199 protein-coding genes and 1 riboswitch (2 of these 200 only partly in view) are annotated in these 230,686 nt (G+C 71.0%); of the genes, 135 read left to right on the top strand and 64 right to left on the bottom strand.

The window, feature by feature from the left end; genetic code table 11:
* The 13 genes from ACFQS2_RS16345 to ACFQS2_RS16285 form a co-directional block, all read left to right on the top strand.
* Positions 1–26 carry the 3' end of an amidohydrolase family protein gene (locus tag ACFQS2_RS16345; protein WP_377794464.1) on the top strand. It extends 1,117 nt beyond the left edge of the window, so the window shows 26 of its 1,143 coding nt (coding positions 1,118–1,143); the start codon falls outside the window, past its left edge; it ends in the stop codon at positions 24–26.
* A 118-nt stretch (positions 27–144) separates the two neighbouring features.
* Positions 145–1,521 (top strand): Nramp family divalent metal transporter, encoded by a 1,377-nt coding sequence (locus ACFQS2_RS16340; protein WP_377794462.1) that lies wholly within the window; start codon positions 145–147, stop codon positions 1,519–1,521.
* Positions 1,522–1,815: 294 nt separating this feature from the next.
* Positions 1,816–2,298: a 30S ribosomal protein S16 gene (gene rpsP / locus ACFQS2_RS16335; protein WP_377794460.1), complete on the top strand. Its 483-nt coding sequence runs from the start codon at positions 1,816–1,818 to the stop codon at positions 2,296–2,298.
* Between the two features lies 1 nt (position 2,299).
* On the top strand, positions 2,300–2,542 hold the full coding sequence (locus tag ACFQS2_RS16330) for an RNA-binding protein (protein WP_377020346.1): 243 nt from the start codon (positions 2,300–2,302) through the stop codon (positions 2,540–2,542).
* A 55-nt stretch (positions 2,543–2,597) separates the two neighbouring features.
* A complete protein-coding gene (locus ACFQS2_RS16325; RefSeq protein WP_377794459.1) occupies positions 2,598–3,557 on the top strand; it encodes a hypothetical protein in 960 nt (319 codons plus the stop codon).
* Positions 3,554–4,141: a ribosome maturation factor RimM gene (rimM, locus tag ACFQS2_RS16320; protein WP_377794458.1), complete on the top strand. Its 588-nt coding sequence runs from the start codon at positions 3,554–3,556 to the stop codon at positions 4,139–4,141. Before ACFQS2_RS16325 ends, rimM begins: the two co-directional genes overlap by 4 nt.
* Before the next feature lie 8 nt (positions 4,142–4,149).
* Entirely contained in the window at positions 4,150–4,902 is a 753-nt protein-coding gene (gene trmD / locus ACFQS2_RS16315; RefSeq protein WP_377794456.1) for a tRNA (guanosine(37)-N1)-methyltransferase TrmD, read from the top strand.
* Between the two features lie 294 nt (positions 4,903–5,196).
* A complete protein-coding gene (gene rplS, locus ACFQS2_RS16310) occupies positions 5,197–5,547 on the top strand; it encodes a 50S ribosomal protein L19 (RefSeq protein WP_377020350.1) in 351 nt (116 codons plus the stop codon).
* Between the two features lie 7 nt (positions 5,548–5,554).
* The gene (gene lepB / locus ACFQS2_RS16305) at positions 5,555–6,130 is read left to right on the top strand and encodes a signal peptidase I (RefSeq protein WP_377794454.1); all 576 of its coding nucleotides are present in this window, start codon (positions 5,555–5,557) and stop codon (positions 6,128–6,130) included.
* A gap of 30 nt (positions 6,131–6,160) precedes the next feature.
* Positions 6,161–6,958: a signal peptidase I gene (gene lepB / locus ACFQS2_RS16300; RefSeq protein ID WP_377794452.1), complete on the top strand. Its 798-nt coding sequence runs from the start codon at positions 6,161–6,163 to the stop codon at positions 6,956–6,958.
* Positions 6,955–7,704 carry a ribonuclease HII gene (locus ACFQS2_RS16295; RefSeq protein ID WP_377794451.1) on the top strand — a complete coding sequence of 250 codons (750 nt, stop codon included), beginning with the start codon at positions 6,955–6,957 and terminating at the stop codon, positions 7,702–7,704. The genes lepB (ACFQS2_RS16300) and ACFQS2_RS16295 overlap by 4 nt, the downstream gene beginning before the upstream one ends.
* Entirely contained in the window at positions 7,701–8,003 is a 303-nt protein-coding gene (locus ACFQS2_RS16290) for a DUF2469 domain-containing protein (protein WP_377020354.1), read from the top strand. Before ACFQS2_RS16295 ends, ACFQS2_RS16290 begins: the two co-directional genes overlap by 4 nt.
* A 138-nt stretch (positions 8,004–8,141) precedes the next feature.
* The gene (locus ACFQS2_RS16285; RefSeq protein WP_377794449.1) at positions 8,142–8,978 is read left to right on the top strand and encodes a deaminase; all 837 of its coding nucleotides are present in this window, start codon (positions 8,142–8,144) and stop codon (positions 8,976–8,978) included.
* Between the two features lie 141 nt (positions 8,979–9,119).
* On the opposite strand, the gene ACFQS2_RS16280 is transcribed toward ACFQS2_RS16285, so the two are convergent.
* Both ACFQS2_RS16280 and ACFQS2_RS16275 read right to left on the bottom strand, forming a co-directional pair.
* Positions 9,120–10,766, bottom strand: coding sequence for a UvrD-helicase domain-containing protein (locus ACFQS2_RS16280; protein WP_377794447.1), 1,647 nt, complete (start codon positions 10,764–10,766; stop codon positions 9,120–9,122).
* Positions 10,763–12,382: an ATP-dependent endonuclease gene (locus ACFQS2_RS16275; RefSeq protein ID WP_377794446.1), complete on the bottom strand. Its 1,620-nt coding sequence runs from the start codon at positions 12,380–12,382 to the stop codon at positions 10,763–10,765. The genes ACFQS2_RS16280 and ACFQS2_RS16275 overlap by 4 nt, the downstream gene beginning before the upstream one ends.
* A gap of 228 nt (positions 12,383–12,610) precedes the next feature.
* Between ACFQS2_RS16275 and ACFQS2_RS16270 the strand changes: the two genes are divergently transcribed.
* The 9 genes from ACFQS2_RS16270 to ACFQS2_RS16230 all read left to right on the top strand — a co-directional run bounded on the left by ACFQS2_RS16270 (position 12,611) and on the right by ACFQS2_RS16230 (position 25,152).
* Positions 12,611–14,614, top strand: a complete 2,004-nt coding sequence (locus ACFQS2_RS16270) for an N-6 DNA methylase (RefSeq protein ID WP_377794445.1) — start codon at positions 12,611–12,613, stop codon at positions 14,612–14,614.
* Positions 14,611–15,888 (top strand): hypothetical protein, encoded by a 1,278-nt coding sequence (locus tag ACFQS2_RS16265; protein WP_377794443.1) that lies wholly within the window; start codon positions 14,611–14,613, stop codon positions 15,886–15,888. Before ACFQS2_RS16270 ends, ACFQS2_RS16265 begins: the two co-directional genes overlap by 4 nt.
* A 5-nt stretch (positions 15,889–15,893) precedes the next feature.
* Entirely contained in the window at positions 15,894–19,097 is a 3,204-nt protein-coding gene (locus ACFQS2_RS16260; RefSeq protein WP_377794442.1) for a type I restriction endonuclease subunit R, read from the top strand.
* A gap of 3 nt (positions 19,098–19,100) precedes the next feature.
* Positions 19,101–20,306: a hypothetical protein gene (locus tag ACFQS2_RS16255; RefSeq protein WP_377794440.1), complete on the top strand. Its 1,206-nt coding sequence runs from the start codon at positions 19,101–19,103 to the stop codon at positions 20,304–20,306.
* Entirely contained in the window at positions 20,303–21,115 is an 813-nt protein-coding gene (locus tag ACFQS2_RS16250) for a GIY-YIG nuclease family protein (protein ID WP_377794439.1), read from the top strand. The genes ACFQS2_RS16255 and ACFQS2_RS16250 overlap by 4 nt, the downstream gene beginning before the upstream one ends.
* 98 nt (positions 21,116–21,213) lie before the next feature.
* On the top strand, positions 21,214–21,561 hold the full coding sequence (locus tag ACFQS2_RS16245; protein WP_377794437.1) for a hypothetical protein: 348 nt from the start codon (positions 21,214–21,216) through the stop codon (positions 21,559–21,561).
* Positions 21,562–21,865: 304 nt separating this feature from the next.
* Positions 21,866–22,228 carry a hypothetical protein gene (locus tag ACFQS2_RS16240; protein ID WP_377794435.1) on the top strand — a complete coding sequence of 121 codons (363 nt, stop codon included), beginning with the start codon at positions 21,866–21,868 and terminating at the stop codon, positions 22,226–22,228.
* 1,624 nt (positions 22,229–23,852) lie between these two features.
* Positions 23,853–24,014 carry a hypothetical protein gene (locus tag ACFQS2_RS16235; RefSeq protein ID WP_377794433.1) on the top strand — a complete coding sequence of 54 codons (162 nt, stop codon included), beginning with the start codon at positions 23,853–23,855 and terminating at the stop codon, positions 24,012–24,014.
* Between the two features lie 43 nt (positions 24,015–24,057).
* A complete protein-coding gene (locus tag ACFQS2_RS16230) occupies positions 24,058–25,152 on the top strand; it encodes a tyrosine recombinase XerC (RefSeq protein ID WP_377794431.1) in 1,095 nt (364 codons plus the stop codon).
* A 5-nt stretch (positions 25,153–25,157) separates the two neighbouring features.
* Here the strand turns inward: ACFQS2_RS16230 and ACFQS2_RS16225 are convergent, their stop codons facing one another.
* Positions 25,158–25,757, bottom strand: coding sequence for a murein hydrolase activator EnvC family protein (locus ACFQS2_RS16225; RefSeq protein ID WP_377794429.1), 600 nt, complete (start codon positions 25,755–25,757; stop codon positions 25,158–25,160).
* Positions 25,758–26,147: 390 nt separating this feature from the next.
* Between ACFQS2_RS16225 and rpsB the strand changes: the two genes are divergently transcribed.
* The 11 genes from rpsB to ACFQS2_RS16170 all read left to right on the top strand — a co-directional run bounded on the left by rpsB (position 26,148) and on the right by ACFQS2_RS16170 (position 37,220).
* Complete coding sequence (gene rpsB / locus ACFQS2_RS16220) at positions 26,148–27,149, top strand: 30S ribosomal protein S2 (protein ID WP_377794427.1); 1,002 nt, start codon at positions 26,148–26,150, stop codon at positions 27,147–27,149.
* 113 nt (positions 27,150–27,262) lie between these two features.
* Positions 27,263–28,087 carry a translation elongation factor Ts gene (gene tsf, locus ACFQS2_RS16215; protein WP_377794425.1) on the top strand — a complete coding sequence of 275 codons (825 nt, stop codon included), beginning with the start codon at positions 27,263–27,265 and terminating at the stop codon, positions 28,085–28,087.
* 134 nt (positions 28,088–28,221) lie between these two features.
* The gene (gene pyrH / locus ACFQS2_RS16210) at positions 28,222–28,977 is read left to right on the top strand and encodes a UMP kinase (protein WP_377794423.1); all 756 of its coding nucleotides are present in this window, start codon (positions 28,222–28,224) and stop codon (positions 28,975–28,977) included.
* A gap of 197 nt (positions 28,978–29,174) precedes the next feature.
* Positions 29,175–29,741 carry a ribosome recycling factor gene (gene frr / locus ACFQS2_RS16205; RefSeq protein ID WP_377020362.1) on the top strand — a complete coding sequence of 189 codons (567 nt, stop codon included), beginning with the start codon at positions 29,175–29,177 and terminating at the stop codon, positions 29,739–29,741.
* 27 nt (positions 29,742–29,768) lie between these two features.
* Positions 29,769–30,671 carry a phosphatidate cytidylyltransferase gene (locus ACFQS2_RS16200; protein ID WP_377794422.1) on the top strand — a complete coding sequence of 301 codons (903 nt, stop codon included), beginning with the start codon at positions 29,769–29,771 and terminating at the stop codon, positions 30,669–30,671.
* Positions 30,668–31,924 carry a 23S rRNA (adenine(2503)-C(2))-methyltransferase RlmN gene (rlmN, locus tag ACFQS2_RS16195; RefSeq protein ID WP_377020364.1) on the top strand — a complete coding sequence of 419 codons (1,257 nt, stop codon included), beginning with the start codon at positions 30,668–30,670 and terminating at the stop codon, positions 31,922–31,924. The genes ACFQS2_RS16200 and rlmN overlap by 4 nt, the downstream gene beginning before the upstream one ends.
* A gap of 79 nt (positions 31,925–32,003) precedes the next feature.
* Positions 32,004–32,552: a DivIVA domain-containing protein gene (locus ACFQS2_RS16190; protein WP_377794420.1), complete on the top strand. Its 549-nt coding sequence runs from the start codon at positions 32,004–32,006 to the stop codon at positions 32,550–32,552.
* Positions 32,549–33,754, top strand: a complete 1,206-nt coding sequence (gene dxr / locus ACFQS2_RS16185) for a 1-deoxy-D-xylulose-5-phosphate reductoisomerase (protein ID WP_377794419.1) — start codon at positions 32,549–32,551, stop codon at positions 33,752–33,754. The genes ACFQS2_RS16190 and dxr overlap by 4 nt, the downstream gene beginning before the upstream one ends.
* Entirely contained in the window at positions 33,751–35,103 is a 1,353-nt protein-coding gene (locus tag ACFQS2_RS16180) for a M50 family metallopeptidase (RefSeq protein WP_377794418.1), read from the top strand. The genes dxr and ACFQS2_RS16180 overlap by 4 nt, the downstream gene beginning before the upstream one ends.
* 100 nt (positions 35,104–35,203) lie before the next feature.
* Positions 35,204–36,367 carry a flavodoxin-dependent (E)-4-hydroxy-3-methylbut-2-enyl-diphosphate synthase gene (gene ispG, locus ACFQS2_RS16175; RefSeq protein ID WP_377020368.1) on the top strand — a complete coding sequence of 388 codons (1,164 nt, stop codon included), beginning with the start codon at positions 35,204–35,206 and terminating at the stop codon, positions 36,365–36,367.
* Positions 36,368–36,374: 7 nt separating this feature from the next.
* Positions 36,375–37,220 (top strand): GNAT family N-acetyltransferase, encoded by an 846-nt coding sequence (locus ACFQS2_RS16170; RefSeq protein WP_377794417.1) that lies wholly within the window; start codon positions 36,375–36,377, stop codon positions 37,218–37,220.
* Positions 37,221–37,261: 41 nt separating this feature from the next.
* On the opposite strand, the gene ACFQS2_RS16165 is transcribed toward ACFQS2_RS16170, so the two are convergent.
* The 4 genes from ACFQS2_RS16165 to ACFQS2_RS16150 form a co-directional block, all read right to left on the bottom strand.
* Positions 37,262–38,218, bottom strand: coding sequence for an ABC transporter substrate-binding protein (locus ACFQS2_RS16165; RefSeq protein WP_377020371.1), 957 nt, complete (start codon positions 38,216–38,218; stop codon positions 37,262–37,264).
* Entirely contained in the window at positions 38,215–39,222 is a 1,008-nt protein-coding gene (locus ACFQS2_RS16160) for an ABC transporter permease (protein WP_377794416.1), read from the bottom strand. The genes ACFQS2_RS16165 and ACFQS2_RS16160 overlap by 4 nt, the downstream gene beginning before the upstream one ends.
* Positions 39,219–40,727, bottom strand: a complete 1,509-nt coding sequence (locus ACFQS2_RS16155) for a sugar ABC transporter ATP-binding protein (protein ID WP_377794415.1) — start codon at positions 40,725–40,727, stop codon at positions 39,219–39,221. The genes ACFQS2_RS16160 and ACFQS2_RS16155 overlap by 4 nt, the downstream gene beginning before the upstream one ends.
* A gap of 272 nt (positions 40,728–40,999) precedes the next feature.
* Positions 41,000–42,385: a hypothetical protein gene (locus ACFQS2_RS16150; protein ID WP_377794414.1), complete on the bottom strand. Its 1,386-nt coding sequence runs from the start codon at positions 42,383–42,385 to the stop codon at positions 41,000–41,002.
* A gap of 158 nt (positions 42,386–42,543) precedes the next feature.
* Here ACFQS2_RS16150 and ACFQS2_RS16145 point away from each other — a divergent pair, with 158 nt between their 5' ends.
* The gene (locus ACFQS2_RS16145) at positions 42,544–44,328 is read left to right on the top strand and encodes a proline--tRNA ligase (RefSeq protein ID WP_377794413.1); all 1,785 of its coding nucleotides are present in this window, start codon (positions 42,544–42,546) and stop codon (positions 44,326–44,328) included.
* 13 nt (positions 44,329–44,341) lie between these two features.
* On the opposite strand, the gene ACFQS2_RS16140 is transcribed toward ACFQS2_RS16145, so the two are convergent.
* Positions 44,342–45,436, bottom strand: a complete 1,095-nt coding sequence (locus ACFQS2_RS16140; protein ID WP_377794412.1) for a DUF4439 domain-containing protein — start codon at positions 45,434–45,436, stop codon at positions 44,342–44,344.
* A 133-nt stretch (positions 45,437–45,569) separates the two neighbouring features.
* Here ACFQS2_RS16140 and rimP point away from each other — a divergent pair, with 133 nt between their 5' ends.
* From rimP to truB, 7 genes are all read left to right on the top strand, one after another.
* Positions 45,570–46,160: a ribosome maturation factor RimP gene (gene rimP, locus ACFQS2_RS16135; RefSeq protein WP_377794411.1), complete on the top strand. Its 591-nt coding sequence runs from the start codon at positions 45,570–45,572 to the stop codon at positions 46,158–46,160.
* Position 46,161: 1 nt separating this feature from the next.
* Positions 46,162–47,157 carry a transcription termination factor NusA gene (gene nusA, locus ACFQS2_RS16130; RefSeq protein WP_377020378.1) on the top strand — a complete coding sequence of 332 codons (996 nt, stop codon included), beginning with the start codon at positions 46,162–46,164 and terminating at the stop codon, positions 47,155–47,157.
* A 177-nt stretch (positions 47,158–47,334) separates the two neighbouring features.
* Complete coding sequence (locus tag ACFQS2_RS16125) at positions 47,335–47,640, top strand: YlxR family protein (protein WP_377020379.1); 306 nt, start codon at positions 47,335–47,337, stop codon at positions 47,638–47,640.
* A 96-nt stretch (positions 47,641–47,736) separates the two neighbouring features.
* Positions 47,737–50,643: a translation initiation factor IF-2 gene (gene infB / locus ACFQS2_RS16120; RefSeq protein ID WP_377794410.1), complete on the top strand. Its 2,907-nt coding sequence runs from the start codon at positions 47,737–47,739 to the stop codon at positions 50,641–50,643.
* Positions 50,644–50,703: 60 nt separating this feature from the next.
* Complete coding sequence (locus tag ACFQS2_RS16115; RefSeq protein WP_377794409.1) at positions 50,704–51,864, top strand: TRM11 family SAM-dependent methyltransferase; 1,161 nt, start codon at positions 50,704–50,706, stop codon at positions 51,862–51,864.
* Complete coding sequence (gene rbfA, locus ACFQS2_RS16110) at positions 51,861–52,415, top strand: 30S ribosome-binding factor RbfA (RefSeq protein WP_377794408.1); 555 nt, start codon at positions 51,861–51,863, stop codon at positions 52,413–52,415. The genes ACFQS2_RS16115 and rbfA overlap by 4 nt, the downstream gene beginning before the upstream one ends.
* Positions 52,412–53,428, top strand: a complete 1,017-nt coding sequence (gene truB, locus ACFQS2_RS16105) for a tRNA pseudouridine(55) synthase TruB (protein WP_377020383.1) — start codon at positions 52,412–52,414, stop codon at positions 53,426–53,428. The genes rbfA and truB overlap by 4 nt, the downstream gene beginning before the upstream one ends.
* Before the next feature lie 102 nt (positions 53,429–53,530).
* Here the strand turns inward: truB and ACFQS2_RS16100 are convergent, their stop codons facing one another.
* Positions 53,531–55,090: a L,D-transpeptidase family protein gene (locus ACFQS2_RS16100; RefSeq protein ID WP_377020384.1), complete on the bottom strand. Its 1,560-nt coding sequence runs from the start codon at positions 55,088–55,090 to the stop codon at positions 53,531–53,533.
* Positions 55,091–55,470: 380 nt separating this feature from the next.
* On the opposite strand from ACFQS2_RS16100, the gene ACFQS2_RS16095 reads away from it, so the two are divergent.
* The 7 genes from ACFQS2_RS16095 to ACFQS2_RS16065 all read left to right on the top strand — a co-directional run bounded on the left by ACFQS2_RS16095 (position 55,471) and on the right by ACFQS2_RS16065 (position 62,818).
* Entirely contained in the window at positions 55,471–56,496 is a 1,026-nt protein-coding gene (locus ACFQS2_RS16095; protein WP_377020385.1) for a bifunctional riboflavin kinase/FAD synthetase, read from the top strand.
* Positions 56,497–56,646: 150 nt separating this feature from the next.
* Positions 56,647–56,916, top strand: a complete 270-nt coding sequence (gene rpsO / locus ACFQS2_RS16090; RefSeq protein WP_377020386.1) for a 30S ribosomal protein S15 — start codon at positions 56,647–56,649, stop codon at positions 56,914–56,916.
* 227 nt (positions 56,917–57,143) lie between these two features.
* Positions 57,144–59,411: a polyribonucleotide nucleotidyltransferase gene (locus ACFQS2_RS16085; RefSeq protein WP_377794407.1), complete on the top strand. Its 2,268-nt coding sequence runs from the start codon at positions 57,144–57,146 to the stop codon at positions 59,409–59,411.
* A 137-nt stretch (positions 59,412–59,548) separates the two neighbouring features.
* On the top strand, positions 59,549–60,028 hold the full coding sequence (locus ACFQS2_RS16080; protein WP_377020388.1) for a DUF664 domain-containing protein: 480 nt from the start codon (positions 59,549–59,551) through the stop codon (positions 60,026–60,028).
* Between the two features lie 136 nt (positions 60,029–60,164).
* Positions 60,165–61,502 carry a M16 family metallopeptidase gene (locus ACFQS2_RS16075; RefSeq protein WP_377020389.1) on the top strand — a complete coding sequence of 446 codons (1,338 nt, stop codon included), beginning with the start codon at positions 60,165–60,167 and terminating at the stop codon, positions 61,500–61,502.
* Positions 61,503–61,631: 129 nt separating this feature from the next.
* On the top strand, positions 61,632–62,399 hold the full coding sequence (dapB, locus tag ACFQS2_RS16070) for a 4-hydroxy-tetrahydrodipicolinate reductase (protein ID WP_377794406.1): 768 nt from the start codon (positions 61,632–61,634) through the stop codon (positions 62,397–62,399).
* Positions 62,400–62,413: 14 nt separating this feature from the next.
* Positions 62,414–62,818 carry a hypothetical protein gene (locus ACFQS2_RS16065; protein ID WP_377020391.1) on the top strand — a complete coding sequence of 135 codons (405 nt, stop codon included), beginning with the start codon at positions 62,414–62,416 and terminating at the stop codon, positions 62,816–62,818.
* 13 nt (positions 62,819–62,831) lie between these two features.
* Here the strand turns inward: ACFQS2_RS16065 and ACFQS2_RS16060 are convergent, their stop codons facing one another.
* Positions 62,832–63,146: an AzlD domain-containing protein gene (locus ACFQS2_RS16060; protein ID WP_377020392.1), complete on the bottom strand. Its 315-nt coding sequence runs from the start codon at positions 63,144–63,146 to the stop codon at positions 62,832–62,834.
* Entirely contained in the window at positions 63,143–63,892 is a 750-nt protein-coding gene (locus ACFQS2_RS16055) for an AzlC family ABC transporter permease (protein WP_377794405.1), read from the bottom strand. The genes ACFQS2_RS16060 and ACFQS2_RS16055 overlap by 4 nt, the downstream gene beginning before the upstream one ends.
* A gap of 101 nt (positions 63,893–63,993) precedes the next feature.
* Between ACFQS2_RS16055 and ACFQS2_RS16050 the strand changes: the two genes are divergently transcribed.
* The 11 genes from ACFQS2_RS16050 (at position 63,994) to ACFQS2_RS16000 (ending at position 77,411) form a co-directional block, all read left to right on the top strand.
* Positions 63,994–64,695 carry an HAD-IA family hydrolase gene (locus ACFQS2_RS16050; protein WP_377794404.1) on the top strand — a complete coding sequence of 234 codons (702 nt, stop codon included), beginning with the start codon at positions 63,994–63,996 and terminating at the stop codon, positions 64,693–64,695.
* A gap of 157 nt (positions 64,696–64,852) precedes the next feature.
* Positions 64,853–67,660, top strand: coding sequence for an asparagine synthase-related protein (locus tag ACFQS2_RS16045; RefSeq protein WP_377794403.1), 2,808 nt, complete (start codon positions 64,853–64,855; stop codon positions 67,658–67,660).
* 64 nt (positions 67,661–67,724) lie between these two features.
* On the top strand, positions 67,725–68,645 hold the full coding sequence (gene dapA, locus ACFQS2_RS16040) for a 4-hydroxy-tetrahydrodipicolinate synthase (RefSeq protein ID WP_377020396.1): 921 nt from the start codon (positions 67,725–67,727) through the stop codon (positions 68,643–68,645).
* Positions 68,646–68,660: 15 nt separating this feature from the next.
* Positions 68,661–70,355: a ribonuclease J gene (locus tag ACFQS2_RS16035; RefSeq protein WP_377794402.1), complete on the top strand. Its 1,695-nt coding sequence runs from the start codon at positions 68,661–68,663 to the stop codon at positions 70,353–70,355.
* Positions 70,356–70,624: 269 nt separating this feature from the next.
* The gene (locus tag ACFQS2_RS16030) at positions 70,625–73,453 is read left to right on the top strand and encodes a DNA translocase FtsK 4TM domain-containing protein (RefSeq protein ID WP_377794401.1); all 2,829 of its coding nucleotides are present in this window, start codon (positions 70,625–70,627) and stop codon (positions 73,451–73,453) included.
* Between the two features lie 86 nt (positions 73,454–73,539).
* On the top strand, positions 73,540–74,148 hold the full coding sequence (gene pgsA, locus ACFQS2_RS16025; RefSeq protein WP_377794400.1) for a CDP-diacylglycerol--glycerol-3-phosphate 3-phosphatidyltransferase: 609 nt from the start codon (positions 73,540–73,542) through the stop codon (positions 74,146–74,148).
* Complete coding sequence (locus tag ACFQS2_RS16020) at positions 74,132–74,614, top strand: CinA family protein (protein ID WP_377794399.1); 483 nt, start codon at positions 74,132–74,134, stop codon at positions 74,612–74,614. Before pgsA ends, ACFQS2_RS16020 begins: the two co-directional genes overlap by 17 nt.
* A 220-nt stretch (positions 74,615–74,834) precedes the next feature.
* The gene (locus ACFQS2_RS16015; protein ID WP_377020422.1) at positions 74,835–75,140 is read left to right on the top strand and encodes a helix-turn-helix domain-containing protein; all 306 of its coding nucleotides are present in this window, start codon (positions 74,835–74,837) and stop codon (positions 75,138–75,140) included.
* A 1-nt stretch (position 75,141) separates the two neighbouring features.
* The gene (locus ACFQS2_RS16010; RefSeq protein WP_377020401.1) at positions 75,142–75,366 is read left to right on the top strand and encodes a DUF3046 domain-containing protein; all 225 of its coding nucleotides are present in this window, start codon (positions 75,142–75,144) and stop codon (positions 75,364–75,366) included.
* Between the two features lie 260 nt (positions 75,367–75,626).
* Positions 75,627–76,739, top strand: coding sequence for a recombinase RecA (gene recA, locus ACFQS2_RS16005; protein ID WP_377020402.1), 1,113 nt, complete (start codon positions 75,627–75,629; stop codon positions 76,737–76,739).
* A 3-nt stretch (positions 76,740–76,742) separates the two neighbouring features.
* Positions 76,743–77,411: a regulatory protein RecX gene (locus ACFQS2_RS16000; RefSeq protein WP_377794398.1), complete on the top strand. Its 669-nt coding sequence runs from the start codon at positions 76,743–76,745 to the stop codon at positions 77,409–77,411.
* 58 nt (positions 77,412–77,469) lie between these two features.
* Here the strand turns inward: ACFQS2_RS16000 and ACFQS2_RS15995 are convergent, their stop codons facing one another.
* The 4 genes from ACFQS2_RS15995 to ACFQS2_RS15980 form a co-directional block, all read right to left on the bottom strand.
* Positions 77,470–78,339, bottom strand: coding sequence for an amino acid ABC transporter permease (locus tag ACFQS2_RS15995; RefSeq protein ID WP_377794397.1), 870 nt, complete (start codon positions 78,337–78,339; stop codon positions 77,470–77,472).
* Complete coding sequence (locus ACFQS2_RS15990; protein ID WP_377020405.1) at positions 78,336–78,983, bottom strand: amino acid ABC transporter permease; 648 nt, start codon at positions 78,981–78,983, stop codon at positions 78,336–78,338. The genes ACFQS2_RS15995 and ACFQS2_RS15990 overlap by 4 nt, the downstream gene beginning before the upstream one ends.
* Positions 78,984–79,067: 84 nt before the next feature.
* The gene (locus ACFQS2_RS15985) at positions 79,068–79,961 is read right to left on the bottom strand and encodes a transporter substrate-binding domain-containing protein (protein WP_377020406.1); all 894 of its coding nucleotides are present in this window, start codon (positions 79,959–79,961) and stop codon (positions 79,068–79,070) included.
* A 34-nt stretch (positions 79,962–79,995) separates the two neighbouring features.
* Positions 79,996–80,775, bottom strand: a complete 780-nt coding sequence (locus tag ACFQS2_RS15980; RefSeq protein ID WP_377020407.1) for an amino acid ABC transporter ATP-binding protein — start codon at positions 80,773–80,775, stop codon at positions 79,996–79,998.
* A 241-nt stretch (positions 80,776–81,016) separates the two neighbouring features.
* On the opposite strand from ACFQS2_RS15980, the gene miaB reads away from it, so the two are divergent.
* Positions 81,017–82,648, top strand: coding sequence for a tRNA (N6-isopentenyl adenosine(37)-C2)-methylthiotransferase MiaB (gene miaB / locus ACFQS2_RS15975; protein WP_377794396.1), 1,632 nt, complete (start codon positions 81,017–81,019; stop codon positions 82,646–82,648).
* Positions 82,649–82,659: 11 nt separating this feature from the next.
* Here miaB and ACFQS2_RS15970 read toward each other — a convergent pair whose 3' ends face one another.
* Positions 82,660–83,145, bottom strand: a complete 486-nt coding sequence (locus ACFQS2_RS15970) for a YbjN domain-containing protein (protein WP_377020409.1) — start codon at positions 83,143–83,145, stop codon at positions 82,660–82,662.
* A gap of 147 nt (positions 83,146–83,292) precedes the next feature.
* Here ACFQS2_RS15970 and miaA point away from each other — a divergent pair, with 147 nt between their 5' ends.
* Both miaA and dapF read left to right on the top strand, forming a co-directional pair.
* Positions 83,293–84,369: a tRNA (adenosine(37)-N6)-dimethylallyltransferase MiaA gene (gene miaA, locus ACFQS2_RS15965; protein ID WP_377794395.1), complete on the top strand. Its 1,077-nt coding sequence runs from the start codon at positions 83,293–83,295 to the stop codon at positions 84,367–84,369.
* A gap of 9 nt (positions 84,370–84,378) precedes the next feature.
* Positions 84,379–85,227, top strand: coding sequence for a diaminopimelate epimerase (gene dapF, locus ACFQS2_RS15960; RefSeq protein WP_377020411.1), 849 nt, complete (start codon positions 84,379–84,381; stop codon positions 85,225–85,227).
* 37 nt (positions 85,228–85,264) lie between these two features.
* Here dapF and ACFQS2_RS15955 read toward each other — a convergent pair whose 3' ends face one another.
* Entirely contained in the window at positions 85,265–85,879 is a 615-nt protein-coding gene (locus ACFQS2_RS15955; RefSeq protein WP_377794394.1) for a class I SAM-dependent methyltransferase, read from the bottom strand.
* A 234-nt stretch (positions 85,880–86,113) separates the two neighbouring features.
* Here ACFQS2_RS15955 and hflX point away from each other — a divergent pair, with 234 nt between their 5' ends.
* Positions 86,114–87,682, top strand: a complete 1,569-nt coding sequence (gene hflX / locus ACFQS2_RS15950) for a GTPase HflX (protein WP_377794393.1) — start codon at positions 86,114–86,116, stop codon at positions 87,680–87,682.
* A gap of 35 nt (positions 87,683–87,717) precedes the next feature.
* The gene (locus ACFQS2_RS15945) at positions 87,718–89,748 is read left to right on the top strand and encodes an ATP-dependent DNA helicase (protein ID WP_377794392.1); all 2,031 of its coding nucleotides are present in this window, start codon (positions 87,718–87,720) and stop codon (positions 89,746–89,748) included.
* 93 nt (positions 89,749–89,841) lie between these two features.
* Here the strand turns inward: ACFQS2_RS15945 and lexA are convergent, their stop codons facing one another.
* The gene (gene lexA / locus ACFQS2_RS15940) at positions 89,842–90,543 is read right to left on the bottom strand and encodes a transcriptional repressor LexA (protein WP_377019005.1); all 702 of its coding nucleotides are present in this window, start codon (positions 90,541–90,543) and stop codon (positions 89,842–89,844) included.
* 173 nt (positions 90,544–90,716) lie between these two features.
* On the opposite strand from lexA, the gene ACFQS2_RS15935 reads away from it, so the two are divergent.
* A complete protein-coding gene (locus ACFQS2_RS15935; protein WP_377019006.1) occupies positions 90,717–91,112 on the top strand; it encodes a LysM peptidoglycan-binding domain-containing protein in 396 nt (131 codons plus the stop codon).
* A gap of 49 nt (positions 91,113–91,161) precedes the next feature.
* Positions 91,162–91,650, top strand: coding sequence for a transcriptional regulator NrdR (gene nrdR / locus ACFQS2_RS15930; RefSeq protein ID WP_377794391.1), 489 nt, complete (start codon positions 91,162–91,164; stop codon positions 91,648–91,650).
* A gap of 201 nt (positions 91,651–91,851) precedes the next feature.
* Here nrdR and ACFQS2_RS15925 read toward each other — a convergent pair whose 3' ends face one another.
* Complete coding sequence (locus tag ACFQS2_RS15925; protein ID WP_377794390.1) at positions 91,852–94,098, bottom strand: HelD family protein; 2,247 nt, start codon at positions 94,096–94,098, stop codon at positions 91,852–91,854.
* A gap of 153 nt (positions 94,099–94,251) precedes the next feature.
* On the opposite strand from ACFQS2_RS15925, the gene ACFQS2_RS15920 reads away from it, so the two are divergent.
* Together ACFQS2_RS15920 and ACFQS2_RS15915 are read left to right on the top strand one after the other, a co-directional pair.
* Complete coding sequence (locus tag ACFQS2_RS15920) at positions 94,252–95,226, top strand: proteasome assembly chaperone family protein (RefSeq protein ID WP_377019009.1); 975 nt, start codon at positions 94,252–94,254, stop codon at positions 95,224–95,226.
* A gap of 369 nt (positions 95,227–95,595) precedes the next feature.
* Positions 95,596–95,799 (top strand): cold-shock protein, encoded by a 204-nt coding sequence (locus tag ACFQS2_RS15915; RefSeq protein ID WP_010551414.1) that lies wholly within the window; start codon positions 95,596–95,598, stop codon positions 95,797–95,799.
* 76 nt (positions 95,800–95,875) lie between these two features.
* Here the strand turns inward: ACFQS2_RS15915 and ACFQS2_RS15910 are convergent, their stop codons facing one another.
* Complete coding sequence (locus tag ACFQS2_RS15910) at positions 95,876–96,760, bottom strand: spermidine synthase (RefSeq protein WP_377794389.1); 885 nt, start codon at positions 96,758–96,760, stop codon at positions 95,876–95,878.
* Between the two features lie 188 nt (positions 96,761–96,948).
* Between ACFQS2_RS15910 and ACFQS2_RS15905 the strand changes: the two genes are divergently transcribed.
* The 25 genes from ACFQS2_RS15905 (at position 96,949) to ACFQS2_RS15785 (ending at position 126,843) form a co-directional block, all read left to right on the top strand.
* On the top strand, positions 96,949–97,431 hold the full coding sequence (locus ACFQS2_RS15905; RefSeq protein WP_377019011.1) for an SAV_6107 family HEPN domain-containing protein: 483 nt from the start codon (positions 96,949–96,951) through the stop codon (positions 97,429–97,431).
* Between the two features lie 72 nt (positions 97,432–97,503).
* Positions 97,504–98,772, top strand: coding sequence for a DNA polymerase IV (gene dinB / locus ACFQS2_RS15900; protein ID WP_377794388.1), 1,269 nt, complete (start codon positions 97,504–97,506; stop codon positions 98,770–98,772).
* Positions 98,773–98,946: 174 nt separating this feature from the next.
* Positions 98,947–99,354: a DUF3040 domain-containing protein gene (locus ACFQS2_RS15895; protein WP_377794387.1), complete on the top strand. Its 408-nt coding sequence runs from the start codon at positions 98,947–98,949 to the stop codon at positions 99,352–99,354.
* 800 nt (positions 99,355–100,154) lie between these two features.
* Positions 100,155–100,586, top strand: a complete 432-nt coding sequence (mraZ, locus tag ACFQS2_RS15890; RefSeq protein WP_377019014.1) for a division/cell wall cluster transcriptional repressor MraZ — start codon at positions 100,155–100,157, stop codon at positions 100,584–100,586.
* Positions 100,587–100,801: 215 nt separating this feature from the next.
* Positions 100,802–101,797, top strand: a complete 996-nt coding sequence (gene rsmH / locus ACFQS2_RS15885) for a 16S rRNA (cytosine(1402)-N(4))-methyltransferase RsmH (RefSeq protein WP_377019015.1) — start codon at positions 100,802–100,804, stop codon at positions 101,795–101,797.
* 1 nt (position 101,798) lies between these two features.
* Positions 101,799–102,326, top strand: coding sequence for a hypothetical protein (locus tag ACFQS2_RS15880; protein ID WP_377794386.1), 528 nt, complete (start codon positions 101,799–101,801; stop codon positions 102,324–102,326).
* Positions 102,327–102,328: 2 nt separating this feature from the next.
* Positions 102,329–104,119 (top strand): peptidoglycan D,D-transpeptidase FtsI family protein, encoded by a 1,791-nt coding sequence (locus tag ACFQS2_RS15875; protein ID WP_377794385.1) that lies wholly within the window; start codon positions 102,329–102,331, stop codon positions 104,117–104,119.
* The gene (locus ACFQS2_RS15870) at positions 104,116–105,741 is read left to right on the top strand and encodes a UDP-N-acetylmuramoyl-L-alanyl-D-glutamate--2,6-diaminopimelate ligase (RefSeq protein ID WP_377794384.1); all 1,626 of its coding nucleotides are present in this window, start codon (positions 104,116–104,118) and stop codon (positions 105,739–105,741) included. Before ACFQS2_RS15875 ends, ACFQS2_RS15870 begins: the two co-directional genes overlap by 4 nt.
* A 2-nt stretch (positions 105,742–105,743) precedes the next feature.
* Positions 105,744–107,216 carry a UDP-N-acetylmuramoyl-tripeptide--D-alanyl-D-alanine ligase gene (gene murF / locus ACFQS2_RS15865; RefSeq protein ID WP_377019019.1) on the top strand — a complete coding sequence of 491 codons (1,473 nt, stop codon included), beginning with the start codon at positions 105,744–105,746 and terminating at the stop codon, positions 107,214–107,216.
* Positions 107,213–108,313: a phospho-N-acetylmuramoyl-pentapeptide-transferase gene (gene mraY / locus ACFQS2_RS15860; protein WP_377019021.1), complete on the top strand. Its 1,101-nt coding sequence runs from the start codon at positions 107,213–107,215 to the stop codon at positions 108,311–108,313. Before murF ends, mraY begins: the two co-directional genes overlap by 4 nt.
* The gene (murD, locus tag ACFQS2_RS15855) at positions 108,310–109,833 is read left to right on the top strand and encodes a UDP-N-acetylmuramoyl-L-alanine--D-glutamate ligase (RefSeq protein WP_377794383.1); all 1,524 of its coding nucleotides are present in this window, start codon (positions 108,310–108,312) and stop codon (positions 109,831–109,833) included. The genes mraY and murD overlap by 4 nt, the downstream gene beginning before the upstream one ends.
* Positions 109,830–111,422: a putative lipid II flippase FtsW gene (gene ftsW / locus ACFQS2_RS15850; protein WP_377794382.1), complete on the top strand. Its 1,593-nt coding sequence runs from the start codon at positions 109,830–109,832 to the stop codon at positions 111,420–111,422. The genes murD and ftsW overlap by 4 nt, the downstream gene beginning before the upstream one ends.
* A complete protein-coding gene (gene murG / locus ACFQS2_RS15845) occupies positions 111,419–112,510 on the top strand; it encodes an undecaprenyldiphospho-muramoylpentapeptide beta-N-acetylglucosaminyltransferase (protein ID WP_377794381.1) in 1,092 nt (363 codons plus the stop codon). Before ftsW ends, murG begins: the two co-directional genes overlap by 4 nt.
* A 35-nt stretch (positions 112,511–112,545) precedes the next feature.
* Entirely contained in the window at positions 112,546–114,144 is a 1,599-nt protein-coding gene (gene murC, locus ACFQS2_RS15840; RefSeq protein ID WP_377794380.1) for a UDP-N-acetylmuramate--L-alanine ligase, read from the top strand.
* Between the two features lie 545 nt (positions 114,145–114,689).
* Positions 114,690–115,322, top strand: coding sequence for a cell division protein FtsQ/DivIB (locus ACFQS2_RS15835; protein ID WP_377794379.1), 633 nt, complete (start codon positions 114,690–114,692; stop codon positions 115,320–115,322).
* A 243-nt stretch (positions 115,323–115,565) separates the two neighbouring features.
* Complete coding sequence (gene ftsZ, locus ACFQS2_RS15830; RefSeq protein ID WP_377794378.1) at positions 115,566–117,032, top strand: cell division protein FtsZ; 1,467 nt, start codon at positions 115,566–115,568, stop codon at positions 117,030–117,032.
* Positions 117,029–117,763, top strand: a complete 735-nt coding sequence (gene pgeF / locus ACFQS2_RS15825) for a peptidoglycan editing factor PgeF (RefSeq protein ID WP_377794377.1) — start codon at positions 117,029–117,031, stop codon at positions 117,761–117,763. The genes ftsZ and pgeF overlap by 4 nt, the downstream gene beginning before the upstream one ends.
* Positions 117,764–117,911: 148 nt before the next feature.
* Positions 117,912–118,400, top strand: coding sequence for a cell division protein SepF (locus ACFQS2_RS15820; RefSeq protein ID WP_377019032.1), 489 nt, complete (start codon positions 117,912–117,914; stop codon positions 118,398–118,400).
* Between the two features lie 8 nt (positions 118,401–118,408).
* Positions 118,409–118,699 carry a YggT family protein gene (locus ACFQS2_RS15815; protein ID WP_377019034.1) on the top strand — a complete coding sequence of 97 codons (291 nt, stop codon included), beginning with the start codon at positions 118,409–118,411 and terminating at the stop codon, positions 118,697–118,699.
* A 95-nt stretch (positions 118,700–118,794) separates the two neighbouring features.
* Positions 118,795–119,493, top strand: a complete 699-nt coding sequence (locus ACFQS2_RS15810; protein ID WP_377019035.1) for a DivIVA domain-containing protein — start codon at positions 118,795–118,797, stop codon at positions 119,491–119,493.
* A 59-nt stretch (positions 119,494–119,552) separates the two neighbouring features.
* Complete coding sequence (gene lspA, locus ACFQS2_RS15805) at positions 119,553–120,176, top strand: signal peptidase II (protein WP_377794376.1); 624 nt, start codon at positions 119,553–119,555, stop codon at positions 120,174–120,176.
* The gene (locus tag ACFQS2_RS15800; RefSeq protein ID WP_377794375.1) at positions 120,173–121,099 is read left to right on the top strand and encodes an RluA family pseudouridine synthase; all 927 of its coding nucleotides are present in this window, start codon (positions 120,173–120,175) and stop codon (positions 121,097–121,099) included. Before lspA ends, ACFQS2_RS15800 begins: the two co-directional genes overlap by 4 nt.
* Positions 121,100–121,183: 84 nt before the next feature.
* Positions 121,184–121,921 (top strand): hypothetical protein, encoded by a 738-nt coding sequence (locus ACFQS2_RS15795; RefSeq protein ID WP_377794374.1) that lies wholly within the window; start codon positions 121,184–121,186, stop codon positions 121,919–121,921.
* Positions 121,922–122,026: 105 nt separating this feature from the next.
* Positions 122,027–125,587 (top strand): DNA polymerase III subunit alpha, encoded by a 3,561-nt coding sequence (gene dnaE / locus ACFQS2_RS15790; RefSeq protein WP_377019039.1) that lies wholly within the window; start codon positions 122,027–122,029, stop codon positions 125,585–125,587.
* A gap of 50 nt (positions 125,588–125,637) precedes the next feature.
* Positions 125,638–126,843 carry an acyl-CoA dehydrogenase family protein gene (locus ACFQS2_RS15785; RefSeq protein WP_377794373.1) on the top strand — a complete coding sequence of 402 codons (1,206 nt, stop codon included), beginning with the start codon at positions 125,638–125,640 and terminating at the stop codon, positions 126,841–126,843.
* 85 nt (positions 126,844–126,928) lie between these two features.
* Here ACFQS2_RS15785 and ACFQS2_RS15780 read toward each other — a convergent pair whose 3' ends face one another.
* Positions 126,929–128,494, bottom strand: a complete 1,566-nt coding sequence (locus ACFQS2_RS15780) for a flotillin family protein (RefSeq protein WP_377794372.1) — start codon at positions 128,492–128,494, stop codon at positions 126,929–126,931.
* A 194-nt stretch (positions 128,495–128,688) separates the two neighbouring features.
* Here ACFQS2_RS15780 and ACFQS2_RS15775 point away from each other — a divergent pair, with 194 nt between their 5' ends.
* Positions 128,689–130,116, top strand: coding sequence for an MFS transporter (locus ACFQS2_RS15775; RefSeq protein ID WP_377794371.1), 1,428 nt, complete (start codon positions 128,689–128,691; stop codon positions 130,114–130,116).
* A 193-nt stretch (positions 130,117–130,309) separates the two neighbouring features.
* Here the strand turns inward: ACFQS2_RS15775 and pgi are convergent, their stop codons facing one another.
* Complete coding sequence (gene pgi / locus ACFQS2_RS15770; RefSeq protein WP_377794370.1) at positions 130,310–132,007, bottom strand: glucose-6-phosphate isomerase; 1,698 nt, start codon at positions 132,005–132,007, stop codon at positions 130,310–130,312.
* A 290-nt stretch (positions 132,008–132,297) separates the two neighbouring features.
* On the opposite strand from pgi, the gene ACFQS2_RS15765 reads away from it, so the two are divergent.
* From ACFQS2_RS15765 to ACFQS2_RS15735, 7 genes are all read left to right on the top strand, one after another.
* On the top strand, positions 132,298–133,938 hold the full coding sequence (locus ACFQS2_RS15765; RefSeq protein WP_377794522.1) for an ABC transporter substrate-binding protein: 1,641 nt from the start codon (positions 132,298–132,300) through the stop codon (positions 133,936–133,938).
* Positions 133,939–134,106: 168 nt separating this feature from the next.
* Positions 134,107–135,036 (top strand): ABC transporter permease, encoded by a 930-nt coding sequence (locus ACFQS2_RS15760; protein ID WP_377019043.1) that lies wholly within the window; start codon positions 134,107–134,109, stop codon positions 135,034–135,036.
* Positions 135,026–135,979, top strand: a complete 954-nt coding sequence (locus ACFQS2_RS15755; protein ID WP_377019044.1) for an ABC transporter permease — start codon at positions 135,026–135,028, stop codon at positions 135,977–135,979. Before ACFQS2_RS15760 ends, ACFQS2_RS15755 begins: the two co-directional genes overlap by 11 nt.
* Positions 135,976–137,850: an ABC transporter ATP-binding protein gene (locus tag ACFQS2_RS15750; RefSeq protein ID WP_377794369.1), complete on the top strand. Its 1,875-nt coding sequence runs from the start codon at positions 135,976–135,978 to the stop codon at positions 137,848–137,850. Before ACFQS2_RS15755 ends, ACFQS2_RS15750 begins: the two co-directional genes overlap by 4 nt.
* 192 nt (positions 137,851–138,042) lie before the next feature.
* Positions 138,043–139,965 (top strand): translational GTPase TypA, encoded by a 1,923-nt coding sequence (gene typA / locus ACFQS2_RS15745; protein WP_377794368.1) that lies wholly within the window; start codon positions 138,043–138,045, stop codon positions 139,963–139,965.
* Positions 139,966–139,969: 4 nt separating this feature from the next.
* Positions 139,970–140,407: a hypothetical protein gene (locus ACFQS2_RS15740; protein ID WP_377794367.1), complete on the top strand. Its 438-nt coding sequence runs from the start codon at positions 139,970–139,972 to the stop codon at positions 140,405–140,407.
* An 18-nt stretch (positions 140,408–140,425) separates the two neighbouring features.
* A complete protein-coding gene (locus ACFQS2_RS15735; RefSeq protein ID WP_377794366.1) occupies positions 140,426–141,007 on the top strand; it encodes a CDP-alcohol phosphatidyltransferase family protein in 582 nt (193 codons plus the stop codon).
* Here ACFQS2_RS15735 and ACFQS2_RS15730 read toward each other — a convergent pair.
* Positions 140,946–141,221 carry an acetyltransferase gene (locus ACFQS2_RS15730; protein WP_377794365.1) on the bottom strand — a complete coding sequence of 92 codons (276 nt, stop codon included), beginning with the start codon at positions 141,219–141,221 and terminating at the stop codon, positions 140,946–140,948. The two genes, ACFQS2_RS15735 and ACFQS2_RS15730, sit on opposite strands and share 62 nt — an antisense overlap.
* A gap of 253 nt (positions 141,222–141,474) precedes the next feature.
* Between ACFQS2_RS15730 and fdxA the strand changes: the two genes are divergently transcribed.
* The 3 genes from fdxA to ACFQS2_RS15715 are packed head-to-tail and all read left to right on the top strand — an operon-like array spanning position 141,475 to position 144,428.
* A complete protein-coding gene (gene fdxA, locus ACFQS2_RS15725; RefSeq protein ID WP_377019050.1) occupies positions 141,475–141,804 on the top strand; it encodes a ferredoxin in 330 nt (109 codons plus the stop codon).
* 3 nt (positions 141,805–141,807) lie between these two features.
* Positions 141,808–142,977 carry a succinyldiaminopimelate transaminase gene (gene dapC / locus ACFQS2_RS15720; RefSeq protein ID WP_377794364.1) on the top strand — a complete coding sequence of 390 codons (1,170 nt, stop codon included), beginning with the start codon at positions 141,808–141,810 and terminating at the stop codon, positions 142,975–142,977.
* A 53-nt stretch (positions 142,978–143,030) separates the two neighbouring features.
* Positions 143,031–144,428, top strand: a complete 1,398-nt coding sequence (locus ACFQS2_RS15715) for a citrate synthase (RefSeq protein ID WP_377019052.1) — start codon at positions 143,031–143,033, stop codon at positions 144,426–144,428.
* 109 nt (positions 144,429–144,537) lie between these two features.
* On the opposite strand, the gene ACFQS2_RS15710 is transcribed toward ACFQS2_RS15715, so the two are convergent.
* The 3 genes from ACFQS2_RS15710 to ACFQS2_RS15700 form a co-directional block, all read right to left on the bottom strand.
* Positions 144,538–145,413 (bottom strand): hypothetical protein, encoded by an 876-nt coding sequence (locus tag ACFQS2_RS15710; RefSeq protein WP_377794520.1) that lies wholly within the window; start codon positions 145,411–145,413, stop codon positions 144,538–144,540.
* Positions 145,414–145,492: 79 nt separating this feature from the next.
* Positions 145,493–146,491 carry a 2,3,4,5-tetrahydropyridine-2,6-dicarboxylate N-succinyltransferase gene (dapD, locus tag ACFQS2_RS15705; protein WP_377794363.1) on the bottom strand — a complete coding sequence of 333 codons (999 nt, stop codon included), beginning with the start codon at positions 146,489–146,491 and terminating at the stop codon, positions 145,493–145,495.
* 43 nt (positions 146,492–146,534) lie between these two features.
* Positions 146,535–147,428, bottom strand: a complete 894-nt coding sequence (locus tag ACFQS2_RS15700; protein ID WP_377794362.1) for a hypothetical protein — start codon at positions 147,426–147,428, stop codon at positions 146,535–146,537.
* A gap of 64 nt (positions 147,429–147,492) precedes the next feature.
* Here ACFQS2_RS15700 and ACFQS2_RS15695 point away from each other — a divergent pair, with 64 nt between their 5' ends.
* The 5 genes from ACFQS2_RS15695 (at position 147,493) to ACFQS2_RS15675 (ending at position 151,599) form a co-directional block, all read left to right on the top strand.
* Positions 147,493–149,271 (top strand): FAD/NAD(P)-binding protein, encoded by a 1,779-nt coding sequence (locus ACFQS2_RS15695; RefSeq protein ID WP_377794361.1) that lies wholly within the window; start codon positions 147,493–147,495, stop codon positions 149,269–149,271.
* 43 nt (positions 149,272–149,314) lie between these two features.
* Positions 149,315–150,448, top strand: coding sequence for a succinyl-diaminopimelate desuccinylase (gene dapE, locus ACFQS2_RS15690; protein WP_377794360.1), 1,134 nt, complete (start codon positions 149,315–149,317; stop codon positions 150,446–150,448).
* Entirely contained in the window at positions 150,445–151,191 is a 747-nt protein-coding gene (locus ACFQS2_RS15685; protein ID WP_377794359.1) for a TIGR00730 family Rossman fold protein, read from the top strand. The genes dapE and ACFQS2_RS15685 overlap by 4 nt, the downstream gene beginning before the upstream one ends.
* Positions 151,188–151,349, top strand: a complete 162-nt coding sequence (locus tag ACFQS2_RS15680; RefSeq protein ID WP_377794358.1) for a hypothetical protein — start codon at positions 151,188–151,190, stop codon at positions 151,347–151,349. The genes ACFQS2_RS15685 and ACFQS2_RS15680 overlap by 4 nt, the downstream gene beginning before the upstream one ends.
* Before the next feature lie 79 nt (positions 151,350–151,428).
* A complete protein-coding gene (locus ACFQS2_RS15675) occupies positions 151,429–151,599 on the top strand; it encodes a DUF3117 domain-containing protein (protein WP_377019059.1) in 171 nt (56 codons plus the stop codon).
* 289 nt (positions 151,600–151,888) lie between these two features.
* Here the strand turns inward: ACFQS2_RS15675 and ACFQS2_RS15670 are convergent, their stop codons facing one another.
* On the bottom strand, positions 151,889–152,551 hold the full coding sequence (locus tag ACFQS2_RS15670) for an O-methyltransferase (RefSeq protein WP_377019061.1): 663 nt from the start codon (positions 152,549–152,551) through the stop codon (positions 151,889–151,891).
* A gap of 124 nt (positions 152,552–152,675) precedes the next feature.
* Here ACFQS2_RS15670 and ACFQS2_RS15665 point away from each other — a divergent pair, with 124 nt between their 5' ends.
* Positions 152,676–153,092, top strand: a complete 417-nt coding sequence (locus ACFQS2_RS15665) for a twin-arginine translocase TatA/TatE family subunit (protein WP_377019062.1) — start codon at positions 152,676–152,678, stop codon at positions 153,090–153,092.
* 179 nt (positions 153,093–153,271) lie between these two features.
* On the opposite strand, the gene ACFQS2_RS15660 is transcribed toward ACFQS2_RS15665, so the two are convergent.
* From ACFQS2_RS15660 to ACFQS2_RS15645, 4 genes are read right to left on the bottom strand one after another with little or no spacing between them, the layout of a single operon-like run.
* On the bottom strand, positions 153,272–154,423 hold the full coding sequence (locus tag ACFQS2_RS15660; protein ID WP_377019063.1) for a P-loop NTPase: 1,152 nt from the start codon (positions 154,421–154,423) through the stop codon (positions 153,272–153,274).
* Positions 154,420–155,133, bottom strand: a complete 714-nt coding sequence (locus tag ACFQS2_RS15655; protein WP_377019064.1) for a DUF1003 domain-containing protein — start codon at positions 155,131–155,133, stop codon at positions 154,420–154,422. Before ACFQS2_RS15655 ends, ACFQS2_RS15660 begins: the two co-directional genes overlap by 4 nt.
* 2 nt (positions 155,134–155,135) lie before the next feature.
* Positions 155,136–156,464, bottom strand: a complete 1,329-nt coding sequence (locus ACFQS2_RS15650; protein ID WP_377019065.1) for a magnesium transporter MgtE N-terminal domain-containing protein — start codon at positions 156,462–156,464, stop codon at positions 155,136–155,138.
* 14 nt (positions 156,465–156,478) lie between these two features.
* Positions 156,479–158,017, bottom strand: a complete 1,539-nt coding sequence (locus ACFQS2_RS15645; RefSeq protein ID WP_377019066.1) for an aminopeptidase P family protein — start codon at positions 158,015–158,017, stop codon at positions 156,479–156,481.
* Positions 158,018–158,054: 37 nt separating this feature from the next.
* On the opposite strand from ACFQS2_RS15645, the gene ACFQS2_RS15640 reads away from it, so the two are divergent.
* Together ACFQS2_RS15640 and ACFQS2_RS15635 are read left to right on the top strand one after the other, a co-directional pair.
* On the top strand, positions 158,055–158,939 hold the full coding sequence (locus tag ACFQS2_RS15640; protein WP_377019067.1) for a PHP domain-containing protein: 885 nt from the start codon (positions 158,055–158,057) through the stop codon (positions 158,937–158,939).
* Positions 158,936–159,565 (top strand): MarC family protein, encoded by a 630-nt coding sequence (locus tag ACFQS2_RS15635; protein WP_377019069.1) that lies wholly within the window; start codon positions 158,936–158,938, stop codon positions 159,563–159,565. The genes ACFQS2_RS15640 and ACFQS2_RS15635 overlap by 4 nt, the downstream gene beginning before the upstream one ends.
* 146 nt (positions 159,566–159,711) lie before the next feature.
* Here the strand turns inward: ACFQS2_RS15635 and ACFQS2_RS15630 are convergent, their stop codons facing one another.
* The 4 genes from ACFQS2_RS15630 to ACFQS2_RS15615 form a co-directional block, all read right to left on the bottom strand.
* A complete protein-coding gene (locus ACFQS2_RS15630) occupies positions 159,712–161,481 on the bottom strand; it encodes a DEAD/DEAH box helicase (RefSeq protein ID WP_377794357.1) in 1,770 nt (589 codons plus the stop codon).
* 78 nt (positions 161,482–161,559) lie between these two features.
* Positions 161,560–163,290: a metallophosphoesterase gene (locus tag ACFQS2_RS15625; protein WP_377019072.1), complete on the bottom strand. Its 1,731-nt coding sequence runs from the start codon at positions 163,288–163,290 to the stop codon at positions 161,560–161,562.
* Positions 163,291–163,296: 6 nt separating this feature from the next.
* The gene (locus ACFQS2_RS15620; protein ID WP_377019073.1) at positions 163,297–163,518 is read right to left on the bottom strand and encodes a DUF3107 domain-containing protein; all 222 of its coding nucleotides are present in this window, start codon (positions 163,516–163,518) and stop codon (positions 163,297–163,299) included.
* A gap of 56 nt (positions 163,519–163,574) precedes the next feature.
* The gene (locus tag ACFQS2_RS15615) at positions 163,575–164,246 is read right to left on the bottom strand and encodes a TetR/AcrR family transcriptional regulator (protein ID WP_377019074.1); all 672 of its coding nucleotides are present in this window, start codon (positions 164,244–164,246) and stop codon (positions 163,575–163,577) included.
* Between the two features lie 113 nt (positions 164,247–164,359).
* Between ACFQS2_RS15615 and ACFQS2_RS15610 the strand changes: the two genes are divergently transcribed.
* Both ACFQS2_RS15610 and ACFQS2_RS15605 read left to right on the top strand, forming a co-directional pair.
* Entirely contained in the window at positions 164,360–167,647 is a 3,288-nt protein-coding gene (locus ACFQS2_RS15610) for a PD-(D/E)XK nuclease family protein (protein WP_377019076.1), read from the top strand.
* Positions 167,644–171,162 carry an ATP-dependent helicase gene (locus ACFQS2_RS15605; RefSeq protein WP_377794356.1) on the top strand — a complete coding sequence of 1,173 codons (3,519 nt, stop codon included), beginning with the start codon at positions 167,644–167,646 and terminating at the stop codon, positions 171,160–171,162. The genes ACFQS2_RS15610 and ACFQS2_RS15605 overlap by 4 nt, the downstream gene beginning before the upstream one ends.
* A 70-nt stretch (positions 171,163–171,232) precedes the next feature.
* On the opposite strand, the gene ACFQS2_RS15600 is transcribed toward ACFQS2_RS15605, so the two are convergent.
* Complete coding sequence (locus ACFQS2_RS15600; protein WP_377019078.1) at positions 171,233–172,195, bottom strand: phosphotransferase; 963 nt, start codon at positions 172,193–172,195, stop codon at positions 171,233–171,235.
* Positions 172,196–172,244: 49 nt separating this feature from the next.
* Here ACFQS2_RS15600 and nudC point away from each other — a divergent pair, with 49 nt between their 5' ends.
* The 3 genes from nudC (at position 172,245) to ACFQS2_RS15585 (ending at position 176,113) form a co-directional block, all read left to right on the top strand.
* Entirely contained in the window at positions 172,245–173,162 is a 918-nt protein-coding gene (gene nudC, locus ACFQS2_RS15595) for an NAD(+) diphosphatase (protein WP_377019080.1), read from the top strand.
* Positions 173,163–173,221: 59 nt separating this feature from the next.
* Positions 173,222–175,381, top strand: a complete 2,160-nt coding sequence (locus ACFQS2_RS15590) for an ATP-dependent DNA helicase UvrD2 (RefSeq protein ID WP_377794355.1) — start codon at positions 173,222–173,224, stop codon at positions 175,379–175,381.
* 426 nt (positions 175,382–175,807) lie between these two features.
* Positions 175,808–176,113: a WhiB family transcriptional regulator gene (locus tag ACFQS2_RS15585; RefSeq protein WP_377019082.1), complete on the top strand. Its 306-nt coding sequence runs from the start codon at positions 175,808–175,810 to the stop codon at positions 176,111–176,113.
* Positions 176,114–176,211: 98 nt separating this feature from the next.
* Here ACFQS2_RS15585 and ACFQS2_RS15580 read toward each other — a convergent pair whose 3' ends face one another.
* Positions 176,212–176,370, bottom strand: a complete 159-nt coding sequence (locus ACFQS2_RS15580) for a DUF5679 domain-containing protein (RefSeq protein ID WP_209901997.1) — start codon at positions 176,368–176,370, stop codon at positions 176,212–176,214.
* A gap of 591 nt (positions 176,371–176,961) precedes the next feature.
* Here ACFQS2_RS15580 and ACFQS2_RS15575 point away from each other — a divergent pair.
* Positions 176,962–177,558: a SprT-like domain-containing protein gene (locus ACFQS2_RS15575; protein WP_377794354.1), complete on the top strand. Its 597-nt coding sequence runs from the start codon at positions 176,962–176,964 to the stop codon at positions 177,556–177,558.
* Here ACFQS2_RS15575 and ACFQS2_RS15570 read toward each other — a convergent pair.
* Positions 177,546–178,139: an NUDIX hydrolase gene (locus ACFQS2_RS15570; RefSeq protein WP_377794353.1), complete on the bottom strand. Its 594-nt coding sequence runs from the start codon at positions 178,137–178,139 to the stop codon at positions 177,546–177,548. The genes ACFQS2_RS15575 and ACFQS2_RS15570 overlap by 13 nt on opposite strands.
* A complete protein-coding gene (locus tag ACFQS2_RS15565; protein ID WP_377794352.1) occupies positions 178,129–179,709 on the bottom strand; it encodes a zinc-dependent metalloprotease in 1,581 nt (526 codons plus the stop codon). The genes ACFQS2_RS15570 and ACFQS2_RS15565 overlap by 11 nt, the downstream gene beginning before the upstream one ends.
* 114 nt (positions 179,710–179,823) lie before the next feature.
* Between ACFQS2_RS15565 and ACFQS2_RS15560 the strand changes: the two genes are divergently transcribed.
* The 3 genes from ACFQS2_RS15560 to ettA all read left to right on the top strand — a co-directional run bounded on the left by ACFQS2_RS15560 (position 179,824) and on the right by ettA (position 183,499).
* Positions 179,824–180,957, top strand: coding sequence for a PDZ domain-containing protein (locus ACFQS2_RS15560; RefSeq protein ID WP_377794351.1), 1,134 nt, complete (start codon positions 179,824–179,826; stop codon positions 180,955–180,957).
* Positions 180,954–181,655, top strand: coding sequence for an HAD family hydrolase (locus tag ACFQS2_RS15555; RefSeq protein ID WP_377019088.1), 702 nt, complete (start codon positions 180,954–180,956; stop codon positions 181,653–181,655). Before ACFQS2_RS15560 ends, ACFQS2_RS15555 begins: the two co-directional genes overlap by 4 nt.
* A 161-nt stretch (positions 181,656–181,816) precedes the next feature.
* A complete protein-coding gene (gene ettA, locus ACFQS2_RS15550; RefSeq protein ID WP_377019089.1) occupies positions 181,817–183,499 on the top strand; it encodes an energy-dependent translational throttle protein EttA in 1,683 nt (560 codons plus the stop codon).
* A 171-nt stretch (positions 183,500–183,670) separates the two neighbouring features.
* On the opposite strand, the gene ACFQS2_RS15545 is transcribed toward ettA, so the two are convergent.
* Complete coding sequence (locus ACFQS2_RS15545; protein WP_377794350.1) at positions 183,671–185,212, bottom strand: hypothetical protein; 1,542 nt, start codon at positions 185,210–185,212, stop codon at positions 183,671–183,673.
* Between the two features lie 283 nt (positions 185,213–185,495).
* On the opposite strand from ACFQS2_RS15545, the gene glgP reads away from it, so the two are divergent.
* The gene (glgP, locus tag ACFQS2_RS15540; protein WP_377794349.1) at positions 185,496–188,087 is read left to right on the top strand and encodes an alpha-glucan family phosphorylase; all 2,592 of its coding nucleotides are present in this window, start codon (positions 185,496–185,498) and stop codon (positions 188,085–188,087) included.
* Positions 188,088–188,121: 34 nt separating this feature from the next.
* On the opposite strand, the gene ACFQS2_RS15535 is transcribed toward glgP, so the two are convergent.
* The gene (locus ACFQS2_RS15535; protein WP_377794348.1) at positions 188,122–189,075 is read right to left on the bottom strand and encodes an acyl-CoA thioesterase; all 954 of its coding nucleotides are present in this window, start codon (positions 189,073–189,075) and stop codon (positions 188,122–188,124) included.
* 68 nt (positions 189,076–189,143) lie between these two features.
* On the opposite strand from ACFQS2_RS15535, the gene ACFQS2_RS15530 reads away from it, so the two are divergent.
* On the top strand, positions 189,144–189,674 hold the full coding sequence (locus ACFQS2_RS15530; protein WP_377794347.1) for an acyl-CoA thioesterase: 531 nt from the start codon (positions 189,144–189,146) through the stop codon (positions 189,672–189,674).
* A 51-nt stretch (positions 189,675–189,725) separates the two neighbouring features.
* Here ACFQS2_RS15530 and ACFQS2_RS15525 read toward each other — a convergent pair whose 3' ends face one another.
* From ACFQS2_RS15525 to ACFQS2_RS15510, 4 genes are read right to left on the bottom strand one after another with little or no spacing between them, the layout of a single operon-like run.
* Entirely contained in the window at positions 189,726–190,202 is a 477-nt protein-coding gene (locus ACFQS2_RS15525; RefSeq protein ID WP_377794346.1) for a globin, read from the bottom strand.
* Between the two features lie 16 nt (positions 190,203–190,218).
* On the bottom strand, positions 190,219–191,169 hold the full coding sequence (locus tag ACFQS2_RS15520; RefSeq protein WP_377794345.1) for a mechanosensitive ion channel family protein: 951 nt from the start codon (positions 191,167–191,169) through the stop codon (positions 190,219–190,221).
* Positions 191,162–192,232 (bottom strand): FecCD family ABC transporter permease, encoded by a 1,071-nt coding sequence (locus ACFQS2_RS15515; RefSeq protein WP_377794344.1) that lies wholly within the window; start codon positions 192,230–192,232, stop codon positions 191,162–191,164. Before ACFQS2_RS15515 ends, ACFQS2_RS15520 begins: the two co-directional genes overlap by 8 nt.
* Positions 192,229–193,335, bottom strand: coding sequence for a FecCD family ABC transporter permease (locus ACFQS2_RS15510; RefSeq protein ID WP_377794343.1), 1,107 nt, complete (start codon positions 193,333–193,335; stop codon positions 192,229–192,231). Before ACFQS2_RS15510 ends, ACFQS2_RS15515 begins: the two co-directional genes overlap by 4 nt.
* Before the next feature lie 105 nt (positions 193,336–193,440).
* On the opposite strand from ACFQS2_RS15510, the gene ACFQS2_RS15505 reads away from it, so the two are divergent.
* Positions 193,441–194,493, top strand: a complete 1,053-nt coding sequence (locus tag ACFQS2_RS15505) for an iron-siderophore ABC transporter substrate-binding protein (protein WP_377794342.1) — start codon at positions 193,441–193,443, stop codon at positions 194,491–194,493.
* A gap of 23 nt (positions 194,494–194,516) precedes the next feature.
* Here ACFQS2_RS15505 and pepN read toward each other — a convergent pair whose 3' ends face one another.
* Positions 194,517–197,114, bottom strand: coding sequence for an aminopeptidase N (pepN, locus tag ACFQS2_RS15500; protein WP_377794341.1), 2,598 nt, complete (start codon positions 197,112–197,114; stop codon positions 194,517–194,519).
* A 166-nt stretch (positions 197,115–197,280) separates the two neighbouring features.
* Here pepN and ACFQS2_RS15495 point away from each other — a divergent pair, with 166 nt between their 5' ends.
* Positions 197,281–199,053 (top strand): ATP-binding cassette domain-containing protein, encoded by a 1,773-nt coding sequence (locus ACFQS2_RS15495; RefSeq protein ID WP_377794340.1) that lies wholly within the window; start codon positions 197,281–197,283, stop codon positions 199,051–199,053.
* A 25-nt stretch (positions 199,054–199,078) separates the two neighbouring features.
* On the opposite strand, the gene ACFQS2_RS15490 is transcribed toward ACFQS2_RS15495, so the two are convergent.
* From ACFQS2_RS15490 to ACFQS2_RS15480, 3 genes are all read right to left on the bottom strand, one after another.
* The gene (locus tag ACFQS2_RS15490) at positions 199,079–199,762 is read right to left on the bottom strand and encodes a DUF402 domain-containing protein (protein ID WP_377794339.1); all 684 of its coding nucleotides are present in this window, start codon (positions 199,760–199,762) and stop codon (positions 199,079–199,081) included.
* A gap of 121 nt (positions 199,763–199,883) precedes the next feature.
* Positions 199,884–200,981 (bottom strand): fatty acid desaturase family protein, encoded by a 1,098-nt coding sequence (locus ACFQS2_RS15485; protein ID WP_377794338.1) that lies wholly within the window; start codon positions 200,979–200,981, stop codon positions 199,884–199,886.
* Positions 200,982–201,044: 63 nt separating this feature from the next.
* The gene (locus ACFQS2_RS15480) at positions 201,045–202,883 is read right to left on the bottom strand and encodes a sensor histidine kinase (RefSeq protein WP_377794337.1); all 1,839 of its coding nucleotides are present in this window, start codon (positions 202,881–202,883) and stop codon (positions 201,045–201,047) included.
* Positions 202,884–202,921: 38 nt separating this feature from the next.
* Between ACFQS2_RS15480 and ACFQS2_RS15475 the strand changes: the two genes are divergently transcribed.
* Positions 202,922–203,608: a response regulator gene (locus ACFQS2_RS15475; protein ID WP_377019106.1), complete on the top strand. Its 687-nt coding sequence runs from the start codon at positions 202,922–202,924 to the stop codon at positions 203,606–203,608.
* Positions 203,609–203,665: 57 nt separating this feature from the next.
* On the opposite strand, the gene ACFQS2_RS15470 is transcribed toward ACFQS2_RS15475, so the two are convergent.
* Complete coding sequence (locus tag ACFQS2_RS15470) at positions 203,666–204,916, bottom strand: protein kinase (protein ID WP_377794336.1); 1,251 nt, start codon at positions 204,914–204,916, stop codon at positions 203,666–203,668.
* On the opposite strand from ACFQS2_RS15470, the gene ACFQS2_RS15465 reads away from it, so the two are divergent.
* Complete coding sequence (locus ACFQS2_RS15465; protein WP_377794335.1) at positions 204,915–206,228, top strand: hypothetical protein; 1,314 nt, start codon at positions 204,915–204,917, stop codon at positions 206,226–206,228. The genes ACFQS2_RS15470 and ACFQS2_RS15465 overlap by 2 nt on opposite strands.
* Positions 206,229–206,266: 38 nt before the next feature.
* Here the strand turns inward: ACFQS2_RS15465 and ACFQS2_RS15460 are convergent, their stop codons facing one another.
* Both ACFQS2_RS15460 and ACFQS2_RS15455 read right to left on the bottom strand, forming a co-directional pair.
* Positions 206,267–208,129, bottom strand: coding sequence for an ABC transporter ATP-binding protein (locus ACFQS2_RS15460; protein ID WP_377794334.1), 1,863 nt, complete (start codon positions 208,127–208,129; stop codon positions 206,267–206,269).
* Positions 208,126–209,949 carry an ABC transporter transmembrane domain-containing protein gene (locus tag ACFQS2_RS15455; RefSeq protein WP_377794333.1) on the bottom strand — a complete coding sequence of 608 codons (1,824 nt, stop codon included), beginning with the start codon at positions 209,947–209,949 and terminating at the stop codon, positions 208,126–208,128. The genes ACFQS2_RS15460 and ACFQS2_RS15455 overlap by 4 nt, the downstream gene beginning before the upstream one ends.
* Before the next feature lie 124 nt (positions 209,950–210,073).
* Between ACFQS2_RS15455 and ACFQS2_RS15450 the strand changes: the two genes are divergently transcribed.
* The 5 genes from ACFQS2_RS15450 to ACFQS2_RS15430 all read left to right on the top strand — a co-directional run bounded on the left by ACFQS2_RS15450 (position 210,074) and on the right by ACFQS2_RS15430 (position 213,894).
* The gene (locus tag ACFQS2_RS15450) at positions 210,074–210,691 is read left to right on the top strand and encodes a disulfide bond formation protein DsbA (protein WP_377794332.1); all 618 of its coding nucleotides are present in this window, start codon (positions 210,074–210,076) and stop codon (positions 210,689–210,691) included.
* 63 nt (positions 210,692–210,754) lie between these two features.
* The gene (locus tag ACFQS2_RS15445) at positions 210,755–211,246 is read left to right on the top strand and encodes a ribose-5-phosphate isomerase (RefSeq protein WP_377794331.1); all 492 of its coding nucleotides are present in this window, start codon (positions 210,755–210,757) and stop codon (positions 211,244–211,246) included.
* Positions 211,246–212,286, top strand: a complete 1,041-nt coding sequence (locus ACFQS2_RS15440; protein ID WP_377794330.1) for an Fpg/Nei family DNA glycosylase — start codon at positions 211,246–211,248, stop codon at positions 212,284–212,286. Before ACFQS2_RS15445 ends, ACFQS2_RS15440 begins: the two co-directional genes overlap by 1 nt.
* Positions 212,283–213,347, top strand: a complete 1,065-nt coding sequence (locus ACFQS2_RS15435; protein ID WP_377794329.1) for an alpha/beta fold hydrolase — start codon at positions 212,283–212,285, stop codon at positions 213,345–213,347. The genes ACFQS2_RS15440 and ACFQS2_RS15435 overlap by 4 nt, the downstream gene beginning before the upstream one ends.
* A 10-nt stretch (positions 213,348–213,357) precedes the next feature.
* On the top strand, positions 213,358–213,894 hold the full coding sequence (locus ACFQS2_RS15430; protein ID WP_377019116.1) for a GNAT family N-acetyltransferase: 537 nt from the start codon (positions 213,358–213,360) through the stop codon (positions 213,892–213,894).
* Here ACFQS2_RS15430 and ACFQS2_RS15425 read toward each other — a convergent pair whose 3' ends face one another.
* The 6 genes from ACFQS2_RS15425 to ACFQS2_RS15400 form a co-directional block, all read right to left on the bottom strand.
* The gene (locus ACFQS2_RS15425; protein ID WP_377794328.1) at positions 213,895–214,347 is read right to left on the bottom strand and encodes an ankyrin repeat domain-containing protein; all 453 of its coding nucleotides are present in this window, start codon (positions 214,345–214,347) and stop codon (positions 213,895–213,897) included. It abuts the gene before it with no gap.
* 9 nt (positions 214,348–214,356) lie between these two features.
* Positions 214,357–216,453 (bottom strand): ATP-binding cassette domain-containing protein, encoded by a 2,097-nt coding sequence (locus ACFQS2_RS15420; RefSeq protein ID WP_377794327.1) that lies wholly within the window; start codon positions 216,451–216,453, stop codon positions 214,357–214,359.
* Between the two features lie 10 nt (positions 216,454–216,463).
* A complete protein-coding gene (locus tag ACFQS2_RS15415; protein WP_377019119.1) occupies positions 216,464–217,045 on the bottom strand; it encodes an ECF transporter S component in 582 nt (193 codons plus the stop codon).
* A 46-nt stretch (positions 217,046–217,091) separates the two neighbouring features.
* Positions 217,092–217,199, bottom strand: a riboswitch (TPP riboswitch).
* Positions 217,200–217,233: 34 nt separating this feature from the next.
* Positions 217,234–217,800, bottom strand: coding sequence for a glycosyltransferase (locus tag ACFQS2_RS15410; protein ID WP_377794325.1), 567 nt, complete (start codon positions 217,798–217,800; stop codon positions 217,234–217,236).
* Positions 217,801–217,819: 19 nt separating this feature from the next.
* Positions 217,820–219,865: a M13 family metallopeptidase gene (locus ACFQS2_RS15405; RefSeq protein ID WP_377794324.1), complete on the bottom strand. Its 2,046-nt coding sequence runs from the start codon at positions 219,863–219,865 to the stop codon at positions 217,820–217,822.
* A gap of 51 nt (positions 219,866–219,916) precedes the next feature.
* A complete protein-coding gene (locus ACFQS2_RS15400) occupies positions 219,917–220,732 on the bottom strand; it encodes a hypothetical protein (RefSeq protein WP_377019122.1) in 816 nt (271 codons plus the stop codon).
* A 73-nt stretch (positions 220,733–220,805) separates the two neighbouring features.
* Between ACFQS2_RS15400 and ACFQS2_RS15395 the strand changes: the two genes are divergently transcribed.
* Together ACFQS2_RS15395 and ACFQS2_RS15390 are read left to right on the top strand one after the other, a co-directional pair.
* Positions 220,806–221,864, top strand: coding sequence for an ADP-ribosylglycohydrolase family protein (locus tag ACFQS2_RS15395; RefSeq protein ID WP_377794323.1), 1,059 nt, complete (start codon positions 220,806–220,808; stop codon positions 221,862–221,864).
* A gap of 2 nt (positions 221,865–221,866) precedes the next feature.
* Entirely contained in the window at positions 221,867–222,589 is a 723-nt protein-coding gene (locus tag ACFQS2_RS15390; RefSeq protein ID WP_377019124.1) for an endonuclease/exonuclease/phosphatase family protein, read from the top strand.
* Positions 222,590–222,618: 29 nt separating this feature from the next.
* Here the strand turns inward: ACFQS2_RS15390 and ACFQS2_RS15385 are convergent, their stop codons facing one another.
* Both ACFQS2_RS15385 and ACFQS2_RS15380 read right to left on the bottom strand, forming a co-directional pair.
* Positions 222,619–223,425, bottom strand: a complete 807-nt coding sequence (locus ACFQS2_RS15385) for a PIG-L family deacetylase (protein ID WP_377794322.1) — start codon at positions 223,423–223,425, stop codon at positions 222,619–222,621.
* Positions 223,422–224,663 (bottom strand): glycosyltransferase, encoded by a 1,242-nt coding sequence (locus tag ACFQS2_RS15380; RefSeq protein WP_377794321.1) that lies wholly within the window; start codon positions 224,661–224,663, stop codon positions 223,422–223,424. The genes ACFQS2_RS15385 and ACFQS2_RS15380 overlap by 4 nt, the downstream gene beginning before the upstream one ends.
* A gap of 107 nt (positions 224,664–224,770) precedes the next feature.
* Here ACFQS2_RS15380 and ACFQS2_RS15375 point away from each other — a divergent pair, with 107 nt between their 5' ends.
* A complete protein-coding gene (locus ACFQS2_RS15375; protein ID WP_377794320.1) occupies positions 224,771–225,379 on the top strand; it encodes a class I SAM-dependent methyltransferase in 609 nt (202 codons plus the stop codon).
* Between the two features lie 18 nt (positions 225,380–225,397).
* Here ACFQS2_RS15375 and ACFQS2_RS15370 read toward each other — a convergent pair whose 3' ends face one another.
* The 4 genes from ACFQS2_RS15370 to ACFQS2_RS15355 all read right to left on the bottom strand — a co-directional run.
* Positions 225,398–226,492 carry an FAD-dependent monooxygenase gene (locus tag ACFQS2_RS15370; RefSeq protein WP_377794319.1) on the bottom strand — a complete coding sequence of 365 codons (1,095 nt, stop codon included), beginning with the start codon at positions 226,490–226,492 and terminating at the stop codon, positions 225,398–225,400.
* Positions 226,493–226,525: 33 nt separating this feature from the next.
* Positions 226,526–228,298, bottom strand: a complete 1,773-nt coding sequence (locus tag ACFQS2_RS15365; protein WP_377794318.1) for a DUF222 domain-containing protein — start codon at positions 228,296–228,298, stop codon at positions 226,526–226,528.
* 442 nt (positions 228,299–228,740) lie between these two features.
* Positions 228,741–229,382, bottom strand: coding sequence for a response regulator (locus ACFQS2_RS15360; protein WP_377019131.1), 642 nt, complete (start codon positions 229,380–229,382; stop codon positions 228,741–228,743).
* Positions 229,370–230,686, bottom strand: partial view of a sensor histidine kinase gene (locus ACFQS2_RS15355; protein ID WP_377794317.1) — the 3' portion only. Its footprint extends 51 nt past the window's final position; 1,317 of the gene's 1,368 nt are visible here — the last part of the coding sequence; the start codon falls outside the window, past its right edge; its stop codon occupies positions 229,370–229,372. The genes ACFQS2_RS15360 and ACFQS2_RS15355 overlap by 13 nt, the downstream gene beginning before the upstream one ends.

The raw sequence follows: 230,686 nt of genomic DNA, 5'->3' as shown, positions 1-230,686 counted from the left end.
GCAGGGTGCTCCCACGCGGCCGCTGAGCGCTCCCCCTCGCGGCGATCGCCGAGCGCTGGCACATTGTCGCTGCCGCGCCAGCACGGAGCACCCGCGGGGGCGAACCTCCCGGAGCAGAGGCATCGGTGCCCGTAGCATCGGACCATGGATCCACAGCAGCATCCTGGCGACGACGCCACGCCCGCGCCGGACGCACCGGGCGGGCCCGGCACAGCCGGCGCAGCGGCGGGGGCGCGGGCCGAGCCGGAGCCCCCACCGCGCTGGCGACTGATCGGCCCCGGCATCGTGGTGGCTGCGACCGGCATCGGTGCGGGCGATCTCGTCGCAACGCTCGTCGCCGGGTCCCGGTTCGGCTACGCCCTGCTGTGGGCCGCGGTCGCCGGGGTGATCATCAAGATCTTCCTGGTCGAGGGCGCCGGGAGGTGGACCCTGGCCTCGGGTCACTCCATCTTCGAGGGCTGGCGGAGGCTGGGCTGGTGGACCTCGCTCTACTTCGGCCCGTACATCATGGTGTGGGGCTTCGTGTACGGCGCGACGGCGATGTCGGCCTCCGCGCTGCCCCTGGTGGCACTGGTCCCGAAACTGCCCGTGGTCGGGGCCATCGGGGGCGTCGCCGAGGTGCCGCTGATGGTCTACGCCGTCGGCTGCGGACTGATCGGTGCGGCGCTGGTCTGGCTCGGCCACTACCACCGGCTCGAGAAGATCATCGCGGTCCTCGTCGGAGTCATGTTCGTGACCGTCGTCGGCGCCGCGATCGTCACCCTTCCGAACATCGGCGAGATCCTCCTCGGACTCGTTCCGCGAGTCCCGGACGGCGGGCTCCTCTATGCCCTGAGCATCGCGGGCGGCGTCGGCGGCACGATCACCTTGGCGGCCTACGGATACTGGCTGGCGGCGAAGGGATGGTCCACCCCGCGCTGGATGCGCGTGATGCGCATCGACAACGCCATGGCCTACGTGATCTCGGGGATCTTCGTGGTCGCCATGCTCGTCGTGGGTGCTGAGCTCCTCTACTCCGGCGGCATCGCCATCGAGGAGGGTGATCAGGGACTGGTCGATCTGGCCGAGGTCCTGGCCTCCCGGTACGGGGAGCCGATGAGCTGGGTCTTCCTGATCGGATTCTGGGCCTCGTCGTTCTCGTCGATGCTGGGGGTGTGGAACGGCGTCTCGATCATGTTCGCGGATTTCTTCGGACATGTGCGCAGGCGTCCTGAGGGCCATCGGGACCGGGGCATCGGCGGTCGCTACTACCGCTTCTACATCCTGTGGCTGACGTTCCCGCCGATGCTGCTGCTCCTGCTCGGCAAGCCGGTGCAGGTGATCGTGGCCTACGGGGTCCTGGGCTCGCTGTTCATGCCGTTCCTGGCCCTGACGCTGCTGTTCCTGCTGAACTCGCGGCACATGCCGCAGGCGTGGCGCAACGGATGGGTGCTCAACGTGGTCCTCGGGATCATCGCCCTGGTCTTCGTCGTCCTCGGCGCCAACCAGCTGCTCGAGGCGATCGGTGCGCTGGGCGGGTGAGGCCTCGGCGCCCCAAGCCCGTGGTCGGCCCGTCGTGCCGTCCGCCACCGCACGGCCGGTACGATCAGCACACCGCCACCGGGGCGGCAGCAGCCGACGGCCCCGCCGTGTGCCCCGGTGCACACGGGCGCGGCTGGTCAGTCGGGCCGCATCCCTGGCATACTCTCCTGTGTATGTGCCCTGGCCGGCCCTCTATCCGCCGGTGCACGACACCCCGAGGACCGTCAGCGCCCGCATCACCCCACAGGCTGCGGCGGGACTCACCCGAACATCCCTGAAGGAGAGTCCACCCACGTGGCTGTCAAGATCCGTCTGAAGCGCATGGGCAAGATCCGTGCACCGTTCTACCGCATCGTCGTGGCCGATTCGCGCAAGAAGCGCGACGGCGCCGTGATCGAGGAGATCGGCAAGTACCACCCGACCGAGGAGCCCTCGCTGATCGAGGTGCAGTCCGAGCGCGCCCAGTACTGGCTCGGCGTCGGCGCGCAGCCGTCCGAGCAGGTCGCTGCGCTGCTGAAGGTCACCGGCGACTGGCAGAAGTTCACGGGCGAGGGCGACCCCGCCGGCTCCCTGAAGACCGCGGGGTCCAAGAAGTCCGCCGACGAGCTCATCGCCGACGCCGACAAGTCCGCCGCAGAGTCGCGCCAGAGCGCGAAGAAGTCGGAGAGCACCGAGGGCGAGAGCGCCCAGGAGGGTGTCGAGCCCGGCTCCGAGGAGGCCCCCGCCGAGGGCGAGTCCGTCGAGGACGCCGAGGCCGCATCGACCGACGAGGCGTGAGATGAGCACCCGCGCCGAAGCTCTCGACCACCTCGTCCGCGGCATCGTCGATGATCCCGACGCCGTCCGCGTGAGCGAGAAGTCCACGCGCCGCGGCCCGCTGCTCGAGGTCCGGGTCGGCCCTGCCGATCTCGGCCGCGTCATCGGCCGCTCCGGCCGCACCGCCCGTGCCCTGCGCACGGTCACCGCGGCCCTGTCGGAGGACGACGTGCGCGTCGACATCGTCGACGTCGACCGGCGCTGAGGTGCCTCGCACTGCTTTCAGGAGCGGCCCTGCCGGCTCTCCGGCCATGCTCGACATGGTCGCTGGGACTCGGCAGGGCCGCTCCTGGCATGCGCACGACCGGGCCGGCCGGAGGGCCGACGGCGCAGGTCGGCGCGGCGCCGGTGCGGTGATCGTCGCCCTGGGCGCTGCACTCCTGCTGGCGGCGTGTTCCTCGGGCACGGCAGACCCGGAGGACACGGCCGGGCCCGGCACCGCAGACCCGGGCACGGCGACGACCGCAGAGCCCACGACCCCGGATCCGGCCCTCACCGCGTCGTGCGGGGAGTTCTGGGGCGACCCCGACTACACCGACCCCCTCTCCCGAACGGTCCTCGACCGCGCCGGGACCGCGCCCGAGGCCGGCCCGTCGGACCCCTTCTTCTATGCCATGACCGGTGACGACGTCGAGGCCGCGTTCGAGAGCGCCCCCGAGGACGCCCGCGCCGCGGCCACGACGCTCGCCGAGTGGTTCCGCACCGAGCCCGAGGAGGGTGCCGACCTCGATCGGGACGGTTTCCGGACCGCCTGGGGCGAGGTGGCCGGCCAGTGCGCGAGCGTCTCCGAGGCGGCGAGCTGGGCCGCCGAGCCCGGAGAGGACGGCACCAAGCCCGCCACGCTGGTGTGCGCGGACGTGTTCGACACCCCCGGCACCCTGACCCATTTCGCCAATGCCAACGTGCTGACCTCGAACATGTTCAAGCTGGTCGGCCTCAGCCCCCGGGCGGTGCCCGCGGATCGCATGGACGACGTGCAGGCCACAGCGGACCTGCTCGCCGCCGAGATCGAGGCCGTGGACGACGACGGGGTCCGGGCGGCACTCGAGCAGGTGCGCGCACCGTTCCAGGACGCCCTGGACGGCGACACCTCCTCCGAGGGGCTGCGCGAGCCCCTGGCGGAACTGGGCACCAGCTGCGACACGGCCGGATACTCCTCACCGGAGCCCACGGAGGGCGACGACGGAACCGGCGACGAAGGAGACGAAGGACTGGTATGAGCACATTCGAGGTCATCGTCGCGACCATCGGCCGGGCGCACGGCCTGCGGGGCGAGGTCGCCCTGAACCTGCGCACGGATCAGCCCGAGGAGCGCCTGGCCCCGGGCACGGTCTTCGAGGTCGCCGGCGGTCAGGGGCAGCGGACCCTCACCGTGCGCGGCACCAGGCTCCAGCAGGACCGCTGGTACGCGACCTTCGAGGAGGTGACCGACCGTACCGGCGCCGAATCGCTGCGCGGCGCCGAGCTGGCCCTGTCCGTGGACGCCGAGGAGGAGGCCGAGGAGGACCCCGACGCCTGGTACCCCTCGCAGCTGAAGGGTCTCGACGTGCGCCACGTCGACGGCCGGGAGCTCGGCACCGTCACCGGCGTCGACCACTACCCGGCGCAGGACCTGCTGCTGGTCCGCACCCCGAGCGGCAAGCGCGTCCAGCTGCCGCTGGTGGAGCAGCTCGTGCCCGAGGTCGATCTTGAGGGCGGCACCGTCGTGGCCGACCCGCCCGGAGGCCTGTTCGACGAGCTGCCGGAGGAGGACCCTGACGACGGGCCCGACACCTCCGCTCCGGCGCCGGCCGACGAACGCTGAGCCCTCCGATGCGCATCGACGTCGTCACGATCTTCCCCGAGTACCTCGCCCCGCTCGATCTGTCCCTGATCGGCAAGGCGCGGCGCGACGGGATCCTCGATCTGCACGTGCACGACCTGCGCACGTGGACCCATGACCGCCACCGCACGGTCGACGACACCCCGCTCGGCGGGGGAGCGGGCATGGTCATGAAACCCGAGCCGTGGGCGGAGGCCTTCGCCGCCGTGCTCTCCGCCGGCCGGGAGGCGCAGGGCGCCGACGCCCACCCCCTGATCATCTTCCCCAACCCGGCCGGCGCACCCTTCGCGCAGGCCACCGCCCAGGACTGGTCGCAGCGGGAGTGGCTCGTCCTGGCCTGCGGGCGGTACGAGGGCATCGACGAGCGCGTCTACGAGCACCTGGCCGACCAGGGGCACGAGGTCGCCCTCGTCTCGCTCGGCGACTACGTCCTCAACGGCGGCGAGGTCGCCGTCCTGGCCATCACCGAGGCCGTCGTCCGGCTGATCCCGGGAGTGGTCGGCAACGCGGCCAGCCTGGTCGAGGAGTCCCATTCCGACGGGCTGCTGGAGTACCCGCTGTACACCCGTCCGGCGTCCTGGACGGACCCCGCCGGGACCGTGCGCGAGGCGCCGCCGATCCTGCTCTCCGGTGACCACGGGCGCATCGCCGCCTGGCGCCGGGAGCAGTCCCGCCGCCGCACCCGCGAACGCCGGCCCGACCTGCTTCCGGCCGACGACGAGGGCCCGGCCCCTCTCGGGTGACGGATCCGACACCGTTCGCCGACGCTGACCAGCGCTCTCACCACGGGTCGGGGCTTGCCGGGGCCTCCGTGCGCTGACAGAATGAGCCCTTGTGCACGCCGCGCGCCCCTCTGCCTCAGGGGAGGGACGCACCGAGCGGCCGGGCAGATCCGTGGCGATGGGAGTCGCTGCCAGAGGCCCAGCACACCGGCACGAGGAGCCTGCTCCTCGCCGGATCGACGGTTCAGGACGGGCGCCGACGAGCGCCCCGCGAACGATGCCGTCCGACCTGAGGCGGAGGGCTGGAGACACACTATGCAGAAGCTCGATGAGCTCGACAAGGCGTCCCTGCGCGAGGACGTCCCCGATTTCCGCGCCGGCGACAACGTCAAGGTGCACGTGAAGGTCGTCGAGGGCAACCGCTCTCGTATCCAGGTCTTCCAGGGCTACGTCATCGCCCGCCAGGGCCACGGCGTCGGCGAGACCTTCCGCGTCCGCAAGGTCTCCTTCGGTGTCGGCGTGGAGCGTGTGTTCCCGATCCACGCCCCGACCGTCGACAAGATCGAGGTCGTCACCCGCGGCGACGTGCGCCGCGCGAAGCTGTACTACCTGCGCGGCCTGACGGGCAAGAAGGCCCGCATCAAGGAGAAGCGCCAGCACTCCTGATCCGGGTATGACCCCGGACAGCAGCGGACGGCGGCGGCCCCACCTGGTGGTGGCCGCCGCCGTCTGTGTCGTGCTGCTCCTGCTGACCGCGGCCGCGGTGCGCCAGTTCGTCGTCCAGCCCTTCCGTGTCCCGTCGGCCTCGATGGAGCCCACCCTGGCCCGAGGCGATGTGATCCTCGCCGACCGCACGCAGCGCGGCGAGGCCGAGCGCGGGCAGGTCGTCGTCTTCGACGGCACCGGCTACTTCGCCCCCTCACAGGCGGACGGGGGCCGGTACTGGGTCAAGCGCGTGATCGCCGTCGGCGGCGACAGAGTGGCCTGCTGCAACCCCGCGGGGGCCCTCACGGTCGACGGCGTGCCCCTCGAGGAGCCCTACCTGCCCGAGGGCACCGCGCCCAGCGAGATCGACTTCGATCTCCGGGTCCCCGCCGGGCGCATGTTCGTCCTCGGCGACAACCGCTCCGACTCCACCGATTCTCGGCACCTGCTGGGCGCACCGGGCGGCGGGATGATCCCCGCAGAGCGCGTCGTCGGTGACGTCGACCGCATCGTGTGGCCTCTCACTCGCAGCGGCTCCCTCTGATCCGCAGGATCTGCGGATAGGATCACCGCGATGAACCCGCCCGATGAGACCCGCCGCGCTGTGTCCGACTCCCAGGACGCCGCATCCGGCGAGGACGCCGCGTCCGCCGACGGCGCCGCCCCGGCATCGGCCGCCTCGGCCGATGCCCGCCCGTCGCGCCGCCGGCGGATGCCGCTGTGGCTGGACACGGTCCTGACCATGGCGGTCGCCCTGCTGATCGCGGTGCTGGTCAAGACGTTCCTCATCCAGCCGTTCTACATCCCCTCGGCCTCGATGAACCCCACGCTGCTGCAGGACGACAAGATCCTGGTCTCCAAGCTCACCCCCGGCGTGTTCGACCTCCACCGCGGTGACGTCGTCGTCTTCGAGGACCCCGACAACTGGATCCCGGGCGATGTCACCGACGACCCGACGCCGCGGGTCCGGATGATGATGGTGCTCAGCCTCGTCGGGCTCGCCCCCGATCCGTCCCAGGATCATCTGGTCAAGCGACTGATCGGCCTGCCCGGCGACCATGTCGAGTGCGAGGAGGAGGGCGGCGCCGTCAGTGTCAACGGCACGGAGCTGGACGAGCCGTACATCAACCCCGACACGCCCGCCTGCAAGGCGGCGTTCGACGTCACGGTGCCCGACGGCAAGATCTGGGTGATGGGGGACAACCGCTACGCCTCGGCCGACTCCGCCTACCACGAGGTCCAGGGCGAGGACGGCTTCGTCCCGGAGGACAACGTCACCGGGAAGGCCGAGGTCATCTTCTGGCCCGCCGGCCGCTGGAGCGGACTGGGCGAGGCCGGGGACACCTTCGACGAGGTTCCCGACCAGCCGTGAGCACACCGGCTCCCACCCTGGACGTTGAGCTCGCCCTGGCCTCCCGCTGCGGGCCCGGGCGACGCATCGTCGTCGGCATCGACGAGGTCGGCCGCGGCGCACTCGCCGGACCGGTCGCCATGGGCGCCTGCGCGATCGAGGTGATCGACGGGCGCGCCGCGGCCCTGCCCGAGGAGGTCCGCGACTCCAAGCTGCTCACCGCCCGCCGCCGGGAAGCCCTCGTGGCGCCCATCCGCGAGAGCATCCTCGCCGGGAGCGTCGGTTGGGCCAGCGCCGCGGAGATCGACGAGATCGGCATCATCCGCGCTCTGACCCGTGCCGCGGTGCGTGCCATCGACGCGCTGGCGATCGACATCGACGCGATCGTGCTGGACGGTAACGTCGACGTGCTCTCTGCCGAGCTCGCACGAGCAGCCGACGGTGCGCGGCCGACCCCCGTGGTCGAGCTGCGGGTCGCCGCGGACCGGGACTGCGCCAGCGTCGCGGCCGCCAGCATCCTCGCCAAGGTCGCGCGCGATGCCGAGATGGTGGCCCTGGACGCTCTCGCCCCCGACTACTGCTGGGCCTCGAACAAGGGCTACGGCTCGGCCGCCCATCGCCGGGCGATCGAGACCCTCGGCGTCGATGAGCATCACCGCCGCAGCTGGCGCTTGGGGACGACTCCCCTCGACGCGCCGGAACCCTCGCGCGCTGGCGTACTGTGGGACGACCAGTGGCACCCGCAGCATGAGGAGGAGCGTCGGTGAGCGCCCAGGAACTCGAGAACTACGAGTCCGACCTCGAACTCCAGCTGTTCCGCGAGTATCGCGACGTGGTCAGCCTGTTCACCTACGTGGTCGAGACCGAGCGCCGGTTCTACCTCGCCAACCAGGTCGACCTGCAGGTCCGCTCCGGTGGCGGGGAGGTCTTCTACGAGCTGCGCCTGGCCGACGTCTGGGTCTGGGACATCTACCGCTCCAACCGCTTCGTCCGCTCCGTGCGGGTGGTGACGTTCAAGGACGTCAACATCGAGGAGCTCAACAAGCCGGACATCTCCCTGCCGTAGCGGCGACGCCGCGCCGGCCGCGGCCGCGTCGGCCGCGGCACTGTTCCTCCCCAAGGGGCGTCCGTCCCCAAAACCGGCCGCGGCGATGCGTCGGGAGGCCTGCCCGGCGAGGCTCCAGGGAAAGAGAGGCAGCTGTCAATGGACTTCGAACGTGCGCATGCGACCCTAGCGGTCGAGGAAGCGTTGAAGTCACAGGGCAACGCTCGCGTAGGAGTAGTCATAGCCCGACGTGACACAGTCTTATCCACTGGGCACAAGGGCGAGCGCTCTGCCCTTCACGCTGAGCAGGTTGCTCTGGCCAAAGCCGAGGAGCAGTGCATCGATCTAAAAGGCGCGGAGCTCTATACGACGTTGGAGCCGTGCGCGAACTCGCGTACCAGCCGTGTCCCATGCGCCGAGCTCGTCAGTCAGGCGGGCATCGCGGTAGTCCACATCGGCACGTACGATCCGAATCCGCAGGTATATCGGCTCGGCTGGAAGCATCTGCGCGATTGCGGTGTTCGGCTGCGCGACTTCCCGGCCGACCTGCGGACACGAGCGCACGATGCGACCGTCGACTTCACTCAGGTGTTCACTAAAGGGTTTGGCATGAACGCTGGCGCGAAGTTCGACTTCACGCAGAACGGTGGCCGGTTCACAATCAGCATCGACGAGGAGCCGGGTTCCCCGTCGTGGGAGACCCGGTGGAGCAACTGTGGTGCTCGCGCGATCTACATGAACGGCGGGCGGCCCGGCGTCGTCGCGCTGGCCCGGTACGCCAATGAGTTCATAGAGATCGACGACCCCGATGCGCTCGACTACGAGGGAACATCGGCAAGGGTCGAGATCGGCTCGATCGGTGTGATGCGCAACGATGACGGCCATGTGCTGTGCAAGGTCGTTGCGATCGAGCCAACTGTCGACTACGGCGGCACCGGACATGTGTCGGTGACAATCAAGTGGGAAGTACGGACAAGAGGCGGACAACCAGCTTGAGGCGAACTCCACGAGAGCTCCGCGCAGGACTCCCACGACACCGCGCGTTCGACTCGTCCGGCATAGAAGCTCTACTGGTCTTCTTAGGCCCCAATCAAGGAACATCCGCATTCGCACCATGCAGGAAGGACCTTACGTTCATCAGACCTTGGAGAGATGGCTCTCGATCTCCTCTTCCGACGAGTATTCGGCCTGAAGGTCTGACCACCAGCGACTCTTGGAAAGCCGACGAGGCCCATACCAGCCTTCCTGCTGGCGGGCTCGTGTGAGGATCAAGCCGTGACGGGCCCTGGAGAGCATGACCAGCAGTGTCCGCTGTTCCTCGGCAAGGGCGTCGCCTTCGTTGTTGCGCTTGCTGGGAAGGTGCCCTTCCTCAATACCGATGACGAACACCCAGTCGAACTGCTGGCCCTTACCCGTGTGGGCGTTGAGCAGATGGACACCTGGCCCAACGGCCTGCTTGGGGTCGGAAGTTCTGATCGACTTCACGGCCGCCCTCGCCGTCCCCGCATCGCTTCGCTCCAGAACGTCGAATGCATCGTTGATGAGCTCGCGGACATCGATATCTGCTGGATCCACTGTGCCGAGCACCGCTAGCCGCGCCTCGTCGAGGCCCGCTCCGCGTGGCAAGGCCGCGACCGTCGACTGGATGACGGCGACCGTCTCAGGGTCGTCCACCGCGAGATCCCAACGGCGTACGGGGAGGCCCTCCTCCTCCGAGAATGCTGTGTCGATGTCTTCTCTGCGCCATGCAGCCCTGGCAATGACACCGATGGATGCTTGAGCGTCACGGGCCAGGATCGACCCGGCCAAGCGCACCAGCAGCTTTGCCTCGGCTGTGCGGTCCTGCATCACAAGGGTTGCTGAGCAGCCGCTCTCAGGCCACTTCTCGGGCTGGGCGGAGACCAGGGCGGAACCAGGGTCAACCCGCTCGCTGACCGAGTTCACAGTCTCGAGCACCTTCGGTGAAGAACGGTAGGACTCGTGCAGCCTGATCGGCTCGCTGCACGTCCTCCGTATCTCGGCCTCGACCTCGGCGGGAGCGGCTCCAGCCCACGAGTAGATGCCTTGGAGGGGGTCGCCCGCAAAAGTCCTCCTTGATGCGCAGCTGTAAAGGGCGAGGTCGAGTTGTTGCATCGATAGGTCCTGAAACTCGTCGACGAGTACCGCGCCAAAGTGTGCCTGATAGAGACGCGCAACCGCCGGGATATGTAGCAATCTTTGCGCATGCCGGAGGAGGTCGTCGTAGTGCAGCTGGTTCGCCTCCTGGCGCGTCCGCTCCACCTTCTCGGCGAGCAGCACAGCCTGGCTTCGCTCCCGCCGTTGGAGGGCCCCCAGCACCTCGGCGTCTGAGAGCGGGCCGCGCTTGACGTCGGCGAGGATCTTCTCGGCGTCGTACATGGTCTGGCCGCCTTCCGCGGCCTCCATTGCACGCCTCATCGTGCTCGTCTTTGGCAGCTCGAGCTCCTCCATGTCCAGGCCAATCGTCCTTCCGTGGGCGAGCACGACCTGCGTCGCGAAGCCGTGGAGGTTGCGTACGACGACCTGCCGCCGCGCCCGAACTTGCCCGAGCACCGAGCGCAGGCGTTCCTCGAGGTTCGTACGGGCCCGCTTCGTAAACGTCAGCGCGAGGACACGTTGGTCCGGCTCCAGCAAACCGATCTGTTGCGCAGCGCGGTGCGCCAGCACCTCGGTCTTGCCGCACCCCGGCGGGGCGACGATGAGGAGATGATCCTTGGGAGAAGTTGCCGCCTCAAGTTGTTCCGCACTGAGATCGAATTCGCTCACTGCCGACTCAGCTCCTCCAACGCGCGCACGAGCCGCGATACGCTCCCAATCTGCTCAGCAGTCTCTGCAGTCAGGACTTCGGCAATGCACGTCGCGGCCTCGACCTTGCCCTTGTCCCGGCAGTACTTCGCCACCGCTTCCGGGCTGATGTCCTCAACTACATCGACATCTGCCGACTGCAAAAGGCTCCGTTCTTGACAGAACATTCCGTCGATGAGGGCTTTCGCCACGGCTGGGCCGCCTAGGGCGTTGGTGTACTCGTCCTCGAGGTCCTCCGCAGAGACGAAGACCTTCTTGTCAATCACGTCACGAGGTTTGCCGCCGACTACGCCTACCCAGGAGGCGCTCTCCTTCCTGTCGACCAAGCCCAGCAGCGTCGGTCCGAAGCCATTGGGGCCAAGAAGGGGGAAGACGTTCTTGAACTTGTCGGCCCCATCCAGCTCCAGGACGACGGCTCCGAGACGGTCCAGGGCAATTCGGAGCTGTCGGGCCACAGCTTCCACGATCACGCGGTCCGCGTCGCCCTCGACAACGATGACGAAGCGCGCCGTCAGCGCCTCCAGCAGTCGAGGGGACCACCAGTGCGCCCGCACCTTCTCGATCTTCGAGAGCTTCGGCTCGCCAAGCTGATGGCAGTCCCCGTGGCGGTCCACTGCGATGACCTCAGAAGGATCGAATCGGTGAAGGATGTACGGAGAGTGGGTGACGATGATCTTCTGGTTCCCGTCCTCGCTCAAGAGGTCGGCCGCGGTCCTCTGGCTGGTCGGGTGAAGGTGGATTTCCGGCTCGTCAATCGCGAGGACGTTCGCTGCGCCCTCGGCTAGATCGAAGAGTGTCATGGACATGAGCTGGCGGACACCATCCGACTGCTCCGCTAAGGAGACCTGGTCGCCGCCCCTATTGAGAAAGAGCGTCACGTCTTGGAGCACATCGCTAGACGGATCGGTCGTGCTCCGCACGGAAAAATCGCCCCTCGCCACCGCTCGCGGCATCGCCCGACTGAGGTGCCCGGCAACGCGGTCGAGTAGCTGTCCGACGGACTCGTTGCCGTCGAGCTCTTCATTGAATTGCTCGAGGAGGGTCTTCAGTCGATCCTCGTCGGTGCCGATGTCCGCGGCGGCGAGAAGTGTCCTGACTGGGCTGTGCGCCCCTTCGATCATCGATGCACTACGCGTGGCTCTTAGGAATCGCCAGCCGAAGGCCTCGAGCTGCTCACGGGTTGGTGCTCGCTCGTGGCCGCTCTCGGGAAACCATCGACGGATCGAGACTGCCTCGTCGTCTTCAGGGTCTACCATGACGGCCATTTGGACCCAGAGGTACTCGGTCGATTGGTCTTCGCCGATGCTGATTTCGGCAGGGAAAGGGCGGCGGTCCTCGTCAGAACATTCTGTCCACATGGCGTTGACGATCAGAGGCTGCTCTGCGTCGCGAAGGTCGGCGGGCCCGAGCGACTGGTAGAGACCGGTGGTGCTGGTCCCCAGTAGCAAGTTGAGCAAACGCAGGATTGATGACTTGCCTACGTCGTTCGCCCCGACGATCACGGCGTGCCTGCGTAGCCCGAGGTTCAGGTCCTGGATCCTGCTGTGATTGGTGATAGCCACTTTCGACAGGCGCATGCCCGCTTCGCTCCCTTGTGTTGTGGAGCGGCGGTACTGCTCCGTGTTGTATTTCGTGCGTTCTATCCAAGCATCCGAAGAGACGTTATAGGTTCCAATTGCGCACCAACTTCATCCGGGTCGTCGACGCCGCTACACGTCTCCAGGACTCCGAAGTGTCGGTCCGCGTCGATAGGATGAGGCGACCTCCCTACTCAGTCACCTCCAAGACTAGGAGAACTATCCCTCGTGTCCGTCTTGTCTAGCTTCGTGTGGAGTGTCGCCGACACTCTGCGCGGTCCGTACTCCGAGGCCGAATACGGCTCCGTCATCCTCCCGTTCACGGTGCTGCGCCGCCTCGAGTGCGTCATGGACCCGCACCGTGAGGTGATGGCGGAGGTCGTCGGGGCCCATGACGGCGAGCAGCAGCGTCGGACGCATCTCAAGCTCAAGACGCGCACTCCCGAGAGCCCAGGACTGTCCATCTGGACGACCAGTAGCTACACGCTGAAGAAGGCGCTGCAGGATCCTGACAACCTTGCTGAGAACCTCATCGACTACGTCGGCGGGTTCTCAGCGAACCTCGACGTGTTCAAGTCCTTCGACTTCGAGAACATCATCCGCACGCTCGACAGCCGCGACCGGCTGTCGCAGGTGGCCCGGCACTTCGAGAGCATCGATCTTTCGCCGGATGCGGTGTCGAATGCCGACATGGGCGACCTGTTCGAGAACCTCATCTACCGCTTCGCCGAGTCGGCCAACGAGGGGGCAGGTCAGTTCTACACTCCTCGCGACGTCGTCAGGCTCCTGGTCGACCTCGTCTATGCCGACGACGCCGATGCTCTTCGCGGCCGCGGCACCGTCAGATCGATCTACGACCCGACAGTCGGTACCGGCGGCATGCTCAGCGTCGCCGACGAGCACCTTCGCAGCTTCAGCCCGGACGCGTCGACGGCGCTGTTCGGACAGGAGATCAATAAGCGCACCTATGCGATCTGCAAGGCCGACCTGCTCATCACCGGTCAGGACCCGACCAATGTCCGTCAGGGCGACACGCTCACCGTCGACCGGTTCGGGGACCGAAAGTTCGACTACGTCCTGTCGAACCCGCCCTTTGGGACCGACTGGAAGGCCGTCGAGCCGGACGTGAAGAAGGAGCACGCCCGCGGAGGCCAGGGGCGTTTTGCACCGGGGCTTCCTGCCGTGGGCGACGCGGCGATGCTGTTCCTCCTGCACGTGGCCTCGAAGATGCGTGATGTCGACGAGACGGGGCGCGGCGGAAAGGCCGGCATCGTCCTGAACGGCTCGCCGCTGTTCAACGGCGGGGCAGGCTCCGGTCCATCGGAGATCCGCGGTCACATACTCGAGAATGACCTCGTCGAGGCGATCGTGGCGTTGCCGAACGACATGTTCTACAACACCGGCATCGCGACCTACCTGTGGATTCTGTCGAACGCGAAGCCCGCCGACCGCAAGGACACTGTTCAGCTGATCGATGCGACCAAGCTCGGCACGAAGCTGCGGAAGTCGATCGGGTCGAAGAGGATGGAGATCCCCGACTCACACCGCGACGCCGTCGTGCGGGCCTTCACCGGCACGCTCAGCGAGGACGACGTCGAGGTCCCGACGAAGACCTTCCACAAGCGCGACTTCGCGTACTGGACGATTACGATCGAACGCCCGTTGCAGCTGCGGTTCCAGTGCATGCCCGAAGCTATCAGTGCCGTCGCGGAGCAGAAGACCCTCATGAAGGTCGATGGGCTGACCGAGGCGCTCGAGGCGTTCGGCGACGAGGTGTATTTGAACCGAGAGAAGTTCGACAAGGCGCTCGGCCGCCACCTCGGCGACCGCGGCGTGCGACTCACGCCGGCGCAGCGCAAGAAGCTGTGGCAGACGATCGGCGTCCACGACGAGACCGCCGACTACTGCCGCGTGCCGTCCGGCAGGAACAAGGGCGACCTCGAGCCGGACCCCGCTCTGCGCGACACCGAGAACGTCCCGTTCGGCTGGGGTGGCCACCCCAAGACGCACGAGGCGCGCGATGAGACCGTGCAGGCGTACTTCGACGCTGAGGTGAAGCCGCACGTCGCCGATGCGTGGATCGACTGGGACAAGACGAAGACCGGCTACGAGATCCCGTTCACGCGCCACTTTTACACATACGAACCGCCCCGTCCTCTCGAAGAGATAGATGCGGATCTCGAGCGCGTAGTCGGCGAGATCATGGAGCTGTTGCGGGAAGTGGAGGCGTGATGCGCTTCGGTTTTGCCGTTGACAGGATTGATGAGCGCATCCCTGGCGTCGATCTTCCGCTAATGTCGGTGTCGCAAACTCATGGGGTTATCCGACGAAGCGAGCTGACCGACAAGCCTCACCGTGCAGATTCTCTCGACATCTACAAGGTGTGCAGGCAAGATGACATCGTGTTCAACAAGATGAGCATTCGCTCGGGTGCAATGGGTGTCGCAAGGGAGGATGGCCTCGTAACTTATCACTACGAGGTGATGCGACCTCGCGAATGGGTCGACTCTCGATTTATCGCTTATCTTATGAAGTCGAACTGGTTTACTGGGGAATTGATCAAGCGGGAGCGAGGCATTGGCGCGGGCGGACAGGGAAATGTGCGGACGACTGAAGTTCCATTCTCAGTCCTGAAGACGATAGATTCTTACATCCCTGAAGCCGCCGAGCAGCGCGCCATCTCCGACTACCTGGACCAGGAGACGGCTCAGATCGACGCGCTCGTGGCGAAGCAGGAGGAGTTCATCGGGCTGCTGCGGGAACGACGTTCTGCAGTTCGAGACAGTGCGCTGACCGGCGGGCTCAACGGTATTGGGGCAAGCAAACGAACTGGAAACGTTTGGTTGCCGATTCTGCCGAGCGGCTGGCAAGCCGTTGCTACTCGCCGACTACTCTCTTTTGGTCCAAGCAACGGAGTCTCGCCAGAAGCCGGTCGGGTTGGCGACATGCGCTCTCTATCAATCGGCGCTGTTCGCGACGGTCGAGTTAATGCCAGTGAGGACGTCACGAAGTATGTTGACCGGGATTCCCTAAGAGACGTCTCCCAGCTTCTCCTCCATTACGGCGATGTGCTCATCGTTCGCGGTAATGGCAACATTAACTTGGTCGGGCGAGCGGGGCTGGTCGGTCACGAATTTGCTCAGGAGGAGTACATCTACCCTGACCTCTTGATCAGAATCCGAACGACTGCCGACATGCTCCCCGAGTTCTTCGTCGCTGCATTCGACACGCCTACGAGTCGAGCACAGATCGAGCTGTTGGCGCGGACGACAGTGGGAACCTTCAAGATCTCAGCTGCCGATGTCAGATCGATCGTTTTGCCTTGCCCGCCGATCGACGAGCAGCACGCGATTATCGCGCACATCAGTCAGCAGACCTCCCGCATCGACACCCTCATCGCCAAGGCTGAGGAACACATCGCCCTGGCGAAGGAGCGCCGTTCGGCGCTGATCACGGCGGCAGTCACAGGACAGCTCGATATCCGCACGGCACGAAAGGCTGGTTGAAGACGATGGCGTCACCAGATGGCACCCGCGAGGAAGCGCTCGAAGTCGAGATCGCCGAGTACCTCGGCAAGCATGGCTGGCTCTACAGCTCTAACGGCGACGGTTACGACGCCGAGCGGGCGATCTGGCCCGAGGACGTGCTCTGGTGGCTGAGCGAGACCCAGCCAGACGAGTACGCGAAGGTCGTGCGCGTCGGCACGGGTGCCGAGCCGGCCGATCGTGAGGCTCTGCTGTCTATGCTCGTGACGCGTCTGGACACCCCGATGAGTTCGGGCGGCGGGACGCTCAACGTGCTGCGTCGGAAGTTCTCGCACACGCGTGGCGCGACGGCGCATTTCCGGATGTGCCAGTTCAAACCGGCGACGACGCTGAACAAGACCGTGACTGAGCAGTACGAGAAGGTGCGGCTGCGAGTGGCCCGGCAGGTGTACTTCTCGCCGAAGCGCGCGGACACCCGGTCGATCGATCTCGTCTTCTTTGTAAACGGCCTGCCCGTGGCGACCTGCGAGTTGAAGTCGTTCTTCAAGCAGCAGTGGCGCACGGCGGTCACGCAGTATCGGAAGGACAGGGACCCAGCCGGTCAGCCGCTGCTCGGGTTTGGCACGCGCGCGCTGGTGCACTTCGCTGTCGACGACGACCAGGTGCACATGACGACGAAGCTGGCGGGGGAGAAAACGTACTTCCTGCCGTTCAACCGCGGCCATGACGACACCGGTGCCGCGGGGAACCCGGCCAACCCTTCGGGGCCTGCCACCTCGTATCTCTGGGAGGAGGTGCTACAGCGCGACAACTTCCTGTCGGTACTCGGTTCGCAGATGTTCCTGAAGACTGACGTCGACGAAGACCCAGCGACGGGGAAGATCACGCGCTCGACGGGGCTGATGTTCCCGCGGTATCACCAGTGGCGTGCCGTGAGGAAGCTCGTCGACACGATCGGTGACGAGGGCCCGGGGAACAGGTACCTGATCGAGCATTCAGCAGGGTCGGGGAAGACGAACACGATCGCCTGGTCGGCGCATCGCCTCGCGCGCTTGCACGACCAGGCGAACGCGAAGGTGTTCGACAAGGTCATCATCGTCTCGGATCGCCGCGTGCTTGATGCTCAGCTACAACAGGCAGTGGAACAGGTCGACGACACGGGCAGCAGTGTTGCGGTGATCGACTCTGCGGCCGTGCGCCGCTCCGGGGGTTCGAAGTCTCGGGCGCTGCTGGGCGCGTTGACCGGGTCGTCGCTGATCATCGTCGTCACCTTGCAGACGTTCCCGTTCGTGAAGGACCTGTTGGAGAGGAAGCTCGGCACGAAGAACTTCGCGGTGATCATCGACGAGGCTCACACCTCTCAGTCGGGCAAGACGGCGGCGGAACTGAAGAAGGTGCTCACCGAGGGCGGCGAGGCCGCCGATGATGACGAGTTCGATGGTCAGGACGTGATCAACGAACTCGTCGAAGCGGACACTGCCCGAGAGCGCCAGATCGCTTCGGAGACAGCGGCACGCGCCGGAGCTAGGAACGTGTCCTTGTTGGCGTTCACGGCAACGCCGAAGGCGAAGACCAAACAGCTCTTCGGTCGTCCAGGTGACGACAGCATGCCGGTCTCATTCGACGTGTACTCGATGCGGCAGGCGATCGAGGAGGGGTTCATCCTCGACGTGCTGCGCGGGTACCAGACGTACCGGACGGCGTTCGAGATCGAGCAGCAGGGGAGTGCCGGCATCGCGGCGGGCATCGGCCCGGACGAAGACGACAGTCTCGTGGATCCGAAGACGGCGACGCGGAAGATCATGCGGTTCGCGAACTTGCATCCGACGAACATTGGCCAGAAGGTCGAGATTATCGTCGAGCACTTCCGCGCCAACGTCGCGCACCTGTTGGAGGGGCACGCAAAGGCGATGGTCGTCACCGACTCCCGCCAGGCTGCGCTCCGGTACAAGATCGAGACCGACAAGTACCTCACGCAGCGCGGGTACGCTTACCAGTCGATCGTCGCGTTCAGCGGCAGTTTGAGCGATGAGGACTACGGCATCGAGGACGTGACCGAGGCGTCGATGAACCCCGGCGTCGGGTCCGACCTCGCGCGGGAGTTCCGTCGCCCTGAGTACCGGCTCATGATCGTCGCCGACAAGTTCCAGACTGGCTTCGACCAGCCGCTGCTGTGCGCGATGTACGTGGACAAGAAACTGCCGGACGTGCACGCGGTGCAGACGCTCTCGCGTCTAAACCGCACGTACCGTGCGCCATCGGGGGAAATGAAAGACCGCACGTTCGTCCTCGACTTCGTCAACGATCCCGATGACATCCACGAAGCGTTCTTGACCTACTACCTCGAGGCGCACGTGGAGAAAGAGACCGACCCGAACCTCGTGCATCAGCTGGCCACGAAGCTTGCTCAGGCGCGGATCTACATGCCGAACGACGTCGAGCGATACGCGGAGGCATGGTGGGCACGGAAGCAGTCGCATGCCGCACTGGCTGCGGCCGTGACTCCAGCGCGCGACGAGTTCGTCGCCCGCTGGAACGACGCGCAGACCGACGAAGACAGCGAAGCGCTCGATGAACTGCGCACATTCCGGAAAGATTGTGGCTCGTACGTCAGGCTGTACGACTTCATGTCGCAGGTCGTCGACTACGGTACGAGCGACTTGGAGAAGCTCGCCGAGTTCCTACGCCAGCTGGTTCGGCTACTGCCGACCGACGGTGCTGCCCCCGACGTGGACGTGTCGGGACTGGAGATGCGCCGCGTCCGCCAGATCGACCAGGGCAGGGCCGACATCGGTTTGTCGGGCGACCAGAAGACCCCGGGCCTGCAGGGGATAACCGGTCTCGGATCGCATGTGTCGCGCCAGGATCCGCAGCAGGCGCTGCTGTCGGAGGTGGTGTCGAGGATCAACGAGCTGTTCGGTTCCGAGTTCGCCGACCCGCAGATCGAAGGCTTCGTACGCGCCGCGGCCGGCATGGCCGAGGAAGACTCGCGCATCGCTGAACAGATCGACCACAACGCTCTCGACCAGTTCATGGCCTCGCCCGACCTGCGCGAGACCCTCACGGACGCCGCCGTGCTCAACGAGGGCGCGTTCGGCAAACTCACCGGGGCTCTCACGGGTGAGAGCGACCGCGCTGATGAGTTCATCCGACTGATCGGGCAGTACCTCTACCAGTCTCGCCGGCTGAGGACCGAAGACGAAGGCAGCCCAGACGGCCAGGAAAGGTAGGACATGGCGACAGGTAGCCAGCGTTATCGCTCACACAAGGTCTGGGAGACTCTGGACCTCAAGCTGGACGCTCTCAAGGCGGCTCGATACGACGATGCCAAAACGGAGCAGATGCGCAAGGACGTCGTCGAGTGGCTGTCCGAAGCAAAGAAGACGAAGCTCGCCCAGCAGCCTGCTCTGTACCTCAGCACCCTCGACGAATTGAGCGCCGCGCTCAATGAGCTGCAGACCGGCGACGGAGAGTTCCGCCAGTACGTAGGTGTCCAGTACCAGCCGCAGAACCCGCAAAGGATCTGGCGATTGCAGGGAGCGCTGCGTACGCTCCCACTGCCTCCACCGAAGGAGCTCACGAGCAATTACGTTGAGCTTCTCGACAAGGAGATCGAGGCTCGCACGGCGCGTCTCGACCAGCTAGAGGACAAAGTCAAGAAGACCGAGGCGTCGCTGCATGCGCGCCTCGATGAGCTCGACGGCGTCAGCAAGCGACTGGATGAGTTGGCCACCGACATCGAGACCGAACGCAAGAACATTGCAGATATCGGCTCTTCGGCCGAGACGAAGATCGATGACGAGTGGAGCGAATCGCTGGGTGCATGGAAGAAGCAACGCGACGAAACTGATCATGAGCACGACTCCAAGGCCCTGGAGCATGTGGCGACCCTCGCGGCTACGGCAAGAGCCGGCAATGCTCTCGCCGAGCACGCTGCGGGAGACCTCAGCGCTGGCGACTGGTATGGGCGGGCGAAACGCGAGCGACGTGCTGCTCAGTGGATCCGAGCGAGTGCGTTGGCCGCATTCTTCTTCGCCGGGGCCGTCGGCTACTTCATCGTCAGCGAGGCTATCGCCAACAACTTCGACATCTCCGTCGGCGGCGGCATCTTGCGCGCTTCGGTAGCCATCGTGATCGGCGCGTTCGGCGCGCTCTTGCTCCGCGAGTCCGGCAGGCACTTCCGCGAGGCCGACACCGCTGAAGACGTCGCGCTCTCGCTCAAGGCGCTGGCTCCGTTCTACGCCAACTCGGATGACAAAGTTCGGCTCAGCGCGCGCGTGCAGGTCGGCGACGCGGTGCTCGTCCAGAATGTTCTGTCCCGGTTCTCTCACCGCGACGCTGCCAAGTACGCCGGTGACGTGGACTCCGCCCAATTGTCGGACCTCGTGAAGGACGCCACAGAGGCGCTCGGCAAGTCCGAGGCGGCCAAAGCCCCATGACCCTGACCCTCGACGCAATCCTCCGCAGCGCCGGGATCGACCCCGCCGAGACCCAAGCGATCCGCCACGCCTTCGTGCGCGAGCACGAGGACACTGGTCTGCCTGGCATCAACGCCGACTCGACCGATGACGAGGTCCTCGCGTACACGAGCGAGCAGTCGGCGAAACCGCGCATCTTCCCGGCAGTCCCGCCGAAGTTTTGGGTGGTTTTCATCCGCGAAGGAGGAGATCGCGCTCGTTTGTGGTCGGTTCTAGAGAACTGCGGCGAGGTCTCCAACGACGGTGCTCTGCGCACCTTCAACCTGGTCGCCTCAGAGCACCTCGCCGACCTCAGGAACCGCCTCGTGATCGGCTGGAGGTCACCGCGCACCTGGCGGCTCAATGGACCGACGGCGGCCGGCTACCCGGTTGTGGAGATCGCCGATGCGCGGCCAGTGCCGTTCCTCGGCTTCGATCGGCTGGTCCTCGACGTCTCTCAGCTGCAGGCGGTCATGCGCGAGCACCGGTACGCCGCCTGGCGGACGGCGCTGTCATCCGTGGTCGGCATCTACCTCATCACCGACACCCGCGACGGCCGCCAGTACATCGGCAAGGCCGACGGCGCGGAGAGCATCCGCCAGCGCTGGAGCGCCTACGCGGCCAACGGCCACGGCGGCAATGTCGAGCTGCGCAACGTCGACCCGAGCAGCTTCCGCTATTCGATCCTGAGGGTCTTCGACCCGGCGACACCGACGCGGGTGATCGATGAGGCCGAGAGCCATTTCAAGCTCGCCCTCGACACGCGGAAGCATGGGCTCAACCGCAACTGATCTCGAGCCGAGGACCATTGGGTCCGGCGAGATGGCTCCGTGTTGAGCGGTGTCTGCAGGCGAAGAGCGTGTCCGTGCTGCGCCCTATCGTGGGTGCCATGGTGATCGAGCCCAAGGAACAGACCCCGTGTCAGTGCGACCAGGATTGCGCGTGTGGGAACAGTGCGGATCTCATCCACGGCGGGGTCGCGGTCTGCGGGTGCTGCGTCGGCGACTGCCCGGATGTGCATGGTCCGGAGGGCAAGACCTGGCAGAGCGGCTTCACGGTTCGGCTCGTGCCGTGGCGCGGCGGCTACGAGCTCCACGTCGATGGCGTGGGCGTGACGCAGTGCACCGAAAGGTCGGAAGCCGAGGACTCGGTCCGGGACCTCCTCGAGTCTCTCGAGCACGATGACGCCCGCACGGCGAGCGTGACAGTGTGGGGTCCGCCGAAACAGCGGCAGTAGGTCGGCAGCGAAGCCCGCCCTGCCTTCGGTGTCAGAGGCCCGGTGCACGGTCTTCTAAGGGGACGAATCAGAACAGGGGCGGAGGACCGGTTTCTTTGATGTCGGCTATGCCCGGGGCACACCGGCGAGGTGCCGATCGAATGCTGGGCACCCAATCGCCTCGGCGAGCTCAACGCCGTCACAGATCAAACATTCACCCGGTGCGAAGCGCTCGACGCATGGGAGGGCGAGATCTGCCCGCGGGGAGGACCCAGTGGGCCTGGACGTCCTGATGGAGACATAGGCGCTCAACTACGACGTCGTCGTGTCGTGGAACGGGCTGTTCGGGGAGTATCTCCCGCTTGCTCGGCTCAGCGATGAGGTGGCGGACATCGTGCCGAAGAGCGTGGACCTCCTCGAGCAGCTCGCGCTCGACGTCGCCGAGAAGTACTGCGGAGACTTCGCCCTCGATGACTGCATGCGGATCTTCAGCATCCACCGCAGGCTCCTGTCGGGTGCGCCGCTGCGATACGACTACGTCGCGTACGGCGGGGCAAAGAAGAACGTCGAGCACCAATGCAGTCATCGCGCCGTCGGAGCGCACGCTGGCAGCGATGCGAGGTGGTCAGGTGGCGCGCAACGATGTGCGCTGCGATTTGGGCTCGGCGGACATCGCGCTTCCGGATAGCGTCGTCGAGGTGCTCGACGGGGTGGTTGAGATCGCGCGCAAGCCCGTGCCTCGCTTCGCGCTGCAACTGCTGGAGCCGTCCGTGCACGAGCGCGCCCGCGTCCGCGACGGCGAGCCGCTCGGGACTAAGATCCTGGAACGGCTTGAAATTGACGCGCCCCGGGTTGAGTTCCGTCGTGAGAGGGGTGTTCGCCTCTACCACCACTGCCGAGAAGTCCGCCGGGATAGTGAGGACCGGTCCTGGGCCTGCCGAAGCAGGCGGAACCGGTCGTGGTAAGGCAATACTACCGCGGTCCCGAGGGGGCGCGGTTCACGCGGCATACTGTTTTGATGATCGCGAAGCATCCCGACTTCACCGCTGTATGCCTGGGCGTCTGACGCAGGGGGAGCGCGAGCGGATCGCCGCTGTGGCCTGTGAGCGATACGCCGCGGGGGAGTCCTAGGTACAGATTGCCGAGGACTTCGACCTTCATCCTGGGCATGTGCGTCGTCTGACCACGGAGAGGTACGCGGTGGATTTTCGTCGCTGGGACCAGCGTCCTGTCGCCGACCCGGATCAAGTGGCGCTCCGACGTGGCCGGGGCGAGTCGATCCAAGTAATCGCGTCGGCGCTGGGTTGCTCGAGGACGGCGGTGCGCACTGCGATCGAACGCGCTGGCGGTGTGCCCAGGAGTCGATACCCACGGCTGTCTGCGCGTCGTGAGCCGACGGAGGCAGAGGTCGAACGCATCAGCGGGCTCTACGCAACTTGTCCGTACGCTCCACGAGCTCGACCGGGTCACCGGGACACCGCTGGCGAGCACGGTCTGCTGCTGGCACTTGCGTGCCGGGAACTTGTCGATGATGGCGTCCCGATGCAGACACTGTCGCGAGCACTGGGGCGAGGGCCCACATGGGTGCATTGGCTTCTCGGTCGCCACGATCAGCAACCAGCTTCGCGCGAGGGACGCAGTACGAGTCGGCGCACCCGGGGCATCTCATGAACGTGCTCTTGTCCGAGGTTGCCGTCAGTGCATCCCCTAACCCGCCATCACACCGGGCCCCCGCGAACTTAGGAGACACGCCCTCGTTCCTTGAGGCGGCGCGCTGGATTCTTGCGCGCGGTTCGATCTGGCGACTCGCGTCGAATCAGTGCGGCGTGCCGGCGGGAGTCAATGCTCGCCGTGGAACGGGTCGACGATCGAATGGAGGCCGTGCTCCGGGCAGACAAACATGACGCGTACGCCGAGGCCGTCCATGGCGGTCGGCTCAGGCTCGCAGTCTCCTCCGCATACGGAGCAGGTTCGGTAACTCTCGTCTCTGGGTGCAGATGGTTCGAGGCCTCCGTGGGCGCTCACATCGTCCATGACTTGAGCCTACGCGGAGGGTGTGAGGTTCCGGCGAGCACTGTGGAAACTCTGCCGACTGTTCGGAGCACCCGGTCCCACGGGCGAAGGTCGAGTTCGTCGTCAAGGTGCTTCGGCCGCCGCACAGGAAACAAAGTCGGTGTCTCGATACTGCTGCCACTGGGTTACAAACTGCGCCCGGAAGCCTGATCGGGGCCCGGTGGTACGGGTTCACGGGTTCCGGAGAGCTGGGTCTCGTCCAGGACGAGCTGGACCTGCTCACGCCCGCCGATCGTCGGGTGCTCGATGCTGTGCCGCCGCGCTCCAGCCTGCCGGTTGCGCGCATCGTCCGGGAGATCGGCTTCGAGGCCGTCGAGGTCGAATCCGCCCTGGCGCGGCTGCGTCTGCTGGGGCTCGTCGAGGACGTGGGGGAGAGGGTGCGACGCGTGCGCACCGGCTGACGTCCTCCCGGCCGGGGACGCCTGGATGCGGGAGACTGGGGACATGGGCACAGACCGCAGCAGCGCCGAGGACGCCGTGCTCGACGCCTTCAGCGACCATCTCCGCCTCGAACGGGGGCGCTCGGAGCACACCATGCGCGCCTACCGCCGGGAGGCCGCCCACCTGCTCGAGCATCTGCGCGAGGTCGAACGCATCGAGCTCCCCGAGCTCGACGTCGCCGCCCTGCGCTCATGGCTCGCAGCGCGGGCGGAGAGCGGCGTGGGGGCGAGCACGCTGGCGCGGTCGGCCGCCGCGGCCCGCACCTTCACCACATGGCTCGCCGCCACCGGCCGCATCCCGCACGACGTGGGCGGCCGATTGAAAGCACCCCGGCGGGGCCGCCACCTGCCCACTGTGCTCTCCAGTGAGCAGGCCGGGCACCTGCTGGACCGGATCGTGCCGGCACAGACGGGCCCCTCCGGGACCGGAGGACGCGGCGAGGCGTCCGGAACAGGCAGCGACGCCGATGCACGTGCCGGCCTCGATGGTGCTGATGGCGCAGGCGGCGCCGTCCCGTCCGACGGCGCCGAGGTCCCCGGCTCCCCGGGCGTGCCTGACGATCCTGCCCGGCGCGCGATGGTGCTGCGCGACGCCGCGGTCCTTGAACTGCTCTACTCCTCCGGACTGCGGGTCTCGGAGCTGGTCGCCCTGGACCGCAGCGGCATCGACCGTTCCCGAGGCACCGTCCGAGTCCGGGGAAAGGGCGACAAAGAACGCATCGTCCCCGTCGGCGCCCCGGCGCTCGCCGCTGTGGAGCACTGGGAGCGCGAGGGTCGGCCCGTCCTCGCGCGAGCCGGCGGCGCGGGCGCGACTCGCGCCGGCGACGCACTGTTCCTCGGCGCCCGTGGCGGCAGACTCGGTGATCGCGCCGTGCGCACGCTGCTGGATCGGTACGCCGCCGAGGCCGGCATCTCGAGGCACATATCCCCGCACACGCTGCGTCACAGCGCCGCCACGCACCTCGTCGAGGGCGGCGCCGACCTGCGCAGCGTCCAGGACTTCCTCGGACACTCCTCACTCGCGACCACCCAGATCTACACCCACGTCAGCGCCGAGCGGCTCCGCCGCACCGTCGACCAGGCACACCCGCGCGCCTGATCTGCTCACGGGCCGGCGTCGACAGCATCGCGCGCCCCGGGAGCCCCGTGATGGGCCAGCGGCAGCAGCACACTCGGTCCCCGCGCTCCCAGCAGCACCATCGGATCCACGTAGCCCTGAGCGCGCCGCGCACCCAGATGCAGACACATCTGAGCGCAATGCGACCGCGTGCCGCCCGGCGTGATCCGTCCGAGCACGTCCCCGGCGCGGACCGTCTGCCCCTCCACCACCTCGCCGGCGACCGGTTCGTAGGTGGAGATCAGGCCATCGGCGTGCCGCACCGAGACCACGGGACGCCCAGCCACCGATCCGGTGAAGCGCACCGTGCCCGAGTCGACCGCATGCACCGCGGCGCCCTCTCCGGTCACCGCGATGTCGATCCCGCGGTGGCCGGGTCCGTAGGGGGTGTCCGGAGCGTCGAAGGGTGCGACGACGTCATGGGGAGCCGGTGTCGGCCACGTCCAGCGCACCTCCTCGGCGCGCGCCGAGCCGGGCATGGCGACGACGAAGGCGGCCACCAGGCACAGTACGACCAGCACGGCCCGGACCAGGACCAGGATCCGCTGTCGGGCCGGCCGGCGATCGAGGGCGTCTCGAGAAGTCATAGCGGCATCCTCGCCACGTCGGCCGACCGCGTCATCCGGGACGAGGACCCGGTGGACGAAGAGGTCCTGGGGAGGAACGATCGCCGCGCCGACACACCCCGCGGCGTGATGCACGACGCGCTGTGCCGACTGTGAGCGTCAGATAGACTCGAGACAGCATCCGGTCCGTCCGGATGACTTCGCGTGCCCATCAGGGCTCGCCGGCCAACGGTCCTCGGTCGCCTCCGCGCCTCGCGCGCGGGCCGCCGCCGGGGCGGCCGGCTTCCCGGGCACCAGGCCCCGCATCGACCGGTGACGGGGAAGAACCGAGAACGAAGGTCCTGCGCGATGACCGCGGACGCCCCACCGGGCGAGTCGTGCGAGCCCAGGCCTAGATAAGAGGACACCATCATGGCAGTCGTCACCATGCGCCAGCTCCTGGAGAGCGGCGTCCACTTCGGTCACCAGACCCGTCGGTGGAACCCGAAGGTCCGTCGCTTCATCTTCACCGAGCGCAACGGCATCTACATCGTCGACCTCATGCAGACCCTGTCGTACATCGACAAGGCCTACGACTTCGTCAAGCAGACCGTCGCCCACGGCGGCACGATCCTGTTCGTCGGCACCAAGAAGCAGGCCCAGGGCTCCATCCAGGAGCAGGCCACCCGCGTGGGCATGCCCTACGTCAACCAGCGCTGGCTGGGCGGCATGCTCACCAACCTGCAGACCGTCTCCGCGCGCGTGAACCGCCTCAAGGAGCTCGAGCAGATCGACTTCGACGATGTGGCCTCCTCCGGCCGCACCAAGAAGGAGCTGCTGATGATGCGCCGCGAGAAGGACAAGCTGGAGAAGACCCTCGGCGGTATCCGCGACATGGGCAAGGCGCCCTCCGCCGTGTGGATCGTCGACACCAACAAGGAGCACCTCGCTGTCGACGAGGCGCAGAAGCTGAGCATCCCGGTCGTCGCGATCCTGGACACCAACTGCGATCCCGACGAGGTCACCTACCCGATCCCCGGCAACGACGACGCGATCCGCTCCGTCACGCTGCTGACCCGGGTCGTGGCCGACGCCGTGGCCGCCGGCCTGCAGGAGCGTCACGCCAAGTCCGGCGGCGGCGAGAAGAACGTCTCCGCCGTCGAGGCCGAGCCGCTGGCCGAGTGGGAGCGCGAGCTGCTCAAGCAGTCCGAGGTCCAGCAGCAGGACGCCCCCGCCGAGGAATCCGTCGTCGCGGAGAACGCCCCGGCAGCGACCGAGGCCCCCGCGGCCGAGTCCGCCGAGGCCCCTGCGGCCGAGGCCACCGAATCCGCAGTGGAGCAGCCCGCCCCGGGCGCGTCGGACGCCGAGGCCGAGACGGCCGAGTCCGCCTCCGAGGCGACCGACGGCCGGACCGAGCCGACCGCGGCCGAGTGACCAACGGGCCCGGGGGCGATAACGTCGCTCCCGGGCCCCTCCACGGGGCGGGCCCGCCATCGCCGAAGCCCGCCCCGCACCCTCCGCTAGCAGCTCCCACAAGGAAGAGGAACATGGCCAATTACACGGCAGCAGACATCAAGGAGATCCGCGAGTCCACCGGCGCGGGCATGCTCGACGTCAAGAAGGCTCTCGACGAGGCCGAGGGCGACAAGTCCAAGGCTGTCGAGCTGATCCGCGTCAAGGGCCTCAAGGGGATCGCCAAGCGTGAGGCCCGCACCGCCTCCGAGGGCCTGATCGCCGTCGACGTGCGCGACACCGACCAGGGTCAGACCGGCACGCTGGTCGAGATCAACTCCGAGACCGACTTCGTGGCCAAGAACGACAAGTTCGTCGCCCTGGGCGACGAGGCCGTGGCCGCGGCCGTCGAGTCCGGCGCCTCCGAGCCCGCCGATCTGGCCGAGACCTCCTTCGGTGAGGCCCTGACCAACGCCGGCGCCACCATGGGCGAGAAGATCCAGGTGCGCCGCATCGGTCGCGTCTCGGGCGAGGTCGTCACCGCCTACATGCACCGCACCAACAAGGACCTGCCCCCGCAGGTCGGCGTCCTGGTGGCCACCGACAAGGCGGGTGCCGAGGTGGCGCGCGACATCGCGATGCACATCGCCGCGTTCTCCCCGGCCTACCTCGATCGTGACGAGGTCCCCGAGGAGCTCGTCACCGACGAGCGCCGCATCGCCGAGGAGACCGCCAAGAACGAGAACAAGCCCGAGAAGGCGATCCCGAAGATCGTCGAGGGCCGGCTGAACGGCTACTACAAGGAGAACGTGCTGCTCGACCAGGCGTTCGCCAAGGATCCCAAGAAGACGGTCGGCAAGATCGTCGAGGAAGCCGGCGGCACGCTGACCGGTTTCGTCCGCTTCCGCGTCGGAGGCTGACTCCCCGGGGATCGGGCCTGATCGCCCGGAACCCACCGGCCGCCGACGGGCGGCCGCCGACCTGCGGCCCCGCACCCTCGGTGCGGGGCCGCGGCTCGGTATCATCACCGAGGACCCCGCGCGGAAGGACCGACATGACCCAGACGTTCACGTCCCCCATACCCGTTCTCCCGAAGAAGCAGGACGGCCGCCGGGTCCTCCTCAAGCTCTCCGGAGAAGCCTTCGGCGGCGGCGCCGTCGGCGTCGATCCCGACGTCGTCTCGCGCGTGGCCGCGGAGATCGCCGAGGGTGTCGCCCAGGGCGTGGAATGCGCCATCGTCGTCGGGGGAGGGAACTTCTTCCGCGGCGCCGAGCTGTCCCAGCGCGGCATGGACCGCCGCCGCGCCGACTACATGGGCATGCTCGGCACCGTCATGAACTGTCTCGCCCTCCAGGACTTCCTCGAACAGCGCGGCGTGACCACGCGGGTGCAGACCGCCATCGAGATGGGTCAGGTCGCCGAGCCCTACATCCCGCTGCGCGCCGTGCGGCACCTGGAGAAGGGTCGCGTGGTGATCTTCGGTGCCGGTGCGGGCATGCCGTACTTCTCCACCGACACCGTCGCCGTCCAGCGCGCATTGGAGATCGGCTGCGAAGAGGTGCTGATGGCCAAGAACGGCGTCGACGGGGTCTACGATTCCGATCCCCGCACGAATCCCGACGCCGTCAAGCTCGAGGCCGTCACCTACAACGACGCCCTGCAGCGCGGTCTGAAGGTCGTCGACTCCACCGCCTTCAGCCTGTGCATGGACAACGCCCAGCAGATGATGGTCTTCGGCCTGGACACGCCCGGCAACATCACCCGCGCGCTGCGCGGGGACCGGATCGGGACCGTGGTCACCAGCGACTGATCCGGACGCGCGAGGGCTCGAGCCCCCCGCGGGCGACGTCCCCGCGGTCTCTGCTCGTCCGAGGGGCCCGGAGCCGCCGACCGTCCCGGAGGCCGGGAGCGGGGGCGTGCCCGCCGCGCGAGAGTCCACTCAGCAGTCCCGCCTTGACGGTGCGGGACAATGGATCCCACCACCCACCGAGAACCGAGGAGCATCCCGTGAGCGACGACACCGCGAGCATCCTGAAGGACGCCGAGGCCAAGATGTCCAAGTCCGTCCAGGTCACCAAGGAGGAGTTCGGCTCCATCCGCACCGGCCGGGCCAACGCCGCGATGTTCCAGGGCATCATGGTCGAGTACTACGGAGCGCCGACGCCGCTGAACCAGCTCGCCTCGCTGCAGTTCCCCGAGGCCCGCACCGTCATCGTCACGCCCTACGACATGAGCGCGATCGGGCAGGTCGAGACTGCGCTGCGGGACTCGGACCTGGGCGTGAACCCCACCAACAACGGTGACAACCTGCGCGTGGTCCTGCCCTCGTTGACCGAGGAGCGACGCAAGGAGTACATCAAGCTCGCCCGCACCAAGGCCGAGGACGGCCGCGTCGCCGTGCGCGGCTCCCGCGGCAACGCGAAGAAGAGCATTGAGAAGCTGGTCAAGGACAAGGAGATCGGCGAGGACGAGGGCAACCGCGCCGAGAAGGAGCTCGAGTCCGTGACCAAGAAGTTCATCGATCAGATCGACGAGGCGCTCGGCGCCAAGGAGTCCGAGCTCGCGACGATCTGACGTCGCCCTCGATCTCCTGCCGCCCTCGTGACCTCGGACCCGGACCGCTCCGCACGCCCGGCCGCCTCGATGCCGCTCGAGGCGGCCGAGGGCGTGACCGGCGCGCCCCCGCGCGCGAAGCGCCGTGGTGCCGGCCGGGACCTGCCGGCCGCGATCCTGGTCGGTCTCGGCCTCGGTGCGGCGCTGCTCGCGTCGCTGTTCGTCGTGCCCCAGGCCTTCCCGGTCCTGGTGGCGGTCACGATGGTGCTCGCCGTGCTCGAGCTGACCCGTGCCCTGGCTCAGGGCGGTCTGCGGGTCGCGGCAGTGCCGCTGCTGGTCGGCGTGATCGGCATGGTGGTCTCCACCGTCGTGTTCGAGGTCGAGGGGCTGCTGGTGTCCACGGCCGTCGCGGTGTGCGTGCTGATCGTGTGGCGGGCCTCGGAGTCGATGGGCCTGACCGCGCTGCGGGACGTCGCCGGGGGAGTGTTCGCCCTGGCCTGGGTCTCCTTCCTGGGCTGCTTCACCCTGCTGCTGTTCGGTCTGGACCAGGGGCCGCTGCTGGTGCTGCTGGCCGTGCTGGGACCGGTGGGCAACGACGTCGGCGGCTACGTCAGCGGCGTCCTGTTCGGGTCGCATCCCATGGCCCCGGGCATCAGCCCCAAGAAGAGCTGGGAGGGGTTCGCCGGTTCGCTCATCCTGGGCACCGCGGCGGTCACGGCCGTCGGATCGTTCGGCCTGGGTCTGCCATGGTGGACGGGCGTGATCCTCGGCGTGGTCCTGGTGATCGTCTCCACCTGCGGTGATCTCGCCGAGTCCCTCCTCAAGCGTGACCTGGGGATCAAAGACATGGGCCATCTGCTTCCCGGCCACGGGGGCGTGCTGGATCGGGTCGATTCCGTCCTGCTCGCCGCCCCCACCACCTACGTCATGCTGGAGGTCCTGCTGCCATGAACACGAACACCGACCCGGCCGAACTCCCTGATCTCTCCCGCGAGGCCGTGCCCGGCGAGAAGGTCGCCCTGGCGCCCGGGCAGCTCCAGCTGCGTCCCACGCGCCGGGGCAAGCCGCCATCGCACCTGGCCGATCTCACCCTGGCCGAGCGCATCGCCGCCGTCGAGGAGATGGGGCTGCCCGGCTTCCGCGCCAAGCAGCTCTCGGTCCACTACTTCGAGCACTTCACCACCGATCCCGCGGACCTCACCGACCTGCCCAAGGACCGCCGCGAGGAACTCGTCGAACGCTTCTTCCCGCAGCTGCTGACGGTGGTCTCGAGGCAGTCCGCCGACCACGGCGCCACCCAGAAGTTCCTGTGGAAGCTGTTCGACGGCTCCATGGTCGAGTCGGTGCTGATGCGCTACAGCGACCGCGTGACCCTGTGCATCTCCTCCGAGGCCGGCTGCGGGATGAACTGCCCCTTCTGCGCCACCGGGCAGATGGGCCTGACCCGCAACCTCTCGACCGCCGAGATCCTCGAGCAGGTGCGCATCGCCAATCAGCTGCTCGCTGGCGGCGAACTGCCCGGCGGCCCCGGCCGCGTCTCGAACGTCGTGTTCATGGGGATGGGAGAGCCGCTGGCGAACTACCGGCCCGTGGCGACCGTGTGCCGGCGCCTGAACGCCCCCGCCCCGGAGGGCTTCGGCATGGGGGCGCGCCACATCACCGTCTCCACCGTCGGCCTCGCCCCCGCCGTGCGCAAGCTGACCGCCGAGAAGATCCCGCTGACTCTCGCCGTCTCCCTGCACGCCCCGGACGACGCGCTGCGCAACGAGCTGGTCCCGATCAACACCCGCTTCGACGTCGACGAGATCCTCGAGGCGGCCCACGACTACTTCGAGACCACGGGCCGGCGCGTCAGCATCGAATACGCCCTGATCCGCGACATCAACGATCAGGCGCACCGCGCCCAGCTGCTGGCGGATCGGCTGATCGCGCACGGCGGCGCCCACTGGGTCCACGTCAACCCGATCCCTCTGAACCCGGTCAAGGGCTCGAAGTGGACCGCGTCGGATCCGTTCGTGGAGAAGCAGTTCGTCCAGACCCTGCGGGACAACGGGATCTCGGCGACCATCCGGGACACCCGTGGCTCGGACATCGACGGAGCCTGCGGCCAGCTCGCCGCAGAGGTCATCGAGACCGACGTGCACCGGGAGGACCGTGAGGCCCGGGTCGCCCGCGTCGAGGCCGTCGCCGGCGGCGCCCAGTGATCGCGGCGCCGACGTCCACGAACCCCACCGCCCACGCCGCTACAGTGGGACACCGACAGCACCGAGGAAGGATCCACTGGTGAGCACATCGTTCGAGCGTGTCTCTCGCTTCAGCGTCGGATACGACATGCGCGAGGTCGACGAGTTCCTCGCCCGCGCCCGCACCGCCTACGAGGGGTGCGATCCCGGCTTCAGCGGAGCGGACATCACCTCGGCCAGCTTCGGCACCGAGCGCGGCGGCTATGACATGCGCGTGGTCGACGAGGCCCTGGACCGTCTCTCGGACGCCTTCGCCCTGCAGGCCAGGGACGACGCCATCGCCGAGAAGGGCGAGGACGTCTGGGTCGCCCAGCTCACCGAACGCGCCGAGATGCTCAAGGAGCGCCTGGAGCGTCCCGCCGGGGAGCGGTTCGCACCGGCGCCCCAGGGGGAGCCGGCCTACGATCGGGCCGACGTCGACGCGCTGTGCGATCAGCTGGTCGCCTACTTCACCGACGGGCTGCCGATGAGCGTGGACGACGTGCGTCGTGCCGCCTTCCGCCGTCGCCGTGGCCCGGACGGATACCGGGAGGCCGTGGTCGACGTCTACCTGGACCACGTCGCGGACGTGATGGCCTCCGTGCCGTGACCGGGGGCCCCGCCCGTCGGCTCGTGCTGCTCGGGGCCACCGGCTCCATCGGCACCCAGACCCTGGCGGTCATCTCCCGCTACCCGGACCTCGCCCAGGTCCACGGCCTCGCCGTCGGCGGCTCGCGGCCCGAGCTGGTCGCCGAACAGGTCCTCGCCCACCGCCCCGAGCGGCTCGTGGTCTCCGATCCGGACCGCGCCGAGGGCGTCGAGCGCGCCGTGACCTCCGCCTGCCGGACGGCGGGAATCTCCGCTCCCCGCCTCGAGAGCGGCCAGGGCGCCGTGGCCCACCTGGCGGGGAGCCTCGGCGAGGGCGACGTGGTCCTCAACGCCGTGACCGGGTCCGTCGGCCTGCTGCCCACCCTCGCCGCCCTCGCCTCCGGAGCCCGGCTGGCCCTGGCCAACAAGGAATCCCTCGTCGTCGGCGGTGAGCTCGTCACTCGGGCCGCGGCCCCCGGCCAGATCCTCCCCGTCGACTCCGAGCACACCGCGATCGCCCAGGCCCTGGCGGGGGTCCGCCCCGAGCAGGTCGACCGCCTCGTGGTCACCGCCTCCGGCGGCCCCTTCCGCGGCCGTACCCGGTCGCAGCTCGAAGGGGTCACTCCCGAGCAGGCCCTCACCCACCCCACCTGGGCGATGGGCCCCGTGATCACCACCAACTCCGCGACGCTGGTCAACAAGGCGCTCGAGGTCATCGAGGCGTGCCTGCAGTTCGACCTGCCGGAGGACCGCGTGGACGTCGTCGTCCATCCGCAGTCGATCGTGCACTCCATGGCGACGCTGGTCGACGGGTCCACCATCGCCCAGGCGAGCCCCCCGGACATGAGCCACGCGATCGGCTGGGCGCTCGCACACCCGGAGAAGCTGCCGGGGCTGGCTGCTCCGCTCGACTTCTCCACCGCCCAGTCCTGGACCTTCGAACCGGTCGACGAGGACACCTTCCCGGCGATCACCGTCGCCCGCGCCGCCCACCGCGAGGGCGGAGGAGCGATGGCCGCGTACAACGCCGCCAACGAGGAGGCCGTCAGCGCGTTCCTGGAGGGACGGCTGACCTTCCTGGGGATCACCGAGCTGATCACCTCCGTGCTCGCGCACCCGCTGCGTCCGCAGGCGACGCCGAGCGGAGGCGTCGAGGGCGTCCTGGCCGTGGAGGCCTGGGCTCGCGCCGCCGCACGGGAGCTGATCGAGGGCAGCGGAGGATGAGCGGCGCCCTGCTGTTCATCGTCGGCGTCCTGGTCGTCGCCGCCGGCCTCGCGATCTCCATCGCCCTGCACGAAGTGGGCCACCTGCTTCCGGCCAAGCTGTTCGGCGTCCGGGTGACCCAGTACATGATCGGCTTCGGGCCGACGGTCTTCTCCCGCACCCGCGGCGAGACCGAATACGGGCTCAAGGCGATCCCGCTGGGCGGGTACATCCGCATGATCGGGATGTTCCCGCCGCACAAGGGGGAGCCGGAGGGCACGATCCGGGAGGACTCCACCGGGCTCGTCCAGCAGATGGCGCAGATGTCGCAGGAGGCCAAGGAGTACGAGGCCTCCCAGTACGGACCCGAGGACGCCCACCGCACCTTCGTGGCCCTCTCGGTGCCCAAGAAGCTGGTGGTGATGCTCGGCGGGCCCGCCATGAACCTGCTGATCTCCGTGGTGCTGATGGCGGTGATGGTCACCGGGATCGGCCTGCCCGCCATCACCCCGACCGTCGACACCGTCTCCGAGTGCGTGGTCCCTGCCGATGCTCCGGCCGACGCGAGCTGCGAGGGCAGGCCCGAGGCCCCGGCCCTCGCGGCCGGTATCCGGCCCGGCGACACCCTGCGTGAGATCGACGGCCACGAGATCGAGACCTGGTCCGACGTGACCTCAGCGGTCCGCGCCAGCGGCGACCGCACCGTGCCCGTCGTCATCGAGCGCGACGGCGAGATCCTCACCCTCGAGGCCACCCCGATCGTGGACGCGCGGCCGGTGCTGGACGAGGACGGCTCCGCGGTCTACGACGAGGACGGGGATCTGGTCACCGAGCAGGTCGGCTTCCTCGGCGTCTCCGGCACCCGGGAACTGGTCCCCCAGTCCCCGGCCGTCGTGCCCGAGATGGCGTGGTCCGCCTTCACCCGCACCGGGGCGCTGATCCTCACCCTGCCCGTGCGGCTCTACGAGGTGGCCCAGGCGGCCTTCGGCAGCGCCGAGCGGGACCCCGACGGCCCTCTCGGCGTGGTCGGGGTCTCTCGACTTGCCGGCGAGGTCGCCTCCGCCGACCAGCCCGGGTTCGAGCTGCGCGAGAAGACCGGGACCATGATCTCGATGCTCGCCTCCCTGAACATGGCGCTGTTCGTGTTCAACCTGGTGCCGCTGCTTCCGCTGGACGGCGGCCATGTGGCCGGAGCCCTGGTCGAAGGCATCCGGCGCCTGCTGGCACGGCTGCGCGGGAGAGCGGACCCGGGGCCGGTGGACATGTCACGGCTGCTGCCGCTGACCAACGCGGTCGCGATCGCCTTCATCCTCATGACGGTGCTGCTGCTCTACGCGGACATCGTCGAGCCCATCACGCTGTTCCCCTGAGGGGCGGCGGGGCTCCGCGGTGCGCGGCGGGCTCGTGCAGGTGCGGTGGAGGTGTCATAGCTCGCCTTCCACCTCTGCCGCAGGAGTCCATAATGGAGGAGTGACTTCAGTGAGCCTCGGGATCCCGTCCGTCAAGCAGCCGCCGACGGTGCTCGCACCGCGCCGGAAGACGCGCAAGGTCAAACTCGGCAGCACGTACGTCGGCGGTGACGCGCCGATCACCGTGCAGTCGATGACCACCACGCCGACGCACGACATCAACGCCACCCTCCAGCAGATCGCGGAGCTGACCGCCGCCGGCTGCGACATCGTGCGCGTGGCCTGCCCGCGCCAGGAGGATGCCGATGCGCTGCCCGCGATCGCGGCGAAGTCCCAGATCCCGGTGATCGCCGACATCCACTTCCAGCCCAAGTACGTCTTCGCCGCCATCGAGGCGGGCTGCGCGGGAGTCCGCGTGAACCCCGGCAACATCCGTCGCTTCGACGACCAGGTGGGCGACATCGCCGCCGCCGCGAAGGAGCACGGCACGGCTCTGCGCATCGGCGTCAACGCCGGCAGCATCGACAAGCGCATGATGACCGGTGACCGCGTCACCCCCGAGGCGCTCGTGGAATCCGCGGTGTGGGAGGCCTCCCTGTTCGAGGAACACGACTTCCACGACTTCGGCATCTCCGTGAAGCACAACGATCCGATCATCATGGTCGAGGCCTACCGCCAGCTCTCCGAGCGCGGCGACTGGCCGCTGCACCTCGGGGTCACCGAGGCCGGCCCCGCCTTCCAGGGAACCGTCAAGTCCTCCGTGGCCTTCGGCATCCTGCTCGGCGAGGGCATCGGCGACACCATCCGCGTCTCCCTCTCGGCTCCGCCCGTGGAGGAGGTCAAGGTCGGCAACCAGATCCTGCAGTCGCTGAACCTCAAGCCCCGCAAGCTGGACATCGTCTCCTGCCCGTCCTGCGGCCGTGCCCAGGTCGACGTCTACTCGCTGGCCGACAAGGTCACCGAGGGCCTGAAGGATCTCGAGGTCCCCCTGCGCGTGGCCGTCATGGGCTGCGTCGTCAACGGGCCCGGCGAGGCCCGCGAGGCCGATCTCGGCGTGGCCTCCGGCAACGGCAAGGGTCAGATCTTCGTCAAGGGTGAGGTCATCAAGACCGTCCCTGAGGACGAGATCGTCGAGACCCTGCTGGCCGAGGCCAACCGGATCGCGGCCGAGGCCGACGGCGGGGAGGCCGTCGCCGCCGGGGCACCGACCGTCTCCGTCAGCTGAGCCCGCCGTGTTCCGGCGCGGAGGGCGGATCCGAGCGGTCCGCCCCAGCGGCATCGAGGTCGCTCTCGCGCATGCGCTCACCGATCCGGTGACCAACGCGCTCGCAGGGGCGAGGCTGCATGAGGTCGGCCGGACGCAGACGGTCTCCCAGGAGTTCTCCCTGGCCGGCGACGAGGACGCGCCCGTCGGCCTGCTGTGGCACGGGGTGAACCTGTCTCCGATGTCCGCGACGGACCTGGCGCTGGACGACTTCGGCCGGCACATGGCCGCCCGGTCGCGGCGAGCCAGCTCCGTGGTGGGTGACCGCGCCGCCGTCGAGAAGCTGTGGGCGCCGCTGTCCGCGGCCTGGGGGAGCGACGTCCGCGAGTACCGCTGGAGCCAGCCGCTGCTGGTGGCGGATGAGGCGACCGCGGCTACCTCCCCATCGGGTCTGCGCCCCGCACTGCCGGGGGAGGAGGACGCCGTCTTCCCTGCCGCCGTGGCGATGTTCCGCGAGGAGGTCGGGGTCGACCCGTTGCACGGCGATTCCGGACGCTCCTACCGGGCCCGCGTGGCCGCCCTGATCCGCCAGGGGCGCACCTATGTGGTCTTCGACGACTCCCGCGTGGTGTTCAAGGCCGACGTCGGCGCCCTGTTCGGTCCGGTCGCCCAGATCCACGGGGTGTGGGTGCGCCCCGGTCAGCGGGGCCGTGGCCTGGGCCGCGCGGCCATGGCGGATCTGGTCGATCAGGTGCGCCGCGACCATGCGGCGGAGGTCTCGCTGTACGTCAACGACTTCAACGAGCCCGCCCGGCGGGCCTATGCCGCCGCGGGGTTCCGGCAGGTCGGCGAGCTCACCACGATCCTGTTCTGAGCCGCCCCACTCGCCGTCCGAGCTCTCCGAGCGGTCAGAGCTCAGAGATAGATCGCCTGCTGCACCTCAGGGTCCTGGAGATTGGCGGCGTCGTACCAGAGGAACCCGGTGTCGATCATCGGCTCGATGCTCTCACCACGCACGGCGCTCAGCGCGGTACGCACGGTCAGGGCCCCCATGGTCTTCGGGTCCTGGGTGACGGCGCCCGCCATCTCCCCGGCCTCGATCGCCTCGACCTGGGCCCGGCCGGAGTCGAAACCGATCACCGCGAGATCGGTGGCACCGGATTCCTGGACGCCCTTGAGAATGCCGATCGCGGAGCCTTCATTGGTGCCGAACAGTCCGCGCAGCTCCGAGTTCGCGGTGACCAGGGAGCGGGCGATGTTCGCCGAGAGGGCTTGGTCGCCCTCCCCGTACTGGACCTCGAGCATCTCCACGTCCGGCCCGAACTCCTTCATGCCCTCGAGGAATCCGTCGCGCCGGTCGGTGCCGGACAGCGAGACCTGGTCGTGGGCGACGATGCCGACCTGGCCCTGCCCGCCGATCAGTTCGCTCATGTGCTTGGCGGCCTCCCGCGCCGCGGCCCGGTTGTCGGTGGCGACCGTGGAGACCGGGATGTCGGACTCCACCCCGGAGTCGAAGGCGACGACGGGGATGCCCTTGGCCCGGGCCTCCTCCAGCGCGGGGGCGGCCGCCCGGGAGTCCAGCGCCGCGATCCCGAGGGCGTCGGGGTTCCGCGTCACCGCGTTCTGCAGCATCGTGATCTGGGCCTCGATATCGGATTCGGACGGCGGGCCCTCGAAGGTCATCTCGACCCCCTGCTCCTCGGCCTCCGCCCGGGCACCGCGCCGCACGGCCTGCCAGAACTGGTGCTGGAAGCCCTTGGAGACCAGGGCGATGTGCCGGATGTCGTCGCGGCCGCCGCTGGTGCAGGCGGCCGCGGGCAGCAGCAGGCCGGTGGCCGCACCGGCGAGGACGGTTCTGCGGGTCGGCCTCATGACGCCCGCTCCGAACGCCTGCGCAGCCGGTCGATGAACACGGCCACGAGGATGACCGCTCCCAGCAGCACGTCCTGCCATTCCTGCGGGATCGAGAGGATCTGCAGTCCGTTGGTGAGCACGGAGATGATCAGGGCACCGATGACGGTGCCGACGATGGTGCCGCGGCCGCCGGAGAGCGACGTCCCGCCGATCACCACGGCGGCGATCGCATCGAGCTCATAGCCCATGCCCGTGGCCGGCTGCGCCGAGCCCAGCCGGGCCGAGATCATGACGCCCGCCAGTCCGGTGAACAGCCCGCCCACGACGTACACGATGATCAGCCACTTCTTGATCGGCACGCCGGCGAGGGCGGCGGCCTCCCGGTTGGAGCCGATGGCCATGGTGTACCGGCCCAGCAGCGTGCGCGACATGAGCACGGCGGCCACCACTGCCGCCACCAGCAGCACCAGCACGGCGTTGGGGATCGAGGGCAGGAGCGTGCCGGTGGAGAAGCCCATGTAGGCGGAGCTCTCGAAGTAGATCGGAGCGGCGCCGGAGACCACGAGGGCGAGTCCGGAGGCCACCATCATCATCGCCAGCGTCGCGATGAACGGTGGCAGATCCAGGACGGCGACATTGATGCCGTTGACCAGTCCGATGAGCCCACCGAACAGGATCGCCAGCACGATCCCGAGAGGCACGGGGATCCCCCAGTTCACGATGAACATGCCGCTCATCACGGCGCACAGGGCCATGCCCGTGCCGACGGAGAGGTCGATGCCGGCGGTGGAGATCACGAACGTGACGCCGAGGGCGAGCAGCCCGATCACGACCGTCGAGTACAGGATCGTGACCAGATTTCCCCAGGTGGGGAAGATGGCCGGGCTGGCGATGGAGAAGGCCACGAAGATCAGGGCCAGGGTTCCGGCCGCGAGCAGCTGTTGGAGCCGGTTCTTCAGGGCGGATCCGCGCTCGGCCGTGGTGGGCTCCGAACTCGTCCCGGCGGTGGTGGCGGTGCTCATCGTTCTCCTCGCTCTTCGCCGCCGCGCGGCGTCGTGACGGTCGGTTCAGGGGTGGTGGCCAGGGCCATGACGGATTCGGAATCGGCCTCATCGGCCTCCAGCACGCCGGTGACGCGGCCCTCGGCCATGACCACGACGCGGTGTGCCAGGCGCAGCACCTCCGGCAGCTCCGAGGAGATCACCACGATCGACTTGCCGGCGGCGGCCAGGTCCTGGAGCAGCTCGTAGATCTCCTCCTTGGCGCCGACGTCGATGCCGCGGGTGGGCTCGTCGACGATCAGCACGTCGCAGTCCTTGATCAACCACCGGCCCAGCACGACCTTCTGCTGGTTGCCGCCGGAGAGGTTCTTGACCTGCCGCTGCAGGTCAGGCGTCTTGATCCGCAGTCTCCGGCGCTGGTCCTCCGCGGCGTGGCGGGCAGCGCCGTCCCGGATGAAGCCGGCGCTGTGGAAGCGGTCGCCGAGGGCGGAGAGCTCCATGTTCTTCTGCACCGAGTGCTCCAGCAGCAGGCCGAGCTGCTTGCGGTCCTCGGGGAGGTAGCCGATCCCGTGCCGCGCGGCCTGGGCGGGGGAGCCGAAGTGCATCCGCCGGCCCCGATAGGTGATCGTCCCGGCCTGCCGGGGGAGCGATCCGATCAGCGCCCGGGCCATCTCCGTGCGGCCGGCACCCATGAGGCCCGCGACACCGAGGATCTCGCCCTCGCGCAGATCGAAGGAGACGTCCCTCACCAGGGGCAGGCTCCGGAGTCCGTCGGCCCGGAGGATGACGGGGCGATCGTGCCGCACGTCCTGTGGGCCGGTCTCGGCGGGAAGGGTGCGTCCGACCATCTTGGTGATGACGTCCTGGACGGAGGCCTCGGCCATGGGGAAGGTGTCGACGAACTCGCCGTCCCTGATGACCTGGACGCGATCGGCGATGCGCCCCAGCTCCTCCATCCGGTGGGAGATGTAGATGACGCCGGTCTCCGGCGTGATGAACCGCCGGACCAGCTCGTGCAGCGCGTCGGCCTCCCGCTCGGTGAGGGCGGCCGTCGGTTCGTCCATGATCAGCACCCGGGCGTCGTAGGAGAGCGCCTTGGCGATCTCGACCATCTGCTGCTCGGCCACGGAGAGCGAGGCGACGGGGGCGGAGGGATCCAGGGCCATCCCGAGGCGATCGAGCAGGTCCCGAGCTCGTGCGTGCAATCGCGACGGGCGGGTGAGGAACCTGCCGAGTACCGGTTCACGTCCGATGAAGATGTTCTGGGCGACGGTGAGGGCCGGCATCAGGTTCAGCTCCTGGTGGATGATCGCCAGTCCCTGCTCCGCGGCATCGCGCGGGCCTCGCACGGCCAGCGGGCGGCCGAGATACCGGAACTCACCGGCATCCGGCGCGTGGACGCCGGCCAGCAGCTTCATCAGCGTGGACTTGCCGGCTCCGTTCTCGCCGACGAGAGCGAGCACCTCGCCGGGGTGCAGCTCGAGATGCATCTCGGACAGGGCCCGTACACCGGGAAACGTCTTCACCGCCCCTCGGACCTCCAGGAGCGGCGGTCGGCTGCCGACAGTGTCGTCCCGCGCTCCGTGCGCAGTTGTCGAATCGTGGTCCACCAGCGTCATTGCCTCCGACCGGGGCGAGTGTCCTCGCTCTTACCCTCGTTGGTAATCGATTACACGCCCATGCTACGGACCGCGTCGTGTGTGTCAAGCAACGCCGGCCACGGGCCGTTCGGCGGTCCCCGATGGCACGCTGTGCAGGCGGTCAGCGGCACTCACCGGGCACGGCCCGATCGGGCGGATCAGGCACGGGCGAGCGCGTCGATGGTCAGCAGGACGTTGGCCGCGGTCCAGGCGAGCGGGGCCACAGCGGCGGGACGGCCGTCGAAGAGGACCTTCTCCGGCACGGAGCCGTCCAGGGTGCGGTGGGCGGCGACCCAGTGGAGGATCTCGCGGGCGCCATCGCGCTCGCCGGCGCGGGCCAGAGCGAGACCGAGCAGGCTCGTCGACGGTGTCCAGCTGATCCCGTCCTCGCGCCATGAGGCACCGGGGGCGATGCCTCCGGCGGGTCGGGCCAGGTCCGCCCGCAGCGAGCGCAGCTGCCGCGGCGCGACGAGCCCGTGGCACCCGGTCGCGTCGAGGAACGCCCGACCCGAGTCCGGCCCGCCGCCGCGCCGGTAGCGCTGGAAGCCACCGGCACCGAACGTGCTGGCCAGCAGGCTCGAGAAGGCGTCTGCGGCACGCAGTGCACGGTCCTCGCCGGTGAGCGTGCCGGCGGCCCGGAGGCCGGCGAGAGCGCTGGCCATGATCCCGATCGTCACGCGGCGCTCGGGCACCTCCCAGTAGTCGGGGGAGGCGGGAGGCATCCCCTCGCCGTCTCGGGTGGCGGTCAGCAGGATTCGCTGCGAGGTGCTGATGAGCCGGGAGAGCCGCTGGGCGATCTCGCCCCGGCGGGCCTCGCCGCCGGCGTCGGCGACCTCGGCCGCGGCCCAGAGCCCGAGCCCGGTGCCGTCGAACTGGCGCTCGCGGTCATCCGGTGCCCGGTCCGTGCCGGGGACGTAGCGAGCCTCGAACCAGGCCTCGGCGGGCTGGATCGACTGCAGGTGCTCGAGGATCCGCACGGCGTGGTCGACATGGCCGACCCTGGCCAGGGCGACGGCGCAGAAAGCCGCATCGCGCGGCCACACGTACCGCCAGTACGGGGTCCAGGCGGCCACCGGGGCCGGCAGGTCGTCGCAGAGCACCCACAGGTCAGCCAGAGCGGAACCGGCCAGATCGGCGATCTCCGCGGGGATCGATCCGTCGGCCTCCACGCGCGAGCGCCAGGGCGCGGTGACGCTCCAGAACTGCTCGGAGCGCTCCGCCGCCGCGGACCCTCCCGGCACGTCCGCGGTCAGACGCGTCCCGGGGCGCAGCGCGGCCTCGACGCCCGCTGCGCCCACGAGCACCCGCTGCCCGGTCGCGTCGTAGGCGACCGTCCCGGAGTACAGAGGGATGACGGTGCGCGGGTCGGCCGGGGGTCGGAGGACACGGTAGGCCTGATAACCGCCCGCGCCGAGGGTGCCGGCGGCGGCCAGGGCGCCGACGCCCCGCAGCAGGCGGCGACGGGACGGGACAGGAGGCAGGGCGAACGGCGAGCCGGGCTCTCGCGGTCCCGTTCCCGAGGGGCCGGTCGATGACGTCTCCATGGCTCACCTCCCTCTGCGAGCGCCGGCCCTCAGGGTACTGCGCGAGGTTCCGACCAGGCCGCTCGGGGCGGGGCGCCGCGCCCTGCCCAGTACCATGGGGCCCGCGTGCGCGGCCGGTGACGGCGGCGCCGACCCGCCCGTGTCGAAAGGCCTGCTCCATGATCCGTCTGTCGTCGTCGTTCGTCCGCACCCTGCGGGAGGATCCGGCCGACGCCGAGGTCGCCAGCCACAAGCTCCTCGTGCGCGCCGGCTACATCCGTCGCAGCGCCCCGGGCGTGTACACGTGGCTGCCGCTCGGGCTGAAGGTGCTGCGCAAGGTCGAGGCGATCGTGCGCGAGGAGCAGGAGGCGATCGGCGGGCAGGAGCTGATCTTCTCCGCACTGCAGCCGCGCGAGCCCTACGAGGCCACCGGTCGCTGGGAGGAGTACGGACCCACGCTGTTCCGTCTCCAGGATCGCAAGCAGGCCGACTACCTCCTCGCCCCCACGCACGAGGAGGCGTTCACGCTCACCGTGAAGGACCTGTACAACTCGTACAAGGATCTGCCGGCCATGCTGTTCCAGATCCAGACCAAGTACCGCGACGAGGCGCGTCCCCGCGCCGGCCTGCTGCGCACCCGCGAATTCATCATGAAGGACGCCTACTCCTTCGATATCGACGACGCCGGTCTGGATGCCTCCTACGAGAAGCAGCGCGGCGCCTACCAGCGCACCTTCGAGCGCCTCGGCCTGCCCACCGTGATCTGCCAGGCCGACGCCGGCGCGATGGGCGGCTCCCGCTCCGAGGAGTTCCTCCATCCCACTCCCGTCGGCGAGGACACCTTCGTGGTCTCCGACGGCGGCTACGCCGCGAACGTCGAGGCCGTCACCACCCCGGCGCCGCCCGCTCTGGACGAGGCCGAGATCGCCGCCCTGCCCGCCATGCATGTCGAGGACACCCCGGGGGCGAACACCATCGCCGCGCTCACCGACTTCTCGAACCAGGCGTTCCCCGGCAAGGGGCCGACCACACAGTCGGGGGAGTGGACGCGCTACGAGATGCTCAAGCACCTCGTCTACCGTCTCACCTTCCCCGACGGCTCCACCGAGCCGCTGGTGATCGCGCTGCCGGGAGACCGGGAGGTCGACGAGAAGCGGCTCGAGGCCGCGGTGGCCCCCGCCATCGCCGTCCCCTTCACGGACGAGGACTTCGCCGCGCACCCGGTGCTGGCCAAGGGCTACATCGGTCCCGAGGGGCTGGGGCTCGGATCCGCCTCGAAGATCCGCTACCTCGTCGATCCTCGCGTGGTGCCGGGCACCTCCTGGGTCGCGGGCGCCGGCGAGCAGGGCAAGCACGTCTACGACCTCGTCTTCGGCCGGGACTTCCACGCCGACGGCACCATCGAGGCCGCCGAGATCCGCGACGGCGATCCGGCTCCCGACGGGTCCGGCCCGATGCGCCTGACGCGCGGCATGGAGATGGGGCACATCTTCCAGCTCGGCCGCAAGTACGCCGAGGCGCTGGATCTCCGGGTGCTCGACGAGAACGGCAAGACGGCGGTGGTCACCATGGGCTCCTACGGCATCGGCGTCACCCGCGCCGTGGCCGCCATCGCCGAGCTCTGCCACGATGAGAAGGGCCTGGTGTGGCCGCGGACGGTGGCGCCGGCCGACGTGCACGTCATGGCCACCGGCAAGGACCCGGCGATCGCCGAGGAGGCCGAGCGGATCGCGAGCGAGCTCGAGGCCCGCGGACTCGAGGTGCTCTACGACGACCGTCCCAAGGTGTCCCCGGGCGTGAAGTTCAAGGACGCCGAGATGCTGGGCCTGCCCACCTCCGTGGTGGTCGGCAAGGGCCTGGCCAGCGGCGTCGTCGAGGTCCGCGACCGCGCGAGCGGGGCCGTCGACGAGATCGCTCCGCACAGCGTCGTCGAGACGGTGGTCGGGATCGTCCGGGAGGGCTGAGCCCCGCCGGGCCTCAGCCGCCGTCGCTGACGGGCGCCTCCTCGACGCGCACCCCGGGCAGGGGCTCGAGGCTCTCGGTCCTGCCGACCAGGACGTCGGCCTCCTCCATCGCGGCGAGGATGGACAGGGGGCGGCGGGCGAACGGGGCGGCCCCGACCAGGGAGACGTGGTCCACGAGCAGTCCGCGCGCCAGCAGCGCGGGCAGCTGACCGGCCGTGCGGTCGTCCAGGGTCCCGCCGGGCAGGGCGTAGACCGCCTGGCGCCCCACCACGGGACAGCCGTCCTCCTCGGCGATGGCCCCGAGGTCCCCGGCACGCGTCCGATGGCGCTCTGCCAGCGTCAGGTGCCACTGGCGATCCTCACCCTCGCTGCGGGCGGCGAGCACCTCGTGGACGTAGCCCGCGTACCACTCCTCCTGCTGGGCGCGCTCGATGCTCGAGTGGTAGTCCGTCTCCGCGCCGATCGACGGCGGATCGGTCTCCGGGACCTCACGGCCGGGCACGATCTCCTCGGCCGCAGGCAGTGCCGGGACCTCGCCCGCATCGGCGGCCAGGTGGAGCCGTCGCACGCTCCACTCGGTGTGGGCGGCGATCGCGGCGACCGGCCGGGCGAGGGACCCGGAGATCTGCCGGGAGGCGCTGGTCGCCAGGGACCGCAGCTCCACCAGGGTGTCGACCAGGCCGGCGGCGTCGGTCGGGGCATCAGCGGGCGGAGGGGCCGACGTCTGCCCCGGGGCGGGATCACTCGCCGCCTCCTGCTCCCGCTCGTACTGGGCGCCCGTGAGCAGTCCGGTGCGCTGGGCCGGCAGGGCGGCGGTCAGCTCTCCCAGGGCGTCCGAGAGCGCGGGGTCGGAGGGCGCTGCGCCGCCGACCAGGGCGTCGGTCCCCGCGATCGCCCGGTCCAGCACGGCGATCAGGTCGGTGCGGTAGAGATCGTCGATCCCCGGCGGCGGGGGCGTGTAGGTCGCGGGCCCGCCGATCCGTATCGGCCCGCAGCCTGCCAGTCCGGCCGGCACCGCCAGCGCGAGGGCGGCCGCGCCGCCCGCCATCAGCACCCCGCGCCGGGTGAGGGCGCTCGGTGCCGGACGCGGGTCGCGGGGAAGGATCACAGGAGGATTCTCGCATCGGAGCCCTCCCTGGAGGCACCGGCGGCGTGCGGACACTATCCTGGGTCCATCCCTGCCGCGCGGTACATCGTGCGGCAGGCACAGGTACCCATAGGCAGGAGGAGGTGAGCGAGCGATGAGCGCCCTCGATGGTCCCCCGGACCACACCATCCTGCGGGAGACCGCCGGTCGGGTTCTGGCAGCCCACGATCTCGTGCTCGAGGACATCGTGATCACGGGCGGCAGCGGCACGGCGGAGGTCCGCCTCGTCGTGGACCTGCCCGAGGATCAGCTGGGCAGCGCCGACCTCGACACCGTCGCCCGGGCCTCGAGCGAGCTCTCGGAGCTGATCGACGCCGATGACTCCCTGCTCGGTCCTGATCCCGCCGTCCTGGAGGTCACGACGCCCGGTGTGGACCGGGAGCTCACCGCCCCGCGGCACTTCCGTCGTTCGCGCGGCCGGCTACTGAGCCTGACGAAGTCCGACGGGACGCAGCTGCGCGCGCGCCTGCTCGCGGTCACCGCCGAGAACACCCTGCGGCTGCGCCAGGAACCGGGCCGCGACGACCGCGGCCGCCCGAAGCGGCGCGCCCCCGGAACCACGGAACGACTGGACATCCCGGTCCAGGACGTCGCCTCCGCGCGTGTGGAAGTCGAGTTCGATCCACCCGCCGACCTCGCGCAGCTGCTCGCTGACGCGGACCCGACCTCCCCGAAGGAGAGCTGAGATGGACATCGACATGGGTGCCCTGCGCGCGCTCGAGCGCGAGCGCGACATCCGCCTGCCCGTCCTGCTCGAAGCGATCCGCTCGGCGCTGCACGCCGCCTACCTCCACACCGATCACCCGGTGCGCGAGTCAGAGGTGATCATCGACGAGAGCACCGGCGAGGTCGCCGTCATCGCCCGCGAGCTCGACAGCGAGGGCAACATCGTCGAGGAGTGGGACGACACCCCCGAGAACTTCGGGCGCGTGGCCGCCTCCACCGCCCGCCAGGTCATCTTCCAGCGCATCCGCGACCTGGAGGACGAAGCCGTGCTCGGCGAGTACGCCGACCGGGCCGACGACATCGTCTCCGGCATCATCCAGCAGGGGCGCGACCCCCGCATGGTGCTGGTCGACCTCGGCGAGGTCGAGGCCGTGCTGCCTCCGCACGAGCGCGTCCCGGGCGAGGACTACTCGCACGGGCGCCGGCTGCGGGCCTACGTCACCGAGGCGCGACGGGGCCCCAAGGGGCCGCAGATCACGCTGTCGCGCTCGCATCCCAACCTCGTGCGCCGGCTGTTCTCGCTCGAGGTCCCCGAGGTCGCCGACGGCACGGTGGAGATCACCGGCCTCGCCCGCGAGGCCGGCCACCGCACCAAGATGGCGGTCCATGCGAAGGCTCCCGGGATCAACGCCAAGGGCGCCTGCATCGGCCCCATGGGCGCCCGGGTCCGCGCGGTGATGAGCGAGCTGGGCGGGGAGAAGATCGACATCGTCGACTTCGACGAGGACCCCGCGACCTTCGTCGCCAACGCCCTCTCACCCTCGAAGGTCTCCAGCGTGACCGTCATCGACGAGGTGGGCCGGGCCGTGCGAGCCGTCGTCCCGGCCGGCCAGTTCTCGCTCGCCATCGGCAAGGACGGGCAGAACGCGCGTCTCGCGGCGAAGCTCACCGGATGGAAGATCGATATCCACACCGACGAGGAGCAGGAGCCCCGGATCGCCACGGCGGAAGGCTGAGACCACGCCCGACGACGGGTGAGGTGTGTGCCACGCCTCGCGGGTACGGCTGATCCCGGGCGTGTCCGCTAGACTGGCCAGGCTGTTCGCCCAGTGGTGAGCGATCGATGAGCGGGTGCTGAGCCTCCCACCGGTCGCCGGCCCCCAGGCGGACTCGCTCGGAACGGAGGTGAAGGCGTGGTCGCCCACTCCGCACCTCATCGCCCCGAGCGCACGTGCGTCGGCTGCCGCCAGGTGGCCCCGCGCGAGCAGCTGGTGCGCCTGGTCCGGGAGCCTGCTCCCGACGGTGCCGCTCCACGCGTCCGCGTCGACCCCACCGGGTCGGCACCCGGTCGCGGGTCGTGGCTCCACCCCGACGCAGCATGCCTCGACCTCGCCCTGCGGCGAGGCGGCTTCGCCCGGTCCTTCCGCGGCGCGGTCGACACCGGGCTGATACCCCGGGATCTCGAGAACTTCGATACCCCCCGAACGTGGAACAGGTAGAAGAACCCATGGACATCCGATGAGTACTCGCTCATGAGCACCCTCAGGAATTAATGGTCCGCGCCCTCTTGTCGGCCGGACCGAGACAGGAGAAATGTGGCTAAGGTCCGCGTCCACGAGCTCGCCAAGGAGCTCGGACACCCGAGCAAGATCGTTCTGCAGAAGCTGCAGGACATGGGCGAATTCGTTCGTTCCGCCTCCTCGACCGTCGAGGCCCCCGTCGCCCGCCGCCTGCGCCAGGAGCTGCCCGCCAAGAACGGCGACGGCGACTCCGCCAAGAGCGGCTCCGGCGCCCCCGCCGGCGGCCGCACCTCAGGCGGCTCCCCCAAGCCCGGCAGCACGCCCAAGCCCGGCGGTGCGCCGAAGCCCGGTGCGAAGCCCGCCGCTGCGGCGAAGAATGCCCCGGCAGAGCCGGTGAGCTCGCAGCAGCCGGCCCCCGCGGCCGAGAAGCCCGCGGCACCTGCCCCGGAGCCCGCCTCCCAGGACGACGCCGGCGCGACGCCCGCGGCCGCCCGCGACGAGGCACCGACCCCGCAGAGCAAGGCCCCCAAGCCCGGTGGCGAGCGGCCCGCGCCCGCCCCGAAGCCCGGCGGCGAGCGCCCCGCGGCCCGTCCCGGCGGCGCGCGTCCGGGCAACAACCCGTTCGCCAGCTCGCAGGGCATGCCGCGCCCCGGTTCCCGCAAGCCGGGCCAGGGCGGCGGCCGTCCCCCGCGTGAGGGCACCCCGCGCCCGGGCAACAACCCCTTCGCCAGCGCGCAGGGCATGCCGCGACCGGGCGGACCCCGCCCCCAGGGACAGGGCCGCGGCGGCGATCAGGCCGATTCCGGCGCGCGTACGCCTCGCGAAGGCGCCCCCCGTCCCGGCGGCGGCGCGCCCCGTCCCGGGATGCCCACCCCCGGCATCATGCGTCAGCATTCCCACGGTGGTCTCGCCGACGCCAAGCCCGGCGGTGACGCCGGTTCCCGCGGCCGCGGCGGACGTCCCGGTCCCGGCGGTCGCCCCGGCGGCCCCAGCGGCGGTGGTCCCGGCGGCGGCGGTGGCGGCGGTCCTCGTGGCCGCGGCGGTCGCGGCAGCACCCAGGGTGCCTTCGGCCGTGGCGGCAAGCCCGCCCGTTCGCGCAAGTCGAAGCGCGCGAAGCGTCAGGAATTCGAACAGATGCAGGCGCCCGCGCCGGGCGGTGTCTCGATCCCGCGCGGCAACGGCCAGACGATCCGTCTGCGCCGCGGCGCCTCGCTGACCGATTTCGCCGATCGCATCGACGTCAATCCCGCCTCGCTGATCACCGTGCTGTTCGCGATGGGTGAGATGGCCACGGCCACGCAGTCGCTGGACGAGGAGACCTTCGATCTGCTCGGCGAGGAGCTGGGCTACAAGATCGAGATCGTCTCCCCGGAGGATGAGGAGCGCGAGCTGCTCGAGCAGTTCGACATCGATCTCGATGCCGAGCTCGCCGAGGAGGACGAGGAGGACCGCGAGCCCCGCCCGCCGGTCGTCACGGTCATGGGTCACGTCGACCACGGCAAGACCCGGCTGCTGGACACCGTGCGCCAGTCGAAGGTGGGCGCCGGCGAGGCCGGTGGTATCACCCAGCACATCGGCGCCTACCAGGTGCAGATCGAGCACGAGGGAGACCAGCGCGCCCTGACGTTCATCGACACCCCGGGTCACGAGGCGTTCACCGCCATGCGTGCCCGTGGTGCCGACGTCACCGACATCGCGATCCTCGTGGTCGCCGCCGATGACGGCGTGATGCCGCAGACCATCGAGGCGCTCAACCACGCCCAGGCGGCGAACGTGCCGATCGTGGTCGCGGTCAACAAGATCGACAAGCCCGGTGCGAACCCGGAGAAGATCCGGCAGCAGCTGACGGAGTACAACCTGATCGCCGAGGAGTACGGCGGCGACACCATGTTCGTCGACGTCTCCGCCCGCGAGAACCAGAACATCGATGCGCTGCTGGAGGCGGTCCTGCTGACCGCGGACGCCGCTCTCGAGCTCACGGCGGTCGCCGACAAGCCGGCCCGCGGCGTGGCCATCGAGGCGAACCTCGACCGCGGTCGCGGCCCGGTCGCCACCGTGCTCGTCCAGCAGGGCACCCTGCGCGTCGGCGACGCGATCGTCTGCGGCATCGGCCATGGCCGAGTCCGCGCGATGCTCGACGAGAACGGGGAGGCCATCCGCGAGGCCGGTCCGTCCCGTCCCGTGCAGGTGCTCGGTCTGACCGACGTGCCCGGCGCCGGTGACAACTTCCTGGTCGCCCAGGACGAGCGCACCGCCCGCCAGATCGCCGAGAAGCGGGAGTCCGCCAAGCGGGCCGCCGCCCTGTCCAAGGCCCGCAAGCGCGTCAGCCTCGAGGACATCAACAAGGCGATGACCGAGGGCAAGGTCGAGACGCTCAACCTCGTCATCAAGGGCGACGCGGCCGGTTCGGTCGAGGCCCTGGAGGAGGCGCTGCTCGGCATCGATGTCGGCGAGGGCGTGGACCTGCGCATCATCGACCGTGGCGTCGGCGCGATCACGATGAACAACGTCAACCTCGCCGTGGCCTCGAACGCCATCATCATCGGCTTCAACGTCCGGGCCGAGGGCCCGAACGCCGAGTACGCCGACCGCGAGGGCGTGGAGATCAAGTACTACAACGTGATCTACAACGCCATCGACGAGATCGAGCAGGCCCTCAAGGGCATGCTCAAGCCGGAGTACGAGGAGGTCGAGCTGGGCACGGCGGAGATCCGCGAGATCTTCCGCTCCTCCAAGTTCGGCAACATCGCCGGTTCCATCGTGCGCGGCGGTCTCATCCGGCGCGGCGGCAAGGCGCGCATCACCCGAAACGGTGTCGTGGTCACCGAGAGCCTCGAGATCGCGGGCCTGCGGCGCTACAAGGACGATGTCACCGAGGTCCGCGAGGGCTTCGAATGCGGCATCAACCTGGGATCCTTCAACGACCTGCAGATCGGTGACGTCATCACGACGTACGAGATGCAGGAGAAGCCCCGCGACTGAGCCGACAGCGGCCGGGCGCCCCCGCGGCGCCCGGCCGCTCCCGTCGGGGAGGAGAGCCGCATGCAGGAGGTGACTCTCGTCCTCCGCGCCCCGTCGGCCAACCGCGTGTACACGGAGGCCGCCGGGCCGCTCGCCGTCGCCGAGGCCCGCTGGGTGCTCGGCGCCCACCTCGGGACCGTGCCGACCGTGCGGGAGCGTCGCCTGGGCGGGATGGACGCCCTCGAGATCCGCCTCCCTTCGGGCTCCGGCACCGATCCGCTGCGCACGCAGCAGCTGATCTCGGCGCTGTCCGTCACGCTCGGCGCCTTCGACGTGGTCGAGGACGAGGGAGGGGACGACGACGAGGACCGCGACGCGCAGGCGCCGGACGGCGCTCCGCCGGCGCCGCTGCTGCGCCCTCGGGAGCTGCCCGCCACGGTGACCCACCCGGGGGACCTGGAGACCATTCTCAAGTATCCGGGAAAGACCAACGAGCAGTTCACCGCGCTCCTGATCAATCTGGCCGCCGCGCTGAGCACACGCCGCGCCGGGCTCTTCGACGGCACCCTCAGCCTGCTCGACCCGCTCTGCGGTCGCGGCACCACGCTCAACCGGGCGCTGCGCCTGGGCCTGAGCCCGCTCGGAGCGGAGATCGACCGCAAGGACGTCGACGCCTACCGCTCATTCCTGACCACCTGGCTGCGCAGCCACCGCTACAAGCACACCCTGACCGCCTCGAAGCTGACCCTGCGCGGTCAGCATCTGGGGACGCGCCTGGACGCGGAGCTGGCCGCCGGCAAACAGGCCCAGCGCGAGGGCCGCAGCCAGCGTGTGAGCGTGCTGGGCTGCGACACGACCCTGCTCGGCGAGCTGCTGCCCGACCGCAGCGTCGACGCGCTGGTGGCCGACCTGCCCTACGGCGTCCAGCACGGCGCGAAGGCCGCCGGTGCCTGGCAGCGTTCACCGCTCGAGGTGCTGCGCAGCGCCGCTGGCCCCTGGCGCTCCCTGCTGCGCGACGGCGGTGGCCTCGCCCTGGCGATCAACCGCCATACCCTCGCCCACGAGGACGCCAGCGACGTGCTGGCCGGTGCGGGGCTGCGGGTGATCAGCCGTGACGGCGCCTTCCGGCACCGCGTCGACCGCTCCATCGACCGCGACGTCCTGCTCGCGATCCCCACCGACCATCCCCGCGCCGAGCAGCTCGCAGCTCTCGGCGCCGATCAGGAGAAGATCCGACCATGAACGACAACCCCCGCGCTCTCAAGCTCGCCGACCGCATCAAGGTCATCGTCGCGACCATGCTCGACACCCGCGTCAAGGACCCCCGGCTCGGGTTCGTGACGATCACCGACGTGCGTGTCAGCGGCGACCTCCAGCACGCCACCGTCTTCTACACCGTCTTCGGCACCGACGAGGAGCGAGAGGGCACCGCCGCGGCGCTGACCAGCGCCACCGGCATGCTGCGCCGTGAGGTCGGCCGGCAGACCGGCGTCCGCCTGACCCCGACGCTCGAGTTCATCGCCGATGCCGTCCCGGAGAACGCCCGTGTCATCGAGGATCTGCTGAGCGAGGCCCGCGGCCGCGACGCCGAGCTCGCCCGCTCCAAGGAGGGCGCCGACTACGCCGGAGACGCGGACCCCTACCGCGTGGCGCGCGAGGACGAGGACGGCGACGCGGACGGTGACGCGGCCCCCGGGGTCGACGGCGCCTTCGCGACCGACGAGGACGACAGGGCCGACGGTGCTGAGCCCGCCGGCGGCGCCACCGGCAAGCGCGGCCGCGAGGACGCGTGAGCGCTCCGCACGGCGTCCTGCTGGTCGACAAGGCCCCCGACCGCACGAGCCACGACGTCGTCGCCCGGGTGCGATGGCTGCTGGGTACCAAGAAGGTCGGACACGCCGGCACTCTCGACCCGATGGCCACCGGACTGCTGATCCTCGGCATTGGGCAGGGGACCCGCCTGCTGACCCACCTGGTGGGCCTGGACAAGACCTACCTCGCCACGATCCGGCTCGGACTGTCCACCACCACGGACGACCGGGAGGGGGAGGGTCTCGGCGAGCCCCGTGACGCCACCGGACTCTCCGATGCGGCGATCGAGGAGCAGCTCGCCCACCTGCGAGGGGACATCCAGCAGGTGCCCTCGACCGTGAGCGCGATCAAGGTCGACGGCAAGCGCGCCTACGCCCGCGCCCGCGCCGGAGAGGACGTCGAGCTCGCGGCGCGACCCGTGCGGATCTCCCGGTTCGAGCTCACGGCCCGCCGAGAGGTCGACGGCTTCCTCGATCTGGACGCCGTGGTGACCTGCTCCTCGGGAACGTACGTCCGGGCGCTCGCCCGCGACCTCGGAGCCGCACTCGGGGTCGGGGGACACCTGACCGCGCTGCGCCGCACCGATGTCGGTCCCTTCCCGGTCTCCGAGGCGGTCCACGTCCCGGCGCGTGGTGAGGGGGACGATGTCGACCTCCCGCTGCTCGGGCTCGGAGACGCCGCCTCCCGCGTCCTGCCCGTCCTCCCCGTCGACGAGCAGGCCGCGCGCGACCTCGCCGACGGCCGCCGCATCCCCCGGTCCGACGAGCCGGCCCGGCCGGGCATCGCAGCGCTCGGGAGCGGGGCCGATGGGCGCGGCGCCGGCGGCTCTGTGAGTTCCGCCGGCGAGGCCGCGCACGACGAGGCCGAGCACGACGAGGCCGAGCACGAGGTGGTCGCCGCTCTCGATACCGAGGGAGCCCTGCGGGCCGTGCTGCGGCCCGAGGGGGAGCGGTGGCGACCGATGATGGTCATCCCGCCGGAAGCGCGCGGCTGATCAGGCTCCGGCCCCGTCGGGGCTCGGTCGGCGCACAGCACGACGACGAAGGCCGCCCCCGGAGATCTCCGGGGGCGGCCTTCTCGTGTCATGGGGTGGGCGTCAGTGGTGCACTTCCACCCGCGTGCCCTCGGAAGCCCAGTCGTAGAGCCACTTGGCGTCGGAGACGGGCAGGTTGATGCATCCGTGCGACCCGGAGTATCCGAAGGATGAGCGCCACGGGGCTCCGTGGAAGCCATAGCCGGCGTGGAAGTACTGCACCCACGGGACGTCCGGGTTGTAGTAGTACTTCTCGTGCCCCTCGGGGTACCGGCTCGCGTTGGTCATGTCCTGCTTCTCGTAGCGCAGGTAGATCTCGTAGGTGCCGGTGACCGTCTCATTGCCCTCCTTGCCGTCGACCATCGAACGGGGGCCCCACACGGGCGTGTCGCCGACGTACGCGGTCACGGTCTTGTTGGACAGGTTCACATCGATCCACTTCTCGCCGGTCGGAGTGGCCTCCTCGGCCTCGTCGGCGTCCTCGGACTCCTCGTCCTTGGCCTTCTCCTTCTCCTCCTCGGCCTTCTCCTCCTCGGACTTCGGAGCGTCGACCTCCTCGACCTCCGCCTCGACCTTCTTCGTCTCGAAGGCCGCCTCGAGGGGCGTGGTGCCGTTCAGCGCGGCGATCAGCTCGTCGGCCACGGCGTCGGCGTTGGTGATATCCAGGCCGTCCTGCTTCTCGGCGACGACCTTGACGACCTCACCGTTCTCGTCGACCTGCTCGATGCCGTCCTTCTTCTCGACGGAGTCCTTGTCGGCGCGCGCAGAGACCCACTCGCGCACGCTCTCCTCGTCGACCGAGATCTCGAGCGACTGGCCCGCCTCGTCCGGAGCGACCGACAGCCAGTCGCTGCGGCGCTCGGCGGAGACCTCGTGGGTCTTCCCGTCGGCTCCGGCGATCGTCATCGGCTGCTCGAGGATGCCGCTGATGGTGCCGACGACCTCCTCGGCCTCCTCGGTGGTGATCGCCGGCGGGATGTCCTTGATCGGCTGCTCCACGCTGAAGTCCTCCAGCGAGGACGCCTTCTGCGTGACGGCGTCCACGAGGGGCTGCGGGTCGATGCCCTGGCCGTCGGTCCCCGGGACCGCGGTCCACGCCTGCTTCTCCTCGTCGAAGGTCACCTGCGCGTCGACCGGTTCCGTCTTGTCCTCGGGCACGAGGCCCTTGGCGAAGTCCTGGACCGCTCCCTCGTCGACGGAGACGACCGGGTCGACCGTGTGCTCGCCCGACCAGGTCGAGGAGATCACGCCGGTGAAGGAGTCGTCGCGCTCGACGGCGGCGGCCGCCGTGGCGGCCGCATCGACGTTCACGCCGAGGTCCGCGAGGGAAACCTCGTGCTCCTGGTCGCCGGCGGTGACCGTCACCGTGACGGATTCGCCGCGCTCGGCGACGAGTGCGGCGATCTCCTCGGGGCTCTGCCCGGAGACGTCCTTTCCGAGGACCTCGGTGCCCGGCAGGGCGCGTCCCTCGAACTGCTTGGCATAGGCGAGCGCGCCGCCGGTGAGTACGACAGCGATGACGGCGACGACGGCCGCCACGATGAGGGAGACGCGTCGACGCCCGTGGCGCCCGGTGGGTCGCGATGGGCCGCCCAGCGCGGCCGGTTCGGTCACGTTCGTCATGGAAATCGATCCGTTTCTCAGCGGCCGTCATGTCAGCCCCCGCTTACTTCGCGGGAAGGCACAGGGGTCCCTCCCCGGCGCCGCCTTGTCGTTCAGGGTAGCGGAGTGCGCATCGTGAGGGATATGAGTGAAACGCCGACCTTCATCACAGCTGGGTATCATCCCGATGCGCTTTCCGGGCCGTGCGCGGGGGATACAGTGTCCCCGCACGTCGATGTCGTATGCCGCTGAGCGATGTTCTGCGTTCTGCGCCGGTCGTCGTTCCCGCGGTGCGTTCGTCCGTGCGGTGCGACGTTCCGCGACGTGCTGCGACCCCGCTGCCTGTCCCGACGTCCGAGGGTTCGGACGTGCTCCCGGCTCTGGAAGGACCCGACCCCGCCGTGACCCGCGCCCCCATCTGGCACTCCGTCGAGGAGGTTCCCGCCGGCCTCGGTGCGACGGCGGTCTCGATCGGCAACTACGACGGGGTCCATCGCGGCCACCGCTACGTGCTCGACCAGCTGCTGCGCCACGCGCAGGCACGTTCGCTGTCCCCGGTCGCCCTGACCTTTTGGCCGCACCCCCGGCACGTGATGGGCACTCCCGGTGACCCCCCGCTGCTGACGGGGCGGGACGATCGTGATCGGCTGCTGCTGCTCGCCGGGATGAGCGGCGTCCTCGACCTCGAGTTCACCCGCGACTTCGCCCAGTACTCGGCGGAGGACTTCGTGCGGGTGTTCCTGGTCGAGGGGCTCGGCGCCGAGTGCGTCGTGCTGGGGGAGGACGCCCTGTTCGGCCGGGGCAATGCCGGGAACATCGAGACCATGCGCGACCTGGGCCGCACGTACGGCTTCGAGGTCGTGACCGTCGCGGACCTCGGGCCCGACGGGGAAGGGACCGGCCGCATCTCGTCCTCCGGGATCCGCGCCGCACTGCTGGGGGGTGACGTCGACGGGGCGGCCGATGCGCTCGGCCGCCTCCACACCGTCACCGATGTCATCCACCACGGCCATCGGCGAGGGCGCGAGCTCGGCTTCCCGACCGCGAACCTCGGCCCGGCACCGGCCGGTCTGATCCCCGCCGACGGCGTCTACGCCGGCTACCTCACCGTGCTGGAGCAGGATCCTGGCCATGCGGGCACCGAGCCGCTGGCCGGCGCACCTGCGACGATCTCCATCGGCACCAACCCCACCTTCGAGGACGAGGACGGCGCGGGAGGCCCGCGACGCACGGTGGAGGCCTATGTGCACGGTGACCACGACCTCGACCTCTACGGCGACACGGTGCGCCTGGAGTTCGTCCGGTTCCAGCGGCCCACGCTGACGTTCGACTCGGTCGAGAGCCTGGTCGAGCAGATGCGCGAGGACGTGGAGGTGAGCCGCCGCACTCTGGACGTGCACGGCTCCCGTCCCGCAGCCACCGGCTGATATCCTGCTGAGGCCGTGAATTCGGCCGCGGAGAGCATTCCCGTCCCTATCCGCAGCACCCGCCCCGGCGCGTGCGCCGACAGGAGACAGCTCGCACAGAGAGCCCAGGACACAAGGTCCCGGAGCGCCGCGCAACGACCCAGGAGAGCCATGGCCTTCGATACCGCCACCAAGCAGGAGATCATCAAGGAGTTCGGGACCACCGAGGGCGACACCGGCTCGCCCGAGGTCCAGGTCGCGCTCCTGACTCACCGCATCAAGTACCTGACCGAGCACCTGAAGACCCACAAGCACGATCACCACACTCGTCGGGGTCTCATGCTGCTGGTCGGCCAGCGCAAGCGCCTCCTGCAGTACCTGCAGGACGTCGACATCGAGCGGTACCGTTCGCTGATCCAGCGCGTCGGCATCCGCCGGTGACACCACCCGCCGCTCGCCCCTGAGGGCGGGCGGCGGTTTCATGTGCCCACCCCGGTGGGCCACCGAAGAACCAGATAACAGATACCCGCCCCGACCAGGTTCGGTCCTCGGCAGTGACGTGCGGTACGCAGGCCCCGGCAGATCACCGGGTCCCGCCGGGACCGCGAGTGACTGGCGATGACCGCGCCGGCAGGGCGAACCCCCTACCCAAGGAGATTCACATGGCCATGGAAGGCCCTGAAATCACCGCGACCACCGCGGTCATCGACAACGGCTCGTTCGGCCGCCGCGAGGTCCGCTTCGAGACCGGTCGTCTCGCCCAGCAGGCCGCCGGCGCCGTCGCCGTCTACCTCGACGACGACACGATGATCATGTCGGCCACCGCCGTCTCGAACCGTCCCAGGGACCAGTTCGACTTCTTCCCCCTCACCATCGACGTCGAGGAGCGGATGTACGCCGCGGGCCGCATCCCCGGCTCCTTCTTCCGCCGTGAGGGCCGTCCCAGCACCGACGCGATCCTCGCCGCGCGCCTGACCGACCGTCCGCTGCGCCCCGCCTTCGTCAAGGGTCTGCGCAACGAGGTCCAGGTCGTCCTGACCGTCATGGCCAACGGACCTGACGACGCGTACGACGTCGTCGGCATCAACGGTGCCTCCGCCTCCACCCAGATCTCCGGTCTGCCCTTCTCGGGCCCGATCGGTGCGGTGCGCATCGCCCTGATCCCGACCGCCCAGGGCGGCGGCCAGTGGGTCGCCTTCCCCACGTTCTCCCAGCTCGAGGAGGCCGTGTTCTCCATGGTCGTCGCCGGCCGCATCACCGGCGAGGGCGATGAGTCCGACGTGGCGATCATGATGGTCGAGGCCGAGGCCACCGACAACTCCTGGACGCTGATCAAGGAGCAGGGCGCGATCACCCCCACCGAGGAGGTCGTCGCCGAAGGCCTCGAGGCCGCCAAGGTCTTCATCCGCAGCCTGTGCGTGGCCCAGCAGGAGCTGGCCGCCACCGCCGCCAAGCCGGTGCGCGAGTTCCCGCTGTTCCTGGACTACCAGGACGATGCCTACGAGATCGTCGCCGGAGCCGCCACCGATCGTCTCGCCGAGGTCATGTCGATCTCCGGCAAGAGCGAGCGCGAGGAGCGCACCGAGCAGCTGCTGGCCGAGGTCACCGACGAGCTCGCCGGTGAGGGCAAGCAGCTCGAGGGCCGCGAGAAGGAGGTCAGCGGAGCCTTCCGCGCCCTGACCAAGCAGGTCGTGCGCAAGAAGGTCCTCACCGACGGCGTCCGCATCGACGGTCGCGGTCTGCGTGACATCCGCGCGCTGTCGGCCGAGGTCGAGGTCATCCCGCGTGTGCACGGCTCGGCTCTGTTCCAGCGCGGCGAGACCCAGATCCTCGGCGTGACCACGCTGAACATGCTCAAGATGGAGCAGCAGATCGACTCGCTGTCGCCGGTGACCCGCAAGCGCTACGTCCACCACTACAATTTCCCGCCGTACTCCACCGGCGAGACCGGTCGCGTGGGCTCCCCGAAGCGTCGCGAGATCGGCCACGGCATGCTCGCCGAGCGCGCCCTGGTCCCGGTCCTGCCCGGCCGCGAGGAGTTCCCCTACGCGATCCGTCAGGTCTCCGAGGCCCTCGGCTCCAACGGCTCCACGTCGATGGGTTCCGTCTGCGCCTCCACCCTGTCGCTGATGAACGCCGGAGTGCCGCTGCGGGCACCGGTCGCGGGCATCGCGATGGGCCTGATCTCGGACACCGTCGACGGTGAGACCCGCTACGCGGCGCTGACCGACATCCTCGGCGCCGAGGACGCCTTCGGCGACATGGACTTCAAGGTCGCCGGCACCTCCGAGTTCGTCACGGCGATCCAGCTGGACACCAAGCTCGACGGCATCCCCGCCTCGGTGCTGGGCGGCGCGCTGTCGCAGGCCCGTGAGGCCCGCCTGGCCATCCTGGGCGTGCTGAACGAGGCGATCGATACGCCCGACGAGATGAGCCCGCACGCTCCGCGCGTGCTCGCGGTCACCGTGCCCGTCGACAAGATCGGTGCGGTCATCGGCCCCAAGGGCCAGATGATCAACCAGATCCAGGACGACACCGGCGCGGACATCACGATCGAGGACGACGGCACCGTGTACATCGGTGCGACCGACGGCCCCTCGGCCGAGGCCGCCCGCTCCGCGATCAACGCCATCGCCAACCCGATGGTCCCGGAGGTCGGCGAGCGCTACCTCGGCACCGTGGTGCGTGTGGTCGACTTCGGCGCGTTCGTCTCCCTCACCCCGGGCAAGGACGGCCTGCTCCACGTCACCCAGCTGCGCAAGCTGAACGACGGCAAGCGGGTCGAGAACGTCGAGGACGTCGCCAAGGTCGGTCAGAAGATCGAGGTGGAGATCCGCGAGATCGACGCCCGCGGCAAGATCTCCCTCGGCGTGATCGAGGACGAGAAGGACGAGCAGGGCGACGAGAAGCCGGCCGAGGACGCCGGCCAGGAGTGATCCTCGCCGGGTGATCCGGCAACGACGGACGGGCGGCATCCCTGCGGGGGTGCCGCCCGTCCGTCGTTCCAGGGCTTCCACGTTCGGGTGGGACCTGATGTGATGGACGCGCGACGGCACGACGCTGAGGAGCATCCATGCACGATCCTGATCTGATCGCGCTGCTGACCGAGCAGCGAGGCCATGTGCTGGCGGCCGTCGACGGTCTCGACGATGCGCGGATGGCCGAGGTCCATGTGCCCTCGGGATGGTCGATCACGCAGCTGCTCGGCCACCTGACCTTCGACGACGAGAGGTTCTGGATCTCCGCGGTGCTCGATGCCCAGCCCCGAGCGATCGAGGGACTGTGCGACGGATGGAGAGACGGCCCGGCCTCCGGGCGGGACGCCATCTCCCGGTACCGCGAGGAGATCGAGCGCTCCGACGAGGTCCTCGCGCGCGTCGACCTCGCCGAGCCGCCGCGCTGGCGACCGCCCGCGAGTGTGTTCGACGGGCCGATCATGGCCGACGGCCGCGGCATCCTCCTGCGCATGCTCGAGGAGACCGCCGTGCACGCGGGCCATCTGGACATCGTCCGTGAGCTCATCGATGGCCGACAGCACATCGTCGTGCCCTGAACTCCTCATCTCTGCTCCCGCCCTCGCCGACGGAGTCGAGGAAGCGCCGTCTCTCCGGTGCCGCCGTGCACCCCCCGATTCCCGGCGCCTCGGAGCGGTTCCCCCGGGGTGTTCCGGCCCGTGGGAGAATCAATCGATGCCTTCCGACCTCGCCTTCGACGACCCCGCGTCCGATGTGATGCTCGATGCCGCCACCGGCGTGCGCCGCAGCATCCTGCCCGGCGGCGTGCGGCTGCTGACCCAGACCGATCCCAGCGTACGCAGCGCGACCATCGGGCTCTGGCTGCCGGTCGGCTCCCGCGACGAGCTGCCGCAGCATGCCGGCTCCACCCACGTGCTCGAGCACCTGATGTTCAAGGGCACCCACCGCCGCAGCGCGATGGACATCGCCACGGCGTTCGATGAGGTCGGCGGCGACTCCAACGCCATCACGGCGAAGGAGCACACCCTGTACTTCGGGCGTGTGCGCTCAGCGGACGTTCCCAGGGCGGTCGACGTCCTGACCGACATGATCACCGCCAGCCGCCTCGAGGAGGAGGCCCTGGCCACCGAGCGCGAGGTGATCCTCGAAGAGCTCGCCATGGCAGAGGACGACCCGACCGACATCGGCTACGAGACCTTCCTCGCCGACGTCCTCGGGCCCGACACGGCGATCGGCCGTCCCGTCGGCGGCACCGCCGAGAGCGTGAACGCGCTGAGCATCGAGGACGTCCGCGCCCACTGGGCCGAGCACTACCGGCCCGGCAACCTGGTGGTCACGGCCGTCGGCGACATCGACCACGACGAGCTCGCCGAGCTGGTGCAGGCGGGCCTGCGCCGCGGTGGATGGAGACTCGAGCCCGGCGCCCTGCCCGCGCGACGGCTGCGAACCGACGCCGCCGGAGGCGAGTCCGGCGGCGGCGTGGTCGCGAACGTCGCCGGCATCGATCCGCACCGATTGCTGCGGCCCGCCGAGCAGAACCACATCTACCTCGGCGGGCAGGGGATCACGGCGGTCAGCGAGGAGCGCCACGCCATGTCGGTGCTGATGTCGATCCTCGGCGGTGGCATGTCCTCCCGTCTGTTCCAGAACATCCGAGAGCAGCGCGGATTGGCCTACTCGGTGTACTCCTTCAGCTCCGGATACCGCGATGCCGGGCTGTTCGGCCTCTACGCGGCCTGCCGTCCGGGCCGGACCACCGAGGTGGTCGAGCTCCTCGGCGCCGAGCTGGCACGGATGGGAGAGCAGGGCGTCGACGAGGACGAGCTCGCCCGCGCTCGCGGTCAGATCACCGGCTCCTTCGCGCTGGGGCTGGAGGACACCAGCAGTCGCATGGGCCGCCTGGGCACCATCGAGCTCGTCCACGGCACCTACTCGAGCGTGGACGAGACGCTGGAGAAGATCGGCCGCGTCGATGCCGCCGCGGTGCGCGATCTCGCCGCCCGCCTGTCCACGTCCTTCAGCACCCGGGTCGAGGTCGGCCCCGAGAGCTGACCCCGACGAGCCGGGAGCCGAGCATTCCGGGCCGTCCTCCGGTGCCGTCCAGCTCGGCCACCGCACTCCGATCGCCCGACCAGCTCACTATCATCTATCCGCCATCCGCCGACGATCGAGGAGCACGCCATGACCCAGACAGACCAGACCACCGTGCCCGTGGCCGTGCTCGGCGCCGGAGGGCGCATGGGCACCGAGGCATGCCGTGCGATCGACGAGGCACCGGACCTCGAACTCGTCGCCCGCATCGGTCGCGACGACGACCTCTCCGCGATCACCGAGGCCGGGGCGCAGGTCGCGGTGGATCTCACCGTGCCGGCCGCGACCGGCGACAACGTCCGCTGGCTGATCGAGCACGGGGTCCACGCCGTCGTCGGCGCCACCGGCTGGACCGAGGACTCCCTGGCCGCAGTGCGCACGCAGCTCGAGGAGGCCGACGGGGTGGGCGTCCTGATCGCGCCGAACTTCGCGATCGGCGCCGTGCTGGCCATGCGCTTCGCGGAGGTCGCTGCCCGCTACTACGACAGCGCCGAGATCATCGAGATGCACCATCCGAACAAGCTCGACGCCCCCTCCGGGACCGCCACGCACACCGCCGCGGCGATCGCCCGCGGCCGGGCGGCCGCCGGCCTCGGCCCGGTCCCGGACGCGACCGAGAAGGATCCGCAGGGCGCCCGCGGGGCCGTCATCGACGGCATCCACGTCCACGCGGTCCGTCAGCGCGGACTGGTCGCCCACGAGGTCGTCCAGTTCGGGGGGCCGGGGGAGCAGTTCCAGCTCCGCCACGACTCCTTCGACCGCGCCAGCTTCATGCCCGGCGTGCTGCTGGGCATCCGCGAGGTCGCCGCGCACCCCGGACTCACCGTGGGGCTCGACGGCTACCTCGAGCTCGGCTGAGCACGCGAACCTCCATGCGTCAGCAACTCTTCGTCGCCGTCCTGGTCCTCATCACCGCGGCGTACTGCTACGGACTGGGGTGGATAGCCGTCGGCTTCGCCCGCGCCGGCAGCGCCCTCGGCTACGGCCTGGCCCTCGGCATCGCGATCCTGCTCGGCCTCAGCGTGTGGGTGACGTGGCGCGAGGTGCTGTTCGGCCTCGCCTCCGGGCGCCTCGCCGAACGCTACGCACCGCCGCCCGGAGCGATCCCCGACGACCCTCGAGCGGAGTTCGAGTCCGCCCGGGCCGCGATCCAGGACGGCGCCGAGCACGACTGGAGCGCCTGGTTCCGCCTCGCCCTCGCCTATGACGCGCTGCGTGACCGCAAGGGCGCCCGCATGGCGACCCGGCGCGCGATCGAGGAGCAGCGCGGCCGCTAGAGGGCCGGGCGGGTCAGGCCCATCCGAGGGCGCGCAGCCCCGCCGCGGCCACAGCCGCACCGATCACGACCACGAGGAACGGTGCGCGCAGCACCAGCAGCACCACCGCGACGCCCAGACCGGCCAGACGCGCATCCAGGACGATCTCCGTTCCACTGGTCGCCGTCTGCGTCGCCACCAGCGCACCCAGCAGTGCGATCGGCAGCAGGGACGTGATGCGCGCGACCCGGGGACGCTCCAGCACGTCCGGTGGCGCCTGGTAGCCCAGCCACTTCTGGGCGAACGAGATGACCGAGGCGGCGATCACCGCGATCCACAGCGTGCTCATCGGCGTTCCTCCTCGGGACGGTGGGGGCGCTCTGCACTGCCCCGTCGCGACGGCAGGAGCCCTGCGACGACGGCTACCAGGGCCGCGGCGAGCACGGGCAGCCCCGAGGGCAGCACAGGGGTGGCCAGCAGGGCGACGAAGGCACCGGCCACCGCGATCGCCACGGCATCTCCGCCGCACAGCCGCGGCCACAGCAGGGCCAGGAACGCTCCGGCGGCCGCTGCGTCGAGCCCCCACGCCCCGGGATCCGCGACATACTGCCCCGCGACCGCGCCGACCAGGGAGAACAGGTTCCAGAAGGCATAGACGCAGAGACCGGCGGCCCAGAAGCCGGCGCGCCTCTCCTCGTCGGTGGTGCCGGAGGCGGCCAGGGCAGCGGACTCGTCGATCGTCAGTTGCGTCCGCGCGAGACCCCGCCATCCGCCGCGGGCGAAGGACGGCGCGAGGATCAGCCCGTACAGCGTGTTGCGCACCCCCAGCAGCACCGAGGCGATGGCCGCCCCGGCGGCGGAGCCGCCCCCGCCGATCACGCCGACGAAGGCGAACTGGCTGCCCCCGGTGAACATCACCGCCGAGAGCACCATCGCCTGCCACACGTCCAGCCCCGAGGCCGTCGCGAGTGCTCCGAAGGAGATGCCGTACAGGCCCGTCGCGAGGCCGATCGAGAATCCGGTGCGGCGTATCGCACGGAGCCGCAGGGGGAGCTCCGGTCCGCTGTGGCCGGCCGAGGAGGAAGCGGTCGTCATGATGGTCGACACTGTACGGTCACCAGGGAGGACACTGCCTTCGCGTCCGCCTCGCGATGTGAGAACGTAGGGCCATGACGGCCACCCCGGACACTCCTGACGTGCCCACTCCTGTCGATGAGCTCCCGCTGCGCGCGCGAGCGCTGCTGCTGGACATGGACGGCACCCTGATCGACTCCGGACCGGCGGTCGAACGCGCCTGGAACACGCTGCTGCGCGAGTACGACGCCGGCGTGGAGTTCGGCCACGACATGCACGGCAAGCCGGCCCGCCAGGTCCTCGCGGAGCTGCTGCCCGAGCTCACCGAGGAACAGCGTGACCAGGCCCACGCCCGCGTCGAGGCGCTCGAGATCGCCGACGTCGGCTCGATCCTCACCCTGCCGGGCGCCGAGCGGCTGCTGCGCGAGCTCGATGCCGCTGCGGAGGAGCTGGGCCGGGCCACCTGGACCATCGTGACCTCCTGCACCGCGCCCCTGTTCGAGGCCCGCTGGGCCACGACCGGTCTGCCCGTCCCACCGGACATGGTCACCGCGGACCAGGTCACCCGTGGCAAGCCGGACCCGGAGCCCTACCGCCTCGGTGCCCAGCGTCTCGGGGCGGAACCCGGCGCGTGCATCGTCGTCGAGGACTCCGTGGGCGGCCTGCGATCCGGCGCCGACGCCGGTGCCCGTACCGTCGCGGTGACCAGCACCACCCCGGCCGCGGATCTGGCGCCGATCGCGGACGCCCTGGTCACGTCGCTGGACGACCTCGAGATCCGCGTCAGCGACGGGGACCTCGTGCTCTCGCGCCGCGGCAGCTGAGACGCCTCGCCGCGTCGGGCCTGTGCGCCGGGACCGCGTTGATAAGCTCAGGCGGCTTGCCGATCTCGGCCCGACACTCACCTGTGGCGCGGCGCCGGGCGGCTGCTGCAGCGCCGGGCCGATGACCGGTGCCGTCCCCCTCGAAAGGACTCGTCCCATGTGCGGAATCTCCGGCAGCTACGGATTCGGCGCCGACACCGAGGGCATCGCCCGGCGGATGGCCGGCGCCCTGGCCCACGACGGGGCCCGCACCGTCCCGGAGGACGAGGCCCTCGTCGTCACCGACCAGGCCTCTCTGGTGCATCGTGAGCCGAACGACCGCAGCCCGGACCGCACTCAGCCGATGGCCTCACCGGACGGCCGGTACACGATCGTCCACGACGGCGAGGTCCACAATCACCGGGAGCTGCGCACGCAGCTTGAGCAGCTCGGCCACAGCTTCCGCACCGACACGGCCACCGAGGTGGTGCTGGCGGCGCACGCGCAATGGGGCACCGCCGCCTACGACCGCTTCAACGGCATGTTCGCGCTCGCCATCCACGACACGCAGACCGGCGAGCTCGTCCTGGCTCGCGACCAGGTCGGGATCAAACCCCTCTACTACTGGCTGGGCGACGGCGGGCGAGGTCCCCAGCTCCTCTTCGCGTCCGAGATCTCCGCCCTGCTGGCCGCGGAGCAGTTCGAGGCCGCACCGGATGACCGCACCGTCTACCGCTACCTGCAGTTCGGCGTTCACGACGAGGACTCCCGGACCTTCTTCGACGGTGTGCGCCGGCTCCTGCCCGGCCAGGTCCTGCGAATCAGCACGGGCAGCACAGCGTCCGCCGAGGTGACCGAGTTCTCGAGCCTGCAGGAGGAGCTGCGCCGGATCGCCGCGCGCCCCGGCCGGCCCGTCGACGAGGGCACCGTCGCCGAGTACCGGGAGCGGTTCGAGCACGCGATCCGTCTGCGCCTGACATCCGACGGGACCGTGGGCACCTCCGTCTCCGGCGACCTGGGCTCCTCGGCGATCGCCGCCGTGATCGCGCGTCACCTGCGCGAGGAGCCCGACGACGAGGCATACAGCGCCGTCGGTGCCCGCCAGCACGTTCTCCGCGCGACCCCCATCGGCGCCGTCGACCAGGACACCTCCGACGTGGACTCCCTGCTCGCCGACTACCAGGACCAGATCGCCGCACACGAGGTGCGCCCGGGCGCCGGGGGCGACCTCGAGGACCTCCGCGAGGCGGTCCGCGCTCAGGAGGAGCCGGCCGCCTCCAGCGCTCCATATGCGCGGTACGCGGTCCTGCGCGAGGCCGGCCAGCACGTCACGGCGCTGCTGGACGGCCTCGGAGCGAGCCAGACGATGGCCGGGGACGAGCGACATCACCGGGTGTACCTGCGACAGTTGCGCCGCCAGAGGAGACTCGCCCCGCTGGCCCGTGAGCTCGCCGCCTCCCGTGACCTCCTGCGCGCGGCCGCGCGGCGGCGCTCCGGACGCGCCGCGGTGCCGGTCGACGCGCTGCTGAACTCCGGTTTCGTGGAGGAGCACAGCGCCGAGACGCTCAGCCTCGTCCAGGACGACCTCAAGCAGCGGCTGCTGGAGGACGTGTTCCGCACCTCGCTGCCGGCGCTGCTGCGCGAGCACGACAGGTTCTCGAGGCGCTCCGGGGTCCAGGGGCGCCTGCCCTTCCTCGACAAGGAGCTGCTGGCCTTCCTGTTCTCCCTCGAGGAGTCGGCCTTCCTCGCCGGCGGGCGCGGCTACGGGATCCTGCGTGAGGCGATGGACGGGATCGTGCCCGGTGCGAGCACCGACCATCGGGGCCGACACGATGCCGATGCCGGCGCCGGTGCCGCAGGAGCCGGCGTTCTCGCCTCCGCCGAGGACGAGTGGCTCCGCGACCTCGGCCCGGCCGTGCGGGAGGTCTTCGCCTCGGAGAGCTTCGCCGATCGGCCCTATGTCGACGCCCCCAGCGTGCTGGCCCTGTTCGACGACTTCCTGGCGAACCCGGGAACCCACGACACGGGCGTCTTCTGGCGCCTGCTGAACCTCGAGCTGTGGCTGCGCACCTACATCGACGCCCCCGAGAGCTCCACCCTGGCCGAGTCGGGTGGCCCGGCCGGCTCTGGTGGGCCTGCTGAGCCTGCTGCGGCCCGCGCCGCACGGACGACGACCGCGCCGACCGCGGATCCGGACGAGGCGGCCGAGGCCAAGAGCGACTACACGGCCAACCCGGGCAAGCAGCTCGACCTGGTCACGGAGGCCGACGGCCATATCTGGCGCCGCTTCCCGCTGCAGACCGAGCTGGTCGCCCGCGGCGATGACATCGAGGCGCGGGTCCGCGAGCACGTCGAGCGGTTCGCCGCCTCCCTCCCCGCCGATGCCCTCCCTGCCGGCGCGCCGTGGTACTTCGTGATCAGCGAGAAGATCATCGCCATCGCCCAGGGCCGCTCGTGGTTCACCTGGGAGATCACGCCGCGCCCCGCCGCGAGGGTCCTCAGCCGGTTCGTCACCCGCACGCCGGCCGGCATCGGACTGGGCGATCCCACCACCATGGAGCTGGCCGTGCGCGAGGTCGGACTGCCCCGGGTGGTCGCCGCCTCGGCGGCCGGAGCCGCGGGCAAACTGATCGGCAAGCGCGGGCTCTTCTACCACGTGGTGGGGGCCGACGTCCGTGCGATCGACGGGCCGACCCCGTACTCCGCCTTCCCCTCGAACGTCTCGGCGAAGCTGCCGCCGAAGGATCCCGACGCCGTCTCTGCGCGGATCTCGGCGGCCATCCGCGGCGCCGAGATCCCGGCGGCCGTGCGCGACAGCTTCACCGGCACGGTCGTGATGGACGCCAACGACATCGGCCGCAACGTGCTGGGGTCGGACGTGACGACCGCGAACGAGCGCCTGGAGGCGACGTTCGCCGACAACCCCCTCGGCCAGGGCCGCCAGCGCACTCCGCTGGCGATCCTGGTCGATCTCGGCCCCGCGTGAGGGCACAGACCGCGGCCCGGCCTGGACTAGGCTCCGGGGACCACGACTTTTCCGGGAGGAGACCATGACCAGCCCCGATTCGCGCCCCCTGCGGCCCTTCGGCACCGTGGGGACCGCTGTGGTCACTCCGTTCACCGAGGACGCCCACGAGATCGACCTCGATGCCGCCCAGGCACTGGCCGCGCACGTCAGCGAACACGGCAACGATCTCATCGTGGTCTCCGGCACCACCGGAGAGGCCCCGACCCTCACCGACGTCGAGAAGATCGAGCTCGCCCGCGCCGTGCGTGCGGCCGTCGGCCCCGAGATCAAGGTCGTCGCCGGGGTGGGCACCTATGACACGGCCCATTCGATCGACCTGGCCCGCGCGCACGCCGAGCTCGGCCTGGACGGGCTGCTGGTGGTGACCCCGTACTACTCCAAGCCCAGCCAGGCCGGCATCATCGCGCACACCACCGCGGTCGCCGACGCCACCGACCTGCCCGTCATGCTCTACGACATCCCCGGCCGCACGGGGGCCGCGCTCGCCTACGAGACGCTGCTGCGCCTGGGCGAGCACGATCGGATCCTGGCGGTCAAGGATGCCAAGGCGGACCTGCTCCAGGCCACTCGGGTGATGGCGGAGACGGGGCTCGCCTACTACTCCGGTGAGGACGGCCTGAACCTGCCGTGGCTGACGATCGGCGCCGCGGGCATGGTCTCCGTCGTCGGTCAGGTCGCCGGTGACCTCGAGAAGCAGATGGTCGAGGCCGTGGACCGGTCCGACCTCGTCGCCGCGCGCGACGCCCACAACCGCCTCGCCCCCGTGGTCGAGGCCATCATGAATCACATCCCCGGGGCCGTCGCCGCCAAGGCCGCTCTCGCCCTGCAGGGCGTGCTGCCCCACGCGGCCATGCGCGGCCCCCATGTTCCTGCCGATGCCGACCAGCTGCGCGCGCTCGCCGCCGCGCTGGACGCGGCCGACGGCGTACCCCCCACGCGATAAGGCTCGGAGGCCTCTATGACCACTTCGTATTCCCACCGACTGAACCAGCCGCCGAAGCTGAAGCGCGGCACCCTGCGGGTCACCCCGCTGGGCGGGCTGGGGGACGTCGGCCGCAACATGTCCGTGCTCGAGTTCGAGGGCAGGCTGCTCATCGTCGACTGCGGGGTCCTCTTCCCCGAGGACGCCCAGCCCGGGGTCGACCTGATCCTGCCGGACTTCGACATGATCAGCGATCGCCTGGACGACGTCGCCGCGATCGTGCTGACCCACGGCCACGAGGACCACATCGGCGCGGTGCCCTACCTGCTGCGGATGAAGCCCGACATCCCGCTGATCGGCAGCCAGCTGACCCTGGCCTTCATCGAGGCGAAGCTCAAGGAGCACCGCATCAAGCCCTTCACCTACGCGGTGAAGGAGGGCCAGCAGGAGAGCTTCGGCCCGTTCGACTGCGAGTTCGTCGCCGTGAACCACTCGATCCCGGACGCGCTCGCCGTCCATGTCTCGACCCCGGCCGGCACCGTGCTGCACACCGGTGACTTCAAGATGGATCAGCTCCCGCTGGACGGGCGCATCACGGACCTGCGCGCCTTCGCGCGACTGGGTGAGGCCGGCGTCGACCTGTTCATGACCGACTCCACCAACGCCGAGGTCCCCGGCTTCACGGTCGGCGAGAAGGAGATCGGGCCCACCCTGGACGCGGTGTTCGGCCGCGCACGCCAGAAGATCGTGGTCGCCTCCTTCTCGAGTCACGTCCACCGCGTCCAGCAGGTGCTCGATGCGGCCGCCGCCCATGGGCGGAAGGTCGCCTTCGTCGGCCGTTCGATGGTGCGCAACATGGGCATCGCCGCGGACATGGGGTACCTCGATGTGCCCGAGGGCATCCTGGTGGACGTCAAGCGCATCGACAACCTGCCCGATGAGCAGGTCGTGCTGATGTGCACCGGCAGCCAGGGCGAGCCGATGGCGGCGCTCGGCCGCATCGCCAACCGCGACCACCGCGTCAGCGTGGGCCCCGGGGACGTCGTGGTCCTCGCCTCCTCGCTGATCCCGGGCAACGAGAACGCGGTCTTCCGTGTGGTCAACGGCCTGATGGCGCTCGGTGCCGAGGTGGTCCACAAGGGCAACGCGAAGGTGCACACCTCCGGTCACGCCAGTGCCGGCGAGCTGCTGTACTGCTACAACATCGTGCGCCCGAAGAACGTGATGCCGATCCACGGCGAGGTCCGCCACCTCATCGCCAACGGCAAGATCGCGGAAGCCACCGGTGTGCCGCCGGAGCGGGTGGTCCTGGCCAAGGACGGTCACGTCGTCGATCTCAAGGACGGCGTCGCAAAGGTCGTCGGTGAGGTGCCCAACGGCTACGTGTACGTCGACGGCTCCAGCGTCGGCGAGATCTCCGAAGCGGATCTCAAGGACCGCCGCATCCTCGGGGACGAGGGCTTCATCTCCCTGTTCGCCGTGGTCAACTCGGAGACCGGTTCGCTCATCGCCGGCCCCGAGATCCACGCGCGCGGCGTGGCCGAGGACGACGTGGTCTTCCAGAAGATCCGTCCCGAGATCGTCAAGGCGCTCGAGCAGGCCGTGGCCGATCAGTCCAACCGCCGTGACACCCACCAGCTGCAGCAGGTCATGCGCCGCGTCGTCGGCCGCTACGTCTCCCAGCGCCTGCGCCGCCGCCCCATGATCATCCCCATCGTGATCGAAGCCTGATCGACGTGCTGCGAGCTTGCGAGCGGTAGGAGATCAGGAGGTTCAGTGGGGCCTGATCGACGTGCTGCGAGCTTGCGAGCGGTGAGATAGCGCCTGATCGCAGGCCCAGCCTCCCGGGCTGGGGCCGAGCTGGGCGGTACCCTGGTGCCATGGCGACACGTACGTCTTCCCCCGCACGTGCGTCGAAAGGCTCGTCACGGACCTCGGCTGCCGGTAGCTCGCGCACCGCCGGCTCCGCGGCCCACGACCCGTCGACGCTTCCTCTGCCGGTGCGCGCAGTGCGCTCCGGCTATCTGGCGATCGCCCGGATGGTCGGCGGTTTCATCCGCTCCATCGGTGTGGCGCGCTGGGAGGTCGCCCCCGAGCAGCGGCGCGACGGCTACGCCCTGTTCCTGATGCTCATCGCGACCCTGGTGGCCGTCGTCGAGTGGTGGCAGCTGGGCGGTCCTGTGTTCGGCGCGGTGCACACCGTGGTGGCCGGCACCTTCGGCATCTCCTCCATGGTGATCCCGCTGCTGGCGGCCGGCTGGGCGATCCGGATGTTCCGTCGCCCGGATCAGGTCCGGGCCAACTCGCGCATCGCGATCGGCATCGCGCTCCTGCTGGCCGCGATCTCGGCGATCGCCTCCGTCTCCGCGCGCATGCCGGCTCCGGCGGACGGGATCGACAACCTCGCTCGCGGAGGAGGAGTCCTCGGGTATCTGGCAGCAGCTCCGCTGGAGGCGCTGCTGCCCCCGGTCGCCGTCATCGTCATCCACTCCGTGGTGATCGCCTTCGGGATCCTGGTCCTGACCGCCACCCCCGTCGAGTCGATCCCCTCGCGCGTGCGCGATGTCTACGAGGTGATGGTCGGCCGCAGCGAGGAGGAGGACGCCGAACGCGTCGCCTTCGGCCTGCGCCCGCGCCGAGTCGATCCGGAGGTCCACGAGCAGGCGACCGAGGCTCAGCCCGCCGGGCGTCCGCGTCGCCGCAGCCGCAAGGAGAAGGCAGAGGCGGAGGCAGCGGGTCGTGACCACGAGAGCTTCGGTTACGCCGGGGACGAGGCGTTCGAGCAGGGAGTGACCGCCGAGGACGCCGCGGCGGCCACGGCGAAGAAGAAGCGCCGCGGAGCCGGCCGTGGCCGGGCCCCGGTCGACTCGACAGAGGTCTTCGACGTGGTGGAGGACGAGAACCACCGTGCCAAGACCTTCCCGGGGAAGGACGCGAAGGGCGCCCCTGACGCGACCACCCCGATGCCCGCCGGCGCCCCGGGTGCCGCCGCGGCGGCCGGCGCCACCAAGCCTGCCCGCAGCGCGGCCGCCTCCCGGCCCGCCGCGACGCAGCAGAAGCCGGAGAAGTCGGAGCCCGACCTGATCGAGCCGCCGATGGGCGACCTGCCCCGGGCGGGCGAGCAGCTCGAGCTCGCCGGCGACGTCGTCTACACCCTGCCCGAGTCCTCCTTCCTGACCGAAGGCCCGCCCCACAAGACGCGGTCCGAGGTCAACGACCAGGTCGTGGCCGCGCTCATGGAGGTCTTCGAGCAGTTCAACGTGAACGCCGAGGTCTCCGGCTTCTCCCGGGGACCGACGGTGACCCGGTACGAGATCGAGCTCGCTCCCGGCACCAAGGTCGAGAAGGTCACGGCACTCGACAAGAACATCTCCTATGCCGTGGCCAGTGCGGACGTGCGCATCCTCTCGCCGATCCCGGGCAAGAAGGCCATCGGCATCGAGATCCCCAACACGGACCGCGAGACGGTCGTCCTCGGCGACGTGCTGCGCAGCTCCGTCGCCCATCGCAACGAGCATCCGCTGGTGATGGGTGTGGGCAAGGACGTCGAGGGCGGCTACGTGGTCGCGAACCTCGCCAAGATGCCGCACCTGCTGGTCGCTGGTGCCACCGGTGCCGGTAAGTCCAGCTTCGTCAACTCGATGATCACCTCGATCCTCATGCGTGCCACTCCCGAAGAGGTACGCATGGTCCTGGTCGATCCCAAGCGTGTCGAGCTGACGATCTACGAGGGCATCCCGCACCTGATCACTCCGATCATCACCAACCCCAAGAAGGCCGCCGAAGCCCTGGAATGGGTGGTCAAGGAGATGGACGCCCGCTACGACGACCTCGCGACCTTCGGGTACAAGCACATCGATGACTTCAACAAGGCCGTCCGCGCCGGCGAGCTGACCCCGCCGCCGGGCAGCGAGCGCCGACTCGCGCCGTACCCGTACCTGCTGGTCGTCGTCGATGAGCTCGCCGACCTCATGATGGTCGCCCCGCGCGACGTCGAAGCGTCGATCCAGCGCATCACCCAGCTCGCCCGTGCGGCCGGCATCCACCTGATCCTGGCCACCCAGCGACCCTCGGTCGACGTCGTCACCGGCATCATCAAGGCCAACGTCCCCAGCCGCCTGGCCTTCGCCACCTCCTCTCTGCAGGACTCCCGGGTCATCCTCGACTCGGTGGGCGCGGAGAAGCTGATCGGTCAGGGCGACGCGCTGTTCCACCCGATGGGCAAGGCCAAGCCGATGCGTGTCCAGGGTGCGTGGGTCAACGAGTCGGAGATCCACAAGGTCGTCGACCACGTCAAGTCCCAGATGAAGCCCAACTACCGTGAGGACGTCACGGTGGTCGCGGCCAAGAAGCAGATCGACGACGACATCGGCGACGATCTCGATGTGCTGCTGCAGGCGGCGGAGCTCGTGGTCACCACGCAGTTCGGCTCCACCTCGATGCTGCAGCGGAAGCTGCGCGTGGGCTTCGCGAAGGCAGGCCGCCTGATGGATCTGCTGGAGTCCCGGGAGATCGTCGGCCCCTCCGAGGGATCCAAGGCCCGCGATGTGCTGGTCCATCCCGACGAGCTGGGGACGGCTCTGGCCCGTATCCGCGGGGAGGAGACCGCAGAGCCCGCCGCGGACGAGCCGTACGCTGCCGACCAGGCAGTCGAGCTCGAACCCGGTGCGGAGGGAGACCCAGCTGCCCCCGCAGCGGCCGGGATCGGCGACGGCGGGGACCGATACGCGGCAGATCCGCTGGCCGACGACGGCTCCGAGCCCGCCACCGAGTACTACGACGAGGATGGTGGGGACGGAGAGGACGCCTGGAGCCTCACGGGCCGCTGACCCGGCGGCCCCGGCCCGCCACCCCGCCGCGTCACCCGGCTCCGCCGGATGCCACCCGCCGCCCACCTCGCACAGCAGGAGCACCGATGACCACACCCCGCACGGATCCGGTCCCGCTCTGGAACATCGCGAACATCCTCACCATGGTGCGGTGCGCGATGGTGCCCCTGCTGGTGGTGCTCGCCGTGCTCTACCCCGAGTCGATCGGTGGGCGGCTGCTCGTGGCCGCGGTGTTCGTCCTGGCGATGATCACCGACTACCTCGACGGTCACCTCGCGCGCAGCCGGAACCTGATCACCGACTTCGGCAAGATCGTGGACCCGATCGCGGACAAGGCGATGACCGGGGCCGCGCTGATCATGCTCTCGGTGTGGGAGTACGTGCCGTGGTGGATGACGATCCTGATCCTGGTGCGCGAGATCGGGATCACCGTCATGCGGTTCACGATCCTCAAGTACGGCGCGCTGCCGGCCAATGCGGCCGGCAAGGCGAAGACCATGGTCCAGACCGTCGCCATCACCTTCTGCCTGATCCCGTTCGAGCTGTGGTGGCAGCCGGCTCGCTGGCTCGGCCTGGCCCTGGTGCTGCTGGCCGTCGTGCTGACCGTATGGTCCGGACTGGTGAATCTGAAGGACGGGCTGCGACTGCGCCGTGAGGCCCTCGCCGGCGGCCCGGGCCATGACGATGGCCTCTGACCCGGCCGTCGTCATCGCGCGGGCCGCTGAGCGGGGATGGACGATCGCCACGGCCGAGTCGTTGACCGCGGGAGCGGTCGTTGCGCGCCTGGTGGACGTCCCCGGCGCGAGCGCTGTGGTCGCCGGGGGAGCAGCCTGCTACTCCTACGACGCGAAGACGGCGGTGCTCGGCGTGGACGCCGGGCTGCTGCGCGAGACGGGAGCGGTGACCGCGCAGGTCGCGTCGGCGATGGCGGAGGGAGCGCTCGGGCTCTATGGCACGGACCTCGCGGTCGCGACCACGGGGGTCGCCGGGCCCGGCCCGGACGAGCGCGGCGTCGCGGAGGGCACCGTGGTCCTGGGCCTGGCTCGCCGCGGGGGCCGCACGCGAACGCGTGAACTGCATCTCAGCGGCGGAAGAGCGCGCATCCGGGCCGCGGCGGTCGAGGCGGCGCTCGATGAGCTGGCGGCCGAACTCGAGGACTGAGCGAATCCGCCGGTCAGCGCTATCGATCCGGCGCGGTGGCGCGGACGTCGCGCTCCCAGGTCCGCCATACACAATTCCCAGCGGGCGCTGGGAGCGAGGCCACTACACTCTGGGGAACACTCACGGGGGTGGCCGCGTTGTTCTGATCGTGATGACTTCGACGCACCGCACCCACGGGGTGCACCATCATCAGATCAACCAGAGGAACGGAGGCAAGGCCATGGTCCTTTTCCGTCAGGAGCTCGGGGACGTCCTGCGCGATGCGCGCCGTTCCCAGGGCCGAACGCTGCGGCAGGTGTCCTCCGATGCCCGTGTATCCCTGGGATATCTCAGCGAGATCGAGCGCGGCCAGAAGGAGGCCTCCAGCGAACTGCTGGTCTCCGTGACCGAGGCTCTCGGCCTCCCGCTGTCCTTCGTCCTGCGCGAGGTGTCCGACCGCTTCGCCGTCGCCGAGCGCGTCAGCATCCCCGACACCGTGCCCGAGGGTCTCGCCGACGACGCGGCCCCGCTGGTCGGCGCCCGCTGAGGTGCGGCGCAGCGAGTTCACGGAACTGGCCGATCACGTCTTCGGCCCGGTCCTGGCCCGCACCTACACACGCGACCTCGTGCTCGAGGAGACCGGCGGTCTGACCGCCGAGCAGGCCCTCGAGCGCGGGGTCGCGGTGCGTCTGGTGTGGACCGCTCTGTGCGACGCCATGGACGTTCCCGAGTCCCAGCGCTGGGAGGTCCCCGCCGAGCAGCGACGGCGCTGAGGCGGGCCTGATCCGGCGCTGATCCGTGACGGAGCGCGACACGCCGCGACACGACCGATCCTCTCGCGTGTTCGAACGCGTGTTCGGTATGGTGGTGATCGACGGTCTCCCCGGCACCATCCGCACGGTCGCGTCTTTCCTCCCCACTCCTCATCCGTCCACACGGACATCGGGGCGGCGGCGGATGTCGGGGCCGCCGCCTAGTGTGGCCGCAAGGTCAATACGTCGGCACTCCCGGCCCCTTGGAAGGAACGAAGCTCATGCCTGCACCGAAGACAGCCTCGAAGGATCGCGGCTCCTCGCTCGACAACGCCCTCGCCCAGATCGACCGCCAGTTCGGCAAGGGCTCGATCATGCGTCTGGGCGATGACACCAGGCCGCCGGTCGAGGTCATCCCCACCGGCTCCGTGGCCCTGGACGCCGCGCTCGGGGTCGGCGGCCTGCCCCGCGGCCGCATCGTCGAGATCTACGGCCCGGAGTCCTCCGGCAAGACCACGCTCGCCCTGCACGCGGTGGCCAACGCACAGCGCAACGGCGGCATCGCCGCGTTCATCGACGCCGAGCACGCGATGGATCCGGAGTACGCCAAGAAGCTGGGCGTGGACATCGACGCACTGCTGGTCTCCCAGCCGGACACCGGCGAGCAGGCCCTCGAGATCACCGACATGCTGATCCGCTCCGGCGCACTCGACATCGTGGTGATCGACTCCGTCGCGGCCCTCGTGCCCAAGGCCGAGATCGAGGGCGAGATGGGCGACTCGCATGTGGGTCTCCAGGCCCGCCTCATGTCCCAGGCGCTGCGCAAGCTCGCCGGCGCCCTGTCCTCCTCGGGCACCACCGCCATCTTCATCAACCAGCTGCGCGAGAAGATCGGCGTGTTCTTCGGCAGCCCCGAGACCACCACCGGCGGCAAGGCACTGAAGTTCTACGCCTCCGTGCGCATGGACATCCGGCGCATCGAGACGCTGAAGGCGGGCACCGATTCCGTGGGTAACCGCACCCGGGTCAAGATCGCCAAGAACAAGATGGCCCCGCCCTTCAAGCAGGCCGAGTTCGACATCCTCTACGGGGAGGGCATCTCCCGCGAAGGAGGGCTGATCGATCTCGGGGTCGAGCACGGCGTGGTCCGCAAGTCCGGGGCGTGGTTCACCTACGAAGGGGACCAGCTGGGGCAGGGCAAGGAGAACGCCCGCCAGTTCCTCAAGGACAACCCGGATCTCGCGGTGGAGATCGAGGAGAAGATCCTGCGCACCCTCGGTGTCGGGAAGTACGCCGCGGAACAGGCCGCACCCGAGGGCGAGGCGAGCGAGGCGCCTGCAGCCGCGCTCGGCGAGGATGAGTTCCTCGACGAGGACGTCCCCGCCACCATCTGATCGATGGCGCACCGTCACGGCATCAGGAGCGGCGCCGGCGACCCTCAGGGCGCCGGCGCCGCTCTCGTTGCGCAGAAAGATCCGGCCGAGGCGGCGGTGCGCGAGCGCCTTGAGCGCCGCACGCGCCAGATCCTCGACGCGCCCAGAAACGGCCCGGACCCGGAGGCCATCGAGCGTGAGAAGGCAGTCGTGCACGAGTGCCGCTATCTGATGCGGCTGCTGTCCATGCGCCGGCGATCGGCCGGGGAGCTGCGTGACCGCCTCGACCAGCGAGAGGTTCCCGCCGCGATCGCCCATGAGGTGATGGCCCGTATCGAGCGGGCCGGACTGCTCGATGACACCGCCTTCGCCCACGAATGGGTCCAGCAGCGCCGCACCCTGCGCGCACTGGGTGACGAGGCGCTGCGACGCGAGCTCGAGGACCGGCGCGTCGCCGCGGCGGACATCGACGCGGCGCTGGCCGCAGGAGAGAGCGACGAGGAGGCGCGGTGCCGAGACCTCGTGCGCTCGCGCCTGGGCGATCGCGACCGGGAACGGCTGCGCACCGAGAGGGACGGAAGCCACCGCCGTCGGTTGTCGAGGCGGCTGGACGCCCTGCTCACCCGCAAGGGCTACCCCGGTGACCTCGCGGTGCGAGTGATCGCCGGCGAGCTGCGTGCCGCCGCCGAGTAGCTGCGTGCCGCCGCCGAGTAGTACCGCGGGCCCGGTGGTACCGCGAGGAGACGTCGGCTCAGTCCGGGACCTCTGCCGCCCCGGTGACCCGCGCGGGAGCCTTCCGCGCCAGGCTGCTGCGGTGCTGAACCCACACTGCCACCCGTGACAGCGTGATGTTCAGCGCGATGTAGATGGCCGCGCCCACCGCGAGCAGCGGCAGGAGGTACGCCGCGTTGGTCAGGGCGTCCGAGACCCGGCTGACCCCTCGCAGCAGTTCGGCGTAGCCCACGATGTAGCCCAGCGAGGAATCCTTGACCAGCACCACGCCCTGAGCGATGAGCGAGGGCAGCATCATCCGCACGGCCTGAGGCAGTTGGATGTCGCGGTAGATGAGCATCGGGCCCATCCCCACCGACTGGGCCGCCTCCGTCTGTCCCTTGGGCAGGGCGGTGATGCCGGCCCGCAGGATCTCCGCGAAGACGGCGCTGTTGTACAGCACGAGCCCGAACACGACGGCCATCAGCGGCGTGGCCCCGGGCAGCACCAGGATGCCGAAGAACATCACCAGCACGACCGGCAGGCCGCGGAAGATCTCGATGATCCCGGTCGCCAGCCACCGCAGCGGAGCGATGGGGGAGGCTCGCACCGAGACCAGCACCACCGCCAGCAGGGCGGCCAGCGGCAGCGCTATCACCGCTGCCAGCAACGTATTGCCCAGCCCGCGGAAGATCGCCTGCCAGACATGGCGGGTCTCGAAGCCTGCGAAGTTCGTCGGGACGTCGACCAGTACGGCCCAGCGGTCGTCGAACACCCCATTGAGGTACAGGCGGTAGGCGAACAGGCCGGCGCCCACGAGCAGCACCACCGTGAGGATCCCGGAGATGAGGCGGGACCGCCGCCTCTCCGCAGGGCCGGCGACGTCGTACAGGACGGGTCCGGTCGTCATCGGGCGAACGCCACCTTCCGCTCGAGGTGTCCTGCCAGTTGGCCCAGCGGGATGCAGATGATCAGATAGCACGCGGCCACGCCGACCAGGATCGCGATGACATCGGCCGAGTAGACGTTGGTCAACCGGCGGGACATCGCGAACAGCTCCAGCACGCTGAAGGCCCCGGCGACCGACGTGTTCTTCACCAGAGCGATGAACACGCTGATCAGCGGCGGGATGGCGGTGCGGAAAGCCTGGGGGAGCACGACGATGCTCAGGTTCTGCGTGAACGACATGCCCAGCGATCGGGCCGCCTCGGCCTGGCCCACCGCGACCGAGTTGACGCCCGAGCGCACCGCCTCGGCGACGAAGGCCGAGGTGTAGCACGACAGCGCGATGACGGCTGCCGTCTTGTACCCGAACGTGAAGCCCATCGACGGGGTCACGAACACATAGAAGAAGAACACGATCGTCAGCGGCGTGTTCCGGAGAAACTCCGTGTACCCGGTGGCCAGGGCGCGCAGCGGAGCGTACGGGGAGACTCGCATTCCGGCGATGACGGTCCCGGCCACCAGCGAGATCAGGCCGGCGAGCACGGCCAGCGTCAGCGTCGTGCTGAAGGCGGTCCACAGCATGTCGCGTTCGATGACGAACGTATCCACGGGCAGCTCCTGGCAGGGGCGTCGGGCCGGCTCAGGACGAGCCGGCCCGACGGGGGACGAGGGGGGATCTGGGCGGTCGGGCGCTCAGTAGCGGTCGACCTCGGGCGGTTCGGGAGTCGGCAGCACGCTGCCTGCGGTCTCCTCCCAGGCGGTCTGCCAGGAGCCGTCCTCGTAGGCGGCCTCCAGCGTGTCGTTGAGGAAGCTGCGGAAGTCGTCATCGCCCAGCGCCAGGCCGATGCCGTAGGGCTCGTCGGTGAAGGTCTCTCCGTCGTTCACCAGTTTCAGGTTGTCCGGATCCTGCTCGACGAAGCCCGCCAGGATCACGTTGTCCGTGGTCACCGCCTCGACCTGACCGTTGGTGAGGGCCGTGACGCAGTTGGAGTACGTGTCGAAGGTCTGCAGCTCGGCGTCGGGGTGGTTGTCGCGGATGTACTGCGCCGGCGTGGATCCCTCCACGGAGGCGACCGTCTTGCCGGCCAGCGAGTCCTCCCCGGTGATGTCCTCGTTGTCGGCGAGGACCATCAGCGCCTGGCCGGCGACGTAGTACGGCCCGGCGAAGTCCACGACTTCCTTGCGCTCGTCGGTGATGGAGTAGGTCGCCACGACGATGTCGACCTGCCCGCCCTCGAGGAAGGGTTCACGGTTCGCGGAGACCGTCTCCCTCCATTCGATGTTCTCGGGATCGATGCCGAGGGCGCCGGCGACGATCTTGCCGATCTCGACGTCGAAGCCGACCGGATCGCCGTCGGGCCCGGCCTGGCCGAACAGGGGCTGGTCGAACTTGGTGCCGATGGTGATGCTGCCGGCCTCCGCGAGGGCGGCCATGGTCGAGCCCTCGGGGAAGTCACCGGCGGCGACGTCCTGGACCTCGGGCTCGCCGCCGCTCTCGCCGCTGCCGCCGCAGGCCGCCAGGGTGGCGGCGGCGACGGTGCCGGCCGTGCCGGTCAGGAAGAGGCGTCGGTTCAGGGACCTGCTCATGATGTTCTCCTTCGAAGGGGCGTGGGCGATGCGGTCAGTGGTCGAGGATCTTGCCCAGGAAGTCCCGGGCACGGTCGGTCTGGGGAGCGGAGAAGAACTCCTCGGGCGTACGGACCTCGAGGATGCGTCCGGCATCCATGAACACGACCCGGTCCGCGGTGCGGCGCGCGAAGCCCATCTCGTGGGTGACGACGATCATCGTCATGCCGTCCTGGGCCAGTCCCGTCATCACCTCGATGACCTCACTGATCATCTCGGGGTCGAGCGCCGACGTGGGCTCGTCGAAGAGCATCACCTTCGGGTTCATGGCCAGGGAGCGGGCGATGGCCACGCGCTGCTGCTGGCCACCGGAGAGCTGCGCGGGCAGCTTGTCGGCCTGATCGGCCACGCCCACCCGTTCCAGCAGCTCCATGCCGCTGCGCTCGGCCTCGCGTCGCGGGATGCCCTTGACCTTGATCGGCGCGACGGTGACGTTCTGGAGCACGGTCTTGTGCGCGAAGAGGTTGAACGCCTGGAAGACCATGCCGACCTCGGAACGCAGAGCCGCCAGCCCCGGCCCCGACGTGGGCAGGGCCTGGCCATCGATGCGGATCTCGCCGGCGTCGATGGTCTCGAGGCGATTGATGGTGCGGCACAGCGTCGACTTGCCGGAGCCCGACGGGCCGAGCACCACCACCACCTCGCCGGCGGAGACCTCGAGATCGATGTCCTGGAGGACATGCAGGTCACCGAAATGCTTCTGGACACCCGAGAGGGAGACGAGGCTTTGCGTCGACGGCCGTCCCGCCGCAACTCCGGGGCTGATCTGAGTCATACGCGCACGCTATGGCACAGCTGCGCCTGCTCCCTGCCGCCCGGCCGCACCGTCACGACTTTGTGACCTTCTCAGAGCGTGTGAGAGCGGGTGAAGGTGCTGGTGAGGGCTGTCGGATGAGGCCGGGCGGGCCCATGGCCGGCGTGCGGGGTGCAGCCCGTGGCGCCCGGGCGGGCGGAGCCCGTGGCGCGCGGGCGGGCAGAGCACAGCGCGGCCGTGTCCGCCGTACCCTGGTGCCACTATGTCGCTCAGTGTCTCCAGCTCTCTCGCTTCGCAGCCCGACGCATCCGCCGCGCCGTCCCCGCACGGGGCCGGCGGCGCGACCCCCGGTGAGCCGCGCGGCACCTACCAGGTGCGCACCTTCGGCTGCCAGATGAACGTCCACGACTCGGAGCGCCTGACCGGCATGCTCGAGGACGCCGGCTATGTCGCCGCGCGCCCCGGAGCCGAGCCCCGTCGCGGCGAGGTCGACGTGGTCGTGTTCAACACCTGTGCGGTGCGCGAGAACGCGGATAACAAGCTCTACGGGACCCTCGGGGCCCTGCGTCCCGGCAAGGACGCCAATCCCGGCATGCAGATCGCCGTCGGCGGGTGCCTCGCGCAGAAGGACCGCGCCGCCATCGTCGAGCGCGCCCCCTGGGTCGACGTCGTCTTCGGCACCCACAACATCGGCTCCCTGCCGGTGCTGCTGGACCGCGCCCAGCACAACCGCGAGGCGCAGGTCGAGATCCTCGACTCGCTCGAGACCTTCCCCTCGACGCTGCCCACCAAGCGCGAATCCTCCTACGCGGCATGGGTCTCCATCAGCGTCGGCTGCAACAACACCTGCACGTTCTGCATCGTGCCCTCGCTGCGCGGCACGGAGAAGGACCGCCGGCCCGGAGAGATCCTCGCCGAGGTCCGTGACGTGGTCGCCGCCGGCGCCAACGAGGTGACGCTGCTGGGTCAGAACGTGAACTCCTACGGGGTCGAGTTCGGAGACCGTGGCGCCTTCGCGAAGCTCCTGCGAGCCTGCGGCGACATCGATGGTCTGGAACGGGTCCGGTTCACCTCGCCGCACCCCGCGATGTTCACCGACGACGTCATCGAGGCGATGGCCGAGACGCCGAACGTCATGCCGCAGCTGCACATGCCGCTCCAGTCCGGGTCCGACGCCGTGCTGCGGCGGATGAAGCGCTCCTACCGCTCCAAGAAGTTCCTCGGCATCCTGGACCGGGTGCGCGAGCAGATCCCCGAGGCCGCCATCACCACCGACATCATCGTCGGCTTCCCCGGCGAGACCGAGGAGGACTTCCAGGCCACCCTCGATGTGGTCGAGTCCTCGCGCTTCTCCAGCGCCTTCACCTTCCAGTACTCGATCCGCCCGGGCACGCCGGCGGCGACCATGGAGGACCAGGTGCCCAAGGAGGTCGTCCAGGAGCGCTACGAACGGCTGACGGCGCTCCAGGACCGCATCACCTACGAGGAGAACCAGAAGCTCGAAGGCAGTGTCGTGGAGGTGCTCGTGGCCGAGGGCGAAGGCGACCGCGACGAGCACACCCAGCGCATCTCCGGACGCGCCCGCGACCATCGCCTGGTCCACCTCTCCCTGCCGCAGGGGCTGCCGGCGGATTCTCGTCCCCGACCGGGAGACCTGGTCACCGCGACCGTCACCCGTGCCGCCCCGCACTACCTGATCGCGGACAGCGCGCTGGCCGCCGCCCCGGGGACGGAGCCCTCGCCCGAACAGTTCTCGGTGCGACGCACCCGTTCCGGCGACGCCTGGGAGGCCGGGGTGCAGGGTCTGGATACGGGCTCAGCCTGCGGCACCGGCCACGGCGGCGGGTCCGAGGGGCCCGTCACCCTCGGGATGCCGAGCCTGCGCACGCCCTGAGCGGGGAAGCCTCAGCTGTCGAGCTCGTCCAGCTCCGCCCCGAGGCGCTCCTCGAGGCTGCGGAAGAAGGCGATCACGGTGCTGAGGCCGCACTTGATGGCGCTGTCGAGCTGGGAGTCCAGCGCGCCGGCCCGGAAATCCGCGGCCAGCTCGCCGTACACGCCGAGCAGTCCCTCGGACTCCCGGCGCACGTAGACCTTGGGCCAGATCCGGTTCATGTTCCACTCGTTGCAGAGCTTGATCATCTCGACCTTGCGGGAGATGTCCACGGAGTGGCTCCAGCGGCCGCGGGTCTGCAGGACGCCATGGTCCTCGCCGGAGAGCATGAACTGGAACCGGTAGTCATCGAAGCGGGCGCGGAGGATCTCCGGGTGCTCCTCGTCCTCGACGAACGCATACCCGTGCCGCGTCAGGCACTCCTCGACCCTCTTGAGGGACATCGGGGCCAGAGAATCGGTCGAGTCCGTCAGTTCGGGGGACTCGTGCGGTGCAGTCACTTCCAACCTCGGACAGTGCTCTAGGAGATGCGGATCGGCCCGGGGCCCGGACCGCCGCACACATTACTCCCTCCAACCGGATCCTGAACTGGGCGCCGGCCGTGATTCCGCTGACTGCGAGCAACGCCGCAGGCTAAGGTGCCGAGCATGGATTCCGAGCCTCATGCGCGCCGCGCCCCGGAGCAGGCGCGGACCGGGCCTCCTCCCGGACGTGAGGAGGACGGGGAGGCGGGCGTGGCCGATGCGATCGAGGCGCCGCTGATCGCGATCGTGGGCGCCACCGCCACGGGGAAGTCAGATCTCGCCATCGCCCTGGCCCGCCGCCTCGGCGGCGAGGTGGTCAACGCCGACGCCCTCCAGTTCTACCGCGGCATGGACATCGGCACCGCGAAGGTGCCGCCAGGGGAGCGGGACGGCGTCCCCCATCATCTGCTGGACGTGCTCGAGGTGACCGAAGAGGCGAGCGTCTCCGCGTATCAGCAGCAGGCCCGTGCCGCCATCGCGCACATCCGCGCCCGGGGGCGGGTCCCGATCCTGGTCGGCGGCTCCGGTCTCTACGTGCGGGCCGTGCTGGACGACATCGAGTTCCCCCCGACGGACGCCGCCCTCCGCGCGCGACTGGAGGCGCGCGCTGTGGAGATCGGCCCGCGCGCCCTGCATGATGAGCTGGCACGGACCGACCCCGAGGCGGCCGACGTGATCGGACCCCAGGACACCCGTCGGATCGTGCGGGCGCTGGAGGTCGGCGAACTCACCGGCCGACCCTTCACGGCGTTCCTGCCCCGGCCGCACTACGCGGACCCCCGCACCCTGCAGATCGGGCTGCGCCTGGACCGGACCGAGCTGCACGAGCGCATCGCACGACGGGTCGAGGTGATGGTGGAGCGCGGGCTGCTCGAGGAGATCCGGGGGCTGCGGGAGCGCGGGCTCGACCGGGGCCTGACAGCGCGCCGCGCGATCGGCTACGAACAGGGCCTGGCCGTGCTCGACGGCGCGATGACCTGCCAGGAGGCCATCGAGGCCACCGTCGTCGGAACCCGCCGGCTGGTGCGCAAACAGGACACCTGGTTCCGCCGGGACGCGCGGGTGCAGTGGATCGATGCCCCCGCAGGCGGCGGAACCGGCGACCTCGAGCGCGCGCTCGCTCGCGCCATGACCGTGATCGAGACCGCGCGGGCCGGGAGCGAGGCGCCGATCACGGCACCGCAGGACGAAGAGACATAGGCTCGGACCATGACCGAGAGCATGCGATTCACCAAGGGGCACGGGACCGAGAACGATTTCGTGCTCCTGGACGACCCCGAGGGCGAGCTGGACCTGGACCCGGCGACCGTCGCCGCGCTGTGCGATCGCCGCTCCGGCGTCGGCGCCGACGGGGTGATCCGCGCCGTCCGCACGCAGCGGGCCGGCATCGACGCTCCCGGCGACGCCCCGGAGTGGTTCATGGACTACCGCAACGCCGACGGATCGACCGCCGAGATGTGCGGCAACGGCGTGCGCGTGCTCGCCGCGCATCTGCAGCGCGCCGCCCACGTCCAGGAGGACCGCTTCGAGATCTGGACCCGGTCCGGACTCCGCACCATCGAGATCCTGGCGCACCCGGACGCCGGTTCCCCGAGCTGGTCCGTGCGCGTGGGGATGGGGCCGAGCAGGATCGGCGAGGACTCGCGCACCGTCGAGATCGCGGGGCGCGCACTGGCCGCGACCGACGTGGACATGGGCAATCCCCACGCCGTCGCCTTCCTCCCCGCCGAGCTGGCCCTCGACGAGCTCGACCTCTCCCGTCGGCCGGTCCTCGACCCCGAGCCCGCCGACGGCGCCAACATCGAGCTGGTCTCCGAGCGCGGGGAGCGCCACGTGGCGATGCGGGTGTTCGAACGCGGCGTGGGCGAGACCCGCTCGTGCGGGACCGGCGTCGCCGCCGTCGCGGTCGCCGCGGCGCTGCGCGCCGGGGACGGCTCGCGGCAGCCGTGGCGAGTGGACGTACCCGGCGGCACCCTGCAGGTGGGCTGGACCGGGGTCGGCGAGGTCACGCTGACAGGACCGGCCGTGCTGGTGGCCGACGGCGTCACGCTGATCTGAGAAGGCCGACGCTGCCCGGGACCGGTGACCGGGGGGCTCAGCGGGCCGGGCCGACCTCCAGGACCCGGAACCCCTTCGCACTGGCCACCTTCGCGACCTCCCGCGCGCTCAGCTGCTGGTCGAGCCAGCGGGCGAGCGGGTCAGCGCCCAGATTCTTGCCGACGACGAGAGCGGCCGTCCCGTGCGGTGACAGCCTCGCCGTCCACGTCAGCAGCAGCTCGTGCAGAGCCTGTTTGCCGATCCTGATCGGCGGGTTCGACCAGATCGCATCCAGTGCGATGTCCTCCGGGAACTCCTCCGGTGCGACCACTCGCACGTTCTCCAGTCCCAGCCCGTCGGCGTTCTCGGCGGTCAGCTGCCGTGCACGCTCACTGACGTCCACGGCCCACACCTCCGCATCGGGCCGCAGCAGGGCCGCGGTCAGCGCGATCGGACCCCACCCGCATCCCAGATCGAGGATCCTCGCCCCCGGTGGCGGCTCCGTGATCTCGTCGAGGCGGTCCAGCAGGACGGCGGTCGCCTTGTCCAGGCCATGGCCGCTGAACACCGAGGCGCTCGAGACGAGCTCGAGATCACGACCGGCCAGACGCACACGCAGCGGGAAGCGTCGGTCCTCGGACGCGGGGGAGGGGGTGAAGTAGTGCTCGTCCACCCCAGCAGGATACGGATCTCGCCGTCGGCGCAGCGCCCGGGGCAGGTGCGGCGGAGGAGGCGCCGGCTCCCTGCGGACCCTGGGCCTGAGCTGCCCGCAGGGCGGGGGCATGGGCTCCCTGCGGACCGGATGGTCGTGATCCCCGATGCGCCCTGGGCAAAATCTCTCGACCGCGATGGCCGGGCGTGGGATTCTGGAGAAACCACGTTGTCCCACCCGAGGAGTGCCCCGATCGTGCCCATTGCTTTCCATCCAGAACCCGAATCCGACACGGACGTCGACGGGACCACCATGGGAAGGCCCGGGGCCGAGGACCGCACCGCCAACTCCACCGGCCCGGCGACGCCCTCCCCGGCGTCCCCTCACCGGGACCCGCTGACCGAGCGGATCCTCTCCCGCGGCGAGGCCGCGGCCCCGTCGGCCGGCTTCACCTCCGACGCCGACGGCGAACAGCTCGATCTCGCCGACCGTCAGGCCCTGCGGCGCGTGGCGGGACTGTCGACCGAGCTCGAGGACGTCACCGAGGTCGAGTACCGCCAGCTGCGCCTGGAGCGCGTGGTGCTGGCCGGCCTCTACACCTCGGGCAACGCCGAGGAGGCGGAGACCAGCCTGCACGAGCTGGCGGCGCTCGCCGAGACCGCCGGCTCCGAGGTGCTCGACGGGATCCTGCAGCGCCGAGCCCATCCTGACCCGGCCACCTTCCTCGGCCGCGGCAAGGCCGCCGAGCTCGCCGACATCGTGACGGCCACCGGGGCGGACACCGTGATCGCCGACGGCGAGCTCGCTCCCGGCCAGCGCCGCGCGCTCGAGGACATCATCAAGGTCAAGGTCATCGACCGCACCGCGCTGATCCTGGACATCTTCGCCCAGCACGCCCGCTCCCGCGAGGGCAAGGCACAGGTCGAGCTGGCCCAGCTCGAGTACCTGCTCCCGCGGCTCCGCGGCTGGGGCGAATCGATGTCCCGGCAGGCCGGCGGCCGTGTCGCCGCGGGCGGCGCGGGGATGGGGTCGCGCGGTCCCGGTGAGACGAAGATCGAACTCGACCGGCGGCGCATCCGCGACCGCATGTCCAAACTGCGCCGCGAGATCCGCGCGATGAAGCCGGGCCGAGACGCCCAGCGCGCCGACCGCAAGCGCAACCAGGTCCCCGCCGTGGCGATCGCCGGATACACCAATGCCGGCAAGTCCTCGCTGCTGAACCGGCTCACCGGCGCCGGGGCGCTGGTCGAGAACGCCCTGTTCGCGACCCTGGACCCGACGGTGCGGCGCTCGGCCACGCCGGACGGTCGCGAATTCACCTACGCCGACACCGTCGGCTTCGTGCGGCACCTGCCCACGCAGCTGATCGAAGCGTTCCGCTCCACGCTCGAGGAGGTCGGCGACGCCGATCTGCTGCTGCATGTGGTCGATGCCTCCCACCCCGATCCCGAGGGTCAGATCCGGGCCGTGCGCACGGTCCTCGGGGAGCTGGAGGGCTTCGACGTCCCCGAGATCGTGGTGCTGAACAAGGCCGACATCGCCGAGCCGGAGACCATCGCCCGCCTGCGCAGCGTGGTGGGGGATTCCGTCGTGGTCTCCGCGCGCACCGGGATGGGGATCGAGGAGCTGCGCGAGCGGATCGCCGAGCGACTGCCCCGCCCCGCGGTCGAGGTCGACGTGCTCGTGCCCTACTTCCGGGGAGACCTCGTCTCCAGGGTCCACACCACGGGAGAGGTGCTCTCCGAGGAGCACCTCATGGAGGGCACGAAGCTGCATGCCCGCGTGGATGAGGCGCTCGCTGCAGAGCTCAACGGCGCGGCCTGAGCCGTCCTCGGATCCGGCGTGGATACGCTGGAGAGATGACCGCTCTCACTGATCCCGGCACCGCCCCGGGATCCGCCGACATCGAGCTGACCGCCCTGATGGACGCGGCGGTCTCGGCCATCGGCGGGTCGCCGCGGCCGGGTCAGCAGGCCATGGCCGAGGCAGTGGGGACGGCGATGAGCGGCGGTCGCCACCTGCTGGTGCAGGCGGGCACGGGCACCGGCAAGTCCTTGGCCTATCTGGTCCCTGCGCTGCGGCACGCGCTGGTCAGCCGCCGGCCCGTGGTCATCTCCACGGCGACCATCGCGCTGCAGACGCAGATCGTCCGCAAGGACCTGCCGCGGCTCGTCGAGGCCCTCGCCCCGCACCTGCCCCGGACCCCGACCTTCTCGCTGCTGAAGGGACGCGGCAACTACCTGTGCCGCCACAAGATCGACGGCGGCTATCCGGTCGACATCGACCCGGGGGCCCTGTTCGCGGAGGCCTCGACGGACCCCGCCCGCACCGGCAGCGAACGCCTGGGGGACCAGGTGCGGCGACTGCGCGAGTGGGCGGAGGAGACCGACAGCGGAGACCGCGACTCCCTCGCCGATCCCGTCTCCGACCGCGCCTGGCGCCAGGTCTCCGTCACCGGCTCCCAGTGTCTGGGCGGGACGTGCCCGATGGTGGATTCGTGCTTCGCCGAGCGCAGCCGGGAGCTGGCCCGCGAGGTCGACATCATCGTGACCAACCACGCGCTCCTGGCGATCGATGCCTTCGACAACCACGGCATCATCCCCGAGCACGACGTCGTCGTCTTCGACGAGGCGCATGACCTCTCCGGGCGCGTGACGGGTGCCGTCACCGAGGTGCTCAGCCCCGGGATGCTGCGCGGCACGGTGCGGGACCTGCGCGGGCTGGGTGTGGCCGCCACGGCGCTCGACGACGCCTCCGAGGAGCTGCGTGAAGCGCTCGAACTCGCGCCGGACGGCCGAGTGATCGGGGACCTGCCGGACCGGCTCGCCGACGCGATCCAGCAGCTGCGTATCGAGGCCCGTACCGCGCACTCCGACGCCAAGGACGCCGGCGAGGACGGCACCGTCGGCGCGGCGGGGTCCCGCAAGGCCGTGAGGGCGAACCTCCAGGAGATCATCGACGTCTGTGAACGACTGGCGTCCCCGGGGGAGGACGACGTGGTCTCGGTCTCGCACTCCCCGGCGACCGGGCGCTCCAGCATCCAGGTCGCGCCGCTCAGCGTGGCCGCGGCCATGCGAGGCGCGATCCTGGAGAGCCGCACTGCCGTTCTCACCTCGGCCACGCTCGCCCTCGGCGGCCGGTTCGAACCCGCTGCCGGAGAGGTGGGCCTTGCGCGAGCGGACCGGATGGAGCCGGACGCCCTCCCGCCGCTGGAGAACTCGAGCGCGTGGGCCGGGCTGGACGTCGGGAGCCCGTTCGCGTACCGCCGCCAGGGCATCCTCTACACCGCGCGCCACCTTCCCCAGCCCGGGCGCGAGGGGCCGTCGCCCGCGATGCTCGACCATCTCACCGATCTGGTCGAGGCCTCGCGCGGGGGAGCGCTGTGCCTGTTCTCCTCCCGGCGTGGGGCCGAGCTCGCCGCGGAGCACGTGCGGGCCCGCCTCGATCTCACGATCGGGGTCCAGGGCGAGGACTCGATGGCCAACCTGGTGCGGATCTTCCGCGACGACGAGGACGCGAGCCTGTTCGGAACGCTCACCCTCTGGCAGGGCGTGGACGTCTCGGGTCGCTCGCTGCGTCTGGTCACCATCGACCGGATCCCCTTCCCGCGCCCCGATGAGCCGCTGACCTCGGCCCGTCAGGAGCGGATCGGTCAGCGCGGGGGCAACGGGTTCATGTCGGTCTCCGCCCAGCACGCCGCGCTGCTGATGGCTCAGGGCGCCGGGCGCCTGATCCGGTCGCACGAGGACCGCGGGATGGTCGCCGTGCTGGATCCGCGACTGGCGACGGCCCGGTACGGAGGATTCCTGCGGGAGTCCATGCCACCGCTGTGGCCGACCTCAGACCCGGAGGTCGCGCTCGGCGCGCTGCGCCGTCTCGCCGAGAGCTGAGCGGCGGAGAGCTGACCGGCGTGGAGAACTGAGCGGGAGAGCAGGGGACGGGCCTCGACGCGGCGCCACGGGCGGAGCACGTCCTGGGCGGCATCAGACGGCGCGCAGCACCGCCACGACCTTGCCCAGGATCTCGGCGTGGTCCCCGAGGATCGGGGCGAAGGACGGATTGTGCGGCATCAACCAGACGTGGTCGTCACGGCGGGCGAACGTCTTGACGGTGGCCTCGCCGTCGATCATCGCCGCGACGATCTCGCCCTTCTGCGCCTCCTGCTGGCTGCGCACGACCACCCAGTCCCCGTCGCAGATGGCGGCATCGATCATCGAGTCGCCCACGACCTGCAGCAGGAAGAGGTCCCCATCGCCCACCAGGCGCGAGGGCAGGGTGAAGACGTCTTCGATCTGCTCCTCGGCGGTGATGGGGACGCCTGCGGCGATCCGGCCGACCAGGGGGACCGAGACGGAGTTCGCGGAGACCTCCGGAACCGGCGGCGGCTCGGGGGCCCCGTCGTCCTCGGGCAGGAACACTTCCATCGCGCGCGGACGCTTGGGGTCGCGGCGCAGGAACCCCTTGCGCTCGAGGGCCTGCAGCTGATGGGAGACCGACGACGATGAGGTCAGGCCGACCGCGTCACCGATCTCCCGCATGCTCGGCGGGTACCCGCGCGCGGCGATCGCGGCATTGATGGTCTCCAGCACCAGGCGCTGGCGCCGGGTGAGCCCGGCGGTCGCGGCGTCGGCCGGCGCGTCGCCCCGTGCCCTGGTCGGCTGACTGGGGGTGGGGATGCTCGACATCATCGGGCAGGCCTCCTGGCTTCGTCTGTCGGACCCTCGCGGTTCCGTTGTCCTGTCACCCAGCGTAGGGCGGCACGCACCGGATGCCAAACACCTGTTCGAGGTTTCCCTTGCGTGTCGCGCGGCGATGGGGCTACAGTCGCACACACATTCGATCGAACAGGAGTTCGGACATGCGTACGGAAACAGCCGCTGTTCTCCCCTTCCCGCAGCGCCGCACCGAGCCGGGCGAGGGCGCCGGTCGAGCGAACGTTCGACTCGAGGTCAGTCGCCGCGGGCGCCTCGTGCTGATGATGATCGCCTTCGTGCTCGGCCTGCTGGTGGCCGCCGCTGCGCTGCTCGCCTTCGACGTCCCGTTCGCGCTCGCCGACTCCGAGGACGAGCAGCAGGTCACGGTGACCGTCGAGGCCGGGGACACCCTGTGGGGGTACGCCGAGCAGTACGCTCCGGAGGGGATGAGCCCGCACGAGTTCGTGACCGAGGCGCGCAACCTCAACCATCTGCCCACCGGGCGCATCACCGCCGGCCAGCAGATCGAGCTGCCGGCCGCCGAGGGCGCGGCCCACTGACACTCCGGGTGCCGGCCTGACGTCCGGGACGCGGCGGTATCCTGAGTGGATGCACTGCCCGTTCTGCCGCCATCCTGATTCCCGGGTCGTGGACTCCCGCACGTCGGACGATGGCGCGACCATCCGGCGCCGACGACAGTGCCCGAACTGCTCCCGGCGCTTCTCCACCTCGGAGACCGCATCGCTGTCGGTGCAGAAGCGCTCCGGTGTGAGCGAGCCGTTCAGCCGCGCGAAGGTGATCTCAGGCGTCCGCAAAGCCTGCCAGGGCCGGCCGGTCTCCGATGACGAGCTGGCGATGCTCGCCCAGCGGGTCGAGGAGGACATCCGTGCCAGCGGCCAGGCAGAGGTCGAGGCTCACCAGGTGGGTCTGTCGATCCTGCAGCCTCTCCAGGAACTCGACCTGGTGGCCTACCTCCGGTTCGCGAGCGTCTACCAGGACTTCGATTCGCTCGACGATTTCGATGCGGCGATCGCCCGGCTGCGGGCCGAGGGCGCCGGCACGGCCCGGGGCGCAGCGAGCCCGGCAAGCTCGGACTGACCCGCGGCAGGTGCGGACCGACCGGCGCGAGTGTCGGCTCGAGTCCGATCCGGCGCGTCTCCAGGAGCCCTCGGATCGACGGATTATGTGGACGTGGTTCAGGACCACGGCCGGCTGTGCATAGGATATCCCTCGTGCACTCACGCAGTGCACACCTGATCGGCGGTCGTGGAGGGGAAGCCACGGCCGCCGATCCCCTTCTCAGGCCGGCTCGATGCCGGGCGGCAGATCCCGGGCGTGGACGATGCCGAGATGCTGCGTGGTCCGCGTCATCGCGACGTAGAGACCCCCGGCGCCGTGGTCCTCGACCAGCTCGGCCGGCTCGACGATGATCACGCCGTCGAACTCCAGGCCCTTGGCCTCCTGAGCGGTCATCACGGCGACCTCGTCGTCGACACCCGCAGACCCGCCGCCCACGCTGGGCAGGTCCGGGCGCGAACTCAGATCCTTCAGCATGGCAGCCGTCCGCCCCTCGGCCGTGATGACGGCCAGCCGTCCGATCCCGTCGGCGTGCGCGGCGGCGACCGCATCCCCGGCCCGCTGTGCCAGCTCCGGCTCGGCCGCGCGCTCGATGAGGGGGCCCCGATCGCCCTCGCGCACCGAGCTGACCGTTGTCACCGGCAGGTCGTGAGCCGTCGCCATCGCGACCGCTCGATCCATGATCCGGCTCGGAGTGCGGTAGTTCACAGTCAGGCGCTCCACCTGGAGCCGATCCTGCACGTAGGGGCCGAGCGCATCGGACCACGACGCCGTGCCGCCGGCCGAGGAGGTCTGGGCGACGTCGCCGACCACGGTGAACGACTTGGTGGGGGCCCGTCGCATCAGCGCGCGCCAGCTCATCGGGGAGTGCTCCTGCGCTTCATCCACCACCACGTGTCCGTAGGTCCAGCTGCGCTCGGAGGACGCCCGCTCGGCGAGCGTGCGGCCGTCCCGCAGCTGACTGACCTGGTCGGCGAGGTCCTCGGCGCGCACGATGCCGGAGGTGTCGATGTTCTCGATCACCTTGCGGGCGTAGTCGACGTCGGCCTCGCGCCGGCCGGCGGCCTCGCGGGCACGTGCCTCCGCCGGCGCGGCATCCTCCCCGAGGAGTTCGGCGACCTCGTCGAGCAGCGGGATGTCCTCGACGGTCCACGGGGAGTCCTTGGGGCGCACCAGCACGTCGACCCGGTCGGCCAGCGACCGCGGAGCTGCGGCCCGCAGCCGGTCGGGCCGGGAGAACAGGATCCGCAGGAAACCCTGCGGGGTGTAGGGGAGCCAGGCGAGATTCAGCTGTCGCTTGATCTCGGGGTCATGCCGCAGGTCCGAGAGCAGATCCGGTCGGTCCTCCGGGACGACGGTGTGTCCGCGGGCCTTGAGAGCCTTCTCGTAGTTCTCGACGAGGCGGTCCATGGCGGCTCGCACGAACACGGCGCGGGCGGCGTTGTGGGGCTTGTGGGTGGCACGTGCCTCGCGGCGGGCGGACCGGATCGCATCCCGGGTGAGCGTGAGCGGCGTGCCGTCGATGCGCAGCGTGATGTCGGACGCCGGGACCACCTGGCGCTGCTTGACGGCACGGGCGATCAGCTCGGCCATGGCGACGTCGCCCTTGAGGCGAGCGACGTCATCGGTGTCATGGACGAACGTCTCGATGCCGGGGAAGAGCTCGCCGGGGGTCAGCATGACCACGCCGGATTCTCCGAGGCTCGGCAGCACGCGCTCGATGTAGCGCAGGAACCCCGGGGTGGGGGCCATGATCAGCACGCCGGAATGCTCGAGGCGGCGACGGTGGGTGTACAGCAGGTAGGCGGCGCGGTGCAGGGCTACCGCGGTCTTGCCCGTGCCCGGCCCGCCCTGGACGACGAGGACACCACGGTTCTCGGAGCGGATGATGCGGTCCTGCTCGGACTGGATGGTGGCGACGATGTCCCCCATGCGCCCCGTGCGCTGGCCCGAGACGGCTGCGAGCAGAGCTCCCTCGCCCTGGAGCACCACGTCGTGATCCTCGTTGTCCAGGACCGACTGGTCCAGCACGTCGTCCTCGAGACCGACGACGGTCCGGCCGCGGCTGATCAGGTGCCGGCGCAGGCGCACTCCCTGACGGTCGGTGCTGGTGGCCTGGTAGAAGGCGGCCGCCGCAGGTGCGCGCCAGTCCACCAGGAGCTGCTCGCGGTCCGGGGTGAACAGGCCGATCCGGCCGATGTAGCGGCGGGCCTCGTCCTCGGTGTCGAGGCGGCCGAACACGACGCTGCGGGCGACCGAGCGCAGCAGGGCGAGCCGATCCTCGTACAGCGCCATGAACGAGTCGCGCTCGGACCGATTCTGGTGCGTCGATGCGTGCTGCGAGGCTTGGATCTGGTCGAGATTGCCCTCGACCTGGCCGATCAGTTCATCCAGTCGCTCGTAGAGCCGATCGGCGTAGGCCTGTTCACGCGCGATCTCCCGAGCGATCTGTCCTTCAGCGTCGTCCACGGACCTGTTCCCCCTGACGGTTGATCCTCACGCCCCGCCGCGCCGGGCGGACCCGGGGTCGGCGAAGCACGGTGGTCCATTATGGTGGACGGGTCTGGGTGTGCGTGCCATCCGGTACGTGACATCCAGCCGGCCGCGAGGGAGGAGACGCCGATGCGTGACCCGCGTGACCTGTACCGGTTCGAGTCCGCCGATGTGCTGGCGGCAGTGCCCCGTACCGGTCTGACTCTGGTCCATGCCCTGCCGGGTCTGGTCGATGCGGGCAATGCCTGCAAGATCGCCTCCACGTACCTGCGTGATGAGCTGCGGCATCTGCGGCTCGTCTCGTTCGACATGGACGAGCTGCTGGACTATCGCGGCTCCCGTCCGCAGGCGGTCTTCGACGGGACGTCGTACACGAGCGTCGACGTCCCGGATCTGACTCTGTCGCTGATGTACGACGAGGCGGACCGTCCCTTCCTCTTCCTCGACGGGCCGGAGCCGGACCTCCAGTGGCGCCGGCTCGCCGAGGCGCTGATCGATCTGGTCGAGTTCTTCGAGGTCGAACGCGTGGTCGGGATGCAGGCGGTTCCCATGGCCGTCCCGCACACCCGTCCGATCGGTCTGTTCGCGCACGCCAACGATCCCTCCCTGCTGGGGCGGCCCCAGGCCCAGGGCACGCCCGCCCCCGGCACGAGCATGGGCGACGAGGACGGGGAGTCCTCGGAGATCGTCGTGCCGGCGGCGTTCGGCGCTCTGCTGGAGAACCGGCTCGGCAGTGCGGACCACCCGGCGATGGGATACGCGGCGCAGATCCCGCATTACCTCACCAGGACCGATTTCCCGGCCGGAGCCCTCGCGCTGCTGAGGCGGGTCAGCGGCGCGGCCGGACTCGACCTGCCCCTGGTCCACCTGGGAGATCTCACGGACGCGGCGACCGTCGCCCTGCAGGAGACCCTCGCGCAGAACAGCGAGGTGCGCCAGATCGTCACCGCCCTGGAGGAGCAGTACGACTCCACCGGTGAGGACGGCGATTCCACGCCGATCGGGACCACGATGGACCTGCCGACGGCCGAGGAGATCGGGGAGCACTTCGAGCGCTTCCTGGCCGATCACGACGACGGCCCCGAGGATCCGCCCCGGCTGTGAGGACCGGGTCTTCGGGTCCGTGCGGCCCGGGTGCCGCCTGCCCGCACCGTGAGGCCGAAGTCGCCCCTCAGGCGCTCTCTCCCGCGTCGGCTCCGGTGCCAGGGTCCCGCTCGGTGCGTCCGGTCGGCACTGCGGAGTTCGTTACGCCTTCGTGACCGTGCGTCGCGGAACTCCGTGTGAACGGGGCCACGGCCGTGACAGAATGGTGGTGTTGCGGTGATGCAGGTCCAGCAGGAAAGTCCGTCGACGGTGCCTCGGCACAGCAGTACGGCATGCACCTGACGCCACCCGCCTCGGCGGGGGACGGCTTCACGCGGCACCGCGATCGCGCATTGCGATCGTTGATGGACGACACAGAAGGTGACAGGTATGGCACAGGGCTCGGTCAAGTGGTTCAACGCCGAAAAGGGCTACGGATTCATCGAGATCGACGGAGGCGGCGCAGACGTCTTCGTGCACCACAGCAAGATCGACATGGACGGCTACCGCGCCCTCGACGAGGGTCAGCGCGTGGAGTTCGAGGTCAGCCAGGGCGACAAGGGGCCGCAGGCCGAGCAGGTTCGCCCCCTCTGATCCACGGCAACTCCCCGAATCTCACGGGCCGGGCAGGAGCATCGCGCTCCTGCCCGGCCCGTCGTCGTCCGGGCGGTCACCGGGATGGAGCACCGGCCCGCCCCTGATCCTGGCCCAGGATCTTTCCTGCTCGAGCCAGGGCGGCGACCTGGGACGCCGGTGCCAGCCGTACCGAGACCGCATCCGACCGCAGCGCACGATCGATGCCCTCCGGCAGCGGCTGATCCGAGGCCACCAGGACGCAGTTGCCCCGGCGCTTGCCGGTCAGGTGCGCGGGCTCGGCGATGGCGCCCACGTACCCGAACACGGCCGAGAGGGTCGCGATCTCGTCGGCGAGCAGCCCGGTCCCGGGCGGTGCCGCACAGTTGGCGAGATAGATCCCTCCGCCGCGGAGCACCCGCGCCGCGTGCTCCGCGGCGTGGATGCTTATCAGCGGTTCGGGAGTGACCGGGCCGGAGAACACATCCCGGACCAGCACATCGAAGCGGTCATCGCGCCACGATTCCAACGCCGTCAGCGCGTCGTCGATGCGCAGGCGCAGCTGCGGCGAGCGCGGCAGGTCGAACCAGGTGCGCACCTGCTTCGCCAGCAGCTCGTCGATCTCTACGACGATCTGCCGGGAACGGGGGTACCGGGAGGCGATGGCCCGCGGCAGCGAGCAGCCGCCTCCGCCCAGGTGGGCGACCTGCAGTGCCCCAGCGGCGACGTCACCCGCGGCCTCGTACCCGGCCGGCCCGCCGAATCCCTCGTCGAGGACGAGCAGCATCCAGCGCATGTACTCGAATACCAGATGCTCGGGATCGGGGTTCAGCTGCGACGAGGGCACCCCGTTGACGTCCAGCAGCACGGAGCCGTCGTTCTCCAGGGTGAGCCGGGCGGTACCCGTGGAGACGGGGATGGCGGTGTCGAGCGGACCGAGGTGCTCGAAGGGGGCGTGACGCACACGCTGGCGACGGGGCATCGACCCACTGTAGGAGACCTCGGGTCCCGGCGCGCGGCGACCGTTCCTCCCCAATGCTCCGTCCTCCACTCGAAACAGCCGCGCGGCTCATCCGTCGGAGCCCGCCTCTAGCGTTCACGGTACGACGCAGCCACAGCGATCACGCGGATCGCACGGTCGGCTCGACGTGGACCAGGAGAGGAGCACCGATGAGCACCACGCAGTCCCGCCGGCGAGGAGACGCCTCCACGCTCTCGGCCGGCTCCCGCAGCCTGCGACTGCGTCTCGCGCACCTGGACCAGGACCAGGCAGATCTCGAACGCGCCCGCGATCTCCTTCGGCAGGGGAGTGCCGCGGCCGCCGACGATCCCCGCGAAGCGTTCGAACTGGTCCACCGCGCAGCGCTGCGTGGGGCGGGCGTGCTGGTCGCCCGCGCCAATCGCGACCGCCGCCGGAAGCTCCCCCTGAATGTGTGGACCGCGCTGGAACGCCTCGGCGGCCCGGACGCGGAGCGCGCGAGCCGCCTGACACCTCTGGTCGCCGAACGGGTCCGTCTGGACCGTGATCCGACGGCGATGCCCGACCCTCAGCTGCTTCGCCAGCATCTCGAGCAGACCGGGGAGCACCTGGAGGAGATCTCCGAGCGCGTCCTCGCCGACCTGCCCGCGCACATGACGGCACTGGCCGGCTGATCCGATCGCCGACCGCCAGGCGGGTCCCGGCACGGAGGTCCCGAGTAGAGTTCCGGCACGAAGGAGGTGCCGATGGACAGTGCACGCGGTGGACGCGAGGCGGGTGCGGCCGCCGGGGCCGCCCCGGAGGAGATCCCCGGCATCCTGCACCTGGACATGGACGCCTTCTTCGCCTCCGTCGAGGTCCGTGACGATCCCGGCCTGCGCGGCCTTCCCGTCGTGGTCGGGGGATCGGGCGCCCGCGGAGTGGTGGCGGCCGCGAGCTACCCCGCCCGCCGCCGCGGTATCCGCTCGGCCATGGCGATGTCCACGGCGCGGCGCCTGGCTCCGGATCTTGTGATCATCCCGCCCCGTATCGATCGCTACCGCGAGACGTCGGCGCGCGTCATGGAGCTGTTGGCGTCCGTGGTCGCCCAGGTCGAGCAGATCAGCATCGATGAGGCCTTCCTCGACGTCCGCGGCGCGCGCCGGCTCTTCGGGGAGCCCGAGGACATCGCTGCTCTGCTGAGGGGGAAGATCCGCGACGAGCTCGGGCTGCCCAGCTCCGTGGGCGGTTCGGTCTCGCGTCCTGTCGCCAAGATCGCGTCGGCACAGGCCAAGCCCGACGGCATGCTCATCGTGCCCGCGGCGCAGACCGTCGAGTTCCTGGCGCCGCTGCCGGTCTCGGTGATCTCGGGCATCGGCCCGAAGGCCGTGGAGTCCCTGGAGCGGATCGGGGTGCACACCGTCGGTCAGGTCCGCGAGATCCCGCTGACGACGCTGACCCGGGCGCTCGGCCCGCGGGCCGCGGAGGTGGCCAGGCTGGCCGACGGCAGCGATCGCACCGGGCTCGGGCAACGGGTGCGTGATAAGTCGCTGGGCACCGAGCGCACCTGGGACGAGGACCTCACCGATCCAGGAGAAGTGCGCCGGCGGATCACCGTGATGGCCGATGACGTCGCCCGGCAGCTGCGCCGTTCCGGGTTCGTGGCGCGGACCGTGGTGCTCAAGCTCCGCAGTCCCGACGGGACCACGATCACGCGATCCTCGAGCCTGGAGCATCCGACGGCCAGCGGAGAGAGGCTGCGCGAACAGGTCGTCGCCCTCTGGGATCGCGAGCGGCACCGGCTGCGCAGGGTCCGTCTGGCCGGGGTGCGGGCCACCCATCTGGAGCCGGCCTCCGGTGCTCCCATCCAGCATGAGCTGACCGCGCGGTCCGCAGGCTGGCACGACCTCGAGGCGGCTATGGACCGCACTCTGGACCGATTCGGGTCCTCGAGTCTCAGCAGGGGCTCCACGCTGGGCCCGCCGCCCGACGGGTCGCAGCAGACCGGGCCGGACCAGGGTTCGGCGCACCCCTGAGCGCAGGCGGCGGCGCTGGTGTCGCGCTGCTCGAGCGCGAGTGTTCCCATTACTCAGGAAGGGGCTCTAAACTGGGTGAACCGCCGACGAGGGCAGTGGTCCACCAGGGCCCCTCCACGATCGGCGGCCGGGGCGCCGACCAGGCGCGAAAGGACGGGGACAAGGAGCGGGACCATGCCGCTGTCTGAACACGAGCAGAAGATGCTCGACGAGATGGAACGTCAGCTCTACGCCGACGATCCGCGCCTCGCGCGCGCTTTCACGCCGGCCAAGAACCCGCGTCGCAACGGGCGCCGGATCGCCATCGGGCTCGGAGGGGTGGTCGTCGGCCTCGGAGTCCTGGTCCTGGCCGTGGCTCTGCCCGCCGTCTGGCTCGGAGTGATCGCCTTCCTGGGAATGCTCGCCGGCGCGATCTACGCGGTCACCGCTCCCGGGTCGTCCACGCAGGATGACGGTTCGTCGGGCAACGGAGGCAACGGCGGATCCGGGCCCGGAGCCCCACGCGGAGACAACGGTGGCACCTTCATGCGGAAGCTGGAGGAGCGCTGGGAGAAGCGGTCCGGGGACGACCCCCGACTGTGATCCTTTCCGCCCGCGGACTCCCGGGGCTCGATCCCTCCTGCCGGGGCTAGCCGCCGCCTGCCGGATCCTTCCGGTACGGGCTAGCAGTTGCCCGCGTCCGGATCCTGCCCGCAGAAGTTAGCTGCTGCCCCGGCCGGATCCTGCCCGGCGGTACTCCAGCGACCAGGCGCGGCGCATATCGCCGCGCCTGTGCGTGTCAGTACCGTCCAGCCGGAAACGTCCGCGCAGCACGCCGGTCGGAATCGCCCGCGCAGCACGCCAGCCGGAAACGCCCGCGCAGCACGCCGGTCGGAGCGCCCGCGCAGCGTGCCGACTGGACTCGGGCAGCGGTTCCCGACGCACTGGGCCCGACAACGCACACCCTGCTCCACCGATGCCCCGGCTCCCTCGAGCCGGGGCATCGTCATGCCCCGGCGGGTACTCCCTCCGCGCCACGCCCAGGCGTTTCCCCCGGATTCCCCACATCCCTCCACCGGAGCCCTCCCTCTCGCTCCACCGCCACCCCCGTGTTCCTCCTCGCGCCGACCACGGCGCTGTGACCGGCGATTTTGGTGAACACGAGGTTCGGGCGTGCCGACGGCGCGCGGTCCTTCCGGGCGCTGTGGCGGCCTCGCCAACGCGCCGCGCGGAGATTTCCCCCCCACCTTGCACCACGTCGCTGACCTGGGGTGATGTGACGAAGTGCCGTCGTTCTGGGGGCAGGGGTAGCGGTATGTGGGGACTAGTGGGGTAAAGTGGAGCGCGTTGGGAGGAGATGGGTTTCGGATCGCACGAGTCACGGTGAGTGAAGGGGGGTCGAGATGTTCCTCGGCACCTTCACGCCCAAGCTCGACGAGAAGGGACGCCTGATCTTCCCGGCCAAGTTCCGCGACGAGCTCGCCTCGGGACTGGTCATGACTCGTGGGCAGGAGCACTGCATCGCCGTGTACCCGCTCGCCGAGTTCCGCCAGAAGCTCGAGGAGGCCCGTCGGGCGCCCACCACCGATCGCCGCACGCGCGACTACCTGCGTGTGCTGCTGTCCGGCGCGGAGGACGTCATCCCGGACAAGCAGGGCCGGATCACCATCCCGGGACATCTGCGCGGTTACGCGGACCTGGACCGGGAGTGCGCCGTCATCGGTGCACTCGACCGGCTCGAGATCTGGTCGCTCCCGGCCTGGGAGCGCTACCTCGAGCAGAAGGAAGAAGGCTTCGCCGAGACCTCCGAAGAGGTGGTCCCCGGCCTGTTCTGAGTTCCGCCCGAGGGACATCCGTCCTGTGAGACCTCTCGTCGTTCCCGCCCCGATGCAACTTCCCCGGCAGCGGGTCGGGAACGACGAGGAATCTGACAGGACGGCACCGCGACCAGGAACCCGGGGCCGACCGGGACGGAGCGATCCGCTCCCGGACCACGGCATCCAGAACACGGAACACCGACAGCACACACCGGACCCAGGGGAGGGGTGACATGGACGAGACGCAGCGCGACCTGCCCGCGGAGGACCGGCACGTCCCCGTGCTGCTCGAGACCTCGGTCGAGCTCCTCGCCCCCGCCCTCCAGGAGCCCGGAGCCGTCCACGTCGACGCCACCCTCGGGATGGGCGGCCACGCCGCCGCCGTCCTCCACGCCGCTCCCCAGGCCCGGCTCGTCGGGATCGACCGCGATCCGCAGGCGCTCGAACTCGCCCGCCGTCGGCTGGAGCAGGAGGGGCTGGGGGAGCGGGCCACCCTCGTCCACGCCACCTACGACGAGATCCCCGACGTCCTGGAGGAGCTCGGGCTGCCCGGCGCCCACGGCGTGATGATGGACCTGGGCCTGTCCAGCTTCCAGATCGACACCGCCGAGCGAGGCTTCTCCTACGCGGCCGACGCGCCGCTGGACATGCGGATGGACACCTCATCGGACGGCCCCACCGCCGCTGATCTCCTGCGCGAGCTCCCCGAGGCCGAGATCTCCCGCATCCTCCACGACCTCGGGGACGAGCGCTTCGCCCGCCGTATCGCCCGCCGCATCGTCGAGCGCCGCCAGGAGGCTCCGCTGACCCGCAGCGGCGAGCTGGTCGAGCTGCTGGACCGCGCGGTCCCCGCCGCCTCCAAGGCCAGCGGAGGGCACCCGGCCAAGCGCACCTTCCAGGCGCTGCGGATCGCCGTGAACCAGGAGCTCGAGATCCTCGCCTCCGCGATCGACTCCGCCCTGGACTGCCTGCACGTGGGCGGCCGCATCGTCGTGGAGTCCTACCACTCGGGCGAGGACCGCCTGGTCAAGACCGCCTTCGCGCGACGGACCCGGTCCTCGGCACCCCCCGGACTGCCGGTCGAGCTCGAGGAGCACCGGCCCACCTTCACCCCGCTCGTGCGCGGGGCCCTCCAGGCCGACGAGATCGAGCGCGGATCCAACGCCCGCGCCGGATCCGTCCGGCTCCGCGCACTGACCCGTACCCGATCCGCCGAGGGAGCACACTGAGATGGCCACCACGTCAGCCGTTCAAGCCCCCGCCGTCCGCCCGGTCCGCAAGCCCGGGACGAGCGCCGCCCCGAAGCCGCGACTGACCGTCGTCGCCGCCCCGAAGGCCGCCGGCAGTTCGATGCCGTTCACCCTCCTGTGCACCCTGATCGTCGCGGCCACGCTCGCGGCACTGCTGTACATGAACATCCAGATGTCCGGCACCAGCTACGAGATCACTCGGCTGCAGAGCCAGTCCCAGCGGCTGACCGAGGAGCGCCAGGCGCTCGCGGAGACCAATGAACGGCTCGGCACGCCGCAGGAGCTCGAGCGCCAGGCCCGCGAGATCGGCATGGTCCCGGTCAGCGATCCGGCATATATCGACCTCGACACGGGCGAGGTCATCGGTGAGACGTCCCCGTCGGAGCAGACTGAGGGCAATCCGGAACTCAAGGAGGTGCCTGCGGAGGCCGCCGTCCCGCAGGCAGAGATCTACGACGAGCCCGAGAGCTACCACGGCATGGGCAACGAGGGCAACGAGGGAGACTGACCATGGCGCGGTCCCGCAGCTCGCGCACCACCCGGGCCCGCCGGCCCGCGGGCGGGGCGCGCTTCCCCCAGGCCCGGGTCGGCGCCCCGGCCGTTCGTCACCGGTTGCTGATCTGCATGATCATGGTCGCCGTCATGGCACTGTCCGGACGGTTGATCTGGGTCCAGGGCCTGGACGCGAGCGCGCGGGCGCAGGAGGCGATCGAGCAGCGCACCGTCGAGCGCACCATCCCGGCTCTGCGCGGGGATATCCTCGACCGTGACGGCACCACGATGGCCAGCTCCGTCGAGCGCTACGACCTGTGGGTCAACCAGCGGCAGGTCGACGACTACAAGCAGAACGCCGAGGACGGGGAGGCCTCCGGCGTCGAGGCCGCCGCCCAGGAGCTGGCGCCCGTGCTCGACATGTCCGTCGCCGACACCGAGAAGGCCCTCACCGGCGACAGCGGCTTCAAGTACCTGCAGAAGAACGTCGACCCCAAGGTGCGCGACGCGGTGATCTCACTGCGGATCAACGGCATCGGCGCCGATCGCGTCGCCGACCGCATCTATCCGGCCGGGTCCGTCGGCGGCAACATCCTCGGCTTCGTCGGATCCGACGGCACCGCGCTGGCCGGCACCGAGCTGTCGTTCGACGAGGCACTCAGCGGCACCGACGGAAAGACCACCTACGAGCGCGGGGCCGGCGGTCAGATCATCCCGACCGGGAAGCAGGAGACCACCCCTGCCGTCGACGGCAGTGATGTGGTGCTCACCATCGATCGCGACCTGCAGTGGAAGGCGCAGCAGATCGTCGCCGGAGCCGTGGATCAGTGGGGCGCCACCGGCGGCAGCGCGGTCGTGCTGAACGCCAAGACCGGTCAGGTGCTGGCCCTGGCCGAGCACCCCACCTTCGACCCCAACGACCCCGGTGCCGCCGAGGAGAAGAACCGCGGCAACCGGTCGATCTCCAGCGTGTTCGAGCCGGGCTCGACGGGGAAGCTGTTCACGATGTCCGCCGCCCTGGAGGAAGGAAAGGTGACGCCGGAGTCGCAGTACGAGATTCCCTACGAGAAGTACTTCGACGGGCACCGGATCAAGGACTCCCACTACCACGAGCACCAGCGGCTCACCCTCGCGGGCGTGCTCAAGCACAGCTCCAACGTCGGCACCGTCCAGGTCGCCGAGACTCTCTCCCCGGACACTCGCTACGACTACCTGCGCGCCTTCGGCCTCGGCGAGCCGACCGGGGTGGAGCTGCCGGGCGAGTCCGCCGGCATACTCCGCCCGGCCGATGAGTGGAACGGGCGCACCCGCTATACGACATCGTTCGGACAGGGGTACAGCGTCAATGCCCTGCAGATGGTCTCCGCCGTCGGCACCTTCGCCAACGACGGCGTGCGGGTCCAGCCCTCGCTCATCGACGGCACCCGTCAGGAGGATGGCAGCATCGAGCCGGCTCACCAGGCCGAGAGCACCCGCGTGGTCTCCAGCGAGACGGCTGCGACGATGCGCGCCCTCATGGACAACAACGTCGAGGAGGGCTCCGCAGCCAGCGTGACGGGCTATGCCACCGCCGGGAAGTCCGGGACCGCGCAGACCGGGAAGGACACCTACACCGCCTCCTTCATCGGTTTCGCCCCGGCCGACGACCCCGACCTCGTGGTCGGCGTGTTCCTCTTCGGTCTGGACAGCTTCATCTCCGGGACCAAGTCCGCCTCCCCCGCCTTCTCCGAGCTGACCACCTTCGCCCTGCAGAACCAGGGCATCCCGCCCACCGGTCAGCCGGGCCGCGAGCTGGAGAACGAGTGGTGAGCGACGCCGTGCCCCCTGCCCCTCAGCCTCCCGCGGACTCTGCGGCCGACGGATCCCGCGACGCGGAACCGATCATCGACCCCGCTCGGCCCCGTCGGCCCGCAGGCGCGGGCGCAGGTGCCGTCGCGCGCGCACTGGGAGCCCCTGCGCCCGTCGAGGATCTGCCCCTGACCGGGGTCACCCTCGACTCCCGCAGCGTCCTGCCCGGGGACCTGTGGTGCGCGCTGCCGGGAGCCACCGCCCACGGCGCCGACTTCGCCGTCCAGGCTCGCGAGCTGGGGGCGGTCATGGCGCTGACGGACCCCACCGGCGAGGAGCGCTGCCGCCGCGCCGGTCTGCCTGTGCTCGTGGTCGAGGACCCCCGGCGGGCCACCGCCGTCGCCGCGGCGCTGGTCCAGGGCAGGCCTGCCGACCACCTTCGCACCGTCGGCGTGACCGGCACCAACGGCAAGACGTCGGTGACCACGGTCGTGACCCGCGCGCTGGACGCCCTCGGCGTGCCCGCCGGCGTGATCGGCACCAGCGGCACCACCTACCGCTCCGCCGACGGGACCGAGCATGCCGTCTCCACCGTGCGCACCACGCCTGAGGCTCCCGAACTGCACGGCATCCTCGCCCGCATGCGCGAGGACCGCGTGGAGGTCGCCTCCATGGAGGTCTCCAGTCACGCCCTGGTCCTCCACCGGGCCGACGGTCTGGTCTTCGACATCGCCTGCTTCACCAACCTCAGCCAGGACCACCTGGACTTCCACGGCTCGATGGAGGAGTACTACGCCGCCAAGCGACGCCTGTTCACTCCCGAGCACTCGGCCCGCGGCATCGTCTGTGTCGACGACGAGTGGGGCCGGCGGCTGGCCCGCGAGGCAGAGGTGCCCGTGACCACCTATGCCACCCTGCCCGAGGTGCAGGCGGATCACACCGCGAGCGCCATCCGCGCCGAGGAGTACGGCAGCACATTCACCGTCCACGGCCCCGAGGGGACGCGCACGCTGCACGCCGCCCTCCCCGGCCGCCACTACGTCGCCAACACCCTCGCCGCCGAGCTGCTGCTGGCCGCGGTCGGGCACAGCGGCCCCCACGTGACCCGCGCCCTCGCCGAGGCCGGCACGGTGCCCGGTCGGATGGAGCTGGTGGCCCTGGAGCCGGTGCGCGGCGTGGTCGACTACTCCCACACCGCCGACGCCCTCGAACAGGCGCTGAGCACCCTGCGCACCGTCCCGGGCACCCGACGGCTGCTGGTCGTGATGGGAGCCGGCGGGGACCGTGACCGCAGCAAACGACCGGTCATGGGCGAGGTCGCCGCCCGCCTCGCGGACGTGGTGATCATCACGGACGACAACCCCCGCACCGAAGACCCGGCCGAGATCCGCCGCGCCGTGCGCTCCGGCATCCCCGCAGGGACGAACGCGCAGGTCCACGACGTGGAAGGACGGGGCGACGCGATCGATCTCGCCGTCCGACTGGCCGACGTGGCAGACACCATCCTCGTGGCGGGCAAGGGGGCCGAGGCCGGACAGCAGATCGGCGGTATCGTCCATCCGTTCGATGACCGCCTCCGGCTGCGCGACGCGCTGGCCGCGCGCGGCGGATCGGGCGCCGACGACACCGACGGAGGACGCTGACCATGCTCACAACCACGGCACGGGAGATCGCCGACATCACCGGCGGCCGACTGGTGGGCGGAGCGACCGGGGACGAGACCGTCACCGGCGAGGCCCGCATCGACTCCCGCGAGGTCACCACCGGTGACCTCTTCGCCGCCTTCGCCGGCGAGCACGCCGATGGCCACGACTACCTCGGCGTCGCCCGTGAGGCCGGCGCCGCGCTCGCGCTCGCCTCCCGGGACCTCGGGGTGCCCGCGGTCCTGGTGGACGACGTGCGCGAGGCCCTGTCCCAGCTGGCGCGGGCCCAGCTCGCACGGGCCCGGGAGGTGGGCCCGGACCTGGTGGTCGTGGCGATCACCGGAAGCGCCGGCAAGACCGGCGCCAAGGATCTGCTCGGCACGATCCTGCGCACACAGGGGCCGACGATCGCACCCGTCGGCAGCTTCAACAATGAACTCGGGCTGCCGCTGACAGTGCTGCGGCTGACCAGCGAGACCCGTTTCCTCGTCCTGGAGATGGGCGCCCGCGGCATCGGGCACATCGCGGCACTGACCGCCATCGCGCGCCCCGACATCTCCCTCGTCCTCAACGTCGGCAGCGCCCACCTCGGCGAGTTCGGCAGCGTCGAGGCGATCGCGACGGCCAAGAGCGAGCTCGTCGAAGCGCTCGAGGCGACCGGACGGGCAGTCCTGAACGCGGAGGACCCGCGGGTGGCGGCGATGGCGTCCCGCACCGCCGCCGACTCCCTGATGTGGGGCTTCACCTCCGGCGACGTGCGCGGGGACGACCTCACCCTCGACGACGAGGCACGGATCCGCTTCACCCTCGTCGTCCCCGAGGGAGTGACCACCCTGCGCGGCGAGCCGATCCCGGCCGGGCGCTTCCCGGTGCGCCCCGACCTCCTCGGCGAGCACCTGGCCGCCACGGCGGTCGCCGCCCTGAGCGCGGCGCTGGCCGCCGGGGTGGACCCCGCCGCCGCGGTCGCCGCGCTGGATGGTGCCAAGCTCGCCTCCGGCCAGCGCATGGAGGCCATCCGCGCGGGCGGCGCGCTGATCATCGACGACGCCTACAACGCGAACCCGGATTCGATGCGGCACGCGCTGAAGACCCTGGCCCACCTCGGACGGGGGCGCCGCACCATCGCGGTCCTCGGCGAGATGCTCGAGCTCGGCCCGGACTCGGTGCGTCTGCACGACGAGATCGGCCGGCTGGTGGTGCGGCTGAACATCAGCCAGCTGTATGTCGTCGGCGACGGCGCGGCCCCCATCCACCATGGCGCGAGCCTCGAGGGCAGCTTCGGGGGCGAGTCCGAATACCTCGAGACCGTGGAGGATGCGATCGCTGTGCTAGAACGTACGGTGGCGCCCGGAGACGCGGTGCTGCTGAAGTCGTCCCGGGACGCCGGTCTGCGGCAGATCGCCCAGCCACTGATCGCGCACCTGGAGCGGCAGGTTCAGCCCACCTCGCGGGCGGATGGAGGAGACGACGCATGATCGCGATCATCATCGCGGGCGCCGGTGCCCTCATCCTCTCCATCGCGGGGACCCCGCTGTACATCAAGCTCCTGGTCAAACGCGGCTATGGCCAGTTCATCCGCGACGACGGACCCACCTCGCACGCCACCAAGCGCGGCACGCCCACCATGGGCGGCGTGGCGATCATCCTGGCCACGATCCTCGGATACTCCCTCTCCCACCTGGTGCTGTTGACGCCCCCCAGCGTCTCGGTGCTGCTGGTGCTGTTCCTCATGGTCGGGCTCGGCGTCGTCGGCTTCCTCGACGACTACCTCAAGATCTCCCAGCAGCGCAGCCTCGGTCTGCGTCCCCGCGCCAAGCTGCTCGGCCAGTTCCTGGTCGCGACCGCGTTCGCGGTGCTCGCCCTGCTGTTCCCCGACGGCGAGGGCAACACCCCGGCCTCGACCCAGCTGTCCCTGGTGCGGGACATCCCCTGGTTGGATCTCGCCTTCGGCGGGACCGTGCTCGGCTTCATCCTGTTCGCGATCTGGGCGAACTTCCTGGTCGCGGCCTGGTCCAACGGGGTGAACCTCACGGACGGGCTCGACGGTCTCGCGAGCGGGGCGACCATCATCTTCACCGCGACCTATCTGGTCGTGTGCTTCTGGCAATGGCGCCAGGTGTGCAACGTCGATCTCGACGCCGGGGGAATGGTGCGCTGCTACGAGGCCCGGGACCCCCTGGACGCCGCCGTGCTGTGCGCCGCGATCATCGGGGCCAGCGTCGGCTTCCTGTGGTGGAACACCTCGCCCGCCAAGATCTTCATGGGGGACACCGGCTCGCTCGCCCTGGGCGGCGCGATCGCGGGGCTGACGATCGTCTCCCGCACCGAGATCCTGGGCGCGATCATCGGCGGCCTGTTCGTGATGATCTCGCTGTCGGTGATCATCCAGGTCGGCAGCTTCAAACTCACCGGGCGGCGCGTGTTCCGCATGGCACCGCTGCAGCACCACTTCGAGCTCAAGGGCTGGAACGAGGTCACCATCGTGGTGCGCTTCTGGATCGTCGCCGGCATCCTCGCCGGGGTGGGCCTGGGCATCTTCTACCTCGACGCCCTGCCGAGGCTCACCTCATGACCGCGACCGCGACGGGGCCTGCCGGCCGGCCTCGCGCCGTCGAGGACCGGCCCTGGCCCGGGCTCGACGTGTCGGGACTGCGGATCCTGGTCACCGGCTTCGGCGTCTCCGGCTACGCCGTCGCGGACCAGACCATGCAGCGCGGTGCCCGGGTGCTCGTCGTCGACGGCTCCGAGACCCCCGCGATCCGCGAGCGGGCCCAGATCCTCGAGGTGCTCGGGGTCGAGGTCCGCCTCGGCCGGGAGCACACCCTCGCCCTTCCCCGCGACCGCGAGATCGACGTGGTGGTGACCTCGCCGGGATGGCGCCCCGATCAGCCGCTGCTGACCGAGGCGGCAGAAGCCGGGATCCCGGTGTGGAGCGAGGTCGAACTGGCCCGCCGGATGCAGGCGCCCGACGGGCCCGCCTGGCTGGGGGTCACCGGCACCAACGGCAAGACCACGACGGTCACCATGCTCGAATCGATCCTGCAGCATGCGGGCCTGCGAGCAGTAGCCTGCGGCAACGTGGGGCTGCCCGTCATCGAGGCGGCGCTGGACCCCGAGGGCTTCGACGTGCTGGCGATCGAGCTGTCCAGCTTCCAACTGCACTGGACCGAACACCTGGACTGCGAGGCCGCCGCGGTGCTGAACGTCAGCGCCGACCACCTCGACTGGCACGGCGGAGCCCAGGAGTACGCGCGCGCCAAGGGCAGGATCTACGAGGGCGTGCGCACCGCCTGCATCTACACCGTCGCCGACGAGACCACCCTGCGCCTGGTCGAGGACGCCGACGTCGTCGAGGGCGCCCGGGCCGTCGGCCTGACACTGGGCTCACCGGGCCTGTCCGAACTGGGCGTGGTCGACGGGGTCCTGGTCGACCGCGCCTTCCTCGCCGAGCGTCGCAGCGCCGCGGCCGAGATCGGCACCCTCGCCGACCTCGAGCACCTCGGTCCGCACGGGGCAGGCCCCCACGTCGTGCTCGACGCGCTGGCCGCGGCGGCGCTGGCGCGTGCCTACGGCGTCCCGGCCCCAGCGGTCCGCGACGGACTGCGCGCCTACCGGATGGGCGGCCACCGGGCGGAGCAGATCGCGACGGTGGACGGCATCACCTTCGTCGACGACACCAAGGCCACCAACCCGGCCGCCGCGGCCGCCTCGCTCCGTGCGGCCGAGCGCATCGTGTGGATCGCCGGAGGTGACACCAAGGGCGCGGACCTCAGCGAGCTGGTCGCCTCCGCCCGCGATCGGCTGACCGGGGTCGTCCTGCTGGGACGCGACGAGGCGCCGTTCACCGCGGCACTGCAGCGACACGCCCCCGACGTCCCCGTGCGGCGCATCGATCCGGGTGACACTGACGATGCCGCCGGGCGCACCCGGCTCATGGAGGATGCGGTCCAGGCCGCGAGATCCCTCGCCACCGCAGGGGACGTGGTGCTGCTGGCACCGGCCGCCGCGTCCATCGACCAGTTCCGTGACTACGCGGAGCGGGGGGATCTGTTCGCGGCGGCCGTATCCCGACTGCCAGGAGCGAGCGCATGACGATCGACGAGACCCGTCAGACGCAGCGGACCCCGCAGGGGCAGCGGACCCGGCAGGGGCAGGATTCCCGCCGGTCCGCCGTTGTCGTCCGTCCCGACGAGGACCAGCCGCTGGGGAACATCGGGACCCGCGTGCGTGACGGCGTCTGCTCCTGGCTGCGGTCCCCGGCCCTGGACTTCTACGGACTCATCATCGTCGGGACCCTGCTGATCGGCGTGGGCCTGGTGATGGTCCTGTCCTCGAGCGCGGTCCTGAACATCTCGCGGGGCAACTCGGGGTTCGCCGGGCTGTTCCGGCAGGGCACCTTCGCGGCGATGGGGCTGGTCCTGCTCGTCGTCGCCGCCTGCCTCCCGACCGGGTTCTACCGCAAGGCCGCCTGGCCGCTGCTCGGCCTCGGGCTGGCGCTGCAGTGCCTCGTCCACGTCCCCGGTCTCGGGGTGGAGGTCGACGGCAACCGCAACTGGATCAGCATCGGCGGCCAGACCCTCCAGCCCTCGGAGTTCCTCAAGCTCGCCCTCGCCGTATGGCTGGGAGCCCTGCTCGCGACCAAGCGCCCCCTGCTCCACCGGCCCGGACACATGCTGTTCCCGCTGGTCCCCGGCATCGTCGCCGCGCTGGGCCTGGTCGTCCTCGGTCATGATCTCGGCACCGCGATGGTGATGTGTCTGCTCGTCGCCGGGGCCGTGTGGGTGGCCGGCGTGCCACGACGGTGGTTCCTGGCCGTCGGCGCCGCGGGCCTGGCAGGCGTGATCGCCCTGACCATCACCAGCGCGAACCGTATGGCCCGCATCGGCAACTGGCTCCATGGCACCTGCGAGGGCGACTCCTGCTATCAGGCCGAGCAGGGTCTGATGGGCCTGGCCGAGGGCGGCTGGTGGGGCGTCGGGCTCGGCGAGTCCCGCATGAAATGGGGCCGGCTGCCGGCGGCCGAGGACGACTACATCTTCGCGATCATCGGCGAGGAGCTGGGACTGCTCGGCACCCTCGGCGTGCTCGCCCTGTTCGCCGTGCTCGCCCTGATCATGTTCCGCATGATCACGCGGATCGAGGACCACTTCACCCAGATCACCATCGCCGGCATCAGCGCCTGGCTGCTGGGCCAGGCCTTCGTGAACATGATGGTGGTCACCGGCCTGCTGCCCGTGATCGGTGTGCCGCTGCCCTTCATCTCCTCGGGCGGTTCGGCCCTGCTCGCCTCCATGGCGGCACTGGGAGTACTCATCTCCTTCGCCCGCCGGGAGCCCGGCGCCCGCGAGGCGATCGGCGCGCGCATGGGGGCGGTGCGCCGTTCCATCAGCGTGCTGCCCGCACCGCGCGACGCCGCCGGGAAGTCCGACGCGCGCCCGCGCCGCGGCCGGGCCAAGACCGGGCGGAGCTCGACATCGTCGAAGACCTCGACGGCAGGACCCTCGGGCCCCTCGGGGTCCTCGAAGCCCGGCGGTACCCGGACGTCCGGCGGACCCTCCGGGACCGGCGGCTCCCGGAAGCCCGCCGGCACGCACAACGCCGCGGGCAGCCGGAACTCCACCGGGTCCCGCCAGTCCCGGGCGTCGCGGAAGTCTGCGCCGTCCTCACGGAGGACACGATGACCGCGCCCGCTCCCGTCCGCATCCTGCTCGCCGGCGGCGGCAGCGCAGGCCACGTCTCCCCGCTGCTCGCCACCGCCGCCCAGATCAGCCGGCGCACCCCGGATGCCGAGGTGCTCGTGCTCGGCACTCCGGACGGCCTCGAGACCGATCTGGTCCCTGCCGCCGGCTACGAGCTGGCGACCATCGACAAGGTGCCGTTCCCGCGGCGCCCCGACGGCGCCGCACTGCGCTTCCCCGCCCGCTTCACACGCACATTGCGCGAGGTCCGCACGCTCCTGCGCGAGCGCCGGATCGACGTGGTCGCCGGATTCGGCGGCTACGTCTGTCCGCCCGCCTACCTTGCCGCCGCCTCCGCGGGCCTGCCCGTCGTCCTGCACGAGGCCAACCGGCGCCCCGGCCTGGCCAACCGGCTCGGAGCCCGCCGCGCCGCCGCCGTGCTCACCGCCCTCGAGGGCACCAAGCTTCCCGGAGCCCGCCACATCGGCATGCCGATGCGGGAGGGCATCGCCCACCTCGACCGGGCCGCGCGCCGCGACGAAGCGCGCCGGGCGCTGGACCTCGACCCCTCGGCGCCGGTCCTGCTGGCCACCGGCGGCTCCCTCGGCGCCCAACGCCTCAACCGTGCCGTGGCCGAGGCCGCAGACTCCTTCATCGCCGCCGGCACCCAGATCCTCCACATCACCGGCCGGGGCAAGGCCGACGGCCTCACCGGACGACCCGGCCACCGGGTCGTCGAGTACGTCACCGCGATGGAGGACGCCTACGCCGCCGCTGACCTCGCGCTGACCCGCTCCGGAGCCGGCACGGTCTGCGAGCTCACGGCGATCGGCCTGCCCTCGGTCCTGGTCCCGCTGCCGATCGGCAACGGCGAGCAGGCCCTGAACGGCCGCGACGTGGTGGCCGCCGGCGGCGCCCTCATGGTCGAGGACGCGGACCTCGATGCCGCCCATCTGCGCCACCACGTCCTCCCGCTCCTCCAGGACCCCGAGCGCCTGAGGACCATGGCCGACGCCGCCCGCGCCTTCGGCATCACCGACGCCGCCGAGGTCATGGCCGACGTCGTGACCGGCGTCGCACGCCGAGCCTGAGCCGGTCGCGCCCACCGCCCGGCTACGGTGACCACATGAGCCCCGTCGAAGCCCGCCCCGGCCATTGGGATCACCCGGCGCCGCGCTCCATCCTGCGCCCCGGGGACGTCATCACCCAGCCCAGCTGGCCGGCCGACCGCGCGGTCCGCAGCCTGCACGTGGTCCGCATCGGAGGCGCCGGCATGTCCGCCGTCGGCCGCCTCGCCCTCGAGGCCGGTCTGCAGGTCAGCGGCTCCGATTCCCAGGACGGCCAGTTCATCGGCCCTCTGCGCGAGGCGGGGGCCCGCATCGGCATCGGCTTCGACGCCGCCCTGCTGGCCGAGGACGTCGACGTGGTCGTGGTCTCCACCGCCGTTCGGCCCGACAATCCCGAGGTCCTCGCCGCGCACGAGCGCGGCATCCCCGTCATCCACCGTGCAGCCGCCCTCGCCGGTCTCCTCGCGGGCAGGGAACTGGTCGCCGTCGCGGGGACGCACGGGAAGACGTCGACCACGGGTATGGCCGTCATGGCGCTGCGGGGCGCCGGCCAGGATCCCGCCTGGGCACTCGGCGCGGCCGTGCCGGACCTCGGTCGCAATGCGGGATTCGGCGGCACCGGCGACAACTCCGCGCCTGGCAGTGCCTCCACGCCCGGTGCCGGCTCCGTGCCCGGCGCCGGCTCCGCGCCCGACGGCGCGACCGGACCCGGCGGTGGCATCGCAGTCATCGAGGCCGACGAGTCCGATGGGTCCTTCCTCGCCTTCTCGCCGCGCTCCCTGGTGGTCACCAACCTCGAGCCCGACCATCTCGACTTCCACGGCGACGAGCAGACCCTCACCGCGGCCTTCGACGCGCTGACCATGCAGATCGTGCCCGGTGGCAGCCTTATCGTCTGTGCCGACGATCCCGGCGCCCGCGCGCTGGGGGAGCGGGCCGCGGCTCGCGGCGTCCCGGTGACCACGTACGGCAGCGATCCCGGCGCCGACTGGCGGGTGCTGTCCGAGCGCGGCGGCGCGGCCGGGGCCGAGATCGAGATCGGGACATCCGCGGACCGGTACACCTGCGAGCTCTCGGTGGCCGGCCATCACAACGTCCTCAACGCGGTCGGGGCCCTGGCGGCCGTGAGCGCCGCCGTCCCCGACGCGGACGTCGGCGCGCTGCTGGGAGGCCTGGCCACCTTCACGGGGGCCTCGCGGCGCTTCGACGTCGCGGGCCTGGCCGGGGGAGTGACCGTCGTCGACGACTACGCCCACCATCCCCGCGAGGTCGCCGCCACCATCGAGGCCGCCCGGGGCATCGTCGAGACGCAGCAGCGCGGCGGTCGCGTGCTGGTCGCGTTCCAGCCTCACCTCTTCTCCCGCACCCGCGACTTCGCGGCGGACTTCGCCGCAGTGCTCGGCGGCGCCGATCGCTCCTGGGTGCTGCCCGTCTACGCGGCCCGCGAGGACCCCGACCCGGGCATCGACGCCCGCACCATCACCGCCCACGCCCCCGGCGCGAGTGTGCAGCCGCTGACGGCGAGCGACGAGCTCCCCGCGACCGTGCGCGAGGTCGCGCGGCCCGGGGACCTGCTGCTCATGCTCGGCGCGGGAGACGTCGTCGAGCTCACGCCTGCCGTGATGGCCGCCCTCGATTCGCCACGGGAGGAGACGTGATGGCTCGCCGCCCCACTGCTCCGCGGCCGGTCCGGCCGACCCGGCCCGCATCCCCCGCGGCCCGCCCCGCCGCGACCCGGCGACCGGACGGCTCCTCACCGTCGGCGACGAGTCCCAGCTCCGCGGCGCCTGCCTCTCGGGAGCGGTCCTCGCCCTCGTCGTCCGCGGGATCCTCGGCGACCTCTGCTGCCTCGGCATCATCGCCCGCCTCCGCGAATCCGGTCGCGTCCACGACCTCACTGAACCGGCGCCCGGCGCCGCAGTCCCCGTCACCCGCGCCGTCGGCGACGAGTCCCAGCTCCGCGGCGCGTCGCTCGGCGTCATCCCGTCCGGAGAGTGCCGGCACCACAGGAACCGCTGGTCCGCGCGCGAGGCGCGTCGGTCGGCGCGGTGATGCCTATCGCGGCACGGCCGGTGGCGATGGCGCGGAGGGCGGCTCCGTCGTCCCGGCCGCCGGTCGCTTCCGCGACCTCGTCGCGGGCCGTCCCTGGCGCCGCCGCCGCCGGGCGATCCTGGCCACGGTCTCGGCGCTCGCACTGCTGATCGTGGCAGGCCTCGCCACCGCGGTGTTCCTGCCCTCGCTCCAGGTCCGCGAGATCACCATCGCGGGGCTCGGCTACGTCGAGGAGCAGCAGGTGCGCGAAGCGGTCGAGGGCCATACCGGGGACAGCGTGCTGCTGCTGCCGGGCTCCGAGATCGCCGAGGACGTCGCCGGTGTCCCGGGAGTGGAGTCCGCGGAGGTCGAGCGTGCCTGGCCCGACGGCGTCCACGTCACCGTCACCGAGGCCACCCCGGTCGCCCAGCTGACCCGGACCGACGGGAGCACCGCGGTGCTCGACGCCCAGGGGCAGGAGCTTCCCGCCGCAGCGGCCGAGGGGGCCACTCTGGTGCCCTTCGTGCTCGATGAGAACTCCTCGGACCCCGAGGGCGCCACGGCCGCGATGAGCGAGGTCCTCGCCGCCATGCCGGAGACGCTGCGCGGGTCCGTCCAGAAGGTCTCCGCCTCCAGCGACAGCGATGTCACGCTCGAACTCGCCCTGGAGGACGGCGGCACCAAGACGGTCGTGTGGGGCGACGCGGCCGACTCCGAGCTGAAGGTGGATGTGGTCCAGGCACTGGTCTCCCAGCCGGGCGACGTCATCGACGTCTCCTCCCCGGTCGCCCCGGTCACGCGCTGATCTGCCCTCGCCGGCCCACGCTGCGAGCCGGAGGATCCACGGGCGGTGATCCATCCCGCCATCCGCGGCCGACACGCGCCCGTGGTGTTTGCGTGCACGTGTCCTCGTCCATAGCGTCAAAGGAAAGGAGAGGCGCCCCGAAGTCCGAACCTCGAGTCGAGGTTGAGGGTTCTTCGGCAGTCGGCGACCAGATGCGACGCAGGCCCCTCTCTGCAGGTGAACGACAAGAGCAAGGACCCAAACGTGGCCGGAACCCAGATCTCCCTAGCAGTCATCAAGGTCGTCGGCGTCGGCGGCGGAGGTGTCAACGCTGTCAACCGCATGATCGACTCCGGCCTGAAGGGCGTCGAGTTCATCGCGATCAACACCGATGCCCAGGCGCTCCTCATGTCGGACGCGGACGTCAAGCTCGACGTCGGCAAGGAGATCACCCGTGGTCTCGGTGCCGGCGCCGACCCCGAGGTGGGCAAGCGCGCCGCCGAGGACCACGCCGAGGAGATCGAAGAGGTCCTCCGCGGCGCAGACATGGTCTTCGTGACCGCCGGTGAGGGCGGCGGCACCGGCACCGGTGGCGCCCCGGTGGTCGCCAAGATCGCCCGCAGCCTCGGCGCGCTGACGATCGGTGTCGTCACCCGACCCTTCACCTTCGAGGGACGCCGCCGCTCCACGCAGGCGGAGTCCGGCATCGACGCGCTCCAGGCCGAGGTCGACACCCTCATCGTCATCCCCAACGATCGCCTGCTGTCCATCGCGGACAAGCAGGTCTCGATGCTCGATGCCTTCAAATCGGCGGACCAGGTCCTCTTGTCCGGTGTCCAAGGCATCACGGACCTGATCACCACGCCGGGCTTGATCAACCTCGACTTCGCCGACGTCAAATCCGTCATGCAAGGGGCCGGCAGCGCCCTGATGGGCATCGGCTCGGCCCGCGGGGACGACCGTGCCCTGCAGGCCGCCGAGCTCGCCGTCTCCAGCCCGCTGCTGGAGGCTTCGATCGACGGCGCCTACGGCGTGCTGCTCTCCATCCAGGGCGGCAGCGACCTCGGGCTGTACGAGGTCTCCGAGGCCGCTCGCCTGGTCCAGGAGGCCGCCCATCCCGACGCGAACATCATCTTCGGCTCCGTCATCGACGACGCCCTCGGGGACGAGGTCCGGGTGACCGTCATCGCCGCCGGCTTCGAGGGCGGCGGGCCCGCCCCGCGCGCGGAGACCCCGCCGCTGCAGCGCTCCGAGCCGATCCCCGCTCCGCGTGCCTCCTCACAGCAGTCGCAGCCGTCGGCCTCGGGCACGGAGCGGCCGGCCGCTGTCGGCGCGGGCGCCGGTGCGGCCGCCACGCCGGGTGCCTGGGGGCTGCCGCAGCAGACCTTCTCGCCGTCCCGTCAGGACCAGGCCGGATCCGCGACCGAGCAGGCCGGGTCCGCTCAGGGGCAGTACGGCCAGACCGGCCAGAACGGTCAGTCCGGCCAGTACGGTCAGGCCGCCCTGAACGGTCAGTCGGGACAGAGCGGCCAGGCAGGTCAGAACGGCCAGGCGGAGGAGCACGGTCAGTCCGGTCACCACGGCGGGGAGCAGCAGGCCCAGCCCCCGCAGCAGGGTCAGGACGGCTCGCAGTCGGCGCCCCGCACCCAGGAGGAGCCGGCGCGGCCCCCGCGCATCGAGGAGCCGCCGTCGGACGACGACGACCTCGATCTGCCGTCCTTCCTGAAGTGAGCTCAGCTCTCCCGGTGCGGGCCTCGCGACATCGCGGGGCCCGCGCCCTGTTCACGGGGCGGACCGGGGGAGTGAGCACCGGAGACTTCACCGGGCTGAACCTCGCACGTCACGTCGGGGACGACGCGGAGTGCGTCGAGCACAACCGTCAGCTGGTGGCGGAGGCCGTCGGTGCGCCGCTCGTGTTCGTCGACCAGGTCCACTCGGCCGACGTCCACGTGCTGCCCGAGACGGGGCCCGTCCCCGTCGTCACGGCGGATGCGCTGGTCACGACCCGGCGCGACGTGGCGCTGGCCATCATGGTCGCCGACTGCCTGCCGGTTCTGCTGTCCGACCCGGTCTCGGGGACCGTCGCGGCGGCCCACGCCGGTCGCGCCGGGCTGCTCGGCGGGGTGCTGGAGAGGACCGTGGTCGAGATGGCGCGCTTCGGTGCCCGGCCCGAGGATGTGACGGTCACCGTCGGCCCGTCGATCTGCGGGCAGTGCTACGAGGTGCCGGAGCAGATGCGGGACCAGGCCGCCGAGCTCCTGCCCGCCGTCCATGCCGTGACCCGCTGGGGCACGCCCGCTCTCGACCTGCGCGCCGGGGCGGTCGCCGTGCTCACCGAGGCCGGGGTCCCGGCGGCCGCGATCGACGCAGGCGCTGCGTGCACACTCGAGGACGAGGAGTACTTCTCCTATCGGCGAGCGGCACGGACCGGTCGCTTCGCCGGCGTGATCCGTCGGGAGTGACATCGCACGACACGGCCCCACGACACGCCGACCGCTTCCCGTGGAGGCGGAAAGCCCTGCTGTACTTTCTGGGGAGAAGGGCTTCCACGCACTCCCCGTGCTTCCCCGAAGCCCAGGTCAGCGTGAACAACGAACTGGGAGATCTGCGATGGGCAACTGGCGCAACGCCATGGTCGCACTCGGCCTCGCCAATGAGGTCGACGACGAATACTACGAGGACGAGCGGATCCGCCAGGACGAGGCGGCCGCTCCGGCTCGCCGCACCGAGCGTGGCCCGGAGCCCGCACCCGAACGGGAGGCCCAGGTGACCCCGATCCGACAGCGGTCGAACGTGGTGCCCATGGCGCCCGCAGTGGAGGAGTCGATGCATCGCATCACCACGATCCATCCGCGTTCCTACAACGACGCCAAGGCGATCGGCGAGTCCTTCCGCGACGGGGTCCCCGTCATCGTGAACCTCTCGGAGATGCAGGACGGCGACGCCAAGCGCATGGTCGACTTCTGCGCCGGGCTGATCTTCGGCCTGCGCGGCGACATCGAGCGCGTCACCTCCAAGGTCTTCCTGCTCTCGCCGGAGTTCGTCGAGGTCGACGGGGACACCTCGGCCGACGACACCGGCTTCTACAACCAGAGCTGAGCATTTCGGTGCAATTCGTCGCCGCGGTGCTGTACATCGCCGTCCTGGTGTACACACTCGTGCTGCTGGCACGTCTGGTCCTGGAATGGATCCAGGCCTACGCCCGTGACTTCCGCCCCTCGGGGCTGGTGCTGGTGCTCTTCGAGGTCGTCTACACGCTGACCGATCCGCCCGTGAAGGCACTGAGGCGCCTGATCCCTCCGCTGCGCCTGGGCCCCGTCGCCCTCGACCTGAGCCTGATGATCCTGCTCGTCGGCGGCTGGATCCTGCTTGCCGTGCTGGCCCCGCTCGCGCGCTGATGCGCGCGGCGTCCAGGACGTCCTCCAACATCCGCTAGGCTGTCGGCACCGCGCCGTACGCGCACCACGACCCCAGAACGACGAGAAGGTGACCCATGGCTCTGATGCCCGATGACCTGCTGTCCAAGCGGTTCACCCCGGTCCGGTTCTCCGAGGGCTATGACATGGACGAGGTGGACAACTACCTCGACAACGACATCCTGCCGCGCCTGCAAGAGCTGATCGACGAGAACAACCGCCTGACCAAGGAGCTCGAGGAGGCGCACAACCGCATCGCCGAGCTCGAGTCCGCGCCTGCTGCCGCAGCGGCCACCGACGCCCCGGTCGTCGAGGACGAGGCGGTCATCGACGAGACCCCGGTCTCGGCGACGGCGGATGTCGACGCCGAGACGACGGCTCAGCAGCCCGCGGTCGCGGAGGCTCCGGCCGAGGAGCCCGTCGCCGGCGCTCCCGCTGTCGCCGACCAGGGCAGCCCGGACCAGTCCGCGGCCGGCATCATCGCCCTGGCGAACCGCCTTCACGACGAGTACGTCAAGAACGGTGAGGACGAGCGCGACCGGCTCATCTCCGAGGCCAACGAGGAGCACCGCCGCATCGTCTCCGAGGCGGAGGAGAAGTCCCGCACCACGCTGGCCGAGCTCGAGACTAAGAAGGCCGAGCTCGACAAGACCATCGAGGGCCTGCGCACCTTCGAGCGCGACTACCGCAACCGTCTGCGCAACTACCTCGAGAACCAGCTCCGCGAGCTGGACACGAGCGAGACGCAGGACAAGCAGGCGAACTTCGGTCTGTGAACCACGCTGCTTCCACGCCGACGAGCGCCGGGCCCGAGGGGTCCGGCGCTCGTCGCCGTGTGAGCCGTCTCGTCGTCCTGACGGGGATGGCCGCCGTCGCCGCGGTGATCGCCGTGGCCGACCAGATCACCAAGGCATGGGCGGAGCACAACCTGACGGAGCTCGAGCCCCAGCCGTTCCTCGGTGAGGTCCTCCAGCTGACGCTGCTGTACAACTCCGGCGCGGCCTGGGGGATGGGCGCCGGGATCACCCCGGTGGTGACCTGCCTGCAGATGGTCATCGTGATCGGCGTGCTGATCTTCGCCGTGCGCGCGGTGCGCTCGCTCTGGTACACCCTCGCGCTCGGCCTCATCCTCGGCGGGGCCCTGGGCAACATCCATGACCGGCTGCTGCGCGACCCCGGCCCCTTCCGCGGCGAGGTCGTCGATTTCCTCGAGCTGCCCAACTGGCCCGTCTTCAACGTGGCGGACATGGGCGTCGTCGGCGGCGCCATCCTCATCGTGCTGCTGGGGGTGCTCGGCCATGCCGCCGATCCGGCCGTGGCCGAGGCCGAGGCACGAGCTGGAGCGGAGCGGGCAGAGACCTCGCCGTCCGCCGTCGACGGACCGAGCAGCGAGGACGGACCGAGCACGGACGACCGGCCGAGCGCCGACGACGCATCGAGCACGGAGGACCCCCGGTGAGCTCCTCGCGCTTCCTCATGGTTCCCGACGGACTCGCCGGCGAGCGCGTGGACGTGGGCATCTCGCGCATGCTGGGCCTCTCGCGCAGCCGTGCCGCCGACCTCATCGACGGCGGCCACGTCGAGATCGACGGGCAGGCACCGTCACGCTCCACCCGTCTGGAGCCCGGGGCGATGCTGAACGTCGAGCTGCCCGATGAGCGTCCCGCCGCCGAGGTCCGGCCGATGATCGCCGAGGGCATGAGCCTGGTCCACCAGGACGACGACATCGTGGTGATCGACAAGCCCGTCGGCGTCGCCGCACACCCCAGTCCCGGCTGGTCCGGGCCGACGGTGCTGGGGCATCTCGCCGCCGCCGGCGTGAGCATCCGCACCAGCGGTGACCCCGACCGCCAGGGCATCGTCAGCCGGCTGGACGTCGGCACCAGCGGCCTGATGGTCGTCGCCCGCACCGAGCGCGCCTACACCACGCTGAAGGACTCCTTCCGCGCCCGCGAGGTCGGCAAGGTGTATCACGCCGTCTGCCAGGGGACCCCGGACCAACCGCAGGGCACCATCGAGGCCCCGATCGCCCGCTCCCCGAACCACGACTACAAATTCGCCGTGCGCCGCGACGGGAAGCACTCGGTGACGCACTACGAGACGCTGGAAGCGCTCCACGGCGCCACGCTGTTGAAGGTGCGACTGGAGACCGGCCGCACCCATCAGATCCGCGTGCACCTGGCCGCGCTGCACCATCCGCTGGTGGGCGACCCGCTGTACGGCGCGGATCCGACGCTCGCGGCGCGCATCGGCCTGATCCGTCAGTGGCTCCACGCGATGGAGCTCAGCTTCGTCCATCCGGTCAGCGGCCGGGAGGTCACGTTCGTCTCGCAGTACCCGCGCGACCTGCAGGATGCGCTCGAGGCACTGCGCAGCAGCTGACCGGCCGTGGCAGGTCCCGCCGCAGCACCTCGCGCGATGGCCACCGGTGACGCGCCCGAGTCGCGGAGCGGCTACCGTCGAGGCATGAGCGACGAGCAGACCTCCGGTGCGCTGACCCCATCCCGGGACGCGGCCCTGGCAAGGCCCGACTTCCCCTTCGCCCGGGTCGCGCGCCGCCTGGGCATCGACCCGGCCGGCGCAGTGGTGACCCTGCGCGACGACGATCGCGCCCGCGCAGCGATCGCGGAGGCCGCCCGCGCCTACCTCGAGGCCGACGACGCCCGCCGGGCCGGCCGGTCGCCGTCGACGCCCATCGCCCTGGACCCGGACTTCCCGACCGGGGTGGGTATGGCGCTGGTCGGCGCAGCGGTGCTGTGGGACGCGCGCGAGCTGGTGCCGCGCATCGCGCTGCGCGTGGCCAAGGACCATTACGAGGACGGCGCCGACGAGCTCGCTGCGAGCTACATCGCCCTGGTCCAGGAATCGGTCGACCCCGGCGAGAGCAGCTCGGACGATGCGTCGGCATGGGCCGCCCAGTCCCTGCTGGTCGCCGTGCTCCAGCGCTCCGGCGACCCGGCCCAGGCCGACGAGATCGCGCGTGACCTCGCCGCCCACGGCATCCCCCTGGACCTGTGGCGCGGTGACGACCCGACCCTCCCGGACGACTCGATGGCCTGGCACGGCGGCGCCTTCGTGGGCGGCATCCCCCCTCGCCGCGACGAGCGCAGCCTCAGCTTCGAGGATGTCCACGACTACATGAACACGCTCCTGTCGGACATGCGCCGCGAGCAGGAGGCCGAAGGCGACGACTCGGGGACCTGAGCCCGCTATTCCCGACACGCCGGACTCGCCGAGGTGACCTCCCCGACGGGTCGGACCGGCCCCGGCGCGGCGCGTCGCAGGGCCTGACTGGCTACCCTGGAACGCATGTCCGACGACTTCGTGCACCTCCACGTCCACACCGATTACTCCCTGCTGGACGGGGCGGCGAAGATCGACAGACTCGTCGAGGAGACGGTCCGCCAGGAGCAGCAGGCCGTGGCCATCACGGACCACGGGTACCTGTTCGGCGCCTACGAGTTCTACAAGACGGCGAAGAACGCCGGGGTCAAGCCGATCATCGGGCTGGAGGCCTATGTGACGCCCGGGACCAGCCGTCACGATCGCACCCGTGTCCAGTGGGGGACCCGCGAGCAGCAGATCGCCGGGGACGATGTCTCCGCTCGTGGCGCCTATACCCACATGACGCTGCTCTCGCGCAGCACCGCGGGCATGCACAACCTCTTCCGGCTGGGCTCTGAGGCCTCGCTGGACGGCCAGATGGGCAAGTGGCCTCGGATGGACCGCGAGATCCTCTCGAAGTACTCCGACGGGCTGATCGCGACCTCCGGCTGTCCCTCCGGCGAGATCCAGACCCGCCTTCGGCTGGGCCACTTCGACGAGGCGGTCAAGGCGGCCGGCGAGTTCCAGGACATGTTCGGCAAGGAGAACTACTTCATCGAGCTGATGGACCACGGCCTGTCCATCGAGCAACGGGTGACCAAGGATCTGCTGGCGGTGGCCAAGGCTGTCGGCGCCCCGCTGGTGGCGACCAACGACCTCCACTACGTGCGCGAGGAGGACGCCACCATCCAGGACGTCCTGCTGTGCATCAACTCCGGGTCGCGCCTGAGTGACCCCGACCGCTTCAAGTTCGGCGGCTCCGGCTACTTCCTGAAGTCCGCCGCCCAGATGCGCGAGCTGTTCCGCGAGTTCCCCGAGGCCTGCGACAACACGCTGCGCATCGCCGAGATGTGCGACGTCCACTTCCGCACCACGGACGAGGGCGCGAACTACATGCCCAACTTCCCCACCCCGCCCGGGGAGGACGAGGAGTCCTGGTTCGTCAAGGAGGTCCAGCGCGGCCTGGAGTACCGCTACCCGATGGGCATCCCCGACGCGGTCAAGCAGCGTGCCGACTACGAGGTCGGCATCATCCTGCAGATGGGATTCCCCGGCTACTTCCTGGTCGTCTCGGACTACATCAAGTGGGCCAAGGAGCAGGGCATCCGCGTGGGGCCGGGCCGTGGCTCCGGCGCGGGCTCGATGGTCGCCTACGCCATGCGCATCACCGATCTCGACCCGCTCGAGCACGGGCTTCTGTTCGAGCGGTTCCTGAACCCCGACCGCGTCTCCATGCCCGACTTCGACGTCGACTTCGATGATCGCCGCCGCGGCGAGGTCATCGAGTACGTGGAGCGCAAGTACGGTGACGACCGCATCGCACAGGTCATCACCTACGGCGTGATGAAGACGAAGAACTCCCTCAAGGACGCCGCTCGCGTCCTGGACTACCCGTACGCGATGGGCGACCGTCTCTCCAAGGCGCTGCCGCCGACGGTGATGGGCAAGGACATCCCGATCAAGGGAATCTTCGACCCCGATCATCCGCGCTACGCCGAGGCGGGGGAGTTCCGCAAGATCCACGACGAGGACCCCGACGTCCAGAAGGTCGTCGAGATCGCCAAGGGCGTCGAGGGCCTGACCCGCGGCTGGGGCGTCCACGCCTGCGCGGTCATCATGTCCAGCGACCCGCTGATCGACATCGTGCCGATGATGCGCCGCCCCTCCGACGGCCAGATCATCACCCAGTTCGAGTACCCCACCCTGGAGACCCTCGGGCTGCTGAAGATGGACTTCCTGGGCCTGCGGAACCTCACCGTCCTCTCCGACGCGGTCGACAACATGGCGCGCAACGGGAAGACCCCGCCGGATCTGGAGCAGCTGCCCTTCGACGACGAGAAGACCTACGAGCTGCTCCAGCGCGGCGACACCCTGGGCGTCTTCCAGCTCGATGGCAGCGGCATGCGCACGCTGCTGCGGCAGATGAAGCCCGACCAGTTCGGCGATATCACCGCCGTCTCCGCGCTGTACCGCCCGGGGCCGATGGGCATGAACTCGCACACCAACTACGCGCTGCGCAAGAACGGGCTGCAGGAGATCACCCCGATCCACCCCGAGCTCGAGGAGCCGCTCGCCGAGATCCTCGGCGAGACCTACGGGGTCCTGGTCTACCAGGAGCAGGTGATGCAGACGGCGCAGAAGGTCGCCGGATACAGCCTCGGCCAAGCCGACATCCTGCGCCGCGCGATGGGCAAGAAGAAGCTCGCGGAGCTGGACAAGCAGTACGTCTCCTTCGAAGCCGGCATGCGGGAGAACGGGTACTCCCCTGAGGCGGTCAAGGCCCTGTGGGAGACGCTGCTGCCCTTCGCCGACTACGCGTTCAACAAGTCCCACTCGGCCGCCTACGGCGTGGTCTCCTACTGGACCGCCTACCTCAAGGCCAACCACCCCACCGAGTACATGGCGGCCCTGCTGACCTCCACCCAGGAGAACCGCGACCGCCTGGGCCTGTACCTCGGGGACTGCCGCCACCGCGGCATCACGGTGCTGCCGCCGGACGTCAACGAATCCGACCTCTACTTCTCCGCCGTCGGCGACGACATCCGCTTCGGTCTCTCGGCGATCCGCAACGTCGGCGCCCACGTGGTCGAGGAAATCATCAAGACGCGGGAGGAGAAGGGCGCCTTCACCTCCTTCACGGACTTCCTGGACAAGGTCCCGCTGTCGGTGTGCAACAAGCGCACCATCGAGTCCCTGATCAAGGGCGGCGCCTTCGACTCCCTGGGCGCGAACCGCCGCTCCCTGGTGCTGATCCATGAGGACGCGGTCGATTCCGTGGTCGACGTCAAGCGCAAGGAGGCCCAGGGCCAGTACGACCTGTTCGCCGACGTCTTCGGAGGCGCCGGCGGTGGTGACGACGGGGTGGCCACCGGCTCGGCCGCCACCATCGTCGTCCCCGACGTCCCCGAGTGGGACCGCAAGGAGAAGCTCGCCTTCGAGCGCAACATGCTGGGCCTGTACGTCTCGGACCACCCCCTGTACGGTCTCGAGCACGTCATCGCCCAGAACTCCTCGACGTCGATCAGTGCGCTCGCCGACGATGGAGCCGTCGAGGACGGCTCCATGGTCACCATCGCCGGGCTGATCACGTCGCTGCAGCGCAAGACCACCAAGAAGGGCGACATGTGGGCCATCGCCACGGTCGAGGACCTCGAGGGCTCCATCGACTGCCTGATGTTCCCCTCGACCTACCAGACGGTGGCCACGGAGCTCGCCGAGGACCTCATCGTCTCGATGAAGGGTCGGGTGGACACCTCCAAGGGCATGCCCGAGCTGCGCGTGATGGAGATGTCGATCCCGGAGACGGGCGCAGGTCCCGACGGGCCCGTCGTGATCGCTCTGCCGGCGATGCGCGCCACCAGCGCTGTCGCCGAGAAGCTGCGTGGGGTGCTCGAGGACAACCCCGGCTCCAGCGAGGTGCGTCTGCGCCTGCAGGAACCGGGACGCACCACGCTCATGCAGCTGGACAAGCGCCTCTCGGTGTCGCCGTCGGCCGCACTGTACGCCTCCCTGAAGGCCCTGCTGGGCCCCAGCTGCCTGCAGTGACGGCGCTGCCCGGCGTGCTGGAACGGGGCGCGCTGGATTAGCGTAGGTCCATGAGCATCGCCGACGACCTGCTGCCCGCCTCCCTGCTGGACACGTTCCGCGAGCGCGCCGTGATCCACGACCGGGAGAACACCTTCCCGGAGCAGGATCTCGCGGATCTGCGCGAGCGTGGCTACCTGCGCCTGCTGGTGCCGGTCGAGCTCGGCGGTCTCGGCGCGAGCCTGCTGGAGGCGACCCAGGTCCAGCGGCGCCTGGCGCAGGCCGCGCCGGCCACGGCGCTGGCGATGAACATGCATCTCGTGGTGACCGGCGCCGCCCTGCACGCCCACCGGCTCGGAGCCGGCTCGGTGCGCACGATGCTCGAGGACGCGGCGGCGAACCGCCTGTTCGCCTTCGGGATCTCCGAGCCCGGCAACGAGGCCATGCTGTTCGACTCCTCGACCCGGGCCGACGCCCGGCGCGACGGCGGCTACCAGGTCAGCGGCACCAAGATCTTCACCTCCCTCGCTCCCGTGTGGGACCGCCTCGTGGTCCACGGCCGGCTCGCCCGCACCTCCGAGGTCGATCCCCGCCTGGTGTTCGGCGTGATAGAGCGCACCGACGCCGTCGAGACGGTCCCGGACTGGGACACGCACGGGATGCGGGCCACGCAGTCGTGCACCACCGTGCTGGACCGGGCCCCGATCGCCGCGGACCAGGTCCTGGCGCTGACCCCCGTCGGTCCCAATCAGGACCCGTTCGTGATGGGCATCTTCGGCGCGTTCGAGCTGCTGATCGCCTCGGTGTACACCGGCATCGCAGAACGCGCGATCATCGTCGGCGCGGACCTCGCCACCACGCGCCGCAACGTCACGCGCGGCATCGTCCACGCCGACGACCCCGACATCCGCTGGCGCCTCGCCGACGCCGCGATCGCCGTCGACGGAGTGGTCCTGCAGATCGACAAGCTCATGGCCGACCTCGACGCGCTGGGGCTGGGGGAGAGCGGCGTCGGCGTGACCGACCACGGCCCCAAATGGTCCCAGCATTTCTCCGGGGTGAAGTCCCGAGCCACCGAGGTTGCCATCGGTGCGGTCGACCAGGTCCTCCGCGCCAGCGGCGGGGCCCAGTACTTCCGGCGCAGCGAGCTCGAACGGCTCTCCCGGGACGTGCGTGCCGCGATGTACCACCCCTCCGACGCGGAGTCCGTCCACGCCTCCTACGCGAAGTCGCTGCTGGGCGAGATCGGCGGCACGCGGCCGGTGCTGCCGCGATGACTGCACGTACGACGATCGCCCCGGCCCTCCAGGAGGAGTGCCGGGGCGATCGATGGCCTCGCGGAGGCGCTTGACCTGAGCGGGCTCAGGAGGTCTCGTCGGCGGGAACGGGGAGATCGTCCGCCGGCTCGGGAGCGGTGGACGACGGTGCCGCGTCGGCGGACTCGGACTGCTCGCGCACCACGCGACCGCCCTCGGCGGCGCGCTGGAGGGTGTCCTGGAAGTCCACACCCGTGGTGGACTTGACCATGTCGAGCACCTGGGCGAGACCGACCGAGATGTTCTGGCCGATCTTGGCCTCCCCATCGGTGGAGAACACCGAGAGGTTGTCGATGTTCGAGTAGGGCGCCGCCAGCTCATTGGCGACGGACGGCAGCACCTCGAGCACCTGCGCGAGGACCGCGGCGTCGTTGAACTGCTTGTACGCCTCGGCACGGGCACGCGTCGTCTCCGCCTCGGCGTCGCCCTTGGCCAGGATGGCGGCCGCCTCGGCCTCACCCTTGGCGCGCAGCGAGTCGGCTTCGGCCTGACCCTCGAGCCGGACCGCCTCGGCGTCCTTCGAACGACGCTGCAGCTCGACCTCGGCCTCGGCCCGGCCCCGGGCCTCGATCGAGAATGCTTCCGCCTCGGAGGTGACCTTGCGGGCCTCCGCGCGGTTGCGCTCGTCGGTCAGCTCCGCCTCGGACTGCGCCACGCGGGCGTACTTCTTGGAGTCGGCGTCCTGCTGCTCGGCGTAGCGCTTGGCCTCGGCCGGCTTGTGGACCTCCGCGATCAGCTGCTTCTCGCGCAGGTCGTTGTTGCGGACAGCGATCAGCTCGTCCTGCTCGATGATCTTCTGCTGCTGCGCGGCGCGGGCCAGCGGACCGGCGGCGTCCGCGATCGCCTGACGGGCGTCGGTCTCCTCCTTGATCTCGGCCTGGCGCAGATCGAAGGACTGCTTCGATTCCGCCTCCTGCTGCAGGTTGAGGTTCTTCGCCTGGGTGGACTCCCGGTTGGCGTCCGATTCGGCGATGGCGGCGCGCTTGGCCACCAGGGCCGCCTCGGGCCGGCCCCAGTCGCGCAGGTATGAGCCGTCGTCCTCGATCGCGGAGATCTGGAAGGTATCGATGACCAGACCCTGATTGTTCATCGAATGCTCGGCCTCGGCCTGGACCTGGCTGGCGAAGGATGCGCGATCGCGGATGATCTGCTCGACCGTCAGCGTGCCGACCACGGCGCGCAGGGTGCCCGAGAGGATCTCCTGGGTGTAGTGGTCGATCTGCTGCTGCTGATCGAGGAAGCGCTGCGAGGCCTTGCGGACATCCTCGATATTGCCGCCGACCTTGACCTGCGCCACCCCGCGCAGTCGCAGGAAGATGCCGTTCATCGAGTAGCCCTCGACCTCGACCGGGATCTGCCGCGAGCTCAGGCTCAGCACGAACGCGCGGTCCACGATGGGCCGCACGATAGCGCGACCGCCGATGATCACACGGGCGCTGCCCGATTCGAGATCGATGTCGCCGGTCGGGCTGGTCTTCGCATTGCGGCCGGTGATGATCAGTGCTTCGTTCGGAGCCGCGATCCGATAGCTGCGCATCAGCATCACGGCCAGGATCAGGACCGCGACGAGCAGCACCGCCGCGCCGCCCAGGATCGGTATGAGTGCTTCCATGGAGTCCCCTCAGTCAGTAGTGGGCGGATCTCCTCCGTCCGAGACCCGCCGAGGGACAGTCTTCCATCGAACGCCGCTGTATGGCGGTCGATCTCAGAACCGGACCAGATGCCGCTGACCTGGTGCGATACGCCAATCGCCGGCACGGTCCCAGCGCTCGTCTCACGATGTGTGCAGTACGTCCGCATGATGGGATGTGCGGGCTAGGGTCGGCGCTCGTGAACAGCACTCCGCCTTCTCCTCACCTCACGTCCGCGCCTGCGGCGGCACCAGCCAACACGCGCGGGCGCGTCATCACCGCGTCGATGGTCGGCACGACGATCGAGTTCTTCGACTTCTACGCGTACGCCACTGCGGCGTCCCTGGTCTTCCCGCAGCTCTTCTTCCCCACCCAGACCCCGGCGAACCAGCTGCTGAGCTCGTTCGCGGTCTTCGGAGTCGCGTTCGTGGCCCGGCCGCTGGGCTCCCTCATGTTCGGTCACTTCGGGGACCGCGTCGGTCGCAAGACCACGCTGGTGGCGAGCTTGCTGATGATGGGCATCGCCACGTTCCTGATCGGTGTGCTGCCCACCGCATCGACGCCCGGCTTCGCGTTCCTGGCGCCGGCCATCCTGGTGCTCCTGCGCTTCTGCCAGGGCGTGGGCCTCGGCGGGGAGTGGTCCGGCGCCGCGCTGCTGGCGACCGAGAACGCCCCGCCGGGCAAGCGCGCGCTGTACGGGACGTTCCCGCAGCTCGGCGCGCCGATCGGGTTCATCCTCTCCAACCTGCTGTTCGTGGTCCTCAGCGTCACGATGACCGACGAGCAGTTCATGACGTGGGGCTGGCGCCTGCCGTTCCTGCTCTCGGCCATCCTGGTCGTGGTGGGCCTGTGGGTGCGGCTGAAACTCATGGAGAGCCCGGCGTTCCAGAAGGTCATCGACGAGCAGCGGGTCGCCGCGGTGCCGATCGCCCGGGTCTTCCGCACCGCCTGGAAGCCGCTGATCCTGGCCACCATCGCCATGGTCGCCACCTACGTGCTCTTCTACCTGATGACCGCCTTTCTCATGGTCGTCGGCACCACCGTCGCCGACGAGGAGACCGCCCGCGCCGCCGCCGAAGCCGCCGGCAACGAGTTCAACCCCGACGCCTTCACGCCCGGCCTCGGCTATGAGCGGCCCGAGTTCCTGACCATGCTGATCATCGGCGTCGTGTTCTTCGGGATCTTCACCCTGGTCTCCGGTCCGCTCGCGGACCGGATCGGTCGCCGCAAGCTGCTGCTCGGCGTCACCGCCGGGATCGTCGTCTTCGGCCTGCTGATCGAGCCCCTGATCCACGCCGGCACGATCGGTGTGATGGCCACGCTGATCCTCGGATTCACGCTGATGGGCCTCACGTTCGGACCGATGGCGGCGTTCCTCCCGGAGATGTTCACGGCTGACGTCCGCTACACCGGCAGCGCGGTCAGCTACAACATGGCCTCGGTGATCGGAGCCGCGCCCGCCCCGTACGCGATGATCGCGCTGTGGCAGCTGATGGACGGTCCGCTGTGGCTGGTGGGCGGCTACCTGACGCTCGCCGCATTCATCACGCTCGCCGCACTGCTCATCGGCAAGGAGACCCGCGAGATCGACTACCTGGCGTGACTGCGTGACTGCGTGACTGCGTGACTGTTCGACTGCGCGGCTGCCGCGTGCGCGGTCACGTGGTCGACGAGCACGGTTCACGTCAGAAGAGGGCGGCCCCGTCAGGGACCGCCCTCTTCCGGCGCTCAGGTTCCTGCGCTCAGCGCGTCGGGGCCCGGCGCGCTCGACCGAGCGCCCGGCGCCCGCGCGCCGCTCAGCTCTCGCGGTGGCTGCGGTAATACCGGATCAGCGAGGCCGTCGAGGAATCCTCGCTCCCGATCGCCGCGTCGTCCCCCGCCACGGCCGCGCCGAGGTCCTTGGCGAGCTGCTTGCCGAGCTCCACGCCCCACTGGTCGAAGGAGTTGATGCCCCACACGACGCCCTGGACGAACGTGATGTGCTCGTACAGGGCGATCAGCTGGCCCAGCACGGACGGCGTGAGCTTCGGCGCCATGATCGACGTGGTGGGACGGTCGCCGGAGAACTCCCGGGCGGCCACCAGCGGTCCCTCGGTGCCCTCGGCCCGTACCTCCTCGGCGCTCTTGCCGAAGGCCAGCGCCTTGGTCTGGGCGAAGAAGTTGGCCAGGAACAGCTCGTGGACGTCCTGGTCGCCGTCGGCCAGCGCGTGGTTGGGCGTGGCGAAGGCGATGAAATCGGCCGGGACGATGCGGGTTCCCTGATGGATCAGCTGGTAGAAGGCGTGCTGACCGTTGGTGCCGGGCTCGCCCCAGAACACCTCGCCGGTCTCCGTGGCCGCGGTCGAGCCGTCCCAGCGCACGGACTTGCCGTTGGATTCCATGGTCAGCTGCTGGAGGTAGGCCGGGAAGCGGTGCAGGTACTGGGAGTAGGGGAGGACCGCATGGGTCTCCGCCTCCAGGAAGTTCACATTCCACACGTTGATCAGGCCCATCAGCAGCGGCACGTTCGCCTCGGCCGGCGCGGTGCGGAAGTGCTCGTCCATCGCGTGGAAGCCGGACAGCAGCTCCTCGAACACCTCCGGGCCGAGCACGACGGCCAGCACCGTCCCGATCGCGGAGTCCACGGAGTAGCGGCCCCCCACCCAGTCCCAGAAGCCGAAGGCGTTGTCAGGATCGATCCCGAAGGCCTCGACCTTGTCCAGCGCGGTGGAGACGGCCACGAAGTGCTTGGCCACGGCCTCCCTCTCCTGCTCGGGCGTGAGCGCGGCGTTCTCCCGCAGCCCCGACAGCAGCCACTGACGAACCAGGCGCGCGTTGGTGAGGGTCTCCAGGGTGGTGAAGGTCTTCGACGCGACGATCACCAGGGTGGTCTCGGGGTCGAGGTCCTCGGTGGTGGCGTAGACGTCGGTCGGGTCGATGTTGGAGATGAAGCGGGCCTCGAGGCCGTCCTGCGCCAGGGGACGCAGCGCTTCGTAGACCATGACCGGGCCCAGATCGCTGCCTCCGATGCCGATGTTGACCACGGTCCGGATCGGCTTGCCGGTCACGCCTGTCCACTGCCCGGAGCGGACCGCGTTCGCGAAGTCGTACACCCGGCGCAGGGTGGCCTGGACGTCCCGATCGATCTCCTGGCCGTCCACGACCAGGGCGTCCGGGGTGCCGACGGGCCGACGCAGCGCAGTGTGCAGCACCGCACGGTCCTCGGTGGTGTTGATGTGCTCGCCGGCGAACATCGCGTCACGGCGCTGCTCGACGCCGACCTCACGGGCCAGCCGCTGGAGCAGCTCCATCGTCTCGGGCGTGATCAGATTCTTGGACAGGTCCACGTGGAGGTCGGCGGCCTCGAGGCTGAAGCGCTCCGCGCGGTCGGGATCGGCGTCGAACCATTCGCGCAGGGAGCCGGTCAGCTCGAGGTCGTGCGCCTCGAGAGCCTCCCAGGCGGCGGTGGAAGTCGGGTCGACGGGGGCGGACGAAGCGGCGTTCGAAGCAGTCATACCGCCATTGAACACCGTCAGCCGCGATCGCCGACACCCCGCGGGAGTCGCGTCGAGCGCCCATGTGCGCATGTGTGCTGTGCGCGCCCTGCCGCGCTCGGCTCCGGGCGGACCGCCGCGCTGGACATCTGCGGGGCGGGCGCCGTGCGACAGGGCGAGGTGTCGCGGACGAGACCGAAGCGTTACCGACAGGTGGACTGTCATTGACAGCCGAGGGTGCACACTGGCTTAAGCGTCGTGTGTGACGAAGCACGATGACCACAGCCCGAGTCATCTCCGAGGAGACCCCCATGGCCTTTTCCCGACGATCCCTCATGTTCGGTACCGCAGTCACCGGCGCTGCCGCGACCCTCGCCGCCTGCTCCGGTGGGGGAGACGGTGGCGGTTCCGGCGACGGCGGAGGATCCGGCGAGCCCGTCCTGGCCAATGGCACCGAGCCCCAGAACCCGCTGATCCCCACCAGCACCAACGAGGTCGGTGGTGGCCGCGTGGTCACGTCGATCTTCTCCGGGCTCGTGTACTACACGGCCGAGGGCAAGGTCGAGAACGAGATGGCCGAGTCCATCGAGTCCGAGGACAACCAGACCTGGACCATCACGCTGAAGGCCGACCAGAAGTTCTCCGACGGCACGCCGCTGACCGCGAAGAACTATGTGGACGCCTGGAACTTCGGGGCGAACGCCACCAACGCTCAGCTGAGCAACTCGTTCTTCGAGCCCATCGAGGGGTACGACGAGGTCTCGGCCGACGACGCCACCGAGGACATGACGATGTCCGGCCTCGAAGTCGTCGACGACACCACGTTCACGGTCAAGCTCGTCTCGCCCCAGTCGGACTTCCCGAGCCGCCTGGGCTACACCGCGTACTCCCCGCTGCCGGAATCCGCCTTCGAGGACATGGAGGCCTTCGGCGAGAAGCCCGTCGGCAACGGGCCCTACATGGTCGACACCTGGACCCACGACTCCGAGATCGTGCTGGTCCCGAACCCCGAGTACGCCGGCGCCCGCCCGGCCCAGAACGCCGGCGTCACCTTCGTGATCTACGCGGACAACGACACGATGTACAACGACCTTCAGTCGGGCGCCGTGGACGTCACCGACCAGATCCCGGACTCCGCGCTGGAGTCCTTCGAGGACGAGCTCGGCGACCGTGCGGTGAACGCCCCCGGAGCGGTGTTCCAGTCGTTCACGATCCCCAACTACGACCCCCAGTTCCAGGGCGAGGTCGGCAAGCTGCGGCGCAAGGCGATCTCCTACGCCATCGACCGTGACTCGATCTGCGAGAACCTGTTCTTCGGCACCCGCACCCCGGCGACCGACTTCGTGGCCCCGGTGATCGACGGCGGTGGCCAGACCGATATCCCCGGCGCCGAGGTCCTCACCTTCGACGAGGCGCAGGCTCAGGAGCTGTGGGCCCAGGCGGAGGAGATGGAGCCCTTCGAGGGACCCTTCACCCTGTCCTACAACGCCGACGGTCCGCACCAGAGCTGGGTCGAGGCAGTCTGCAACTCGATCTCCAACGTGCTGGGCATCGAGGCGTCCGGACAGCCGTTCCCGGCCTTCGGCGAGTTCCGCGAGCAGATCACCAACCGCGAGCTCGAGGGATCGTTCCGGTCCGGCTGGCAGGCCGACTACCCGTCGGTCTACAACTTCCTCGGACCGCTGTACTCGTCCGCCGCGGCCGATGGCGGCGGCAGCAACGACGGCGATTACAAGAACCCCGAGTTCGACGCCCTGCTCGAGGAGGGCCTGGCCGCTCCCGACCAGGATGCCGCGCTGGAGAAGTACAAGGAGGCTCAGGCGATCCTCCTCGAGGACCTGCCGGTGATCCCGCTGTGGTACCAGAACACCTTCGGCGGTTACTCGGACCTGGTCTCGAACGTGGAGTACGGATGGGACACGGTGCCGCTGTACTACGAGATCACCAAGTGATCCTCTGTGACGGATCAGACGTCGTTGCGGTCTGAACCGAACTGATCCGTCACACCCGTCAGCGGGGATCGGGCCGAGCCCGGTTCCCGCTGTCGTGCGCCCGGTACCCTTCGTCCCGGGCTGCCCGCCGGGGCCTGTGCCCCGAATCCGACGTCGAAAGCGAACAACGTGATCTGGTACATCGTGCGGCGATTGCTGCAGATGATCCCCGTGTTCCTCGGTGCCACCCTCATCGTCTATCTGATGGCCTTCGCCTCCGCCGGCGATCCCATCGCGACGATCGCCGGGGACAAACCCATCTCCGCGGCCATCGAGGACCAGCTGAGGCAGCAGTACAACCTCGACAAGCCGGTCCTGATCCAGTGGCTGATCTACCTGGGGAACCTGGTCCAAGGCGACTTCGGCGTCGGCTTCAACGGCCGGCCCATCGCGGATCAGATCGCCGCGGCGTTCCCGGTCACGTTCCGGCTCGCGATCATGGCGGTGGTCATCGAGGCAGTCTTCGGTGTGATCGCCGGCGTGATCTCCGGGCTGAAGAAGGGCACGCTGATCGACACCACGCTGCTGATGGTGTCCCTGCTGCTGATCGCGGTGCCGACCTTCGTCATCGGCTTCGTCGCCCAGTTCGTGCTCGGCGTCCAGCTGGGCGTGGTGCCCGTCAATGTAGGCCGTGATCCGTCCTTCGTGAACCTGCTGGTCCCGGCCACCGTGCTGGGAGCCGTCTCCTTCGCCTATGTGCTGCGCCTGACCCGCACCTCGGTCGCCGAGGTCGCCACGGCCGACCACGTCCGCACCGCGACCGCGAAGGGCCTCTCCCGCGGCGGCGTGATCACCAAGCACATCCTGCGCAACTCGCTCATCCCCGTCGTCACCTTCATCGGTGCCGATCTGGGCGCCCTCATGGGCGGGGCCATCGTCACCGAGCGCATCTTCAACATCAGCGGCATCGGCTCGCTGCTCTTCCGGGCCATCAACGACGGTGAGAGCCCGCTGATCGTCTCGATCGTGACGCTGCTGGTGATCATCTTCCTGCTCGCCAACCTCATCGTGGACCTGCTCTACGCCGTGCTCGACCCGAGGATCCGTTATGCCCAGTGAAGCCCGCGCCATCCGCCCCTCGGCGGAGCACTACGTCGCGCCGCTCGAGGAGACCCCGCTACAGGCCGTCGACGCCGTCGACACCACCGCGACACCGCGTTCAATGTGGGGCGAGGCCCTGCACAGCCTGATCCGCAACCCGGTCTTCATCATCTCCGCGATCATGATCCTGGGACTGCTGTTCATCGCCGCGTTCCCCGGCGTGTTCACGGATCAGGACCCGACCTACGGCGACCTCTCGCAAGCGCGGGAGGAACCCAGCGGCGAACATCCCTTCGGCACCACGATCCAGGGCTACGACGTGCTCGCACGCACGCTGTACGGGGCCCGCGCCTCGGTGACGGTCGGCTTCTTCACGATGATCCTCTCGACGCTGATCGGCAGCGTGCTGGGCTCGATCGCGGGCTTCGTCGGCGGCATCTTCGACGCGATCCTCTCCCGCGTGACCGACATCTTCTTCGCGGTCCCCCTGATCCTCGGCGCCATCGTGATCGGCAACCGCTTCGACAACATCAACGTGTGGATCGTGGTCCTCGTGCTCGGCATCTTCGGGTGGACCAACATCGCCCGCATCATGCGCGGCTCCGTCATCTCGGTGAAGAACCAGGACTTCGTGACGGCCTCGACGGCACTCGGCGCCTCACGCACGTCGATCCTGCTGAAGCATGTGATCCCCAACGCGATCGCCCCGGTGATCGTCACGGCCACCGTGAACCTCGGCGTGTACATCGTGGCCGAGGCGACCCTGACGTTCCTCGGCGTCGGGCTGCCGCCCTCGGCAGTGTCCTGGGGCGGGGACATCTCCACCGCGCGGGACGCTCTGCGCTCCCAGCCGATGATGCTGTTCTACCCCTCGTTGGCGCTGGCCATCACCGTTCTGAGCTTCATCATGCTCGGTGACGCCGTGCGCGACGCCCTCGACCCGAAGGCGAAGAAGCGATGACCACCACCTCTCCGCAGTCCCAGCCCTTCTCCCAGCCGGAGAACCCGGGAGGGAAGCCGGCCGAGCCCCTGCTCGAGCTCTCCGATCTCGAGATCACGTTCACGACCTCCTCGGGTCCCGTGCAGGGCGTCCGGGCCGCGAATCTCGAGGTCTATCCCGGCGAGACCGTCGCGATCGTGGGCGAGTCCGGATCGGGCAAGTCCACCACCGCGATGAGCATCGCCCGGCTGCTGCCCGAGAACGGTTCGGTCACCGCCGGCTCGATCCGCTTCGCCGGACGGGACATCACTGATGTGCCCATGCGCGAGATCCTCGCCCTGCGCGGCAGCGAGATCGGACTGGTCCCGCAGGATCCGATGAGCAACCTCAACCCCATGTGGAAGGTCGGCTCCCAGATCCAGGAGGCTCTGACCGCGAACAACGTGGTCAAGGGCTCCGCCGCGCACGAGCGGACCATCGAGCTGCTGAAGGAGGCCGGCCTTCCCGATGCGGAGCGCCGCGCCAACCAGTACCCGCACGAGTTCTCGGGCGGCATGAAGCAGCGTGCGCTGATCGCGATGGGCCTGGCCGCGCGCCCGAAGCTGCTCATCGCCGACGAACCCACCAGCGCCCTGGACGTCACCGTCCAGCAGCAGATCCTCGACCATCTCGACTCGCTGACCAAGGAGCTCGGGGTCGCGGTTCTGCTGATCACCCATGACCTCGGCCTCGCCGCCGAGCGCGCCCAGAACCTGGTGGTCATGTACAAGGGCCGCGTCGTCGAGGCCGGCCCGGCGCTGGAGATCCTGCAGAAGCCGCAGCATCCCTACACCAAGCGGCTCATCGCGGCCGCGCCGTCGCTGGCCTCGCGCCGACTGGTCTCCGTCAGCGAGCGCGAGCGCACCTCCGCCGAAGCCCGGCGCCATGCGGCCGAACGGGACGACGCTCCGGGTCAGGGCTCCGCCGACGAGGCGGTGATCCAGGTCGAGCACCTGACCAAGGACTTCCCGATCCGTGGGGCCGTGCCGTGGAGATCCACGCCGTTCCGCGCCGTCGACGACGTCTCCTTCGAGCTCCAGCGCGGCACCACCACGGCGATCGTGGGGGAGTCCGGCTCCGGCAAGTCGACCGTCGCGCAGATGGTCCTGCGGCTGCTGAAGCCCACCTCCGGCCGCGTGCTCTTCGAAGGCAAGGACGTCACGACGCACTCGCGCCGGGAGCTGAAGACGCTGCGCAGCAAGGTGCAGCCGATCTTCCAGAACCCCTACGGCACGCTGGATCCGATGTACTCGATCTATCGCACCATCGAGGAGCCGATGCGGCTGCACGGCATCGGCGACGCCAGGAGCAGGGAGGCCAGGGTGCGCGACCTGCTGGAGAAGGTCTCGCTGCCGGCCTCGATGATGCAGCGCTACCCCAACGAGCTCTCGGGCGGTCAGCGCCAGCGCATCGCGATCGCCCGCGCCCTCGCCCTGGACCCGGAGGTCGTCATCTGCGACGAGGCGGTCTCGGCGCTCGACGTGCTGGTCCAGGCCCAGGTGCTCGACCTGCTCAATGACCTGCAGGCCGAGCTGGGACTGTCCTATCTCTTCATCACCCATGACCTCGCGGTGGTTCGTCAGATCGCGGACCGCACGCTGGTCATGGAGAAGGGTGAGGTCGTCGAGCAGGGGACCACCGACGAGGTCTTCCACGATCCGCAGCAGGACTACACGAAGCGCCTGCTCGCGGCGATCCCCGGCCGGACCATCCCGCTCGCGGGGGCCGAGACGATCGACGTCGACGCGCCCGCGGAGACGACAGCGGACACGGCCGCGGACGACGCGGGGGAGACCGCCGATCCGCGACCGGACGACGTGATCGATCCGTTCTCGCAGTCGGGCCACGTCTGACCCCATGGCGCCCGCGGGATCGCGTTCGCGGTCCCCGGGGGCGCCATGGCGTCGAAACTCTCACTCCCTCGCCCCTGGGACTCGGCGCCCAGGCCGGTAGGATCGCTATGGCCCTGGAGCGGGCCGCACCCTGTGCGGCCGGGCGCTGCTCGGTCCGTGACCCGTCCCGCGACCCGAAACGAGCCTTCACGCATGACTCCCCGCCTCCGCACAGACCTGCGAAACGTCGCCATCGTCGCCCACGTCGACCACGGCAAGACGACCCTCGTCGACGCCATGCTCACCCAGGGTGGCGCCTTCGGCGACCACGACACGCACGACGAGCGGGCCATGGACTCCGGTGAGCTGGAGCGCGAGAAGGGCATCACGATCCTCGCGAAGAACACCGCGATCCGCTACACCGGCCCCTCGGCCGCCGCGGCCGGCGAGCCCGACGGCATCACCATCAACGTCATCGACACCCCCGGCCACGCCGACTTCGGCGGCGAGGTCGAGCGCGGCCTGTCCATGGTCGACGGCGTCGTGCTGCTGGTGGACTCCTCCGAGGGCCCGCTGCCGCAGACCCGTTTCGTGCTGCGCAAGGCGCTCGCGGCGAAGCTGCCCGTGATCCTGGTGGTCAACAAGGTCGACCGTCCCGACGCCCGCATCGACGAGGTCGTGGGGGATTCCACCGACCTCCTGCTGGGCCTGGCCTCGGACCTCGCCGAGGAGAAGGACGACATCGACCTCGACGCGGTCCTGGACGTGCCGGTCGTCTACGCCTCCGGCAAGGCCGGTCGCGCCTCGACCACCAAGCCCGCCGATGGCGAGCTGCCCGAGGACACCACCGTCGAGCCGCTGTTCAAGACGATCCTCGAGTCGATCCCCGCCCCCAGCTACGACGACGAGATGCCGCTGCAGGCGCACGTGACCAACCTCGACGCCTCCCCGTTCCTGGGCCGTCTCGCCCTGCTGCGCATCAAGAACGGTGAGCTGACCAAGGGCGCGCAGGTCGCCTGGTGCACCCGCGACCAGACCGTCAAGCAGGTCAAGATCACCGAGCTGCTGGAGACCAAGGGGCTCTCCCGCGAGCCCATGACGCGCACCGCCCGCCCGGGCGACATCGTGGCCGTCGCCGGCATCCCCGACATCATGATCGGTGAGACCCTCGCCGACCTCTCGGATCCGCGCCCGCTGCCGCTGATCACCATCGACGATCCGGCGATCTCGATGACCATCGGCATCAACACGTCCCCGCTGGCCGGCAAGAACGGCAAGGGGCACAAGCTCACCGCCCGCCAGGTCAAGGACCGCCTGGACTCGGAGCTGATCGGCAACGTGTCCCTCAAGGTGCTGCCCACCGAGCGCCCCGACGCCTGGGAGGTCCAGGGCCGCGGCGAGCTGGCCCTGGCGATCCTCGTCGAGCAGATGCGCCGCGAGGGCTTCGAGCTGACTGTGGGCAAGCCCAAGGTGCTGACCCGTGAGATCGACGGCAAGGTCCACGAGCCGGTCGAGCGCATGATCGTCGACGTGCCGGAGGAGTACCTGGGCACCGTCACGCAGCTGATGGCCTCCCGCAAGGGCCGCATGGAGACGATGTCCAACCACGGCTCCGGCTGGGTCCGCATGGAGTTCGTGGTGCCCTCCCGCGGCCTGATCGGCTTCCGCACCCGGTTCCTCACCGAGACCCGCGGCAACGGCATCGCCTCCTCCTTCGCCGAGGGCTTCGAGCCGTGGATGGGACCGATCGAGTTCCGGGCCACCGGTTCCCTGGTCGCCGACCGCCCCGGCACGGTCACGCCGTTCGCGATGATCAACCTCCAGGAGCGCGGTTCCTTCTTCGTCGAGCCGACCAGCGAGGTCTACGCCGGTCAGGTCGTCGGCGAGAACTCCCGCAACGAGGACATGGACGTGAACATCACCAAGGAGAAGAAGCTGACGAACATGCGTGCAGCCTCCTCCGACTCCTTCGAGAACCTGATCCCGCCGCGCCGGCTGACGCTCGAGGAGTCCCTTGAGTTCGCCGGCGAGGACGAGTGCGTCGAGGTCACCCCGGAGATCGTGCGCATCCGCAAGGTCATCCTCGACGCCAACGAGCGCTCGCGGGCGAGGGCGAAGGCCAAGGCCGGGCGGTGATGCGGTGACGGCGCCGCAGCGCGGGCCGGGGGTCACGGTCGACACGAACTCCCTCGCCGCCCGCCTCACGCAGGCGACGATGGCGATCGTGCTGGCCGTCATCTCCGTGCTGCTGATGGTGACCACCCATCGCGTGCGCCTCGAGATCGGCGGCGTCGACTGGCCGGCCGGCCTGGTCTTCGGCGGCGCATTCCAGGTCGTGGCCTGCGTGTTTCTCTACGCGGCGACCGGATCCCGGCTGCCGGTGGTGGTGCTCGGCTGCCTGTGGGGACTGCTCGCCTCCCCGTTCCTCGGCCGCGGAGCGGGCGGTGGGGTGCTGATGCCCGCGGTGATCGGCGAGCAGACGCAGTACTCGGGATGGATCGTGCAGGGCCTCGGCGTGGCGATCCCGTTCGCCGTGGCGCTGGTCGTGACGCTGCGGCGGCGGCTGTCCGCGCGCTGATCGGGGACAATGATCACCATGAGCTCCGCGCGTCGCCCCGATTGGGCGACCCTCCCCAATGCCGTGACTCTGGTGCGCCTGGTGCTGCTGGTGCCGGTCTGCGTGCTGCTGGCGGGAGGGCCGGACACGGTCGCTGTCGTCCTGCTGCTGCTGTGGGCCTCGACGGACTGGGTCGACGGCGTGCTGGCCCGTGCGCTGAACCAGACCAGCCGCACCGGGGAGATCATCGATCCGATCGCCGATCGGCTGGGGCTCGCGGCGATCGTCCTGACCCTCACCCTCACGGGGCTGCTGCCCTGGCTGGCGCTGGTGGTGATCGTGCTCTCGGACGTGGCGGTCGCCCTGCTGGCGAGCCGGGCGGCCCTCGGCCGCCGGATCTCGGTCTCCGCACTCGGGAAGGTCCGCACGTTCGTGCTGATGGCCGCGGTGCTGCTGCTGGCCGCGGCGGCCGCCTGGGTGCCCGGTCTGCTCCCCGCGGTCCAGGCACTGCTGTGGGCCGGCGTGGCGATGCACGTGGTCGCCAGCGCGGACTACGTCCTCAGGGCGCGCCGGGCGCCGCGCGCCGCACCGGCGGGGGAGGGACCTCCTTCGCCGCGATGACCAGCCGTCGCGGGATCCGCACCTGGCCGCGCTTGGTCATCACCCGAACCTCCGCGTCGTCCGTCGTCAGGACGGTGCCCAGCGCGTCGGTCATCGATTCCCCGTGGGGCGAGGACTCGCGGTCGATCGCGTAGCGCAGCACCACGCGCCTGCCCGTCAGCAGGAAGGGCGCCCAGCCGGCACGCACCCGGTGTCCGTCGCGGATCGTCATCATGCAGTGCTCCTCGTTCGAGCGGTGGTTCGTTCCCCGGCGGTCCCGCTCAGCGCGCTGCCCGGGGCGTCCGGCCGACATCGTCTCAGGATGCCCGGCAGACATCGTGCCAGCACCTCGGCCGGAGACCGTGGCGAGGGTATCGCCGCCCGCCGTGTTCGTCGCGTCACGTCCGGCCCGCAGACTCTCGGTCGGCGGGCCGGTCCCGGCGCGGAATGAGATGATGGGGTCCGTCGCCGAGAGAAGGATGCTGCTCATGACCTATGTCATCGCGCTGCCGTGCGTGGACGTCAAGGACCGCGCGTGTGTGGACGAATGCCCGGTGGACTGCATCTACGAGGGCAACCGGATGCTCTACATCCAGCCCGACGAATGCGTGGACTGCGGAGCCTGCGAACCCGTGTGCCCCGTGGAGGCGATCTTCTACGAGGACGACACGCCGGACCAGTGGGCCGAGTACTACAACGCCAACGTCGACTTCTTCGACGACCTCGGTGCGCCGGGCGGCGCCGCCAAGATGGGCGTGATCGACAAGGACCACCCCCTCATCGAAGCCCTGCCCCCGCAGCCGAACCCGCTGGGCTGATCCGTGGCCGTCTCCGACCCGCAGGCCACCACCCGTCGCGGACTCGCCGGCCGCCTGCCCGCGTTCCCCTGGGACGCGCTGGCCACGGCCAAGAAGCGCGCCGCCGGTCACCCCGGGGGGATCGTCGACCTCTCCGTGGGAACCCCGGTGGATGCGACGCCGGCCTCGGTGCAGCAGGCCCTGATCGAGGCCGCGAACCGTCCCGGCTACCCCACGACCGTCGGCACCCCCGCCCTGCGCGAGGCCCTGGTGGACTTCGCGGGCCGCCACCGCGCGGCCCCCGCCCACCTCGGCACGGATGGCGTGCTGCCGACCGTCGGCTCCAAGGAGCTGGTCGCGCACCTGCCCTTCCAGCTCGGGCTCGGCCCGGAGGACGCCGTGGCGTTCCCGCACATCGCCTACCCCACCTACGACATGGGCGCCCGGTTCATCGGCGCCGAGTCGATCGCCGTGGACATGGCGGCCCTGGCAGCGCACGGGGACGCGGCGCTGCCCGATCCGTCGGCCGCCTCCCGCATCCGCCTGCTGTGGCTGAACTCCCCGTCGAACCCGACCGGGGACGTGCTCGATGCCGCGCAGATGGCGGCGATCGTGGCGTGGGCGCGCGAGCGCGGGATCATCGTCGCCTCCGACGAGTGCTATGCCCTGCTGCCGTGGACGGTGGACGAGGTACCCTCCGTGCTGGACCCGCGCGTCAGCGGCGGCGTCCTGGACGGCGTGCTCTGCGTGTACTCGCTGTCCAAGCAGTCCAACCTCGCCGGGTACCGCGCAGCCTTCGTCGCCGGCGACCCGCAGCTGGTCGGAGAGCTGGTGGCCGTGCGCAAGCAGGCCGGCATGATGCTCCCCGGCCCGATGCAGGACGCCATGACCGTCGCCCTCGGCGACGACGCTGCCGCCGCCGCCCAGCGTGAGATCTACCGCGGCCGCCGCGACGTCCTGGAGCCGGCCCTGCGCGCCGCCGGGGGAGAGATCCGCGGCTCGCAGGCGGGACTGTACCTGTGGACGACCTTCGCCGAGCCGGCGATGAGCACCGTCGACCGGCTCGCGGACGCCGGTGTCCTGGTCGCTCCGGGGATGTTCTATGGTGAGGGGGGCGATGTCTTCGTCCGTGTCGCTCTGACCGCGACCGACGAGCGGATCACCACCGCCGCCAGGCGCCTCGAGCGCCTCTGATACCTGCGCCGCCGGCGCCACCCACAGGTCCCACCACGCACAACGGAGAGCCCATGGATCACGAGACGTCCTCCGCCCAGCTCACGCTCGGGGACAAGTCCCTCGACCTCCCCCTCGTCCCCGCCGTCGAGGGGAACTCCGGCATCGGGATCGGGCCGCTGCGCAAGGAGACCGGAGAGGTCACCTACGACCCCGGTTTCATGAACACCGCCAACGCCAAGTCCGCGATCACCTACATCGACGGCGACGAGGGCATCCTCCGCTACCGCGGATACCCCATCGAGCAGCTCGCGGAGAAGTCCTCCTTCCTGGAGGTCTCCTACCTGCTGATCCACGGGGAGCTGCCCACCAAGGGCCAGCTGGAGAATTTCGAGGCCCAGGTGGAGCGGCGCACTCTGCTCGACGAGCGCTTCAAGCGCATGTTCGACGGGTACCCGCGCGACGCCCATCCCATGGCCGTGCTGCAGGCGGGCGTCTCGGGGCTGTCGACCTTCTACCAGGACTCCCTGGACCCCTTCAACGAGGAGCAGACCCGACTGTCCACCGTGCGCCTGCTGGCGAAGGTGCCGACGATGGCGGCCTACGCGCATCGCATCGCCCAGGGCCACGCGCTGCTGTACCCGGACAACCGGCTCTCGCTGATCGAGAACTTCCTGCGGCTGACCTTCGGCTTCCCGGTCGAGGACTACATCGCCGACCCCGTCGTGGTGCGCGCGATGGAGCAGCTGCTGATCCTGCACGCGGACCACGAGCAGAACTGCTCGACCTCCGCGGTGCGCCTGGTCGGCTCCGCGCAGGCGAACCTGTTCACCTCGATCTCCGCCGGCATCGGCGCGCTCTCGGGCCCCGCCCACGGCGGTGCCAACGCGGCCGTGATGGAGATGCTCGACGAGATCCAGGAGCGTGACCTGGATCCGCGCGAGTTCATGGAGAAGGTGAAGAACAAGGAGGACGGCATCCGGCTGATGGGCTTCGGCCACCGGGTGTACAAGAACTACGATCCTCGCGCCCGCTTCGTCAAGAAGATCGCCGACGACGTGCTCGAGACGCTCGGCGTCCACGACGAGCGTCTCGAACTGGCGATGAAGCTCGAGGAGATCGCGCTGAACGACGACTACTTCGTCGAGCGCAGGCTCTACCCCAACGTCGACTTCTACACCGGCATCATCTACAAGGCGATCGGGTTCCCGACGCACATGTTCACCGTGCTGTTCGCGATCGGCCGCCTGCCGGGCTGGATCGCGCAGTGGCAGGAGATGATCCACGACCCGGAGACGAAGATCGGCCGTCCCCGCCAGATCTACACCGGTCACGCCGAGCGCGAGTACGTGCCGATGGAGTCCCGCACGGGCACCACGGAGCTGCGCCTGGAGCAGCTCGCCTCGGAGCTCGAGGAGGAGCGGCGCGCCCAGCAGGAGAAGCTCGCCCAGGAGCGCCGTCTGGACCACTGAGACCGAACCGCTCCCGCCGGGGGACAGCACGACACCGCAGACCCGCCGCAGCGCATCGACGATGCGCCGCGGCGGGTCGTTCGCGTCGGGCGGGCCGGTGGCGCCGCGGTCAGGTACCGCTGACCAGCACCACGACGCGGTCGGGGTCGCCGCCGGCAGCCTCGCCCCAGACCGCGGCGTCATCCCCGCGCAGGCTGCGGTCCCATATCCGGCCCTGGTAGGAGACCTGCACGACGCCGTCCTCGGCGGCGCGGGCCACGGCCCAGTTGGCCACCGCCCAGCCCCGCCCCTCGTCCCCGTCGGGGTCGACCACCAGCGCGGTCGCTCCGGCGCCGGCGGGCAGCTGCGGGGCCACCGAGCCCGCGCCGGCGAGGGAGGAGGTCAGCGCTCCGGAGTCCGTCAGCCGCGGGAACTGGCGCTCTAGCTGCGCGCTGACCTGCTCGGGGGAGACGGTGCTGCCGACGGCGCCCAGTGTGCAGACGAGGTTCGGGCCCGACTGGCCGGTCAGCGCGGAGGCGTACAGCCGGCCCTCGGTCTCATGATCGCGGTACGCCTCGGGGTGACCGCTGCGCTGGACCCGCTGGGCGACGTCGTTGATGTCGGCGCTGGTGTACCCCTCGATCTGCTCGAGCGCGTCGTAGAAGGCATTGGTCGCATAGAGCGGATCCAGGAGCTCCTCCTCGCTGCCCCAGCCCTGTGAGGGCCGCTGCTGGAACAGCCCGAGCGAGTCACGGTCGCCGTAGTCGATGTTGCGCAGCTGCGACTCCTGGTAGGCGGTCGCCAGCGCGATCGACGCCGCCCGCGGCGGGAGGCCCCGGTCCACCGCCACCGCGCTGATGAGGGCGGCATTGGCCACGCGCTCGGTGGAGTAGCGGTGGCTGGTGCCCAGGCCGGTGGCCGTGCAGGTGCCGTCGTGCGCGGGTGAGCCGTAGCGCTCGAGGGCGAGGTAGGAGCCTCCGGCGATCCCGGCCAGCAGCAGCACCATGGTCAGCGGGATCGCCAGGTGCCGGACGAAGCCCCCGCGGGAGCGGGCGGTGCGTGCCACCTGATGCCCCCTTCGACCGTCAGTTCGCGTGCAGGGCGGCGTTGAGCTCGACGGTCTGACCCTGACGGGCGACGGCCTCGACCGCACCGGTCAGGGAGTTGCGGCGGAAGAGCAGGTTGGGCGTGCCCGAGAGCTCTCGGGCCTTGACCACGTGCTGCTCGCCCTCGGCGCCCCCGTCGGCCGCCTTCTCGCCGACCACGATCACCTTGGTGCCGGCGGTGAGGTAGAGACCCGCCTCGACCACGCAGTCGTCGCCGAGGGCGATGCCGATGCCGGCCTCCGCACCCACCAGCGAGCGACGGCCGATGCGCACGCGCTCGGAGCCGCCGCCGGAGAGGGTGCCCATTGTCGAGGCGCCGCCGCCGACGTCCGAGCCGTCCCCGACCACCACGCCCTGCGAGATGCGGCCCTCGATCATCGAGGTGCCCAGCGTGCCGGCGTTGAAGTTCACGAAGCCCTCGTGCATGACGGTGGTGCCCTCGGCCAGGTGCGCGCCCAGCCGCACCCGGTCCGCGTCCCCGATGCGCACGCCCGTGGGAAGGACGTAGTCGACCATGCGGGGGAACTTGTCGAGGCTGAACACGGTCGGAGTACGGCCGGCGGCGACGAGCCGCAGCCTGGTCTCCTCGAAGCCGGGAACGGCGCAGGGGCCCTCGGACGTCCACACCACGTTGGTCAGCGCCGAGAACAGGCCCTCGAGGTTCTGGGCGTTGGGCTGGACCAGGCGGTGGGAGAGCAGGTGCAGGCGCAGGTACGCATCGGCGGCGTCGGCCGGCGCGGCGGTCAGGTCGATGCTGCGCACCACGACCTCCTGCGTCGTGCCCCGTACCTCGTCGGCGTGGGCGGCGGCGCCGAGCTGGGCGTGCAGGGGGTGGGATTCGGGTGCCTCCGGGGCGCCGCCGAGCTGGGGGGAGGGGTACCAGGCGTCCAGCGTGGACCCGTCGGCGGCGATCGTGGCGAGCGCGATGCCCCAGGCGTGGGTCGCGGCGGGAGCGGTGGTGTCCGTCGTCGTAGTCATGGGGAGAGTCTACGAATCCTGGGTGGGAGGGGACGCGCCCCGGTCACCGACCGGCGGGGTCCTGAGTCCCGAACCACTCCGTCGCCCGGACCCGGCGCGCGATCTGCTCGAGCCGACCACTTCGGAGATGGACGCAGAGCACCGCGAGCAGGAGGGCCGCGACTCCGCCGCCCAGCGACCACAGAGCCGGCGGTATCAGCGCGCTCTCCTCTCCGCGCAGCAGCGTGATCAGCAGGATCGCGGCGCCCGCGCAGATCGCGATCACCCCTGCGGCGACCAGCAGCGCGGGCAGCAGCGCCCGCAGGATCGCGGGCCCCGCGGAGTCGCGCTGGAGGGGTCGGGCCAGGGGCAGCCCGCGGCCCAGCTGGCCCGGGCGGGAGACCGCCCAGTCCAGCAGCGCCCGGTCCCGCAGCCGGGTCGCGACCCGGCCGACGATCGCGGCGGCGATCAGGGCAGCGGCGGCGACCACGGCCAGCGGCCAGGAGCCCAGCGGGATCGCGCCGACGCCGGTCTCGTCGGAGGTCACCCCGAGGACGATCAGTGCGACCACGCATCCCAGCGCGACCAGCACCAGCGCGGTCTCCAGCACGCGCCACCCTCTCTGCCGTGCCGCCTGCTCCGCCTCCGCGGCGGAGGAGACCTCGTCGCAGACCTGATCAGCCCCCTCCTCGAGCACCACCCGGCGCTCGTCGGCCAGGCGCACGGCGAAGTCGTCGACGCTCTCCAGCGCCCGCAGGGACACGGCGTAGGTGGCGCGCTGAGCAGTGGTCAGCCAGGCGGTCAGCACCAGAGCGTCCGCCAGAGCCCGCTCCTCGGGGATCTGACTCGAGTTCGCGAGCGCACGGATCCGTGCGGCCCGGCGCCCGCCGAAGAGACCGCCCCGGGCGGCAGGGGCGCCATGGGACTGATGCCTCGGCGGCGTCGATGGGTTCTCCATGGGTCTCATGCTCCCAGACCCCGCGCTGCGCGGCAGCGGGACCCGCTCGCGCCATACTGGAGCGATGACCGCCGCCACCGAGCCCGCCCGCACCGTCGCCGTCGTCGGAGCCGGCCCGCGGGGCACGGCGATCGTCGAGCGCCTGGTCGCCGCCTCGAGGCGTGCGGACTGGCAGGGACACCTCACGGTGCACCTGATCGACCCGCACGTCGGCCGCGGCGGGTCGGTGTGGCGCCACGACCAGCCGGACGTGCTGCTGATGAACACCACCACCTGCCAGACCACGATGTACCCCGACGAGTCGTGCCGCCCCGTCCTGCCGACCCTGCACACCGAGACGCTCGCCGATCATCTCGCCCGCGAGGGCCTCGGACCGGGCGACTTCGCCTCCCGCGCCGCCCACGGGCGCTACCTCGCCCGCGTCCTGGCCACCGCGGAGGCCGACGCCGACCGCGCCCGGCTGCGCATCGTCCAGCACGCCGCCGAGGCCGTCGACGTCACCGGACCGGCCGACGGCGCCCAGCGGGTGCGACTGTCCGACGGGCGCGTGCTGCGCGCCGACGCGGTCGCGCTCGCCCTGGGCCACCTGCCCACTGCGCTCGGCCCCCGCTCCCAGCAGCTCGCCGACGCCGCCGAGCGCCACGGCCTGATCCACATCGGGCCCGCCAACCCGCTCGAGGTCGACTACTCCTCCCTGCTGGGCCGGGACGCGGTCGCCGTCCAGGGCATGGGCCTGAACTTCTACGACGCCATCGGCATGCTCACGGCTGTCGCCGGCGGCCGCTTCGAACCCGACGCCGAGGCGCCGTCGGGCCTGCGCTATGTCCCCGGTGGCGAGGAGCCCCGCCTGGTGGTCGGCTCCCGCTCCGGCATGGTCTACCGGCCCAAGCCGGACCTGCCGCCCGACTCCCTCGCCCCCTACGTCCCGCAGGTCCTCACCGGGGAGCGGGTGCTCGAGCTCGCGGTGCGCCCCGCCGGCGTCGACCACGAGCGCGACGTGATGCCGCTGATGCTGGCCGAGCTGCGCCGCGCCCTCGCCGAGGCAGGGTTCACTGATCTCGCGACCGACGAGGCGCTGCTGCACCTGCTGTTCCCCTTCGGCCGGCGCGGCGGCGAGAGCCACGAGCCCCACCGCCGCACCCGCGACGTGCTGCGCCAGGCTCTGTGCGCCGCCACGGAGCCGGATCCGGCGTGGGTGCTGATCTACCGCGTGCTGGTCGCCCTGCGTCTCCAGGTGGGCCGACTGACGGACCTCGGCGCGTACACGACGGAGTCCGTGCGCCGCGACATCGATGGGCACCTGCGCAACGCCTTCGCCTCCTGGGCGTCGGGTCCTCCGGTGCTGCGCGTGCGCCAGCTGCTCGCCCTGGAGGAGGCGGGCCTGGTGACGTTCACGGGCCCACGCATGCACCTGGACATCGAGGAGGAGGCCGGCCGCTTCGCGGCGCGCGCCGCAGACGGGAGCACCATCCTGTGCGACGGCGTGCTGGAGGCGCATCTGCCGCCGGTGGACCTGCCCGCCTACCGCAGCGCCCTGCTCGGTGCCTGGCGGGAGCGCGGCGAGGTGCAGAAGGACTCCTGGGCCTCTCGCGGGACCCGGCGCCGCATGCTCACCGGCTCGATCGCCGTGGACGGCCTGTACGCGCCGATCGGGGTCGACGGCACCGTCTACGAGCGTCGCCTCATGGTCGGAGTGCCGGTGAGCACCGCCCAGCCCGGCTCGGCGATCAGCGCCGAGCCCGGCACCTCCGCCCAGCTGCTGCGCCACGCCGAGGCCGTGGCTCTGCGGCTGGCCCGCGCCGGGGGCGCACTCGCCGAGGAACGGGAGCGGGTCGAACGGTGAGGCTGGGGCAGAGGCAGCGGCGGGGCATGGCACGATGGCGCCCATGACCACCCACGGCGCCCCCGCACTGGACCCGTCGGCCGACATCGTCGACCTCACGGCGGCGATCGTCGACATCGAGTCCGTCTCCGGCGACGAGCGCGCGCTCGCTGATGCGATCGAGACCGCCCTGCGCAGGCGGGCACCGCATCTCGAGGTGATCCGGGACGGGGACACCGTCATCGCCCGCACCCATCGCGGGCTCGGCAGGCGCGTGCTGCTGGCCGGCCACCTCGACACCGTGCCCGTCGCCGCCAACCTGCCGTCCTCGCGCCGTACCCGCGCGGGTCGTGAGGAGCTCGTCGGCCGTGGCAGCTGCGACATGAAGGGCGGCGTCGCGGTCCTGTTCAAGCTGGCCGTGGAGGCCGACGCCGCGCCCGTCGACCTCACCTGGGTCTTCTACGACCACGAGGAGGTCGCGGCCGCGGACAACTCCCTGACCCGCATCGCCGCCGAGCACCCCGAGTACATCGAGGCGGACTTCGCGATCCTCGGCGAGCCGACCTCGGCCGGGGTCGAGGGGGGCTGCAAGGGCACCATGCGGCTCGAGGTCACCGCCCGGGGCGTGGCCGCGCACTCCGCGCGCGACTGGGTGGGCGAGAACGCCATCCATCACCTGGCACCGGTGCTGGAGCGCCTGGCCGGGTACGAGGCCCGGCGGGCGGTGATCGACGGGCTGGAGTACCGCGAGTGCCTCAACGCGGTGGCGATCTCCGGCGGCATCGCCGGCAACGTCATCCCCGACCGGGCGAGCGCGACGATCAACTACCGCTTCGCCCCGGACACCACCGTCCGGCAGGCGGAGACGCACGTGCGCGAGGTCCTCGCCGGCCTCGACCTCGACATCGCAGTCACCGACGCGTCCCCCGGTGCGCTGCCGGGCCTGGACACCCCGCCGGCGCGGGAGTTCCTCGCAGCGCTGGGCGAGGACGTCCCGGTGGCCGCCAAGCAGGGATGGACGGATGTCGCCCGGTTCGCGGCCCTCGGCACGCCCGCCGTGAACTTCGGCCCCGGGGATCCGCTGCTGGCTCACGCCGACGACGAGCACGTGCCGGTCGCGGACCTGGAGGAATCACTGCGCGGCCTGCGCCGGTTCCTCGCCCCGCCGTCGGCCCCCGGGGATACGCTCGCTCCATGACGTCCCAGGCTCCACAGAACCGCCACGACCACCGGAAGGGACCCGTCACGCTGCGCGGGAACCTGCGCCCCACCCGCACCACCGATCAACGGCTGCTGGAGGAGGACGGTCCCGGCGACTGGGTCCACTCCGACCCGTGGCGGGTGCTGCGCATCCAGTCGGAGTTCGTCGAGGGCTTCGGTGCGCTCGCCGAGCTCGGCCCGGCGGTCTCCATCTTCGGCTCCGCCCGCATCGCCGAGGACCATCCCCACTACGCGGCTGCCATGGAGATCGCGCGCGGCCTGGTGGACATGGGATATGCGGTCATCACCGGCGGCGGCCCCGGGATCATGGAGGCCGGTAACCGTGGAGCTCAGGAGGCGGGCGGCGTCTCCGTGGGCCTCGGTATCGAGCTCCCGCACGAGCAGGGCATGAACCCCTACGTGGATCTCGGGGTCGACTTCCGCTACTTCTTCGCCCGCAAGATGATGTTCGTGAAGTACTCCAGCGGATTCGTGGTGATGCCCGGCGGGTTCGGCACCTTCGACGAGCTGTTCGAAGCGCTGTGCCTGATGCAGACCCACAAGATCGCCATGTTCCCCGTGGTGCTGGTGGGCCGGGACTACTGGAGCGGACTGATCGACTGGCTCCGCAGCGCGGTGCTGGACTCGGGGGCGATCAACAGCCCCGACGTGGACCTCATGCGTGTCGTCGACACCGCCGACGAGGCCATCGCCGTGCTCCGGGAGGCGGCGCAGCAATGACCGCCGTCAGCCCCATCGTGCTGCTCCTGCTGCTGGCCGCAGCGGTGGTCGGAGTGGTCATGGTGCTCGTGGCGCTGGGGCGTCTGGGCGACGGGATCAGCGTGCCGGAGCGGCCTCGCAGAGCGCGTCGCTCGACCACGTCACAAGACCTGAGATAATGGCCACCGTACGCGCGCTGTCCGAGGCCCCGTCCGGGGGAGCCACTCGGGGACAGCGACACCATCAAGGAGGCACGCCATGGCTGCTATGAAGCCGCGCACCGGGGACGGTCCGCTCGAGGTCGTGGAGGAGGGGCGCAGCATCATCATGCGGGTCCCGCTCGAGGGGGGCGGGCGCCTCGTGGTCGAGATCGCGGCATCTGAGGCCGAAGAACTGCGAGACGCCCTCCAAGGCGTTATCAAGGTCTGACCGACGTGCTGCGAGCTTGCGAGCGGTAGGAGGTCAGGAGGGTGTGCAGAGTCTGACCGACGTGCTGCGAGCTTGCGAGCGGTAGGAGGTCAGGAGGGTGTGCAGAGTCTGACCGACGTGCTGCGAGCACGCCGCCCAGCAGCCCCGCACCGCCACGGTGCGGGGCTGCTGTCGTTCCCGGGGGAGGAGAGAGCTCGTCGGATCCGTGACCCGGTGGGAATTCGAGGCCCGTGGCAACCGGGTCACGGATCCGGCGAGAGCGCGGAGGCGAAAGATGTGGGGGCGGGTCTCAGGAGCCGGCGGGGCGCAGCACGGCGGCCAGCACGCCGTCGCCGCTGCCGGTGAGCACCGGGACCAGGTCCTCCGATTCGGAGACGGCCTTGAGCACTGCCCGCACGGACTGCGTGGTCGAGTCCCGGGCCGCCGGATCGGCGACGCGATCGTGGTAGAGCGCGTGAGGGATCACGAGCACCCCGCCGGGACGCAGCAGCCGGCGGGCATGGGTGAGCAGGTCGAGGGCGTGCGGTGCCTGTGCCGGGAAGCTGACGAGGTCGTAGGCGTGGTCGGTGAGGCGTCCGATGACCTCGCGGGGGCTGCCGGCGATGGTGCGCACCCGCGGTGAGCGGATCTTCGCCTCGGCGAAGGACTCGCGGGCGGCGCGGTGGTTCTCGACCTCGGGATCGATCGTGGTGAGCACGCCGTCGGCATGCATGCCCGAGAGCAGGTAGAGGGAGCCGACGCCGCTGCCCGTGCCGATCTCGACGGCGGACTTGGCCTGCACGGCCGCGGCGAGGACCCGCATCAGCGCACCGGCGCCGGGCAGCACCGGGGTGGCCCCGAGCTCGTTGCCACGTTCCCTGGCCCGTGCCAGGACGCCGTCGTCGGCGTAGAGGGTCGCCTCGTCGACGAACTCCTCGCCATGGGCCCAGCTGGCCACCTTTCCCGACGACATCTATGCATCCTCTCCTTCGGTCCCGTCACGGTCGGCTAAGACTACGACAGCGGCTGAGAACTCCTCACCGACTGCGGTGCAATAATGGCACTGCATATCAGCGGACGACACGTACAGGTGGAGCATGGGCGGCCAGGGATTCTTGGGACTCGGCGGGTGGGAAGTCGTCATCCTGCTGATCGTGTTCCTGGTCATCGTGGGACCTCAGCGTCTGCCTGATCTCACCCGTCAGCTGGTCCGCTGGGTCCGTCAGGCCCGGCAGTGGGTCGACGACTCCCGCGCCACGGTCGAGGACGAGATGGGTATCGCCATCGAGGACCTGCGCAAGTACGACCCGCGTCAGTACGACCCGCGCCGCATCATCCGTGAGGCCTGGGGCGATACCGACCCCGAGGATCTCCTGCCCAGCAAGGAAGCGATGTCCGCCGTCGCGGGAGCGGGAGCGGCCGGTGCCGCGGCGAAGAAGGGCTCCTCGAAGGGCGGGAAGGCCAAGAAGGACAAGGGCCCCCAGCGCGCCCCCTTCGATCCCGAAGCCACCTGAGCCGACGCGGAACCCGCTGAGCCGACGCGGAACCCGCTGGGCAGACCCCGAACCTGCTGAGCCGACCCGGACGCCATCAGGCGGCTCGGGACACGGGCTCGCACAGGCCGGGGCCGCCGGGCCCAGCACGGGCCGGAAACGCGCCCGACAGCGTCGCTCAGGACCGCGAGACCGGTCGCTCAGGACCGCGAGACAGTCAGCGGCAGCTTCATCTTGTCCAGCCCCCGCGGTGTGTGCACGAGCGAGCGGGCCACGCCCGACAGCGCCATCGCGGTGGGGGAGTCCGGGGCCGAGACCACCATCGGGACACCGGTGTCGGCACCCTCGCGCAGCGCGGGGTCCAGACCGACCCGGCCGAGAACCGGCACGTCATGGCCGACGGCCTCGGCCAGGGTCGCCGCCACGCGGTCGCCGCCGCCGGAGCCGAACACGTCCATCACGGAGCCGTCCGGAAGCGTCAGCCCCGCCATGTTCTCGATCACCCCGGCGATCTCCTGGCCGGTCGAGGTGGCCAGCGAGCCGACGCGCTCGGCGACGCTGGAGGCGGACTGCTGCGGCGTGGTCACCACGAGCATCTGCGCCGAGGGCAGCAGCTGGGCCACGGAGATCGCGACGTCCCCGGTGCCGGGCGGCAGGTCCAGCAGCAGCACGTCGAGGTCGCCCCAGTACACGTCGGAGGCGAACTGCTCGATGGCGCGGTGCATCTTGGGCCCGCGCCACACCACGGCCTGCCCCTCCGGCACGAACATGCCGATGCTCATCACGGCCACGCCGTGGCCCTCGGGCGGCATCAGCAGGTCGGAGACCTTGGTCGGCTTGTCGGTGACGCCGAACATGCCGGGCATCGAGAATCCGTGGATGTCCGCGTCGATCACGCCGACGCGCAGTCCGTCGGCCGCCATCGCGGCGGCGAGGTTCGCGGTCACGGTGGACTTGCCGACGCCTCCCTTGCCGGAGGAGACCGCATAGATGCGGGTCAGGGAGCCGGGCTGGTTGAACGGGATCTGGCGCCGCCCCTGCCGCAGGCGTGCGGTCAGCTCGCGGCGCTGCTCCTCGTTCATGGCCCCGGTGGTGACCTCGACGCGGCTCAGGCCCGGCACGGTGGCGGTGGCCTCGGCGGTCTCCCGTTCGATCCGGTCACGCATGGGGCAGCCCTCGATGGTCAGCAGCACCTTGACGTGGGCGGTGCCCTCGGCGTCGACGGTGACGTCGTCGACCATGCCGAGGTCGGTGATCGGCTGACGGATCTCGGGGTCGATGACGCCGCTGAGCGCCTCGTGGATGAGGGCGGCGCGGTCGTCGGTGGCGGAGGTCTGCTCTGTGGTGGTCACGAGAGGTCGTTCTCCTTCGGGTGGTCGGGGGAGCGTTCGGCCAGCGCGGCGGCGACCTCCTCGCGGAGGATGGTCCGCAGAGCGCTGGTCTCGAGGGTCATGACGGGGGACTGCTCGGTTCCCGCGCCGGACGCAGTCGAGGCGTCGGCGGGGTCCCTGTGGGAACTGTCGGGCTTCGTGCGGTTCCCGCTCTCTGAGGGCGCCTCGGCGTCGTCCGTCTCGGAGCCGGTGCGCTCCTCGAGCCCTTCGAGGAGGTCCCGCAGCTCGCCGCGCACGAAGTCGCGGGTGGCGACCTCGTTCAGGGCCAGGCGCAGTGAGGCGATCTCGCGGGTGATGAAGTCCGTCGTGGCGTGGTTGATCTCGTTGGACTGGCGATCCTGCTCCGCCTGCACGCGGTCGCGGTCGTCCTGGCGGTTCTGGGCCAGCAGCAGCAGAGGAGCCGCATAGGAGGCCTGCAGGGACAGGATCAGGGTCAGCAGGGTGAAGTTCAGGGCACGCGGGTCGAACTGCGCCGATTCGGGGGCCAGCGAGTTCCACGTCAGCCAGACCGCACAGAACAGGGTCATCCCGACCAGGAAGGCCGGGGTGCCCATCATCCGGGCGAAGGCCTCCGCCGCGCGGCCGAATGCGTCGCCACGGAGGGGGTTGCGCAGCCACGTGCGGCGGCGGGGACCGGGGTCGTCGAGGGGAGCGGGGTTGTGCTCGGCCATTCTCACTCCTCCTCGGCGTCATCACGGGCGGTCGCCCGGGCGATCTCGGACAGGTCGATCTGTCCGGTGGTGGGCACGGGTTCGTCCTGCTCGCGCCAGTCATCGGGCAGGACGTGATCGAGCACGTCGTCGACCGTGACCGTGCCGAGCAGGTGGCCGTCGTCGTCGATCACGGGGATGGAGACGAGGTTGTAGGTCGCCATCTCACGGGTGACCTCGGACAGCGGCGCGGTGGGGCCGACGGCGACGCGGTCGGCATCGAGGATCTCGCCGACGGGCCGGTCGGGCCGCTCCCGCAGCAGCTGCTGGAAATGGACGATCCCCAGCAGCCTGCCGGTCGGGGTCTCGAGCGGGGCGCGGCACACCAGCACGGTCGCGGCGAGCGCGGCGTGGAGATCCTCGCGGCTGATCATCGCCAGGCAGTGGGCCACCGGGGTCTCGGGGGCGACGATGATCGGCTCGGTGGTCATCATGCCGCCGGCGGTGTATTCGTCGTAGGCCAGCAGGCGGCGCACGTCCTCCGCCTCTTCGGGCTCCATCAGGCCCAGCAGCTGGGAGGCGACCTGCTCGGGCAGCTCCTGCAGCAGGTCCGCGGCGTCGTCGGGGTCCATGACGTCCAGCACGTCGGCGGCGCGGGTGGGATCCAGGCCGGTGACGACCTCGACCCGGACGTCCTCGGGCAGTTCCTCCAGCGCATCGGCCAGGCGTTCGTCGGCCAGCTCCCCGGCCAGCTCGATCCGTCGCTTGGCATCGAGCTCCTGGATGATCTCGGCCAGATCGGCGGGGTTGAGATCCTGGTAGGAGGCCGCCAGCAGGTGCGCCGACTGCTCCGCCTGGGTGCCGAACAGTCCGCTGACCTCGGTGATCTGGACGGTGAGCGTCTCCCCGCGCGAGACCAGGCGGCTCAGCGAGCTGCCGCGGCGACGGCGGCGCACGTGCAGCCGGGAGACCTCCCAGTCCTTGTGCCGGTTCTGGTCCAGGGCGATGTCCAGCACCGTCGCCTCGCCGGAGCCGTCGTTGAGCGTGACCGCGCGATCGAGCAGGTCACCGATCACCAGCAGCTCGCCGGCGCGCTTCTCGAAGCGGCGCACGTTCAGCACCCCGGTCGAGATCACCTGGCCCGGCGAGATGGAGGTGACGCGGGTGATGGGCAGGAACACGCGGCGCTTGGCCGCGACCTCGACCACGAACCCGACGGCCCGCGCCGAGCTGCGTGCCTGGGGCAGCACGACGACGTCCCGCACCTTCGCCACCACGTCCCCGATGGGATCGAAGACGGTGGTGCCGGCGAGCCGAGCCGCGTAGAAGCGCGCCAGCTGGGCGCTGCTCACTGCCCCGGACCTGCTCACGGCCGCCGGCCGCTGATCTCGGCGATCCACTTCTCGACGTCCTCGGCCCGACGGGGAGCCGCGGCCGAGAGGTTTTCGACGCCGTCGGCGGTGACCAGGACGTCGTCCTCGATGCGCACGCCGATGCCGCGCAGCTCCTCGGGGACCAGCAGGTCGTTCTCCTTGAAGTACAGACCGGGCTCGATCGTGAAGACCATCCCGGGCCGGAGCTCCGCGTCGAGGTACATCTCGCGACGGGCCTGCGCGCAGTCGTGGACGTCCATGCCCAGGTGATGGCTGGTGCCGTGGACCATCCAGCGCCGGTGCCACTGACCCTCGGGCGAGAGCGACTGCTCGGCGGTCCCCGGCAGCAGCCCCCATTGCTCGAGCCGGGCGGCGATGACCTCCATGGCAGTCGCGTGCAGCTGGCGGAAGCGCACGCCGGGCCGGGCGATCGCGAAGGCGGCGTCGGCCGCCTCCAGCACCGCGTCGTAGACCTTCCGCTGCGCCGGGGCGAACGTGCCGGAGACCGGCAGGGTGCGGGTGACGTCGGCGGTGTAGAGCGAATCGACCTCGACGCCGGCGTCCAGCAGCACCAGATCGTCCTCGTGCACGGTCCCGTCGTTGCGGATCCAGTGCAGGGTGCAGGCGTGGTCGCCGGCGGCGGCGATCGTGTCATAGCCGACGCCGTTCCCCTCGACGCGCGCGGTGCGGGCGAAGACGCCCTCGATCACGCGCTCGCCGCGGGCGTGGGCGACGGCCTGGGGCAGGTGGGCGATGACGTCCTCGAAGCCGCGGACGGTCGCGTCGACGGCCTTGCGCAGCTGGCGGACCTCGTACTCGTCCTTGACCAGACGCTGCTCACTGGTGGCTTCCTTCAGCTCGGCGTGCTGCGCGGCGGCGTCGTCCCCGCCGGGGAGCCCGTTCTGGGTACGGATCTCCTGGACCATCGATTCCACGGCGGCATCGACGCCCGGCATCACCGACAGCGACAGCTGCGCGCCGACGTCCTTGGCGAGGTGGTCGCGGAGATCATCGATGTGCCGCACCTCGATGCCGAGGCGCTGCGAGGCCTCCTCGAGCGTCGGCCGGCGACCCACCCACATCTCGCCGTAGCGCGAGTCGGCATAGAACTCGCTGCTGTCGAAGCCGGCGCGGGGCCGGAAGAAGTAGGTCGCCTGCGCGGTGCCCGGATCCTCCGCCGAGGGCTCGACGACGAGGACGCTGTCGGGCTCCTCGTCGGTGCCCAGGCCCGAGTAGTAGGCGAAGGCGGTGTCCGGGCGGAACTGGTAGTCGGTGTCGTTGGAGCGGACCTTGAGCACGCCGGCGGGCAGCACCATGCGGGTGGCGGGCAGACGTCGCACCAGCGCGTCGCGTCGCGCTGGTGTGAAATCCGCCGCCTCGCGGCGTTCGGCGTCGGGAACCGTCTCGTCCCATCCGGAGGCGATGAACTCGCGGAACGCCTCGTTGGTGGGGCGCTGCGAGCGGGCATCGCCGCGGGAGGCGAGACCGTTGCCGGTGGCGGGCGTGCTGGTGTCGGTGCTCTCGGTGCTCACCCCCCGATGGTCTCACGCGCCGGTCTACCCTGGAACTATGAGCGACAGGTCCGATCCCACCCGCGCGGAGCGCATCGACCTGCACGCCCATACCTCGTGGTCCGACGGCACGTGCGATGTCCACGGTCTGTTCCGGGGCGCCCGCGAGGAGGGGCTGGGCGCTCTCGCACTGACCGATCACGACACCGTGGCCGGCTGGGCGGAATTGCCCGGCGCGGTCAGCGCGAGCGGGGTGGCGGCCGTGCCCGGCGTCGAGGTCTCCTCCGAGCACGAACGCCTCAGCGTGCACATCCTGGCGCTGCTGGTGGACCCCTCTCCGGACACGGAGCTCGCGATGGAGATGGCCAGTGCGCGCTCCTCCCGCTCCCAGCGCGCTCGCCGGATGGTCGAGCTGGTCGCGGCCGACTATCCGATCACGTGGCAGGACGTGCAGGCGCAGGTGGCCGGTGAGCGCACCGTGATCGGGCGCCCCCACATCGCCGACGCCCTGGTCGCCCAGGGCAGCATCCCGGACCGCTCCGCCGCGTTCCGCGAGATCCTCAGCCCCTCCGGGCCGTACTACGTGCCGTACTACGCGCCCTCGCCGACGGTCGCGGTGCGCGCGATCCGCGACGCCGGGGGAGTGGCCGTGGTCGCTCACCCGGGCTCCGTCGCCCGCGACGGGGACCTTCCGCTGGAGCTGCTGGAGTCCATGGTCGAGGCGGGCCTGGCCGGCGTGGAGGTCGATCACCGCGAGCACGACGAGGCCGAGCGCGCCCGGCTGCGTGACTTCGCGCGCCGCCACGATCTGCTGATCACCGGTGGCAGCGACTACCATGGCGCCGGCAAACCCAACCGGCTCGGGGAGAACCTCACGCAGCCGTCCGTCCTAGCGGCGATCACCGAGCGCGCCACGAGCACCACCGAGGTCATCCGCCCGTGAACCTGGTCGATCCGAGCTTCCTGACCGGGGTCTTCGTCACCCTTTTCGTCATCATCGACCCGCCGGGCACGGTGCCCATCTTCCTGTCGCTGACCAGCACCATGACCGCGAAGCAGCGGCACCGGGCGGCGCTGGTGGCCGTCGGTGTGGCGATGCTGATCATCTCGGTGTTCGCCCTGTTCGGGCGGTTCATCCTCGACTACATGAGCATCTCGCTGCCGGCGCTGCAGTTCTCCGGCGGGCTCCTGCTGCTGATCGTCGCGCTGCAGCTGCTGACCGGGAAGATGGGGGAGATGGCCGCGAGCGAGGGCGTGAACGTGGCCCTCGTGCCGCTGGGCACGCCGCTGCTCGGCGGCCCCGGGGCGATCGTCGCGGTGATGCTCTTCGTCCAGCAGACCGAGGGCGAGGTCGCTCGGATCAGCTCGCTCGCCATCGCCATGGTGCTGCTGGCCGTGGCGATCTACCTCGCGATGCGGTTCGCGGGCGTCATCGCCCGGATCCTCGGCGAGGGCGGGGTCACGCTGGTCACCCGCATCTCCGGCGTGCTGCTGGCCGCGATCAGCACGCAGATGATCTTCGACGCGATCCACGCCTTCCTCGCCGCCTGGGGCGTCGTCCCGGCCTGACGTGCGGAGCCGCTCTGCGGATCTGCCCTGCGGATCTGCCCTATCGGGGCGTTCCTCGTCAGGACCTTCCCCGTGAGAGCACGAATGCCCGCGACCCGGATATCACTCGGGTCGCGGGCATTCTCGATGCTCAGCTCTCGGCGCGCTCAGCCCTCGGCGGGGGCGGAGGAGCCGCCGCCGTTGCCACCACTGCCGCCGCTGCGGCCGCGGCCGCCACGGGAGCGGCGACGGCGGGGACGTTCGCTGGACCCCGCGGCGTCGGAGCCCTCGCGGCCTCCGGCCGGGCCCGAGCTGCTCTCGGCGACGACCTCGCCGTTGACCCGGCGGGTGCGCGAGCGCGACCGGTTGCGGCGCGAGCGGTCGCCGGAGCCTTCCGTCTTCCCGTCCTCGCTCGAGGACTGCTCGCGGCGCTCACCGCCGCGTCCTGAGCCGCTGCGACCGCCGCTGTCACGGCCACCACGGCCGCCGCTGTCACGACCGCCGCGGCCTCCGCCGCGTCCGCTGTCCCGCGGCCCGCGGGAGCCGGAGTCCGGGCCGCCGAGATCCTCGATCGCCTCGGCGTCCAGGCCGTCGCGGGTGCGCTTGTCACGGGGCAGCGAGCCCTTGGCGTCGGAGGGGATGTCGAGCTCGGCGTAGAGGTGCTCCGAGGTGGAATACGTCTCCACGGCCTCCGTCGACTCCAGGCCGAGCTGGCGGGCGATCAGCGCCCACCGGGCCAGATCCTCCCAGTCCACGAAGGTCACCGCGGTGCCCTTCTTGCCCGCGCGGCCGGTGCGGCCGGTGCGGTGGAGGTAGGTCTTGTCGTCGTCGGGGCAGTTCCAGTTCACGACGTGGGTGACATCGGTGACGTCGATGCCGCGGGCGGCGACGTCGGTCGCGACCAGCACGTCGATCTTGCCGTGACGGAAGGCGCGCAGGGCCTGCTCGCGGGCACCCTGGCCCAGGTCGCCGTGCAGCGGGGCGGCGGCGAAGCCGCGGTCGGCGAGATCGCCGGCCACCCGGTCCGCCTGGCGCTTGGTGCGCATGAAGATGATCGTCAGCCCACGCTCGCGGGCCTGCAGGATGCGCGCCATCACCTCGATCTTGTCGAGCTGGTGGGCGCGGTAGACGACCTGCTTGATGTCGGCCTTGGTGCGCGCCTCGTCGCCGGGATCCTGCGCACGGATGTGCGTCGGCTGGCTCATGAAGCGGCGGGCGAGAGCCATGATCGGCCCGGGCATCGTCGCGGAGAACAGCATGGTCTGGCGTGTGGTCGGCACCGCCTGCAGCAGCTTCTCGATGTCCTCGAGGAAGCCGAGGTCCAGCATCTCGTCGGCCTCGTCCAGCACCGCGGTGCGCACCTGGGACAGGTCCAGGTACTTCTGACGCAGCAGGTCCAGGAGGCGGCCGGGGGTCCCGACGACCACCTCGACGCCGCGCTCGAGGGCCTCGATCTGCGGCTCGTAGGCGCGACCGCCGTACACGGTCAGGATGCGCACCGGACGCTTCGCCGAGGCCGCCTCGAGGTCCGCGGCGACCTGCACCGCGAGCTCACGGGTGGGCAGCACGACGAGGGCCTGCGGCTTCCCGACGGGGCGCCCGTCGGGGTTGTCCTCACCGGGTGCGACCGCTGCCTGCAGCAGGGGGATGCCGAAGCCGAGCGTCTTACCGGTGCCCGTCTTGGCCTGGCCGATGATGTCGCGGCCGCGCAGGGCGACCGGCAGAGTCATCGACTGGATCGGGAACGGAGTGACGATGCCCTTGGCGGCGAGGGCATCGATGATGTCGGAGCGGACGTCGAAGTCCGCGAAGGTCTGTTCGGGCGCGCTGGTCCGACCGGTCTGGTCGGTCGTCTGGTCAGCAGCGTTGCCGGAGCTCTGCTCGACGGCGGGGGAGGCCGACACGGCCTCATCGGTGTGCGGGATGGTTTCAGGCACCGTTCAACTCTCTAAGTCATGGATGTGCACTGCCATGGTAGCCCCCATGCCCGCGGGGCGCCGGGGGAGTGCCCCGATTCAGCCGGCGCCGCCGTCGCTGGAGGCAGGCAGCGGGCTGCTGGGATCCGTGGGAGTGACGCGTTCCTCGTCCGGCAGCCCTTCGCCCGGCTCGACCTCCTGCTCGGAGGGGACGGGCGCCTCCGGCGTCCGGTCCTCCTCGGGAATCCGTAGCTCAGGCTGCTCGGCGGGCATCTGGGAGCGCTGGATCGACACCGAGACCAGGCCCATCCCGCCCATCACGATGTCGTCGTAGGCGACCAGATCCCCGGTCTCCTTGTCGAAATAGAGCATCCGGGCGGTGAGATCGAGAGGGTCGTCACCCTGCAGCACCGGGGCGATCCCGCCGGAGGCGAGCGCCCCGCCGGTGGAGCCGACCGTCAGCCAGTTCGTGCCCGAGCTCTCGACGTCCAGCTCGACGTTCGAGGTGTGCATGTGGCCGGACAGCACCAGCGGCACCCGGCCGAGCAGGCCCTCCGGCTGGGTGGGGTCATGGATCAGGGCGAGATCGACCGGGTCCTCGGGGTGCTCCCGGTCGTAGTCGGTGATGGTCTCGCCGAGCTGGAACCCGCTGGCCGCGACGGCTTCCTTCCCCTCACGCCATCCGCCGGCGTCCGAGTCGTCGTCGGCCGCGAAGCGGGGATCGCCGATTCCGGCGATCTGCAGCCCGGCCACCTCGGTGACCTCGTTCTCCAGCACGGTCGCATTGGGCTGGTCGGCGATCACGGCGGCGGTGCTCGCCCCGTCGTGGTTGCCGGCGATGTAGACGTAGGGCACATCCAGGTCGCCGATCGAGCTGAGCAGCTCGTTCTCCAGCGACGTCCCCCAGGAGATGATGTCGCCGGTGTCGATGACCAGATCGATCGCGAACTGGGATTCCAGCTGCTCGATGACGTCGTACGCCTGGGGATTGTCGTGGATGTCCGAGACGTGCAGCACGGTCATGACGTTCTCGGCGTCCATCCCCACGGGCAGGGAGTCCGCCGCGATGTAGAGAGCGGAGACCTGCCCCACGAACTCGGCGAGCGTGTCGCGGTAGTTCTCGTAGTCCACGACCTTGCCCTGGCCGATGTCGGCGACGTAGCTGGCCTGGGACAGCAGTCCCTCGAACTTCGGCTGGTACAGCGACTCGGGCCTGAACGTCACCGACGTGGCGGCCACCGAGACCCCGACCACGGCGACCACTCCGCCGGCGGCGATCAGCGAGCGTCGTACCCGGCGGAACGTGAGGCCGACGGCCAGGCCGGCCCCTGCGGCCCCGCAGAGCGCGTTCAGGGCCGCATTCGTGGCGGCGGCGGCAGTGAGCGCCTCGGGTGCCGTCCGGGTCAGGTCGCTCAGGCCCTGGTCGGAGTAGAACAGCGCCTCGGCCTTGTCGATGTCCACGCCCTGCACGCGGGCCTCGATGCTGACCGGGGCGACGTGCGTGTCGAAGGCGATCTCGCCGACCGGGGGCAGCAGCAGGACGGTCTCGGAGGCGAACGAGGGACGCAGGTGGACCGTCGCGGTCAGCGGGCCGACGTCGACCCGGGTCGCGGGGGTCAGCAGGATGCCGACGACCGCCCCCAGGGCGGCGACCAGCACCGTGGTGCTCAGATGCAGGAGACGGATGCTGCGCCGTCTGCGCCGGCGACGCCCGGCCGCGGAGTCCTCCGGGGGCGCGTCCGCAGCGGTGGCCGACGAGTCCTCGTGCGCGGCCGCGGCATCCGGATCCGTCGAGGACTCGCCCGGCGAGTCCTCGTGGGCGGCGGCCACGGTGGGTCAGCCGAGGAAGCCGACGCGGCGGGGCTCCTCCGTGGAGAGCTCCGCGAAAGCGAGCTTCGCACCGGGGATCAGCACCGTGCGGCCCTTGTCGTCGACCAGCGTGACGGGGGTGCCGTCGGTGACGGCGGCGTTGAGGCGCTCGAGGACCTCGTCGGCCTTCTCCCCGGACTCGACGACGATCTCGCGGGGGGAGTGCTGGATGCCGATGCGGATCTCCATGTCGAAATCCTTCCCTCCGCCTCGGGGGCGGATGTCCGATGCTGTGCGCCGGAAGTCTACCGCTCGGAACCGGGGCGTGCGCTCCCGTCCCCCGCCAGCACGGGCCCGGCGACCTGCGGGTGCTCCAGCGGCTCGAATCCGGTGAGTCCGTGCACCATCGCCGCGGTCATCGTCTCGAGAACCTCCTCCCGCTCGGCCTCGTCGGCGGCGGCATGGAGCAGCAGGGCGGTGGTCTGGGCGATGGCGATGAACCCCCGGCCCACCACCCGTGCCTGGACCGTGCTCAAGCGGCGTGCAGCGGTCAGCACCCCGGCGAGCTCGATCGCCATCTCGTCCAGCACCAGGTCCACGCGCTCCTGGACCCGTGGGGAGATCGACTCGTGGCCGGTGAACAGGCGCAGGGCGTTCTCCAGGGACACGAACTGGTAGAAGCGCCCGAGACCGTGACGCACCCGGGCCGCCGTGCCGCCCGCGTGGTCCCCGATCGCCCGGACCTCGTCCAGCATCCGCCCGGCGAGGATGTCGATGACCTCGACGTACAGCGTCTCCTTCGAGTCGAAGTGCTGATAGAGGACCGGTTTGGTCACGCCCGCCGCGGCGGCGATGTCGTCCATCGACGTCGCCTGGAAGCCCTTCTCGGTGAAGACACGGGTGGCGAGCTCGAGCAGCTGGGAGCGCCGCTGCGCGCGAGGCATCCGGACCGTGGGCGCCTTGGACGGCGAAGACATGGCGTCGACCTCCGGAGGGTGTGGCTGATCCGCGGTGATCCGTGACACTCTACCGTCCCGGCGGGCACGGTCGGCCCCCGACAGGTGTCGGCCCGGTGCGGTCCAATAGGGCCATGGCGAGGCGAGCAGGAGCGACCACGGGCGAGGGCATCCGTCTGCTCGGGCCGGATCTCGGGTCGCTGCCGCCGCTGCGTGACCGTGAGGAGCTCGACGGGGATCAGCGCCGGGCACTGGACGCGTTCACCGCGGGCGATGACGTGATCGTCCACGGCGGACCGGCCAGCGGGCGCAGTGCTCTCGCCCTGGCTGCCGCGGCCGCACGCGGGGACGGCGCGCTGCTGCTCGCCCCGCGCCGCCTCGCCGCCGGCCATCTGCGCGACGCTCTCGGCGCCGGCGGCGCCGGCGAGGTGCGAGCCATGACCCCGCCGGCCCTGGCCCACGCGATCCTGCGCTCCGACGCGCTCGAGCGGGGGCTGGGGGAGCCGACCCTGGTCACGGGCGCAGAGCAGGACGCCCTGCTGGCCGAGCTGATCGCGGACCGGGAATCCTGGTATCTGGACGCCGATCCGGGGGCGCGCGCTCTGCCGGGCTTCCGCACCGAGCTGAGAGACCTGATCACGCGAGCGACCGAGCTGGGCCTGGCCCCGTCGGACCTCGAGGAGCTGGGCCGCCGACGGGACCGCCCGGCCTGGCGGGACGCCGCGGCGATCCTGCGCGACTATCTCGGGGTCCTCGATCTCGAGTCCTCGGCCGCCCTGGACGCGGGGCCGCGGCTCGACGCCGGCGGCCTGGTCCGGCGCGCTGCCCGCCTGCTGGAGGACCCGCGGACGCCCGCGCCCTTCCGGGCCGTCGTGATCGATGACGCGCAGGATCTGACCACGGCCGGGATCTCCCTGGTCGCGGCCCTGGCGGGGGCGGGGGCGCCGGTGCTGGTGTGCAGCTGCCCGGACGCGGCGGTGGACACGTTCCGGGGCGCCCTGCCCGATGCTGCCGACCGCATACGCGGGCTCCTCCGCCGCCCGGTGACCGAGGTCACCCTGCGCCGGTCCCACGGGGCGTCGGAGCGGATCGTCACGGGAGTCGACGCACTGCGCGGCCGGCTCCCGCTGGCCGGTGCCCCGGCGGCCTCCCGTCGCCCGCGGCCCGATGCCGTGTCCCTCGCTCGCGCTCCCGAGGCGCCCGCAGGCCCGTCCTCCGACGCTCGGTCCGCAGGCACCGCAGGCACCGCAGGCACCACGGGGATCGCGGTGCTGCGGGCGAGCGACCCGCTGGACGAGGCTCGACTGATCGGCTCCGCCCTGCGCGATCTCCACCACCGCGAGCAGATCCCCTACGACGACATGGCCGTCGTGTGCCGTTCCGGGGCCGCCGTCGCCGACGTCGCGGATCTGCTCTCGCGCACCGGCCTGCCGGTGCGCACGCCGCGCCGCCCCCAGCCGCTGCGCGACGTCCCGGCCATCGCCGACCTGCTCACGATCCTCGAGACCGGGCTCGCCCCGGAGGGGACCGTGCCGGATCCCCTCGTGGCCGATCGCCTGCTGCGCGGTCCCTTCGGCGACGCCGACACGCTGCGTCTGCGCCGTATCCGCCGGCTGCTGCTGGCTGCGCACCGCGCCGCCGGGACCGGGCAGGAGGTGGCCAGCGAGCAGCTGCTGGCCCGCGCCCTCACCGAGGACGAGGTCCCGGGCCTGCCCGCCCCGGATGCCCGGGACCGGGCCGCCGCCCCGGTCCACCGCGTGCGGGCGATGATCCGCGCCGTCCGCGAGCACCGCGACGCCGACGCCGAGCAGGTGATCTGGCACGCCTGGGATGCCTCCGGGCTGGCCGCAGGCTGGCGCCGCGCCGCCCTCGGCGCCCCCGGCGACGTCGACGGTGCCCGCTCCCGCCTGGCCGGATCCCGGCTCGACGCCCTGCTGGAGCTGTTCGCCGCCGCGGAGCGTCTGACCGATCGCCGTCCCGGCGCCGGCGCACTCGATCTCGTCGAGCAGATCCGCTCCCAGGCCGTGGTCGAGGACACCCTCGCCCCGGCCGCCGCCCCGCGGGGACGGCTGAGCGTGCTCACACCCGCCCAGCTCGCCGGTGAGCACCGGGACACGGTCGTCCTCGCCCGCGTCCAGGAAGGAGCCTGGCCGGACCTGCGCCTGCGCTCGACCCTGTTCGGTGCTGCGGAGCTCTCGCTGCTGGCCGGTGCCGGCGCCGATGCGGGGACGGAGGCCGGTGCCGGGATCCCCACCGGCCTCGAGGACCCCGAATCGCTGCGCGCCATCCAGCGCTCCCAGGTGGTCGCCGACGAACTGCGTCTTGCCGTCAGCGCCGTCGCCCGTGCCCGCACCCGAGTGCTGGTCACTGCGGTCGAGGACGATCAGCTGGCCCCGTCGGCGCTGGTCGAAGCCGTCGAGACGCTGCCCGGTGAGCCCTGGACGCAGCTGGACACCCTGCGGCAGGACCCCGGCCCCGCGCCCGATGCCCGCCGGCTCGTCGCCGCCCTGCGCCGCCGTCTGCACGAGGACGACCCGCAGCGGGCGCGGGATGCCGCGATCGCACTGGCGGCCCTCGGCCGCGCCGGCGCCCCTGGCACGGACCCGGCGCGCTGGTACCACCAGGAGCCCAGCACCACCGAGCCCCTGCACGATCCCGGCGCCCCCATCGCCCTGTCGCCCTCGGCGCTCGAGCGCGCCGTCGACTGCCCCCAGTCCTGGCTCATGGAGCGCTCCGGCGGCACCCGCGCCGGTGGGCCCGCACAGCTGATCGGGACCGCACTGCACCATCTGGCCCAGGTCCATCCCCGCGGCCCCGAGAACGGCACCGAGGACCTCCTGCGCGAGCTGCACGCGCTGCTGCGCTCGGTGCCCGGCACCGAGACCTGGTCCGGGCGCCGCCGCATCCGCCACGCCGAGGACGCCGCCCGGCTGCTCGCCGAGCACCTGCGCAGCGCCCCCGCCCCGCTGGCCGTCGAGGCCCCCTTCGAGGTGGAGCTGGGCAGGGTGCGGCTGCGCGGCAGCATCGATCGCATCGAGGGCGACGCGACCGGACTGCGGGTCGTCGATCTCAAGACCGGCAGGAATCCCAAATCCGCCGCCGCGGCCGAGAGCGACCTGCAGCTGGCCGCGTACCAGGCAGCCGTGCGCGAGGGCGCCCTGGCCGAGCAGCTCGGCGAGGACGCCCCCGAACGGCTGGGCGGGGCCCAGCTGGTCTACGTCGGCACCGGAGGGAAGAAGGCCGCGGTGCGCACCCAGAACGCGCTGCCGCGGGCCGAGGATCCCGCGTGGTTCGACGACCTGGTGGAGACGGTCGCGACGGAGGTGTCCGGTTCGCAGGTCACCGCCCGGCTGAACGCCCACTGCGCCCACTGCGCCGTGCGCAGCAGCTGCCCCCTGCAGCCGGAAGGACAGCAGCTATGAGCTCGTCCGCCTCCCGCCCGACCCGGGCTCCGGGGCACGGCCCGTCGGACCCCTCGACCCGGTCAGCCCTGCCAGCCGCGGCAGCCCCGCCGGCACTGTCGGCGCAGCGGCTGGCCGACCTGCTCGGCCAGCCCACGCCGACCGCCGAGCAGACCGCCGTCATCGAGGCTCCGCTCACCCCGATGCTGGTGGTCGCCGGGGCCGGCTCCGGCAAGACGGAGACGATGGCCTCCCGGGTCGTGTGGCTGATCGCCAACGGCATCGTCGAGCCTCGCCAGGTTCTCGGCCTCACCTTCACCCGCAAGGCCGCCCACGAGCTCTCCGCCCGGATCTCGGCGCGCCTGGGCACCCTGGCCACCGCGATGCGCGAGGAGGGGCTGACGCTGCCGGCCGGGCTCGAGCGCGGCCACGACGACCTGGTGGGCCAGCGCCCCACCGTCGGCACCTACAACGGGTTCGCCCTCGAGCTGGTGCGCGAGCATGCCCTGGCCGTCGGCATCGACCCCGAGCTGACCATGATGTCCACCTCGGCCTCGTGGCAGCTGGCCCACTCCATCGTCGAGTCCTGGGACGACAGCCTGGACCTCGAGGCGTCCCCGGCGACCCTGACCGCGGCGCTGCTGTCGCTGACCTCCTCGCTCGCCGACCACCTGGTGAGCTCCGAGCAGCTGCAGGAGCACCTCAGCACGATCCGCGACCACCTCGCCGGGATCCCGCTGCAGGTCGAGGGACGTCGCCGCACCACACCCAAGGCCGTCGCCTCGGTCCTGTCCGCGCTCGAGTCCCGGCTCGCCCTGATCCCGCTGCTCGAACGCTTCGCCCGGGTCCGCGCCGAGTCCGCCGCCCTCGACTTCGCCGACCAGGTCTCCCTCGCCGCCCGGGTGGCGCGCGAGGTTCCCGCCGCGGGCCGGCTCGCCCGGCGCATGCACCGGGTGGTGCTGCTGGACGAGTTCCAGGACACCTCGGTCGCCCAGCTGCAGATGCTCACCGACCTCTTCGGGCCGGGGCACGCCGCCTGCGCCGTCGGCGATCCCCAGCAGGCGATCTACGGGTGGCGCGGCGCCTCGGCCGCGTCCCTGGCCGGCTTCGCCGAGGCCTTCGCCACGGACGAGCAGCCCGTCCTGCAGCGCACCCTGTCCACCTCCTGGCGCAACGACGAGGCCGTCCTGGCCGTGGCCAATACGCTGGCCGCCCCCCTGCGCAGCGGAGCCGCCGGGCTGAGGATCCCCGAGCTGGCGGCCCGGCCCGGGGCGGGGGAGGGCGGCGCCGAGATCATCGAGGCCTCCGACGAGCGCGCCGAGGCCCGGGCCATCGCCGACTGGGTCCTCGCCCGTCGCGCCGAGGCCGAGGACGAGCAGGCCTCGGCCGCCGTGCTGGTCCGTGCCCGCCGCCAGATCCCCGCCCTGGTCGAAGGACTCGAGGAGAAGGGACTCCCGGTCCGGGTGGTCGGGCTCGGCGGCCTGCTGCATCGCCCCGAGGTGGCCGACGTGCGCGCCGTGCTGCAATGCGCGCACGACCCCGGCCGCGGTGATGCCCTGATGCGGCTGCTGTCCGGCCCTCGGTTCCGGGTGGGGGCCCGGGACCTCGCCGTGCTGGGTCGATGGCGGGACCGGCTGGCCTCTCGCCTGCGCCGGGATGCCGATACCCCGGGCGGGGAGGACGAGGCCGAGTCCGTCTCCCTCATCGACGCGGTCGACGACCTCCCGCCGGCGGACTGGAGCGATCCCTCGGGGCGCTCCCTGACAGCCACGGGCAGGGCCCGGCTCGAGCAGGTCCAGCAGCTGCTGCGCGAGATGCGCCGGCTGCTGCCCCTGCCCCTGCCGGACCTGGTCACCGCCGCCGTGCGCGTGCTCGAGGTGGATCTGGCGCTGCAGGAGCGCGACCCCGCCTCGGGTGCCCTCGCCGACCTCGAAGCCCTGCGGGATCACGCCGCCGCCTTCGACCGCACCGCTCCCCGAGGCGGCCTCGGCGCCTACCTCGACCTGCTGGAGATCAGCGAGGACGAGGAGGCCGGGCTCGCCGTGAACGCCGCCCCCGAGCATGCCCAGGCCGCTGCGTCCGAGGGCGATGACGGGGCGGAGCCCGTCGAGATCGTGACCATGCACTCCGCGAAAGGACTGGAATGGGACCTGGTCGCCGTGGCCGGGCTCACCGAGGGCAGCGTGCCCTCCTACGACCTGCGACGCGCGAAGGTCGACGAGGCCGGCCGGGTGCGGGTCCCCGCCAACGGGTGGCTCGACAAGCTCGCCTCCGCGTCCGTGCCCACCGCGCTGCGCGGGGACGCGGACACCCTGCCCGAACTGGCCTGGGCGGAGGCCGACACGCAGGTCGATGCCGAGTCCCTGATCGAGGAGTACCGGTTCGCGCAGGGTGAGGAGTCCCTGCGCGAGGACCGGCGGCTGATGTACGTCGCGGTCACCCGTGCCCGCCGCAGGCTGCTGCTGACCTCGGCGGCCTGGCGCGCCGGGCTCGCCACCGCCCGGCCCCGCTCGCGCTACCTGATCGAGGTCGCGAATCTGGTTCCGCCGCAGCTGCGCACCGTGCAGGAGGTCCCCGAGCACAACCCGATGGAGACCGAACGGCCGCAGGCCCAGTGGCCGCCCGCTCCCGGTGAGGCGGAGCTGGCCCGTCGGCGCGCCGCCGAGCTGCTCGAGGCGGCGACCGGCACAGGCGATGAGGAGGCCGGCTCCGCCACGCAGGCTCCCGCAGGGACCGGCGTCTCGCCCAGCGCAGGGCCGAGCGCAGGCACCGCCGGTCCCGGGCCGGATCTCGCCGCGCTGGCCGACCCGCACCTCGCGGAGATCGTGCGTCGGGCCGTCGCGGATCTCGAGCAGCAGGCCGCGCCCCCGGTCGTCCACTCCCCGCCGCGATTGTCGGCCTCGCAGGTGGTCCACCAGGCGCGGGACCCCCACGGCGCCGCGATCGACCTGCTGCGGCCGCTGCCCCGGCGGCCCTCGGCCGCTGCGGCCCGCGGCACCGCGTTCCACGCCTGGCTGGAGTCCCGCTACGACAGCGCGACCCTGCTGGACTACGAGGACCTGGCGGATCTGGCCGACGTCGGGGACGTCGCCGAGAGCTCGGACGTCCCGGGCCCGAGCGGCTCCGACGATGCCCCGGACGGGCGATCCGGGTCCCGGGCCGAGGAGCTCGCCCTGCGAGAAGCCTTCGCCGCCTCCGAATGGGCAGGCCGCACCCCGCTCGCCGTCGAGCAGCCGGTGACCACCAGGGTCGGGGAGATCACCGTGCGCGGCGTGATCGATGCGGTCTTCCCCGATCCCGATGACGCCCGGGGCGTGATCATCGTGGACTGGAAGACCGGACGGCTGCCACGACCGGCTCAGCTGCGCGAGCGCTCCCTGCAGCTGTCCGTGTACCGCATCGCCTGGCACGAGCGAACCGGGATCCCGTTGGGGCGTATCCGCACGGCCTTCCACTTCGTGGCCGACGGTGTCACGCACGAGGTGCGTCGCCATCCCTCGCGCGCCCGGATCGCCCAGATGCTCACCGGCGACTGACCGCGCTCGCCGGCGGGCGAGCCCGTCCACCAGCCGCGGACTGCGCGGGCGGCACCCGGTGAGGAGTCGCTCAGGCCTCGTCCTGGCGGGGGTTCATCTCCTCATAGGCCCGCTCGGCCTCGTCCCGCGCGATCTGCGCCAGATCGGCATCGAGGTCGGCGATCATGCCGCGGGCGTCGGCCACGATCGTCTCGTCGCCGGTCTCCAGGCCGTGCGCCAGCCATTCGGCGACGGCGAACTCGCCGAGCGCCTGAGCGCGCTCCATCAGCCGCGGATGCGTCGAGGTCGGCAGCTCCTCGCGGTACGCGGAGTACAGGTCGTCGAAGCGGTCCGGGTCCAGCGAGGAGATCAGCCAGGCCAGATCGGTGGCGGCATCGGCCACTTTGGAGGAGGACCAGTCGCGCACCGCGCTGACCCGGTCACCGGTCAGGAACAGGCTCTCCTCGGAGAGGTCGCCATGGATGAACTGCGGGGAGAAGTCCCACAGCTCGGTGTCCTCCAGCAGCGCCTCCCAGCGCTGGGCGACGGCTGCCGGCAGATGCCCGCCCTCCTTGGCCGTGCGCACCCGGGTGACGTGCTCGGCGTGGAGGACCTCCGGCGTGAAGGACTCCACCCCCGCCGCCTCGGCGGCGTACCGCGGGACCGTGTGGATGCGAGCGAGGATCCGGCCCAGCGACCGCGCGAGCTCTGCGGACCGGTGCAGATCCTCGAGCATCAGCGGGCGCCCGACGGGAGCTTCGGTGACGGCCGCCCGGCCACCTTCGGAGAGCTTCACGAAACCGAGCACCGGCGGGATCACACCGCGCAGCGAGGTCCCCGAGAGCGCGTCGGTGACCTTCAGGTCGCGCTCGAGACGGATCCCCGCCGACGTCGAGGCGGGGGAGAGGACCATGACGCGCCGGTCGTCGTCGCCGACCACCCCGGCGACGTCCAGATCCTCAGCCGGGGTCGCGATCGCCGTGGTCCGCGCCGGGACCAGGCCGGGGACCGCCGCCGCGGCGAGAGCAGCCAAGGAATAGGAGTTGCGATGCACCCTTCCACCGTACCCGGCCCACCCCTGGACGCCGCGTAGGCTCGAGGGTATGGCGAAGCTCCGCGGCCCCTCTCTGCACACCCCCTTGACCCTGCTCGCGACGGACCGGGAGGCGGCCAGTCGGATCGACCCGGCGATGGTGGCTCCCGGCGAGGACGCCCGCTACCTCGTCACCCGCGGCGGCGCCGCGGCCGTGCACGAGCAGGAGGACGGCACCCTGGCCATCGCGCTGGAGACCGAGGACCCCCGCGGCGGTGCCCGCCAGCCGCTCGTGCTGCTGGGCCGTCGAGACGGCATGCGGGTCCTCGCCGTCGAGATCCCCGAGCCCAGCCCCGAGCTCGACGACCCCGGCCGTGATCTGCGTGACCTGCGGCGCGTCGCGGAGCAGCTCGAGGCGGAGGACGCCGGCCTCGCCCTGACCGCCGTCGCCATGGGCGCCTGGCACCGCTCCATGCGGCACTGCCCGCTGTGCGGCGAGCTGCTCGAGGCCGAGACCGGCGGCTGGGTGCTGCGCTGTCGCGAGGACGGCACCGAGCACTTCCCGCGCACCGACGCCGCGGTGATCATGGCCGTGCGGGACAGCGCCGACAGGCTGCTGCTGGCGCGCAACGTGAACTTCCGCGGCCGGTTCCACTCGGTGCTGGCCGGTTTCGTCGAACCGGGGGAGAGCCTCGAGGATGCGGTGGCGCGCGAGGTGGCCGAGGAGGTCGGCGTCAGGGTCGAGGAGGTCGAGTACGTCGGCAGCCAGCCGTGGCCGTTCCCGCGGTCGCTGATGCTGGGATTCCGGGCCTGGGTGCCCGGCTCGGTCGAGCTCACCCTGCAGGAGGACGAGATCGCCGAGGCCCGCTGGTTCACGCGTCAGGAGCTGGCCGCCGCGCTCGAGGCCGGCGAGGTCGAGCTTCCCGGTCAGGCCTCCCTGGGCCGAGCCCTGATCGACGACTGGTACGGGGCCCCGGCCGAGGTGTGAGGCACCACCGTCCACACCGGGCCGCGATCCGTCGGCTCCCGCTGGCAGGATGAGTGGTGATGACCCACCCACCCCAGTCCGCAGCGCACGAGACGCCCTCGGCTCCCGCCCCGCCGCCCGATGCCGAGAGCATCCTGGCGGCGCTGGACCCGGAGCAGCAGGAGGTCGCGCGCAGCTTCGGCACCCCGCTGTGCGTGCTTGCCGGTGCGGGCACCGGCAAGACCCGAGCGATCACGCACCGCATCGCCTACGGCGTCGCGACCGGTCAGCTCGATCCCCGCCACGTGCTGGCGGTGACGTTCACCGCGAAGGCCGCCGCCGAGATGCGCTCGAGGCTGCGAGATCTCGGGGTCCCGGCCGTCCAGGCCCGCACGTTCCACGCGGCCGCTCTGCGTCAGCTGCGCCACTTCTGGCCGCGCGTGGTCGGCGGAGGGATGCCGGAGATCATGCCCAACAAGTTCCCGGGGGTGGGCGAGGCCTGCCAGCGGCTGCACATGAGCGTGGACCGCGCCGCCCTGCGCGACATCGTCGCCGAGGTGGAATGGTCCCGGGTCTCGATGCTCACCCCCGAGTCCTATCCGGAGGCCGCCACCGCGGCCAAGCGCCCCGGGGTCTCCGGCTTCGACTCCCGCTCCATCGCGCGCATCCTCACCCAGTACGAGGAGGTCAAGAAGGAGCGCGGCGTCATCGATTTCGAGGACGTGCTGCTGCACATGGTCGGTTTCCTCACCGAGCGCGCCGACGTCGCCCGCGAGGTGCGCAGCCAGTACCGCCACTACGTGGTCGACGAGTACCAGGACGTCTCCGCTCTCCAGCACACCTTGCTGCGTCTCTGGCTGGGTTCGGGCGACGACGTCTGCGTGGTGGGCGACGCCGCCCAGACCATCTACACCTTCGCCGGGGCCCGCGCCTCGTACCTGCTCGACTTCCCCCGGGAGTTCAAGCGCGCCCGCACCATCCGGCTCGAGCGCAACTACCGCTCCACCCCGCAGATCGTGCGGATGGCCAACACCGTGCTGGACGGCGCCCGGGGCCGCACGCGGGACAGCCGCCTCACCCTGGTCTCCCAGCGGGAGGCGGGCCCGCCCCCGGTGGTGGAGTCCTTCGCCGATGATCCCGCCGAGGCCGACGGCGTCGCCGACCGCATCGCGGCCCTGGTCGCCGAGGGCCGCCCGGCGGCCGACGTCGCGATCCTGTTCCGCACCAACAGCCAGTCCGAGGCCTTCGAGCAGGCGCTGACCGCTCGCGGCATCGGCTATCTGGTGCGGGGCGGGGACCGGTTCTTCGAGCGCCAGGAGGTGCGGCGGGCCATGGTGGCCCTGCGCGCGGCCACCCGCGTCGAGCAGCTCGACCCCGCCCGCGCCGTGCGCGACGTCCTCTCCCAGCAGGGCTGGTCGCAGAAGGCCCCCGAGACCACGGGCGCTGTCCGGGACCGCTGGGACTCCCTGAACGCGCTCGTCTCCCTCGCCGACACCATCACCTCCCGTCCCGGGGCGACCATGGCCGATGTGGTCCGCGAGCTCGAGGAGCGCGCCGAGGCCCAGTCCGCCCCCGTCGTCGACGGCGTCACGCTCGCCTCCGTGCACGCCGCCAAAGGTCTGGAGTGGCCGGTGGTCCACGTGGTCGGCGCCAGCGACGGCCTGCTGCCGATCTCCATGGCCCGCACCGCCGCCGAGATCGAGGAGGAGCGGCGACTGTTCTACGTCGCCCTCACGCGGGCCCGGGACCTGCTCACCGTGAGCTGGTCCGCCGCACGCACCCCGGGGGCCCGCGGGTCCCGCAAGCCCTCCCGCTTCCTCGACGGGGTCCTCGAGCATCCCGACGCCCCGAGCACGGCTCCCGGCGCCGGTCCCCGGCGCACGGGACGGCGCGGCGCCACCGTCTACGCGGAGTGCCGTGTGTGCGGGCAGGGACTGGTCAGCCCCCGCGAGCAGCGGATCGGCCGCCACCAGGGCTGCCCGGCCACGGCCGCTCACACGCTGATCGAGACTCTGCGGGCTTGGCGGCGGGAGAGGACCCGCGGCAGCGGCGCCCCGGCGTACACCGTCCTCACCGATGCGGCCCTGGAGGCGATCGCCGAGCGGCGGCCGCGCACCCGGGCGGAGCTGCTGGAGGTGCCGGGCGTGGGCCCCGCCAAGGTCGAGGCCTTCGGCGGCGAGCTCCTCGAGCTGCTGGCCGCCGAGACGGGCGATGCCGAGAAGTCGCCAGAGACGTCGTGAGACGGACGGTCCCCGTCCGGCGGGAGGAGTCCTGGAGCGGGACGGGATCCTGAGCGGGGGAGGCCGCGAGAATCAGTCCGGCCGGCGCCTCGACCCGGGCCCGAGCGCGCGAAAGTGCAGGTCAAAAAATAGATGTGCGATCGCCGGGCCGTGTGTAGACTCATCATCGTCAATCGTCCGCATCGTGACCCGGGACACCGGGGAACGCGCAGCAGAAAGGGGGTGTGATCCGTGATCGATACCAGGAATCTCGCGGAGTACGGCGGCCACATCGGCGCGCCCACCCTTCTGCCACGCGAACGGGCCTTCGCCCCGACGGTGACCGCTTCCAGCTGACGAGACCACTTCTCGCTGCACGGTGCGGCACCGCCGCCGCACCTTCGCCCTCACGGGCTCGTCCCCGACGATCTTCGAAGCAGCGAGACGATGACTTCTCTTTTCACCACTTTCCCCAGCCCTGTCACCACGGCGGCGCACATGCTGCCGTGCCACGACGCCGACGCCGCTGACCTGTTCTTCTCGGAGCGGCCCGCCGACCTCGAGCGGGCCAAGGCCCTGTGTGCCGACTGCCCGCTGATCCAGGAGTGCCGTGAGGGCGCCCTGGAGCGCGCTGAGCCCTGGGGCGTGTGGGGCGGCGCCATCTTCGAGTCCGGCCGCATCATCGCGGTCAAGCGCGGCCGCGGGCGGCCCCGCAAGAACCGCGAGCCGGACCGGAGCGAGGACGCCGCCTGAACGGCGTCCTGACCGACGTTCCCGGACGCACGAGGGGCGAGGCACCGCTGCGGTGCCTCGCCCCTCGTCGTGCGCCGGGTCGAACCGGCCGGTCCGTATCAGGCCTTGCCGAGGATCCGGTTCAGCTTGGTGCCGCACTCGGGGCACACGGCCTTGGCCATACGACGACCGTTGGAGACGACGACGTCGCCCTCGGCCTCCCGCTTCTCGCGGCACTTCACGCAGTAGAACTCTCCGGCATAGGTCTCGTCGGCCATATCCGCTCCTCGTAAGAATCGTCGGTGGTGTTCGGTTCCCCGGACGCGCCGCGGATGCCGCGAGGCCGGGATCGATCCACTGTAACGGGGGCGAGGGGGCCGCACGAACCGAGCAGGGGGGGCGGCGCAGGCCCGGGACGGGTTCGTCACCGCTCCGGACGACGATCCGGAGGACCTCGCCGGCCGGGTCGGCCCGTCGCGCGCTTCGGGTTCAAGGGGCTCCGCGGAGCCGAGGAAGTGCGCGCGACGAGCCGACATCGTAAGGCCCGGACGCAGGTGAGGATGGCCTGGAGGGCCGTGGGGCCCCGGGGGCGCTCAGCACCACGCGCACCTTCCCCGTGTGCGTCCTGCTAGTTATCCCGGGGTCCCACGTGCAGGGAAACCTAGCCCCTGCGCACCGGGCGGGTCAAAGGAGTCCGGGGGACCGGCTGTGGACAACTCGCCAGGGCCTGTGGACATCCGTGCCGTGGCGGTGCGGCCAGTGTGGAGGACGGTCCGTCCACCGCGGTCACGACGCTGTGACGAGCACTTCCACGGCGCACAGGTGTGGACGAAGTCTTTTGGTCACCGGACGTGCCAGGCTTGGTGCCCATGAACGATCTGGTCCAGCACGAGCACGTCACCGGACCGCGCGGGGAGCGGGTGCTGGTGCGGCGCTCGCAGCGCCGGCGCCGCACCGTCTCGATCACGCGCCGCGACGGGGACCTGGTGATCGCGATCCCGGCGTCGTTCAGCCGTCGTCAGGAGCGCGACTGGGTTCGCAAGATGGTCGACCAGCTGAGCCGCAAGGAGGCCCGCTCCGCCCCGGCGCGCCGCAGCGACGCGTCCCTGGCGGCGATGGCCGAGGAGCTCAGTGAGGCTTATCTCGACGGCCGTGCCCGGCCCCGTTCGGTGACCTGGTCCACACGTCAGAACCAGCGCTGGGGGTCATGCACCCCCGCTGATGCCACGATCCGCCTGTCGCACAACCTTGAGGGGATGCCGGATTTCGTGGTGCGCTCGGTGCTCATGCACGAGCTGGTCCACCTGCTGGTCCCGGGGCACGGCCCGGAGTTCCGTGCGCTGATGAACCGCTATCCGCAGGCGGAGAAGGCCCAGGGCTTCCTCGACGGCGTCTCCTGGGCCCAGAACCTGCCCGTCGGCGGCGACGTCGACGAGGCCCCGGGCCGCTCGGATCAGACGGCGTAGCGCGCCACGAACGGGGCCAGGCCGTCGAGGGTGCCGGGCAGGTCGGTGACGGTGCCCTCGGGCAGGGCGGCGCTCGAGCGCTGCGACCCCTCGCCCACGAGCGGCCACGGGGCCCAGGTGACCTCGGGCGATTCCTGGCTCGCGGTCAGCGGCAGCTCGGATGCCGGGGCCGGGGCGCGCAGCAGGTACTGCACGTCCCAGTGCTCGCTGCAGGCGCCGAAGGCCGCATCGAGCCGGTGACGGTGCAGCATGGCCGGCCCCGCACCGACGCGCTCGAGAACGGTCAGGCCGATCTCCTCGGCGACCTCACGGCGGGCGGCCAGCTCGAAGCTCGACTCGCCCTGCTCGAGGTGGCCGCCCGGCTGGACCCAGAATCGTCCCTTGCGGTGCCACACCAGTGCGACGTGCTCGGCGGGGGCGTCGATCACCACGGCGCTCGCCGTGAGGTGGCGGGGTCCGCCGTCGCGGTACAGCGCCCGCGGCTCGGACCCCAGCAGTGCGAGGTAGTCCTCGGCGACCTCCGGACCGGAGACGGCCTCGCGGGCGAGACCGAGCTCGGTGCGAGCGCTCTCAGCGGGCATCGGGCCGGCCCGGGTCCGTCCCGCTGTCGCCGGACTCGCCGTCGCCGCCGCTGCCGTCGTCCTCCCGGTCGACCTCCCCGGCGTCGTCCTGCGGGGCAGTGCCGTCGGTGCCCGCCGCCTCACCGCTGCCGCGGACGTCCGAGAGCAGGCGCTCCAGCTCCGCGTCGAAGTCGGCGGGGATGTCCACGTCGGCCAGGGCCTCGGCCTCGTCCTCCGCGGCCGGCTGCGGCGCCTGCGGACGCCCGGAGAGCACCTCGGCGGTCGGCAGCAGGTCGGGGTGCTCCCACTTGCTCTCGCGGGCCTGCTCGCCCTCGGTCGCCAGCACGCTGTCCCACCAGGCGAGCGCCTCGCGCACGCGGCGGGGACGCAGCTCGATGCCGATGGTGCGCGAGAGCATCTGCTCGGCCGGAGCGCCCGCGGCCCGGCGCCGACGCAGCACCTCGCGCATGGCCTCGAGCTCGGGCAGCTTGCCCTCGAGGGCGCGCGTGGTGACGTGGTCGACCCAGGCCTCGATCAGGGCGAGGGTGGTGGCGAGCTCCTCCAGGGCCCGCTCCTGGGAGGCCCGGCGGGTGAAGACGAACATCTCCTCGGGGCGGCGGGCCTGCAGCGCCTCCGGGTCCGAGAGATCCAGTCCGCGCACCATCTCGTCGAGGGCGTCGAGATCCAGGGTGATCCCGCGCGCGTAGTCGTCGATCGCCGAGAACAGTGCCTTGCCCAGCCAGGGCGCCGCGTCGAACAGTGCGGTGTGGGCCAGCTCGCGGGCGGCCAGGAAGATCCGGGCGGCCCCTGCGTCCAGGCCGTGCGCGGTGATGAGGTCCTCGACGTTGTTGGCGACCAGGGCCGGTTCGCCCTCGCGGCCGAGCGGCAGCGAGAGGTCCGTGGTGCCGGAGACCTCCCGGGCCAGGGACCCGATGGCGTGACCGAACTGCACGCCGAACATGGTCCCGCCGATCCGCTCCATCATCGCGGCCGGGTCACCCGGCATCGGCATCCCGGCCTCGCCCAGCCCGCCGAGCTCCCCGTCCTGGCCCATCTGGGAGGCGATCGCCTCGCCGATGGCGCCGGCCATGTACTTCGCGACGGGCTCGACGATGGTCTTCCAGTGCGGCAGGGTGCGGTGCAGCCAGGTGCCGCGGCTGAACACGCCGAGCTCATGGGCGGGCACGTCGATCGCGATCACCGGATCCAGCCAGAGCCGCGCCACCTGCGCCGCCTGGCGCAGGTCCTCGATCTGCGACTCGCTGGGGTTCGGGTCGCCGGGCGTGCCGGCGGGCTCCGGCGTGCCGGGGATGCCGGCCATGCCCGCGGCGGTGCGGCGCGCGATGTCCTCGGCCATGTCCCAGTTCACGGGATTGTCTCCCTGGGCGGCGAACAGGTGCTGCATCTGGGCGGCCGCCGCCCGCAGCTGGGCCGGATCCTGCGGCAGCTGCGCCTGCTCGGCCAGCGCCGAGAGGTCCAGTCCGTCCAGGGCACCCTCGGGCAGGGCGTCCCCGAACGTCTCCTTCAAGAAGCGCTTCAGCGCCTCCTCGTCCATGTCCCCGGGTCCTCCCGGGCTCGGCTCGTCGCTCATGGCCACCTCCAGCAGTCCGTGAAGGTCCAGCGTATCGACCGCGGCTGGGTGAGTGGGGAACCGGGGCGAGCGGGAAGCGCGGGAGGGACGAGGAGCGTGGGGCACAATGTCCGGGTGACTGACGACCAGCCCCGGCCTGCCCGCCTCCAGCGGGTCCGCTCGGCGATCTCGCGCTCGGTCGACGACGCCCAGCTGGCCCGCCCGCGGCTCGCCCTGGTCTCGATGGCGCTGCTGTGCCTGATGATCCTGGGCGGTTCCCTGATGCCGGTGCCCTACGTGATCGAACGACCCGGCCCGGCGATCGACGTGCTCGGCGAGTACGAGGACGAGCAGGTCCTCGAGATCACGGGCACCCAGACCCACCCGACGGACGGATCGCTGATGATGACCACCGTCTCCGTCGACGGCGGTCCCGGCTACCGGGTCACTCCCGTCGAGGTGGTCGCCTCCTGGTTCGACCGCACCCGGTCCGTGATGCCGCGGGAACTCCTCTTCCCCGAGGGCCAGACCCGTGAAGAGACGACCCTGACCAACACCGTCTCGATGAGCACGTCGCAGCAGGGCGCCGTCGCCGTCGCCCTCGACGAGGTCGGGGTCGACTACGAGCCCGTGGTGATGATCGCCGGCGTCGAGGAGGGCACCCCGGCCGACGGGGTCCTCGAGCCCGGGGACGTCGTCGTCTCCATCGGCGGCGAGAGCGCCGAGGACGTCGCCGGCTACCAGGAGCTGGCCGCCGCCACGCCCGAGGGCGAGCCCGTGGCGGTGACCGTGCGGCGCGACGGGGAGGAGACCGACCTCGAGGTCCCCACCGAGATGGTCGAGGGAGAGCCCCGCATGGGCGTCGTCCTCGCCAAGGGCTACGACTTCCCGATGGACGTCGAGATCGGCGTCGGGGAGATCGGCGGCCCCAGCGCCGGCATGATGTTCTCGCTGTCCGTCTACGACGAGCTCACCCCGGGCGCCCTCACCGGCGGACACGAGATCGCAGGGACCGGCACCATCTCGGCCGACGGCGCCGTCGGCCCCATCGGCGGGATCCGCCAGAAGATGGTCGGCGCCCACGATTCCGACGCCGAGTACTTCCTCGCCCCCGCGGAGAACTGCGATCAGGTGGTGGGCTATGAGCCCGACGGGCTCGAGGTCGTCGCCGTGTCCACTTTCGACGAGGCGCTGGAGGCGACCGAGACGATCGCCGAGACCGGCACCACCGACGGCCTGCCCACCTGTGAGGACCACAAGGACCGATGAGCAAGCGAAACCGACGCCGCACACCGCCGAAACCGACCGTCGTCTTCGACTTCGGAGGAGTTCTCAGTGCCGGGCACGACCCGGTCCCGGACGTCCACGACCTCCTCGGCGGCGACATCGAGGCCGTGCGCCGGGAGCTGTGGGAACGACGCCCCGCCTACGACCGCGGCGCGAGCACGCCGTCGCAGTACTGGAGCGCCGTGGCGGCCGCGGCCGGCATCGACCAGCTCAGCGATGACGAGGTCGCCGAGCTCCAGGACGTCGACGACCGCTACTTCCTGCAGCTGGACCCCGCCTCCCGGGCGCTGATCCACGATCTCGCCCGCAACCGGGTGCGCCTGGCGCTGCTGTCCAACGCCTCCCAGGCCTTCGGTGAGGCGGTGCGGCGCACCGACTGGTTCGAGGCCTTCACGCTCGCCGTGATCTCCGGCGAGGAGCGGGCCGTCAAGCCCGACCGGGAGATCTACGAGATGCTGCTGGACGTGCTCGCCCACGAGACCGGGGGAGTGTCGATCCCCTCGGCCGTCATCTTCTTCGACGACCGCGCCGAGAACGTCGAGGCGGCCCGGGCGCTGGGCATCGATGCGCACCTGTGGCCCCGCAACGGCGAGCAGCCGCCCGCCGGGTCGGAGCCGCCCGAGCACGGGGCGACCATGGCCCGTCGCGTGCTCACCGAGCGCGGCGTCCCGCTGGACTGAGCCCCACGGAGACCGGTGGCACGGCTCACCGTCACCGGGGAGAGCTCGACCCGATGCGGGTAGAGTCGGACACCGCGACACGTCCCGTGCGGCGCCGAGCTGCGGCGCGCCGGCCGATCCCCGAATTCCTCCGCACAGAACCCTCCGAACAGGACAACGAGTTGGCAGAGTTCATTTACACCATGTACAAGGCCCGCAAGGCCGTGGGCGACAAGGTCATCCTCGATGACGTCACCATGAGCTTCTACCCGGGCGCGAAGATCGGCATGGTCGGCCCCAACGGCGCCGGCAAGTCGACGATCCTGAAGATCATGGCCGGGCTCGATCAGCCCAGCAACGGCGAGGCCCGCCTCTCGCCCGGATACAGCGTCGGCATCCTGCTGCAGGAGCCCCCGCTGGACGAGTCCAAGACCGTCCTGGAGAACGTCCAGGAGGGGCTGGGCGACCTGTTCCGCAAGGTCCAGCGCTTCAACGCCATCGGCGAGGAGATGGCCGAGCCCGACGCCGACTTCGATGCGCTGATGGCCGAGATGGGCACGCTGCAGACCGACATCGACGCCGCGAACGGCTGGGACCTGGATTCCCAGCTCGAGCAGGCCATGGATGCGCTGCGCTGCCCGCCCGGCGACGAGCCCGTCACCCACCTCTCCGGCGGCGAGAAGCGCCGCGTGGCGCTGTGCAAGCTGCTGCTGGAGAAGCCGGATCTGCTGCTGCTGGACGAGCCCACCAACCACCTCGACGCCGAGAGCGTGCTGTGGCTGGAGCAGCACCTCCAGCAGTACGAGGGCGCCGTCATCGCCGTCACCCACGACCGGTACTTCCTGGACCACGTCGCCCAGTGGATCGCCGAGGTCGACCGCGGCCACCTCTACCCCTACGAGGGCAACTACTCCACCTACCTGGAGAAGAAGGAGGAGCGGCTCGCCGTCCAGGGCCGGAAGGACGCCAAGCTGGCCAAGCGACTCAAGGACGAACTCGAGTGGGTCCGCTCCAGCGCGAAGGGGCGTCAGGCGAAGTCCAAGTCCCGTCTGGCCCGCTACGAGGAGATGGCCGCGGAGGCCGAGCGCACCCGCAAGCTCGACTTCGAGGAGATCACCATCCCGCCGGGGCCGCGCCTGGGCAACCAGGTCATCGACGGTACGGACCTGAAGAAGGGCTTCGGCGAGCGCGTGCTCATCGACGGGCTCTCCTTCTCCCTGCCGCCCAACGGCATCGTCGGCGTCATCGGTCCCAACGGCGTCGGCAAGACCACGCTGTTCAAGACCATCGTGGGCCTGGAGCCGCTGGACGGCGGTGAGCTGAAGATCGGCAAGTCCGTCCAGATCAGCTACGTCGATCAGAACCGCGAGAACATCGATCCGGAGAAGAACCTCTGGGAGGTCGTCTCCGACGGGCTGGACTTCATCCAGGTCGGCAAGGTCGAGATCCCCTCTCGCGCCTACGTCAGCCAGTTCGGCTTCAAGGGCCCGGATCAGCAGAAGAAGGCGGGGGTGCTCTCCGGCGGTGAGCGCAACCGCCTGAACCTGGCGCTGACCCTCAAGCAGGGCGGCAACGTGCTGCTGCTCGATGAGCCCACCAACGACCTCGACGTCCAGACGCTGGGCTCGCTGGAGAACGCCCTGCTGGAGTTCCCCGGCTGCGCCGTGGTCGTCTCCCACGACCGCTGGTTCCTCGACCGCGTGGCCACCCACATCCTGGCCTACGAAGGGACCGAGGAGAACCCCGCGAACTGGTACTGGTTCGAGGGCAACTTCGAGGCCTACCAGGAGAACAAGATCCAGCGACTCGGGGAGGACGCCGCCCGCCCGCACCGGGTGACCTACCGTCGCCTGACGCGCGACTGACTCCGCGGCACCCGCGAGGGACTGCGGTCCACGAGGCCGAGACCACGGCGCCCGGCGGTGCGTCCCTGCGGGGACCGCACCGCCGGGCGCCGTCGTCCGTCGGCCGGTGCATCGGGTCCACGGCCCGTCCACCGGCCGCCGGCCCACTCATCGCCGCACGAGGAGCGGCCGTCAGTCGCCGAGCGGCGCCGGATCCGCGGTCAGCTCCGGATCCAGGTTCGCCACGACCCGTTCGGACGGCGTGCCGGACCTGTTCCGCGGTGCCATCTCGCGGGTGACGACCAGACTCTCGGCAGTCTCCGCGAGGGTGGCGCGCACCAGCCCGTCGCGGCCGAGCTCGAGCACACCGAGATCCGTCGGCACCCCGTCCTGCTCGCCCCACAGCTGGAGGACCTCGCCCTCATAGCCCGAGACGCCCTCGGCCCGCAGCGCGATGGCGTCCGCGGTGATCACGGCCTGCCAGCTGCCGTTGTCGCTGAGGCCGGGAACGAGCACGGCCTCGGGCTCGACGCTGAGCTCGGTCCAGGTCGAGGTGAACTCGTGCGCGGCGGCGAGCTCCCGTCGCGCGTCGAGAAGGAACCACGCCAGCAGCAGAGCGCCGATCAGCGCGAGCGCCGCGATCGCACGCGAGAACCAGGGGACGCCGCGCGGGGCGGGCCGGTCACCGTGCTCCGGCCGAGGGCGCTTGCCCGAGGCTCCTCGGGCCGCCGGCGAGCCGCCGTCACGGAAGCTGAAGGCGGGCGCCGGCGTCGGCCGGGCATCGTCGCCCGGGGGCGCGGCGTCCGTGGTGGGCGTCTGCGGCGAGGCGGACGAGGCCGCGGAGATGGTGTGGAGGGAGCCGGGCATCGCCGGCGGGCCGACGACGCGGCGCTGCGAGTCGGTGCCGAGCACCGGCGTGGCGTAGTCACCGCGATACGCAGGCTCCGGCTGCGGCGCTGGCTTCGGCTGCGGCTGCGGCCCCGGCCCGACACCCTCCAGCACCGGCGGTCGCAGATCACGGGAGGGCACGATCGCGGTCAGCAGGGTCAACTGGGCCGCGGCCTCGATGGCACGGCGGCGCACAGCGGAGATCGCGGGGGAGCTGCTGAGCTCCTGCAGCCGCCGGCGCTCACTCTCATCGGCCAGCGCCAGCGCGTCCAGCGCGGAGAGGGTCTGCGCTTCGGCGTGGACCGGTCCGCCGAGCGGGACCAGCTGATCCAGCACTCCGGCGAGCACCTCGGCCGCCTCCGAGCGCCGGCTCCCGGTGTGGTCGAAGCGCCCCTGGGCAGCGGATTCGACGAGAGCACGGTGGCTCGCCGGCAATCTCAACAGGACACGCAGGACCTCGTTCTCCCGGCGATCGCGGGTGCGCTCGTCGGCGGGGTCCGACGCCACCAGGGAGCGGACGTCCCCGCTGGGGCGCGTGGCCACGCATGCGCGCCGGGCACGGTCCAGCACGGCGACCTCGCCGGGCAGGCCGCTCGCAGCGAGCTCGCCGGCGTCGGCCAGGCAGGACCGCAGCACCGAGACGGTCAGCTTCTCGGCCCGGGCCGAGGAGCCGGTCACGTGCACCGCCAGTCCATGGATGCGGGGGCCCAGCACGTCTACCAGGGAGGCGGCGGCGCCCTGCTCGCCGCGCGCGGCAGCACGCAGGAGTGTGCGCACCGGGTCGCGTCGTTCCCGGAGGTCCACGGTGTCCTCCGGGATCTCCCCGGTCCGGGTGTCGCTCCCCATCGGTCCCCTCCACGTGTTCGGCTGAGAGACGGCCTCGCCCCGCGATGCCGATCCATTCTCGCAGGCGGAGCCCGCCGGCGGCTCGTCGCTGGCTCCGGGGGCCGCCCCGGCACGGGCAGAGGACTCGTGCGAGGCGCGCAGTCGCGGATCCGATCGTTGCGGTCGTACCACCGGCTCTGCGAGTATCACTGCAGGCCGCAGCGCTGGAATGCCGTCGGGCGGGGACGACGGGGGCCGCACGAGGGGTGCAAGCGAGCGCTCGGATCTCCGGTACCGTGCAGGCATGAAGCCGATCTCCACGATCACGGTGTCCTCTCAGCTCCCGGCCGCTCTCGAGCCTCTGCGCGAACTCGCCTTCAACCTCCGCTGGACCTGGCGCCGCCAGTGCCTGGACCTGTTCCGCTCGCTGGACCCCGAGGCGTTCGCCGCCAGCGGGGAGAATCCCATCGGGATGCTCTCCCGGGTCCCCGCCGGCCGCCTGGCCGAAGCCGCCCGTGACGAGTCCTTCCTCGCGAAGATGCGCTCCGAGGTCGGCGACCTGCGCACCTACCTCGACTCCGGTCGCTGGTTCCAGCGCACCGTGCCCGGATCGGGCTCCGGGTCCGCGCCGAATTCCGCCGCCGGGACCCCGGCCGTCGCCTACTTCTCCATGGAGTTCGGCATCACCCCGACGCTCCCGATCTACTCGGGAGGCCTCGGCATCCTGGCCGGGGACCACCTGAAGTCCGCGTCGGACCTGGGGGTGCCCGTGGTCGCCGTCGGCCTGCTCTACCAGTGGGGCTACTTCTCGCAGTCGCTGGACCGCAGTGGCTGGCAGCAGGAGAACTACCGCCTCAACGATCCCGATCAGCTCCCCGTCCAGCCCGTCCGCGGCGCCGACGGGCAGCAGCTGCGCGTCGCGGTGACCCTGCCCGGGGACCGCGAGGTCGCCATCGCCCTGTGGCAGGCATCGGTGGGCCGCGCCCCGCTCCTGCTGCTGGACACCAACGTCGAGGTCAACGACGACGAGGCCCGCCAGATCACCGACCGGCTCTACGGCGGCGATCACGAGCACCGGATCGTCCAGGAGATCGTGCTCGGCATCGGAGGGGTGCGCGCCGTGGACGCCTACGTCGCGGCCACCGGGTTCCCCGCCCCGAGCGTGTTCCACCTCAACGAGGGCCACGCCGGCTTCTCCGGCCTCGAGCGCGTCGGCCGGCTCATGCAGTCCGGCGCCGGTTTCGCCGAGGCGGTCAGCGAGGTGCGTGCCGGCACGGTGTTCACCACGCACACCCCGGTGCCGGCCGGCATCGACCGGTTCGAGGCGGGCCAGCTGCGCCATTACCTCGGCGCCGACGAGAACGGCATCTCCCATCTCATCCCCTCGCTCCCGGTCGAGGCCGCTCTGGCGCTCGGCATCGAGGAGGGCGGAGACATCTTCAACATGGCCCAGCTGGGCTTCCGCACCGCTCAGCGTGCCAACGGGGTGGCCGAGCTCCACGGGGCCGTCTCCCGCGCGATGTTCCAGGACCTCTACCCGGGCTTCGACGTCCCCGAGATCCCCATCGGCTCGGTCACCAACGGCGTCCACCGGCGCACCTGGACCTCGGCCCCCATGGACGACCTGTTCAAGAAGGCCCTCGGCGACGTGGACGTCTCCTCCCTCAGCGACTGGAGCGCCCTGGCGACGCTGACCGATCACGAGCTCACCGAGGCCCGCGACACCCTGCGCGCGGACCTGGTCGACATGGCCCGCACCCACGTCAAGGACTCCTGGTTGAGCCGAGGGGCCGACGAGGCCGAACTGGCCTGGACCGATCACATCCTCGACCCCGGCGCGCTGACCATCGGCTTCGCCCGACGGGTCTCGACCTACAAGCGCCTGACGCTGATGCTCTCGGACCCCGAGCGGCTGCGGCGCATCCTGCTGAACCCCGAGCGCCCGGTCCAGATCATCATCGCCGGCAAGTCCCACCCGGCCGATCGGCCGGGCAAGGAGTTCCTCCAGCAGCTGGTCCGGTTCGCCGACGACCACGGGGTCCGTCACCGCATCGTCTTCCTGCCCGACTACGACATCCGGATGGCCTCCGTGCTGATCGCCGGCTCGGACGTGTGGCTGAACAATCCCATCCGACCCGAGGAGGCCTCCGGGACCTCGGGGATGAAGGCCGTGCTCAACGGCGGGCTCACCTTCTCGATCTCCGACGGCTGGTGGGACGAGATGAAGGACGACGAGGCCGGATGGACCATCCCCACCGCGCACGTCCCCGAGCAGTCGGAGCGCGATCGGCTCGAGGCCGAGGCGCTGTACGAGATCCTCGAGAGCCGGATCGTGCCGCTGTTCTACGAGCGCGACGCCCGGGGCATGCAGCACGGCTGGCTGACGAAGATCCGCTCCTCCCTGGTCACGATCGCCCCGCAGATCACCGCTGCCCGGATGGTCCGCGACTACGTCACCGACCTCTATCTCCCGGCCGCTCGCGCGGCCTCGGCCTTCGTCGCGGATCCGACCCTGGCCGGCTCGTTCACCTCGTGGAAGGCCGACGTCCAGGAGGCCTGGCCGAAGGTCGCCGTGACCGACGTGGCGCTCGAGGGCGCGCGCGAGGACGAGGGCGGAGTGGTCGCCACCGGCGGCGAGGTCACGCTGCTGGCCGACATCGAACTCGGCGGCCTGCGGGACGAGGACGTGGTGGTCGAGGCGGTGCTGGGGCCGATCGGTCCGGACGGCGAGATCGCCGAGCCCCAGCTGATCCCGCTGCAGCGCGCCGACGATCGTCGCTGGGCCGCCCGGTTCGCGCTCACCGTCCCCGGTGACGTGGGGTACACCGTGCGGGTCACCCCGCAGCATCCGGTGCTGTCCTCACGCGCGGAGCTGGGACTGGTCGCCACCGCCTGAGGAGGCTTCCACCGTCCCGGCAGCGGGAGCTGAGTCAGTCGCCGGTCTTGACGCGGATCATGCCTTCCTGGGTCACCGTCGCGACGAGGTCGCCGGCCCGGTCGAACACCTGACCATGGGTGAGGCCGCGCCCGCCGGAGGCCGAGGGCGAGCGCTGGACGTAGAGCAGCCACTCGTTGGCGTCGATGTGGCGGTGCCACCAGATGGCGTGGTTGATCGTCGCCATCCGCAGGCCCGGGGTGATCCAGCTCAGTCCCTGCCGGCGCAGGATCGGCTCGAACGGCGTGTAGTCGCTGGCGAAGGCGAGGATCGCATCGTGCAGCAGCGGCTCGGCCTCGATCGGGGCGATCGTGCGCATCCACACCATCTGCGCGTCGGAGCCGGCCGCATTGGTGTCCGGCCGGAAGTAGATCGGGTCCGTCACGTGCCGGATGTCGATCGGGCGCTGGGTGGACCAGTACTGGGCGACGGGATGATCGATCCCGGACAGCACCTCCGCCGTGGTGGGGAGGCCCTCCGGATCGGGAGCCTGCGGGGCCCGCTCCTGGTGCTCGAGTCCCTCCTGCTGCTCCTGGAACGAGGCGGTCATCGCCAGGATCGTGCGCTCGCCCTCCTCGGCGGTGCGGCCCGGCTGTGTGGCCAGGACGCGACGCACCGAGAACGAGCCGCCGTCGCGCAGGGCGTCGACCTGGAAGCGGATCGGATGGTCCGGATCTCCGGGGGCGAGGAAATAGGAGTACATCGAGTGGATGCGGCGGCCCGCGGGGGCGGTACGGCCCACGGCGGTGACCGCCTGTCCCATCACCTGGCCGCCGAAGACGTGACCGCCGGGCTGCGGCGACGAGTCGCCCTCGTAGGCGGCGACGGTGGCGGGGGAGGAGAAGGCGGGATCCAGATCGATCGCGCGCAGATCGAGCAGGTCGATCAGGCCCGACGCGACGGCCGCTGGATCGTGCCGGGGATTCTCGGGTGCGGACGGCGTGGTCATGTCCTCGATCGTACTGGGCTGCGGTGTGCGGGAGCGTCACCGGAGGCGCTGGTCATACGATGGTGACCATGGCTTCTTCTCCGTCTCCGTCCTCGTCGTCGGCTCCCTCCTCTGCGTCCTCGCCGATCGACATCCCCGTCGCCGTCCGCTGGACGGACCTGGACGCCTACGGGCACGTGAACAACGCCGCGATGGTGCGGCTGCTCGAGGAAGCGCGCATCGCCGCCTTCTGGAAGGCGCCCGACGACCAGATCGCCCTCGGGGCACCGGCGCCGGTGGCCGCGCTTCCGGGCGGGGGAACCGATTCCGCGGTCGGCACCGTGATCGCCTCCCAGCGCATCGAGTACGTCCGCTCGATGGGGCACCGGCGCGACGGCGCGGTGGTGCGGCTGTGGCTCTCCCGCATCGGCGGGGCGAGCCTGTCCGTGGACTACCTGGTGCTCACGCGCGAGGATCCCGAGGGTCAGGCGCCCTATGCGCGCGCCCGCACCGTGGTGGTCATGGTCGACGCCGACAGCGGCGCCCCGGTGCGACTGGACGACGACTCCCGTCGGCGCTTGCAGGAGTTCGCCGCTCAGCCTCTCGTCTTCCGCGACTGACGCGCCGGCCGCTCCGCCGGACTCGATCCGTCCTGCCCGGCGGTGTGCGCCTCAGGTCAGGCGCGTGGGCACGGACTGCCCCGACATGGGTGCCTCGCCGCCGTCGTCGGTGTTGACCATGAAGTGCGCTGCCCGCTCGAGGTACTCCCACAGCGTCTCCTCGTGCTGCGGGGCCAGCTCGAGAGACACCACCGCCTCGCGCATGTGCCTCAGCCAGGCGTCCCGGGCGGCCGGGGAGACGGGGAACGGTCCGTGACGGATGCGCAGACGGGGATGGCCGCGCTGCTCGCCGTACGTCTTGGGCCCGCCCCAGTACTGCTCGAGGAAGGTCCGCAGCCGCTCCTTCGCCCCGGTGAGGTCCTCCTCGGGGTACATCGGCCGCAGCAGCGGATCCTCGGCCACTCCCGCGTAGAACCGGTCCACCAGGGCGACGAACGTGTCGTGACCGCCGACGGCCTCGTAGAAGCTGACCGGCTCGGGCGGTGTGCTCGCGCTGGGCGGTGTGCTCTCGCTGGGCTCGCTGGTCATGTGGGGGTGCTCGCGATCAGGGCTTGAGGGTCTCGCCGAAGCGGGGCATGGCGAAGTCGATGCCGGCCTCGGCGAAGGCGACGCGGATCCGCCCGCGCAGCTCGCGCTCGAGCGTCCACTGCTCGCCGGGGGCGGCCTGGATGATGATGCGGCGCTGGTAGCGGTTGCCGTCGACGTCGAGCATGCCGCTGATGTCCGCCGGGCTCTGGATGATCTCCACCCAGTCGGGGTCCGTCGCCAGCTCGCCGGTGACCTTCTCGAGCACCTCGGTGACGCGGTCGTCGTCCGCGCCGGCGTCGATGTCCAGGGTCACCACGGCGTTGGAGTAGCCGCGGGACATGTTGCCGATGCGGATGATCTCGCCGTTGCGGACGGTCCACAGCACGCCGTCGATCGCGCGCACCTGCGTGACCCGCAGGTTGATGGACTCGACGGTGCCGCTGGCGTACTCGATGTCCACGAAGTCACCCACGGCGACGATGTCCTCGAAGAGCATCACGATGCCGGCGACGATGTCGCGGATGATGGTCTGGGCGCCGATGCCGGCGGCGAGGCCGATCACGCCGAGGGAGGCGATCACCGGGGCGATGTCCACGCCGATCTCGGAGAGGATCATCACCAGCGCCACGGCCCAGATGACCATGTGGGCCACGTTGCGGGCCACGTTCGAGAGGGTCTCGGCGCGCTGCTCGCGGCGGGCCTGGGCGGCCTTCAGCGAGCGCGGGTCGCGCTTGACGACCGCGCCGGCCACGTTCGTCAGCTTCGAGGATGACTCGACCATGGTGCGGAAGAAGCGCCGCAGCAGCCACGTCACCACGAGGCTGCCCAGCGCGGCCGCCACGAGGATCAGCACGATACGGACGCCGCTGGTCAGCACCCACTGGATCAGGGAATCGGCGATGGACACGGCCTCGTCGGCGCCGGGAGCAGCCAGCAGCCGACCGGGATCGAGGGGTTCGTCAGGCATGCCCCTGACGATAACGCCCGGGGGTGGATCGTGTCTGCAGGGCGGGAGCCAGCAGCAGCCCCACGAGGTAGATCCCACCCAGGACGATGGTGACCACGCCGACGGGAAGCGCGGTCGGCAGCACGTGCTGCGCCACCAGGTCCGCGCCTCCGAGCAGCACGGCGCCCATGGCGGCGCTCGCAGCCAGCGGGATCCCGGTCCCGCGCACCAGGCGCTTGGCGAGCTGGGGCGCGGACAGGGCGACGAAGGCGATCGGGCCCGACAGAGCGGTCACCGCCGCGACCAGGATCACGGCGAGCAGCAGGATCCGGCGGCGGCTCCGCTCCACGCCGACGCCGTGGACCGTGGCCACGTCGTCCCCGAGCTCGAGCTGGGCCATGAGCGGCACGCAGACGATCAGCGCCGGCACCGCCAGTACGAGCAGCCCCAGCACGGGAAGCAGTGCGGGCCAGTCGATCAGCGACAGCGATCCCGCGCCCCACATGCTCGCGGCCATCGCCACCTCGTCCTGCGCCTGCAGCAGCATCCACACGTTCACCGCGTGCAGCATGGCCGAGATCCCGATGCCGACGACGATCAGGCGGAACCCCTGGAGGCCGTCGCGCCGCGCCAGCAGGTAGACCACCACCGCGGTGCCCAGGCCGCCGGCCAGGGCTCCGACGATGGTCGCAGCGCCGCCCAGCGCACCCGAGGCGGCGCCGCCGGCCGCGAGCGTCAGCACCAGCACGCCCGTGTAGGCACCGGTGGAGAATCCGAGCACGTCGGGCGAGCCGAGCGGATTGCGGGTCAGGGTTTGGAAGGTCGCCCCGGACAGCGCCAGCGCCGCCCCGAAGACGATCGCCGCCAGCGACCGCGGCAGCCGCCACTGCAGCACGATCGTGGAGGCGAAGTCCCCGCGGCCGGTCAGCGCCTCGAACAGCTGGCCGGCATCCAGCGGATAGTCGCCGCGGGAGAGGGAGACCAGGGTGATGGCCAGGGCGAGCGCGGTCAGCACGGCGCACACGGCCACATGGCGCCTGCGGCGCGGGGCCCCGGTGCGTGCGGAGGCGTCGGGGGCGCTCATATGCTGCTCGCTCGTCGGCGCCGGGCCAGCACGATCAGCACCGGCGCGCCGATCAGCGCGGTGACGATGCCGACGGGCACCTCGCCGGGCCACAGCACCACGCGTGCGAGCACGTCGGCCAGCACCATGATCGCGGCGCTCAGCAGCGCCGCCAGCGGCAGCAGCCGGGTCTGGTCGGGGCCGACGGTCCAGCGCGCCACGTGGGGAGCCATCAGACCCAGGAAGACGATCGGGCCGGCCAGAGCGGTGGCCGAGCCCGCCAGCAGGGTGATGGCGAGGACCATGAGCATCCGGGTGCGCTGGACGTGCGCGCCGAGAGAGGCCGCCATGTCCTCTCCCAGGGAGAGCACGTTCATCGCACCCGCGAGCGCGAGGGCGAGCACGACGCCGGCCGCGGCGACCGGCAGGGAGGGAGCGGCCGTGTCCCAGCCGCGCTGGGAGAGATCGCCGCTCTCCCAGATCAGCAGGATGGAGTACTCGCGCGGCGCGGAGAGGCGGAAGGCCGAGGTCAGCCCGGCCAGCACCGCACCGAGCGCGACCCCGGCCAGGGTCAGCCGCTCCGGGGTGATGACGCCGGCGCCCAGGGTGCCGATGGTGAACACGGCCAGGGTCGCGACGAAGGCCCCCACCAGGCACGCCGCCACGAACGCCGCGGGGGAGGAGGCGCCCACCAGCACGATGGCGAGCACGACGGCGAAGGCCGCCCCGGCGTTGACGCCGAGGATCCCCGGCTCGGCGAGCGGGTTGCGGGTCAGTACCTGCATGAGCGCCCCGGCCAGGCCCAGCGCGGCGCCGGCGGCCAGGGCGATCACCGTGCGCGGCACCCGGAGCGAGGCCACGGCCGAGTAGTCCTGCACGACGATCCCGAGCGCGTCGGCACGCTGCTGGACCGATTCCTCGGAGCCGACGTGGGTGGCCGCATCGAGCAGGATCCGCCCGACGGTCGCGGGCGGGACCAGGCGCGACCCGATATACAGGCTCGCGGCGCACAGCAGTGCCAGGGCGACCAGGGCCAGGACGAGTGCGACGGCTGCCCGCGGGCGCGATGGAACGGTCCCGGGGCGCGGGCGCCGCGGGAGGGCGGGGGAGGAGGGTCCGCTCACAGTCTGCTTCCGGAGACGTCGGGGGCTTGTCGGCTCATGCTGAGGTAAGGGTAGCCTTAGCGACGGTTCGTGCCGGACCACCTTCACACCCACGGAGCAGCCACCATGATCCCTCAGCTCTCTCAGACCCCTCTGTCCCGCCAGATCTCACAGCGCCCGCGGCTCTCTCGCCGGGGCCTGCTGGCCGTTCTCGCGGGAGGCACGGGGCTCGCACTGGCCGCCTGCAGCGACTCGGGCGGGGGCGAGGGGTCCGGCTCCGGTGCGTCCGACGGCGGCGGAGGCGCTTTCCCCACCGAGATCGCCACCAAGTTCGGCCCCGTCACCGTCGAGGCCCCGCCCCAGCGCGTCGTCGCCCTGGGCTGGGGTGATGCCGAGACCGCGCTCGCCCTGGGCGTCCAGCCCGTCGGCGCCTCCGACTGGCTGGCCTTCGGCGGGGAGGGCGTCGGCCCCTGGGCCGAGGGGATGTACGACCAGGCGCCGACGCTCATCGAGACCCTGGAGCCGTCCTTCGAGGCGATCGCGGCGCTGGAACCCGATCTCATCCTGGACGTGAAGAGCTCCGGGGACCAGGAGCGCTACGACCGGCTGAGCCAGATCGCCACCACCGTCGGCGTGCCCGACGGGGGCGACAACTACCTCACCACCACCGAGCAGCAGCTGCAGATGATCGCCCAGGCGCTGGGCCTGCCCGACGAGGGCGAGCGGCTCCAGAGCGAGCTCGACGCCCAGTTCGAGCAGGCCGCCGCCGACCACCCCGAGTGGGAGGGTCGCAGCGTCTCGGCGGCGACCCGCACCTCCGAGGGCTGGGGCGCCTACATCGACGGCACCGAGCGGGTGGAGTTCCTCGAGAATCTCGGCTTCGTGCTGGCCACGTCCGTGGCCGAGCTGGAGGCGGGCGCCTCCGGCTTCTCGGCCGACATCTCCTCCGAGCAGCTCGACCTGCTCGATGCGGACCTGGTCGTCGCCTTCCCGATCTACATCGAGACCACGGAGATCTCCGAGGACCCGCAGTGGCAGCAGATCCCGGCGGTCGCCGACGGACGCGCCCTGGTCATCGACGGCGACCTGGCCTCGGCCTACTCGCTGGGCTCGGTGCTGTCGATGCAGTACGCCCTCGAGGAGATGGTTCCCCAGATCGAGGAGGCGCTCGGCGCCTGAGCCGAGCGCCTCCTCGGTCGCCGTCACTCGATGTCGGCGGCGCGCACCCGCTCCTGCCGGGCCACGGTGTCCCGTCCCTCGATGATGATGCGACGCAGTCCGAAGGCGGCCTCCTCGGCGTCGGCGAGCCACGCGTCGGCGTCATCCAGCACGCTCTGGCCGCCGTAGGAGGACGGGAAGTAGCCCCGCACGATGCGGTTGGCGATCTCCGTCGAGCGACGTTCCCACACCTTCTCGATCATCGAGAAGTAGCGGTCCCGGTACGGCGCGATCAGCGATTCGTCGCTCACGCGGGAGAAGCCCTGGATCACCGCGGTGATCGACTCATTGGCCAGGGTGTCCTGCTCGACGGTGAGACGCCATGCCTCCGCCTTGGCCTCCGCGGTCGGCAGCGCGGCCTTCGCGGTCAGGGCGCTCTTGCGGCCGGACTGCGTGTCGTCCGAGGCGAGCTCGCGGTCGATCCCGGCCTCGTCGATGCCGCCGAGGACGGCCAGGGCGATCACCAGCTTCCAGCGCAGGTCGGTGTCGATCGTGCGGCCGGGCAGCTCCACGCTGCCCTCCAGCAGGGACTCGAGGATCGCGCGGTGCTCCTCGGTCCGGGCCAGTCGCGCGAACGACTCTACGAACTGCAGCTGGGCGTCGCTGCCGGCCTCGGCGGCCCGGGCCAGCTCCCACAGGGCGCTGGCCGCGGCGGCGGTCCGCTCCGCGCGTCGGGCCGGGGCGGCGTAGGGCCCGGCCACGGCCTCGAGCTGCTGCAGCAGGGTCCGCACCACCGACGAGGATGCCTCACCGGTGATGTTGGCCAGCACCAGCTGCTGATAGCGGCCGCTGGGCAGCTCGCCGTCACGCACCATGTCCCACGCGGCCGACCACAGCAGCGTGCGGGCCAGCGAGTCGTCGAGCGTGCGGAGGTTGTCCATCGCGACCGCGAGCGAGGCGTCGTCGAGGCGGACCTTGGCATAGGCGAGGTCGCCGTCGTTGAGCAGCCACAGATCGGCGCGTCTGCCCGTCAGCTCCGGCACCTCGGTCAGCTCACCGTCCACGTCCAGCTCCACCTCGTCGGTGCGCACGAGCGCGCCGTCCTGGAGCGAGAAGCCCGCCACGCGCAGACGGTGGGGGCGCACGGTGCGGTGCTCCTCCGGAGCGCTCTGGGCGATGGCGAAGCGTGTCACCACGCCGCTGTCGTCCCGCTCTGAGCTGCCCGCGTCCCGCTCTGAGCTGCCCGCGTCCCGCTCGATAAGTGGCCGCAGCGTGTTCACGCCGGCGGTCTGCAGCCACAGCTGCGCCCAGGAGCTCAGGTCGCGGCCGCTGGTGGCCTCGAGCTCGACCAGGAGGTCCGTCAGCTCCGTATTGGCCCAGGCGTGCTTGGCGAAGTAGGCGCGCACTCCGGCGAAGAAGGCGTCACGGCCGACGTAGGCGACCAGCTGGCGCAGCACCGAGGCGCCCTTGGCATAGGTGATGCCGTCGAAGTTGGTCTCCACGGCGTCGAAGTCGACCATGTCGGCGACGATCGGGTGGGTCGAGGGCAGCTGGTCCTGCTGGTAGGCCCAGGCCTTCTCGGAGACGGCGAAGGTGGTCCAGGCGTCGGCCCAGCGGGTGACCTCGGCGCTGGCCAGCGTGGAGGCGTACTCGGCGAAGGACTCGTTCAGCCACAGGTCGTCCCACCAGCGCATCGTCACCAGGTCGCCGAACCACATGTGGGCGAGCTCGTGGAGGATGGTGAGGTCGCGCCGCTCGCGGATCGCGTCGGAGACCTCGGAGCGGAACACGTAGGTCTCGACGTAGGTGATGGCCCCGGGGTTCTCCATCGCGCCCATGTTGTACTCCGGCACGAAGACCTGGTCGTACTTGGGGAACGGGAAGTCCTGATCGAAGGCCTCCTCGTAGAAGTCGATGCCCGCCTTGGTCACGTCGATGACGTTCTGGGCGTCCAGGTGCTCGGCCAGCGAGGCGCGGGCGAACACGCCCATCGGCACGATGCGGCCGTCGCGCGAGGTGATCTCGCCGGTGCCGCCCTGGTAGTTGCCGGCGATGAGCGCGACCAGGTAGGTGGAGATCCGCTCGGTGGGCTCGAAGCTCCACGTGGCAGCCCCGTCGCGGCCCTCGAGCGGGGCTGGCTGCGGGGTGGGTGCGTTGGAGATGAGCCGCCAGTGATCCGGAGCGGTCACGGTCAGACGGAAGGTGGCCTTGAGATCCGGCTGCTCGAAGCAGGCGAACATGCGGCGAGCGTCGGAGACCTCGAACTGGGTGTACAGGTAGACCTCGTCGTCGACCGGGTCCACGAAGCGGTGCAGGCCCTCGCCGGTGTTCATGTAGTTCCCGTCGGCGAGGATGCGCACGACGTTCTCGCCCTCGGCCAGGGCGGGCAGGCGGACGCGGGCACCGTCGAAGCGGGAGCCGGGATCCTCGAGCAGCTCGCCGTTGAGCTCGATCTCGTGGACCTCCTTCGCGATCAGGTCGACGAAGGTCTCGCGGGCCTCGGCGGAGGAGAAGCGGATGGTGGTCTCGGTGCGGAAGTTCTCCGGGCCGGTGGTCAGATCCAGGCGGATCTCGTAGGAATCGGTGCTGAGGAACGAGGCGCGGCCGCGGGCCTCGTCGCGCGTGAGGTTCTCGGTTGACATGCTCTCCATCCTGCCACCGGCGCGCGCACCGCTTGGGGGAACGAGGTCTCGAGAGCATCTCGGCTGAGCAACCGCGGCACGATGCCTGGCGCGTACCCGCCCACGTTCGGCACCGGCACACTAAATCACGGGCCCGTCGTGCCGAATCGCGGGTAAGGTCCGCGACATGTCGAGGGAGAGGACGGACGCCGAACCGCGTGCCGTCGGACTCCGGACGATCCTCGCCGGCGCGGGCTGGAGTCTTGCCGAAGCCGCCCGCCGCAGCCCCCGCTGGCTCGCCCTGACCGCCGCGACCTCTCTCCTGCTCGCCCTGGTCCCGGCCGCGCAGGTCCGTGCCGTCGCCTGGCTGGTGGAGACAGCGGACGCAGGGTCGTGGCGCTCTGCGCTCGTCCCCGTCCTCCTGCTGACGATGCTGGTGGGACTCGCACAGATCGTCTCCAGCGCGGAGAACCTCATGGGCCAGCGCGCGAGTCTCCGTCTGATGCGGGAGCTCAACACGCGGCTGGCCCGCACCGCGGCCCGGCTCGATCCGCGTCAGATCGCCGATCCCCGAATCCACGCTCTGCTCGACGGGTGTCGCACCAGCACGTTCGAGCTCTCTCGGGCTCCCGGCTCCGTGATCAGCGCCGTCGCCTCCTTGCTCGCGGCGGCGACCCTCGGGGCGGCGATCTGGCCGTTCTCCCCGCTCGCGGCGGTGCTGGTGGTGCTGGCACTGATTCCGAGCCTCGTGAACTTCGCATGGTCCGCGGGAGTGCAGGACGCACAGTTCGAGGTCGGTGCGAAGCATGGAGCACGATTCCGCTATCTGCTCGAGCAGCTGGTCGGCGCTCGGACCGCCACGGAGCTCGCGACGCTGGGGTCGGGGCCGAAGGTCGCCGACGCCGCGGCCGCGGCCGCGGCCCATGCCCGGTTCACCGCGCACAATGACCAGATCTATGCCCGGCTGATGCGCGGTGACCTGATCGGCGGAGCCCTCACCGCGGGCCTGCTCGGTGGGGCCCTGATCGCAGTGCTCGCCGAGGGCGGCGGAACCGCGGGCCTGAGCGCCGGGGTGCTGGGCGTGATCGCCGGCCTCCAGGCGACCCGCGGAGCAGGCTTCGCCTTCGGCGACGTCATCTCCGTCGCCCCGAAGGTCGCCCGCTTCCGGGAGCAGGAGAACCTTGCCGGTGAGCGGGAGCAGGACGGTCGTGCCCCGGGAGTTCGGCGACTCGACATCCGTGAGGTGACCGTCACGTATGCCGGCGCCTCGACCCCTGCGCTGCGCGACGCGAGCCTCCACGCGGAGGCGGGCGAGATGATCGCGCTGGTCGGCATCAACGGCGCCGGGAAGACCACGCTCGTAGGCGCTCTGCTGGGCATCGTCGAGCTCGACGGCGGCCTCGTGCAGCTCGACGGGGCCGATGCCTCGCAGCTGAGCCTGCCGGAGAGGTTCTCGCGCTTCGCTCTGGTGACCCAGGAGTTCGGTCGTTACGAGATGACCGTGCGCGAGGCTGTGGCACTCGGCACCCCGCGCTGGGACGTGGAGGACGAGGAGATCTGGCAGGCGCTCGAGGCGGCCCGCGCGCGCTCACTGGTCGAGCGTCTGCCCCGCGGGTTGGACACGATGCTCGGGCCCCAGTTCGACGGGGTGGGCCTCTCGGGCGGGCAGTGGCAGCGGATCGCCCTGGCGCGCATCCACGTGCGCGATGCCGGGGTCAGGATCCTCGACGAGCCGACGTCGGCGATCGACGCCGAGGCCGAGCAGGAGGTCTTCGCCCAGCTGCGGGAGAGCGCCGCCGGCCGGATCACGATCGTCGTCTCCCATCGGGCTTGGACCCTGCGCGGGATGGATCGCATCTACCTGCTGGACCACGGGCGCGTGCTCGAGTCCGGCAGCTTCGAGCAGCTTGCCGCTCCGGGAACCCGCTTCTCCGAGATCTTCGCGCAGCAGCTGGGCTGAGCGTCCGCGCTGAGCGCACGACCCCTCACCGCTGCGTCAGGTCCAGATCCCAGGTGTAGTGCTCCGGCAGCGTCGGCAGGGGCCACGACGGGTCCGGGAAGAAGTACTCGTACCCGGCGGAGAACGGGTAGGTCCACTCGGCGATGTGCTGCTCGGCCTCACGGCCGGCCGCCCGGATCTCCTCGACCTCCTCGGGAGTGAAGTATCCGGTGCGCTCGGCGCCCTCGAGCTCGTCCTCGTCCTTGTAGTGCCAGTCGCGGCGCGGCAGCACCACGAGGTCCAGCACCAGGTCCCGGGTGCGCACACCTTCGTCGGTGCGCTCGTACGCGGTCTCGAGGTTGACGTAGTAGCAGCCCAGCGAGCCGTCGTCCTTGTAGAACAGCCACACCGAGTACGGCTTCTCGGGCAGCCCGATCATGAGGATGCCGTTGCCGGTCCACAGCTGCTTGGACTGCAGGCGCGGGGCGGTGAACATGCCCTCGTCCCCGGCGCGGCGCAGCGCCGCCCCGGATTCGAGGACCGGCAGCAGCACTTCGGTGCCGGGCGCGATCCAGACCACGATGCCGCGGTCGTCGTCCAGCACGACGGTGCCGGGGCGGACGGTGCGGGTCGGGTGCTGTGGGGTGTAGTAGGTCCAGGTCACCTGGTCGCCGGGCGACCAGCGCGGGGTGCAAGACATGGTGGTGATCCCGGCCGGATCGGCCTCCACGGACGCCCCGTACCGTCCGGCCACCGAGCCGGGGCTGCGCTGCCCGTGAAGGGGTAGGCGTATGGGGCGACCATACCGCCTCGCCCCGGGCCCGGTGGGCGGCGCGCCGGGGCGTCAGGGCTCAGGCGGCCCGCACGGGGGCGCCGGTGCGCAGCTGGGAGACGATCGGGCAGTCCATCGGGTCGGCGTAGCCCAGCCCCACCCGGTTGAGGTACCGGATGATGATCCCGTAGGACGTCACGAGGTCCGTCTCGGTGTAGGGGATGTTCTTCTCGGCGCAGAACTCCTTGACCAGCGGGCGCACCTTGCGCAGGTTCGAGCTGGGCATCCGCGGGAACAGATGGTGCTCGACCTGGAGGTTCAGGCCGCCCATCGCCCAGTCCATGGGCCGGCCACCGGTGATGTTGCGCGAGGTGAGCACCTGACGCCGGAGGTAGTCGACCTCGAGGTCCTCCGGCAGCAGTGCCATGCCCTTGTGGTTGGGGGCGAAGGAGCCGCCCATGTAGATGCCGAACACGGCGAACTGGACGCCGAGGAAGGCGAGCGCCCACAGCGGGCCCATCGCGGCGACGGCGAGGGCGGGGAATCCGATCAGACGGATGGCGACCAGCAGGCCCTCGGCGACGCGGTGCTTCATCTTTCTGTTCTTCACCACCGAGGAGATGGCCTCGAAGTGCAGCACGAAGGCGAACAGGCTCAGCATCGGGATGAAGGCCCAGCCCTGGCGCTTGGCGAGCCAGCCCATGAAGCCGGTGCGCCCCTTCTCGTCACCGGGGACGAACACCAGCACGCCGCCGGCGATGTCGCCGTCCTTGCCGATGGTGTTGGGGTGAGCGTGGTGTTTGTTGTGCTTGCGGGTCCACCAGGCGAGGCTCAGCCCCACCACCAGGTTGCCCACGATCCGTGAGAACCACTCGTTGCGGCGGCCCGAGGCGAACACCTGCTGGTGGGCGCTGTCGTGGGCGAGGAACGCGGCCTGGGTGAACAGGATCCCGAATACGCCGCCGATGGCCAGCTGCCACGGCGAGGAGCCGAGGGCGAACATCGCGGCGGTGGCACCGAGGAACGCGAGGGCGAGAGAGGCGGTGCGCACCATGTAGGTGCCCACCCGTCGGCCCATGAGCCCGGCGGCCTTGGCGCGCTCGGAGAGCTCGAAGTAGTCGCGGTTGGGCGGTGTGGACCGCGCGCCGGTGGGGCGCGGTGCGGCGGTGGTCGTCATGCCCTCGACGCTAGAGGTCGCCAGGTCGGTTCCGCGTCCCTCCGGGGAGCGAACCTCGACCCCCTACCGGGGTAGGGGATCGGCGATGGGGATCCTGGCCACCACGGTGAACCCGCCGTCGGCGGTGGGGCCCGCCTCGACGGTGCCGCCGAGGGCGGTGACGCGTTCCCGGGTGCCCGCCAGGCCCAGTCCGGAGCCGGGGATGGGCTCGTGCCCGGCGTCGGCGGCGCGGTTGGAGACCTCGACGTCCAGGGAGGCGCCGGTGGCCACTACCCGCACCTGGATCGCGGCGCCGCGCGCATGGCGCAGCGCATTGCTCAGGGCCTCCTGCACGACGCGGTAGGCCGTCAGCCCCACCGTGGGCGGAACCTCCGTCTCGTCGATGTCATCGAGGTCGACGTCGATCGCGGCCCCGGAGGCGCGGCTGGCCTCGGCCAGCTGCTCGATGTCCGCCAGGCCCGGCATGGGGACCTCGTCGAGGGAGTCGTCGGTGCGCAGGGTCGCCAGCAGTGAGCGCATCTCACCGAGTGCCTGCCGGGAGGAGGCGGCGATGTCCTCGAACTCCTGCTCGGCCTGCGCATCCAGGCCCGTGAGTCGGAACTTCGCGGTGCCGGCCTGCACGGTGATCACCGACATCGAATGGGCGACGACGTCGTGGAGCTCGCGGGCGATGCGGCTGCGCTCCTCCAGCTCGAACCGGCGCCGGACCTCCTCGGCGCTGACGGTCTGGGCCTGCTCGACGCGGCCGCTGATCAGCACCCACTGGCGCACGGTCAGCCCGAGCAGCACCACGCCGCCGCTGATGGCCACCAGCACCACGCCGTTGGTCATCACCCCGCGCAGCGTCCCGCTCGGCATCGAGGCCGGATCGGTCTCCAGCAGTGCCCCGAGGGTCAGTGCGGCCCCGGCGGACCAGGCAGAGACCGCCCAGAACCAGCGGTGGAAGACCGCCAGCACGGCGAGGACGAGGCAGTGTGCCAGCAGCGCGGTCACGGGCCACGGCCAGGGGGCCAGCGTCTGCTCGCCGGCGGTGATCAGGATCGTGGCCAGCGCGGCGAGGACCCCCAGGGACAGGCCCGCCCAGTTCCAGCGCACCGCCAGCAGGGCAGCGACGCTGTGGGCCACGGTCACGACCATCGCCAGGGCCGGATGGACGTGGTAGAGGGTGGCGGTCACGGGCCAGCCCACGACGACCAGGACGAAGCCGATGAAGGCGATGGTCATGCGGGTCCAGGCGTTCTCCCGCAGCCGTTCGTCGGCATCCGATCCGACCGTCGCCGGGGCCTCTCCGCTGCGACGGGCCCCCGGCACGGCACCACCCAGCAGGGCGGCAGTGACCGCGACGTCCAGCAGTGCCAGGGCATGCACGATGGCGGGGAACGTCAGAGCGAGCAGGAGGCCGACGACCAGGGCCACCGCCCACCCGCCGGGCAGGTCCTGGCCGGGGACGTCGCCGCTGCCGGGCGGCAGGAGCCGTCCCCACGCCCATGAGGTGAGGCCCGCCACCGCACCGACCGCCCAGAGCACCGTGGTCCCCACCGTCAATACGCGCACCGGCAGCGCGATCAGTGCCTCGAAGGCAAGGTCGAGCCAGCGACGGGAGTCGGTGATCAGACGGAGCACCCCGGCGACGCCCCGTCCGCGGGGGCGGTAGCGCGGGGGAGTGACGTCGACTCCCCAGAGGGCGAGCCGCCAGCGGTCCAGACTCGCGCAGACCGAGGCGAGGGTGAGCGTCACCGGGAACAGCAGCACGCCCACCCAGACGATCGCCAGGACCGAGGAGACGGCCATCAGCGGGGTCAGCATGGCCACGGCGACCAGGGTCAGCGGCAGGCCCGGCAGGACCAGGGCCAGGTCATGGCCGAGGCGGCCCAATACGCGGCGGTCAGGGACCAGCAGCATGGGGCGCTCCTCCCGGGAAGCTGGGATACGGTGACCGCATGACCGACCCCGCCGAGCCGGCCTCCGCGATCCGTGTGCTGATCGTCGACGACCAGTCGATGATCCGCGGTGGCTTCGAGGCCCTGCTGAACGCCCAGGAGGGGATCGAGGTCGTCGGCACCGCGGCGGACGGCGCCGGCATCACCGGCATGGTCGAGGAGGTCCGGCCCCACGTGGTGCTCATGGACATCCGCATGCCGAACGTGGGCGGGCTGGACGCGACCCGGGCGGTGCTCGAGATGCCCGGCACGCCACCGAAGATCATCATGCTGACCACCTTCGATGCCGACGAGTACGTGTTCGCCGCCCTGCGGGCGGGAGCGAGCGGATTCCTGCACAAGGATTCCACACCCGATGAGCTCGTCCACGCGGTGCGGGTGGTCGCCGCCGGTGAGGCACTGCTGGCACCGCGCGTGACGCGCACGCTGATCGCGGACTTCGTCTCCCGACCGGAGCAGTCCGCGCGCCCGGACGTGAGCCTGGCGGCCCTGACCGAGCGGGAGCTGGACGTGCTGCGGCTGGTGGCCCGGGGACGATCGAACCGCGAGATCGCCGACGAGCTGTACATGGCCGAGCAGACCGTCAAGACCCATGTCTCCCGGATGCTGGGCAAGCTGAGTCTGCGCGACCGCACCCAGCTGGTGGTCGCCGCGTACGAGGCCGGGCTGGTCCGCGCGGGCGAGTGACCGTCCGGGAGCGACCGTCCGGGAGTGGCCGGGAACCGCGCCGAACCGCGGCACCTGTCACATCAAGGCGGCCGCGACCAGGGCAGCCGCGCCCGCGAGGCACAGCGCGGCGACCACCAGCAGGAGCACGCCGATCCAGGCGCCGGAGCGCCGAGCCGCCGGAGAAGGCGGCTGCGCGGTCGCGGGCCCGGACGGCGCAGCCTGCACCGGATGCGGCGGCAGGTATGACTGGGGATTGCGCCGCGTCGGATCGTGCATGAACTCCTCGGTGGAGTCCTGCCGCGCTCGCGGGCTCGGGCTCGGGCTCGGGTCGGAGGAGAGAGTCGGGTTCGGGGCGGACCGCGCCGTGATCCGTTCGTGCAGCCCGGGGGCCAGCCCGGCGAGGCTCTCCGGGCCATCCAGCGGCACCTCGGGCAGGTGGCCGGCCTCGACCTGATCGGCGACCACGAAGCGCTCGCCGGTGGCCGTGCGGGACCACTGCGCGGGGGGAGCGGACGGCGGGACGATGGCGTCCCGGGCCTGCACGGCCGCCGGGCGCCGGGTGGGGTCCGCGTCGAGCATGGCGCACAGCAGCTCCCCCAGCGGACCGGCCGCAGGATCGGCGCTGCCGGCGAGGGCGCGGGCGGCTCGGTCCGGAAGGGATGCCACGTCGACCCGCTGCCGGGGCGGCAACGGGTCGAGGGCCTCCAGGGCGCAGGCCGCTGCCGCCCAGACGTCCTGCGCCGCTGAGCTCGCCTCGCCCGTGAGCACTTCGGGTGCCATGAATCCCGGGGTGCCGTGCACGAGTCCCGTCTCCGTCAGCCGCACGTCCGACTCGTGCAGCGCGATACCGAAGTCGGCCAGGAGAAGGTGCGGTGCCGCATCCCCCGTGCGGTCCAGCAGCAGGTTCGCGGGTTTCACGTCCCGATGGACCCATGAGGAGTCGTGCATCGCCGCGAGGGCGTCGAGCAGCTGCCGCAGCAGGTGAGCGACCAGCGAAGGGGCCAGAGCGCCGTGGTCGGCCAGCGCCCCGGCGAGGGTGCCGCCGTGGACCAGGGGCATCACCAGCACGACGGTGTCGTCCTCGGCGACCCACGTGTAGGGCGGGAGCAGGTGGGGATGCTTGCCGAGGCCCTGGGCGGTGCCGACGGTCTGCTCGCGCACGAAGCGCAGCACCTCGGCGCCGTCCCGCTGGCGCATGACCTTCGCTGCGCAGATCGCCCCGTAGCGGCGGTCGATGGCGCGCCACAGCGACCCGGAGGCGCCGCGGGCGAGAGGATCGAGCAGCTCGATGCGGCCTGCGATGACATCGGACATGATGGTGGTCATGCTAGAGCACTCCCCGCGAGCGTCCGCCCCGGCCCCGGCGGCGCTGATCGTGGCACTGGCCATGGCGCTCGTGCTGCTCGGTGCGGCGCCGGCCGCGCTCGCCGATCCCTCGGACGAGCCGACCCCGCCGGAGCACGCCTATTCGGCCGACGGGCAGGACGTCCAGGGAGGGGCCTCCCTCGCCCAGGCCACGACGGTGTCTCCCGGGATCCATCGCGATTCCTTCGAGCGCGGCGCCGAGAGCACCTCCGAGGACGGGACCGTGAAGTACTACCGGGTGGCCGTCGAGGACGGCGAGCGCGTGCATGCGGCCGCGACCATCGCGGCGCCGCCCTACCCGGATGGCCGGCCCGAGGACGACGAGGGACTGGGCCTGGCCATCGGCTTCCGCACCGCGGGAGGCGATACCTGTACCAGCGACGACGACTTCGCCGGGGAGGACATGACCGGGGACGGACCGGTGACGGCCTGGGCCGTCTCCGAGGCGGTCGGTCCCGACGGCTGCTCCGGCGAGGAGCTCTTCCTGCGGGTCGCCCGGCAGGGATCACGGGCGGCCGACGAGCCGCTTCCCGTGGAGATCCAGGTCGCGATCCAGCCGCCCGGGATCGGCGGCGGCGCACCCGCGGTGGACGAGGAGGTCGAGGACGACGGCGCGTCCCCCGTCTCTCCCGTCGACGACCAGCCGATCGAGCTGGGGCGGTCCTTCGCCGCTGCCACCCCGCTCGAGCCCGGCTCCCACGTGGTCGAGCTCGTTCCCGGGGAGACCGGAATGGTCTCGACACAGGTCCGCGAGGGTCAGCGTCTGCGCTGGCGCACGGAGGTCACCGCACAGCCCGACGGCGGCAAGGACGTCCTCGCGCTGCGGACCTTCAACGCCGCGCGTGAACAGGTGACGGTGGGCGGCGGCTCCTGGACGGCCTACGACGGCGACCCGATCGCCGGGGGCGGCATGGCCGCCCCGGTGGATCTGGGCAATCGCAGCTCGGAGCTGCGCGCGGTGCAATCCGCCTGGCTGCCGGGGACCCACACGATCCAGCTCCAGCGGCTGCAGCTTCCGGCCGACGCGGAACCCGGCGCGGAGGAGCCGCTGAGGCTGATCCTCACCCTCGAGGTCGAGGGAGAGGTCGCGCCCGACGCCGTCGAGGGCACCGTGCTCGAACTGGGCGAGACCACCTCGCAGCGTGACGGACTGTTCGGGTCCGCCGGCGGCCTCGGACGCGTCGCCATGTTCGTGGGCGCCGGCCTACTGACGGTGACGGCACTGGTGACCGGCGTGGCCGGCATCCTGGTGCTGCGCCTGCGCAGTCGCTGAACCGCGCAGTCGCCGAACCGCGCAGTCGCCGACCCCGTTCAGCCCGCCCAGGCCCTCCACAGCCGGGCGTACTCGCCGCCCCGCGCCACCAGCTCCTCGTGGCTGCCCTGCTCGACCACCCGGCCGTCGGCCATCATCAGGATCCGGTCGGCGACCATCGCCTGGGACAGGCGGTGGGCCACGATGATCGTGGTGCGGCCCCGGGCCACCTCGAGCGCCGCCCGTTCCAGCACCCGGGCGCCGGAGGAGCCTTCGTCGGCCGTGGCCTCGTCGAGCACCAGCACGGCGGGGTCCTGCAGCGAGATGCGGGCCAGGGCCAGCTGCTGGGCCTGCTCCGCGGTGAGGCGCTCACCCTTCTCCCCGACCTCGGTGTCCAGGCCGTGGGGAAGGCGCTGCGCCCAGATCCAGGCGTCCACGCGGTGCAGCGCCTCCCACAGCTCCTCGTCGCTCGCCCCGGGCCGCGCCAGTCGCAGGTCCTCGCGGAGCGTGCCGCGGAAGACGTGCACGTCCTGGCTGACGATCGAGGCGTGGCTGCGCACCGCGTCGATGTCGGCCCGGGCGAGGTCGGCGCCGCCGTGCAGCACCGTGCCGTGGCGGGGGACCAGGGTGCCGGCGAGGATCGCCGCGAGCGTCGACTTGCCCGCCCCGGAGGCTCCCACCAGGGAGACCACCTCACCCGGGGCGATGTCGAGGTCGATCGGATGCAGCACGGTCCGCTCCCGGCCCTCGTCGTCGGTGCCGTAGGCGTGGGAGACCTGCTCGAGGCGGATCGAGGCGTCCTGGGGGCGTTCCTCGCCCGGGGAGGCGGCGGGGTCGATCGAGGAGATCACCCCGACCATGCGCGACAGGCTCGCGACGGCGGACTGCACCTCGTCGAGGTTGAAGATGACCGCCATCATCGGCCAGAACAGGCTGACCAGGTAGATGCCGGCGGCGGTGACCACGCCGATCGGCGCTCCGGCCACGTGCACAATCACGAATCCGAGCCCGAGCACCAGCAGCAGGGCCAGGTTCTCCGGGATGGCGATGAAGGCCACCAGGCGGCTGACCAGGAACATCACCCTCATGTTCAGCACCGAGGCGGTCTCCGAGAGCACCGCGACGTGCCGGGTCTCGCGGCGCTCGATGCCGTAGGCGTGCACCGTGGGGATGCCGTGGATCGCGGAGAGCAGCCCCTGGGCGCGGGCGCCCATCGCGATCCGCTCGCGACGGTACAGGGGTGCGGTGCGCCGCAGATACCACAGCGCCGCCAGCGCGTACATCGGCACCACCAGCACCACCAGGATCAGCAGCCACGGGGACAGGGTCGCCATGCCGACCATGGTCACCATCACGTAGAAGCCCATCTGGATCAGTGAGGGCACCAGGTTGTTCACGGCACGCGCGGCCACGTCGACGTCGTCGGCGACCCGGGAGAGGGCGTCGCCGATGCCGGAGCGCTCCATGGTGTGCGCGGGCAGGTCCAGGGCGCGGTCGATGACGTCCTCGCGCATCCCGGCCAGGATCCGCTGTCCGAGCGCCGAGACCATCGACCAGCCGGCGGCGGCCAGCACCGCCTGGATGATGCCGACGCCGAGAACCTGCGCGCCGAGCCACCATGCCGCGGCGGGGTCCCCGCCGCCCGCGACGACGTCGACCGCCGCGCCGATCAGCCGCGGCAGGATCGCCGCCGCGATGGCGCCGCCGATCGTCACCGCCGCGGTGGCCAGCGCGGCCAGACGGTGCTCGCGGAGCCTGCCGAGCATGAACCGCGTCGCCTGGCCGGCGCCCGCGATCGGCAGCAGCTGGGCGTGCTCGGCGAGCTGGTGCTGGGCGGTGGCGTCATCGCCCAGGACCTCGTCCACCGGGCGCGTCCAGTCGAGGTCGTGCGTCGGCGTGCCGCGCCTCGTGGTCGCGCTCATCGCTGCACCATCTCCCGGTAGTCGTCACGGTCCATGAGCTCGAGGTGCTCGCCCTCGGCGACCACCTCCCCGGCGCGCACGTACACCACGCGGTCCGCCTCCCGCAGCAGAGCGGGGGAGCGGGCGAGCACCAGCGTCGCCCGGTCGCTGCGGCGGCGGGCGGCGACCAGGGCCTCGGCGATGTGCTGCTCGGTGACGGCGTCGACCGCGGTGGTGGGGTCCTGCAGCACGAGGACGGGGGTATCGGCCGCGACGGCGCGCGCGAGGGCGATGCGCTGGCGCTGGCCGCCGGAGAGGTTGGAGCCACGATCGAGGATGCGCGACTCGTACCCGTCGGGCAGGATCCGCAGCAGGTCCTCGGCGCCGGCGGCATGCAGGGCGGCATCCGCCCAGGAGTCGTCGCTGCCGTCGGTCGCGGCGGTCTCCGGGGCGCGGGTGGCCAGCTGCTCGCGCAGCGTCCCGTCGAACAGATCCACCACGTGCGGCTCCACCAGCAGGTCCGCTCGCAGGCTCGCGCGCTGCTCCGGGACGATCGGGCGCTCGCCCAGGGACGCCTGGAGGCCGTCCCCGTCGCCGAGTCCGCTGACGGCGTCGATGATGGCGTCGGCATCGGCCACGTCGGCGCAGGCGACCGCGACGAACGTGCCGTCGGGCACGGAGATGTCGAGGCTGCGGCCATGGCCCCGGTCGCGGATGTGCAGACCGCCGGCCGCGCCGCGCCGTTCCCGGCGGGCGGCGGTGCCCTCGCCGCGGTCATCGCGCCCGACCGAGAGAGCTCTGAGCGTCAGAGCGGGATCGTCGACCTCGCGGCCGAGGTCGGCGAACAGGTCACGGACACGACGGGCGGATGTCGACATGCTCGCCCACCACACCGGCATCCCGGAGAGCCCCTGCAGCGACCCCATGACCTGGCGCGCGACGCCGACCACGGCGATCAGGGCGCCGATGCCCAGGTCACCCTGCAGCCCGCGGACGGTGGCGATGACGACGACGGCGGCCAGCATCGCCCCGGTGACCAGCGTGGTCAGGCCCGAGGAGAGACCCGAGTAGCGGGCGTTGACCAGCGCCGCCTCCAGCGCCACGCGGGAGCGGCGGCGGTAGTGGGCGCGGGCCCGGGACTGCACGCCCAGGCCCTGCAGCACCCGCAGTCCGTGCACCAGGTCGGTGGCGGTCGCGGCGGCCTCGGCGGCCTGGGTCTGCTGGGCGTCGTAGCGCTGGGAGAGCGTCGGGGTGATCACGCGGATCACGACCACCATCACCACGATCCCGATCAGCATGGCCGCTCCCAGCCACACGTCCTGGAAGCCCATCCACACGGTGGCCCCGAGGATCACCATGCCGGCGGGGAATCCCCACGGCAGCAGGTCCAGCACGTCGGAGGCCTTGTCGGCGTCGGACGTCGCGATCGAGAGCACCTCGCCGGCCGGGCGCCGGATCCGCCGGGAGGCCGGGTCCAGCACCGCGCCGGTCAGGCCCACGCGCAGACGGTGGCGCTCGTACATGCAGGCCTTCTGGCTCGCCAGGAACGTGTAGATCCACAGCAGCATCCCGCCCAGGCGCACCGCGATGATCCCGAGCGCTCCGAGCAGGGTGAAGGCCAGGTTCCCGCCGACGATGCCGCGGTCGATGACCACGCCGAGCAGGATCGGCAGCAGCATCTCGGCGCCCTCGGAGATCGTCGCCAGCGGCAGCACCTTCGCGAGCATCCGGCGATGGTTGCGCAGGATCGAGGCCATCACCCCGGGGCGTCGTGCGGCCGGGGCGGCAGGGCTGCGGGCAGGGGGAGCTGCGGCGGAGGTCTCCGCCGTCGACGAGGTCACGGACACCTGATAGATCCAACCCCGGCGACGCCGCAGGTGCAACGTCTTTTCCGCAGCGACTTTCCGCGGCGACGGCCCGCAGTGACAGAATGAGCGGCATCACCCCCGAGCACGAGGAGCTGTCATGTCTGCCCGCACCGTCGAGCTGTTCGTCGATCCTGCCTGCCCCTACGCCTGGATGACCAGCCGCTGGCTGCTGGGCGCCGCCGAGGTCCGCGAGGTCACCCCGAAGTTCTCGGTGATGTCCCTCTACGTGCTCAACGAGGGCCGCGACCTCGATCCCGACTACCGCCGCAGCACGGATCAGAACTGGGCTCCCGCGCGCCTGGCCATCGAGATCTCCCGCATGCACGGGGACGAGGCCTTCGCCCGCTGGTACACCGCCTGGGGCGAGCGGTTCCACGTCGGCGGCGACAAGGACCGTCGGGCGGTGGCCGAGCAGGCGCTGGAGGCCGCTGAGCTGCCGGCCTCGCTGATGGACGTGTTCGACCCGGTTGCCGACGACGAGACCGACACCGCGCTGCGCGCCTCCCACGAGCGAGCCATCTCCATGGTCGGCCAGGACGTCGGCACCCCGGTGATCTCCTTCGGCGAGGGCACCGCGTACTTCGGCCCCGTCGTCTCCCCGGCCCCGAAGGGCGAGGATGCCGGCCGTCTGCTGGACGCGATGGCGACCATGGCCACGCTCGAGGGCTTCTACGAGCTCAAGCGCACCCGCAGCGGCGGCGTCGACTTCAGCTGAACCGAACCGGACCGAACCGGACCGAACCGGACCGGCCTGACCCAGAGAGGCACATCCACCCCCATGCGCGTGCACATCGGCACCGACCACGCCGGCTTCGAGCTGAAGAACCGCCTGATCGCGGCGTTGCAGGACAAGGGCCACGAGGTCACCGACCACGGTGCCCACGAGTACGACGCCCTGGACGACTACCCGCCGTTCTGCACCGACGTCGGCGAGGCCGTGGTCGCCGATCCCGGCTCCCTCGGGATCGTCATCGGCGGTTCCGGCAACGGTGAGCAGATCGCCGCGAACAAGGTCACCGGGGTGCGTGCCGCCCTGGTCTGGAACGAGGACACCGCGCGCCTCGCCCGCCAGCACAACGACGCCAACGTGATCTCCGTCGGCGCTCGCCAGCACACCGAGCCCGAGCTGGAGGCGCTGATCGACCTGTTCCTGGCCGAGCCGTTCTCCGGCGAGGAGCGTCACCAGCGCCGTATCGACCTGGTCGCCCGCTACGAGGAGACCGGCGGCTACGGCGATCCCGCCGGCGTCGCCGCCCCCTCGGCGCCGTAGTGCCGGAGGGGCACACCGTCCACCGGCTCGCCGCGGCGCTGAGCCGCGGCTTCGGGGGCGAGAGGGTGCGCATCTCGAGCCCGCAGGGCCGCTTCGCGGAGGCGGCGCAGGTCGACGGCATGGTGCTGCTGGCCGCCGAAGCGGCCGGCAAGCACCTGTTCCTGGCACTGGCGCCCTCGGCGGACGTGGACCCGGGCTCGCCGATGGTCCGGCACATCCACGTCCACCTCGGCCTGTACGGCTCCTGGACCTTCGCCGGCGATCCCGGCTTCGCCGACGCCCACGCGATCGGCGCACCGCGCGTGCGCCTGGGCGAGCAGGAGGAGGAGCTGGGGGACGACGGCGTGCTGGACTGGCGGCGCCTGGTCCCGCGGCCGACGGTGCGGCTGCGCCTGGTCGGCGCTCGCGGGCTCGCCGAGCTGACCGGTCCCACCGCCTGCGAGGTGCTCGACGGGCCCGGCCGGCAGGCCGTCCTGGACCGGCTCGGCCCGGACCCGCTGCGACCGGACGCGAACGGCAGCGGCGGCGGCGACCGGCGCCGGTTCGTGGAGGCCGTGCGCCGCTCCCGCACGGCCATCGGGACGCAGCTGATGGACCAGAAGGTCGTGGCGGGCATCGGCAACATCTACCGCGCCGAGCTGCTGTTCCGGGCGCGCCTGGACCCGTTCGTGCCCGGCCGGGATCTCAGCGCCGGCATGCTCGATCAGATGTGGACCGACCTGGCCGCGCTGATGGCCTACGGGGCGCGCACCGGACGGATCGTCACCACCCAGCCCGAGCACCGCGACCTCGAGGCCCGCATCGTCGAACGCTCCCGCGGCACCCGCCAGAACGGCGACGAGGACCCCTCCGTGGTGCCGCGCGAGAAGTCCTTCTACGTCTATCACCGCCAGAGCCTGCCCTGCCGGCTGTGCGGGACCACCATCCGCTCGCGCGACCTCGCCGCCCGCACCGTGTTCTGGTGCCCGAGGTGCCAGAGCGTGCGCAGCCGCCGGGCGGCCTGGACGCGCGAGCACCCCGCGGCAGAATGGGCGCTGTGAGCTCTGCGTCCGCCCCTCCGCCCCTGCCTCTGAACGCCTCCGGCCACCTGCCCGTGGGCGACGGGCACGAGATCTGGTGGGAGGAGAGCGGCACACCCGACGGCGTGCCCGTGCTCTACCTCCACGGCGGCCCGGGGAGCGGACTGAGTCCCGGGTACCGCCGCAGCGCTCCCTCTGATCGCTGCCGGATCGTCGGCCTCTCCCAGCGGGGCGCCGGGGCCTCGACCCCGTCGGCCGGAGCCCCCGGTCCCGTCGACCTCGGTGCGAACACCACCGCGCACCTGGTCGCCGACATCGAGGCACTCCGCGAGCACCTCGGCATCGACGCCTGGATCGTCGAGGGCGTCTCGTGGGGCAGCACGCTCGCCCTCGCCTACGCCCAGGCGCATCCGGACCGGGTGCTCGGAGTGGTCCTCTTCGCCGTCACCAGCACCTCGCGGCGCGAGGTCGACTGGATCACCGAAGGGATCGGATCCGTGTTCCCCGAGGCCTGGGATCGGTTCGCCGGCTTCGCCGAGACGCACGGCGACTTCGATCGACGCGACACCTCACCGGCGCGGGTGCGACTGGTCGAGGCCTACCGTCGTCTGCTCCTGGGCGATGATCCCGATCTCGTCGACGCCGCGGCCGAGGCCTGGATGACCTGGGAGGACGAGCACATCCGCATCGGCACCGGCTCCACCGAGATCGCGACTCCGCCCGCGGATCTCACCGACGAGCAGCGACGTGAGCGCCGTACCTTCGCCCGCCTCGTCACCCACTACTGGGCTCACGACGGGTTCGTGGCCGACTGGGCCGCGCGCTGGGGCGGCGTGCCGGGTGCCGGCCTGCTGGGCGGTATGGGCCGCCTGGCCGGCGTCCCGGGCGTGCTGATCCACGGCCGACGCGACGTCTCCGGCCCCGCCGTGACCGCCTGGGAGCTGCATCGTGCCTGGCCGGGCAGCGAACTGGTGATCATCGAGGACGAGGGCCACGGTGGGCCGCGGATGGTCGAGCAGTGGCGGGCCGCCGTCGCGCGGCTGGCGGCGACGGCGGGAACGCCGCAAGCTCCCGAGCAGTAATGTGGTGACCATGCCTGAACCCGTGATCCACCCAGCGGCGTCGGCTCCGGACCCGGAGACCGGCGCCGTGCTGCGACGCTCCGTCGTGCCCGACATCGACCCCCGCACGCTCTACCTGCTCGCGAAGCTCCGCCAGGACGTCTTCACCATGGAGCAGAAGGCCACCGACCCGGACCTCGACGGTCGCGACCTCGAGGCCACGACCACCCTGCTGTGGATCGAGGTGCCCGGGCCGGAGGCCGAGGCCGCCGGGCTGGAGCGCGAACCCGCCGCGCACATCCGCGTCCTCCACGAACCCGGCGGCGTGCTGCGCATCGGCCGGCTCGCCGTGCGGGCCGCGAACCGTCGCGACGGCTTCGGGCGCCGCATCATGCGCGCGGCGCTGGACGTGGCCCGCGAGCAGGCGCCGCAGGCCGAGGTGCACATCGACGCCCAGGCCTACCTCGAGACGTGGTACCAGTCGATGGGCTACGAGACCGTCGGCGGCCTGTTCATGGAGGCAGGCATCGAGCACGTGCCGATGGTCTACCGCCATCCGGCGGACTGATCAGTCCTCGCGTCGGGCCGCGTGCTCCTCGATCAGGGTGATTATCTCGCCGCGCTCGAAGAACCGGGCCGTCTCCAGCGCGTCCGGGGAGCCCAGGCCCGGGTCCGCCCCGGCCTCCAGTAGTGCCACGGCGACGTCCGTGTAGCCCTTGAACGCGGCCCCGGCCAGCGGGGACTGACGGCGGTCGTTCAGCAGGTCGACGTCGGCCCCGCGGGCGGCGAGCTCACGCACCAGCTCGGCGTGGCCGTGGTAGGCGGCGAGCATGAGGGCGCTGTTGCCGGAGGCGTCGCGCAGGTTGGCGGGGGCGCCCCGGTCGATCAGCGGCAGCAGGCCGTCACCGTCCCCGCGACGAGCGGCGTCGAGCATCGAGTTGGCCAGGGCGATCACCTCCTCGTCCTCGGAGGCGGGCACGTCGGGCCGGATGGAGGGCTGGGGCTGGATGTCGTCGTTCACGGTGCCAGGCTAGACCAGCAGCTCCGCGATCGCGGGCCAGATCAGCAGCGCCACCGCGATCGCCGCGCCGAGCACGTCGGCCGGTCCGAACCGGCTGGGTTCGGCCCAGGTGCGCCGCGTCGCGGTCGCGAAGCCGCGGGCATCCATCGCCAGCGCCTGCTGCTCGGCGCTGCGCAGGGTGTCGACCAGCAGGGCGAGCGTCGCCCCGGCCAGCAGCCGCGGCGAGGCGGCCGTGCCCAGCCCGCGCTGGATCCGGGTGCGCAGGATGATCTCCCACTGCCGCCCGAGGTGCCCGACTCGCACCAGCGCGACCACGGAGGCCGCGACCGGCCTGGCGGGCAGTCTCAGCCGGCCTCCGAGGGCGTCGCCGAGGGCGGTCACGTCCACGCTGCCCAGGGCCAGTACCCCCGGCGCGACGAACATCATGATCCGGGCCGCCTCCTTCAGCCCCAGCAGCCAGGCGTCCCCGGACAGCGCGGGCGCGTCCCCGAGCAGGGCGGTGGTCCAGGCCAGCCCGGCGGCCGAGAGCAGGATCGGGGTCAGCCGCAGCGCCGCGCCGCGCAGCGTGCGCACCGCCAGTGGGCCCAGCAGCACGAGCGGCAGCAGCGCGAGCAGTCCGCCCTGCCAGGTCTGGACCGCGAACGAGCCGATGGCGGCGAGGATGCCGATCAGGCAGAGGGTCAGCGGGTTCAGGGCGTCGGCCGGGATCCGGCGGCGCGGCGGGGGAGGATCCCCGTGCCCTGAATCCGGCAGCTCGATCCGGTGATCGGCCCGGGCGATGAGCTCGGGGTCGTGGGTCGCGGCCAGCACCGAGCAGCCGCGCGCGGCGGCCTCCTCGAGCAGGTCCAGCACGGCGCCGCGGCGGCGCGCGTCCAGCCCGACCGTCGGCTCGTCGAGGACCAGCAGGTCGGGCTGCTGGGCGAGGGCGGCCGCGAGTGCGGTGCGGCGCTGCTCCCCGCCGGAGAGCCGGTAGGGGTTGGCCCCGGCGAGATGGGCGAGGCCTGCGCGCTCGAGGAGCTCGTCCGCGAGGTGCTCGTCGTCGGCCCACGGAGAGGCCAGCAGCTCCTCGCGCACGGTGGCGGCGACGAACGAGTGCTCCGGATCCTGGGGGACGACGGCGATGCGCTCGCGATCCGGGCGCCGGACGGTGCCGGTCGCGGGGCGCATCGCCCCCAGCAGGGCGCGGACGACGGTCGTCTTGCCGGCGCCGCTGGGCCCGGTCAGCACCGTCAGCTGCCCGGCCCGCGCCTCGAGGCCGACGGGGATCGTGACGCCCCGGCGCGGCACGGTGACCTCCTCGAGGGAGGCGACCACCGTCCCGGGATCGCTCCCGCTCGGACGCCGCGGAGACGGGCCGGCATCCGGCGGCGCCTCCCGCCGCGCCAGCACTCCGGCCTCCTCGAGCAGATCGCTCTGGGCGGCCAGCACCGTCCGCGGGTCCCCGTCGGCGAGGACCCGGGCCTGCTCGCCGAGGACCACCAGGCGGTCCACGTGATCCAGCCAGGGCTCGATCCGGTGCTCCGCGACGACCAGGGTGCGGCCCTCGGCGCTGGCCAGGATCGCCGAGCGCACCTGCTGGGCGGTCTCGGCGTCGAGCATGCTCGTGGGTTCGTCCAGCAGCAGCATGTCCGGGCCGAGCGCGAGGGCGCCGGCCAGGGCGACGCGCTGCTGCTGCCCGCCGGAGGCCTCCAGCGGGCCGCGCGACGGCTCCAGGTCCACCTGCGCGGCATCCAGCGCCGCCGCGGCGCGCCGGTGGACCTCCGGCCGGGGCAGGGCCGCGTTCTCGGGCCCGAAGGCGGCATCGCGGCCCACGGTCGCGGCCACCAGCGCGTGCGCGGGATTCTGCAGCAGCAGGCCGCGCTCTCCGGGCCGGGACGAGACCGCCATGTGCCCCGAGAGCTCGCCGGCCTCCTCATCGAGAAGACCGGCGAGGGCGCGCAGCACCGTCGATTTCCCGCTGCCGCTCGCGCCGGCGAGCAGCACGCGCTGACCGGCGGGGATGCTCAGGTCGAGGTCGGCGACCGTCGGCTCCCGCCGCGAGTTCGGGCGCCAGCTGAGCCGGGACAGCGCAAGCGCGGCCCCGGCGGCGGATTCCCTGGTTCTCACGCCGCAGTCCTCACGCCGCGGCGGCGCGGGCGTGCTCCCGTCCCGCGGCGAGCGAATCCACCGCGCCGGTGGCCACCAGGGCACGGGTCGCGGCCCAGCCCAGGCCGCCGCCCAGCGCGGCGCCGGAGACGAGGAAGAACCCGAGCAGGATGAGGGCGAAGGGCCAGCTCATCTCGGGGTAGTAGGCGAAGCGCTCCCAGATCCATTCCAGGCCGCCGGCGAGGACTCCGCCGAGGACGGCCACCGGGAGCGTGAAGCGGCGGTACGCGGTCAGCGCGACGGCGAGCTCGACGCCGCCGCCCTGCAGCAGGCCGGAGACCACGGTGCCCCAGCCCCACTGGCCGCCCAGCAGCATCTCGAGGCATGCCGCGATCATCTCGGCCAGCAGCGCCGCGCCGGGCTTGCGGACGATCAGGGCGGCGAGGACGGCGGGCAGGAACCAGATGCCCACCAGCAGACCCTCGGCGGGGCGGAACGCCATCGTCAGCGGGCTGATCAGGGTGTAGAGCTGGCCGTACCCCAGGAACGCGACGCCGAAGGCTGCCCCGATCATGACGGTGACCAGCAGATCAATGGTGCGAAAGCGTGTCATCACTTCTCCTTCCTCTCACGGAAGGGGCGCACGGCATCATCGATGCCGCACGGATATCCCGACTCCCTACGCCGGTGTGAACCGGATCAGGTTCGAGGGTCTGCGCAGGTTCGCGCACTCTCAGCACCCCGTTGGTGCTCCCCTGTCAGTGGATGACCGGCACTCAGGATACTCCCTCGGCGGTGGCGTCAGCGCCGCGCCCGGATCGCCTGGTCGATGGCCGCGGCCGTCGCCTCGGGGTCCTCGGGCGTCAGCAGATACCCGGTGCCCTCGCGGCCGACGATCTCGACCATGGTCCCCGGCCGGGTGACGACCATGCGGTAGGACTGCCGCGTCTCACCGCCGGTCAGCAGCTTCCGGTCGCCGACGGGCCGCAGCTCCTCGGGCCGGGCGGGGATCACCATGCCGCGGCGCCATCCGTAGCCGCCGAGGCTTGCCCCGACGGCCGGCTGCGGCACGATGCGGTACTGGACGGTGCGGAAGCCGGCCAGCGGCCACGTCGGGCGCGGGAGGAAACCGCCGAGGCTCACCGTGAGGCCGCGGTCGTCGACGATGAAGCGCGTGTGCTGGCCCATCCAGGTCCACAGCGCCAGCAGTGCGAACACCCCGGCGGCCGGCGGCACGGCGGCCACGAGGCCGCGCTGGGCCAGCACCAGCGCCAGGACCGCACCGAACAGCAGGGTCAGGGCGATGCGGGTCCACCCGACCCAGGAGGGCCTGGTGGTGCCGACGTAGAACGGCGCCTCGGGCCTCACGGGATCCTCACCGTCGTGCTCACCAGATCGACACCCGCTCCTCGGGGGCGCGGTACATCCCGTCGCCCTCGCGCACGCCGAAGGCGCTGTGGAACTCGTCGAGATGGCCGGCGACCGTGTTGCAGCGGAACTCCATCGGCGCGTGCGGGTCCACCGCGAGCCGGCGGATCGCCTCCTGCGTGCGGTTCTTGCCCCGCCACACCGTCGCCCAGGACAGGAAGATGCGCTGCAGACCGGTGTACCCGTCCAGTTCGGCCGCGGCCCCCTCGGCGGACCTGCTGGCCAGGTATGCCTTCACGGCGATGGAGAGACCGCCGAGGTCGCCGATGTTCTCGCCGATGGTGAGGGCGCCGTTGACGCGGTGGGAGTCGTCGAGGTCGCGCGGGGAGAGCTCGGAGTACTGGGCGATGAGGGTGGCGGCGCGGTCGTCGAAGGCCTGACGGTCCTCGGCCGTCCACCAGGTGACCAGGTTGCCGTCCCCGTCGTACTTCGAGCCCTGGTCGTCGAAGCCGTGGCCGACCTCGTGGCCGATGACCGCGCCGATGCCGCCGAAGTTCACGGCGTCCTCCGCCTCGCCGTCGAAGAACGGCGGCTGCAGGATGGCGGCGGGGAAGACGATCTCGTTGCGCCCGGGGTTGTAGTAGGCGTTGACCGTCTGCGGCGTCATGTGCCACTCGGTCTCGTCGATGGGGCCGCCGACCTTGGCGTACTCGTAGTCGGCGTCGAAGCGGCGTGCGGCGCGCGCGGTGGCGACCAGGTCGCCGGGGACCACCTCGAGCCCGTCGTACTCGCGCCAGCGCTCGGGGTAGCCGATCTTGGGGGTGAACTTCTCGAGCTTGGCCAGCGCCTTCTCCCGGGTGGCCGGCGTCATCCACTCCAGGGTCCCGATCGAGCTGCGGTAGGCCTCCAGCAGAGCATCGACCAGGGCGGTCATGCGCTCCTTGTGGGCCGGCGGGAAGTGGCGGTCGACGTACTCGCGGCCGACGGCGAAGCCCACGGCGCCCTCGACGAAAGCGACGCCGCGCTTCCAGCGCTCGCGCAGCTCCTCGGCGCCGGAGAGCACCTTCCCGAAGAAGGCGAAGTCCTCCTCGACGATGGCCGCGGGCAGGTAGGGGGCGTACGAGGAGACGGCGTGGAGGGCCAGCCAGGTGCGCAGCACGGCGAGGTCCTCGCCGGCCAGCAGCTCGGCAGCGGCGGAGACGAACTCGGGCTGGCCGACCGAGACCACGTCGAAGACCGATTCCGGGGCGCCGGTGCCCTCGATGTAGGCGGTCCAGGGGAAGGCCGGGGCCAGCTCGCGGCGCTGCGCCTCGTCCATCGGGTTGTAGGACTTCTCGCGGTCGCGCAGGCGCACGACGTCGACGTGGCATCCGGCCAGGCGGGTCTCGAAGTCCATCACCGCGGTGGCCTGTGCGTCCGCATCGCCCTCGACCAGGCCCTCGCGGCCGGGCAGGCCGGTCAGGCGGGCGAGAGCGGCCAGGTGCTCGGTGTAGGCCTCGCGGATCTGCCCGTAGTGCTCCTCGCGGTAGTAGGACTCATCGGGCAGGCCGAGCCCGCCCTGATGCAGTTTGACCTGGTAGCTGGAGGAATCGTGGTCGTCGGTCCACACGTAGGCCAGCAGGGCGCTCGCGCCCGAATCCGGGGCGGCCATGGTGCGGGTGATGGCCTCGAGGTCGTCGGCCGCGGTGATGGCGCTCAGCATGTCCTCGAGGGGCGCGGTACCGGCCGCCTCGATCGCCTCGGTGTCCATGAACATGCGGTACAGCGCGCCGACGCGGCCGCGGTCGGTGACGGGTGCTCCCTCGGCGGCCCCGTCCCCGGTCCCCGCCGCCTGCTCGACCTCTGCCGCCGCCTGCTCGACGATCTCCCGCACCCGCTCCTCGGAGAGGTCGCGCAGCTGATGGAAGGCTCCGTCGCTGGAGCGGTCCGCCGGGATCCGGTGCTCGCGCAGCCATCGCCCGTTGACGTGGCCGAAGAGGTCGTCCTGGAGGCGGATGCCCGGATCGACCTGGTCGAGGACGAGGCCGGAGTTCACGGTGGTCTCGGACGAGGGGGCAGTGGTCATCATCGCTCCTGCGGGATCGGACGGAGGGGACAGGTGTGGGGGGGTGCGCCGTCAGGGGGTCGCCAGACCCAGCGAGGCGAGGGCGAGGGTCAGCAGGCCGATCACGAGCGGGGCGTACGCCCAGGGGGACCGGGAGCGCTGCGCCGGCGGCCGGCGCTGGATGACCAGGGTGGACAGGCCCGAGCCGACGGAGAGGACCGCGGTGCCGATGGCGAGGACCGGGGACATGATCACCAGGGCGGTCGCTCCCACCTGGAAGGCCACGGTGCCGATCACGTCCAGCAGCCGCATGATCACGGTGGAGCGGGCGCCGACGCGTCCTGCGAGCAGCGTCGAGACGGCGTCCTCGGACCATTGCGAGGGGCGCGCGATGCGGCGACGGGTCGCGACCGTCTGCACCGTGGCCAGGGCCAGCCACACGATGGCCGCGCCCGCGCCGACCCACACGCCGAGCTCGGCGCGGATGTCCGCCGGCCACAGCAGCATCGCCAGCAGCACCGCGGCCACGCGCAGCACCTCCTCGATCGTGCTGCGCACCGCGAGCAGCCCTGGGTTCACGGCCAGCTGCCGGCGGGTGCGCGCGACGAACAGGCTGGTCGCGACCAGGGCGAGCAGGTGCGAGGCGCCCAGGGCGACGCCCAGCAGGAGCACCACGGGGCTGGTGGGGGCCAGCGGCAGGATCGCCAGCAGCAGGACCACCCCGAGCACGGGGATGATCAGGGCGAGGATCGAGTAGCCCTGGACCAGGCCGCGCACCAGGTCGGCGCCTGTGGGCGGGTGGTCGTGGCCGGTGTGGTCGTGCGGGTCGGCGCAGGCCTGCTCCGCGGGCTGGCCCGTGGTGCCGGGGCGGCCGGAGGTGTCGGTCATGGAACTCCTTCGAAGTCCCTCTCAGGGTAGCGGGGCTCAGGAACCATTCCGGTCGGTGTGGAACGATGTGAGCGTGAGGACCGACGCTGCAGAGACCAGGGGACCAGGGCTGACCCCGGTGCAGCGCCAGCGCGCCATCGGTTCCGTGGTGGCGGCGGCCACGGGAGACGCTCTCGGCGCCCCGTACGAGTTCCACGCTCCGGTGGTGGCCTCCGAGGACATCGGCATGATCGGTGGCGGAGTGCTGGGCTGGCAACCGGGGGAGTGGACCGACGACACGTCCATGGCGATCGTGGTGCTGGAGGCCGCGATCTCCGCGCCGGACGGGCACGATCTGCGCATCGAATCCGCTCAAGATCACATCGCCCGCGAGTGGTACTCCTGGTCGCTGGGCACACCGGATATCGGCACGCTCACCTCGACGGTGGTGCGTCGCGCCGCGGACCTGGCGTGGGCGGACGGTCACTACGCGCCCAGGGCGGCGGACTTCCGCGCCGCGGCGGCCGGTGCGCACGAGGAGCTTCCGGCCAATGCCGGCAACGGGTCGCTGATGCGCACCCACGTCGCGGTCCTGCCCTACCTGCTCTCGTCCGACGACGACGTGGCCGACGCGATCGACGTGGTGTGCCGGCTCACACACGTCCATCCCGATGCCACCGAGGCCTGCATGCTGTGGGGCTTCGCGGTGCGCCACGCGATCCTCACCGGGGAGCTCGACGTGCGCCGCGGCCTGTCCCGGCTGGACGACGAGCGCCGGGCGCTGTGGATCGACCGCATCGAGGAGGCCGAGGCCGGGACCCCCGTCTCGTTCCGGCGCAACGGTTGGGTCGTCGGCGCGTTCCAGGCGGCGTGGTCCGCGATCACCGTGGTCAGCCCGATCCCGCAGGGCAAGTTCGACCAGCGCGACGCCATGGTCGCCGCCCTGGATGCGGCGGCCCGCGCCGGGTACGACACGGACACCGTCGCCTGCATCACCGGCGCCCTGCTCGGGGCCGCGCTGGGGCCGAAGTCGGCGCCGCCGGAATGGCGGCGCATGCTCTTCGGCTGGCCCGGCTACGAGGTCGACGAACTGATCGGCCTGGTCGACCAGGTGCTCGAGCCGATGCTCGCCCCTGCCGGCGAGGAGAACTGATCGTGTCGGAGCGAGGCTGGGATCTGCGCATCCTCAGCTGGAACCTGTGGGAGCTCCGGGGCGACCTGCGGGCCGCGATCGAGACGATCGTCGACCTCGAGCCCGACGTGCTGCTGATGCAGGAAGCGCCGCGGTTCGTGCTGCCGACGGCGCGGCTGGCCTGGTTCGCCGGGCAGACCGGACTGCGCGTCCTGGTCGGCGGCGCGGGCGGCCGGGGGCTGGCGATCCTGGCGAGCGACGAGATCGCCCGGCAGGTGATCCGGCGCGGCGCCCATCCCGTCGCCCAGCGGCTGAGCGACCTGAACTCGACCTACCCGCGTGGGGTGGCCGCCGTGCGGCTCTCGGTGCCCGGTGGCGGCGCGGTCGTCGTCTCCTCCACGCATCTCGCGCTGCAGGAGGAGAACCGCATCGCCCACGCCGAGCACCTCAGCGCGCTGGTGCGCGGGGCGGGCGCGCCGGTGATCGTCGGCGGGGATCTGAACGAGACGGCCGACGGTGCGGCCCGCCGCCTCCTCGCGCCGGTGCTGGAGGACCCTGCGGAGCCCTCGGAGCTCACCTTCCCGGCGGCCCGTCCTCTCCGACGGATCGACGCGGTGATGACCACGCCCGCGGTGCAGGTGCGCCGAGCCGGGGCGGTCACCTCGACGCAGCGGGTCCCCGCGGAGCGTCTGGCCGGCGCCTCTGACCATCTGCCGACGCTGCTGGACGTGACGGTCCGGGGCTGAGCGGCCGGGGGTCGCTGCGCCGATCCCGATCACCGCACCGGGTGCAGACCCGTCCGCAGCGCGATGAGGTCGTCCTGGCCGCCGACATGACGGATCGCCACGCCGTTCTCGTCCCGGCCGACCACGGTGAGCTGGGTGCGGTAGGCGTCGATCGCGCGATGCACGGCAGCGCCCGTCCCGGGATGCTCCCGCCAGGAGATCCCGGTCTTCTCACCATCGGTCTCCTCACCAGCGGACTCCTCACCGGCGGGCCGCTCACCGCTGGCGACCTCCACGAACGGGATCCCCGTGCGCCGGCAGGCCTCGAGCGTCACGTGGTGGGCGTGGACGTGGTCGGGGTGCCCGTACGAGCCGTCGTCGTCGTACCCGATCACCACATCGGGACGGACGTGCTCGAGGAGGGCCACCAGATCGGTCACCGCGTCCTCGAGGGGGCGATGCGTGAAGCTCGTCGGCCCCGCCGTGTCGGACGGGCCGGCGAGCCCGTCACGCACCCACTGCATCCCCGAGTCGCGATACCTGCGTGGTGCGGCACCGGCGGCGAGGGCCGGAGCCGTGCCGAGCATGTGCCGTTCGGCGACGCCGAGCGCGTTCGTGGCGGCGTCGATCTCCGTCTGACGGATCTCTTCGAGGGAACGGGGATCGTCCGCGGCGACGGAGCCCGGCACGATCTCGCCCTCCTCGCCGCGGGTCGCGGTCACCAGCACCACCCGGGTGCCGGCGGCGGCGAGGGAGGCGATCAGGGCGCCGCTCGAGAGGGACTCGTCGTCCGGGTGGGCGTGGACGGCGAGCACGGTCCCGGCCTCGTCGAGGAGCTGCCACGGATCCCGCGTCATGCCGACTCCCCGCCGGAGGGATGATGATCCGCGCCGTCGCGGCCGACGATGCGCGCGTACAGCGCCGCCAGGGCCTGGGCCCCGCTCTCCCAGGTCCGGGTGGCCGCGAAGTCGCGAGCGGACCGCACGGCGTTCGCATATCCGTCGGCGTCGCCGAGCAGTGACTGCACGGCCTCCGCCCAGACATCGGGATCCCGGCTGCTCAGCACCACGCCGCCGGGGCCGACGGCTTCCTGGACCCCGCCTGCACAGCGCCAGGCGACGACCGGGGTCCCGCTGGCCTGCGCCTCGAGGGCGACCAGCCCGAAGGTCTCGGACCAGCTCGTCAGCAGCAGCGCGCCGGCACAGCGCATCGCCTCGGCCAGCTCGTCGCGACCCATCGACCCGGCGAACTCCACGCGGTCGGTGACACCGAGCTCCTCCGCACGGTTCTCGAGCTCGCTGAGGTACTCCTCGAAGTCCTGGGAGGCACCCCCGGCGAGGACGAGGCGCGCATCGAGCGCGGGGTCGAGGTGCGCGAGCACCTCGAGGGCGTGATCGGGTGCCTTGAGCGGCTGCAGGCGTCCGGTGAACAGCAGCGTCGGACAGTGGCGCCGCTCCTCCAGCGAGGAGCACGGACGGAAACGATCCACGTCCACGCCCGGCCGGATCACGGCGAGCCGGTCCCCGGTGACGCCGTAGCGCTCGCCGATGGTGCGTGCTTCCGCTTCGGAGACGGAGACGACGAGGTCCGAGCCGTCGGCGACGAAGCGCTCACCCGGGATGCGGCCTGCGGATTCCGCGGGCTCCCCGGCGTCGAGGCTCTCGGCGTCCTCGGGGGCCGCCACGGAGTGGAAGGACTGCAGGTGCGGCACGCCCAGCTCGCGCGCGACGGGCAGGGCGGCGACCCCGCTGAACCAGTGATGGGAGTGGACGAGGTCCCAGGTCCCGGTGGCGAGGCTCCGGTGCAGGGCGTCCCGGAAGGGGGCGATCGCCTGCTCCATGTCGCTCTTGGCGAGGGGAGCGGCCGGGCCGGCGTCGAGATGGTGCAGCCGGACGCCGTCGGCGACCTCGATCACGGCCGGGGCCTCCGGGTCGCTGCGGCGGGTGAAGAGGTCGACCTGGTGGCCGAGGCGCGCGAGCGCCAGCGCCTGTTCGAGGACGACGACATTCATCCCCCCGGCATCGGCACCACCGGGATCCTCCAGAGGCGAGGTGTGCAGAGAGATCGCGGCGACGCGCAGCGGAGCGACAGGCATGCCAGCCATCCTAAGCGGCGGAAAGAATAGGCCGTTGTTCGCCCATGACGAAACAAAGGGCGTCCTGGGTCACGGGAAGTTGAAACGGCGATCAGCATCATAGAGCCATGAGGGCCATGGATACGGCGGAGAAGGTTGATTGGGCGGCACTCAATGCCCATGCGGCGGGCCGTCCTGCCCGCCGGCTCGTGGCGAAGGCGATCGCGGCGGCCGGCGGTGATCGGCAACGTGGGGTCGTCCTGGATCTCGGCGCAGGCGCCGGGGCCGACTCGCTGCAGTTCGCGCGCCGTGGGTGGACGGTGCACGCCTACGACACCGATGACACCCTGGCCGGTCGTCTCGTGGAGAACGAACGCATGCCCGGCTCGGTGCACTTCCACCACACCGACATCGCGGCGGTCGAGGAGTTCCCTCGCGCCCAGATCGTCTACTCGACCTACACGCTGGGCCTGCTGGGGCCGACGACCCTGCCGACGACCTGGGCGAAGCTCGTCGACGCCCTTCCGCGCGGGGGTGTGATGGCGGTCGACATGTTCGGCACCAATGACACGTGGGCCGAGCGCTCCGATATCGCGACTCTCCCGCTCGAGGAGATCGATGCGATGTTCCGCGGCTTCCAGATCATCGACCGCACGGTTCGCGACGAGGATGGCCGCTTCCTGGCCGACAAGAAGCACTGGCACGTCATCACGACGCTGGCTCGGAAACTGGGCTGATCTGGTTCCGGGGCGTCCCTAGGGCGCCCGGACCGTCCTGACTTCTGCAGCTGACCTCAGCAGGCGATCGCGCAGACCTGCTCGTTCGTCCAGCATCGCCAGCCGCATCATGGCCCCGGAAGCCAGCCGCCAGCAATGGCCGGCGAGAGCACGGCGCAGCGCGTAAGTGCGCAGGGCCTGCGAAAGCTCCCGCGGCGGCGGGGACGCTGTTGCACCGGATGCTGTCGAACTGAGCGTGGTCGGCCCGTCGCGAATCGACGCGGCAAGAGCCTCCGCGTCCTGCAGGGCGGTATGTGCGCCGTGGCCGAGGTTCGGCGCCATCGCGTGAGCCGCGTCGCCGATGAGCACCACGTTCTCCCGCACCGGATGGACGTGCGGCGCCGTGTGGATTCCGTGGACCAGGGTCTGGCCAGGGCAGGCGGCCCCCAGGACGGCGTCGATCGGGTCGCGATGCCCGCCGACGGTCGCGGCCAGGTGCTCCAGATCCTCGCTGACCGACGCGGTGCGATGCTCGGGAAGACAGGCGAACCAGTTCGTGCGGTGACCGGCGATCGGCGTGATGCCGAACAGCCACCCGCCGCCCCAGGTCTCGGAGATCTCCGGAGGAGAGATATTCGCGATGCCGCGCAGTACGGTCATGTGGTGGCTGCGGGCGGCGGTGCGGCCGCGCCACCCCGATCGCCGCACCAGCGAGTGGACGCCGTCGGCGCCGACGAGCAGATCGGCGCCTTCGCGCAGCGGACGCACGTCCTCGATCCGCCGCCGGACCAACCGGACCGTGTCCGGGACGGCGTGCTGGAGAGTCCGCACCAGGTGGGAGCGGGAGACCAGGAGTGCCTCGCCGGCAGGGAGCGAGGCCACTGCACGACCGTCGACGCCACGGATGGTGCCGGCGAGCGGCGCGGTGGAGTCGGCCTGGACGGCCTCGAGCACTCCGATGCGTGCCAGCACGCGCTGCGCCGAGCCGAACAGACCGAGCGCAGTGCCGATCGGCGGAGCGTCGAATCGTTCGTCGATGAGTTCGACGTGGTGTCCGTCCTCGGCGAGTGCGATCGACGCTGCCAGCCCGGCCACGCCGGCGCCGAGGATCCGCACCGTGAGCGGGGAGTGCATGTTTCGTCCTCCATCCACCTGATGGGCGCGACTCTATCGGCCGGGCCGGCGGCGAGGTGGGGGAACCGGGTCGTCCGGAGGCTCTGCACCGAGCGGGCGAGCCTGATGCGCGTCGGGGACCGCGGAGTCGAAGGGGAACGGCGCTGATTCGGAGGGGAACGGCTCGTCCCGGGCCGCGCCGGCCTCACGCGGGGCCCGCGGATCGAGCAGACGGGGTGTCCGGGAGGTGGCGTGGGCGCCATGAGGACTCTGCCAAGCCCAGCCACGCGGGTCCGTCGCAGCGGGCGCTGTCGGATCCGTCGGGTCGGGGGCCGTGGGAGCGCGGCCTGTCGCAGCGGGGTCGGTTGACGTCAGCGGGGTGAGCACCCACCGTCCGTGCTCCTTGAGCAGGTTGCAGCGCACGCAGAGCCCCTGACCATTGGCATAGCTGGTCGGCCCGCCCTGGTGATGCGGCCTCGCATGGTCGATCTGCCGGATGATCGCATTGCACCACGGGGTGCGGCAGGTGACATCACGCCATCGGATCATGCGCGCCAGGCCGGCGGGGAACACGCGGGCGCGAGACTCCATTCCCGTCAGCTCGCCGGTGGTGGGGTTGGTGTAGAGACGCCGGTAGAAGGCGGTGACGTCCTCGTCGGGGTGCTTGTCCTCGCTGCCCCGCAGGTAACCCGGGGGAGTGCCGCGGAGGGTGTCGGTGATGATGTGCGCGGGGATCGCGCCGTATCCCTCGAGCTGCGCGCATTGCGCCTCGTCGTCGCGGCCGAGCAGGGCCGTGTCGGTGATGATGACTCCGACATCGAGTCCCTGTGCGGGACGGCTGGGTTTGCGGAAGGGCGCGTCGTCCTCTTCGGTGACGCCCGGTTCGGCTCGGGCCGATCCTGGTCCGTCTTGGACGGCCGCTACCAGCAGGTCGGCTTCGAGCGCGGAGACGGACTCCCTGGCTCCGCCGGCCTTCAGGGACTGTGCACCGCGGTTCAGGGTCTGCATCATCCCGCTCGCGTCGATGCCGCGCAGGATGCCGGTCACCCGCGCCATGCCGTCGCTGAGCGGAGTCATCCGCACGTGCCGCGCTCGCGCCGCGCGCTCCGCCCGCGCACGGGAGTTGTGCGGCTCCATCCGCTGGATGATCTCCTGGACGCCGCGGCGTACCCGTCGCGGCCCCATGCCTTGGAGCGACTGCGGGTCCTCGCTCACGATCTCGTCGATCCGCGCGCACGTGGCAGGTTCGGCTCCGTCGAGCGCACCGGAGAGGGCGGCGACCTGCTGCTGCGTGACGTCTCCGTCCCGGAGCGCGGAGGCTACTCCCGGCAGCTGCTCGACCAGCCGACGGGACGAACCCAGGGAGAGGGAGGCGGACGAGGGGGAGACGCGACGCGCCAGGCCGATCTCGTGCGCCGCGCTCCGCCCTTGCTGGTCCTCGTCCACGTCAGCGTCCCTGTCCGCCGCGCGGATCCGGGCTTCGGCCTCGACCTGCCAGCGGGCATCGATCGCAGAGAGTGCGGAACGCAGTTGATCGAGGCCGGCGAGCACCGCCAGTGCCTCCTGCGGCGTGCCGGGCACCGTGGAGGGGAGCGGATCGCGCACCGACGTGGTCCGGGTGAAGGCCTGCAGCGCGGCGTCGACGACCTCGGCGACCAGAGAGCCGGCTTCGTCGTGTCCCTCGAACCGGGCGAGTCGGCGCGCGACGTCGCGGAGCTGTGCGCCCCCTTCCGGTCCGGCCTGCGCACGCCCGCCCGGCGGGGTCTCACCCGGCCGGGCGTCGTGCCCGCCGGCCTCCCCGCTGCTGCTCGAACTCGTGTGCTCCATACCTCGAGCGTACGCACATTCGAAACCCGCCAATAGGCCGCGGTCAAATATGTGGACAACTTTTCCTATGTGGACGAAATGGTGGAGAAGTGGTCGCTGGGGAGGAATGATCGGAGCCTCCGCGACGCGACGCCCTGCCCCTGAGCTCCGCTGCACCACGCGCCGGTGGCCAGGGGTTCCGCTGGCAGGCGGCGGGACGGAGAGGCCTGGGCGGTGCTACGCACCGCAGTCGCACCGCGGCTACGGCATCGCGACCACACGAAAGTCCATTCGTCCAGTCCGATATTTCTCTGGGGAAAAATGTGTACTGGGGAGGAATGGCCCCGGTGGGGCCGGCCGAACCGACGGGAACAGGTACCGCAACCGCATCGGGAACAGGTACCGCAACCGCACCGGGAACAGGTACCGCAACCGAATCGGGAACGAGAACTGCAGGGTGGGTTCAGCGGCCCAGCAGGGTCAGGACCGCCGTCACGCGGCGATGCACGCTCGAATCCTCGCTCAATCCCAGCTTGGCGAACAGTCGCTGGGTGTGCTTCTCGACCGCGCCGCCGCTGATGTAGAGCCGCTGCGAGATGCCCGCATTGGTCAGGCCCTCGCCCATCAGTTCGAGCACCTCCCGTTCCCGCTGGGTCAGATCGTCCAGCGGCGTCCGGCGACGCGAGGCGATCACCTGGCCCACCACGTCCGGATCGATGGCGACTCCGCCGTCGGCGACGCGCTCGACGGAGTCCAGGAAGGAGCGGATGTCGAACACGCGGTCCTTCAGCAGGTACCCCGTGGCCCGTTCGCCGCTCTCGATCAGCTCGGTCGCGTAGCCGATCACGACGTACTGGCTGAGCAGGATGATCGGCGCCTCCGGCCAGGCCCTGCGAATCTCCTGCGCGGCGCGCAGACCTTCGTCGGTGTGGCTGGGCGGCATGCGGATGTCGGAGATGATCAGGTCGGGCCGCAGCTCCAGGGCGCGCACCACCAGTTCGGTGCCGGTCGCCGCGGTGCCGGCCACGGTGTGCCCGGCGTCCTCGAGCAGGAGCCGCAGCCCCTCACGCAGCAGGGCCGAGTCGTCAGCGATCAGGACCCGCACGGGATCACCGCCTCGATCCGGGTGCCGGCTCCCTCGGGTGAATGCACGGTCAGTCGCCCCTCGAGGGACGCGACCCGGCCGGCCAGCCCGGCGAGTCCGCCGCCGGTGCGCATCTCGGCGCCTCCGCGCCCGTCGTCCTCGATCCTCACCCGTGCATCATCGCCGATCCGGGTTATCTCCACGTGCACGGAGTCGGCCTCGGAGTGCTTGGCTGCGTTCGTCAGTGCCTCGGAGACCACGTAGTAGATGCCGATGTCGACATGATCGGGCAGGTCCAGCTGTGGGCATTCGATGCTGGTGGGGATGGGGGAGATGGCCGCGAGCTCGGTGAGGGCGGCTGCCAGGCCCCGGTCCACCAGCACGGGCGGGGCGATGCCGCGGGAGAGGCGGCGCAGATCATCGAGCGTGAGGCCGAGCTGCTCGCGGGTCTCTCGCAGCACGACCTGCGCCCGCTCGGGGTCGTTGACCGACAGAGCTTCGACCCGTGCCAGGTCCATCGAGGCTCGCACCAGGCGCTGCTGCGGGCCATCGTGCAGGTCGCGCTCCAGGCGGCGCAGGGCGGTGGATTCCGCGGTGCGCCCGGCGGCGCGGGACTCCTGGGTGCGCAGCAGCTGCTGCTGCTCCTCGTAGCGCGAGCTGAGCAGCCCGCGGGCCACTGCCTGGTGGGCAGCGGTGAAGCCGCGTACGAGCGGGCCGACGGTGAGCAGGAAGAACAGCCCGCACAGCATCTGCAGCCCGATATCGACCGTCAGCGCGTTTCGTCCGGTGAAGCCCAGCAGCTCGGCGAGCCCGTTGCCGGTGGAGTCGGGGAGGACCTGCTCGAGGATCAGGGTCGAGATGGGGCCGCCGACGGTGGCGATCGCGCCGAGCGTCCACGCCAGCGCGAGCGGGAAGGTGACCAGCGCGAGCAGGAAGTTCACGAGGATCCACAGCGCATCCAGCCACGACTGCGGATCGGTGAGCGGGGTGAGGAGGCGTCGCATCCGGCCGGCCCCGGCCGGAGCCGGCTTCGCCGCCGGCGTGGGCAGCTCCGTGCCGAGAAGGCCGGATTGGATCGCACGCTCGGCCATGGTGAACCCGCGAGCGGCGACCACCCCGAGCACGAGGATCGCGAGGCCGATCCAGATGATGGCGGTGCCCGCGCCCGCCGCCAGCAAGGAGATCACCAGGGAGAACCCCACGGTGCCGAGAAGCAGGGCGATGAAGCTGTAGGCCAGGAAGCGGCCGATCCGTGAGGCCCAGCGGCCGAGGGACCAGCGTTGCGGGGCGTGGGTCTCGGTGCTGCGGGGCACGTCGGGGCCGGA

This window comes from Brachybacterium sp. GCM10030267, assembly GCF_042666875.1.
GTDB lineage: Bacteria > Actinomycetota > Actinomycetes > Actinomycetales > Dermabacteraceae > Brachybacterium.
This window is presented reverse-complemented; position numbering and strand designations above follow the sequence as displayed.

Excerpts from the sequence above, each read along its gene's own strand:
- ACFQS2_RS15750 (WP_377794369.1), top strand. The coding sequence starts at position 135,976 with ATGACCACCACCTCTCCGCAGTCCCAGCCCTTCTCCCAGCCGGAGAAC.
- recA (WP_377020402.1), top strand. The coding sequence starts at position 75,627 with ATGCCTGCACCGAAGACAGCCTCGAAGGATCGCGGCTCCTCGCTCGAC.
- ACFQS2_RS15755 (WP_377019044.1), top strand. The coding sequence starts at position 135,026 with ATGCCCAGTGAAGCCCGCGCCATCCGCCCCTCGGCGGAGCACTACGTC.
- nudC (WP_377019080.1), top strand. The coding sequence starts at position 172,245 with ATGGCGAAGCTCCGCGGCCCCTCTCTGCACACCCCCTTGACCCTGCTC.
- ACFQS2_RS15445 (WP_377794331.1), top strand. The coding sequence starts at position 210,755 with ATGCGCGTGCACATCGGCACCGACCACGCCGGCTTCGAGCTGAAGAAC.
- ACFQS2_RS15710 (WP_377794520.1), bottom strand. The coding sequence starts at position 145,413 with ATGGTGCTGCTGCTGGCCGGGATCGCCGGAGGCTCCTACCTCGCCCTC.
- pepN (WP_377794341.1), bottom strand. The coding sequence starts at position 197,114 with ATGTCAACCGAGAACCTCACGCGCGACGAGGCCCGCGGCCGCGCCTCG.
- ACFQS2_RS15465 (WP_377794335.1), top strand. The coding sequence starts at position 204,915 with ATGCTAGAGCACTCCCCGCGAGCGTCCGCCCCGGCCCCGGCGGCGCTG.
- ACFQS2_RS16230 (WP_377794431.1), top strand. The coding sequence starts at position 24,058 with ATGGGCACAGACCGCAGCAGCGCCGAGGACGCCGTGCTCGACGCCTTC.
- ACFQS2_RS15995 (WP_377794397.1), bottom strand. The coding sequence starts at position 78,339 with ATGACGACCGGACCCGTCCTGTACGACGTCGCCGGCCCTGCGGAGAGG.
- ACFQS2_RS15400 (WP_377019122.1), bottom strand. The coding sequence starts at position 220,732 with ATGACCGACACCTCCGGCCGCCCCGGCACCACGGGCCAGCCCGCGGAG.
- rplS (WP_377020350.1), top strand. The coding sequence starts at position 5,197 with ATGCAGAAGCTCGATGAGCTCGACAAGGCGTCCCTGCGCGAGGACGTC.
- ACFQS2_RS15520 (WP_377794345.1), bottom strand. The coding sequence starts at position 191,169 with ATGCCTGACGAACCCCTCGATCCCGGTCGGCTGCTGGCTGCTCCCGGC.
- ACFQS2_RS16060 (WP_377020392.1), bottom strand. The coding sequence starts at position 63,146 with ATGAGCACGCTGTGGATCGCGGTGATCGCCGCCTCGGTCATCTCGTTC.
- ACFQS2_RS15615 (WP_377019074.1), bottom strand. The coding sequence starts at position 164,246 with ATGTCTTCGCCGTCCAAGGCGCCCACGGTCCGGATGCCTCGCGCGCAG.
- ACFQS2_RS15775 (WP_377794371.1), top strand. The coding sequence starts at position 128,689 with ATGTGCGGGCTAGGGTCGGCGCTCGTGAACAGCACTCCGCCTTCTCCT.
- lepB (WP_377794454.1), top strand. The coding sequence starts at position 5,555 with ATGACCCCGGACAGCAGCGGACGGCGGCGGCCCCACCTGGTGGTGGCC.
- ACFQS2_RS15910 (WP_377794389.1), bottom strand. The coding sequence starts at position 96,760 with ATGCCCCGTCGCCAGCGTGTGCGTCACGCCCCCTTCGAGCACCTCGGT.
- ACFQS2_RS16330 (WP_377020346.1), top strand. The coding sequence starts at position 2,300 with ATGAGCACCCGCGCCGAAGCTCTCGACCACCTCGTCCGCGGCATCGTC.
- ACFQS2_RS16055 (WP_377794405.1), bottom strand. The coding sequence starts at position 63,892 with ATGACGACCGCTTCCTCCTCGGCCGGCCACAGCGGACCGGAGCTCCCC.
- ACFQS2_RS16080 (WP_377020388.1), top strand. The coding sequence starts at position 59,549 with ATGCACGATCCTGATCTGATCGCGCTGCTGACCGAGCAGCGAGGCCAT.
- ACFQS2_RS16225 (WP_377794429.1), bottom strand. The coding sequence starts at position 25,757 with ATGACTTCTCGAGACGCCCTCGATCGCCGGCCGGCCCGACAGCGGATC.
- ACFQS2_RS15470 (WP_377794336.1), bottom strand. The coding sequence starts at position 204,916 with ATGACCACCATCATGTCCGATGTCATCGCAGGCCGCATCGAGCTGCTC.
- ACFQS2_RS15915 (WP_010551414.1), top strand. The coding sequence starts at position 95,596 with ATGGCACAGGGCTCGGTCAAGTGGTTCAACGCCGAAAAGGGCTACGGA.
- ACFQS2_RS15575 (WP_377794354.1), top strand. The coding sequence starts at position 176,962 with ATGAACGATCTGGTCCAGCACGAGCACGTCACCGGACCGCGCGGGGAG.
- ACFQS2_RS15415 (WP_377019119.1), bottom strand. The coding sequence starts at position 217,045 with ATGACACGCTTTCGCACCATTGATCTGCTGGTCACCGTCATGATCGGG.
- murC (WP_377794380.1), top strand. The coding sequence starts at position 112,546 with ATGAGCCCCGTCGAAGCCCGCCCCGGCCATTGGGATCACCCGGCGCCG.
- rpsO (WP_377020386.1), top strand. The coding sequence starts at position 56,647 with ATGGCCTTCGATACCGCCACCAAGCAGGAGATCATCAAGGAGTTCGGG.
- ACFQS2_RS15945 (WP_377794392.1), top strand. The coding sequence starts at position 87,718 with ATGACCGCTCTCACTGATCCCGGCACCGCCCCGGGATCCGCCGACATC.
- murG (WP_377794381.1), top strand. The coding sequence starts at position 111,419 with ATGACCGCGCCCGCTCCCGTCCGCATCCTGCTCGCCGGCGGCGGCAGC.
- ACFQS2_RS15700 (WP_377794362.1), bottom strand. The coding sequence starts at position 147,428 with ATGGAGAACCCATCGACGCCGCCGAGGCATCAGTCCCATGGCGCCCCT.
- ACFQS2_RS15585 (WP_377019082.1), top strand. The coding sequence starts at position 175,808 with ATGACTTCTCTTTTCACCACTTTCCCCAGCCCTGTCACCACGGCGGCG.
- ACFQS2_RS15610 (WP_377019076.1), top strand. The coding sequence starts at position 164,360 with ATGGCGAGGCGAGCAGGAGCGACCACGGGCGAGGGCATCCGTCTGCTC.
- ACFQS2_RS15765 (WP_377794522.1), top strand. The coding sequence starts at position 132,298 with ATGGCCTTTTCCCGACGATCCCTCATGTTCGGTACCGCAGTCACCGGC.
- ACFQS2_RS15715 (WP_377019052.1), top strand. The coding sequence starts at position 143,031 with ATGGATCACGAGACGTCCTCCGCCCAGCTCACGCTCGGGGACAAGTCC.
- ACFQS2_RS15670 (WP_377019061.1), bottom strand. The coding sequence starts at position 152,551 with ATGTCGTCGGGAAAGGTGGCCAGCTGGGCCCATGGCGAGGAGTTCGTC.
- ACFQS2_RS15920 (WP_377019009.1), top strand. The coding sequence starts at position 94,252 with ATGCGTGACCCGCGTGACCTGTACCGGTTCGAGTCCGCCGATGTGCTG.
- ACFQS2_RS15480 (WP_377794337.1), bottom strand. The coding sequence starts at position 202,883 with ATGCTGCTGGTCCCTGACCGCCGCGTATTGGGCCGCCTCGGCCATGAC.
- dapD (WP_377794363.1), bottom strand. The coding sequence starts at position 146,491 with ATGACTACGACGACGGACACCACCGCTCCCGCCGCGACCCACGCCTGG.
- ACFQS2_RS16165 (WP_377020371.1), bottom strand. The coding sequence starts at position 38,218 with ATGAGGCCGACCCGCAGAACCGTCCTCGCCGGTGCGGCCACCGGCCTG.
- ACFQS2_RS15370 (WP_377794319.1), bottom strand. The coding sequence starts at position 226,492 with ATGCACTCCCCGCTCACGGTGCGGATCCTCGGCGCCGGCGTGGCCGGG.
- ACFQS2_RS16150 (WP_377794414.1), bottom strand. The coding sequence starts at position 42,385 with ATGGAGACGTCATCGACCGGCCCCTCGGGAACGGGACCGCGAGAGCCC.
- dinB (WP_377794388.1), top strand. The coding sequence starts at position 97,504 with ATGGACAGTGCACGCGGTGGACGCGAGGCGGGTGCGGCCGCCGGGGCC.
- ACFQS2_RS16115 (WP_377794409.1), top strand. The coding sequence starts at position 50,704 with ATGCAGGAGGTGACTCTCGTCCTCCGCGCCCCGTCGGCCAACCGCGTG.
- ACFQS2_RS15665 (WP_377019062.1), top strand. The coding sequence starts at position 152,676 with ATGGGCGGCCAGGGATTCTTGGGACTCGGCGGGTGGGAAGTCGTCATC.
- ACFQS2_RS16045 (WP_377794403.1), top strand. The coding sequence starts at position 64,853 with ATGTGCGGAATCTCCGGCAGCTACGGATTCGGCGCCGACACCGAGGGC.
- ACFQS2_RS15820 (WP_377019032.1), top strand. The coding sequence starts at position 117,912 with ATGGGCAACTGGCGCAACGCCATGGTCGCACTCGGCCTCGCCAATGAG.
- ACFQS2_RS15980 (WP_377020407.1), bottom strand. The coding sequence starts at position 80,775 with ATGACTCAGATCAGCCCCGGAGTTGCGGCGGGACGGCCGTCGACGCAA.
- ACFQS2_RS15810 (WP_377019035.1), top strand. The coding sequence starts at position 118,795 with ATGGCTCTGATGCCCGATGACCTGCTGTCCAAGCGGTTCACCCCGGTC.
- ACFQS2_RS16065 (WP_377020391.1), top strand. The coding sequence starts at position 62,414 with ATGCGTCAGCAACTCTTCGTCGCCGTCCTGGTCCTCATCACCGCGGCG.
- ACFQS2_RS15935 (WP_377019006.1), top strand. The coding sequence starts at position 90,717 with ATGCGTACGGAAACAGCCGCTGTTCTCCCCTTCCCGCAGCGCCGCACC.
- dapF (WP_377020411.1), top strand. The coding sequence starts at position 84,379 with ATGACCGAGAGCATGCGATTCACCAAGGGGCACGGGACCGAGAACGAT.
- ACFQS2_RS15380 (WP_377794321.1), bottom strand. The coding sequence starts at position 224,663 with ATGCCTGTCGCTCCGCTGCGCGTCGCCGCGATCTCTCTGCACACCTCG.
- tsf (WP_377794425.1), top strand. The coding sequence starts at position 27,263 with ATGGCCAATTACACGGCAGCAGACATCAAGGAGATCCGCGAGTCCACC.
- glgP (WP_377794349.1), top strand. The coding sequence starts at position 185,496 with ATGAAGCCGATCTCCACGATCACGGTGTCCTCTCAGCTCCCGGCCGCT.
- rpsB (WP_377794427.1), top strand. The coding sequence starts at position 26,148 with ATGGCAGTCGTCACCATGCGCCAGCTCCTGGAGAGCGGCGTCCACTTC.
- ACFQS2_RS15680 (WP_377794358.1), top strand. The coding sequence starts at position 151,188 with ATGACCGCCGTCAGCCCCATCGTGCTGCTCCTGCTGCTGGCCGCAGCG.
- ACFQS2_RS15495 (WP_377794340.1), top strand. The coding sequence starts at position 197,281 with ATGTCGAGGGAGAGGACGGACGCCGAACCGCGTGCCGTCGGACTCCGG.
- ACFQS2_RS16015 (WP_377020422.1), top strand. The coding sequence starts at position 74,835 with ATGGTCCTTTTCCGTCAGGAGCTCGGGGACGTCCTGCGCGATGCGCGC.
- nrdR (WP_377794391.1), top strand. The coding sequence starts at position 91,162 with ATGCACTGCCCGTTCTGCCGCCATCCTGATTCCCGGGTCGTGGACTCC.
- mraY (WP_377019021.1), top strand. The coding sequence starts at position 107,213 with ATGATCGCGATCATCATCGCGGGCGCCGGTGCCCTCATCCTCTCCATC.
- ACFQS2_RS15545 (WP_377794350.1), bottom strand. The coding sequence starts at position 185,212 with ATGGGGAGCGACACCCGGACCGGGGAGATCCCGGAGGACACCGTGGAC.
- lepB (WP_377794452.1), top strand. The coding sequence starts at position 6,161 with ATGAACCCGCCCGATGAGACCCGCCGCGCTGTGTCCGACTCCCAGGAC.
- ACFQS2_RS15785 (WP_377794373.1), top strand. The coding sequence starts at position 125,638 with ATGAGCATCGCCGACGACCTGCTGCCCGCCTCCCTGCTGGACACGTTC.
- ACFQS2_RS15505 (WP_377794342.1), top strand. The coding sequence starts at position 193,441 with ATGATCCCTCAGCTCTCTCAGACCCCTCTGTCCCGCCAGATCTCACAG.
- dapE (WP_377794360.1), top strand. The coding sequence starts at position 149,315 with ATGACCACCCACGGCGCCCCCGCACTGGACCCGTCGGCCGACATCGTC.
- ACFQS2_RS15555 (WP_377019088.1), top strand. The coding sequence starts at position 180,954 with ATGAGCAAGCGAAACCGACGCCGCACACCGCCGAAACCGACCGTCGTC.
- ACFQS2_RS16180 (WP_377794418.1), top strand. The coding sequence starts at position 33,751 with ATGAGCGGCGCCCTGCTGTTCATCGTCGGCGTCCTGGTCGTCGCCGCC.
- ACFQS2_RS16250 (WP_377794439.1), top strand. The coding sequence starts at position 20,303 with ATGACCCTGACCCTCGACGCAATCCTCCGCAGCGCCGGGATCGACCCC.
- ACFQS2_RS16020 (WP_377794399.1), top strand. The coding sequence starts at position 74,132 with ATGACGATGGCCTCTGACCCGGCCGTCGTCATCGCGCGGGCCGCTGAG.
- miaA (WP_377794395.1), top strand. The coding sequence starts at position 83,293 with ATGGATTCCGAGCCTCATGCGCGCCGCGCCCCGGAGCAGGCGCGGACC.
- miaB (WP_377794396.1), top strand. The coding sequence starts at position 81,017 with ATGTCGCTCAGTGTCTCCAGCTCTCTCGCTTCGCAGCCCGACGCATCC.
- ACFQS2_RS15655 (WP_377019064.1), bottom strand. The coding sequence starts at position 155,133 with ATGGCCGAGCACAACCCCGCTCCCCTCGACGACCCCGGTCCCCGCCGC.
- rsmH (WP_377019015.1), top strand. The coding sequence starts at position 100,802 with ATGGACGAGACGCAGCGCGACCTGCCCGCGGAGGACCGGCACGTCCCC.
- ACFQS2_RS15530 (WP_377794347.1), top strand. The coding sequence starts at position 189,144 with ATGGCTTCTTCTCCGTCTCCGTCCTCGTCGTCGGCTCCCTCCTCTGCG.
- ACFQS2_RS15565 (WP_377794352.1), bottom strand. The coding sequence starts at position 179,709 with ATGAGCGACGAGCCGAGCCCGGGAGGACCCGGGGACATGGACGAGGAG.
- ACFQS2_RS16145 (WP_377794413.1), top strand. The coding sequence starts at position 42,544 with ATGATCCGTCTGTCGTCGTCGTTCGTCCGCACCCTGCGGGAGGATCCG.
- ACFQS2_RS15365 (WP_377794318.1), bottom strand. The coding sequence starts at position 228,298 with ATGGAGCACACGAGTTCGAGCAGCAGCGGGGAGGCCGGCGGGCACGAC.
- ACFQS2_RS15605 (WP_377794356.1), top strand. The coding sequence starts at position 167,644 with ATGAGCTCGTCCGCCTCCCGCCCGACCCGGGCTCCGGGGCACGGCCCG.
- ACFQS2_RS15385 (WP_377794322.1), bottom strand. The coding sequence starts at position 223,425 with ATGACGCGGGATCCGTGGCAGCTCCTCGACGAGGCCGGGACCGTGCTC.
- typA (WP_377794368.1), top strand. The coding sequence starts at position 138,043 with ATGACTCCCCGCCTCCGCACAGACCTGCGAAACGTCGCCATCGTCGCC.
- ACFQS2_RS16035 (WP_377794402.1), top strand. The coding sequence starts at position 68,661 with ATGACCACTTCGTATTCCCACCGACTGAACCAGCCGCCGAAGCTGAAG.
- rlmN (WP_377020364.1), top strand. The coding sequence starts at position 30,668 with ATGAACACGAACACCGACCCGGCCGAACTCCCTGATCTCTCCCGCGAG.
- ACFQS2_RS16000 (WP_377794398.1), top strand. The coding sequence starts at position 76,743 with ATGGCGCACCGTCACGGCATCAGGAGCGGCGCCGGCGACCCTCAGGGC.
- ACFQS2_RS15780 (WP_377794372.1), bottom strand. The coding sequence starts at position 128,494 with ATGGAAGCACTCATACCGATCCTGGGCGGCGCGGCGGTGCTGCTCGTC.
- fdxA (WP_377019050.1), top strand. The coding sequence starts at position 141,475 with ATGACCTATGTCATCGCGCTGCCGTGCGTGGACGTCAAGGACCGCGCG.
- ACFQS2_RS16275 (WP_377794446.1), bottom strand. The coding sequence starts at position 12,382 with ATGCGCCTGTCGAAAGTGGCTATCACCAATCACAGCAGGATCCAGGAC.
- ACFQS2_RS15675 (WP_377019059.1), top strand. The coding sequence starts at position 151,429 with ATGGCTGCTATGAAGCCGCGCACCGGGGACGGTCCGCTCGAGGTCGTG.
- pgi (WP_377794370.1), bottom strand. The coding sequence starts at position 132,007 with ATGACTGCTTCGAACGCCGCTTCGTCCGCCCCCGTCGACCCGACTTCC.
- ACFQS2_RS15590 (WP_377794355.1), top strand. The coding sequence starts at position 173,222 with ATGACCCACCCACCCCAGTCCGCAGCGCACGAGACGCCCTCGGCTCCC.
- ACFQS2_RS15580 (WP_209901997.1), bottom strand. The coding sequence starts at position 176,370 with ATGGCCGACGAGACCTATGCCGGAGAGTTCTACTGCGTGAAGTGCCGC.
- ACFQS2_RS15640 (WP_377019067.1), top strand. The coding sequence starts at position 158,055 with ATGAGCGACAGGTCCGATCCCACCCGCGCGGAGCGCATCGACCTGCAC.
- ACFQS2_RS15515 (WP_377794344.1), bottom strand. The coding sequence starts at position 192,232 with ATGAGCGCCCCCGACGCCTCCGCACGCACCGGGGCCCCGCGCCGCAGG.
- lexA (WP_377019005.1), bottom strand. The coding sequence starts at position 90,543 with ATGTCGAGCATCCCCACCCCCAGTCAGCCGACCAGGGCACGGGGCGAC.
- ACFQS2_RS15460 (WP_377794334.1), bottom strand. The coding sequence starts at position 208,129 with ATGAGCGCGACCACGAGGCGCGGCACGCCGACGCACGACCTCGACTGG.
- ACFQS2_RS15570 (WP_377794353.1), bottom strand. The coding sequence starts at position 178,139 with ATGCCCGCTGAGAGCGCTCGCACCGAGCTCGGTCTCGCCCGCGAGGCC.
- ACFQS2_RS16325 (WP_377794459.1), top strand. The coding sequence starts at position 2,598 with ATGGTCGCTGGGACTCGGCAGGGCCGCTCCTGGCATGCGCACGACCGG.
- ACFQS2_RS16260 (WP_377794442.1), top strand. The coding sequence starts at position 15,894 with ATGGCGTCACCAGATGGCACCCGCGAGGAAGCGCTCGAAGTCGAGATC.
- ACFQS2_RS16340 (WP_377794462.1), top strand. The coding sequence starts at position 145 with ATGGATCCACAGCAGCATCCTGGCGACGACGCCACGCCCGCGCCGGAC.
- ACFQS2_RS15485 (WP_377794338.1), bottom strand. The coding sequence starts at position 200,981 with ATGACGACCACCGCCGCACCGCGCCCCACCGGCGCGCGGTCCACACCG.
- ACFQS2_RS16285 (WP_377794449.1), top strand. The coding sequence starts at position 8,142 with ATGGACTTCGAACGTGCGCATGCGACCCTAGCGGTCGAGGAAGCGTTG.
- murF (WP_377019019.1), top strand. The coding sequence starts at position 105,744 with ATGCTCACAACCACGGCACGGGAGATCGCCGACATCACCGGCGGCCGA.
- murD (WP_377794383.1), top strand. The coding sequence starts at position 108,310 with ATGACCGCGACCGCGACGGGGCCTGCCGGCCGGCCTCGCGCCGTCGAG.
- ACFQS2_RS16160 (WP_377794416.1), bottom strand. The coding sequence starts at position 39,222 with ATGAGCACCGCCACCACCGCCGGGACGAGTTCGGAGCCCACCACGGCC.
- trmD (WP_377794456.1), top strand. The coding sequence starts at position 4,150 with ATGCGCATCGACGTCGTCACGATCTTCCCCGAGTACCTCGCCCCGCTC.
- rbfA (WP_377794408.1), top strand. The coding sequence starts at position 51,861 with ATGAACGACAACCCCCGCGCTCTCAAGCTCGCCGACCGCATCAAGGTC.
- rimP (WP_377794411.1), top strand. The coding sequence starts at position 45,570 with ATGAGCGCCCTCGATGGTCCCCCGGACCACACCATCCTGCGGGAGACC.
- ACFQS2_RS15795 (WP_377794374.1), top strand. The coding sequence starts at position 121,184 with ATGAGCGACGAGCAGACCTCCGGTGCGCTGACCCCATCCCGGGACGCG.
- ACFQS2_RS15730 (WP_377794365.1), bottom strand. The coding sequence starts at position 141,221 with ATGATGACGATCCGCGACGGACACCGGGTGCGTGCCGGCTGGGCGCCC.
- ACFQS2_RS15620 (WP_377019073.1), bottom strand. The coding sequence starts at position 163,518 with ATGGAGATCCGCATCGGCATCCAGCACTCCCCCCGCGAGATCGTCGTC.
- mraZ (WP_377019014.1), top strand. The coding sequence starts at position 100,155 with ATGTTCCTCGGCACCTTCACGCCCAAGCTCGACGAGAAGGGACGCCTG.
- ACFQS2_RS16075 (WP_377020389.1), top strand. The coding sequence starts at position 60,165 with ATGCCTTCCGACCTCGCCTTCGACGACCCCGCGTCCGATGTGATGCTC.
- ACFQS2_RS15875 (WP_377794385.1), top strand. The coding sequence starts at position 102,329 with ATGGCGCGGTCCCGCAGCTCGCGCACCACCCGGGCCCGCCGGCCCGCG.
- ACFQS2_RS16100 (WP_377020384.1), bottom strand. The coding sequence starts at position 55,090 with ATGACGAACGTGACCGAACCGGCCGCGCTGGGCGGCCCATCGCGACCC.
- ftsW (WP_377794382.1), top strand. The coding sequence starts at position 109,830 with ATGACGATCGACGAGACCCGTCAGACGCAGCGGACCCCGCAGGGGCAG.
- ACFQS2_RS15525 (WP_377794346.1), bottom strand. The coding sequence starts at position 190,202 with ATGACCAGCGAGCCCAGCGAGAGCACACCGCCCAGCGCGAGCACACCG.
- pgsA (WP_377794400.1), top strand. The coding sequence starts at position 73,540 with ATGACCACACCCCGCACGGATCCGGTCCCGCTCTGGAACATCGCGAAC.
- pyrH (WP_377794423.1), top strand. The coding sequence starts at position 28,222 with ATGACCCAGACGTTCACGTCCCCCATACCCGTTCTCCCGAAGAAGCAG.
- ACFQS2_RS15450 (WP_377794332.1), top strand. The coding sequence starts at position 210,074 with ATGTCTGCCCGCACCGTCGAGCTGTTCGTCGATCCTGCCTGCCCCTAC.
- dnaE (WP_377019039.1), top strand. The coding sequence starts at position 122,027 with ATGTCCGACGACTTCGTGCACCTCCACGTCCACACCGATTACTCCCTG.
- ACFQS2_RS15535 (WP_377794348.1), bottom strand. The coding sequence starts at position 189,075 with ATGACCACGCCGTCCGCACCCGAGAATCCCCGGCACGATCCAGCGGCC.
- dapA (WP_377020396.1), top strand. The coding sequence starts at position 67,725 with ATGACCAGCCCCGATTCGCGCCCCCTGCGGCCCTTCGGCACCGTGGGG.
- dapB (WP_377794406.1), top strand. The coding sequence starts at position 61,632 with ATGACCCAGACAGACCAGACCACCGTGCCCGTGGCCGTGCTCGGCGCC.
- ACFQS2_RS15475 (WP_377019106.1), top strand. The coding sequence starts at position 202,922 with ATGACCGACCCCGCCGAGCCGGCCTCCGCGATCCGTGTGCTGATCGTC.
- ACFQS2_RS15880 (WP_377794386.1), top strand. The coding sequence starts at position 101,799 with ATGGCCACCACGTCAGCCGTTCAAGCCCCCGCCGTCCGCCCGGTCCGC.
- ACFQS2_RS15430 (WP_377019116.1), top strand. The coding sequence starts at position 213,358 with ATGCCTGAACCCGTGATCCACCCAGCGGCGTCGGCTCCGGACCCGGAG.
- ACFQS2_RS15735 (WP_377794366.1), top strand. The coding sequence starts at position 140,426 with ATGAGCTCCGCGCGTCGCCCCGATTGGGCGACCCTCCCCAATGCCGTG.
- ACFQS2_RS15905 (WP_377019011.1), top strand. The coding sequence starts at position 96,949 with ATGAGCACCACGCAGTCCCGCCGGCGAGGAGACGCCTCCACGCTCTCG.
- ACFQS2_RS15405 (WP_377794324.1), bottom strand. The coding sequence starts at position 219,865 with ATGACCACTGCCCCCTCGTCCGAGACCACCGTGAACTCCGGCCTCGTC.
- ACFQS2_RS15375 (WP_377794320.1), top strand. The coding sequence starts at position 224,771 with ATGAGGGCCATGGATACGGCGGAGAAGGTTGATTGGGCGGCACTCAAT.
- ACFQS2_RS16245 (WP_377794437.1), top strand. The coding sequence starts at position 21,214 with ATGGTGATCGAGCCCAAGGAACAGACCCCGTGTCAGTGCGACCAGGAT.
- nusA (WP_377020378.1), top strand. The coding sequence starts at position 46,162 with ATGGACATCGACATGGGTGCCCTGCGCGCGCTCGAGCGCGAGCGCGAC.
- ACFQS2_RS15685 (WP_377794359.1), top strand. The coding sequence starts at position 150,445 with ATGACGTCCCAGGCTCCACAGAACCGCCACGACCACCGGAAGGGACCC.
- ACFQS2_RS15695 (WP_377794361.1), top strand. The coding sequence starts at position 147,493 with ATGACCGCCGCCACCGAGCCCGCCCGCACCGTCGCCGTCGTCGGAGCC.
- ACFQS2_RS16255 (WP_377794440.1), top strand. The coding sequence starts at position 19,101 with ATGGCGACAGGTAGCCAGCGTTATCGCTCACACAAGGTCTGGGAGACT.
- ACFQS2_RS15985 (WP_377020406.1), bottom strand. The coding sequence starts at position 79,961 with ATGAGCAGGTCCCTGAACCGACGCCTCTTCCTGACCGGCACGGCCGGC.
- ACFQS2_RS15895 (WP_377794387.1), top strand. The coding sequence starts at position 98,947 with ATGCCGCTGTCTGAACACGAGCAGAAGATGCTCGACGAGATGGAACGT.
- rimM (WP_377794458.1), top strand. The coding sequence starts at position 3,554 with ATGAGCACATTCGAGGTCATCGTCGCGACCATCGGCCGGGCGCACGGC.
- ACFQS2_RS16085 (WP_377794407.1), top strand. The coding sequence starts at position 57,144 with ATGGAAGGCCCTGAAATCACCGCGACCACCGCGGTCATCGACAACGGC.